This window comes from Nonomuraea sp. NPDC049158 (assembly GCF_040648335.1).
Lineage (GTDB): Bacteria > Actinomycetota > Actinomycetes > Streptosporangiales > Streptosporangiaceae > Nonomuraea.
Map to the genome: position 1 here is coordinate 168,102 of NZ_JBEZDM010000007.1, position 199,986 is coordinate 368,087.

Sequence of the window (199,986 nt, forward strand, 5' to 3'; positions counted from 1 at the left end):
CGGCCGCCCGGGCCAGCTCGGCCAGCCGATCGGGTCCGGCGCCGGGAACGGTTCCGAACACCCGGGTCTGGTCGTCGCCGGACGCCACCACACCGCCGTCCCGCAAGGGCGCGTTGGCGGCCAGGTCGATCAGGAGCTGGTCGCAGTAGGCACAGTCACGGCCCACCCCGACCGCCAGGATCGGCGTGTCGGCTGGCGGGAACAGGGCGGCCCGCTGGAGCAGCTCGCGCCGCACGGCCCGCCCGCGCTCCTCGTACTCCTCGATCGCGGGGTCGCCGACCAGGATCGCGGCCTGCTCGTCCAGCGTGATGAGGCCCGTGCTCGCCCACACCCGCAAGCAGGTCAGGGCCGCCTGCCCGGGCGGTTCGTCCAGCCCGGTCGCGGTGATCCGCCGCAGCCAGCGAGCCGCCGGGGCGTTGAGATACGCCCCGATCGCGGTATCGGTACGCGCCAGCACCGCCCCACCGGCCGCCAGCCCGGCCAGCACCGTCTGCCGCCCCCAGCCGATCTTCATCGTCAGCGGTGCTCGCACAGAGAGAGGTCGGGGGCGAGCGAGCGGCAGACCAGTCCTGGGCAGCATCGGCCAACCGGCCCGGCGATGCCGACGCACAAGCCGCCTTCGGGTATGCATCCTTGGCCGGCGGTGTAGACGTGGGTGAAGAGTTCTGGGGAGTCCATGCGATCCGCTCCTTCACGTACGGGCGGCCATCGCTTCGTGCGAGGCCACAACCAGCGTCAATCACTGTAAGCATTCAGTCAATTGCACAAAGTGCTGCACGTCGGGCGTATCGACCAACCCGCTACACACTTCTCCCCGAAAGGGTGAGGACACCGGGAACCTCCCGCCGCATCTCGCCTCATAGAGTGCGGGGATGGGGCTCAACCGTCGCCTCCGTAGCCTCGTCGTCGGTGATGCGACCTGGCTGTGGTCGGTACATCACAAACATGCCGAATGCCGCGAGATCCTCTCTCTTCACCGCGAGGGCACCGGCGTGACCCTGCGCATCGTCTTTCGCGCGGGTCCCGGCCGCTATGTCGCCGAGGGGCACTGGTACGCGGGCTCGATCACCAATGGTCGCGGAGATCTGCTCAACCTCCACGAGCCGGGGGTCGTCCGGCGACTGCTCGACGAGACAGCCGCGCGCGACGCCCTACCCGCGACCCCGGGTGAGACGGAGATGGACGGCTGGCCTCTCTTCGACGCACTCGCCGGCCGGGGCGAGCGCCCTTGATCGTGGACCGATGCGAGCACGTCCGATCCCACATGCCGCTAGTCTGCCTCCGACGGCGATCAGCTCCGCCGCACGCGAAGCCGGAGTCGCCGAAAACCCCGGCCGATGGGGAGAACAGGGGATCCCGGTGTCGCCCACGAATGAGCAAGTGGCCAGCCATACATTTCTCGGGGGCATGTACGACGACGGGTATTTTCCCGATCACGTGGTCGACAAGGGCAAAGCGATCCTGCTGAGGCTGTGCGAGCGGATCGAGGCCGAGCGGCCCTCGGATCTGGCGGCGTTGTACGCGCTCACGGAGGTCGCAACGGCGGAGTTCAACGCGCTGGAGGCGGACTTCGAGGCGGCCGGCAGTGAGATCGAGACGGTCGCGCGAGAAGTGATCGCCGAGGACTTCTGGTTCGTCGCGTCGGCGTACGGTTTCGCAGACGCGGATACGGAAGAGTTGATCGCCGCCCGCGAGTGGTGACGCGGTCTCCGACATCCCCCGCCCTATCACCGGCCACGGCCGTGATCAGCTGGCCCGTCGGCTCGGGCTAGGTGCGTACGGCCGCGCGGCGGGGGAACCGGCCCGCGCCTGCATCGCTGTCCTGTCCTTGACGGTGAACTGCCGCCACGGTGGGATCCAGGGGGTTCAGCGTGCCAGCTGGGCCGGCCACCAGAGAAGGGGCAGCGAGTCAGGCCGTGAGGGCGGCCGCCGCTTCCCGGTAGATGACAGTCGGGTCCTCGGACAGCCATGCCTTCACCTGGCGACTCCAGTCGTCGGCGAGCACCTCGGCCCGGTGCGCCTCGATACCGTCGAGGGCCGCCGCGACGATCACCTCGGGGGCGCTCTTGTCGCCGTCGTACCAGGCCATCATGTCGGTGTCCGCGGCGCCCAGGTGCAGGCCCGTCACCAGAGTGCGCTGGTGGGCCAGCTCCAAGCGGACGCTGTTGGTGAGCGCCCACTCGGCGGCCTTCGCCGCGTGGTATCCGCCGGCACCGTCGAAGGCGAGCCACGAGATCGCGGACAGAACGTTGAGGATCGCGCCGTCGGCCAGCTGGGGTGCGAAGGCACGGATCACGTTGAGGGTGCCGTAGAAGTGGGTGTCCATCTCGCGGCGAATCGTGTCCAGGTCCCCGGTGACCAGATTCGCCCCGGTCGAGATTCCCGCATTGTTGATGACGATCTTGACCTCAGGTGCCGCTGCCGCCGCGGCGGCGACCGATGCCGGATCCGTGATGTCGAGGCGCAGCGGGACGACCCCCGGTACGTCGATGAGCTCCGGGCGGCGGGCGGTGGCGTACACCTTGCCTGCGCCGCGGTCGAGGAGAGACTGGACGAATTGCCGTCCGAGGCCGCGGTTGGCCCCGGTCACCAGCACATGTGCTCCGTTGATCTGCATGCGGATAGGCTAAAACCTGACGTTGACGTCAGAGGCAAATCTTGTGATGGAGGTCACGGTGCGTATCGGCGAGTTGGCGACAAGGTCGGGCGTCAGCGTGCGGGCCCTGCGCTACTACGAAGAGCAGGGACTGCTGGCCGCGTACCGGAGCGACTCCGGGCAGCGCCACTACCCGGAGCCGGCGGCCGACCGCGTCCAGCTGATCCAGATGCTTTACGGGGCCGGTCTGTCCAGCCGGACCATCGCCGAACTGCTGCCCTGCGTCGAAGCCAAGGTCAGTACTCCGGAGTCGCGTGCCCGGCTCGCCGCCGAGCGCGATCGCATCGATGCCCAGATCACCGCGCTGACCCATACCCGTGACCGCCTGGACACGGTCATCGCGCACTGCGGAACCCCGGACAGCGGCTGCGCGTGGATCGCGGACCAGGACGTCGCCGCGGAGGCAAGTTACTCCGCGGCGCCCTGATCGCCACGGCCAGGTCGGGCTCGTCGAGACGAACCTTGCCAGGTCAGGTGCGGGTCCAGCGTTGGTTGGGGCCGCCGTTGCACGTCCAGATGGTCAGCTTGGTGCCGTTGGCGGTGGCGTTGTTCGGTACGTCCAGGCATTTGTTCGCGCCGATCGCCGTGATGGTGCCGTCGGAGTTGAAGCGCCATTGCTGGTTGTCCTGGCCGTTGCACTCCCAGATGATGACATTGGTGCCGTTGGCGGTTCCCCTGTTGTAAACGTCCAGACACTTGCCGCCGTAGACCCGTAGCTCACCGCTCGCGGTCGGCGTCCACTGCTGGCCGGCCTGGCCGCCGCAGTCCCAGATCTGCGTCTGCGCGCCGTTGGCCTGTGAGGCGTCGACGACGTCCAGGCACCGGCCCGAGCCGACCCCCTTGATCGCGCCCGCGGGCGGCGTGACGATACCTCCTCCGGTCACGACGTACATGGCCGCCCCGTGTCCGGGGACCGACGCGCTGATCGTCCCGGACGAGGAGGACGTCGTGTGCGCCCACAGGTCGCGCACCGAGTAGGAGGACGCGGACCCCAGCCCCAGGGCGGAGGCGGTGGTGGAGATCGTCGAGGTGGAGGTGCCCCGGTTGAGCAGCACGACCGCGACCGAGCCGTTCGACATCGGTTTGCGCCAGACCTCCAGGTCGCCGTTGTCGCTGATCTTGTGGCCCTGCCTGCCGCCCCAGTCCTGGTTGACCGCGATGACCTCGGCGTTGGTGAGGATCGTGCGCGTGTCGGCGCTCATCGTGCGGATGTCGTTTCCGGCGAGGAGCGGCGCGTTCAGCAGCGACCACAGGCTGAAGTGCGCGCGGGCCTCGGTCCCCGTCACCCCGCCGACGCCGACCTCCAGCATGTCGGGGTCGTTCCACCCACCTGGGCCCGAGTACGCCTCGAGACCGACCTGCTGATCCAGGATGCCCATGATCGAGTTCCAGTTGGCCGCGATGTCGCCGGTGTCGCGCCAGGAGTTGCCCACGGGCATCCCCCACGTCCAGACGCTCTCCTGCCCCCAGTTGCACAGGCTGTACACGATCTGACGTCCGGTCGCGACCAGCGCGTCACGCATGGCCGTGTACCGCTGCTGCCCGTTCAGGCCCTTGTGGTCCCCGCAGTTGTCGTACTTCAGGTAGTCGATCCCCCAGGACGCCCACAGGGCCGCGTCCCGCCGCTCGTTGCCCAGGCTGGCCGGGTACCCCGCGCACGTCGTGGTTCCGGCCGAGGAGTAGATGCCGAGCTTGAGCCCTTTGGCATGGATGTAGTCGGCCAGGGCCTTGATGCCGTTGGGGAACTTCTGCGGATCCGGCACCAGGTCACCGTTGGAGTTGCGGCTTTTGGTGGACCAGCAGTCGTCGATGTTGACGTAGGTGTAGCCCGCCGCCGCCATGCCGCTGGAGACCATGGCGTCGGCCGTCTGACGGATCAGGCCGTCGTTGACGTTGCAGCCGAAGCTGTTCCAGTCGTTCCACCCCATTTGGGGCGTGCGGGCCAGGCCGTTGTCCAGGGCGGCGACGGGCGACGTCCCACCGCCGATCGCGACGATGGAGCAGGCCGCGAGTAACGTCACCAGTGCTGAGCCGAGAATTCTGCGCATCTGATTCCTCTGCCTACCGGGGTGTCGGGGAGATTTCCCGGCGATCAGCCAAAGGGCCCGGGTGCGGACTGCCGACCGCTGGGGGATGTCATGGGTCAGGTGCGGGTCCAGCGTTGGTTGGGGCCGCCGTTGCACGTCCAGATGGCCAGCTTGGTGCCGTTGGCGGTGGCGCCGTTCGGCACGTCCAGGCACTTGTTCGCCCCGATGGCGGTGATGGTGCCGTCGGAGTTGAGGCGCCACTGCTGGTTGTTCTGACCGCTGCAGTCCCAGATGATCACGTTGGTGCCATCGGCGGTGCCCCGGTTGTACACATCCAGGCACTTACCGCCATAGACCCGCAACTCACCGCTCGCGGTCGCCGTCCACTGCTGGTTGGCCTGACCGTTGCAGTCCCAGATCTGCGCCTGCGCGCCGTTCGCCTGCGAGACACCAGAGACGTCAAGACACCTGCCCGACCCCACACCCCTGATCGCGCCCGTGGGCGTCGGGCCGGGAGTGCCGCTCCCCGGCTGGCCGATGCTGCCAGGCACCGACTGCAGGGCCTCGTACCAGGCGGCGGCCATCTTGTCGTAGCCGCCGGCGGTGGGGTGGATGCCGTCGATCAGGTCGGAGGTGGTCAGCTTGCCGTGCATGTCGATCAGGTGGACATGCTTGCCGCTGTTCGCCTTGCTCTGCACGATGCCGGGGATAGCCGCGTTGAAGGTGCGGCCGGCCGCCTCCTGGCCGGAGTTGGACAGGGGGATGATGGTCGCCACGAAGACGTCCGCATCGGGCACGGTCGCGGTGATGTGGTCGATCAGCGTGGACAGTCGCTGCGGGGCGCCGGCCAGGTTGTAGTTCTGCAGGACATCGTTGGTGCCGATGTGCAGCAGCACCGTGCGCGGTGTGTACGTACGCAGCCAGCCGGTGATGTTCGCGTCGATCTGGTCGATCCGCCACCCCGGATGGCCCTCGTGATCGTGGTCGCCCAGGCTGCCCGGCCCGTTGAACTGCGACCCGACGAAGTCGACCGTGTAGCGGCCGACGGCCAGGCGCTGCCACAACCCGATCCGGTACCCGCCCGGCACCTGTGTGCCCTCGGTGATCGAGTCGCCCAACGGCATGACCCGTACCCCGCCGTTGGACTCCGCACCCGCGTCCCCGGCCCCCAGCACCCCGCCTACCGCCAAGGCCACGGCCATCAGCGCGGCAGCCCACCACCTACGCATGCTCAACCCCTCGTCGTCGTCAGCGGGCAGGCCGGGCGGATCCGAAATGTTTGCGTTAACATGCTCATCCTCAGCTTCTCGTCAACGAGTTCCTGGACGCGGGCGCCTCCATCGCAGGCACGGCGGGGAGGCTGACCCGAGGGCGAGCCGGCAGCGACCTCAAGCGGCGACTGTGAGCGCTAACATTTTGGGTGAATCGGGTAGCTCCTTCCACGCATGCCAGCTGTGGCGGAGCAAATATGACGCGAGAAGATCCGTCAAGGGCCCGCGCTCGTCCATCCCGGTTCCGCCGTGCGGTGCGGTGCTTCCGATCTGGTCTCACGGCGTGTCGCGCCGGGATGAGGTGATGAAACATTCATCCAGGAACGGCGTGGCCTGACAGGGAGGGCGCGCCTGTGCCGTGGGCGGCTATCGAGGGCGGGTTCCCAGTTGCTGAGAGATGCGCAGGAGGTAGCCGTCCGGGTCCCGCACCGCGAACTGGCGCACGCCCACGGCATCGACGCTGCGCTCGTACCAGCGCTCTTCCAACGGCAGCCACATCTCGTGACCGGCGGCAAGCAGCGCGGTGTGAATCGGCTCCACGTCATCCACTTCAACCGTTTCGCCACTCTGGCAGTTTCCTAACACTCCAGCAAATTCCACCGTCGCCGGAGCCGGTAGCGGGTCAGCCTGGCTGCCTCATCTCTTGCGGCGGTTGGCGATCAGCACCACGAAGACGAACGTCGCGATGGCCAGGATCGCGGCTAACGCGATGATGAGCTCGACAACACCGATGCCGGCCATGGCCCTCCAAGCCGAGGGGGAGATTACTCGTGGGGGCAGCGTACATCGACGCGCTCGGATGGCCTCAAGCCCGCGCGACTACGACGCCATGGGGCATGCCGTAGCTCTACACGACCCGGCGATCAACGCCCGTACTCGTCACGCAGTTCACGGCGCAACAGCTTGCCCGCCGCCGAGCGCGGAAAGTCGGAGCGGAACTCGTAACGACGCGGACGCTTGTACGAGGCCAGCCCGTCCTTGCAGTACGCCGCCAGTTCGTCCGCGAGGTCGTCGCCGGCCGTGGCGGGGTCGGCGGGCTGGACCACGGCCAGCACGCTCTGCCCCCACTCGGCGTCCGGCACGCCGATCACGGCGACGTCGGACACCGACGGGTGCGTGATCAGGTGCTGCTCGATCTCCGCGGGGTAGATGTTCACGCCGCCGGACAGGATGAGGTCGGTGCGCCGGTCGAGCAGATAGAGGTAGCCGTCCTCGTCGAAGCGGCCGATGTCCCCGACCGTGGACAGGCCGTGGGCGCGGCTGGCGCGCGTCTTGTCGGGGTCGTTGTGGTACTCGAACGCGCCGGAGCCACCGAAGTAGATCGTGCCCGCCTCCCCCACCGGCACCTCCGCACCGGTGTCGTCGAGCAGCTTCACCACGAAGCCGGGGAAGGGCCACCCCACCGTGCCGGGCCTGGCCAGCCATTCCGGCGAGCCGACCGTGCTGACCATCCCCTCGGTGGCGCCGAGGTACTCCCACAGGATCGGGCCGACCCATGCGATCATCTGACGCTTGACCTCGACCGGGCAGGGCGCGCCCGCGTGTACCAGCGTGCGCAGGCTCGACAGGTCGTAGCGCTCCCGTACGGCCGCGGGCAGGCGGCGACGTGACCAGGTGCGTCCCTTCCCCGCTGACCAGGCCGGACATGCGGCTCAACCCGGTCGTCATCGCGGCCAGCCGCTCGGGGTCGAGGTCGGGCAGTGGCCGCTTGACGCCCCGGGGCCGTCCGGTGGTGCCCGAGGTGTAACCCATGATCACACCGGAGCTGCGGTCCGCTGGGTCCTCCGCCGAACCGCCGAAGCCCTCGTACGAGGACCATCCAGGCACCTCGCCGGCCACGGCGAAGCGGTGCTGGGCGAGCGGGCCGAGCTCGGCGGCCAGGTCGGCGTGCGCGAGGAGGACCTTGGCGTCGCTGTCGCCGACGATGAACGCCGCCTCCGCCGGCGCGAGGTGGGTGTTGATCGGCACCAGGTAGAGGCCGATCTGCCCGGTGGCCAGGACGAGCTCGAAGTACGCCGAGTCGTTCCTGACCATCGCGGCCACCACGTCACCACGGACGAGGCCCAGGTCACGGAGCCTGTTGGAGACGGGGAAGGTCAACCGGCGATCGGCCGGCCGCCCATGTCGACGTTGGGCGCGGCCTTGGCGACCAGGTCCGGGATCACGCCACCGAGGTCCGCGGCGTCCCATAGATCGTGCTTGGTCACCTCCGGGCCGAGCCGCCACGCCTCGGCGACACCGATCCGCCCGCCGCCGACGTCGAACACCCGCCCGGTGACGGCGTCGCTCTCCGTACTGGCCAGCCAGGCCACCAGCGGCGAGACCTGCTCCGGCCCGAGCTCGGCGGCGTGGCCGGCCGGCATGAGCGCCTCGGTGAGCCGGGTGAGCGCGGCGGGCGCGACGGCGTTCGCGGTCACGCCGTAGCGGCCGAGTTCCGTGGCCGCGATGAGGGTGAAGGAGGCGATACCCGCCTTGGCCGCACCATAGTTGGACTGGCCGAAGTTGCCGTAGATGCCCGAGGCCGACGTGGTGTTGATGAGCCGGGCGCGCAGTGGCTGCCCGCTCTGCTTGGCCCGCGCGCGCCAGTACTCGGCGGCGAAGTGGGTCGGCCCGGCGGTGCCACGCAGGTGGACCCGGATCACCGCGTCCCAGTTCTCCTCCGTCATGGACGCGATGGTCTGGTCGCGCAGGATGCCGGCGTTGTTCACCAGGACGTCCAGGCCGCCGAACTCGCCGATCGCCTGGTCGATGAGCCGCTTCGCGCCCTGCCAGTCGGCGACGTCGTCGGTGTTGGCGACGGCCTTGCCGCCCGCCGCCACGATCTCGTCCACCACCAGCTGCGCCGCGCCGGCGTCGGACCCGGTGCCGTCCGGGGCGCCGCCGAGGTCGTTGACCACCACGTGGGCCCCCTGCCGCGCCAGTTCCAGCGCGTGCGTACGGCCGAGACCGCGCCCCGCGCCGGTCACGATCGCCACCCGGCCATCACAGATACCGCTCATATGGGCTTCGTCCTCCTGTTGCCGCGTTGTTGAGTGGTTCAGGGCCTGCGGTTGGACAGCACCAGGCTCCCCGAGGCCGCGAAGTACATCCCCACGCCCTGCACGAACCCGATCTCGACGTCCGGCACCTGGGCGTCGGCCTCGCCTCTGAGCTGGCGGACGGACTCCTGGATGGCGAACATGCCGTACATCCCGGTATGGGTGTAACTGAGCCCGCCGCCGTTGGTGTTCATGGGCAGGGAGCCGCCCGGCCGGGTGTGGCCGTCGGCGATGAAGGCGCCCGACTCTCCGCGGCCGACGAAACCGAGGTCTTCGAGCATGTACAGCGGTACGTGGGCGAAGGCGTCGTAACACATCAGGTGGTCGATGTCCCCGTGGCTCACTCCGGCCGTGGCGAACGCCTCCGCGCTGGAACGCCGGAAGGCCAGGCTGGAGCCCGGATCCTCCATCTGGGAGACCAGCGCGCCTTCGGCCGACTCGCCCGAGCCCAGCAGGTACACCGGACGCCCGGGCAGATCGGCCGCCCGCTCGGCGCTGGTCAGCACCAGGGCGCCACCGCCGTCGGTGACCACGCAGCACATGTCCTTGGTGAACGGGTAGGCGATCACCGGCCCGGCCAGCACCTCGTCCACCGTCACGATGTCGCGGCGCATGGCGCGCGGGTTCTTCGCCGCCCATTCCCGCTGGGCCACCACCACCTGGGCCAGGTCCTCCCGGCCCATGTCGCGCTCGTGCAGGAAGCGCAGGGCGGGCAGGGTGAACGTGGCGTACGGCAGCACCGCCCCGTACGGCATCTCGAACTGGCCCCCCGCGGAGGCCGCGTTCATGCCGTACTGCGGCACGCCCACGCGGGATCTGCCCGACTCGCCGTGCGTGATGAGCACCACGTCGGCGGCCCCGGCGGCGATCGCGGCGGCGGCGTGGCGGACGTGCAGCATGAAGCTGCAGCCGCCGACCATGGTGCCGTCCAGCCAGCGCGGCGTGATGCCCAGGTGGTGGGAGACCTCCATGGCCAGCGGGCCGGCGGTGGCGATGCCGTCCACGTCCGCCGGCGTCAGGCCGGCGTCCTTGAGGGCGCGGCGCGCCGCCCGCGCGTGCAGCTCGATCATGGAGACGTCGGGCAGTACGCCCACCTGCTCGGTCTCCGCCGCTCCGACGATCGCGACATCGCCTCCGTGCATGCTCATGCCGTCACTCCCTCCGGCTGGAAGACCGGCACGTCATCCTGAAAGCAGACCTGTAGCCGCAGGTCCAGCGGCAGGTTCTCCGGTGTGGGCTCGACGCCCACGATGTTGGTCATGAGGCGCGGTCCCTCCTCCAGCTCGACCAGCGCGATCACCGGCGACAGTCCCTCCAGGCCCGGCATCGGCCGCTGGTTGATGACGTAGGACACCAGGCGCGCCCGGCCGGACACGGTCACCCAGCGCACCTCCTGCGAGAAGCAGTAGCGGCAGGCCGGGCGCGGGTAGAAGTAGTGACGGTCGCAGGCGCCGCAGCGCTGCACCCGCAGCTCGCCTTGGCGGGCGCCTTCCCAGTACGGCGCCGTCTCCGGCGTGGGCTGCGGCTTCACCGCGACACCCCGGTGAACACGCCGCGGTCGAGCACCACGGTGTCTCCCACCTTGGTGACGAACCGGCCGTCGTCCCAGATGTGCACGGCGAGCTCCTGCCCGGGCACCACCGGAGCGGCGAAGCGGGCCGACATCCCGCCGAACGCCGCCGGGTCCGAGCCGCACAGCGTGTGCAGCAGGGCCCGGCCGGTGAACCCGTAGGTGCACAGCCCGTGCAGGATGGGCCGTTCGAAGCCGGCGCGGGCGGCCAGCCACGGGTCGGAGTGCAAGGGGTTGCGGTCCCCGCTCAGCCGGTAGAGCAGCGCCTGGTCGGTACGGGTCGGGTAGACGACGACGTGGTCGGCCGGGCGGTCGGGCCGCTCCCACGGGGCCGACTCGCCCCGCTCCCCGCCGAATCCGCCCTCGCCGCGGACGAAGATCCCGGTGCTGACCTCCACGACCGGCGCGCCCGTGTCGGCGTCGACGATCGTGGACTCCATGACGGCCAGCGCGCCGCTGCCCTTGTCGTAGATGCCCGCCACGCGGGCCCTCGAGCGCACCCGGCCGTCCACGGGCAGCGGGCCGGCCAGCCGGATCGTCTGCTCGGCGTGCAGGATCTGCGCGAAGTCGAAGTCGCCCAGCTTGGGGCCGCCTCCGCCGCCGCCGAGCATCACGGCGAACGTGGGCAGCACCTGCTGGGCGACCCCGTGCGAGTTCTCGGTGGTGAAGGCCAGCTCGGCCAGCGGATCCTGTGCTCCGGCGCCGACTCCCAGGGCGTACAGGATGGCGTCCTTCGAGGTCCACGCGTGCTCGCCCGACTCCCAGGTCTGTCCGACGGCATCGAGGTTCATCGACATGTTCACTCCTTTCGCACCCGCAATGTATATAGACGAAAGCCGTCTGTAAAGACGTTCCAGATCTTTATTCGGGACGGGGCTGGGCTGAGTCAGTCGACCAGGCCGGCGCGGTAGGCGGCGATGGCCACCTGTACGCGGTTCGTGACGGCGAGCTTGTCGAACAGATGGGAGATGTGGCTCTTGACCGTGGCCTCGCTCATGTTCAGGCGGGCCGCGATCTCGGTGGACGAACGTGCTCTGGCAGACTTCTTCGACGCCGCGATGGCGGACGGACTGGCGGCCGACCACGTGCCGGGCGCGGTCGTCTCGGTGGTGGGCGGCGGGAAGATCCTCTTCAGCAAGGGGTACGGACTGGCCGACGTCGAGAACCGCAGGCCCTTCGACCCCGGCACGTCAATGGTCCGGATCGCCTCGATCACCAAGCTGTTCACCTGGACCGCGGTGATGCAGCAGGTCCAGCGGGGCAAACTGGACCTGAAGGCGGACGTGAACCGCTACCTCACCGCGTTCCGGATCCCCGCGACCTACCCCCGGCCGATCACGCTGCAGGACCTGATGGACCACACGGCCGGGTTCGAGGACCGCACGATCGGCGTGGGGGCGCGGAGCAAGGAGGTCGTGCCGCCCTTGGCGGACTATCTCGCCGACAACATGCCCGCGCGGGTGCGCCCGCCCGGGGAGGTGTCGGCGTACTCGAACTATGGGGCGGCGCTGGCCGGATACATCGTCTCGCGGGTGAGCGGGCAGCCGTACGACGAGTACATACGCGACCACATCCTCGACCCGCTCGCGATGCGGCACAGCACGGCCGCCGAGCCCGTCCCCGCCCCCTTGGCCGCGGATCTGGCGCGCAGCTACGACTACGAGGGCGGGGCGTACCTCCGCAAGCCGTTCGTCTTCGACAACCTCGCCCCCGACGGGTCGATCAGCGCCACCGCGAACGACATGGCCCACTTCATGATCGCCCACCTGCGGGACGGACGCTTCGGCGACCAGCGCATCCTCGACGAGCCCACGGGCCGGCTCATGCACCGGCGGACGTTCGCGGCCGATCCGCGCATCGACGGGTACGCCCACGGGTTCAAGGAGCAGACGCTCAACGGGCATCGCGTGATCATGCACGACGGCGGCTGGGAGCGCTTCGAGAGCGCGTTGCTGCTGGTGCCCGACGCCGACCTCGGCCTGTTCATCTCCACCAACAGTCCGGGCGGGACCGACGCCGCCACCAAGATCATTCCTGCCTTCTTCGACCGCTTCCTGCCCGGAAAGCGCGCCGTGCCCGACGGCGGTGCTCCCGTCATGCCTGTCGAAGGCTTCTACAAGCTCACCCGGTCCGCCGAGTCCAGCATCGAGAAGGTGGTCGCCCTGACCAGCTCCACCCGGCTGCGGGCGGAGGGCGGGAAGCTCGTCTTCGGGGGCTCGACGTGGAACCCGCTGGGGCCCGGGCTCTATCAGCAGGACGGCGGTACGCGGCGGCTGGCGCTGGTGACCGGCGGAAGCGGTGTCGCGTACGTGGCCACGGACGGCCCCGCCTACCAACGCGTCCCTTGGTGGGACACCCCGCCGGTCAACGTCGTCATCGTCCTGCTGTTCGCCGTCACCGCCCTGACCGCTGTGCTCGGCCTGCCGGTGGCCGCTGTGGTCCGCCTGATCAAGAAGCGTCCCGTTCCGCGTGCCTGGCGCACCGGGCGTGTCCTGGCCGGGCTCGCCGCCGCGGTCGGGCTGGTGTTCGTGGTGCTGTTCACGCTGGTCCTGACCGGCGACACGAGCATCCTGTACGGCGTGCCGGCCAACGTCCAGGTCCTCCTGGTGCTGCCGCTGCTGGTCCTCGCACTCACCGTCGCCGGGGTCGCCACCACCGTGAGGGCCTGGCGGCACGCGGGCGTCCCGGCCCGCGGCCACCAGGTGGTCGTGCTGGCGGGACTGCTCGCCCTCCTCTGGTTCTGCCAGCACTGGAACCTGCTCGGCTGGCACCTGTGATCACTCGACCGCCTGGCCGCCGGCGTCGTCGGGCGAGCCCCTACGCGTCAGGACCGGAGCTCACGCGCGAGCCGGGCCGCCTCCACCTTGGCCGCGTCGCGCTCGGGGTTCACCACCAGGGCGAACAGCAGGCCGCCCACGATGGCGATGCCGCCCATCAGCGCGAAGATGGTGGTGTAGCCCTCGGCGAGGGCGCCCGTCGCCCGCGCGCCGTCGAGCACGCGGCCCGTGAGCAACGGCCCGCCGGCCGCCAGGATGCCGGTCACGGCCAGCCCGATCGACAGGACGCTCCGCTGCTGGCCTACGGGCACGATCTGCACGAGAGACGGGTTGGTCATGGCGTTGACGGTCATGGCCAGCCCGTAGCCCAGCATCAGCAGGGCTATCGGGAACGCCACCCCGGAGGCGAGGGGCAGGGCCGAGAGGAAGACGCCGCCCAGCGCCAGAACCGCGCCGCCCATCAGCCCGCGGGCGCGACGGGCCGTCGTCCCCCGCTTGAGCAACCGGTCGCTCCAGGCGCCGCAGCTGTACAGGAACACCATGGCGGCGATGCTCGGCACGCCGAACAGCGAGCCCGCCGTCACCGCGGAGAATCCCAGGCCCACCTGGAAGTAGGACGGCAGCCAGGTGAGGACCACGATCGCGATCATCGCCGCGGCGCTGTTGGCGAGCACGAAGCCGGCGAAGGTGCCGGTCAGCAGGATGGCGCGGATGGGCGCACGCGGTCCGGGCGCCGCCGGGGCCTCGGGCTCCGCGGCCGCCTTGGTGGTGACCGCCTGGCCGTAGGGTCCCTCGCGCCCGACGAACAGCCAGCCCACGGCCCAGACCAGGCCGAGGATCGCGACGGCCAGGAATCCCGCCTCCCAGCTGAAGGCGGCGATGATGAGCGCCAGCGGCGGGGCGAAGAGCAGCTTGCCGAACGAGGCCCCGGTCGTCAGCAGCGCCGTGGGCAGGCCACGCCGTTCGTTCGGCCACCAGCTGTACGCGGTCGCGTACGCCGTCGGCGTCGCGGGCCCCTCGGCCAGGCCGAGCAGGAACCGCGTCGCCAGGAGCAGTCCTCCTGACGCGGCGAAGAAGACGGGCAGCTGGAGCAGGCACCAGATGAGGACGACGGTGAAGAGGGTCGTCTTGATGGGCAGCCGGTCGGCCACCAGCGCGTACAGGAACACCGAGAGCGGGCCGAGCAGGCCCGCGGCGCTGCTGATGGCCCCGAACTGGGCCGCCGTGAGCCCCAGGTCGGCCATGGCCGGCTGGGCGACGAGCCCGAGGATCGCCTTGTCGAGGTACGCGATCAGCATGACGCCGACCAGCATCACCGTCATGCCCCAGGCCACGACTGGACGGGGCTTGGTCGCCGTGGCCGGTGCGGTGATCGGTTCGGGCTGCAAGGGAACGCTCTCGCTCACCATGATGGGTTCCTTCCGGGGGCCGAAGGAGAAAAAGGGGGAAGTGAACCGGGCCATCCGCTCTCGAGAATGCGGAGGTCCGATTTGGCGACTTGGTACGTGAGAGGGGGTCGGGCTGCTTCGGCAGCCGAGCTGCGGCTTCGGGGGAGCTTCGCGATGGAGCTGCCCTGGGAAGCGGCGTGGGGGGAGATAGGTGGAGCCGCGGTTAATTTAGACGAAACGCGTCTGCAATAAGCAAGCTAGGACGTCTCCCCAGCGGTGTCAATGGCCGTTCGACGGCGGGCGCGCGGTCGATCTTTAGCCGGATCTTGACAGAAAGTGGCCGGTCAGACGTCAAGTACCCGCGCGGGGCGCGGGCGTGGGGCCTACGCGCCGGTGGGCCAGTACTCGTCCTTCAGCAACCGCTTGTAGAGCTTGCCCGTGGGGTGGCGCGGGAGCTCCACGCGGAAGTCCACCGACTTGGGACACTTGTAGTGGGCCAGCCGCGCCCGGCAGTACTCGATCAGCTCCGCCTCCAGCCCCGGCCCCGCCTCGTCCATCGACACCGGCTGCACCACGGCCTTGACCTGCTCGCCCATCTCCTCGTCGGGCACGCCGAAGACGGCCACGTCGGCGACCTTCGGGTGCAGGCACAGGATGTTCTCCGCCTCCTGCGGGTAGATGTTCACGCCGCCCGAGATGATCATGTACGAGCGGCGGTCCGTGAGGTAGAGGAAGCCGTCGGCGTCCAGGTAACCGATGTCGCCGAGCGTGGTCCAGCCCCTCCCCTGAGGGTCCTGGACGGAGCGGGTCTTGTCGGGGTCGCCGTGGTATTCGAAGCGGGTGGAGCTCTCGAAGTAGATCGTGCCGTGTTCGCCGGCCGGCAGTTCGTCGCCGTCCTCGTCGCAGACGCGCACGGTGCCGAGCAGCGAGCGGCCGACGGTGCCCCGGTGCTCCAGCCAGTCCTGCGAGCCGGTGTAGAGGAAGCCGTTGCCCTCGGTGCCCGCGTAGTACTCGTGGATGATCGGGCCCCACCAGGCGATCATCTGCTCCTTGACGGGGACGGGGCAGGGGGCGGCGGCGTGGATGGCGCACCGCAGGGACGACAGGTCGTACTTTTTCCTGATCTCGGCGGGCAGTTTGAGCATCTTGATGAAGTGGGTCGGGACGAGCTGCGAATGCGTCACCCCGTACTTCTCGACCAGCTCCAGGTAGCGTTCGGGATCGAAGCGCTCCATCACCACGATCGTCGCGCCGAGCCGCTGGAAGCTCAGGCAGTAGCGCAGCGGCGCGGCGTGGTAGAGCGGCGCGGGCGACAGATAGACACTCTCGGCCGTCGGCGCGAACAGGCCCTGGATGAGCTGGAGCAACATGTTCGGCTCCGTCAGCGGCGTACGCGGCAGAGGGGGCTTGACGCCCTTGGGCCTGCCGGTGGTGCCGGAGGAGTAGAGCATGTCGGAGCCCTGGCACTCGTCGGCGATCGGCGTGGGCAGGTGCCCCGCCACCGCCTCCTCGTAGGAGTCATAGCCCTCGGCGGCGCCGTCCAGCATCAGGCGCAGCTCGACGCCGGGTGTCACGGCGGTGATCGAGGTCGCGACCTCCGCCAGGCTCGCGTCCGAGATGAACACCCGGGCGCCGCAGTTGTTCACGATGTACGCGAGCTCGTCGGTGCCCAGCCGCGAGCTGATCGCCGTGTAGTACAGGCCCGACCGCTGCGCCGCCCAGGCGATGGCCAGGAAGAGCGGATGATTGGGGAGCATGAAGGCGACGTGGTCACCCGGCCGCAGCCCGGCGGCGCGGAACAGGTGGGCCAGCCGGTTGGACTCCTCGTCCAGCTGCCGGTAGGTGACGACCTGGCCGGAGCCGGCCATGATCACAGCGGGCTTGTCGGGGGTGACGGCTGCGATGGCTCCCGGGTACATAACCGAACACTATTCGGGAACGTGCGCGCAATGCCAGCGATCCCGGAAGGCCCGGTGAATACGGCGGAGCCGCGATCTCAGCGTCGAGATCGCGGCTCCGCGTTCTGCTCAGGCGGCGTGATACACGTCCTGCCACCCGGAGTGGAACCCTGTCGGTCCGTGCCGGTTGCCCCTGCTCACGTCCACATAGATGTGGGCCGCGTCCTTACCGGAGAAGGAGAACTCCGCCGGGTGCTTGCCGCAGGTGGAGAAGGACCTGAACGACGAGTGACCGTCGTTGTCGACGACCTTGAAGGTCTCCCACGCGCACTTGTTGTGACCCCACCACTTGTAGTTGGTGAGAGTGCTGTCGACGGTGAAGAAGTAGCTGAACCGCCACTCCCACACGCGCTTCTTGATCTTCTTGACGACGAACTCGCAGTGCTTCTTGTGGGTCTTCTTGTCGAAGGTGCACACCTTCGACTTGACGAAGAACGTCTTCCAGTGCCAGAACTTGAACCGCTTCTTGTCCACGCTCACATGGCCTTCCGCCTTGGCCTTGTGATCGCTGGAGAAGTAGGGTCCCCAGCTCGCGTCGTAGAAGCTCGACGCGGTCGTGGCTGGAGTGGCGGTGGTGACGGTGGTGGCATTGGCCGCTGCCGGTGCGCCGACAGCCACCACAGTGGTGGCTGCGACGCCGATCAGGATTCGCGAAACGAATCGCACTTTGGGGCCTCCTCGGGAGAGGTATTGCTGACCCCGTCTTCGTACGTCTGACCGATTGCCATGCACTTTCAACCGACTTAACACCACAGGTAGCGGGATAAGAGGATTTTCCCGATCTTCCGGATTTATCGGGTATTATCCGGCGGCGATCACGGAACCGGCGTACTTCTGCTTGATGAATTCCTTGACCTTCGGGTCCTGAAGGAGCTTGCTCAAGGTCACGATATTCGCGTCCTTTTCATGCCCAGCAGCCACGACCAGCCCATTGGCGTACGGGTTCCCCTCGGCCTTCTCCAGCACCAGAGCCTGCGAAGCGGGCTTGAGTCCGGCCTCGATGGCGTAGTTGCCGTTGATGACCGCGGCGTCGACGTCGTCGAGCGAGCGGGGCAGCTGCGCGGCCTCCAGCGGCTTGAACACCAGCTTCTTGGGGTTGTCGGTCACGTCACGCTCGGTCGCCGCGGTGCCCGCGCCGTCCTTGAGCTTGACCACGCCGTTGTCGGCGAGCAGCTTGAGCGCGCGGCCCAGGTTGGTGGCGTCGTTGGGCACGGCCACGGTGCCGCCCTGCGGCAGGGCGGTGAGCGCGGTCACCTTCTTGGAGTACAACCCCAGCGGCTCCAGGTGCACCGGCGTGACAAAGCTCAGCTTGGTGCCCTTGGAGGCGTTGAAGTCGTCCAGGTAGGGCTTGTGCTGGAAGAAGTTCGCGTCCAGCTGGCCCTCACTGAGCTGTACGTTCGGCTGCACGTAGTCCGTGAACTCCACGATGTCCAGCTTCAGCCCGGCAGCGGGGGCCAGGTTCTGCTTGACGAAGTTCAGGATCTCCGCGTGCGGGACCGGGCTGGCGCCCACCTTCAGCACGGTGTCGGCGGACTCGGCGGTCTTGCTGGTAGCTCCCTGCGACGTTCCGCATGCGGCGAGCAACAGAGCCAGGGCAATAGCGCCCACAATGTTCCGAAATTTCATTATTTTTCCTTACCTATGCGATAGCCGACGGGCGACCAGGTCGCCCAGGCTCTGGATCAGCTGCACCAACACGACGAGCAGCACGACAGTGACGATCATGAGCAGGGTCTCGAACCGCTGGTACCCGTACCTGACGGCCAGGTCCCCCAGCCCGCCCCCGCCGATGGTCCCGGCCATGGCCGAGTAGCCGATGAGCGCGACGACGGTGACGGTCACCGCGGCGACGAGGCCGGGCAGCGCCTCGGGCAGCAGCACCTTCCGCACGATCGTCGTACGACCGGCGCCCATGGCCTGGGCCGCCTGCACCACGTCGGCGCCCACCTCGCGCAACGCCGTCTCCACCAGCCGGGCGAAGAACGGCACCGCCCCCACGGTGAGCGGCACGACCACGGCCGCGGTGCCGATGGTGGTGCCGACGACGAGCCGGGTGAAGGGGATGATGGCGATCATCAGCACGATGAACGGCAGCGACCGGCCCACGTTCACCACGACGCCCAGCACCGACTTCAACGCCGGCGCCGGCCGCAGCCCGCCTCGATCGAACACCACGAGCGCCACTCCCAGCGGCAGCCCGAACAGCACGGTGAAGAGAGTCGACCAGCCGACCATCTGCGCGGTCTGCCCGGCCGCCTCCCAGAGCAACGGCCCCATCTCATCCCAGGTCATGCCGACTCCTCCGTGCTGTGCCGTACAAGAAACGTCGTCATGACACCAGCACCCCCCGCGAGCGCAGGAAGGCCAGCGCGCCGGCCTCCTCGCCCCCCGAGAGGGACACCCGCAGGCGGCCGACGGCGCCACCGGCGAGGTCCTCGATCGAGCCGCCCAGGATGTTCACGTCCACGTCGAACTTGCGCACCACCTCCGACACCACCGCCTGCCGCGGGTCGCCGGTGAAGGTGAGCGTGACCGAGCCCGCGGGCGCCGGTTCGGGCAGCGGGAAGATCTCGCGCGTCAGTCGCGATCCCGGCGTCCTGATGAGGTCGGCGATCGTGCCCGACTCCTCGACGCGGCCGTCCGCCATGATGGCGACCGAGTCGCAGACGCTCTTGACCACGTTCATCTCGTGGGTGATCAGCAGGATCGTCAGGCCGAGCTCGGTGTTGAGCCGCTTGAGCAGGGCCAGGATCGACTGCGTGGTGGCCGGGTCGAGCGCCGAGGTGGCCTCGTCCGACAGCAGGACCGACGGGTTGCCCGCGAGCGCTCTGGCGATGCCGACGCGCTGCTTCTGCCCGCCCGACAGCTGGTTCGGGCGGTCGCCGCCCCGGCCGCCGAGGCCGACCAGGTCGAGGAGCTCGGCGACGCGGCGCTCCCGCTCGGCCTTGGGCACGCCCATGACCTCCAGCGGGAAGGCGACGTTCCCGGCGACCGTGCGCGAGGAGAGGAGCGCGAAGTGCTGGTGGATCATGCCGATGCGCTGCCTGGCGCGGTTGAGCTCGCCGCTGCGCAGCGCGGTCAGGTCCTGTCCGGCGACGGTGACGGTGCCCGCGGTGGGGCGTTCGAGCAGGTTGACGCAGCGCAGGAGGGTGCTCTTGCCCGCGCCGCTCTGGCCGAGCACGCCGTAGATCTCGCCTTCGCGTACGTGCAGGCTGACCCCGTCGAGAGCGACGGTGTTCCCGTACACCTTGCGCAGGCCGGACGCCTGAATCACGAAAAATCCCCACCACTAAGAGCGGCAGCACGCCGCTGGAATCGACATCACCATCGTTGGAGGGCCCGCGGGCGGGCGGTCTAACGGGTGCCGGGGTGGAAGGGCAGGTGGCTCAGCCTGCGCAGCACGAAAGTGGGAGTAAGCAACATGGGTGACCTTCGAGGAGGGACGGCTGGTTAGCGGATCTGGCAGCCCATAGCGGACATTCGCCCCATACAGCAACATCCGGCGCCGCCGCGGGCGCTCTGGTCTGTCACGTATGCCTCGTTCACGCCACTGTTAACGGCCTGACCGCTTCCCGCTATTCCCTACTTCCTCGGTGACCTGCGTCACGACGCTCCAACTGTGCGCCGGGACGACGGCCGGATCGGTCACGCCGTGCCGGGGCTCGGCCGGGTCGGCACGGCCGATCGGGAAGTGGTGCGGCTGGTCGCCGAGGTTCAGCAGCGTGACGATCTCCGTCCCGTCGCCGCCGCCGTCGCGGGGGCGGGAGCGGAGGGCCACGGCCGTGTTGGTCAGGTGCTCGGCGGTGGTACGGGCTCTGACCAGCCACGGGTGGCGCCTGCGCAGGCCGATGAGCCGCTGGTGCAGCCGGTAGACCTCGATCCCGTCCGGGGCGAGGCCGCCGGGCTCCGCCGGGAACTCCGGCCTGATCGCGTCGTCACCACCCACCCGCTCCTCCTTCAGCCCCTGGAAGGCCTGCTCGTCGCCGTAATAGACGCTCGGCAGGCCGCCGACGGTGAAGAGCACGGCCAGGGCGTGGCCGAGGTGCAGGGGGTTCTCGAGCCGGGTGGCGAGCCTGGTGACGTCGTGATTCCCGACGAAGGTGAGGGGGACGAAGGTGTCCAGCAACCCGTCGTGGCGGTCGAGGGCCCAGGCCAGCTCGAAGAGGTTCCGGTCGTTCAGGGAGCTCCAGATGGCCTTCCACAGCTCGTACTGGGTGACGGAGTCGAGCCCCGACTCGGCGACATATCCGGCATAGTCGCCGTGGATCACCTCGCCGCCGAACCACGCCTCCGGATGCCGCGCCCGCACGCCGGGCAGCACCTCCCGCCAGAACGACGCCGGTACGGCATAGGCCGCGTCGAGCCGCCAGCCCGCGGCGCCGCGGTCGAGCCAGTGGTTCAGCACGGCGGCGACGTGGTCTCGCACGGCCGGTTCCGCGTGGTCGAGCGCGACGAGCCCCGGATGCCCCTCGAACACCTCGTAGCCGCCGGGTCCCTTCCTGAACCATCGCTCGTCCGCCTGGAACGACCGGCCGACGTGGTTGAACACGCCGTCGAGGATGATCCGGAGTCCGCGCCGCCGCGCCTGGGCGACGAGGGAGTCGAAGTCGGCGTCATCGCCGAGGCGGGGGTCGATCCTGAAGTGGTCGACGGTGTCGTACCCGTGGGTCTCGGCGGCGAAGATCGGCCCGAGCTGCAGCCCCGAACAGCCCAGCTCCACGACGTAGTCCAGCCACGCCTCGAGGTGGCGCAGCCGGTGCCGCACGCCCGCCTGGGCGGCGGCAGGGGCTCCGGTGAAGCCGAGCGGGTAGACCTGCCACCAGATCGCATGGTCAGTCCACGATGGCACGTACGCTCCTCTCTCGGCGTACTGTCCAGGGTAGATAGCCGATCCCCAGGGCCAGCACGCAGCCTATGGCCGTGTCCGCCAGCCGGTACCCGATCGTGGCGGGGGCCACTCTTCCGCCGCCCTCCATGAGCAGCAGGACGAGCGGCGTCATGACGGTCGCGTACAGGGTGTACTGGCGATCCTTGAGCACCGGCCTGACCGCGGCCAGCGCCGAAACGAGCAGCACGAACAGCCACGACGGCGGCACCCACAGCAGCGCGGCGGACCCGGCCAGCACTCCGGCGGCGGTGCCCGCGGCCCGCTCGATCGCGCGCCGCGGCGCGCCGTCCAGCCGCCGCCTGACCACGATCACGACGGTCACGGCGATCCAGGAGGCGTTCGGCTGCGGCCACACGAGGCCGATGATCTCGGCCGCGGCCAGGCAGGTGGTCAGGCGGATGGCGTACTGCCAGCCGCGCACGGTCCCGAGCGTCCGCCACCAGCGCTTCAGAAGCGCTCTGCTGGTGGGCTTGGGGCTCGTCCGCTCCCCCTGTGGTGGCCGGGCGACCAGCGTGGTGACCAGCAGGCCCCAGATCGCTCCTCCGGCGAGGAGCACGGCGGCGGCGACGGGCGCGGCGTCCTGGGCCAGGCCGGTCGTGACGACCATGAAGACGATGAAGCGCGTGGTGTGCTCGGCCATGGGACGGCTCATCCCGCCCACCACCGCCGCCACAGCCGCGACGAGCACGACGGTCACCGCCGTGATCCAGCCATGCCCCCCGGCGACAGCACCGATGAGCCCCGCCGCGGTGGTGGCCACCAGTGCGCAGCCTCCGCGCACCAGCCCCTCAGCCAAAGAGCCGCCCCCGGCGGGTACGGCGACGCCGTCGGCGCGCGTCGTGCCCGCCAAGACTCCGCCCACTCCGCTTACGGCGAGGGCGCCGATGGCGGCCAGCGCGCCCAGGGCGGGATATCCCGCGGCCACACCCCATGCGACCGGGCCGCCGAGCCCCAGCGCGGCGGCGAGCATGCGTCGCGTCTCGATCCCCACGTCGGCACCTCCCGACGCGGGAGCCTAGCATCATTCATACGCACTGCGTAGTAAATATTCGGTTAACGCTAAGTGCGTGCGGATATTTAGTAAGTGATAGCGTAATAGTCATGGACGACGAGGAACTACGAGCCACGGCCGTGTCACTCCGCCGCGCGGCCGTCGGCCTGGCGCGGCGCCTGCGCGAGGAGCGCCCCGTACACGGCCTCGGCGCCCTGGCCCTCTCCCTGCTCGGGCACCTGCACCGGCGTGGCGCCATGACCGCCGGAGAGCTGGCATCGGCCGAACACCTGCAACCCCAGTCCGTCACCCGCGTCCTCGCCGCACTGGACGAGCAGGGCCTGATCCGCCGCTCCCGCGACGAGGACGACCGCCGCCGGCACCACATCGTCCTCACCGAACGCGGCACCGCGCTGCTCACCGAGCAGGCCGGCACCACGGACGTGTGGCTGGCCCAGGCGATGGCACAGCGGCTCACCCCGGCGGAGTGCCGCATCCTGGCCGTCGCCGCCGACCTGCTCGACCAGCTGCACGCAGACCCGCTCAACGGACGTGGGGCTCAGGGGCCTGGCCTCTGAGTCGGGCGTAGGCCGCGGGTGGCATGCCGACGGCGGCGGTGAAGTCGCGGGTCAGGTGCGCCTGGTCGGTGTAGCCGAGTTCGGTGGCCAGCGTGGCGAGATCGAGGCCCTGGTAGACCCGTTCCGCGGCCTCGTGCAGCCGGAAACGGCGGATCACCCACTTGGGGCCGATACCGACATAGTCCCGGAACAACCGCTGCAGCGAACGCACTGACCGCCCCGACTTGGCGGCCAGCTCATCGACCCTGGTCATGGACACGTCGTCCTCCACCATCGCCACCAGCGCCGCGACCTCCTCGGCCAGCGGATCCGGCTCCGGCCCCACACTCAGCAGGAACGTCTCGATGAGCGCTATGGCGGCCTGGGGATCGGGCTCCGCCAGGACCCGCTCGACCAAGGTCGCGCCCGCCGCGTCGTACATCTCGCCGATCTCCACGAAGCGGTCGGTCAGCTCGGAAACCGGGCCGCCGAGAAACGGCCGGAAGCCGCCGGGGCGGAAGCGCGTGCCGAGCACCCGGCCACTGCCCCGCATCGTGTACGAGAACCCGCCCCTGATCACTCCCGCGATCCGGTGAAAGTCCTGGGTGATGGTCATGTTCACGGTGGGATGGGAGACGATGCGCTGTTCGTACGGCTCGGCGAGGTCGGTCCAGGTGACGACCCAGAAGTGCTCCACATACGCCGAAATTTCGGGCGATGGCGCCTGGCGGGCGAAATTGAAGGCGTTAAGTCCCGCGTACGGGTCGACCCAGCCGCGCTGTCGCGTTTCTACAAGCCGCGCCTGCGGTGGGCGGGGCACCATGGCTGCCATGGACGACATGATGCCGCTGATGACGCGTGCCACCGAACGTACCTCTGGGTTGGTGGGCGCGGTGCGAGAGGACCAGTTGGGGTCGCCGACGCCGTGCGCGAAGTTCGACGTCAAGGAGTTGATCAACCACCTGGAGTGGGTGGCGCAGATGTTCGAGTCGCTGGCGCATAAGGGGCCGCGCCTGGAGCAGGGGCCCTACGCGGGCGACTTCCCCGAGCGAGCGGAGCGCACACTCGCCGCCTGGTCGCGGCGTGAGGCATGGGAGGGGACCAGCCCTGACATGGGGCTGCCGATGACCGCGCTGGCCCACATGTACCTCATCGACCTGGTCGTGCACGGCTGGGACCTGGCCAGGGCCACCGGTCAGCAGTACTCGCCGGAGCCCGAGGCCGTCTCACGGGCCGTGGAGTTCACCGACCGGATGGTGGAGATGGGCAGGCAGCGCGGCGTCTTCGGGCCGCCGGTGGCGGTGCCGGACGACGCCCCGGCGTTCGACCGCCTGCTGGGCCTCATCGGCCGGGATCCGACCTGGACACCGTGATCTTCGGTTGACCGGGGGTCTGCGGTTGGTGGGTCGGCCACACTACGCGTTCGCGTCGGTCATCCGGCGGTAGGGGTCGCGCAGCGGGGTGACGCGTTCGGCGAAGTCGGCCTTGATCCTGGCCATGCGCGGCCCCGGGGCGTAGAAGCGGCCCTTGGTCTCGCCGTACGGCTGGAGCCAGCCCTTGGCGGCGAGGTCGCGCAGGTCGCGGGCGGCCTGGCCCTGACTGAGCCCTTCGTCGGCCTGGTAGCGGCTCCTGCGCAGGCGCCTATTGACGAACACCTCGTAGAGGGCGGAAACGCTCCGGCTGTTGAGACCGTCGGCGTCCACCTGCTCCTCCAGCAGCATCCAGATCTCCCCGGCCTCGGCCAGACGCTGCCGGACCCGCTGGGCCTGGAGATGGTGGGCCCGCAGGCAGAATCGCACCCAGGACAGCATCTCGTCGTGCGGCCGCCACGAGCCCTGCTGGATCTCCCGGAGCGCGCGGTAGTAGTCAACCGTGTTCTCGCCCAGGCCGAGCCACTCCTCAATTGAAGAGAACTCAGGGGTGAGAATCTGCTCGCGGCCGAGGACCAGTGTCTGCAAGGCGCGCGACATCCTCCCGTTGCCGTCGCGCCACGGGTGGATCGCGACCAGGTTGAAGTGCGCCATCGCACCACGCACGTAGCTTGGCGCATCGAGATCTCCGGTGTTCAGCCACGTGACGAGCTCGTCGAGCAACCCCGGCACCTCTTCGGCGTCCGGGCCCTCGTAGACCACCTCTCCTGTCGCGGCGTTGCGAACATAGATGCCGCCGGGGCGTACTACTCCAGGCGTCTTGTCACGGTGGTGGCCGATCATCATGAAATTGAGCGCGTTGAGCAGCCCCACGTCGAAGCGGAAGGTGGGAGCGCGTGAAAGCATCTGGATATAGGTCAGCGCCTGCTGGTAACCCGCGATCTCCCGCGTCACCGAGGCCGACGTCTCCAGCGGCTCCTCCCCCGCCATGATCGACTCGATGTCCTCGACGCTGGCCCGATAGCCCTCGATCGAGTTGGACCCCTGAATCGCCCGCGCCTGCAGTTGCCTGCGGAGCTGTCCGTCCCAACGGTGCGTCTCGGCCAGGCGATATTTCAAGTCGCGCCGCATGTCTTCGATCTCCGCGAGCACGCCCTTGTCGGCGGCCTCCAGCGCGGGCGTGTCGTACAACATGAACCCAGGAAAGCATGAGCGAATCATTCAGTCAAACGAACGGATAATTCGCCCAAATAGCCAAAAGCCCCGCCGTACCGAAGTACGACGGGGCAGATGGGTGATGGGTCAGGCCGCGACCGGGGAGGCGACCTGAGCCGGGGTCAGAGCGATGTCGAGGACCTCGCGCACGTCGCTGACCGGGTGGATCGTCAGCTCGTTGCGCACCTCCTCGGGCACGTCGTCCAGGTCCGGCTCGTTGCGGGCCGGGATGAGGACCGTGGTGATGCCCGCCCGGTGCGCCGCCAGCAGCTTCTGCTTGACGCCGCCGATCGGCAGCACCCGGCCGGTGAGGGAGATCTCACCGGTCATGGCCACGTCACTGCGTACCGTACGACCGGACAGGAGCGAGGCCAGCGCGGTCGTCAGCGTCACGCCCGCCGAGGGGCCGTCCTTGGGCACGGCGCCCGCGGGGAAGTGGACGTGGACCGAGCGGTCCTTGAACGCGGTGACCGGCAGCTCCAGCTCCGCGCCGTGCGAGCGCAGGTAGGAGAGCGCGATCCGGGCCGACTCCTTCATCACGTCGCCGAGCTGGCCCGTGAGCGTGAGCCCGGTCTCGCCGGTCTCCGGCTCGGCCAGCGACGCCTCGACGTAGAGGACGTCGCCGCCCGCGCCGGTGACCGCCAGACCGGTCGCCACGCCGGGCACCGAGGTGCGCTGGGTGGCCTCCGGCAGCGACGACTCCGGCACGAACCTGGGGCGGCCGATGTAGCCGACCAGGTCGTCCTCGCCGACCGTGACGGGCAGCTCGTTCTTGGCCGCGACCTTGCGCAGGATGCGGGCGACCGAGCGCTCCAGGGACCGTACGCCGGCCTCCCGGGTGTATTCGGCGGCCAGCCTGCGCAGCGCCGCGTCCTCGACGCCCACCTCGTCGGCGGTCAGGCCGGCGAGGTCGAGCTGCCGGGGCAGCAGGTGGTCACGGGCGATCGCCACCTTCTCGTCCTCGGTGTAGCCGTCGAGCGTGACGACCTCCATGCGGTCGAGCAGCGGCCCGGGGATCGCCTCCAGGACGTTGGCCGTCGCCAGGAACAGCACGTCGGACAGGTCCAGCTCGACCTCGAGGTAGTGGTCGCGGAACGTGTGGTTCTGCGCCGGGTCGAGCACTTCGAGCAGGGCCGCCGTCGGGTCGCCGCGGTAGTCGGCGCCGACCTTGTCGACCTCGTCGAGCAGGACGACCGGGTTCATCGACCCGGCCTCGCGGATGGCGCGGACGATGCGGCCGGGCAGCGCGCCGACGTAGGTGCGCCGGTGACCGCGGATCTCCGCCTCGTCACGGACGCCGCCGAGCGCGACGCGGACGAACTTGCGGCCCATCGCCCGCGCGACGGACTCGCCCAGCGAGGTCTTGCCCACTCCGGGAGGCCCGGCGAGCGCGAGTACGGCGCCGCTGCGACGCCCGCCCACCACGCCGAAGCCCTTGTCCTGGCGGCGCTTGCGCACGGCCAGGTGCTCGATGACGCGGTCCTTCACGTCGGCCAGGCCGGTGTGGTCGGCGTCCAGCACCGCACGGGCGCCGGTGATGTCGTAGTTGTCCTCGGTCCGCTCGTTCCAGGGCAGGTCGAGAACGGTGTCGAGCCAGGTACGGATCCAGCCGGTCTCGGGAGACTGGTCGGACGTACGCTCCAGCTTGTCGACCTCCTTGAGCGCGGCCTCGCGCACCTTCTCCGGCAGGTCGGCGGCCTCGACGCGGGCCCGGTAGTCCTCTTCCTCGGTCTCGGTGGAGTCGCCGTTGAGTTCCTTGAGCTCCTTACGGACCGCGGCGAGCTGCTGGCGCAGCAGGAACTCACGCTGCTGCTTGTCCATGCCCTCCTGGACGTCCTTGCGGATCGTCTCGGCGACGTCCAGCTCGGCCAGGTGCTCACGCGACCACTCGACCAGCCTGGCCAGCCGCTCGGCCGGGTCGGCGGCCTCCAGCAGCTCGACCTTCTGGGCCGTCGTCAGCCAAGGGGTGTAGCCGGAGCTGTCGGCCAGCACCGACGGGTCGTCGATCTGGTTGACCTGATCGACCACCTGCCAGGCGCCGCGCTTCTGCAGGATCGTGGTGGCCAGGGCCTTGTACTCCTTGGCCAGCTCCTGGGCGCGCTCACCGGCGGCGACGGTGTCGATCGTGATGGCCTCCACCCAAAGGGCGGCGCCGGGGCCGGTCGTGCCGGTGCCGACGCGCACGCGGTCGACGCCGCGCACCACGGCGGCGGGCTCGCCACCGGGCAGCCTCCCGACCTGCTCGACAACGGCCTGCACGCCGACAGCGCCGTAACGGCCGTCGATCCGGGGAACGAGAAGGACCCGCGGCTTGTTACCACCGGATGCCTGAGCCGCGTCTATGGCCGCCCGCACCTCGGAGTCGGACAGGTCCAGCGGAACCACCATGCCCGGCAGGACGACCTCGTCGTCCAGCGGCAGGACCGGGAGGATCAAGCTCTCACTCATACGAACTCCAAAGGGTTGAGTTATATGGACTCAAGTCATTAGAGCCCGTCATTGTTCCCAGGCTTGCCGATGTTCGCTCACGGCGATCGTAATTATGTAAGCCACCCCTACCTGAGGATGACGACCCAGGGTTGATGCCCGCCCGTCCACGCCCCCGTAGGGTGATCGCGTGTTCTCGGCAGTCGTGCGGCCCTTCGCGCTGGCGCTGTATCAGGGCGACGCGGATCCGCCGTCGCCCAGCTCGCAGCGACTGCGTCTCCGGCTGCCCCTCGTCGGCGTCGTCGATCTGATTCCGATCGCCGGCATCGTCCTGGCCCTGATCCTTTACGGCACCACGCTGTCGCAGCTGATGGACTGGAACACCACCGGCACCCGGCGGATGTCCGAGCCGCTGCTCTATTTCACCGCCGCGGCCATCTCCCTGCCCGTGGCGATGCGCGACCGATGGCCGCTGGCTGCCTGGCGGGCGACCATGGTCATGCTGCCGGTCGTTCTCTGGGTGACCCGGGCGGTCGGCACGAGCGATCCGCCCTACATGCTCGGGCTGGCGGTGATGTACCCGTTGGTGACCTATTCGGTCGCCGTGCGCTGCGAGCGCCGGATCACCATCGCCGTGTGGGTGATCAGCTTCCTGACCGGGTGGATCATCGACCCCAACTCGCTCTACCTCGTCACGATCATGGTGACGGTCGCCGCCCTGTTCGGCTACAACGTGCGCGTCCGCCGCAACGCCACGGCCAGACTCGCCGAGGAGGAGCGGCGCTCGCGGCTGGCCGAAGGCGCGCAGGCCGTGCTCGAAGAGCGCGCCAGGATCGCGCGCGAGCTCCATGACGTGGTCGCCCACCACATGTCGGTGATCGCCATCCAGGCCGAGGCGGTGCCGCTCAAGGCGGCCGGCGATCCCGCGCGGCTGGAGGCGGGCCTGGCCGAGATCCGCAGCCTGTCCCTGGAGGCCATCGCCGAGCTGCGCCAGGTGCTCGGCGTGCTGCGCGACCAGGACGGCCGCACCGACACCGCGCCGCAGCCCGGCCTCGACCGGCTGGACGAGCTCGTGTCCAACGCCCGCGCCGCCGGGCTCACCGTGGGGGTCGAGCTGCCGGATCAGCCGCTCGGGGAGCTGCCGCCCGCCGTCGGGCTCTCCGCCTACCGGATCGTGCAGGAGTCGCTGAGCAACGCGATGCGGCACGCGCCCGGCGCCACGGTCACGGTCGCCGTCGCGCGCGCCGACGACGCCTTACGACTCCACGTCACCAACGGCCCCGGCGCCGCGCCCGGCGGCCCGGAGGGGACCGCTCAGGGGCTGGTGGGCATGCGGGAGAGGGCGGCGCTGCTCGGCGGCACGTTGGAGGCGGGACCCATCGAAGGAGGCGGTTTCCAGGTGGCCGCGAGGTTACCGATCGCCGGGGCGGAGGAGACGGCGTGATCCGGGTGCTGATCGCGGACGACCAGGGAATGGTGCGCACCGGGTTCACGGTGTTCCTGAGCGCGCAGGCAGACATCGAGGTCGTGGGTGAGGCGGCCAACGGCGAGGAGGCGGTGCGGCGGGCGGCCGAGCTGCGACCCGACGTGGTGCTCATGGACGTACGCATGCCGGTCATGGACGGGCTGACGGCGACCAGGCGGCTCCTGTCGTCGGGCGACGGCCCGAAGGTCCTCATCCTGACCACCTTCGACCTCGACGACTACGTCTACGAGGCGCTGCGGGCGGGGGCGAGCGGGTTCCTGCTCAAGGACGCCTCGGCCGTTCAACTCGCCGAGGCCGTGCGGGTCGTCGCGGCGGGCGACGCCCTCATCGCCCCGGCGGTCACCAAGCGGCTGATCCACGAGTTCGCCCGGCTGGGCGCGCCCCGGGCGCCGACGGTTAGGCGACTGGCGGAGCTGACCGAGCGCGAGACGGAGGTGCTCGCGCTGGTGGCGCAGGCGATGTCCAACCAGGAGATCGCGGACAAGCTGGTGGTGGCGGAGCAGACGGTCAAGACCCATGTGGGGCGGGTGCTGATGAAACTGGGTCTGCGCGACAGGGCACAGGCGATCGTCTACGCGTACGAGACGGGGCTGGTACGCCCGGGCGACTGACGCGTACGGCTGGCTCCACCAGAAGCAGACAGGGCAGACGGGTGACCGCGTGCGCGGACGGGAGACAGGATCTACCGTCTGAGAAATGGACCCGCTTGCGCTATTCCATCAGGTGTCCGCGTCGGTGCCCGCCTATGGGGAGTTCCTCGCCGAGCACGGGGTCAGTCCGGACCAGGTGTCGAGCATGGCCGACTTCGCGCGGTTGCCACTGCTCACCAAGGACGGCTACCTCAACCGCCACCCGCTCCCCCGGCTCTGCCGCGACGGCGTGATCGGCGACATGATCGCGGTCTCGTCCGGTTCGACGGGCACGCCGTCGTTCTGGCCGCGTTCCGTGTCCGACGAGCGGGTGATCGCCGCGCGGTTCGAGGAGGTGTTCCGGGACTCCTTCGAGGCCCGGGAGCGCAGGACGCTGGCCGTCGTCTGCTTCGCGCTCGGCACCTGGGTGGGCGGGCTGTTCACCGTGGCCTGCTGCCGCCACCTGACCGAGCGCGGCTACCCGATCACTGTGGTCGCCCCCGGCAGCGACAAGCGGGAGATCCTTCGCGTACTCCCGCAACTGGCCCCGCACTTCGACCAGGTCGTCCTCCTCGGCTATCCGCCCTTCCTCAAGGACGTCATCGACGCGGGACTGCCCTGGTCCAGATGGAACGTCAAGCTCGTCACGGCCGGTGAGGTGTTCAGCGAGGAGTGGCGCACGCTGGTGGCGGACAGGGCGGGCATCGCCGACCCGGTGCGCGGCATCGCCTCCCTGTACGGCACGGCCGACGCGGGCGTGCTGGGCAACGAGACGCCTCTTTCGGTGGAGATCCGCCGATTCCTGGCCGGACGCCCTGGGGCGGCGAGGGAGCTGTTCGGCGAGTCGCGGCTGCCGACGCTCGTCCAGTACGACCCCGAGGTCCGCTTCTTCGAGGAGCACGAGGGCACGTTGGTGTTCTCGGGCGACAACGGCATCCCTTTGGTCCGCTATCACATCGCCGACGAGGGCGGTATCGTGCCGTTCGAGCGGATGTCGCGCTTCGTACGGCATCACGGCTTCGAACCTTCGGCGACCGGCCCGTCCCGGCCCTTCGTCTACGTGTTCGGGCGCAGCCACTTCACCGTGTCCTACTACGGAGCGAACGTGTACCCGGAGAACATCTCCGTAGGGCTCCAGCAGCCGGCGGTCAGCTCGCTGGTGACCGGAAAGTTCGTCATGGAGGCGGTCGAGGACGACCGACGCGACCGGCACCTGACGGTGACGGTGGAACTCATGCCCGGCGAGAAGCCATCAGAGGAGACGGCCAGACTGGTGGGCGAGTCGATCCTCGAACAGCTGCTCCGGCTCAACAGCGAGTTCGCGGCCTATGTGCCGATGGCCCAGCAAGCGCCGTTCATCCGGCTACGCGAGCTGGGCGACCCCGAGTACTTCCCACCCGGCACCAAACACCGCTACACCCGGGCGTGACGACCATCCCGGCAGGTTGATCCCAGATCGGCCGATCATGTCCACCCGACTGAATGAGGATGTTCATCGCGTGGATCTCGATGTCAGTGTTGATCGGCATGGGTGCTTCCGTAAGTGAGCATCGCGGGAGCCGTCCAGTGGTCCTCGGTGTACTCACCGCGAGGCGATCGGCGGACGATGCCGGTCTCGATGCCGTGTGTTCGCAGTTCCCGCTCTTGGGCTTGCAGGGCCAGGCAGATGCGGCGGGTGACCTCGAAGACCACGGCCGGTCCGGCGATGAGCGCGATGCGGAAGAACCAGGTGACGGTGAACAACGACAAGCTGAAGTGGTGGGCGAACTGGTCGTTGGCGGCCGCCGCCCACAGCAGGCCGTAGAAGGTCATGCCGGCGGCGCCCAGGGCGGTGCGGACAGCGGCCTCACGGGGCCGATCCAGGGGGCGGTGGACTCCTCGATCGCCGGTGAGCCGGCGTTCGATGAGGGGGTAGGCGGCTAGGACGGTGAAGAAGGCGCCCGGCACGACCAGGGCGGGAATGAGGACTGACAGGGTGAGCGGGTGGCCGGCGACGACGGGTTCCCAGCCGGGCATGATGCGGATGGCACCGTCCAGGAAGCCCATGTACCAGTCGGGCACCGCGCCCGCGCTCGTGGTGCCCGGCTTGGCCGGGCCGTACAGCCAGATGGGGTTGATCTGCGCGAGGGCGCCCAGCAGGGTGAGCACGCCGCAGGTGGCGAGGAACAGCGCCAGCGAACTCAGCGGCGGTATGTGGGCCGCGCCCGGGTAGTGGGTACGGCCGTGCCGCTGGAGCAGCCGGCGCCGGACGATGAGCGACCCGATCATGATCGCCGGAACGAGCAGCACGTGCAGCCAGTAGAACAGCGGGATGACCTGCTCACCGGGGACGGCTTCGCCGAAGAGCAGGCCGGTCAGGTAGGTTCCGGCAAGCGGGATGGCTTGGGTGACGCCCTGGATCAGCGCGAGGCTGCCTCCGGACAGCATGTCGTCGGGCAGGATTCCCCCGGTGACGCCCGCGACGATGCCCAGGATGAACAGGCCGACCCAGACCAGCCAGTTCAGACCGTGCGGACGACGGAAGGCGCCGGTGAAGAACAGGCGCAGCAGCTGCAGGCAGATGGCGGCGATGAGGATCAGCGTGGCCCAGTGGTGGACCTGCCGCATCAGCAGACCACCGCGTACCTCCAGGCTGATCTCCAGTGTGGAGGCGAACGCGCGGCTGACCGGCACTCCGCGCAGCGGGGTGTAGTGGCCCTGATAGATCACCTGGGTCATGTCGGGGTCGTAGAAGAAGGTCAGGAAGGCTCCGGTGACGACGAGCACCACCAGGCTGTAGACCGCAATCTGACCGAACAGGAACGACCAGTGGTCGCTACGGCTGCGCGGGCGCGCCACCACCACGTGCGCAAGCCGTAGATGCAGGCCCTTCATGAGTAGACCGAGCGGGGTAGCTCGGAGTCGGCGCTGTCCAGCGGCACCGCATCTCCGGCGCGGCCAAGGTGGGTGTACTGCATGTGTGGTCAAAACCTTCCAGGTAGGGCTGAACTGCTCGGTGAACAGATCCGCGTCCTCGCCCGCGGAGACCATCGCGGCCGGAAGCCTCTGGCCCGAAAGCTGTACGGCCGGCGCCAGCCGTACAGCTCACCTCGCGCGCGACCACGAAGCGGGGAAGTGCCCGTACAGGCATCCCTATCGAGCGCCGAGCTCCAGCCGGGGGCGCGCATCGAGCCGAGAGGAACGACGCGGCTCAGATCTGGAAAGGCTCAAATCGCGGCCTGGTGGTCGGCCTTGCCGTGCGCCTCCACCGAAAGGTCCTGCCAGTCGGCCCACATCGTGAGCCGGTCGGCGTAGGCCTGCTGGATCATCGGGTGGAAGCCCTGGCCGAAGAGAACCCGCAGCGGCGGGTTGTCGGAGTCCACCAGCTTGAGCAGTGCCTGGGCCGCCGCGGCCGGGTCGCCGGCGGGCAGCTTGCCGGCCATCGCGCCGAGGCGCTGGCGCAGGCCGTCGTAGGCCGGGTCGGGCTCGGCCACATGGCCGTTGTTGAGCGGGTCGGGGTTCTTGCCGGAGCGGGTGGCGAAGCCGCCGGGCTCGATGATGGTCACCTTGACGCCGAAGCCGGCGACCTCGCCGGCGAGGGCCTCGTTCAAGCCCTCCAGGGCCCACTTGGAGGCGTGGTAGGCGCCGCCGAGCGGCATGGCGATGAGGCCGGCGGCCGAGGACAGCTGGATGATGTGTCCCGAGCGCTGCTCGCGCAGGTAGGGCAGCGCGGCCTGGACCACCCACACCGCGCCGAACAGGTTGGTCTCCAGCTGGTCGCGCAGCTGGTGCTCGGTCAGCTCCTCGACCGCGCCGACCTGGGCGTAGCCGGCATTGTTCACGATGACGTCCAGGCGGCCGAAGTGCTCCTTGGCCCGTCGCACGCTCTCGAGGACGGCGGCCTTGTCGGTCACGTCCATCGCGAGCGGGAGCACCGCGTCGCCGTAGGCGGCGACCAGGTCGTCAAGGCTCTCGGCCTTCCGGGCGGTCGCGGCCACCTTGTCGCCACGAGACAGCGCTGCCTCGACAAAGCTGCGGCCCAGGCCGCGGGACGAACCGGTGACGAACCAGACCTTGGTCATGATGACCTTCCATTCTTTCGTTGCTGCCTGCCGAACACGAGACGCCGACGACCTGATCCCTGTGACAGGTGCGGCTCTGTGATCTGCGCCATAAAAGTTTGCAGGTGTGCAGTCGTTGCACTCTCGTGCAACGACTGCACCAAGATATACTCATGCCGCGAACGGCCGTCAAGCCGGCCGCAGACCGACCCGAGAAATGACAGGGGGCACGATGACGAGTGACGAACCAGTCCGCCGCGGCGGACGCGAAGCGCAGCGCCGCCGCACCCGCAAAGCGATCGTCGACGCGGCGGTACGCCTGAGCGCCGTCGGAGCGACGCCGTCCATCGACGAGATCGCGGCCGCCGCCGACGTCTCACGCCGCACGATCTACATGCACTTCCCGACCCTCGACCACCTGCTGATCGACGCGACGGCTGGCGCGCTCAACGAGCCCCCGGTCGAGGCGGCACTGGCCGACCCCGCACTCGCCGACGATCCTGTAGCCCGGGTAGACGCCCTCATCCGGACACTGCTGGAGTACTCACCGCAATCCCTTCCCCTGGGCCGCCGGCTGATCCGTCTGACCGTCGATCCGGCGCCGAACGACGCTCAGGAGCGAGCCGCCCCGCGCCGGACTCGCCGCCGGGTGGAATGGCTGGAACAGGCCTGCGAACCACTCCGGAGCACCCTCAGCGAGGAACGGTTCGAGCTCCTGATATCGGCCCTGACCATCGTGGTCGGCTGGGAGGCGCAGATCGCCCTACGCGACGTCCGCGGTCTTGACCCTCAGGCCGAACAGGAGGCCATCACCTGGGCCGCACGTACCCTGGTAGAGGCAGCGATCAAGGAAAAGTGACCTCCGCCAGACCCTGCCCCATCCCGGCACCCCGGCCCGCCCTCGTGGCTGCCGCCTGATGACCCATCGCGAGGACAAGGCATGACGCGCCGGCCGTCACCCCCAGGTACTACAAGAGAATTCAGCCCCAGCGGTGACGCGGTCGACGGCCTCTCGTTCGTATCTTTCCGAGCATGCTCAGAATGCTCACGCTCGCCGGAAGTCTCGCGTTCGGCGCGGTCCTGGCGCTGCCCGGCCAGCACAGTGGCCGGCTTGTGAAGGTCTACGGCGACCTGGCCACCGCCGATCGGGTCGCCATCGTGGTGCCGGGGGCCGACACCACGGTCGCCACCTTCGAAGCGAGCACGAAGCGGCCGGGGGGCGCGGCGCGGGCGCTGCTGGCCGAGGCCGCCAAGGTGGGCCACGGCGAGCGGCTGGCCGTGATCGCCTGGCTCGGCTATGACGCGCCGCCTACGTGGAGCCTGGGCGCCATCACCGACACGGCGGCCGTCGAGGGGGCGAAGGCGCTGCGCCGTACCGTCATGGAGTTGCACGCGCGGACGTCCGCGCCGATCGCGTTACTGTGCCACAGCTACGGCTCGGTGGTGTGCGCCAAGGCCGGGGCGGACCTGCCCGTCGCGGATGTGGCGCTGTTCGGAAGCCCCGGCATCGACGCATCGTCCAGCCACGCACCGTCTGGCCGTGTGCCATCGGTCCAGGCAACGTCTGATCAGGCAGTGCCAGACCACCCATCGTCCGGCCACGCGACGTCAAGCCGTGCACCGTCTGATCGTGCGCCGTCCGACTGGATGCTGTCTGACGGGCCGCAGTCCGACCACCCTTGGTCCGACGTGTCCGATCACCCACCGTCCGGCCACAGAGCGTCCGGCGGTGTGCCGTCTCCCACCAGGGTGTGGGCGGGGGTGGGCGGAAGCGATTGGATCAGGTTCGTGCCGAAGGTGAAGCTTGGGCCGCTTGGTTTCGGGGCCGACGCGCTGAGTCCCGGGTACGGGGCGCGGGTGTTTGAGGTGGGGCCCGGCGGGCACAGTGACTACTTCGCACCAGGCACGCCGTCGCTGCGGAATCTCACGCTGATCGCCCTTGGCCGCCCCGGTGATGTGATGGCTGCGGCGCCAGCATGACAGGGTCGGGTTTAATGACAGAGTGTCGTCATCAACTTGACGGGCCCGTCCAGGGTTTGTGACACTTTGTCATGAAAGACCTGGCAACACATTGGGGTGAAGCGTGACGTCGTTCTCCGAGACCTTGAAGAACGCCACTTGGAGCGACCACGAGTCGGCCGAGGACGAGAGCTACCTCAAAGAGCTGATGGGCGGCCGGTTGAGCGAACACGACTACGGCGAGCTCGTCGCTCAGCACTACTTCGCCTACCTCGCTCTCGACGGCGCCGCCAAGGCCCTGGCCGACCACCCGGTGGCCGGCCGGTTCGTCTTCCCGGAGCTCTACCGGGAGCAGGCGCTGGAGCGTGACCTGCAGACCGTCTACGGTGCCGGCTGGCGCGACCGGATCGTGCCCTCGAAGGCGACCCGGACCCTGGTGGCGCGGATCGAGCAGGTGGCCGACTGGCCGGGCGGCTATATCGCCCACCACTACACCCGCTACATGGGCGACCTGTCGGGCGGGCAGTTCATCCGGATGGAGCTGCAGAAGATCTACGGCTACCAGAAGGGCGGCGGGGTCGACTTCTACCTGTTCGACGAGGTCGGCAGCCTGCCCCGATTCAAGAACGAATATCGCGCCCGCCTCGACGCGCTGCCCTTCGGCGAGCGCGAGCAGCATCGCGTGATCCGTGAGGTCAAGCTGGCCTACCAGCTCAACACCGAGGTGCTCGGCGAGCTGCTCCATGTGGTCAAGGCTGTCGCATAGAGGAACGCCATCGCACCCCCGCACCACCGCATTGGGCACACTGCACAGCTGCCGGTGAAAATGCGAGGGAGCGCGGGACGAAGAATGCGGAAGGACGCGGGGCACCGAGCGCGTCAGCGTCCGCCGCTGGCGGTGTCCTGATCGCGCCGCCCCCAGAGGCTGGCCCACCGCTGGCGGTACCTGATCGCACCGTCTTCCGGAGATCGGTCCGCCACTAGCGGCAGCTGATCGCGCCGCCTTCCAGAAGTCGGTCCGCCGCTGGTGGCAGCTGATCGCGCCGCCTTCCAGACGCTGGTCCGGCCCTCGCATCTCGTGCGCGAAGTCGGCTAATAGAAGTCGGCCTATAGCGGGATGGGCACCGGCCTACCATGGACGCATGCCCCGCATCTCCGCAGCCACCATCGGTGAGCACCGAGCACAGACGCGCGATCGCATCCTCGAGGCCGTCGCCCGCCTGTCGAGGGTGCAGGGGATCGACGCCATCTCCATGACGGACGTGGCGAACGAGGCCGAGATCACTCGGACCGTTCTCTACAACTACTACCCGGACAAGGCCGCCCTCCTGCTGGCCTTCACCGAGCGGGTCACCAGTTACTTCATCGAAAGCTACGAGCAGGAGCTGCCGGTCGTCGCCTCCCCTGCCGATCGGCTGCGGGTGTTCGTTCGGCTGCAGTTGACCGGCCTGCTGGCGCATCCGCATCCGGGAGCGGCGGATCTCAGCGCTGCCCTTGGCCCTGACGCCTACCAGCAGCTCGCCGAGCATGTGGCGCCCATGCAGCGCATCCTGGTGGGGATCCTGGAGAGCGGGATCGAGTCGGCCGATTTCCAGGTGGTCGATGTCGAGGCGACGGCTCGAATGATCATCGCGGTGATCGGCGCGGAGCGGGTGCCGCTGATCAGCGGCGCGGTCACCGTCGAGGCGGCGGGGGCGTTGGTGACGGGCTTCGTCCTGAGGGCCCTCGGTAGCAGCAGCACCTCTCCATAGGCTCTGGGCAGCAATACCTCTCCACGGCGCCTCTTCATGGCGCCTCTTCATGGCACCTGTGGCTGACGGCTCTCGGCTCTTTCTGGGTGGCACCTCTCCGTGAAGAGACTGAGGGTTCTCCCTCGACAGGTGACACCTCTCCGTGGTGGTCAGGGCCCTGGGCAATGCCGTGGGTGCTGGGTAGCGCCTCTCCGGGAGGGGCCCTATGTACCGATCCGTGAGGGTCAGGGGCCCCCGAACAACGCTGCGGGTCCTGGGTCGCACCTCTCCGGGGAGGGGCCGACCGCTATGCACCTAAAGGGGTGACAAGATTGCTCTCATGCAGGACGACCACGTAGCGCTCAAGTCCGCCCGAGGGCGCTGGATCCTGGCGGCGACCGTGCTGGGTTCCGGGATGGCCATGCTCGACAGCACCGTGGTGAACGTCGCGCTGCCCTTCCTCGGCGACGACCTCGACGCGGACATGGCCGGTCTGCAGTGGACGATCAACGCCTACACGCTCACCCTGGCCGGGCTGATCCTGCTGGGCGGCTCGCTCGGTGACCGCTACGGCAGGCGCAAGGTGTTCCTGGTCGGCACGGTCTGGTTCGCGCTGGCCTCGGCGCTGTGCGGGCTCTCGCCGAACGTCGAGTTCCTGGTGGCCGCCCGTGCGCTGCAGGGCGTCGGCGGCGCGCTGCTCACCCCGGGGTCCCTGGCGATCATCCAGGCGTCGTTCGTCAGGGACGACCGGCCGCGCGCGGTCGGCGCCTGGTCGGGGCTGGGTGGGGTGGCCGCCGCGATCGGCCCGCTGCTAGGCGGGGTGCTGGTGCAGACGGCGGGCTGGCGGTGGGCGTTCCTGCTCAACCTGCCGGTCGCGGCGCTCGTGGTGCTGGTCACCCGGCGGCACGTGCCCGAGAGCAGGGACGAGCAGGCCGCGGGCCGGTTCGACGTGCTGGGCGCGGTGCTGGCGGCGCTGGCCCTGGCCTGCCTCACTTATGGCCTGATCGAGAAGGGGGCGGTGATCCCGCTGGTCGTGGGAGTGGCGCTGGGCGCGGCGTTCGTGGTGCTGGAGCGGCGCAGGTCCCCTGACGCGCTGGTGCCGGTGAGCATCTTCCGCGATCGGGTGTTCACGTCCGTGAACGTGGTGACGCTGATCATGTACGCGGCGATGGGCGTGGTGTTCTTCCTGCTCGTCGTGCAGTTGCAGGTGGTGTCCGGGTTCGCGGCGACCCCGGCCGGGCTGTCGCTGCTGCCGACGACGATCCTGATGCTGCTGCTGTCGGCGCGCGCCGGCGAGATGGCCAAGCGCTACGGCCCGCGCTGGCCGATGACGATCGGCATCCTGGTGGCCGGGCTCGGGTTCCTCTGGATGAGCACGATCGGCTTCGGCGCCTCGTACGTTCTTCAGGTCCTGCCCGCGGTCACGGTGTTCGGGCTCGGTCTGTCGGCGGCGGTGGCGCCGCTGACCGCGACCGTGCTGGCCACCGCCGAAGAGCGCCACGCGGGTACGGCCAGCGGCGTCAACAACGCGGTGGCCCGCACCGGCAGCCTGCTCGCGGTGGCCGCGGTGCCGCCCCTGGTCGGCCTGGTCGGCGACGCCTTCAAGAACCCGCCCGTCTTCAACGCGGGCTTCCACACCGCCATGCTGATCAGCGCCGCGATGATGGTCGTCGCGGCACTGATCACCTTCCTGACGATCAGAAGGAACGTCCTGGCCCCGGAAGAGCAGCTCAGAACGTGAACCCCTGACTGCGGACGCTGTTGTCGAAGTTGGACAGCAGCAGCTCAGGCTCGCCGACCGAGCGGATCTCCGGCAACCTGGTCAGCAGCACCCGGAACATCGTCCGCATCTCCTGCCTGGCCAGGTTGGCGCCCAGGCAGAAGTGCGGGCCCGGCCCGCCGAAGCCGACGTGCGGCTTGGTCTCGCGGGTGATGTCGAAGCTGTCGGGATCGGGGAAGACCGTCTCGTCGCGGTTGGCCGAGCCGTAGAAGAGGACCACCTTGTCGCCCTTCTTCAGCTCCAGGCCGCGCAGGGAGTAGTCCTGGGTCAGCGTGCGCCGGAACTGCATGATCGGCGACACGTAGCGGACCATCTCCTCGATCGCGTTGCCGATGCGGCCGTCGAAGTCCTCCATCAGCAGGTCGCGCTGCGCCGGGTTGTCGGTGAGCAGCTTGATGCCGTGGGCCATGGTGTTGCGCGCGGTCTCGTTGCCCGCCACCAGGAGCAGGGCGAAGAAGGAGCCGAGCTCGCGGTCGGTGAGCTTCTCGCCGTCGGGGTTGGCGGTGACGAGCAGGGACACCAGGTCGCCTCGCGGATCGGCGGCCCGTTCGTGCCCCAGCTTGATCACCATGCGCTGCAGGGCGAGGAGGGCGAGCATGTTCTGGCCGGCGAGCTGAACGCTGCGGACCAGGCTGGGGCGTACGCCGGTGTAGGCGGTGGAGACGTCGACGTGTTCGTGGACCTTCGCCCGCAGGTCGTCGGGAATGCCCATCATGTCGCAGATGACGTGGATGGGGAGCCGGGCCGCTACCTGGCCGACGAAGTCGCGCGGGCCCTGCCCGATGACGTCGTCGACGATCCGCTCGCACGCGGCCTCGATGTCGTCCTGCAGGCCGGAGAGCATGCGCGGGCTGAACGAGCGGGTGACGATGCGCCGCAACCGGGCATGGCGCGGGTCGTCCATGTTGACCATCGACTCGCCGAACACCTGCTTGACCCAGCCCGGCGGCTCCGGATTGGTGACGGCGGGCTCGCTGGAGAACACCTTGGCGTCTCGGCTGGCCTCGACCACGTCCGCGTGCCTGACCAGGGCGTAGAAGCCGCTGCCGGACCGGAGGAAGGGCACCTTCTTCTCCGGGAAGAACACGGGATGCTCTAATTGCCGGAGTCTGGCGAACGCCTCATGCCGGGCCTTGGGGGACTGGCGCCAGAAACCCAGATCCGCGAGGTCGATGTCCACCCGCCTATCCTGGCACGTTCCCGTGGCGTTAAGACCTGGTTCGGTCGGGGCGGAAATACCTACCTGTATGAACGCACTGCTAGCCGCCTGCCTGGTTCTTCCCCTCGTTTCGGGTACGAGCCACGCCGCGGCTCCGTCGTGTGGCGGATCCCCTTCCGACTTCGACGGCGACGGCCGTCCCGATCTGGCGGTGGCCGCCCCCTACGACAACCGGCGGGCCGGCTCCGTGACGGTCGTCTACGGCAGCGGGCGCAAGGAGAAGCTGACCCAGGAGGGCGCCGAGCCAGGTGACTCGTTCGGCTCGGCTCTCGCGGTCGGCGACTTCAACGCGGACGGATGCGCCGACCTCGCGGTGGGCGTGTCAGAGGAGTTCGTGGGCGAGCGCGTGCCGGGGGCCGACGGCAACGGCGTCGTCGAGCTGTTCCATGGCTCGCCCACGGGCCTGCGGCCGGGTAAGGAGCTGGCGCCGGCGAAGCCGTCGAGCGACCGGTTCGGGGCGTCGCTGGCCGCCGGTGACTTCGACGGCGACGGACGCGACGAGCTCGCGGTGGGCGCCCCTGGCCACCGTACGGGCGGGGGCGTCACGATCTACTGGATGAAGGGCCGCAAGCCGTACCAGATCACTCAGAAGACCCCCTGGATACGGCAGGCGGCGAACGTGACGGACCAGTGGGGCGCGGCCCTGGCGACCGGCGACTTCAACGGCGACGGGCGCGCCGAGCTGGCCGTGGGCGCGCCCGCCGACAGCGTCACCCAGGACGGACAGGGCTCCGTAACCCTCATCGACGTGCGGGGCCGGCGGGCCGGGCTCCTCACCCAGAGCAGCCCCGGGATCAAGGGCTCGGCGGAGAAGTGGGACGCGTTCGGCGCGGCGCTGACGACCGGCGACTTCGACGCCGACGGGCACGACGACCTGGCCGTCGGCGTACCCGGCGAAGGGCTGAGCGCCAACCAGCGGGCGATGGACTACGGCGACGGGGCCGTGCACGTCCTGTACGGGAGCGGGAGCGCGCTGCTGCGCGGCGCCCGGTCGGAGATGTGGACGCAGCGGCTGCTCAAGGGCACGCCGCGGTACTACGACCGGTTCGGCGCCGCGCTGGCGGCCGGGGACTTCAACGGGGACGGCGACGACGAGCTGGCCGTCGGCGTACCCGGCGAGAAGGGCGTCCAAGTGCTGGCCGGGGCCAGGAAGGGCGGGCTGACGAAGGACGGCAACCTGCTCATCAAGGGCAAGGGCCGCGATTTCGGCGCGTCCCTGGCCGCGCTGCCCGCGCTCGGCGGGCGCTACCGGCAGCTCACCAAGGAGCGTCCGCTGTACGGGCTGGTGGTGGCGGCGCCGGACCAGGGCAAGGTGCTGTACGTGCCCGGCTCGCGCCAGACGGGCCTGCGTCCCGGCCTGGTCCCGGGGAAGGTCCGCGAGCTGAGCAGCGGCCCCGGCCTGTACGGCTACGCGTTCGGCTGATCCCGACCTGAGAGCTGATCCCAACCTGAGAAACGAGGCTAAGGCCCAGCCTGCCCGCTCGTCTGCCGCTGAGACCGGGTGGCCGGGGATGACGGGGCGAGCGGGAGCGTGACGCGGAAGGTGGCGCCCTTGCCCGGCTCGCTCGACGCGGAGACGCTGCCCCCGTGCGCCTCCACGAGCGTGGCCGCGATCGACAGCCCCAGCCCGGCACCGCCGTAGCTGCGCGCCGGATCGGCCCGGTAGAACCGCTCGAACACCCGCTCGGCCACCTCCCGGGAGAACCCGGGCCCCTCGTCGGCCACCTCGACGACGGCCTGCCCGTCACGCGCGCCGACCCCGACGGTGAAGGCCGTGCCCGGCGGCGTGTGGCTGAGCGCGTTGCCCACCAGGTTGCCCAGCACCTGCCCGAGCCGCGGTTCGTCGCCGGTCACGAAGACCGACCCCTCGCTCCCGTACAGCATGACCAGCTCGATCTTCCGGTCCGGCGCGAGCGTCTGGGCGTCGATCACGGCGGTGGCGGCGAGGCTGAGCACGTCGACGGGCTGTTCGCCGAGCTCGCGGCGCTGGTCGAGCCTGGCCAGCAGCAGCATGTCCTCGACCAGCAGGCCCATCCGCGCGGCCTGGCCCTCGATCCGGCTCAGCAGCCGGGTCGCCTCCGCCAGGTCCTTGTCCGCCCCGAGCCGGAACAGTTCGGCGAACCCCCTGATCGAGGTGAGCGGGGTACGCAGCTCGTGCGAGGCGTCGGCCATGAACCGGCGGGTCAGCTCCTCCGAGCGGCGCGCCGACCGGGCCGACTCGCGCGCCGCCTCGGCCGCCGCCTCGCGCTCGCGTACGGCCATCTCGATGCGGGCGAGCATGCCGTTCAGGGCCCGGCCGAGCTTGCCGACCTCGGTGGTGGCCGACCAGAGCGGCACTCTGCGGGACAGGTCGCCGTCCGCGATGTGGCGGGCGGTCCGCTCGATCTCCCCCAGCGGGCGCAGGCTCCGCCGTACGAGCCAGTGACAGGCGAAGCCGAGCACCACGAGGGTCCCGCCACCGCCGACCGCCACGATGAGCAGCAGCTGGGAGACCGTGTCGTCCAGGTCGCCCAGGCTGATCGCGATGATCCTGCTGTCGCCGTCGCGGCCCGGCATGGCCACGGCCCGCCAGTAGGGTCCCTGCGGGTCCTGCGAGTCGACGGTGAAGGGCTGTCCGGCCATGAGGGCGACGTCGGCGCTGGTGAGCCGGGGCAGCCTGGGCGTGTGCGTCTCGGTCGACTCGGTCATGGTCCGGATCTTGGCGCCGGTGGAGTCCACCAGCACCGAGTGGAACAGGCCGAAGAAGCGCTGCGGGCGTGGGCCCGGCTGCGGCTCAGGAGGTGGCGGAGCGCCCCGCCATGGCACGCTGGCGGCACGCAGCTGCTGGTCGACGCGCTCGACGAGATAGCCGCGCAGCAGCCGTACGGCGAACAGCCCGGTCAGCGTGATGGCCAGCGTGACCATCAGCAAGGTGGCCGAGACGAGCCGCAGCCAGAGCGGCGTCCGCGCGAGATACCTCCTCAGTCCTGCCATTCGGGAAGCCGGGGTCAATCCTTGGGCGGGCGCAGGATGTAGCCGACGCCACGCAGCGTGTGCAGGTATCTCCGCTCGCCGGTGTCGATCTTGCGGCGCAGATAGGAGACGTACGACTCGACGAGCCCGACGTCGGTGCGCCAGTCGCCGTTCCAGACGTGGTCGAGGATCTGCGTCTTGGACAGCACCCGTCCCGCGTTGAGCATGAAGTAGAGCAGCAGCCGGTATTCGGTGGGCGACAGCCGCACCTGGACGCCGTCGCGCCACACCTCGTGCGTCTCCTCGTCCAGCTCCAGGTCGGCGATGCGCAGCCGGTTCGGCGGCGGCGCGCCCCGCCGGGTCCGGCGCAGCACGGCGCGGATGCGGGCGATGACCTCTTCCAGGCTGAACGGCTTGGTCACGTAGTCCTCGCCGAGCCCGAGCCCGGCGAGCCGGTCCTCCGGGGTGTCCTTGGCTGTCACGAACAGCACCGGGACCCGGCGGCCGCGGGACCGCAGCCTGCCCGCGACCGCCAGGCCGTCCAGGTCGGGCAGCATGACGTCCAGCATGACCAGGTCGGGCGTGCTCTGCTCGGCGACCCGCAGGGCCTCCTTGCCGTCGGCCGCCGTGAGCACCTCGAACCCGGCCATCCGCAGGCTGGCGGAGAACAGCTCCCTGATGTTGGGCTCGTCGTCCACCACCAGCAGCCTGGCCTCCGGCTCGGTCATCTGCCGACTCCCCCCTGGCTGATCGAGGTGGCGGCCACCGAGCCGTCCCCGCCCTTCTCGCCGCGGACCACGACGTTGGTGCCGGTCCGCAGGTCGGCCAGCTTGCCCGGCTTGGTCACCTGGACCGTGGTCGCGTCGGTGGTGGTGACCGTGACCGTGGAGCCGTCCATGGTCTTGACGTAGATCTTGCCGCCTTCGACCTTCTCGACCGTGCCCACGGTGCCGCCGCCCGCGCCGCCCATCCTCTGACCGTACCCGCCCGGCATCTGCTGCCGGCCTCCTGGCTGCTGACCGTACCCGCCCGGCTGCCTGCCCTGCTGGCCGTACCCGCCGGGCAGCTGCCGGCCGCCCGGCTGCATGGCGGCGGTCGTGGCGGGCGCGCCCAGCGCCTTCTGCGCCTGGATGCCGATCACCACTCCGGCCACCAGTACCACGCCCGCGATCAGGCCGAGCGTCACCTTGGACAGCGGCTTCCGTGGCTGGACGGCCAACTCGCTGTCCAGATCTTCCGGATACGGCGAGCCGTCGAGTTTGGCCATTTCTGTCTCCTTCGGGGGTCCGTCACTCATGGCGCAGGGCCTGGATCGGCCGCAACTTGGCCGCCCTGTTGGCGGGATAACTGCCGAAGAACAATCCGATGCCGACGGAGACGCCCAGCGCGAGCACGACCGACGACGGTACGAGCACCGGCTGGATGCCCGCGACGGTGAAGCGGGTGCCCAGGAACGCCACCAGCACCCCGGACAGCCCGCCGACCAGGCTGAGCAGCGTGGCCTCCATCAGGAACTGGCCCAGGATCGCGCTCCTAGGCGCGCCGATGGCCTTGCGGATGCCGATCTCCCTGGTCCGCTCCGTGACGGTCACCAGCATGATGTTGGTGATGCCGATGCCGCCGACCAGCAGCGAGATCGCCGCGACCGCGCCGAGCAGCACGGTGAACGTGCCGGTCGCCGCGCTGACGGTCTCCTGCAGCGTGGCCTGGTTGAGGATCCGGAAGTCGGCCGAGGCGGTGCCGGTGATGCCGTGCCGTTGGTTGAGGATGGCCGTGACCTCCGACTGCGCCGACTCCGTCGCCGTCGAGCCGGCGGCCTGCACGACGATGGAGTTGAGCGAGCCGAACCCGGTCAGGCTCTGCTGTACGGCCGGCAGCGGCGCGATGGCCACGTCGTCGGCGTCCTGACCGCCGGTCGACCCGGTCTCCTTCAGCACGCCGACGACCGTGAACGGCACCCCGGAGACCGTCACCTGCTTGCCGATCGGGTCGAGGGTGCCGAACAGCTCCTCGACCACGGTCTGCCCGAGCACCACGACCTTCCTGGCGGCCAGCACGTCGTCGTTGAAGAAGTACGTGCCCTTGGTCACCGGCTTGTTCGTGGCCTCGAAGTAGCTCGGGTAGGTGCCGACGAGCTGGGCGATCGAGTGGCTGGCCGCCCCGTAGGTGGTGGCGGCCGAGGAGGCGGTCACGACCGGCGAGACCGACTTGACCGACGGGGCCACGGTCTTGTCGGTCAGGGCCTTGGCGTCGGCGAGGCTGAGCTCCCTGGCCTGGGTACGCGGGCCGGTGTTCTGCTGCCCGCCGCCGGGTCCACCGCCGCCGCCGCGCCCGAAGCCGCCGCCCCCACCGCCACCGCCCGCGAAGGACTGGGAGATCGTCAGCGTGTTGGCGCCGAGCCGCTGGATGTTCTTCGTGATGCTCTGCGAGGAGCCCTCGCCGACGGCGACCAGCATGATGACCGCGGCGACGCCGATGAGGATGCCGAGCGTGGTCAGCGAGCTGCGCATCTTGTTGGCCAGCAGCCCGCGCAGGGCGAAGCGCAGGACCTCGAACTGGTTCATCGAGCGACCTCCGCCATCCGCGGCGGCGGTCCGTCGATGGGGCCCTGCCGGACGTCTTCCACGATCTCGCCGTCCACCAGCCTGATGACCCGCTTGGCGTGCGCCGCCACGTCGTTCTCGTGCGTGATGAGCACGATCGTGCGGCCCGACTCGCTGAGCCTGTCCATGATCTCCAGTACGTCCTGCGTGGAGGCGGTGTCGAGGTTGCCGGTCGGCTCGTCGGCCAGCAGCAGGGCGGGGGCGGTGATGAGCGCCCTGGCCACGGCCACGCGTTGCTGCTGACCGCCGGACAGCTGGTTGGGCTCATGGTGGACGCGGTCCGACAGGCCGACCTGCTCCAGCGCGGCCAGCGCGCGCTTGCGCCGCTCGGCCTGGCCGATGCCGCCGTAGACCAGCGGCAGCTCGACGTTGGCCAGCGCGCTCATGCGCGGGATCAGGTTGAAGGACTGGAAGACGAAGCCGACCCGGCGGTTGCGCAGCTTGGCGAGCTGGTGTTCGTCGAGCTGCCCGACGTCGGCGCCGTCGATCAGGTAGCGGCCGGTGGTGGGCACGTCCAGGCAGCCGAGGATGTTCATCAGCGTCGACTTGCCGGAGCCGGAGGCGCCCATGATGGCGAGGTAGTCTCCCTGCTCGACGTCGAGGTTCACCCCGCGCAGCGCCCGTACCCTGGCGTCGCCCTCGCCGTACTCCTTGACCAGGTTCTGCACGCGCAGGACGGGAGCGGTCATCGCCCGCCTCCCGGCACGCCGCCGCCACCGGGGAAGCCGCCGCCGAAGCCGCCCTGCCGCTGGTTGTTGCCGGTGCCCGTGGTCGTGGTGGCCGGCGGGACGATCTGGTCGCCTTCGGAGACGCCCGACTTGATCTCGGTCAGCGAGGCGCCCTGTACGCCCACCTCGACCGGGGTTCTGACCTGCTGGCCGTTCTTGAGCAGGGTGACCGTGTTCTGTCCGCCGCTGGTGGAGATCGCGGTGGAAGGAACGGAGATGACGTTCTCCGCCTCGCCGGTCACCACCTCCACGGTGGTGGTCTGCCCGAGTCGCACCTGTTTGGGGACCTTGGTGAAGGAGATCGTCACCGGATACTGCACGACGTTGTTGCTGGTGGCGGCGACCGGCTCGATCTGGGTGACCTTGCCGGTGGCGGTGACGCCCGGCAGCGCGTCGAACGTGACGGTGGCCGCCTGGCCGACCTTGAGCTTGCTGACGTCTGACTCGGTGAAGGTACCGACCAGCTGGAGTTTGCCGGTGTCGGCCAGATCGATGAACCCGGACCCCGATCCGCTGCTCGACTGGCTGCCGCCCTGCCCGCTCTGGCCGGTGCTCTGCGTGGCAGAGGTGCCGGAGGACGTGCCGGATCCGTTGGAGGAGCCGCCGACGGCGCCGTTGACGGCCGTGACCGTACCGCCGAACGGCGCGCGCAGCACCGTCGCCGCGGCCGTCCGCTGGGCCTCGCGGTAGGCGTTGCGCGCCTTGATGTAGGCGGCGTAGAGCTGGGCGGTCGAGGTCCCGTCGTCGACGGCGCTGTTGTACGTGGCGCGGGCGGCCGACAGGCTCTCCTCTGCGGCCGCGTCGTCGAGCCTGGCCAGGATGTCGTCCTTGCGGACCTTGTCACCGGCCTTGACGTAGATGTGCTCGACCGTGCCGCTCGTACCGAACGCCAGCGCTCTGCTCTTGGAGCTCTCCACCGCCCCCGAGGCGGACACCGAGGCGGTCACGGTGCCGCGTCCGGCGGTCACCGTGCGGGTGACCGTCTCGCTCGCCACCTCGCCCATGCCGAGCTGGGTGTACGCGAACGCGACCCCGCCCAGCAGGAGCACGCTCAGGGCTCCGTTGGTCATCAGCGCTCTGCGCCTTGTCGACACCTTCACAGGCGGTGACCCTTGCACACCAGTCTGCGCTGGAGATGCGAGCTAGCTGAAGGTTCGCTGACAAAGCCGGAGCATACGGAGACACACAGACAACTCTGAGCCCGCTCGCAGCCTCGTCCCCACCTGTTCACGCCATGATGGGCCTTCATGAGATCGACTATCCCGCCGAAGGCGCTCAAACTCGGCGGGCTCGCCCTGGCCGTCCTGGTGGCCGGCTCCGGCCTGGTGCTGGCGCTCCGTGACGATTCGGAGCCCGCCGCCCAGGTACGGCTGGCGGCGGCCAAGCGGGGCGTCGTCATCGCCTCGGTCACGGCCGCGGGCAACACCGTGGACGGCTCGCGGCGTGACCTGGGCTTCGGCGGCTCCGGAACGGTGACCAAGGTCTACGTCAAGGTCGGCGCCAAGGTCAAGAAGGGGCAGGTGCTGGCCCGGGTGGACAGCCGGGCGGCCCGCGAGGGCTACACGGCCGCCACCGCCGACCTGGCCGCCGCCGAGGAGGCCCTGGAGACCGCCTCGACCGCCGCCACCAGCACGGCCTCGTGCGCGCCGAGCAGCGGCGGCACGTCCGCCTCCGTCGCGGGCGCGGTCGCCGCCAAGGGCGCCTTCGGGCCGTCTGCGGTGCCCGTCGCGGCCACCGGCAAGGGCGCCTTCGGGCCTTCCTCGGTGCCCGTCGCGGACGCGAACCCCACCACCACGCTCACTCCGGGCACGACGCCGACCCCCCGGCCCACCTGGACGCCGACCCCGGAGCCCACCCCGAGCGGCCACGAGCCGCAGCCCACCGTCACGGTGACCGTCACGGCCACGGCGACCGTCACCGCGACCGTCACGGCCACGCCGGACGGCGGCCGGCCGTCAGCCTCGCCGACCGGCACCTCCACCGGCAAGCCGTCCACCAAGCCCACCGGGAAACCCACGGGCAAGGCCACGGGGAAACCCACAGGTAAGGCGACCGGGAGACCCACGGGAAAGCCGTCGACCGGCGCCTCGGGCCGGCCCACCGGGAAGGCCACGCCCGGAACCCGCCAGTCCCAGGGCGGCAGCCCCTGCGCCGGTGCGAACGGCAAGGGCGGCATCAGCGAGGACCAGGCCAGCGCGAACGTGGACCGCGCCCAGGCCGCCCTTGAGCAGGCCACCGACGCGGTGCGCGGCACCCGGATCGTGGCCCCGGCCGCCGGCACGGTGCTGTCGGTGGCCGGATCGGTCGGCGACACGGCGGGCACCAGTACGTTCATCAGCCTCGGCGACCTGAACGAGCTCCAGGTCGACGCGCTGGTCACCGAATCCGACGTGAACAAGCTCAAGCTCGGCCAGCAGGCGAGCATCTCCCTGGCCACGCGGGGTGCGCAGAAGTACCCGGGCACGGTCACCCGCATCGCGCCGACCGCCACCGTGAGCGACCAGCTCGTCCGCTACTCGGTGACGCTCGCCTTCGACCGGCCGCCGCGCGGGCTGATGCTCGGGCAGACCGCCTCGGTCTCGGTGACGACGGGCACGGCCGACAACGGGATCTATGTGCCGGCCGAAGCGGTGAAGAGCCGGGCCGACGGTACGAGCGTGGTCACCGTACGCTCGGGCGGGCGCGACGCGGCACGGGCGGTGCGTACCGGGGTGCGCGGCGACCAGTACGTGGAGATCACCTCGGGCCTGAGTGAGAACGACCAGGTGGTCATGGCGGACAGCAGCACGGGCGAGTTCCCGGACGACAGCTGGCCGGAGAGCTGACGACCCACCGGCCGGGCCACATGGGTGGCTCGGCCGCGTTTGCGTTGAGCGAACCCTCAGCCCTTTGACAGCGAACGTTCAGGCTCAGGTCCAGAGGGCTCGGGTCGGGCGGGCTCAGGCGCGGGGCCCGGCGGTGGCCGGGATGGTGAGGCTGTGGGCGGTCTTGGCCGGGGCGCCCTTGCGGGAGATGTAATCCAACGTCCGGTAATCCACCGAAATATCGTCACGAGTGACCTTGGCCATGAGGTAGCCCCGCCGCTGGTCGATGTAGGAGATGTGCGGGTTCTCCTGCAGCGACTCGGCGATCCACGTCCGGTCCCGGTACCCGTCCCCGTCGCTGGCGATCGACGAGGTCACCAGCTCCTTGGCCACCACGGGCGAGTCGGGGTCGTCGAAGTCGGTCTTGAGGTCGGCCAGGTGGTGCATGTGGGCGTCCCCGGTCAGCACGACCGGGTTCGAGGTGCCGGACAGCGAGCCCAGCAACCGGGTCCGCTCGGCGGCGTACCCGTCCCACGCGTCGAGGTTCACCTCGCGGCCCGGCCCCACCTTGTAGTCGCGCTGCGCCATGAGGATCTGCTGCCCGAGGAGGTTCCACCGGGTACCGGAGCCGCGCAGGCCGTCCTCCAGCCAGCGCCACTGGTCGGCGCCCAGCAGCGTACGCCCGGCCGCCAGCCGCTCGTCGCACCCCGCGCGTACCCCGTCCAGGCACGCCTGGTCGTCACGGAACTGCCGCGTGTCGAGCAGGTGGAAGCGGGCCAGCGACCCCCAGGAGACGCGCCGGTTCACCCGCAGCACGGCGCCCTGCAGGCTCGCCCGGCGCAGCGGCATGTTCTCGTAGTACGCCCTGAAGGCGTCCGCCCGGCGCCGGCTGAAGCCGGGGGCGCCGGTGCTGGAGACGGACCCGGCCCAGTTGTTCTCCACCTCGTGGTCGTCGAAGGCCACCAGCCACGGCGCCACCGCGTGCGCCCGCTGGAGGTCGTGGTCGCTCTTGTACTGGGCGTGCCGCAGCCGGTAGTCGGCCAGCGTCTCGCACTTGCCCGGCGTGTGCGTGCGTACCCGGCCGGCCAGCGCGGTGTAGCCGCTGGGGCCGTACTCGTACATGTAGTCGCCCAGGAACACCACCAGCTCGGGCTCCTGCTCGGCCAGCCTCTGGTAGGCGGTGTAGTAGCCGTGCTCGTAGTGCGCGCACGCGGCCACCGCGAACGTGAGCGGCTGCTCACCGGTGGGCGTGGTCCTGGTACGGCCGGCGGGCGAGAGCCTGCCCTCGCTCCTGAACCGGTAGAAGTAGTCGCGCCCCGGCTCCAGGCCCGCGACCTCGACGTGGACGCTGTGAGCGGCGCCCGGCCGCGCTTCGGCCGTACCGGATTTGACGATCTTCGAGAAGCGTTCGTCGGTGGAGACCTGCCAGTCGACGTCCACACCACGGGAGGGCATGCCGCCACGACCGTCTCCGGCGAGGGGGTTCGGGGCGAGGCGGGTCCAGAGGACGAAGCCGTCGGTGGACGGATCTCCGGAGGCCACGCCTAGGTTGAACGGGTCGGATTTGAGGGTTCTGGTCGACTGGAAAGAGGCTGCTGCTGCCTGCTGGGATGGCGCGAGGAACGTCACTGCCGCCGCGGCGAGGAAGGATCTGCGGTCCACGGTCCAGGTATGTCCACCTCGACTGACAGGGTTGTGACAGTGGAGTCAAGGCTGGATGAACAGCGTCAGTCCTCCTGCTCCGTCTCCTCTCGCAGTCCTTCCAGAAGCTCGCGGGCTCGCACGGCGGCTATCTGATCGTCGAGGGCCAGATAGGTGTCGAGGGCTTCCTGGCAGCGTTCGGCCGCGGCCTCGTAGCACTTGGCCCACTCGAGGGCGACGGCCTCGTCGTAGCCGAGCCCGGCCAGCTCCCAGGCCGCCTCCCGCCGCTGCTCCGTGTCCGGCTGCCCGATGCCCGGCTGCCCTGTTTCCGGCTCCCCCGCCTCCGGCTGTCCCATGTCCGACGCCGCGGTCAGGGCGGCTCTGGCTTGGGCGTACGCCTCGCTGATCTCTGCGGGGTCGTCGCCGGCGAAGTAGACGCACTTCGCGCGCTGCCTCATGGCGCGGCCTGCGGCGAGGAGCTCGCCGGCGTCCCGGTAGAGGTCGGCCGCCACCGCGTACGCCTGTGCCGCCGCCACGTCCAGATCGAGGTCGGCCAGCTCCTTGGCCGTCTCCATGGCCGCGGCCGGGTCGCCCGCCTCGCGCAGGGCGGTCAGCCCTGCTTCGTGGTCGCCCAGCTCGAACAGCGCGCGGACCGCCGTACGGCTGTCGGTGTCGATCCGTCCCTCCGGCCCGCCCCGGCGGGCGGGCGAGACGAGGGAGAGGTGGGCGACCAGTGGCTCGGCCGCCAGCGTGGCCGCCACGCGACGCGTGTGGACGTCGTCGCCGTTTCTGGCGTCGAAGCGGGCCGCGATCTCCCGTGCCCCGGCGGCCAGCTCCGCGTGCAGCTCCGGCACCGGCACGTCGCGGCCGGCCCGCCGTACGGTGAGCCCGTCGTGGCCCGTCTCCATCAGGCGGCGCAGCACCAGCGCGGCGCCCGTCATGAACGAGCGGGCCTGCGCCGGCGACGGCGGCCGCTCCAGTAGCGGCAGCTCCCGCTCCAGGATCTCCAGCCCGCGCGTCGCGTTCCCGGTCAGCGCGCAGAATTCCAGGTGGTCGCCGATGTCGTCCAGATATCCGATCTGTCCCTGCACGATCCGGTACGCCCGGCGGTGCGCCTCCGCGGCCTCGTCCAGGTGCCCGGTCTTGAGATACGGCATGAGCAGGGTGCACAGGACGCTCTGCGGCTGCACTCCGCAGGAGAACTCGCCCGCGACGACGGGCCCGCCGACGGCCACGGCCTCCTCGTACCGGCCCAGCGACGCCAGCACGTACGCCCTGCCGCCGAGGTCGCAGGCGCGGCAGTCGGACAGGTCGTCGCGCGGCGCGGTCTCCCAGCGGTGCAGCCACTCCTCGACGGCCGGTTCGTCGCCGAGGTGGAGCGCGACGCGGCAGCGCTGCGCGTACACGGCCTGAGGTGCCCCCGCCTCGCGGTAGCGCCGCTCCATGTCGTCCAGCGCGTCGAGCGTCCGCCGCAGCGGGATCTCCGGGAACCTGCGCATGTCGCTCATGATCCACTTGAACTGCCAGAGCACCCTGCGCGCCTGCCAATCGGTGAACCGGCCGGGCTCGGCGTCGTAGGCGGCCACGGTCCGGGAGAAGGTGGCGAACGACTTCGCGGGCTCACCGCCGTACTGGTAGGCCTGGGTGAGCGCGAGTCGCGCCGCGATCGCCGGCTCCGGCTCGCGCAGCGCCTCGGCCTCGCGCAGCGCCCGCTCGGCCAGCACGGTCCTGGCCTCCCCGTACGGCAGGCGCGCCGCCTCCGCCAGCAGCGTCTCGACCTGGTCAGTCACGCGTGCCCCCTTGCACGGCCCAGTCGAGCAGGCCGAGGAACGAGCGGTTGAGCGCCGCGGTGTCGGCGGGCCGCAGCGGGTGGTGCCCGTGGAGCAGCGCCATGCCGTACAGCGCCTCGACGGCGGTGGCGGCCAGCGTCAGGTCCGGCAGCCCGGTGACGCGGCGGACCAGCGGGTTGCGGTGATTGAGCACCAGCCTGGGCCGGTCCACCGCCAGCGTGCGCTCCATCGCGCCGAGCACGTCGGCCCAGAGCTCGTCGCCCACGTCGCGGGCCTCGCGCAGCTCCGCGTGGTGCTGGGCCGCGCGGCTGGTCAGGTAGAGGGCGGGCAGCGAGGCCGGGTCGAAGTCGCGCAGCACCACCTCGCAGCCGAGCGGGTCGAGCACCCGCCCGGCGGCGCCGAGGAAGGGGCGGGCGCGCAGTTCCGCCTCGGGGTCCGGCGGGCTCAGGTGGGTGGCCAGCTCGGCGGGGTCGAGGCGGGCCAGCCGGGCGTCCGGATCGATGCGGGTGAGGCGGGGCAGGATCTCGCCGTCGTAGACGTAGCCGCCGTTGACCAGGCCGACGCCCTGGGCGCCGGAAACGGCCGCGAGCTGGCGGAACTCGTCGACACTGGTGGTGTAGCGGCCGTTCGGGTGCCTCGTCCTGAACTGGGCGAGCGTCATCCGCCCGGCGCTGGTCTCATACTCCAGCCATTGATCGACCAGCCTGAGCATCTCGTCGTCGTGCAGGGCCAGGGCCTTGACACCCAGGTGGTGCAGACCCAGGAAGGCGCGCAGGCCGTCGGGGTCGGTCTCGGCCAGCCGGACCAGCCAGGCGCGCAGCTGGCGGCCGAGCTCCAGGCGGGTGTGTTCGAGGAGGTCGTCCTCGTAGAGCGCCTCGCGGCTGGCGGTGGGCCGCAGCTCGGCCGCGTCGACGACGCCGCGGGCGAAGAACGCCCAGTCGGGCAGCAGGCCGTCGGCGCTCTCGGTGAGGAGCATGCGCTTGAGGTAGACGCGGTGGCCGCCGCGGACGGCCGGGTTCGCCGGAGTGGGCAGGATGTAGGCCACGCCGGTGAGCCCGGCTTCGGGGACGTGGAGGTCGACGACGTCGAGCGGAGTGAACCCGAACAGCTCCGCGCCATGCTTTTGCAGGAAATGTCTTCTTATCGCGGGAGACGCGTGCTTTGCCTGCCAGGGCGGGGCGCCGATGGTGGTGCGGCGGCCGTTCACGGTGACATCGATCGGCAGGAGCGAGCCGTACAGCTCCGCCAGCTCGGTGATCGTCCGCTCCGTCACCCACTCGGCGGCGTCCGGCCGCGCCGCGAGAGTGACCGTGGTGCCCGGCTCGTCCCGCTCCTCCCCCGCCGGCGCCACCTCGTAGCGGCCGTCGGAGCGTCCGGTCCAGAGCACGGTCGGGCCGCCCCTCGCCGACCTGGTACGCACGCTGATCTCGTCGGCCACCAGGAAGCCGGACAGCAGGCCGATGCCGAACTGGCCGAGGAACTCGTGCCGGGCGAAGCCCAGCTCGTCGCGCTTGGAGGAGCGGCCGATGGTGGCCAGGAGCACGTGGACCTCGTCCTCGGTGAGGCCGATGCCGGTGTCGTGCACGCTGAGCCGCCCATCGGCCACCTCGATGGTCACCGTGGCGGGCGCCTCCGGGTCGGCCGCCCGGCGGGCGGTGATCGCGTCGGCCGCGTTCTGGAGGAGCTCGCGGACGTACACGCGGGGGCTCGAGTACAGGTGGCGGCTGAGCAGGTCGACCACACCGCGCAGATCGACGTTAAAGGCGCTTTCCATTTGAAACACCATAAATCACATAAGAGATAAGCCGCCGCTCGATTAACGCGCCTCACGCCCTGAGCGCCTCACATCTTGAGCGCCTCACGCCTTGAGCGCCTCCCGCAGCGCCTCGGCGGAGGTGAAGCGTATGCCGGTCATGCCCGCGTGCTCGGCCCCGGCCACGTTCTCCGCCCGGTCGTCGATGAACACGATCTCGGCCGGGTCGGCGTCGAGGTCGGCCGCCATCCGGTCGAAGATCTCCCGGTTCGGCTTCACCAGGCCCATCCTGCCGCTGTAGAAGCGGTGCTTGATGTTGGCGATCCAGGGCAGCCCGTCCAGGCCGTCGGCCAGGCAGACGGGCGCGTTGGACAGCAGGGCCACGTTGCCGCCGTCGTCCAGGAGATCGTTCAGGATGGCGACCGTCCCCTCGTCCGGGTAGGCCCAGCTGGCCACGTCCATCGCGACCAGCCGGGCGATCTCGGCGATGGTGGCCGGCCGGCCGAGCACCGCCGACCAGTAGGCGGCCGGAGACAGCGCCGCCCGGTCGAACTCCAGGCGGTGCTCCCAGTAGCCCCGCTTGAACGCCTCGGGATCGGCGCTCACCGCCAGGGCCATCTCGTCGGCGTCGGACTCGGACTGGGGCAGGGACAGCACGTTGCCGTAGTCGAAGACAATCCACGTCATGGCAGGAATGGTCGCAGATGCGGGTCGAGCGCCGGGCAACCCAGGTATTTCTCGGCGGTGTGGAAGTCGATCCAGTCGAGATTGACGAGTTCCTCCACGTCCACGCCGGTGAAGCTGCCGCACAGATCGGGTGGAATGGCCGCGATGTCGTCTTTGTCGGCGATGTTCACCCAGCGCTTGACGCCGGCGGGCCGGCTGCCGAGACCGTTGATCGGGGCGGGCAGGAGGCGCTCAAAGACCACGTTGCGCATGCCCAGCGGGCTGCCGAGGGTGACGAGCAGGTCGACCTCGAGGTCGGGGTTGGCCCAGAGCGTCTCATACGCCACGACGCTGCCCAGCGAATGGGCGATCACCACCCGGGGGCTGTGCTTCCTGATCGTGTCGCGGACGGCCTCCTGGCACCTCTCGCGCCGGGCCGGGTCGGTCAGGTAGGCCGCCACCTCCGGCGCGAACAGCGACGCGAACGCCACCGACCTGCTGTCGAGCCGGGCCAGCAGCCACCCGGTGAACAGCTTGAGTGCCCCGGTGAAGCGCTCCCCCAGACCCATGTTCCTGGCCCAGCCGACGAGCACCTGCTGGGCGGAGCCTTGCATGCCCGCGAACGCCTGCGGACCCTCCTTGGGCCGGCCGTCGTGCAGCAGGTGGGAGAAGTAGGCCACCTCGCTGAAGTAGGCCCGGCCCTCTCCCCCGAGCGCCGCCTGGAGGTAGCGGTCCCACTTGAGGCGCATCGCGTCCGCCGCCCCGGTCGCGGAGTTGCCCGCCGCCACGTAGTAGTTGTACTTGCCGATCCCGTGCACGCCGACGATGCCCGCCACAGCGCCCTCCCAGTTTCCCCGTGATTCCAGGCGATGGTGACACACCTCACTTGCAGATCGTTTGCCGGTTTAGTCTTGCCTAAAGGTTTAGGTAGAGCTAAAGTTGAGTCACCAGCAACCGACCGCTGAGAGCGAGACCGAGATGGCCTTTCGCCGGAGCATGCCTGACGAGGTGAGCCCGGGCGGTCTCGCCCAGGACGCCGTCGACGAGATCACGTGGTATATGCGTGAACACAAGGTCTCGCGGGCCGATCTGGCCGCCTCGATGGGCGTGTCGCCCGGCCGGGTGAGCCAGATCCTGTCAGGGGATGAGAACCTCACGCTCCGCACTCTCGGCTCCGTGGTCAAGGCGCTCGGCGCCCGCATCGAGTTCACGCTGAGCGAGGCCGAGGAGGAGTCCATCCTGCTCGTCGAGCAGCCTCGCGGCTCTCATGGGTGAAGCCTGAGGGCCTGAGCGGCGCGTCTCAGGGGCGAGATCTGTGCGGCGCGTCTCAGGGGTGAGGTCTGAGCGACGTGGCGATTCGCGACCGCGTCGGCGGTACGAACCTGGGCAGCGACCGATACCCGCTCCGATAGGCCGAGGCCAGCAGCCGCAGCACGTCGTTCTCGGCGTCATGCCGCAGGATGCCGTGTAAGCGGGTCAGATCATTGATATAGCGCTCATACCTTGCCAGCCGCGTGTGCCGGGAGCCGCGCAGCGCGGTGATCACCTTGGACCGCGACGCCCCGTCCTCGACCAGCGCGGCCACGTCCAGCCGCCGCTCGATCGCGTCGAGCCGGGCGTGCACCCGCTCCTTCCTGCGCTCCTCCACCGAGAGCCGCTCGCCGATGCGCTCGTGGTAGCGGTTGGCGGCCAGGCTCAGCTCGTACACGCTCCACGAGTCGTCGACCCGCTTCTCGCACCAGACCCGCTGGTCCTCGGCCATCGCCTGGTCGAGCTTGGCCAGCAGCGACACCAGCCAGAACGTCGCCGCCTCCTTGGCCAGCGAGCGCCGGTCGTCCTCGCGGGAGCGCACCTGGCTCAGCCACAGCCCGCCCGGCGCGACCGCGCCCAGCACCGTGGACAGGTAGTTGTTCAGCAGCTCGCCGCCCACCAGCGCCACGGCCGAGGAGACCAGCCCGGTCAGCAGGATGATGACGACCGCCAGCCACCAGCCGCCGGGCCCGAACGGCCGGCCCTTGCCCTGGCAGCGGAGTAGAAGGAATCCAGTGGCGGAGGCGATGGCCAGGGGCACCGTCAGGGCTATCTGCGTCGCCGTCACGTGCACCAGGGCCAGCTGCACCGCCGTCACGTGCACCAGGGCCAGCTGCACCGCCGTCACGTGCACCACGGAATCGGCCTCCCCCACAGATCGTTCATTCCATAGTCGCAGCGGCGTCTGTGATTGAAAATCCCATTGCCTTGGGCATATGTCGCTCAGATACGGTGGCATTCACCTTCAAAGAAACAGGAGCACCCCGCCATGCCCGGCCCGCTGGTCGTCAACGACTCGGTCGTCATCCCGGACGCCGAGCTCGTCTGGCGTTTCTCCCGCTCTTCAGGCCCAGGCGGCCAGGGCGTCAACACCACGGACAGCCGGGTCGAGCTCGTCTTCGACGTGTCCGCCACCACGGCGCTGCCGCCGGAGCTCAAGGCCCGCGCCCTGGATCGGCTCGGCTCCCCCACGATCACCATCGCCGCTTCTGAATACCGCTCCCAGCTGCGCAACCGCGAGGCCGCCGAGCAGCGCCTGGCCCAGCGCATCCGCGAGGCCATCGCGCCCCCGCCCAAGCGCCGCCGCGCCACCAAGCCCAGCCGGGGCTCGGTCGAGCGCCGCATCGCCACCAAGAAGCTCCGCTCCGACGTCAAACGCCTGCGCCGCAGCCCCTGACCCGCCATAGCTCGGGTCCGTACGGAAGGACCCGCCGCAGACCGGAGCCGGGACTACGCCGGACAGCCCGCGCAGGCCGGAGCCGGGACTACGCCGGACAGCCCGCGCAAGGGAGGCGGGACTACGCCGAAGGGCCCGCCAGGACCAGCCGGGGTGTGAACACGGGTCGCGTCCTGTGCGGTACGGGGCAGAGCTGGCCGACCACCTCCCGTACCTGATCGCGCAGGTAGAGCGCCGTCAGACGGCCCTGGTCGTCGAAGTGCGGGCAGGTGGGCGAGAGCACCAGCTCCGTGCCCATCACCACCGCGCCCGCGCCGGTGAGCTCCTTGAACAGCTCGGCCTGCGCCCACATGGCGCCGCAGGCGCGCACGCTGGCGCTCATCACGGCGACGTGCTTGCCCGCCAGGCGCCCGCCGCTCGACATCCAGCGCAGCGCGTGGCCCAGCTCAGCCGGGAGCAGGCTGTGCTCGGGCGCGGTGATCAGCACCGCGTCGGACTCGTCCAGCTTGCGCAGCAGGCCCCCGACCTGCTCCGGTACGGGGCCGAGGAAGTGGGGCGGGATCGTGCCGAGCCCCCGCCAGCACTCCAGGCGCGCCCCCCGGGGCAGCTCACCCTCCATTGCCTCCAGCAGCCTGGTGATGAACGATCCCGCGTGGAGGCTCGCGGCGATCCCGAAGATTCTCACCCTTCACTCCCAGGGATGTTGATGTGTGGCCCGTAGTCGGGAACCTTCCCGATGTCGCGGATGTCCAAGACCATCTCCGGGTCAAGAGGGGGCACGGGCTTAACGGATGATGGGCCCATGGACTACGTACGCGTGGGAATGTCGGGCCTGAAGGTGTCGCGGATCGGCCTGGGCATGATGAGCTACGGCGACCCGGCGAACTCACCCTGGTTCCTGCCCGAGGAGGCCGCCGAGCCGATCGTGCGCCGGGCGGTGGACGGCGGGGTGACCTTCTTCGACACCGCCGACATGTACTCCGGCGGCGTCAGCGAGGAGATCACCGGCAGCCTGCTGCGCCGGCTCTTCGACCGCCGCGAGGACTACGTACTGGCGACCAAGGTCGGTTACCCCATGGGCACGGGGGTCAACGATCGCGGTTTGTCGCGCAAGCACATCCTGGACTCGATCGACGCGTCACTGCGGCGGCTCGGCACCGACCACGTGGATCTCTACCAGATCCACCGCTGGGACGACGAGACGCCCATCGAGGAGACCATGCGGGCGCTGGACGACGTGGTCAGGGCGGGCAAGGCCCGCTATATCGGGGCTTCTCTCATGTACGGCTGGCAGCTGGCCAAGGCGCAGAACGTGGCGAAGGCGGCAGGGTTGACCAGGTTCGTGGCGATGCAAACCCGCTACAACCTCGCCTACCGGGAGGAGGAGCGTGAGGTGCTCCCCTACTGTGCCGACCAGGGGCTGGGGGTGCTGCCGTACAGTCCGCTCGCCCGCGGTCTGCTGGCCGGCGGGGAGGGGCGGGCCACCACCAGGGCGGCCCACGAGGACCGTGCGACCGAGAACGACGGCGTCGTGGCGGCGCTGCGGGCCGTCGCCGGGGAGCGCGGCGTGCCGCCCGCGCGGGTGGCCCTGGCCTGGCTGCTCGGCGAGAAGCCCGGCGACGGCACGACGGGCGGGCGCGCGGCGAGCGCCGTCGCCGCGCCGATCGTGGGGGCGACGCGCCCCGGCCACATCGACGACGCGCTCGCCGCCGTGGACCTCGTCCTCACCCCTGACGAGGTCGCCCGCCTGGAGGCCCCTTACCGGCCGCGCGAGCCGTTCGGCTACGGCTGGTGATCGGCGGACGAGCCTGGCCCGCGAGATCCGGCCGCGCGGCGACCGGATGGACTCGGCCGGGCCAGGAATCGAGCCGGGCGGCGTCAGGAGCGGCCCGGACACTCGATCAGCGCTGGGCGGCGCGGGCCTTGCGCTCGGCCCGGCGTTCGACGAACCTGGCCGCCGTCGTCTCGGTCTTGGCCAGGAACTCGGCCAGCTCCTCCCGGGCCTGCTCCCCGCTCGCGTCGAGGCCGGTCTTGTCGAACACCGACCACTGCTTCAGCACCGGCATGAGCACGTCGTCCAGGTGCAGGCGCAGGTCGTAGATGCCCTCGTGGGCGATGATCATCGCCTTGCGGGTGAAGCCCTCGATGCTGGAGCCGGGCATCTGGAAGGTCTTCACGACGTCGGTCACGGCGCGCATGGTCTGGTTGGGGTCCAGCTCGAAGGCGGCCTTGAGCAGGTTGCGGTAGAAGAGCATGTGCAGGTTCTCGTCGGCGGCGATCCTGGCCAGCAGCCGCTCGCAGCCCTCGTCGCCGGAGGCCCGGCCGGTGTTGCGGTGCGCGATGCGGGTGGCCAGCTCCTGGAAGGAGACGTAGGCGAGCTGCTCCAGCATGGTGCCGTACTCGGTGGCGAAGCCCGCCTCCATGTGCGTCATGCGGGCGCGCTCCAGCGCGACCGGGTCGACCGCGCGCGTCACCGTGAGGTAGTCGCGGATCGCGACGCCGTGCCGGCCCTCCTCGGCGGTCCAGCGCCCCACCCAGGTGCCCCACGCGCCGTCACGGCCGAACGTCGTGGCGATCTCGTGGTGGTAGCTGGGCAGGTTGTCCTCGGTGAGGAGGTTGACGATGAGCGAGACCCGGGCGGCCTCGGGCAGTTTCGAGTCGCTGTCCTGCCAGGCCTCGCCGCCGTAGACGCCGTCGAAGTCGCGGCCTTCGCTCCACGGAATGTACTCGTGCGGGAACCACTCTTTCGCCATCGCGTTGTGGCGGTCCAGCTCCCCGGCGACCACGGGCTCCAGCTCGTGCAGAAGTTGCGTCTGCGTCATCGCCATCAAGATCGTCTCCCTGTAGGTTACGGTACCGTAAGTTAGGCTACCCGAAGGTCATACCGGCCAAATAGGGTGGTCGTATGCGACCGAGTGTCCGTGGTGTCCTCCTTGACCATGACGAGCAATTAGTGATCTTCCGCCGGACGGTGCCGGGGCGCCAGGTCTACTGGTCCGTGCCCGGCGGCCACGTCGAGCCCGAGGACGCGACCCTGGAGCACACGCTGCACAGGGAGCTGCTGGAGGAGCTGGGCGCGACGGTCTCGGCCGTGACCCCGCTGACCACGGTCACCTATCCGTGGCAGGGCGAGGTCAAGACTCAGCACGTTTATGGCTGCCGCCTGATCGACATGGACCCGGCCCTGCGGCACGGGCCCGAGTTCGAGGACCCGTCGCGCGGGGTCTACGAGGTCGTACGGCTGCCGCTGCGGGAGGCGGAGATCACCTCCCGGCACGTCGTCCCCGAGGCCGTGGCCGCCTACCTGTCGCGCAACATCAGCGCGCTGCCGCGTCTCATCGGCGGTCCTCGATCTCCCACAGATGGTCGATGACGTGCCAGGCCGTGCGCCGCACGGCGTAGGCGGGCGGCCAGCCGGTGGTCTGCGGCGGCTGCCAGGGGCGTGACAGCACCTCGGCCAGTTCCTCGCGCATGGCGTCGCGGTCCGCCGGACTCTTGTACGGCTTGTGCCGTACGTCGACCTTCCGGGCGTAGGAGCGCTCCGCCTCCGTGACGTGCGCCACGACCTTCGACAGGTCGCGCCCGCCGCCCCGCGGGCCCTTGCGCAGGTCCTCCGGCGACTCGGCGACGACCTCGTCGAACAGCTCCCAGGCGGCGCGCAGCAGCGCCACATGGCGGCGCGCGGTCTCGGCGTCGATCGGCTCCTGGTCGAGCTCGGGGATCGCGTACGGCGCGCCGAAGTCGGTCATCTCGCTGCCCGGCTGGCGGGCGACCACCACGGGATCGCCCGGCTCGAACGGCAGCCCGGCCCGCTCGGCGATCACCCGGTAACGCGGCGCGTAGTCCACGAGCAGGTCGATGGCCGCCTCCTCGCCCTTGGCCACGCGGCACCAGCCGGGCCACTCCAGCGAGCAGGCGAAGACCTTCTTGGGGCCGACCTCCAGGTAGATGTGCGTCATACGGGGCACCTTGCCAGGCTTACCTGTCAGCTGATGTCAGGTTCAGATGAGGTCGATGAGGTCCGCTACCGAGTCGACGACCAGCGACGGCCGGTAGGGGAAGCGGTCGATCTGCTCCTGCTGGGTGACGCCGGTGAGCACCAGGATGGTGTAGAGCCCGGCCTCCATCCCGCACACGATGTCGGTGTCCATCCGGTCGCCGATCATCGCGGTGGTCTCGCTGTGCGCCTCGATCTCGTTGAGCGCGCTGCGCATCATCCGCGGGTTGGGCTTGCCGACGAAGTAGGGCTCGACGTCGGTGGCCTTGGTGATCATGGCGGCGACCGCGCCGCAGGCGGGCAGCGAGCCCTCGGTGGACGGGCCGACCGGGTCCGGGTTCGTGGCGATGAAGCGGGCGCCGCCCTCGATGAGGCGGATCGCCCGGGTGATCTGCGTGAAGCTGTAGGTACGCGTCTCGCCGAGCACCACGTAGTCGGGGTCGAGGTCGGTCAGCACGTAGCCGACCTCGTGCAGCGCGGTGGTCAGCCCGGCCTCGCCGATCACATAGGCGGAGCCGCCGGGCCGCTGGTCGTCGAGGAACTGGGCGGTGGCCAGCGCCGAGGTCCAGATCGACTCGGCGGGCACCTCCAGACCGGCGTTCGCCAGGCGTACCGACAGGTCCCGCTGGGTGTAGATGGAGTTGTTCGTCAGCACCCGGAATTTCTTGCCGGACTCGCTGAGCCGCTTGATGAACACATCCGCACCCGGGACGGGCCGGCCCTCGTGTACGAGAACGCCGTCCATGTCGGAAAGCCAGGAGTTGATCCGCTTACGCTGAGTCACGCGGCCCATCGTACCGAGTGTCCCTTATCGACTTCCTAACCAGCACATGAAGAATGTTGTTCATGTCGTTCACTGAATCCGCGCGCGACCTGCGGGACGAGCTCGTCCGGCTGCGTCAGTCACTGCACACCACCCCTGAGATCGGCCTCGCGCTGCCGCGTACCCAGGAGAAGGTCCTGGCGGCGCTCGACGGGCTGCCCCTGGAGATCACCACCGGGAAGGCGCTCAGCTCGATCACCGCCGTGCTCAGGGGCGGCCGGCCGGGTCCCGCGGTGCTGCTGCGCGGCGACATGGACGCGCTGCCGGTCACCGAGCGCAATGATCTGCCCTACCGGTCGCAGATCGACGGGCAGATGCACGCGTGCGGCCACGACCTGCACACCGCCATGCTCACCGGTGCCGCGCACCTGCTCAGCGCGCGGCGGGCGGAGCTGGCCGGGGACGTCATCTTCATGTTCCAGCCGGGCGAGGAGGGCCATGAGGGCGCCAAGCACATGATCGAGGAGGGCGTGCTCGACGCGGCGGGCGCGCGGCCGGTCGCCGCGTACGGGATGCACGTCGTCTCGTCGATGCTGCCCCCGGGCCTGTTCGCCTCCCGGCCGGGACCGCTCATGGCCGCGGCCGACGTGTTCGAGGTGACGGTGAAGGGGCGCGGCGGGCACGGCTCCAGCCCGCACCGCGCGCTCGACCCCATCCAGGCGGGCTGCGAGATGGTGACGTCGCTGCAGGCGATGGTGACCAGGACGTTCGACGTGTTCGACCCGGTCGTGGTCACGGTCGGGTCCTTCCACGGAGGCACGGCCGACAACGTGATCCCGGACGAGGCGCGCTTCGAGGCGACGGTGCGCACGTTCTCGCCGGGCAACCGGGAGCTGGTGAAGCGGCGGCTGGTGGAGGTGGTCGAGGGTGTCGCGGCCGCGCACGGGCTGTCGGTCGAGGCGTCGTTCGGCATGGGCTACCCGGTCACCGTGAACGATCCCACCGAGGCGGACTTCGTCTCCAGGACCGCCGAGGAGCTGTTCGGGCCCGGGCGCTACTTCGTCACGCCGCACCCGGTGATGGGTTCGGAGGACTTCTCGTACGTGCTGCAGGCCGTCCCCGGGGCATTCGTCTTCCTGGGGGCGTGCCCGCCCGACCGCGATCCGGCCACCGCGCCCTACAACCACTCCCCCGAGGCGCAGTTCGACGACTCCGTGCTGCCGGACGGCGCCGCCCTGTACGCCTCTCTGGCGCTGTCCCGGCTGGCGTCCTGAGCTGAAGGGGTCCCGATGAAGGCATGGATTCCGGATCCGGACCGGCTACTGGTCATGGCGGACAAGCCCATGCCGGAGCCGGGCGTCGGAGAGGTGCTGGTCCAGGTCGAGGCCTGCGGTGTGTGCCGGACCGACCTGCACCTGGTCGAAGGTGATCTGCCGCCCCGCCACCCCGCGATCTCGCCCGGCCACCAGGTGGTCGGGCGCGTGGTCGGCGGGGACGGCGACGTCGGGCAGCGGGTCGGGGTCGCGTGGCTCCGGTGGACCTGCGGGGCCTGCCGGTACTGCCTGGACGGTAAAGAAAATCTTTGCCTTTCGTCGGCCTACACCGGGTGGGATGCCGACGGCGGTTACGCGGAGTATCTGACGGTGCCCGCCGCCTACGTCTACACCCTGCCCGAAGGGGCGCCCGCCGAGAAGCTGGCGCCCCTGCTGTGCGCCGGAATCGTGGGCTATCGGGCGCTGCTCCGCGCCGACCTGCCGGAGGGCGGGCGGCTCGGGGTCTACGGGTTCGGCGCGTCCGCCCACCTGACCACGCAGGCGGCCATCGCCCATGGGGCCGTCGTCCACGTGGTCACCAGGTCGAGCGCCGCCAGGGAGCTGGCCCTGGAGCTGGGCGCGGCCTCCGCCGGGGACCGGCCGCCAGAGCCGCTGGACGCGGCCATCCTGTTCGCGCCCGTGGGCGATCTGGTGCCCGTGGCGCTGGCGGCGCTCGACCGGGGCGGCACGCTCGCCGTGGCCGGGATCCACCTCACCGACATCCCCACGCTGAACTACGAGCGCCACCTCTTCCAGGAACGGACGCTACGGAGCGTGACCGCGAACACCCGGGCCGACGGACGGGCCTATCTGGACCTGGCACTCGGGCGTCCGCCGCACGTGACGACGACGCCCTATCCCTTCGACAGGGCCGCCTCCGCGCTCCGTGATCTGGCAGATGGGCAGGTCAACGGGGCTGCGGTGCTTATGCTGGGCTAATGGCGCCGAGCGCCATCGACATGGGGCATGAAGGAAAGTTACATTAGCCTCACAACACCTGGAGATTATTGACGTGACCTGTGCGTGACCGTAGGGTCCGGCTAATCCCACGCGATCCTCAAGCAGGTCCGACACTCCCCGGAGCGGTACATGAAGCGACTAGCAGCGGTAGTAGCGTTGCTGGGCCTGGCCACTGCCACAGCGTGCAGCAGTGGCTCCACCAACAAGTCCAGCTCGGGCGGTGGTGGCGGGCTCTTCACCACGATCGACGTCAACCGGCCCGGCCTCGACGCCTCGGCGCCGGCCAACCCGTACAACCCCAAGGGCAACTCCTTCTCGGGCTTCAACGCGATGCGCATCGCGTGGGTCAAGAACCACCTGACGGACCCGAACCAGGCTCTGCCCGGCATCGCGGCGAGCTGGGAGATCGCACCGGACAACTCCGCGATCACGCTGAAGCTCCAGCCGAACGCCAAGTGGTCCGACGGCAAGCCGGTCACCGCCGAGGACGTCAAGATGTCCATCGGCATCGCCTACACCCAGGGCAGCACCGCCTTCTCGGTCACCCCGGGCGCGGCGGGCGCCGCCGCGGAGATCACGGTCGTCGACAACCAGACCTTGAAGATCACGCAGGACATGGCCAGCCCCAGTCCGAAGTTCGCCCGCGGCGTGCTCGACACGGCCGTCCTGCCCGCCCACGTGTGGAGCAGCGTTCTTCCGGCGGACTTCTGGGACAAGCTCAAGACCGCCCGGGGCGACGGCGCGGCGGCGGAGGCGGCTCGCACGGAGATCACCGCCATCGGCCAGAAGGTGATCGCCTTCGCCCCGCCCAAGGACGTCTCCGCCGGTCCGTTCGTGCTGGAGCGGGTCAACCCCGGAGAAGCCCTGCTGGTCAAGAACAAGAACTTCTACAACGCCGCCAACGTGGCTCCGGCGCAGGTGAAGTTCCTCAACTACACCGGCAACGAGCAGATCTGGAACTACCTCACCGCCGGCAAGCTCGACCAGTCCGGATTCGTCGCCGCTCCCACGGACGTGATGAACCGGATCAAGCAGGGCCCGGGCAACGAGGTCATCAAGGGCTACTCGCCGGTGGCCGTGAGCATGGCCTTCAACCAGTCCAAGAAGCCCTATGACAACGTGCACGTGCGCAGGGGCCTGGCCTACCTCATCGACCGCGACCAGGTCACCAAGGTCGCCTCGCCCGAGGGTGGCACGCCGGCCGTCACGACCAGCGGCATCCACCAGAAGGCCGCGCAGGCCTGGATCCCCGACACGCTTCCGAAGCTCGACCCGTACAAGCCCGACGCGGCCAAGGCCGAGGCGGAGTTCAAGTCGGCCGGGCTGACGAAGAAGGACGGCAAGTGGACGCTGGCCGACGGCAAGCCGTGGAAGGTCTCCATGCACGCGCCGGCCGGATTCTCCGACTGGCTGTCGGCGCAGGAGAACATCAAGAGCCAGCTGATCAAGGCCGGCATCGACGCGGAGATCCAGACCAGCCCCGACTACCCCGTCTACCTTGAGGAGCTGGCGGCCGGCAAGTACGACGTGGGCTTCTGGCTCATGGCGCTCGGCCCGGCGCCGTACGACATCTTCCAGCGCCTCTACGGTGCCTCCAACGGCTGGACCAACGTCGCGGGCAAGATCGAGCACTCCCCGGCGGGCAAGGGCGGCAACTGGATGGGCGGCCCCGAGCAGATCGACGTCAACGGCACCAAGATCGACCCGGGTGAGCTGACCGGCAAGCTGAACTCGGCCAACGAGGAGGCGGCCAAGCCGATCATGGCGCAGCTGGCGACGGCGGCCAACCAGGACCTGCCGGTCATCCAGCTCTGGGACTACGTCAACAACCAGTTCGTCAACAACAGCCGATTCACCGGCTGGCCCCACGACGACGAGATCCTTCGTCTCGGCACCGGCGTGCTCGCGTCCGGTGTGTGGATCCAGCTCGGCATGGTCAAGTCGAAGCAGTAACTTATGACGCTTATCGCACGGCGACTCGCGGGCCACCTGGCCCGCGGTTTCGTCATGATCATCGTGGTAGCCACGATCAGCTTCTTCATCATCAACAACATCCCGGGCGACCCCATGGCGGCCCAGTACGACAAGCTGCTCCAGAGCGGCATGTCTCCGGAGGCGGCCACGCAGGCCGTCAAGGTGCTGTACGGGTTCCAGCCGACGGGCTCGCTGTGGCAGCAGTACACCGACTACATCGGCGGGCTGCTCCACTTCGATCTCGGCACCTCGGTCAGCCGTCCGGGACAGCCCGTCCTCGGCGTGCTCGGCGAGGCGGCCAAGTGGACCATCCTGCCGGTGCTGGGGGGCACGCTGCTCAGCTTCCTCGTCGGCGTCATCCTGGGTGTCTACGCGGCCATCAAGCGCAAGAGCAAGCTGGGCGACGCCCTGGCCATCTCCGGCTCGCTGCTGCACGGCATCCCGCAGTATGTGCTGGCGATGCTGCTCGTGGTCATCTTCGCCACGCTCATCCCCATCCTGCCGGCCGACGGGCCGGTGGACATCATGTTCGAGCCGGGCTTCAACGCCGGCTACCTCGGCTCGCTGGCCGAGCACGCGGTGCTGCCGATCGCCACCTACGCGCTGTCGGCCTACGGCGGCTGGGTGCTGGCGATGAAGTCGAGCGTGGTCACCGTGCTCGGCGACGACTTCATCCTGGCCGCCGAGCTGCGCGGCATGAAGCGCTCGATCATCTTCCGCTACATCGCGCGTAACGCGATCCTGCCGCTGTTCACGATCCTCGCCCTGTCTCTCGGGCTGCTGCTCGGCGGCGCGGTCTTCATCGAGAAGATCTTCAACTATCCGGGACTCGGGTGGCTGCTCATCGAGAGCATCAACACCCGCGACTACGCGCTGATGGGCGGGGCCTTCCTGCTGATCACCGCCGCCGTCATCGTGGCGAACATCGTGGCCGACCTGTTCTACACGGTGATCGACCCGCGGGTGCGCGGCGGAGAGGACTCGACATGAGCACCGTGCTGATCCCTGAGACGGCCTCCGCCGCCGCGACCATGCGCCGTAACTTCTGGCTCGGCGTCTGGCGGGTGATGAAGCGCAAGCCCAGCCGGCTGGCCGGGGTGATCATCATCGCCGGCTTCGCGTTCATGGGCGCCTTCGGGCCGATGTTCTATCCGGACCAGCTGCCGGGCGACACCAACGCCATCACCCAGGCGCCCAGCTGGGCGCACTGGTTCGGCACCGATCCCCAGGGCAGGGACGTGCTCGCGCTGGTCATCACCGGCTCCCGCTACGTCCTGCTCAGCGCCGCGGTGACCGCGGTCATCACGGTGGTCTTCGGTACGACGCTCGGCCTGTTCTCCGGGTTCAAGCGGGGCCGCTGGGACAGCGTGCTCATGCGGATCACCGACATGAAGCTCACCATCCCCGGCCTGCCGCTGCTGCTGGTCCTGGCGATGGTCTGGAAGTTCGGCAGCCCGATCCAGATGGGCCTGGTGCTCGGCCTGCTCGGCTGGGGCGGGGTGGCGCGGGCCGTGCGCGCCCAGACGCTGTCCCTGCGCGAACGCGGCTTCATCGAGGCCGCGCGCGGGCTGGGCCTGTCCACCAGGCACATCATCAGCAAGGAACTGCTGCCCAGCATGGCTCCGTACATCGCGATGAACATGCTCATCGCGGTCACCGGCGCCGTCTACGCGCAGGTGGGCCTGTTCTTCCTGGGCGTCCTGCCGTACGAGGCGAACAACTGGGGCGTGATGCTCAACCTGGCCGTGTTCCAGGCGGGCGCCATGATCACGCCCAACGCGCTCGGTTACCTGCTGGGGCCGCTGCTGGCGATCCTGCTGCTCACCCTTGGCATCGTGCTCGTGGTCGACGCCATGGACGAGATCTTCAACCCCCGGCTGCGTGAGGAGTAGCAGTGGCGGACCAAGCGCCGGGAGTGCGCATCGACGGCCTCACGGTCGTCTACAAGACGCCGGCGGGCGAGTTGCCCGCCGTACGCGGTATCAGCCTGACCCTGGAGCCCGGCACGATCACCGGCATCGTCGGCGAGTCGGGATCCGGCAAGTCCACGCTGGCCCTGTCGCTGCTCAACGCGGTGCAGCCGCCGGGCAGGATCGCGGCGGGCAGCGTGGAGATCGACGGGCTCGGCGACGTGGTCGGGCTCGCGGGCGAGGAACTGCGCAAGGCCAGGGGCGCCCACATCGGGTACGTCTTCCAGGCCGCCCAGAACTCCCTCAACCCGCTCAAGACAGTCGGCAAGCAGCTGCTCGACCTGGGCCGCTCGCACGGCGTCGAGGACCTGCCCGGCCTGGTCCGCGAGGCCAGGGAACTGCTGGGCCGGATGGGTCTCGACGGGGCCAGGGTGCTGGACTCGCACCAGCACGAGCTGTCCGGCGGCATGCGGCAGCGGGTCGGCATCATGCTGGCGCTGGTGCTCAACGCGCACCTGGTGGTGCTGGACGAGCCGACGACCGCGCTGGACATGATCACCCAGGCGAACATCCTGAAGATCGTCCGCGAGGTGCACGCCGAGCGCGGCCTGACCACCCTGGTGATCACGCACGACATCGGCGTGGTGGCCGAGGTGGCCGACCGGCTCGCGGTCATGTACGGCGGACGCCTGGTGGAGCAGGGGCCCACCAGGGAGGTGCTGAGCGCGCCCCGCCATCCCTACACCAGGGGCCTGATCAAGGCGATCCCCCGGCTGGTCGGCGACATCGACGAGGCCCGCGCGCTGCCGGGACGGCCGCCGACGCTGGCGACGGTGCCCAAGGAGGGCTGCGTGTTCAGGGAGCGCTGCGCGCTGCGGATGGACGTGTGCGACACCGTCGATCCCTCGGTGGTGGCGGACGGGGCGAGGTTCGTGGCCTGCCACGCGGTGACGGTGAAGGAGCACGCTTCGTGATTACCGGGACGGGCATCACCAAGACGTTCAAGCAGCGCGGCAACATGCTCGGCAAGCGGGAGGTCCCGGCGCTGCGCGGCGTGGACTTCGCGATCGCCAAGGGCGGGTCCGCGTCGTTCATCGGCGAGTCGGGCTGCGGCAAGACCACGCTCGGGCGCATCATCGCCGGGCTGGAGACCTACGACGCGGGCGAGATCGCGATCGACGGGACGCCCATGTCGCCGCTGAAGGTCAAGCAGCGGCAGCCGCACTTCCGCAAGATCCAGATGATCCACCAGGACCCCTACTCGGCGCTGAACCCGACCCGGACGATCTACCAGACCCTCCAGGCGCCGCTGGCGCTGCGGGCCGGGCAGACCGGCCGGCCCAAGGGGTGGATCGACGAGCGGGCCGCCGAGGTGCTGTCGCTGGTCGGCCTCGACCCCGGAACGGTCCTGTCGCGCTACCCGCACCAGCTCTCGGGCGGCATGCGGCAGCGCGTCGTGATCGCCCGCGCGCTGACCGTCGACCCCGAGATGCTCGTCGCCGACGAGGCGGTCTCGATGATCGACGTGTCGTTGCGGCTCGGCATCCTGGCGCTGCTGAAGGACCTGCGCGAGCGGCTGGGCGTCAGCGTGCTGTTCATCACGCACGACGTGGCCACCGCGCGCTACATCGGCGGTGACGGCGAGCTGTACGTCATCTACCGCGGCCAGGTCGTGGAGCGCGGGCCGGTGGACACGATCATCGCCGACCCGGTGCATCCGTACACGCAGTCGCTGCTGTCGGCCATCCCCGTCCTGCACGGGCTGGAGCGGCCCGGTGAGGAGCCGGTGGTGCCGCTGGAGGCGCTCGCCGCGGACCACTCCGACAGCGGGTGCCTGTTCGCGCCCCGGTGCCCGTTCCGGGGCGACGGGTGCACGAGCGAGCGGCCGCTGCTCCAGGTGACGGACGGCGTACCTCAGGAGCACGCCTGCTACTACCCGCGGCGGCGCAGCGTCATCGCGCGCCCGATGAGCGAGGTGTGACCCTGGTGACCCGGCAGGCCGACGCCGCAGTCCGGCACGCCGACGCGGCCGACCTCGCGGTCGCCGCGGAGGTGGCGCGGGCGGCGCTCACGCTGGACGGCGGTGAAGGGGCGGCCCTGGTCGAGCGGCTGGCGCGGCCCCCCGCGGGTCGGCGCTGGACCGCCCTGGTGAGGGACGGCGGGGTCGTCATGGCCTCGGTGTCCGCCAAGGATCCGGCCGTCGGGCACCTCGATCTGCTGGCCGTACACCCTGACGCGCGGGGGCGGGGGCACGGCCGGGCGCTGGTCGGCGCGGCCGAGGAGTGGCTGCGGTCGGAGGGGGCGAGGCAGGCGCGCTTCGCCGGGAACCCGCCCTGCTACGCCTGGCCGGGCATCGACGTGCGCTACACCGCCGCCGCGTGCCTGGCGGAGCGCCTCGGCTACGAGCGCTATCACGTGGCCTGGAACATGACCGCCGACCTCGGCGCGGACCTGTCCGTCGAAGAGGATCTGGTACGGCTGGCCGAGGCCGGTGTGAGCGTGCACGCGTCCGCGACGGACCGGGATCTCGCGGCGGACCAAGAGCGTGCGGCGGACCGCGAGCGGGTCGCCGCGTTCGTGCGCGAGCGCTGGAACCAGAACTGGGCCTGGGAGGCCGCCAACGCCGCCGGGCTGCACTACGCCGAGCGTGACGGGCGGATCCTGGGGTTCGCCGCCTGGGGGGCGCGGCCCGCGTGGTTCGGGCCGATGGGGACGGCGCCCGAGGCGCGCGGGCTCGGCGTGGGCGGCGTGCTGCTGCGCCGCTGCCTGGCCGAGATGCGCGCCGCCGGACTGTCCAGCGCGCAGATCGGCTGGGTCGGGCCGCTGCGGTTCTACTCGCGCGCCGTGGGCGCGCGGGCCGAACGCGTCTTCTGGCTCTACCGACGCGATCTGGCGTGATGTCACACGTCGGTACGGATTCCGCAATCTTCGGTGCGCCGCTGAACGTGGCCTCCGTAGAGGAGCCGTCCCTCGGGGTGGACGGGGTCAGGGCAGAGCGCACGTGGGTCCTCCCCGGCGTCCAGGCACCTCGTGAGCGTGTCGGAGCCCCACAGGTGGTCCAGGAACAGCTCGGGCCCCCACCAGGCCAGCTCGCCCGGGTACAGCGTGCGGGCCACGTGCAGCATCGACAGGCCGGTCAGCACCGGCCGGTACACCTCCCGGTCGTGCACGTGCAGCTGGACCCCGTGCACGGTCGTGCCCGCGTGCTTGTGGAACGTCGGCGTGAACCAGGTCTCCCTGAAGCGCACCCCGGGCAGGCCGAGCGCGTTGAGCGCGGGCGCGAACCGGTCATCGACGTACGGGGCGCCGACCAGCTCGAACGGCCGGGTGGTGCCGCGTCCCTCGGAGAAGTTCGTGCCCTCGAACAGCCCGGTGGCCGGGTAGGCGTAGGCGGTCTCGACGGTCGGCATGTTGACCGACGGCATCACCCAGGGCAGCCCGGTCTCGGCGTAGGTCATGCCGCGCCGCCACCCGTCCATGGTGACCACGCGCAGGTCCAGGTCGAAGCCGAACAGCGTGGCCAGCTCGCCCGCGGTCCTGCCGTGGCGTACCGGCAGCGGGAACCTGCCGACGAAGCTGGCGAACTCCGGATCGAGCAGCGGTCCCTCCTCGAGGGTCCCGCCGAGCGGGTTGGGCCGGTCCAGCACCACGAACCGCAGGCCCAGCCGGCTCGCCGCGGCCATGAGGTCGTACATGGTCCAGATGTAGGTGTAGAAGCGGGTGCCGATGTCGGCGATGTCGAACACCAGCGTGTCGACCCCGGAGCCGGCCACCACCTCCTCCAGCGCCGCGCCGGAGACCTTGTGCGTGTTGAAGACGGGCAGGCCGGTTCCGGGGTCGATCGTGTCGGACTCGCCGCCGTTCGCCTGAGCGGTCCCCCGCATGCCGTGCTCCGGGCCGAACAGCGCCGTCAGCGGCACTCCGGCCGCGCTGAGGGCGTCCGTCGTGGGGGTCAGATCAGGCAGGACGCCTGTCGGGTTGGTGATCAGGCCCAGCCGGGCGCCACCCGCCAGGGTGGGATCCGTGGCCAGCCGTTCAGCGCCAGTGCGTACGTACGTCATGAACCCATTGTCTGAAAGATATTTACAAGAGAGAAGTAGAGGGTGGAAATTAGCGTCATGATTGATCCGCTCCCCGAGCTGCCCACCGAACAGAGCGATCCCCGCTACAGCCAGATCGACCGGCTGCCGACAGAGCAGGTCGCCCGGCTGATGAACCAGGCCGACGCCGCCGTGCCCGCCGCGGTCGCCGTCGCGATCCCGGTCATCTCCGCCGCCATCGACGCGATCGCCGCGCGCATGGCCGAGGGCGGGCGGCTGCTGTACGTCGGCGCCGGTACGTCGGGGCGGCTGGCCGTGCTCGACGCCTCCGAGTGCCCGCCGACGTTCGGCACCGATCCGTCGCTCGTGCAGGGCATCATCGCGGGCGGCCCGGACGCGCTCACCCGTTCCGTCGAGGGCGCGGAGGACGACGCCGCCGCGGGCGCCGCCTCGCTGGCTGAGCTGGAGGTGGGCCCGCTGGACTCGGTGGTGGGCGTGTCGGCCAGCGGGCGGGCGCCTTTCGTGCTCGGCGCGCTGGCGGAGGCGACCCGGCGGGACGCGCTGACCGTCAGCCTCTCGTGCAACGACGGCGCGCCCCTGTCGGCCGCCGCCGAGCACGCGATCGAGGTGGTGGTGGGTCCCGAGGTGGTGACCGGCTCCACCCGGCTCAAGGCGGGCACGGCTCAGAAGCTGGTGCTCAACATGATCTCCACCATCTCCATGGTCCGGCTCGGCCGTACGTACGGCAACAAGATGATCGAGATGTCGGCGATGAACAGCAAGCTGGCCGACCGGGCGCTCCGCATGGTGCGCGACATCACCGGCGCCGACCACGACACGGCGGGCAAGGCGCTGGACGCGGCGGGCGGACAGGCGAAGATAGCGGTGCTGATGATCCAGCACGGGCTGGATGCCGGCGGGGCTCGCGCCCTGCTGGAATCGCACGGCGAGCGACTCAGCGACGCGCTGAGCAGCTGACCGACTGAGCGGCTGAGCGGCTGAGCGGCTGAGCGGCTGAGCGGCTGAGCGGCTGAGCGGCTGACGGCCGCGCTGACGGGGCGGGGACTCGCTGACCGGAACCGCTCGTGGGCGCGGTGAACCCACGAGCCGGTGAACTTACGGGGAGGCTGAACGATGTCCGATCGGCTGGACGCGATCCTGGCGGACGGCGTGCCGCGCGTGTGCTCGGCGGCGGTGGCGATCATCTCCGTGGACGGCTCGGTGGCGGCCTCGGCCGTCGCCGGGGAGCTCGTCCGCTATGCCGACCTCGAGGGGACCCTGACCGCCGACCGGCCGGCGGCGGCCCGCGACTCGGTCTTCGACCTGGCCTCGATCAGCAAGTTGTTCACCACGGCCGTGGTGCTGTCGCTGGCCGAGGAGGGCCGCCTGGATCTCGACGAGCCGGTGGCGGCCTGGCTGCCGGGCACCGACCCCCGGGTCACCCTGCGGCGCCTGCTCACGCACACGGCCGGCCTGCGGCCCACCCGCCGCATCGACCTCGAACTGCCCGACGCCGATCCGGCCGCGCGCATGGCGGCGATGATCGGCACTCCGGTCACCGGCCCCGTCGGCGGGCCGTACCTCTATACGGACGTGGGCATGGTCATGGTGGGCCGCGTCGCCGAACTGGCGGGCGGCGCGCCGCTGGACGCGCTGGTCGGCGAGAGGGTCACCGGCGTGCTCGGCCTGACCGACACCGGCTACCGGCCGGGTCCGGCGACGCTCCTGCGGATCGCCGCCACCGAGTGGAAGCCCGAGCGCCAGGGACCGGGCTGTGTGCGCGGCGAGGTGCACGACGAGACCGCGTACGGCCTGGGCGGCGTGGCGGGGCACGCGGGCGTGTTCGCGACGGCCGACGACCTGCTGGCGTTCGGCGAGGCGCTGCGGCTGGGCGGCGGCCCGTTGCTGCGCCCGGAGACCGTGGCCGAGATGGTCCGCGACCAGGGAGCGGAGGGCGCCGCGTTCCGGCACGGCCTCGGCGTACGGATCGGCGACCCGGCCATCGTGGGACCGCTGAGCGCCGCCTTCGGCCATTCCGGCTTCACCGGCACCTCACTGGTCGTCGACCCGGTTCGCGGGCTGACCGTGGTGCTGCTGACGAACGCGGTACATCCGGTGCGGGGCCGCGACGGCATCCGCGGCCTGCGCCACGCGGTCGCCGCGGAGGCGCTGCGGCTCGCGGGCTGAAGCAGCTATTTCACATATCCGGCAATACATCGCAAAAGCGGCAGCTATCCGCAGCGGAAGCCGCCTTATAAGCCCTTTATAGGGATCAAACGCCCAATTGACAGAAACAGCTCCTGGTTTCACTGGCGACACGTTTCCCACACGCGCTTCGGGCGCGGAAAGATCGCGTGAAAGCACCCTTTCCTGGCATGGCGTTAAATGACATGATTCTCGAGCCATTGAGGGTTTATGATGGCGGCCTGTTCACCGGGATTTGGGGAATCCCCGCAGTGCAGTGGCAGGGGGGTACGGGGCGTGGAGTGGTTCCTGAGTCTCATCGGTGGATCTCTGATCAGCGGCTTCGTCAACTTGATTCCGGAATTCATCGGAGATGAGTTACGCACCCGCCGCGTCATCCGCACGATGAACCACCAAGACCGTCTGAGCCAGGTCGCCGACGAACGGCGCCATGCCGCGCGGATGGCGTACTTGGAGGAGGACCATCGGCGACGACTGCTGTTGGAACGTTACAAAGGCCAGGCCGCGCACTATCCGCTGGGCACGATCGGGCGGCTGCGGTCGATGACCACGGACTCGCGGCCGGCGGTGCTGGTCTCCCCGCTGAGCTTGGGCGGCGCCACGACCGGGCGGGTCGCCGGTCTGATCCATGACGCCCTACGTCAGATCCCGGACTTCTCCCGGTACGCCGCACTGCACACTGGGGCGTTCGTCAGCGACGGCGGGGCGAGCCGGCTGATCGAGGGCTCCACGGGCGCCGCGGAGATCAGCGCCCTCGAGTTCCCTTCGCACCCGGCGGTGCTCGTCTACTTCGAAGCCGACGGCGATCACCTCAACGCGTTCGCCTACCTGGGCTCTCTCTTCCCGACGGTCGATGGTCTGACGGGCTTCCCGATCCGGATCGCCTGCTTCGGCTGGGACAACTGGGCGACCGTGGGCCAGTCCGGCGAGGGCGCGCTGCCCATCTGGCAGTACGTCAACATGAGGGAGCTGGACTACCCGGACGAGCAGATCATCGCGGCGATCGTGGGCTGGTTCGTACTGACCTGCGTGGAGATGTACTGGCAGCTTCGCGGCACCGCGGTGAACCTGCGGCATATCGGCGGTCCCATGCCTGGATGGGCCGATGCGCCAGTTCAGGCCGCCGGCGCTTCGCCGGCTCGTCCCCCGCTCGAGAACCCGGCCTACGGCACGCAGGACGTGTTCGCGTGCCGGGTGGAGATGGAAGTGATGGAACTCGAGCAACGGGGCTTCACCGTGGAGACCCTGGAGCTCGATCGAGATCGCGTGGCGCTCATCGTCTCGGCGGACGATCTGGGGGTCTCCTTCGTCCTCGACGCCGGTTTCCCCGCCACCCCGCCCGACGTCTTCTACATCGAGGACACCGGGCCGGAGCATCTCGAGCTCGACTCGTCCATCTGGTCGCCGGACCGGACCCTGCTGGACATCGTGGAGGTGCTCGGATGAGCGAGCATTTCGTGGTCCGCATCTATGAGTCCGAGCTCGCGGTGATCACCGACGAGACGCTGGACCATCACGACCTGGAGACCGGCGGCAGCCTCTTCGGTCTCTTCGGACACGGCGGCGGGCCGACGGTCTTCCTCGCGACGCGTCCGGCGGGAGAGGTCCAGAAACGACTGACCTCATTGGAACTCGACCCTCGGGTGACCCACGCGCTCGAGCGGATCGCCTGGGAGGGGTTCGGAGTTCAGTACATCGGCATGTGGCACTCCCACCATTGGATCGGCCTGATGGAGCCGAGCAGCGGCGACCGTGAGCGCACCCGCGGGTACGCGCAGAAATACCACCGTCCGCAGTACACCGAGATACTCGCCAACTTCATCGGCAAGGAGAAGCCGGACTCCCGGCGGGGCCGGGGCAAACCCGGGACCGACCACTGCGTCCAGCTCACGCCCTTCTTCTATGTGGACGCCCGCAACCTCACCAGGGCTGAGGCGTTCTTCCACGTCCTTCCTGGGGAGAGTCCGCTGCGCGGCAGCCTCGCCGGGCTCTTGGACGGCCCTGGCCACCTTGGCCTCAGAACCGCCCTACGGTCCGCGCCGCGGCTCCCGCAGGACTCCTACCGGCTCGCCGGGTCCGCCGCGTCGGCGGTGTCCGGGTGGCGGCGCTTCGTTCCGGGCGCACGGTCGGACGGAGGGACTCCCGAGAACATCGACGAGGTCAACGACGTCCTTTGCGCCGACGATTCACCCAAGGCGCCGGACGGCAAGCCGGCGGCCAAGGCGCCGGCCGTCAGCGACTCGGCGGTCTCCGAGACTCCGGCCGCCCCGGAGCGGCCGAGCGAGGCAGCGGCTCCCCCAGCGGCTTCCGCGAAGCCGTCGCGGCCGTCGGAAGGCCAGATCACGCTGCTGCCGATCCCCGATCTCCCCGACTTCGTCGGCACGTACATCGAGCCCGTGGTGCGGCCGCTGGCCGGCCAGTACGAGGTCGAGGTCAAGGTGCTCCATGCGGACCGCATCGCCCTGATCGTGAGCATTCCCGGCCGCACGACCCGCCTGCTCCTGTTCGCCGCCTGGGACGGCGAACGCGCGGTCACCGCCGAGTGCCGGATCACGGTGGACCGCAGGACCTCGCATGAGGTCGTGGAATGGCGCGCGCGGAAGCGGGAGGAGATCTACGACCTGCGTGTCCCGCTGAAGTGGGGCGCCCTGCAGTTGCGGAAGCTGCCGTGAGAACGCGTCGCCCCGGCGGCCTCGATCGAGAACTCTAGGAGGGGGAAAACTGTGGCCTGGGATTACTATCAGCGGGTCCGGCTCGGCAATGACGCGAACGGGCTGCGGACGTACTTCCCGTCCTTCAGCTTCTACGAGCCGACCGGCGACACCTATGTCAGCGGCTACTGGACGAGCAACGCGGGCAACGGCTACGGGGTGATGATCACCATTCCGCCCGGCTACCCGGATGAATGCCCGAGCACCTACGTCAGTTATCCCAGCCCGCTGTGGGGCTATATGGGGTGGCGGACGATCGAGTCCTATGGCACCAGCCACGACATGCACACCTGGAAATCCGATCGGCCGGGGTGGGTGAAGATCTGCACCTATCGGCCCGAGGGCTGGTCGGTCGAGCACTCGATGCTGAAGATAATCCGGAAAGGCCTGCTGTGGATCTTCGCGTACGAGTGCCATCTGCAGGACGGCAAGCCGATCAAGAATTTTCTCATGGACGCGTGAAAGAACCGAAACCGCAGGAGGCCCCCATGGCCACGGATAAACACAATGACATCCGGGCTTTCATGGAACAGATGAAGGCATCGGGGGGAAACCCGCCGTCCGGCAAGCGGATGGTGCTCAACCCGCAGACCGGTAAATTCGAGGTGCGCTCGGTCAGCGACCGGCCCGGCGACCAGATCCCGCAGATGGACGCCGAGGACATGAAGGCGTTCGCCCATGACTGACCCGTCGGGTGTCCCCCGCCACGTGGTGTTCAGCGACAGCGCGCTCGCCGTCATGGCGAGAGTCGCGACACCCGGGCCGGTGCGGCTGGGCATGGACCTGCGCGATCAGGGCGACCTGGCAGCGGTGGCGGGAGTCGCGGGCGACGACGTCCTGGTGCTGCCGGGACAGCCGGCGGACGACTGGGTCCTCGACGAGCCAGGCCCGCTGATCGTGTGCTGGGCCGACGACGACGGCGTCCGCGCCCATCGCGCGTCCGGCCTGGGCGGGCCGCTCGGCGAACGGATCGGGACGTCCGTGGTCCCCGCCGCCGCGGACGCCTTCGAGCGGGTGCACGGCATCTTCGAGACCGATGTGCTCCGCAGGAAATCCGTCGCCGTGCTCGGCCTGGGCTCCGGCGGCAGCTTCATCGTCCGCGAACTCGCCAAGGCCGGGGTCGGCCGCTTCCTGCTCCTCGACCACGACCGGCTCGAGGTGGGCAACGTCTCGCGGCACGAGTGCGGCCTCGCGGACGTGGGCCGGCTGAAGGCCAACGCCATGCGCGACGTCGTCCATCAGCATCATCCCGCCGCGCGGGTCTTGACCAGCGCCCTGCGCCTGAGCGGACGGACCCGCCGGCGGGTACGGGACCTCATCAGGGACATCGAGGCGGATCTGGTGATCTGCGCGACCGACAGCCGGGAGAGCCGGCTGCTGGTCAACCGGATGTGCCTGGAGGAGGGACTTCCGCTGATCCTCGGGGGCGTCTACCGGCGCGCGTACGGCGGTGTCGTGCAGCGGGTCATCCCCGGTCTGACGGCCTGTTACCAATGCTTCGTGCAGGCGCTTCCCGAACAGGCCGCCGACAACGAGATCAGCAGCGCCGAGGACGCCGCCCGCGTCTCCTACACCGACCGCGCGGTGGCCCCCCAGCCGGGGCTGTCCACCGACATCGTCCCCATCGCGCTGCACATGGCCAAGCTGGCATTGCTGGAACTGCTCGACGGCGAGTCGCCCGCCTTCGCGACCCTCGGCGCCGACCTCGTCGCCCCGATCCACCAGTGGATCAACCGCCGGGAGCTGACCCACGCGGGACTCGAACCGATGGGGGTGTCCATCGACCGGCAGAGCGTGCTCCGCTGGTACGGAGTCCTCCTCCACCCGCTCGAAGACTGCGCGGTCTGCTCCGGCGTCGCCAAGTCGGAAGACGACGCGTACTTCGGCGGCCCCGAACCGGCCTGATCGTCGAACGCCCCAAGGAGCCCAAGATGGCGTGACATGATCCCGATCACGGCACCCATAGCCTGGAACGGTACACCGACGATGAAGGCAGGGGCGCCGAGATGCGTGATGAGCTGGCTGTGCGGCCGATGGGGCGGAGCGGGTTGCCGGTCACTCCGGTGGGGATCGGGCTGGCCGCGCTGGGCCGGCCGGCGTACATCACCCTCGGCCGGGAGGAGGATCTCGGCGATGATCGCAGCGTCGCCGCGATGCGGGCGCGGACCTGGGCGGTGCTGGATGCGGCGCTGGCGGCCGGCGTACGGTACTTCGACGTGGCCCGCTCCTACGGCAGAGCCGAGGAGTTCCTCGCCGGCTGGCTGGATGAGCGCGGCATCGCGCCCGGTGCCGTGACCGTGGGGTCGAAATGGGGCTACGCCTACGTCGGCGGCTGGCGGATGGAAGCCGATCAGCACGAGGCGAAGGAACTGTCCGCCGACCGGCTGCGCCACCAGCTGGACCAGACCCGAGCGCTGCTGGGCGAGCACCTGTCGCTCTACCAGATCCACTCGGCCACCGTCGAAAGCGGCGTGCTCGGCGACGAGGACATCCTGACCGAACTGCGCGAGTTGCGCGCCGGGGGCGTCGCAGTCGGCCTGTCCACGACCGGCCCGCACCAGGCGGACACCATCGACCGGGCGACCGAGATCGGCCTGTTCGACACGGTTCAGGCCACCTGGAACCTGCTGGAGCGATCCGCCGGCCCGGCCCTGGCCCGGGCGCACCGGTCCGGCGTGGGCGTGATCGTCAAGGAGGGGGTGGCGAACGGCCGCCTGACCTCCCACGCCGCCCCCACCGCGCTCGCCCGGGCCGCCCGGGAACGCGACGTCACACCGGACGCCCTGGCCTTGGCCGCCGTCCTGGCCCAACCGTGGGCCGACGTGGTGCTCAGCGGGGCCGCCTCGGTGGATCAGTTCGGCAGCAACCTGACCGCGACGCGGGCCGGCTGGGACACGGAACTGGACGAGCGCCTGGCCATACTGACCGAGAACCCCCAGACCTACTGGACGACACGAAGCTCGATGAAATGGCAGTGATCACGCCTACGGACGACAAGCACGCGGGTGATTGAATGCGGCTCGCCGCCGGCCCGGCACTCGGTGCGGGTTTCCTCAGGCAGTGGTCGGCAGGCTCTTGAAGCCGGTGATCTCGCGGTCGCCCACCTTGGTCGACACGTCGATGTCACGGGCGCCGTACCATTCGGCGCCCTGCACGGCGGCGACGGGCGCGAGACCGGCGATGGCGAGGATCACGGTGGTCAAGCGCGAGCCGAGGAATTCGGCGAACAGTCTGGCTTTTCGAGAGCCGGTCGACCCGCTCGGTGAGCACGTTTCCCGCGGCGAGGAACTCCATCTCGTCGTCGAGGAGCAGCGGCGGCAGCCGGGTGCCCGCGCCGAGCTGGTAGCCGCCGCCGACGCCCGCCGTCGCGTGCACGGGATAGCCGACCGCGCGCAGCCGCTCCACGTCACGGCGCACCGAGCGGTCGGTGACCCCCAGTTCGGCGGCGAGCTCCGCGGCGGTCCAGGACGGCCGGTGCTGCAGCAGCGCCAGCAGCCGCAGCACCCGCTCGGTCGTCGCCTCGACGCTCACGCGCTCATCGTTTCACAGATCACGGAACGATCCTGTCCGCTATATGCGGGAGGCTGAAATCATGACCGACCAGACCTGGAACGCCCTGCTCCGCGATCAGATCGACTGGCACTGGACCTATCAGCTGCGCGAGCGTCTCGACGGGCTCACCGACGACGAGTACTTCTGGGAGCCGGCGCCCGGCTGCTGGAGCGTGCGCCCGCGCGGCACCGGCACCGCGCCGGTGCGGGCCGGAGCCGGCGCGATGACCATCGACTTCGCGATGCCGATGCCCGAACCGCCACCGTTCACGACGATCGCCTGGCGACTCGGGCACGTGATCGTCGGGGTGCTCGCGGTGCGCAGCGCCGCGCACTTCGGTCGCGCCCCCACCGACTACCGGTCGTTCGAGTACGCCGCGAGCGCGGACGCGGCGCTGGCCCAGCTCGACGCGGAGTACGCCACGTGGCTGGCCGGGGTCGAGTCCCTCGGCGAAGCCGGCCTCGCCCGCCCGTGCGGGAAAGCGGAGGGACCGTACGCCGAGTATCCGCTGTCCGCGCTGGTGCTGCACATCAACCGCGAGCTGATCCACCATCTGGCCGAGGTATGCCTGCTGCGCGACCTCCACCTGCACACCCGGCGGGAGGCGAGCTGAGATGGCCCGCGACGTACAGATCGCCTGACGAACCCGGCACCAAGCTCGGAACTCCCGTTCAGGCCGGGGAGGAGTTCACGAGGACCAAGGGGCCGAGGTCGTCATGTAGCCGGCGGACCTCGCCGGGGAGGTCGGCGCCGAAAGGGTCGAGGACGACGGGGAGTGCGGAGCCCAAGGGGATTCTCCCGGCTGATCGGGGCGGATGGGGGTGAAGCGCACCGGCAGGTGCGCCAGGGACCGGTGGAACGGGCCCGGCCGCCACGGCAGTTCCTCACGCGGCACGGTCAGTTCGAGGTCGCACAGGTGCGAGGTCAGGCGCTCGATCGCGGTCATGGCGATGAGCAGGGCCGGGTCGCTGGCCGGGCAGCGGTGCGGCCCGGCGCCGAAGCCCAGGTAGGCGCCGCCGTCGGAGCGCAGCTCCTCAGGCACGTTAGTGGGCTCGGTGTTGGCCGCGGCATAGGAGACGAGGACCAGTTCGTCCTGCTGGATCCAGGTGCCGTGGAAGTGCACGGGCTGGCGCACGAAGTACGGGCCGAAGTTCGCCATGGCGGGCTCGGCGCGCAGGGCTTCCATCAGGGCGTCGTACGTGCTGAGCGCGCCATTGGAGAGGGAACTGTAGTAACGGTCGTCACTGACCATCCGGGAGATCGTATTGGAGATCAGGCTGGACGTGGGGTCGAAGCCCGCGGCCACCACGAGCACCATGTTCTGCACCAGCTCCTCGCCCTCCAGCCCGGCTGGATGGTCGATGAGCCAGGAGGTCAGGTCGTCGCCCCGCTGGGCGTACTTGGCCTGGATCAGCTCGCCCATGTAGCGGCTGAAGTCATCGCTGCCCCGCGCGCCCACCTCGCCGTCGGCCTCCATCATGTCCGACAGGGCCTTGCTCAGGGCGGCGCTGTCGGAGTCCGGCCGCCCGAAGAGCAGGTTGAAGACGCGCAGCGGGATGGGGCGGGCGAAGTCGGCGGCCAGGTCGGCCTCGCCCTTCGCGGCGAACCGGGCGATGAGCGAGTCGGACACCTCGATCACCATCTGGCGCAGCTTGTGCGGCTGGACCAGCATGAAGCAGTCGGAGATCACCTTCCGGTAGCGGGCGTGCTCGGCCCCGTCGGAGAACAGCGGGCTGGGCCGGTAGCCGAGCATGGCGATCATTCCCGCGGCGTCCGGGGTATCGGGGAGCCGGGTCTGCCAGGCGCTGGGGTTCTTGCTCCAGGCGCCGCCGGCATTGGTGAGTACGTCCAAGGCGGCCTGATAGCCGATCACCAGGTGGGCCTCGATGCCCGGGGCGATCTCCACGGGCGCGACCGCGCCGTGCCGTCGGCGCAGCTCCGCGTAGACCGCCTGCGGGTCCCTGGCATATTCGTCCCCGTACAGGCGCCCGGCGTCGGGCATGTAGCGCAGGGTCATGACAGCACCAGCTCTCTGATGTGCTCCACCAGCGCGATCAGCGAGGCGCGGGCGGAGGCGGGGTCACGGGCGTCGCACACCACCAGCGGCGTGCTCGGGTCCAGGTCGAGCGCCTTGCGCACGGTCTCCAGCGGGTAGTCCGGCGAGTCGGCGAAGTGGTTGACGGCCACCGCGTAACGGATGCCGGCGTTCTCCACCAGGTCGAGTACGGCGAAGCTGTCGTCTATGCGGCGGGTGTCGGCCAGCACCAGCACGCCCAGCGCGCCACGGACCAGCTCCTCCCACAGGACCTGGAACCGGGTCTGTCCCGGCGCCCCGAACAGGTAGAGCACCACACCCGGCAGGGTGAGACGGCCGAAGTCGATCGCGGTGGTCGTGGTCGTCTTCTCGTTCACGCCGGTGAGGTCGTCGACCAGCGTGCCCGCCTCGGTGAGCACCTCCTCGGTGTTGAGGGGCCTGATCTCCGAGAGCGCGCTCACGATGGTCGTCTTGCCCACGCCGAACGGCCCTGCGATGACCAGCTTGACCGGGATGTGATCGGTACTGATAAGGCTGTCAGAGAGCGCGGAGGCCACTGAGCACCAACTCCAAGATCTCGATGTCCGGCAGGTCGGCGATCGGCGGATCGCGGGTCAGCAGCGTTCCGCCGCCGACGAGCCCGGCGACCAGCAACCGCACCACGCAGTACGGCAGGCCCAGATGCGCGGCGCATTCGTACACCGACAAGGGCCCGTCCCGCAGCAGGGCCAGCAGATGCGACGCCGGAGGGTCGAGCCCGTCGGTGGCGGCGTCGGGCACGATGGAGACCAGGGTCGTGCGTTCGACGGTGATGTGCTCGGGCACCGTCAATCTCGCGGCGGCCATGTAGTCCGGGACGACCCGCCGCCGCTGCCGTCCGGAGGTCATGTCCGGACGCCCGGCACCCTGGCCGCGCTGGCCTCGTCGAAAGCCTTGATCAGCTTCTGCACCTGCAGCTGCACCTCGTAGGCCAGCGAGCCGATGTTGACCGCTCCGGTGGCGGCGACGACGATGGCGGCGCGGTCTCCGGCCGGGGCGACGTAGTAGTAGCCGCTGCCGGCGGAGATGACGATGTCGACCACCTCGCCCTCGGTGCCGTTGCTGAGGCCGTCGCACAGAGCGCGGGCGGCTCCCAGGACGGAGCTCGTCATGGCGGCGGCACGCTCACCGCTCTCGGCGCTGACGTCGGCCGAGCCGCCCAGGATGAGCCCGTCACGGCTCAGCACCACGCCGCGGGCGACTCCGGGCAGTGCCAGCAGGGGCGACAGGACCCAGGACACGTCGAGAGACAACGGGCGACCTCTGGTCTGAACACGACCGGAAGCACTGTGAGTGTCCATGGAGCGGTCAATTCCCTTCGGTGATGTCATGCTGCTGGGGCGGAAGCGCTTCGCGGCGGCCCGCTTCGGCTCCGACCTGGAAGTCTCCCCACCGCTTTTGGGCCTCTTCCGGAGTGGTGAGCAACCTGTCGCCCGAGTCGTCAGAGCCTCCGGAGCCACCCGGTCCGCCGGTGGGCCTGGAGCCGGACGCGGCACGCGTCGGCTGCCGCCGGCGCTGCGGCAGCGGCGCCAGATCCTCCGTCTGGTCATTGCGTTGCCGGGACTCCGTCGCGGGTTCCGGACGGCGCGCCTCCGCGGGCTCGGGCCGTACGGAGGCGCCGACGGGCTCCGGTCGAAAGGCGGCCGCGGGTTCCGATCGGATGACCGTGGCGGCGGTCGGAACGGGGGCGCGGACCGGCTCGGGTGCCAGCACGGACGGCCTGCTGCCCTCGGGCATCTCCACCAGCAGGGCCGTGGGGATGCTCAGCACGGCCTGGACGCCGCCGAAGGCGCTCTTCTTGATCGTGACCTGCATGCCGTAGTGCGCGGCCTGGCGACCGATCGCGGCCCAGCCGGTGCGGGGCGGGCTGCCCAGGTCGACCAGGCGGACCGGGTGGGTGCCGCTCAGCAGGCGGGTCGCGCGGGCGTACTGCTCCTCGTTGAGGCCGACGCCGGCGTCGTCGATGACGATGGCGGCGCCGTTGTTGGTCTCGTGCACGGCGATGGTCACCTTCAGCGTGCCGTGGGAGTGGTGGACCGCGTTGGCGAGCAGTTCGGCGGTGGTGAAAAGGATCGACTCCGCCGCGCGGGCGGCGACCCCGATCCGGCGGCGCAGGTGGTTGGCCGGACCCTCGATGCGCTGCTCGAAGTTCTCCACCCGCGAGATCGCACCCACCATGAGGTCCACCAGATAGGTGTCGTCACGCGACAGGCCAGGTGTGGCGCCGCAGGCGATGCCGGTGACCTGCACGCGACGGATGATGAGTTCGTTGAACATGTCGAGCCCCAGCACCTCGCGCAGCAGCGCGGTGTGCTCGTCGCCGCTGTAGCGCTGTTGCACGTCCGCGAGCAGGTCCTGGGCGCGTAGTGCCTGGGTCTGCACGCGGGATATCGCGCCTCTGACGACCGCCTGGGCCGCCTCGTCGATGCGCTCGCCTTCCTCGCGGATGCCGCGGGTGAGCGTGTCGAGGATGGCGCGGTGCAGCCTTTCGACGTTCGTGCCGGCCAGCGCCGGGTTCTGCACGCCGGGCACGATCACGTGCGGGGCGCGCAGGTGCGACAGCAGGGCGGGGATCCGCTTCGCGATCAGGTACTCGGTCTCGGCGTGCACGAGATCCTGCTGGGCGCGTGCCTCGCGCAGCAGTTCCGCGCTCTCCTTGGCCTGGCGCTCCGCCCGTACCAGCCGCTGGTCCCTGGCGCTGGACTCACCCGTCAGGTGTTCCTGAGCCTGACGGGCCCGCACGACCTGCCCTCGGGCCTGGGCGAGGTCGCGGCGTACACGCATGTGGAGAATCAGTACGCCTACGAGGGCGAGGGCGAGAACGGCGGCGCCGATGACTATCGGGACGCTGAAGGAGTCTGGCGGCATGACGATCCTGGGGTCGGGGGGAAAGCCGGCGGAGCGCTGTTGACCGCCGGAGAGCCTGGGCTAGCGGCGCGTGGGGGTCTCGCGCGGTGGCCTGCTGGGATCGCGTCGACGTGACGGTCGCCCTTCCTCGACGCGGGCGCGGTCGAGTGCCTGATGCGGTTCGGACTGAGGCATGGCGTGGCCAGGCGACATGGGCGTCCTCGGTCTCAGCGGAACGATGGGCAAACGGGAAACCGGAATTTCCAGAAAGTCACGATAGTCTACAGCGAGTGAGACCGTAACTGCGTTCGGCCATATATCGTCAGATTTGTCGGGGTCGATAGAACGTGGGGCGGTCCCGTCGCCCGACTCGACCGTCTTGGTGCGTGTGCCCGCGTCGTTGCGGGCCGGCGCGGCGGTGGCGGGTTCGCGCTCGATCACCATCTCAGTGATCTTCCGCCCAGGCCGTCGAAGACGGGCGGAGGACCGCTACCCCCCGGTCCGCCGCTACGGAAGCGATCATGTCAGCCAGGTTGGCGACGCGGACGGCCGTGCCGTACACCCGGGCCGCCCGCCCGTCGTCGAAGTCGACGAACAGCCGCGGAACCCGCTCGGCCACGCTGAGGACCGGGAACAGCGCCGCGGAGCCGGACAGCACCTCTTTCTTCCCCATGATGCGAAATCCTCGGCGACGCCGGACGGATTCGAAGAATGAGCAGGGGATGTTTTCCGGGCATGGCCTGCGGCCTATCCCGATACGCCGAAGAGCCCGCACAGGGCGGGCTCTTCGGGGTTGGATGGTTTCGAGTCAGGACATCGTTTCCAGTTGGGCACGCGTCAGCTTGAGAGTGTTCTCCGGCAACGACTCGGGATTGCTGGAGCTGTCCAGCGGATACTTCGCCTGGACGGGGTTGAGCAGTGCGGCGGGCGAGTCAGGGTAGGTTTCCAGGAACAGGACGTAGCCGCTGTCCTGGTTCATCGCGGTGGTGTGCTCCTCCGCGTAGGTCACGCCTTCGAATTCTCCCCCGAGCTCCTTGACCTCGATGGACTGCCCCACCTGGGCCTGACCTTTGAAGACCTTCATCACCTGGGCGGTGTAGACGGTGATGACCGTCGGCGGGGCCTCAGGCTGAGCGGCCACCCCGGCCGGGGCTCCCGCGTTGGGATTGAGGTTGGGATCCGTCTCCGCGGGATCGGGTGCTTCCGCCTGTTCCTGGAGGTAACGCGGCTCTCCGACGATGCGGGCTTCGACGACCAGGGTCGCCTTGTCGAAGAGCGCATCGGCATTTTGGTACTGGGGATAGTCGGCTCGATAGAGAACGGGTTCCGCATGTGCCGAGCACGCGGTCACGAACACCGCGGCGAAGACGAGCGCGCCAAGACGTCGTAGCACTGTCCGGCCTCCTTTAGTAGTAGGCGTTGACGTCGGCGACATCGTGCGACTGGGGCTTGGTCATCGAGTTGCGGTTCCTGCTCGAATTCATGATCGAGGTGCCCGAGTTGTGCGCGAGGTTCAGTGCGTGCCCGAGCTCATGAACCAGCGTGCTCGTGACGAAATTCGAGAAGTTCGACGCGTCCCTGTTGATCGTCCGGGAGTTCAGCCGGACGTACATGCACATCCCGCCGCACCTCTGATAGTGCCCGTAATAGGTGTTGCTGTAGGACTTCACCGTGATCGTCGAACCCGAATTCGAGTTCTTGTAGAAATTGGCGGGGCTCGCGGTCGCGTTCCAATTGGCCAGCGCCTTGTTCATCGGCGTCTGCCAGGTGCCGTTATAGCTGTAGGGGTAGATGTGGATACTGGCGATGTCCTGGCCGGTGCCGTTCCAGTGGGCGAATGCCGGCGAGACGCCCACCGTCCCCACCAGCATGACGGCGAGGACTATGAAAAAACCTCGCCGCGCGTTACGGACTAACATTCCCGGATGCATTTTCGAGACATCACTCCTTGCGTTCTGGGGGGTGCCGTTCGTGAACACAGAAGGGGACTGACGACAGAGCTGAAAAGTCAAGGCCCGACCATTGAAGGGGGCGGCATCGGAAAGCTGATCAAGCATTTTGAACGGATTATGGATGCCAGAATGATCACGTGTCAAGGATGGCCGAGCGGGATTGCCGACACATGGGCGCGCGGGCCCGAAGTGCGGTGCACCGGAGCGTCCTGGAGGGTTGAGCAAGCGTGATTTCCCCGCGCGGAGTCCGCGCCCGCGTCCGCGGCGCAGTCATGCCGGGCAGGCGGTGGCCGCTCCTAGGCGGAGGGTGCCAGGGCTTCCAGGGCCTCCTCCGCGCGGCGCATCGCCTCCTTGGCGTCGCAGGTGACGATCTCCGGGTCGAAGTTCAGGTCGTGGAAGACCTCCGTCACGCCTTGAGCCGCCAGTTCGCCGACGTCCGCCCTGATCTGCTCGTAGGTTCCCGTCAGTGGCTGCCGGTCCGCCGCCCCTTCCGGGCGTACGCGGGTCACGCCCCGGCAGACGAAGCGGAAGGCGTCGGCGTCGCGGCGGCCCGCCTCCGCGGCCGCCGACTTGATCAGCTCGATCCGCCCGGCGACCGCCGACAGGTCCTCGCGGCTCGAGCTGATCCAGCCGTCCGCGAGCCGCCCGGCCCGGCGGAGCGCGACGTCGGCGGTGCCGCCGAGCAGGATGGGCGGCACCGGCGCCGGCTTGGGGTCGATGTGGGAGCGCGGCACCTGGTAGAACTCCCCGTGGTGCTCGACCACCTCGTCCTGCCACGCCTTGCGCAGGACCTGGACGAACTCCTCGCCCCTGCGCCCCCGGTGCTCGAAGCCGACCCCCGCCGCCTCGAACTCCTCGCGCAGCCACCCCAGCCCGAGCCCGGCCGTCAGCCTGCCCATGGAGACGCTCTGCAGCGTGGCGAGCTGCTTGGCCAGCGGCACCGGCTGGACGAAGGCGTTGACGATCGCCACGCCCAGCCGGATCGTGCTGGTCACCCCCGCCAGGTAGGCGAGCGTGACGAGCGGGTCGTGCACGCTGCGATATGTCGGTCCCATCGGATGCCCCACCGGATAGAGCACCCGCTGGAAGGTCCAGAGCTCGTGATATCCCAGCTCCTCGGCGCGGGCGGCGATGCGCCGCATGTTGCCCGGCGTGGCCCACGGCCCGGATTGGGGCACGGCGAAACCTACTCTCATGACCCCTAGTCTGTACGAGTGGCTCTGGAGGAGGAGCTGGCGGGGATCGCCGGCGCTTATGGCGGCACGGGCGACATCGTGCGCCACCCGACACGTACGGACGTGGTGGTCCTGCGCCGGGGCGAGGTGGTGGTGAAGGCGCACTCGGCGCGCGACGAGGTGGAGTCGCTGCGGCCGAGGCTGCGCGCGGCCGCGTCGGCGGCGCTCAGCGGCCTGATGCTGGCGCCGCTGGATCCCGAGGTGCTGACCGTGTCGGGCCGCGCCGTCACGGTGTGGCCGGCGGGCCGGCCGGTCTCCCAGGACGCCCCCGACGCCGCGCCCTGGGAGGAGGGGGCCAGGCTGCTCGCCCGGTTACACGCCGTACCCCTGACGCTGTTACCGCCGCTGCCCGCGGCCGGCGGACCGGCTCGGGCCGCCCGCGCGGTGCGGCGGATGCCCGGCGACGGTCCCGTCGAGCAGCTCGTACGGCGGGCTTTCAGCGAGCTCCCCGAGCCCGAGCCGGGCCCCGGCCTGCTCACCCACGGCGACTGGCACCTGGGCCAGCTCGTCTGCCGCGACCGCTGGCTGCTCATCGACGTCGACGACCTGGGCGTCGGCGACCCCGCCTGGGACCTGGCCAGACCCGCCGCCTGGTACGCCGCGGGGCTGCTCGACCCGGTCGTCTGGGACCGGTTCCTGGGCGCCTACCTCGCCTCCGGCGGACCTGCCCTCGGCCGGGGCGACGACCCGTGGCAACGGCTGGACCTTCCGGCCCGGGCGCTGACCGTGCAACTGGCCGCCGTGGCGGTGCTCAACGCCTTCCGGGAGCGTCGGGAACTGGACGAGGTGGAGCATTCGTTGGTCGAGTCGTGCAACAGAATCGTCCGAGCGTGACGGTGTCTCGCGCGGTAGGTTCTTCCCTAAACTCCAAGCCAAGGAGAGCGTGAGATGCAGTGCCCGAAGTGCCGCGGCAATATGCGGACATATGAGCGTAATGGCGTCCACATCGAGCAGTGCGACAACTGCCGGGGGATCTTCCTCGACTATGGCGAGCTCGAGACGCTGACCCGGATGGAGTCGCAGTACCACGCCGCTCCGCCGCCCGCGCCGGGCCCGGCGTGGGGCGCTCCGCAGCACCACGGTGGCGGCCACCACTACGGCCACCACCGTGGCCAGCGCAGCTGGGTGGGCATGCTGTTCTCGACCTGATCCGGTTCTCGGCCTGATCTGGTTTTCGGCCTGATCTGGCCTGCTCCCCCGATCCAGCGGGCCGCGTACTCCCCGTGCGCGGCCCCGGCCCGTCAGTGCGGGAACTGCTCCGGATCCACATCCGAGGTGCGGGCGTTGCCGCCGGAGATGGCGTGCAGCGTGACCCGCCAGTCGTGCCAGCGGATCTGCGTGGCGGTGAACGTGGTCTTGAACTTCGCCGTCTTCTGGAACCGCTCGAAACTGCACTCACGGGTGAACGACTTGCTCTTGCCGTCCCAGTCCACGCCATGCGTGAAGAAGATCTTGTAGCTGCCGTCGCGCACGCCTCTGACCTTGAACTTCGCCTTCTTGCGCACGTACACGCTGAACGCCGTGGACTTGCCCTTCTGGACGGTGACGACCGCGTCGCGGGTGCCGCCGTTGTCGATCTGCAGCGAGCTGCGGCCCGTCAAGCTGGTCTTGCGTAGATAGTGGCCGTTGCCGAGCCGCCTCGACTGCTTGCCCTTGGCCTTCACGGTGACCACGTCGGCCGGGTAACCTCCGGCGCCCTGCAGCGCCTCGCCCGCCTGGTCGAGCGAGTCGAGCCGGTCGCCCAGGTCGGTCAGCACGGCCGACGAGGTGCACAGGTTGCGGCTGCCCACCTTGCCCGCCGTGGTGCCGAGCTGGGTGGCGAATTCGCGCAGGCTGGTCACGTACGCGTCGTGCTGGGCGCGCACCTCCTGGGGCGGCGCGATGGCGGCCAGCTCGTTGGCGGCGCCCAGCAGTTGCTCCTGAGCGCTCCGCACACGCTGGCCGAGCGTCTTGACGGTGCGGGCGCCGGCCATGGCGTTGATCGCGTCGAGCATGGCCTTGTGCTTGGTGCCCAGCTCGCTCTTGTACGCCTCGGCGGTCAGCGCGGCCGGCCCGGTCGGGCCGCTGCTCTGCGGGGTGGCGGGACCGGAGTTCGCGACGATCGAACCGGTGCCGCCGCCGACACCACTCACACTGGCCTCGCCGCCGCTCGGCCGCTGGGGCGAGGCGGAGCACGCGGCCAGTGTGAGGGTCGCGAGCGCGAGCGTGGAACAGATCAAGCGAGGGGCAGCCACGTGCCACACTATCGCCGGATTGATCCCCACCCGTCAATTACGATTCGGTCAGTCCCTCCTCGCGGTCCTGCCGCAACCACCTGGTCAAACCGAGCATGTCCAGGAACGGCAGATCGTGACTGGCCACGATCAGCGCCCCCCGGTAGGCGGCGAGCGCCTGCGCCAGCTGGCGGACGCTGGGCATGTCGAGATTGTTGGTCGGCTCGTCGAGCAGGAGCAGCTGCGGCGGCGGCTCCGCCGACAGCAACGCCGCCAGGGTCGCGCGGAACCGCTCGCCACCCGACAGCGTGCCCACCGGCCGGGCCACCCGCTCACCCCGGAACAGGAAGCGCGCCAGGCGGGCACGCACCTCGTTCACCGGCGCGGACGGTGCCAGCGCGCGGACGTTGTCGAGCACGCTCAGCGAGTCGTCGAGCAGGTCGAGCCGCTGCGCCAGGTGGCGCACCGGGACGTTCGCCCCATGGTCGACGATGCGCCGCAGCAGGGTGGTCTTGCCGGACCCGTTGGGGCCGAGCAACGCGATCCGCTCGGGCCCGCGCACGACCAGTTGCTTCAGCGCCTGATCGGACTCACGTGTCGTACGGGACAGCGGGAGTTCCAGGACGACGCGGCCGGCGGGCACCGTGGTCCCCCGCAGCTCGATGCGGATCTCCGCGTCGTCGCGGACGGCCTGCTCGGCCTCGGTCAGCCGGTCACGGGCCTCCTCCAGCTTCTCGGTGTGCATATTGCGGTACTTGCCCGCCGACACCTGGGCCTGGCGCTTGCGCGCCTGCATGATGATCTTCGGTTCCCGCTTGTTGGCGTACATCTTGCTGCCATAACGCCGGCGCTGGGCGAGCTTGGTGTGGGCCTCGATCAGCTCGCGCTGCTGCCGCTTCACATCGGCCTCGGCGACCCGGACACCGCGTTCGGCGGCTTCCTGCTCGGCGGCGAGTACCTCCTCGTAGGCGCTCAGGTTGCCGCCGTAGCGGCGGACGGCGCCCTCGCGCAGGTCGGCGATGTGGTCGACGAGCTCCAGCAGCGCGCGGTCGTGACTGACGACCACCATCACGCCCGGCCACGCGGCGACCGCGGCGTAGAGCCGCCGCCGCGCGTCGAGGTCGAGGTTGTTGGTGGGCTCGTCGAGCAGCAGGACGTCCGGCCGCTGGAGGAACTGGGCGGCCAGCGCGACCATGACGGTCTCACCGCCCGACAGCGTGGCGACGGTACGGTCGAGCCCCACGTGGTCGAGGCCGAGCCGGTCCAGCTCGGCCCGCGCGCGCTCCTCCACGTCCCAGTCGTCGCCGACGGCCGTGAAGTGCTCCTCGGCGACGTCACCGGCCTCGATGGCGTGCAACGCCGCCCGGACCGCGCCGATGCCGAGCAGGTCGGACACGGTACGGGCGGACGTCAGGGAGAGGTTCTGCGGCAGGTGGCCCACCTGTCCCACGACCGAGACGGATCCGGTACGCGGGACCAGCTCGCCGGCGATGATCCTGAGCAGGGTGGACTTGCCGGAGCCGTTGGCCCCGATCAGGCCGGTGCGCCCGGCCGGGAAGGCGGCGTCGAGGCCGTCGAGCACAGGGGTGCCGTCGGACCAGGCGAAGGACACGCCGTCGACGACGATGGAGATAGACATGAGGTGGCTCCCATCACAAAGATCGAAATTTTGTGACTTGGCGGGAAACACCGCAGAATACGACGGCCGAATACGACAAAAGATCGCATGCCGAGAGGATCGTACGCCGAAGGAATCGGCCAGGTGCGGTGCCCGCGACCTCAGACCCTCACGTCAACTGCCCCCAGGGCTCGGCGATACGTCGCAGAGGACTGTACACGGCCGGAAATCACCCGGCAAGGCAATTTATCCGGCAAGGCCCCTGGCCCGATGGGCCGCCACGTTCACCCGGTTGGCGCAGGCCAGCGAGCAGAACCGGCGGCGACCGTTGCGCGAGGTGTCGACGTAGACCGTCTCGCACCCCGGCCGGTCGCACCGGCCGAGCCGGCGCCCGTCGGAGAACGAGATGGCCATGGCCAGCCCGCCCGCGGTGGTGTCCTTGGCCCTGCTGACGATGTCGGCGTCCACGGAGAAGAAGTGCAGGTGCGGCTCACGGCCGTCGTGCGCGCTCACGTAGGGCTTGGACGCGGTGATGTCGAGCAGGTCGTTGATCAGCTTGATCTGGGTGTCCTGGTCCTGCTCGCCGAAGAGCGGGGCGAGGCGGTGCCGCCACTCCGCCAGCTCGGCCGCCTGCTCGGGCGTGACCTGGGGACGGAGCATGGCGTGCTCAGCGAGCATCGCCTCGACCGCCGCCGGCCGGAAGTCGGTGCCGTTGACCAGGGCAGCCGCCAGGGCGGCGCCGTTGCCTCCGTAAGCATTGAAATGCATAAGACCATTACATCAGGCTGGAGTCATGCACTCCAGAGACCTCCACGATCCGCTGGCTCTCGCCGTCGTCTCCTCTCACATGACTTCCGAGGGCGTCGTGTCCTACCTGCGCTGCGCCTGCGGCGCGTGGGAGGTACGGACCGCGCGCCTGGTCGGCACCGCCCGCCCGCGCGGCGGCGTACGGCAGCGCGTCTGACGATCAGGCATCGACTGGCATGGGGCGCGGCACCTAGAGTCGGCAGCAACGTCCCCACCAGGAGGCCAGGCATGTCCAGCATCCCCGCCCTGCTGCGCGACCGGATCGCGGCCACCCCCGACGCGGCCGCCTATCTGGTGCCGTCGGACGACGGCTGGACCTCTCTGTCCTGGCGGGACGTCGGCGAACGCGTACGCGGGCTCGCGCTCGGCCTGGCCGCCCTGGGCGCGGGTCCGGGCACCCGCGTGTCGATCCTCTGCTCCACCCGGCTCGAGTGGGTGCTCACCGACCTGGCCGTGCTGTCCACCGGGGCCGCGACCACCACGATCTACCCGTCCAACACCGCCGCCGAGTCGGCCTTCGTCATCACCGACTCCGGCAGCACGATCGTCGTCGCCGAGAACGACGACCAGGTGGCCAAGCTGAGGTCCGTACAGAAGGAACTGCCCGACGTCACGCAGGTGGTCGTCATCGACGGCGCGCCCGCCGACGACGGCTGGGTGGTCACACTGGACTCGCTGATCATGCCCGGTACATCAAGCGCCGAGTATGACGCGATGGTCGACGCCATCGGCGAGCACGACCTGGCCACGCTCATCTACACCTCCGGCACCACCGGCCGCCCCAAGGGCGTGGAGCTGACCCACGACAACTGGCTGTACGCCGCCGACGCGGTCCGCAAGATCGAGCTGATCTCCGAAGACGACCTGCACTTCCTCTGGCTGCCGCTGTCGCACTCGTTCGGCAAGCTGCTGGAGGTGGTGATGATCGACATCGGCGTGGCCACCGCGATCGACGGCCGCCTCGACCGCATCGCCGACAACCTCGGCGCGCTCAAGCCGACCATCATGGCCGCCGCGCCGCGCATCTTCGAGAAGATCCACAACACCGTGGCGTCCACGGTGCTGCGCGAGGGCGGCGCCAAGGCGCGCATCTTCGCCTGGGCCAGGAAGACGGGCATCCGGGTCAGCAAGGCGCGCCGGCGCGGCGCCGCGATCCCGCTCACCGTCCGCCTGGAGTACGGGCTGGCCGACCGGCTGGTGTTCGCCAAGCTGCGGGAGCGGTTCGGCGGCAGGATCCGCTACTTCATCTCCGGCTCGGCACCGCTCAACCAGGACATCGCCGAGTTCTTCGACGCGGCGGGCCTGACGATCCTCGAAGGCTACGGGCTGACCGAGTCGTCAGCGGGCAGCTTCCTCACCCGGCCGGACTCCGTGAAGTTCGGCACGGTCGGGCCGCCGTTCCCCGGCACCCAGGTGCGGATCGCCGACGACGGGGAGATCCTGATCAGCGGGCGCGGCATCATGCGCGGCTATCACGGCCTGCCGGAGGAGACGGCCGAGACGCTGGTCGACGGCTGGCTGCACACCGGCGACATCGGCGAGCTCGACCAGGCCGGGCGGCTGGTCATCACCGATCGCAAGAAGGAGCTGATCAAGACCTCGGGCGGCAAGTACGTGGCCCCCACCTACCTGGAGGGCCGCATCAAGGCCACCTGCCCGTACCTGTCGCACGTCTTCATCCACGGCGACCGGCGCAACTACGTCACGGCGCTGGTGACGCTCGACATGGAGGTCGTCAAGCCCTGGGCCGAGGCCGAGGGGCTGCCCCTCGACCCCGAGCAGTTGCGCGAGCATCCGCGCATGCGCGCCGAGGTCGAGAGCGCGGTCAAGCAGGTCAACGCCGATCAGGCCAGTTACGCGACGGTCAAGAAGTTCGCGATCCTGGCGGCGGACTTCACGGTGGAGACGGGCGAGCTCACGCCGAGCCTGAAGGTCAAGCGCAAGGCCGTCGAGGAGCGCCACGGCGACACGCTCGACTCGTTCTACGCGTAATCTTCAGGCATCACAGCACCCGCTTGGCGCCCGGCAGCGATCGTACGAGGTAGGCCAGCCCCCAGCAGAGCGGCAGCGCGATGACGGCCGCGACGGCGAACTTGACGATCGCGATCGCGTGCAGCCCGCTCAGCGCGTAGCCGATGGCTACCAGGACCAGCGGGTGGATGATGTAGACGGTGAACGCCTGGGCCGACAGCCACTTGCCGCGCGGCCCCTGGTGGTTGAAGCGCTCCCTGAAGACCACGGTGAGCCCGATGATCAGGCTGACCGCGAAGGCCGACTCCCAGGTGGCGGTCACGGCGGTCGACAGCGCGCCCGTGGCGAGCTGCGAGAGCGGCAGGAGCACGGCGCTCACCAGCGCCGCGATGGCGAACCCGAGCGGCCCGGCCTTGGCGGGCAGGGTCAGGAACCAGCCGCGCCTGAAGGCGATGAGGCCGACCACGAACATGGCCGCGTACTGCGGCAGGAAGTACGGCGTGGGCAGCCCCAGCACCGGCACGTAGGAGCCGACGGGCACCGGGATGCGCCACAGCGTGGTGGCCACCGACAGCCCGACGGTGAACAGCACGATCCAGCGCGCCCGCAACTCCGCGTGCCGCACCCCGAACGGCGTCTCGACCGGCGCGCTGAAGCGCCGCCACAGCGCGTAGAGCGCGGCGAACACGATCAGCACCTCGACGAACCACATCGGCCCCGGATCCCACGACCCGATGTAGTACTGCCAGTACGGCAACGAGGCGTAGTCGGAGCGGTAGGAGCCGATCGTCACCAGCGGCCGCAGCAGGAGCAGGAAGACCAGCAGCGGGATGCCCAGCCGGATGAGGCGGTCCCGCAGGAACGACCGGCCGCCCTTGCGGTCGTAGGAGCCGGGCGTGAAGAAACCGGAGATCAGGAAGAAGAAGCCCATGAAGAACGCCTGGTCGAACACCACGAGGATGTCCAGCGCGACCCCCGAGGGGTCCTTGGCGGGCTCGGTGTAGAACCAGAGCGGGATGTTCCCGTACGTGACCGCGACATGGTGGATGACGACCAGCGCGGTCAGCACGACGCGCAGGTTGTCGATGGCGAAGAGCCGCGTGGCAGTCCTCGGCTCGGTCTTCATTGAACAGCCCTCTCGAATAGGTCGGCCAGCTCTCTGGCGTGTGCGTCGAGGTCGTGGTCGGGATAGGTCACCCAGTAGCCGAACATGTTGTCGATGGCCGACGACATCGTGACGGCCATCACGCGTACGTCGAACGTCCTGAACTCCCCGCCGGCCTGGCCGGCGCGGTAGATCCGCTCCAGCCCCGCGTAGGTCTCCTCGTTGGCCTTGAAGCCGTAGCGCGGCTGGCCGTCCGCGGTGCGCAGGTTGTAGTAGATCTGGCCGAGCGCCCTGAGCTGCGTCCGGTGCGCCTTCATGTGCTCGGCGACCGCCAGGATGTACGTCCTGAGCAGGCCCATGGCCGATTGCTGCCCCTCCATCCGGGCCCGTACGTGCTCGTCGATCGCGCTGTAGACCTGGTTGACGACCTCCTCCATCAACTCGTCCTTGCCGGCGAAGTGATAGGAGATGACGCCCTTGCTGATCCCGGCGTGCTGGGCGATCCGCGCCAGCGACGCCCCCGCGAACCCGGACTCGGCGATCACCTCGATCGCGGACGCGACGATCTGGGCCCGCCGCGCCTCTTCGATGAACGAACGCGCTTTCTGGCCGCTCGGTTCATTTTCTGGCCGCATGGCCAAAATTTAACACATGCGGTCATTATCCGCGCATCACCCTGGTCAGAGCCTGAGCCAGCCCGCCCGGCCGTACCATTCGCCGCCCGCGGCGAGGTGGTCGGCGATGGCCCGCTCCAGCCGCGTACGGCGGGGCCACTCGGCGGCGGCCTCGGCCCCGAAGACGAACTCGAGCGCGGCCCCGGTGTCGCACCGGTGCAGCAGGTGGAAGCGGCGCTGGAAGGCGACGATGTTGGAGCTCGCGGGCAGGTGGCCGGCGAGCTGGTCGTCGAGCAGCCACGAGTGGCACGTCGCGATCAGGAACCGCTCCGCCGGGAAACAGCTCGGGAAGAACTCCCTGGCCCGCTCGAACGACGCGTCGCAGGCGGCGGGCGTCATGGGGCCCTTGAAGTCGGGGATGTGCACGCTCAGCGCCAGATCCCCCGGCCCGGCGGGCAGCCCCGCCGCTCTGACGCCCTCGCCGGTCCTGACGCCCATCCTGACCCGCTCGAACTGCAGCCTGCCCAGCTCGTACAGGATGCCGCGGGCGTGCCGCATGAACCACCTGGGGTGGTGCAGGCCACCGGTGCCGTGCCGCTTGCGGTGCGCGGCCATGTTGCGGCCCAGGTCGGCGAGCGTGGCCCGGGAAACCTCGTCGGGGACGCCGTGTTCGCGGTGATATCGCCGGGTGTACGGCAGGGCGGCGACGAACACGTGCACGAAGAAGTACGGACCCAGCTCGGGCAGGTCGGGAAAGGCAGGGGGCGGGTCGAGGCCGCCCATGGCCGACACCAGCGAGCCGACACACCGTTCGGCCAGCCACCACAGCGGGCCGCCCGGCTCCGGCAGCGTGGCGAGGACGGCGCCGATGTCCTCGTGCGGCACGGCGAGCCTGACCAGCTCGTCGGCGAGGTCGTCGGGGAAGGCGATCGTGGCGGGGCCACCGGATTCGAGGTGGGCGAGCCAGTCGGGGTGGCCGCGGAGCAGCGTCTCGATGTCCACCGGCTTCAGCGTAGACGCGACTGGTAGACCGCTCTGGCCTGTCGCAGCACGGCCAGGTGGTCGATGAGCTGGTCGCGGTCGGCCAGCCTGGCGTGCTGCTTGATGAGGCCCTCGAGCAGGTCGAGCCAGTCGAGGCACCAGCGCACGTCAGCGGGGGTGGCCACCGGCCGGCCGTCGACGTCCACGTACACGGGGCTGGTCAGGGCGTAGCCGGTGTGGTTGAGCGTACGCGGGTGCGGGTCGCACAGGGCTTCGGCGATCACGTACGTGGGGCGGTCGGTCTCCAGCTCGACCGTCACGCTCAGCACCTCCTCCTCGCCGCGCCAGTGGACCGTGGGCGGGCGCCCACCGGCCTCGAACCAGTCGCCGGGGCTGGTCGCGGGTTCCAGGCCGCGTACCTCACCGCCCCACCGCTCGCCGGCAGGCAGGCGCTCCGCCCCGGCGCGGACACCCTCCGCCGTACGGACGCGGACCGCCGTGACCTCCGGGCCGATGGCGGTGGCGGTGACCGTCAGCCGGTCGCCTCGGCACGTGTCGATCGTGTCGCCCGGCCCGCACCCGTCGACCGAGAGCTCCAGCCAGGGCCCGGTGGTGGCGAACGTACGGCCGGCCCGTACCGCCTCGGCGAACGACGCGGCGGTCAGCGCGCCCTCCACCTGGGCGTAGACGCGGGCCCAGCCCGGCGGGTTCGACTGGTTGCCGGCCCGGGTGAAGGAGATCGACGAAAAAGAGATCAACGAAGAAGAGATCGACGAAAAAGAGATCGACGAAAAAGAGATCATCGAGTCGGTGCCCGCCGTGACGGCCAGCCGGTTGCCCGCGCCGATCAGCCGCCGGTACACCGCCGCGCTCGCCGTGATCGACGAGTGGGTCAGCACGTCGAGGCTGTCGACCAGCCCGAGCGCGGCGTCGGCGACCAGCTCCCTGGCCGTGCAGTTGCGCGGCGCGGGCCAGACGATGGACTTGGGCGAGTCGCAGTCGCCGATCGGCTGGTGGAAGGGGTGGCTGTAGCCGACGAGCGCCCCCAGCCCGCGCAGCTCGCGCAGGCCCTCGGCGTTGGGCGGCCAATCGGCGTCGCCGTCGAACCCGGTGTGGAAGCGCTCCGGCGCCGCCCGCGGCGCGAAGGCGTAGATGTGGCCGAGCAGGTCGTTGCGATACTCGGCGCCCATCCTCAGCCGAGGGCCGCGGCGTCGTAGATCCTGCGCGGGGCCAGCCGTACCAGGTGCTCCTCGCCCGGGTCCGGAGTGATCTCCGCGGTGGCCACGCCGTACTCCATGCCCCTGGCCACCGTGACCGTCAGCGGCTCGGCCGGGACGCGCAGGACGAGGTCGTCGCCGTGGAAGTACGGGCGGCCGTGGAAGTCGTGGCGGTGCGGGGTCGCCTCGGGGAACCAGCCCTGGCCGTCGGCGCCGACGACGCTCCACCGGCAGGGGAAGCCGGCGCTCAGCCGTAACGTGGCCGCCGGGGCCGTCCTGGTCAGTCCGGCGATCGGCACGGGTGCTCCGTCGACGGTGACCGTGCTGTCGCCGTCGATCTCGACCAGCCAGGCGCCTCTCGGCGCGACGACCCGTTCGGCGCCGTCCACGACGACGGCGCTGGCGACGTCGCGCCGCGAGTCGACCAGCATCGCGAACCGCGGCGGTCCGGTGCGATCCGCGGGGTCCGGCGACGCGCCCGATGTGGGGACCGGCACGGCGTGGGGCACGCGGTCCAGCAGCGCGCGTGGCGTGCAGTCCAGTACGGCGCCGCCGGACGTCAGGCGCAGGGCGGCCAGGTGGGCGGGCAGCTCGCCGTCGAGCGCGTCGCGCAGGAGCTCGTCGAAGTCCGGCTCCGCCAGGCGGGTGGCGAGCAGGTCCAGGGTCTCACCGGGGTGACGCTCGGCGAGGCGGCCGTAGGCCAGCCGCCAGAACCGGTCCATCTGGGCGGGAGGCAGGACCCGGCGCCTGGCGAAGAGCTTGACGTAGTGGATCTCCGGCTCGCCCCAGGTGATGCCGTGCTCGCCGAGCAGCCTCCCGTACTCCGCCAATGCCCCGGTGACCGACTCCGGCAGCCCCGATTCCGCACCCATATGCCCCTCCGAGCGTTGATGGGGGCAATAGTGACATGAATCACGTCACCGAGTGATTACCGGGCGTACCAGCGGATGGGATATTCCACCCAGCGGAGGAGGAATCTCAACCCGAGACCCACTCACCTATGCCGATCACCGACGCGGGCGCTCGAAGGCGGACAGGAGACGGTCGGCGGCCAGGGCGGGGGTGAGGGTGCCCGCGAGGACGTCCCGCTCGACCTCCGCGGCGATCGCCGCCACCTCCGGCGCGTTCCGGAGCTCGGTGAGCAGCCGGTCGCGCACCAGCGTCCACGTCCACTGCACCTGCTGGCGGCGGCGCTTGGCGGCCAGGTCCAGCGACTTCTGGTGGGCCAGCACCTTGCGCCACAGCTCGTCGAGCCCCGCCCCCGTGAGGCCGCTGCAGGTGAGGACCGGCGGCGGCACGCTGTCGGAACGCAGCATGCGCAGCGCCCCCGCGAGCTCCCGCGCCGCCTTGCGCGCCGCGGGCTCGTGCTCGCCGTCGGCCTTGTTGACCGCGATGACATCGGCCAGCTCCAGCACACCCTTCTTGATCCCCTGCAGCTGGTCCCCGGTACGCGCCAGGCTGAGCAGCAGGAACGTGTCGACCATGTCGGCCACCGCCGTCTCCGACTGGCCGACGCCCACGGTCTCGACGAGCACGGCGTCGAACCCGCCCGCCTCCACCACGACCATGGCCTCCCTGGTCGCCTTGGCCACGCCGCCCAGGGTGCCCGAGGTGGGCGAGGGCCGGATGAAGGCGGCGGGGTCCATCGACAGGCGCGCCATGCGGGTCTTGTCGCCCAGGATGCTCCCGCCGGTCCTGGTGGAGGAGGGGTCCACGGCCAGTACGGCGACCTTGTGGCCCTGGCCGGTCAGCATGGTGCCGAGGGCGTCGATGAAGGTGGACTTTCCCACGCCGGGCACCCCCGAGACGCCCACCCGCGTGGCCCCGCCGGACAGCGGGGTGAGCTCGACCAGCAGCCGCTGGGCGAGCGCGATGTGGTCCGCCCTGGTCGACTCCACGAGCGTGATCGCGCGGGCGATCCAGGTACGCGAGCCTTCGCGCACCCCACGGGCATAGTCCTCCAGCGAGCGCACTCGCCCCCCTTTCTCAGGCTTGGTCAGCTTAACTTCCGACAGATCCTGACTTTTGGCGCTAAGGTGCTGGACGTCTATTCTCAGCTGTCACAGGAGTCACTCCGCTTATGCCCAATGTCGAACCCCTACGAGCGGGCGACCCGGCGGCGGTGGGGCGTTATCGGCTCGTCGGACGGCTGGGCGCGGGCGGTCAGGGCGTGGTCTACCTCGGCCAGGCACGCAACGGGGCGCCGGTCGCGATCAAGGTACTCCGCGAGGACATCGCGGGCGACGACCGCTTCGCCAAGGAGATCGCCGCCGCGCGGCGGGTGGAGCCGTTCTGCATCGCGCAGGTGCTCGACGCGTCGACCTCGGGCCGGCCGTACATCGTGACCGAGTACATCGACGGACCGTCCCTGCAGCACGCGGGCCGGCACAGCGGGGCGCGGCTGCAACGGCTCGCGGTCGCGACGGCGACCGCGCTGGCCGCCATCCACCAGGCGGGCGTCGTGCACCGCGACTTCACGCCGTCGAACGTCCTGCTCGGGCGGGACGGCCCGCGCGTCATCGACTTCGGCATCGCCCGGGCACTGGTCTCCGGGGTGACCTCGACGAGCAGCATCGTCGGCACGCCCGCCTACATGGCGCCGGAGCAGCTGGCGGGGCAGGTGGTGGGAGCTCAGGCGGACGTGTTCGCGTGGGCGTCGGTGATCGTGTACGCGGCGTCGGGGGTGCCGCCGTTCGGCGACGACTCGCTGCCGGCGGTGATCAACCGCATCGTGCACAGCGAACCGCAGGTGGGTGAGCTGCCGGAGCCGCTGCGTTCGGTGGTGCTGAGCTGCCTGGCCAAGGATCCGGCCCGCCGGCCGTCCATGCAGGACGTGCTGCTGCAACTGCTCGGCGGCCAGTCCCGGCCCACGCCGCCACCGGAGCAGCCTGGGTACGGCGCCGCGCCGGAGCAGGCCGGGTATGGAGCTGTGACGGACCAGGCCGGATACGCTCCCGGGCCGGACCAAGGCGGTTATGGCGCCGGGTCGGATCAGGCCGCCACTCAGGTGAGCCCGCAGGCGGCCGAGGGCGACGGCAAGGCGCGGCCCCGGCGGCGGCGCGCGAAGACCGTCGCCATCGCGGGCGCCTCCGGCATCTCGGTGCTGGCGCTGGGCGCGGCGATCGTGTGGCTGACCCCTTCGACGCCGCAGCCGAAGACCAGGAACCTGTCCGGCGTCTCCACGCCGACCCCGTCGGCCACGTCCCCCACGCGTACACCCCGTCCGAGGAAAACCCGCACGTCCCAGCCGACCACGGACCCCGCGAGCCAGAACGGCACCCCCAGCGCGGACCCGACGGCCACGCTCGCCGCGGGCGGCCAGCTCAAGGTCCGGTCCGTCCGCGTCGGCGGCACGCTCGGCAACGGCTGCTACACCGGTGGCCAGGTGACGCTCACGGGGCTGGTCCAGCGCCAGGGCAAGCCGCTGAACTTCGGCTTCTCCTGGGTCATCGACGGCAGGACGGTGTGGCGGTCCACGGCCGTCATCCCACAGGACGGGGAGCTGTCCCTGACCTCGCCCCGCAACCTCAAGGGCACCGGGGGCACCCACCTCGCGACCCTGCGGATCACCTCGCCCGTGGCCAGGCAGCGGAGCGTCTCCGTCACGCTGTGCCCGGGCGAGACACCCTGACGACGGCCGCGGGTCGTTCAAGACGCGAGGCAACCACCGGGTCGCCTTCAACGTGGTCAGCGGGCAGCGCGCCATCACCGTGGACCTGTGCGCCCCAGCCCGGATGGGCTGAGGCCGGGTCAGTGCCCCAGGCGGGACGCGAGCTCCTCCAGCAGGTCCAGGGCGGCGTCGGCGATCACCGTACCGGGAGGAAAGATCGCCGAGGCGCCGGCCGCGCGTAGCTCGTCGAAGTCGCCCGGCGGGACGACGCCGCCGACCACGATCATCACGTCGTCCGCGCCCAGCGCCGCCAGGGCCTGCCTGAGCGCGGGCACCAGGGTCAGGTGCCCGGCCGCCAGCGAGGACACGCCGACGATGTGCACGTCCGCCTCGACGGCCTGCCGCGCGACCTCCTCCGGTGTCTGGAACAGCGGGCCGACGTCCACGTCGAATCCCAGGTCGGCGAACGCGGTGGCGATCACCTTCTGGCCGCGGTCGTGGCCGTCCTGACCCATCTTGGCCACCAGGATGCGCGGGCGACGGCCCTCGGCGCGCTCGAAGTCGGCGCTCGCCCGGCGTACCCGCTCGATGTTGGCGGCCGGGCCCGCCTCGTCGCGATACACGCCGGAGATGGTACGGACCTGCTCCGCGTGGCGCCCGAAGACCCGCTCCAGCGCGTCGGAGATCTCGCCCACGGTCGCCTTGGCGCGGGCGGCGTCGACCGCAAGTTTGAGCAGGTTGTGCTCGAGGCCGGGGGCGGGCTCGCCGGCGGCCTTGGTCAGGGCGTCGAGCGCGCGGGTCACGGCGCCGCCGTCGCGTTCGGCCCGCAGCCTGCGCAGCTTGTCGAGCTGCTGCGCCCGCACGGCGCTGTTGTCGACCTTGAGCACCTCGATCGGCTCGTCGGCGTCGGTACGGTACTTGTTCACGCCGATCACGGGCTGGCGGCCCGAGTCGATGCGGGCCTGGGCGCGGGCCGCGGCCTCCTCGATGCGGAGCTTGGGCAGCCCGGCCTCGATGGCGCGGGCCATGCCGCCGGCGGCCTCGACCTCCTGGATGTGGGCCCAGGCGCGTTCGGCGAGATCGTGGGTGAGGCGTTCGACGTAGTAGGAGCCGCCCCACGGGTCGATCACCTTGGTGGTGCCCGACTCCTGCTGGAGGAGAAGCTGGGTGTTGCGGGCGATCCGGGCGGAGAAGTCGGTGGGCAGCGCGAGCGCCTCGTCGAGGGCGTTGGTGTGTAGAGACTGGGTGTGGCCCTGGGTGGCGGCCATGGCCTCGACACACGTACGGGCGACGTTGTTGAACGGGTCCTGCGCGGTGAGGGACCAGCCGGAGGTCTGGGAGTGGGTACGGAGGCTTAGCGATTTCGGATTTTTCGCGTTAAATCCGGAAACGAGGTTCGCCCACAGGAGGCGGGCGGCCCGGAGCTTGGCGACCTCCATGAAGAAGTTCATGCCGATGCACCAGAAGAACGACAGCCTGGGCGCGAACCTGTCGACGTCCATCCCGGCGGCGACGCCGGCTCGCAGGTATTCGACCCCGTCGGCCAGGGTGTAGGCCAGTTCGAGGTCGCAGGTGGCCCCGGCCTCCTGGATGTGGTAGCCGGAGATGCTGATGGAATTAAACTTCGGCATCTTTTCACTAGTGAACGCGAAAATATCCGAAATAATACGCATTGAGGGGCCTGGGGGATAAATGTAGGTATTGCGGACCATGAACTCTTTGAGGATGTCGTTCTGGATGGTCCCGGCCAGCTGCTCGGGCGCCACCCCCTGCTCCTCGGCCGCCACGATGTAGAGCGCCAGCACGGGCAGGACCGCGCCGTTCATGGTCATCGACACCGACATCCGGTCGAGCGGGATCCCGTCGAACAGCTGCCGCATGTCATAGATCGAGTCGATCGCCACCCCGGCCATGCCCACGTCACCGGCGACCCGCGGATGGTCGGAGTCGTAGCCCCGGTGCGTGGCCAGGTCGAACGCCACCGACAGGCCCTTCTGCCCGGCGGCCAGGTTGCGGCGGTAGAAGGCGTTGGAGTCCTCGGCCGTGGAGAAGCCCGCGTACTGGCGGATCGTCCAGGGCTGGTTGACGTACATGGTCGGATAGGGGCCGCGCAGGTAAGGCGCGGCGCCCGGATAGGTCCGCAGGAAGTCGAGCCCGTCGAGGTCGTCGGCCGTGTAGACCGGCTTGACCCCGATCCCCTCGGGCGTCTCCCAGACCTCGGCCGAACCTGTGGCGGGCTGAGTGGGCTCGGTGGGGGTCGGGTCGGTCAGTGGGATGGCCGAGAAGTCCGGGATCATCGCGTCACCTCCAGGTCGTCGAAGGTCGTGCGGAGCACGGCGAGGGCGTCGCACCCGGCGTAGAGGCAGTCGTCGACACCTTCGTAGCTCCCCTTCCCCGCCAGCCAGATCTTTCTCGCGCCGGCCCGTCTCAGCGCGGCGGCGACCGCCTCGGCGTGCAGGCCGTACATCTTGTCGCTGGAGCACAGGCAGGCCACGTCGCTGCCGCTGACGGCGAAGGCGGTGGCGATCTGGTCGGGGTCGGTCCCCGGACCGGCGGTCTGGGTGGCCAGGCCGCCCGCCTGGAACAGGTTCGCGGCGAACGCGGCGCGGGCCGTGTGGGCGGCGACGGGTCCGAAGGTGGCCAGGAACACCACAGGCCGCTCCGGCTGCGCGTCGGCGAGATCCCGCAACTCCTCGAACTCCCGCGCGTACCGGATCCGCGGCAACCCCTCCTCCGCGAGCGCGCCTTCGTCACCGGGGCTCCGGCGGACCGGCTTCTCGTCGAGGTGGGGGAATTCGCTCACGCCGGTGATCGGGAAGCGCCGGTGGGCGATGTCGTCGGCGCGGCGGTCCCTGGTCTCCGCGATCCGTTCGGCGACCAGGCCGGAGGCCGCCGTGATCCCGCCGGCGGCCTCGATCTCCTGGAACCAGGCCCAGGCGCGGTCGGCCAGGTCGGCGGTGCGGCGCTCGACGTACCAGGAGCCGGCCGCCGGGTCGGCCACCCGGCCGGCCCCGGCCTCCTCCAGCAGCAGCGCCTGCGTGTTGCGCGCCATCCGCCGGGCGAACGCGTCGGGCACCCCCAGGCACGCGTCGAACGGCTGCACGGTCACCGCGTCCGCGCCCCCGACCCCGGCGGCGAAGCAGGCGATGGTGGTGCGGAGCAGGTTCACCCAGGGGTCGCGGGCGGTCATCATGGCGGAACTCGTCACCGCGTGCTGCCGCTGCCCGCCGTCCGCCGCCCCGCACACCTCGGCCACCCGCGCCCAGAGCGTACGCGCGGCCCGCAGCTTGGCGATGGCGGCGAACTGGTCGTCGGTGACGGCGTAACGGAACTCCAGCTGCCCGAACGCCTGCTCGGCGGTGAGCCCCGCGTCGGTCAGCGCGCGCAGGTGCTCGACGCCCAGCGCGATCGAGCAGCCGAGCTCGTCGGCGTCGCTGCCGCCCGCGTCGTGGTACGGCGTGGCGTCCAGCAGGACGGCCCGCATCCCGGGGAAGTCCGCCGCGCACCGCGCCGCCAGCTCGGCCGTCGTGTCCCGGCCGGCCGTGCCGATCGAGGCGCCCAGATTGCCCGTCGGCGAGACGCCGCGCTCCGCCGCCAGCCCGAACAGGGTCTCGGCGGCCTCCCGCACCTCGGGCCCGGCCTCCAGGACGATCGGCGCGAGGTCCAGAAGGACCTCCCGCAGCAGGTCGGCGAGCCGCCCGACCGGTATCGCGCCGGCGCCCAGGACCAGCCAGAGCGAGGTGACACCGTGCTCCAGATCGGCCAGTACGGCCTCGGCGTCGGCCACGGCGTGCCGCTGCCGCACATCCCACCCGGCGTCCCGTGCGACGCCCTTCCGCAGGGTCTTGGGGAGGTCGGCGGCGTCGTAGAGCGGCGCGAGCGTCACCCCGTCGTACGTGATGCTGGACAGCGCCTCTTCGGGCGACCCGGCTTCGACGCCCGTCTTACGCAGGACCTCAAGCGCCAGCGCCCGCCAGTCATCCCGATTGGTGGGGGGAAAACCCGCTACCAGATGCATGTTCGGATAGTAGGCGTTGCCCTGTTAGACGAGGAACCCCGGGTTCGCCCCTGACCGACCCCACTGTCAGGGAAGCGGTGCCTCCCAGGTCAGCCGCCAGGTGGTCGGACCGACGATGCCGTCGTCGTCGATGCTCACGCTGCGCTGGAAACGACGGCACACGTCGCGTGAGGCGCTGCCGTAGGCACCGTCGACCTCGATCTCCCAGCCGCGTACCTTCATCTGCTGCTGCCACGTACGCACGTCTTCGCCCTGCGTCACGGGCGGGTACTTCAGCAGCCGCCCGGGGAACGGCGGCGCCGTCGGCAGATCGGGCCCACCGCCGCCGCCACCCGGCCGGGGCGCGCCGCGCTTGACCCACGCGTAGAGGGGCTCACCCGGGCAGTCGGTCGAGTAGCCGTCCCGGTGCCCCTTGATCTCCTTGCCTGCCTTGCCGCGTTCCCGGACGTACTCGACCGCGTCCAGGATGCCGTTGAGCAGGCCGTCGGGCGGTTCCACCAGCCCGGCGTTGCCGACCAGGCCGAGCACGGCGTAATGGCCCGAGTTGAGCCCGGCCCCATTGGCCGCCGGCAAGTGGTGCAGCCCTCGCCCCTCGAACACCTTCCGATGCGGACAGGCGACATAGGTGTTGCCCGTGAAATAGACACTGCCGTTACGACGAGCCAACCAGCTCTGGTTCTCCGTCCGGGGGCACCAGATCTCACCGTCATAGGCATCTCGGCTGATCTCGAAGTTCCGCTTGTGCGAGGCGGCCGAACGTGGCGACAGGTACTGCTGTTTTCTAATGGTCACCAACCACATATCGCTTTTGCAGGTCTTCGTTGGCGGCCTTACTCGCAGTGAGGCCGAATGCCCCGCCAGCAGCACGGCGAACATGAACGCCTCGGCGGCGGCCCGGCTCTTCTGCGCGAGCTTGTCCTTACCCGCGTTGTCGGCTGCCAAGGATGTTTCGATGAACAGGGACAGCTGTGCCCTGGTGAGAGTAAGCAGAAAGTCGAAGCTCGGCACCCTGTCGGGAGCAACTTCGAGCAGCCGGCGGCCCGCATCGGCGGACAGGTGAAACTCGGCGAGCCTCTTGCCCGTCGTCTTGTTCTCGTTGGTCGTCTCCCGCCATCGCGGAACACCGTCAGTCCGCCTGCCCAGGCGCGGGAAGGCAGCGACGGACGGGCCGAACACCTCTGTCAGCGCAGCGCGGATCCGTGCGATGTAGGCCGGACTGATCAGCGACTGATATAGCGCCACGCTGGTGGCACGGGTGCCGTCGCGCAGGGTCATGATGTGGCCCTCGGTCCAGAACCAGGCCACGAGCTCGACGAAGGCGTCAGACCATTTGGTCTCAGTGGGCAGGTCGGCGCACGGCGCAGCGATGGGGATCCGGTCCCAGTAGCCGAGGGTCTCAGTGGTCGCCCAGAGCCGATCGTAACCGCTGACTTTGCGTGCCGTCTTCTCGGTGGGCAGCCATCGACCGTCGGGGCCCTTCTGCCGCTCGGTGCCGGTACGCCTGCGAAGCCGTTCGACCGGCCAGCGGTGCTGTGGCGTGGTCAAGGATGAATGGCACGTGCCTTCCATGCGTACCATTTCGCGAGGGCGTGCGGGAAACACGCACACCTCCAGGACCGGCTGCCATTGAGACACGCCCAGTTCGTGGTTCAGCGTCAGTGCGATATCGCCCGCACGCAAGTCACGGTACGACTTCCAGCCCTGCTGGGTGAGAATCTCCGTTTTCTCGTCCACGCAGTAGCCGATGTCGATCCAGCCGTTGCCGTCCATGTGGTAGCCCTGAATGCTCTGTACCAGCGACACACAGCCCGCATGGTCGTTGACGATTCCTGGGTCGACCCGGCCGCCCGTGTAGTGGACCTTCACTCCCTTGGTGGAGTCGAGCTGTGTGTAGTCGCCGTGCGGAGCACGGGCATGCCAGTCGCGTCGTAACACCAGATCGATAGCCACCATTTGCTCCAGAAAGTGAAGGATGGGACGACCGAGCGTAACGCAGAGTACGCACACTGGTCCTATGTTTGGGGCTTTTGGTCTACGGTCTGATCACCCTTTTGTCGGTGACGATCGCGGTGATGAGGTCGTGCGGGGTCACGTCGAACGCCGGATTCAGCGCCCGCGTGCCCTCCGGTGCCACCCGCATGCCCCTGATGGAGACGATCTCGTCGGCGCCTCTGTCCTCGATCTCGATCTGCCGGCCCGAAGGGGTGGCCGGGTCGATGGTGGTCTCGGGGGCGACGACGATGAACGGCACCCCGGCCCGTTCCGCGCCGAGCGCCAGCGCGTACGAGCCGATCTTGTTGGCGGTGTCGCCGTTGGCGGCGATGCGGTCGGCGCCGATGAGCACCGCGTCGACATCCCCCTTGGCCAGCAGGTACGGCCCGGCGGAGTCGGCGACGAGCCGGTGCGGCGCGCCCATCCTGCCGAGCTCCCACGTGGTGAGCCGGGCCCCCTGCAGTAGGGGACGGGTCTCCAGGGCGAGCACCTCGGCCAGCCGCCCGCGCTCGTGCAGCGTCTGGACGACGCCGAGCGCGGTGCCCCGTTCGACGGCCGCCAGACCGCCGGTGTTGCACACGGTCATGATGCGCAGCCGGTCGCCCTCGAGCAGGTCGGCACCGCGCCGGCCCATCGCCTCGCAGGCGGCGATGTCGTCGTCGCGGATCCGCAGCGCGGCCTTGAGCACCGCCTGCGGCCCCTTGGGCAGTTGCGCGGCGGCCTGGTCGACACCCCAGGCGAGGTTCACGGCGGTGGGCCGGGCCGCGCGCAGCCTGGCTATGGCGTCCTGGTCGCCGTCCGCCAGCGCGACGCCGAGCGCCCCGGCCACGCCGAGCGCGGGCGCCCCGCGTACGGCCAGCCGCCGGATGGCGTCGATCAGGTCCGCGACGGTCTCGATCCGCACCATGACGCACTCGTCCGGCAGGCGCGTCTGATCCACCAGCTCGACCGCGCCGTCTACCCAGTCAATCGTCCTCACGCCCAAACCGTAGCCTTCCGGGCAAGTCCGCGCCGTCACCCGGGTTCAGCGTTCGGCCAGGACGATCACCGCGTCCTGGCGGTTCAGCACGATGGGCTGGGACTTCGGTGGGTTGAGGACGATGCCGTAGTGCGGCGGGATGTTGAGCGCCGAGCTGTCGCGGTAACCGATGGCCGTTTCGCCTCTGCGGCGCGCGGCCTCTATGACCGTCGAGAACGTGACCCGCGTACCCGACGCCACGTACGAGCCGGCGGGGCGCGGGTAGATCTCCGAGCCGCGCGAGTCGAACAGGTAGCCGAACACGTCCGCCAGGTGGCGGTTCTCCGCCAGCTGGGCCAGCAGGAGGCCGATCACCGTGTCGCTGATCACGATGTCGTCGGCCTCGGTCACCTCGGCGAGCGCGCGGTTGTTCTCGTCGTGCATCTCGCTGACGATCGAGTAGTGCTCGCCCATCGCGCTCTGCATGTCGCGCAGCTGCAGCAGCGTCATGAGCGTGCGGGTGTCGGCGTGGTGCGGCTTGTAGCGGTCGTCGGACAGGACGATGACGTGCTGGAAGAGGCCGACGCCCAGGGATTCGAGCGCGTACCGGTCCGTGGTGTCGCAGTCCTTGACGTTCACGGTGAGGTTGGCCAGGTCCGCGAGGCCGGTCCCGGCCTTGGGATGGTCGGCGGCGATCTCCAGGACCGAGCCGGGAGCCACGTAGGCGTCGAGGTAGTGGACGATCTCGTCGGCCCGGCCGTTCCAGTTGAGCAGGAGCGTGCGCGCGGGTTCGAGCGGGGAGCCGCCGGCGACGGCGATCGCGCTCTCGTCGAGGGCGGGCTCGCCGGTGGCGAGCCGGATGGCGGAGTCGTCGTGGGCGATGACGATGATCTGGTCGGCGGCCTCGATGACGGTGTCCATGGGCGGGTTCAGGATGACCCCGGTAGGTTGGCGCAGGCCGATGACCGTGGCCGTCTCGTAGGCGTGCAACGCGTCGCCGTACGTGCTGCCCGCCAGCTCCGTCCCGGCGCGCAGGTAGATCTCGCCGCCGTCGAAGTTCAGCAGGTCCATGCAGACGACGGACATGCCCGACTGACGCGAGGACTGGACGATGAGCCGGGCGGCGGTGTCGTCGGAGTCGACCAGGTGCACGTCCTTGCCGCCGGCCAGGCGGGCCGCGGCGATGTTGCGGCTGGCGGCGATGGCCGCGACCACCGGCGGGCGGGTGCCCTGGCGCTTGGCCAGGGCGAGCAGGATCTTGATGACGTGCGCGTCGGGGTCCTCGCCGTCGGGTGAGAGCACGACGACGGACCTGGCGGCGGCCAGGTTCATCAGGTTGAGGTCACGCGGCTCGGTGGGCCGTCCCGTGCGGCAGACCAGGCGGGTTCTGCCCAGGTCGCCGATGTTCTCGCGGATGTCCTCCTCCATGGCCAGCTTGTCGCGTTCGGCCAGTACGGCGATGACCGAGCCCGGCTGGCTGGCGTGTGCCTTGGCCAGCTCGGCGACGATCGTGAACACCTGGTCCGACCAGCCGAGCACCACCGTGTGCCCGGACTCGACGATGCGGGAGCGGCCCCTGCGCAACCGGTCGACCTTCTGCTTGAGGCCGTTGGACAGCAGGCCGACGAGCATGCTGACGACGAAGATGCCGCCGAGCGACCCGGCGAACATCACCGCCATATAGGCGACCGACCCCTTGTCGCTGGCGACCTTGCTCGGGGTGAGCGCGTGCATGAGCGCGATCCACATCACCTGGCCGGCGCCGCCGACGCCCTCGGGCTCCTCCGGAGCCAGCCAGAGCGTGAGCCCGGCGACCACCGCGATGAGCCCGACCGACACCACGGCCAGCCAGCCGATCAGGGAGGCCGTGCCCTTCGACATCGTGTTGTCGAACCAGTACCGCGCCCGCTCGCGGAACGTCACCCTCGCCACCCCGAAAACCCCCACATGAGCAGTGATTCGATCAAGGACACTTTCGATCGAGGACACAAGGTACCGGGCTATCTATGCGGATGCATGGCGAGCGGTAACGTATCCGCCATGGCGACCCCTCTGGCCCCGGACGACCCGGCGTCGCTGGGCGCCTACCGGCTGGCCGGGCGGCTCGGCAAGGGCGGGCAGGGCGTCGTCTACCTGGCGCACTCCCGCGACGGCGCGGCGGTCGCGATCAAGCTGCTCAGCACCGGTGACGAGGAGACCCGCGCGCGGCTGGCGCGGGAGCTCGACGCGCTGGAGAGCATCGCCTCCTTCTGTACGGCGCGCGTGCTGGACGCCTCGATCGACGGGCCGCGGCCCTACGTCGTGAGCGAATTCGTGGAGGGGCTGTCGCTGGCCGAGCGCGCCCGCGAACGCGGCCCGCTGCGCGGCGGCGAGCTGGAACGCCTGGTGGTCGGCACGGCCACGGCCCTGGCGGCCATCCACGCGGCGGGCATCGTGCACCGCGACTTCAAGCCGGCCAACGTCCTGCTCGGCCCGGACGGGCCCCGGGTGGTGGACTTCGGCATCGCCAGGGCGGAGGGCGCGGCGACGATGACCTCGGGACTGATCGGGACGCCCGCCTACCTGTCGCCGGAGCAGATCGCCGGCTCGCCCGCCTCTCCCGCGTCGGACGTGTTCGCGTGGGCGGCGACGATGGTGTTCGCGGCGACCGGTCGCAGCCCGTTCGGCGCGGACACGGTGCCCGCGGTGCTGCACCGGGTCCTGCACCACGACCCGGATCTGTCGGCGCTGCCGCCCCGGCTGCGCGGGCTGATGGCGTCGTGCCTGGCGAAGGACCACACGCACCGGCCCACAGCCCGCGACCTGATGGTCTCCCTGATCAACCCGATGTCGACCCCACCCGCACCGGGCGTCGCCGCCGCCACGGGACCTCAGGGCCAGGCCACCGGGAGGCCGGGCGTCCCCGCCGAGAGGCCAGGCGTTCCCGCTACGGGCGCGGGTGAACGTACGGGACCGCGAGCCGCGGCGCTCACCACGGACCTCTCCAAGCGGAACCGCCCGAACGGCCTGCTGATCGGCGCGGCGGTGGCCGCGCTCGCCCTGGTGGCGGCGGGAGAGACCATCCGGTGGTTCAGCCCCTCCCCGGGCGACACCACGGCCCAGACGTCCCCGAGCACCACCCAGGGACCCACGAGCACTCCTCAGGCCACCCCCAACGAGAAGAACGCCACCACGAAGAAGCCGCGAAGCGGCTCGCTGAAGATCCCCGCCGCGTTCGCCGGCAAGTGGTCCGGCCGCATCACCTCCACCAACCCGCTCGACTCCGAGGGCGCCGCCATCACGATCGACCTGAGGACCGGGCAGTCCACCGCCCGGTGGACGGAGAAGAACAGCTCTGCCAGCTGCACCGGCAGGATCACACTGACGCAGGTGGGCGAGACGAAGCTCACCTCCTCCCTCCAGCCCGACACCATCGACTGCATCGCCGGCACGGTCTGGCTCACGCTCGACGGCGGCGAGCTCACCTACATGTGGCGCGACGTACCGGGCCCCGGCATCGTCGAGGAGACCGGGGACCTGAGCAAGGGCTGACACCCGGAGCGCCAGCAATACCTCTGGAATTGCGCAAATGCCGTCGACAGACCGGGTCGTGAACCTGGATTATTACTGTTATGTCTGTGATTAAGGAGGTGCCGTTCCCCAGCCCGGACTCCCCTGAGCTCCCGATGAACATCTGGATCGACGACGCCGACTCCGCCATCGACGTCATCGACGCACTGGCCTTGTCGCCGTTCGCGACCGGCGTCCAGCCCTGGTCCCGCCTGGCCAACCTGGAGCGCGTACGCCCCGACGCCGCGCTCCGCCCCGAGCAGGGCCGGACCGTACGCACCGCGCAGGTGCAGGACGGTTCCGAGTCCCGCCTGATCTGCGGCGACGGCTGGACCCTGCGGGTCATCCGGCACCGCAACCGCACCGCGACCATCAGCGTCACGGCGGTCAGCGACGAGCTGGCCCGCTCGGTGCTCAAGGAGTGCACCGAGGGCGCCGAGGAGCCGGAGCCCGACACCGACCACGTCGAGATGGGCTTCTGGTGGCGCGGCGCGCACGGCGGCACCCGCTCCGAGAAGCCGATCACCGCTTCGCCGTGGGACGAGATCAGCGGCAACTACTCCGCCCGCGTACGCCGCTCGCTCGACGGCCTGATGGCCGTCACTCCGGCCGACATCGGCGGCCGCCTCGTCCTGCTGCACGGCCCGCCGGGCACGGGCAAGACCACGCTGCTGCGCTCGCTGGCCAAGCAGTGGCAGGACTGGTGCCAGGTGGACTGCGTACTCGATCCGGAGCGCCTGTTCAACGAGCCGGGCTACCTGATGGAGGTGGCGGTCGGCTACGACACCGACGAGGACACGCAGCGGTGGCGGCTGCTCGTGCTGGAGGACTGCGACGAGCTGATCAGCTCCTCCGCCAAGGCCCAGACGGGCCAGGGGCTCTCGCGGCTGCTGAACCTCACCGACGGCCTGCTGGGACAGGGCCGTGACGTGCTGGTGGCGATCACCACGAACGAGGACCTGACCCGGCTGCACCCCGCCGTCGTCCGTCCCGGCCGGTGCCTGGCCCAGATCGAGATCGGCCCGCTGACCAGGAACGAGGCGGTCGGCTGGCTCGGCTCGTCCGAGGGCGTCGGCCTGTCGGGCGCGACGCTGGCGGAGCTGTACGCGCTCCGCTCGGGCCGCGCGATCCCCCCACCCACCGAGGGCGAGTCGACCGGCCTGTACCTCTGACCTGCCCACCCGCGCCACCGGCCGAGGCGACATGCCCCGGCCGGGCAGGCGGATCAGGTGAGCCGGGTGTGGAGGCGGCGCGCTTCGCGGACGAAGCCGCTGCTCCCCTTGCGTCGCGCGATCTCCGCGACACATGCCAGCTCACCCCGCGCCCCCGCCCACGACGCGGCCCGTACGGCGAAGCCGAGCGCCTGCGTGTGGGCGGTGCGCGGCCGCTCCCCGGGCCCCGGCAGGTACACCTCCAGGAACCCGGCCACCACCTCCCACACCTCCAGATGCGCCCCGTGCCGAGCCGCGCTCTCCAGCGACTCGACCACCGCGCTCAGCTTGTACCAGGCCCTGCGCAACAGCAGCGCGAGCTGCCGCCCCACCTCGGCGGCGGGCAGGTCACCCCGCCCGGCCATCTCGACCAGCACCCGGACCCCTTCGTTGGGCTGCTTCCTGTCCGACCAGGAGTCCCGTTCGACCAGGAAGTACGCCAGGAGCAGCGCGACCCCCTCACCCGCCGGCCCACCGGCCCGGGCCAGCGCCCACAGCATGTCGGGCTCCACCCCGGGCGCGTTCCAGTGATAGAGCAGGAACGGCAGGCAGTGCAGCGCCACCGCCTCCCGATCCGACGGCAGGACAGCGGGCCACCACGGCAGGTAGACGCCATGGCCGTCCCGCCGCGACGCGCTCGGATCGTCGAGCAGATCACGGAGCGGCCCGGACCCGCCGTACGGGAGAGGAAGCGGACCCGGCTCACCACACGAGGGAGCGAGCGCGCCGGACCCGCCGTACGGGAGGGCGATCCTGGGCACGAGGTCGGGATGCCGCCCGTCCGAGGGCTCGCGGTCGCCGGTGTAGGAGGTGGAGCCGCGGGTCCACTCGACCGCGGTCACCGGCGCGGGCCGGCCGCCGCTCATCCAGCGTGCGGCCGTGACGCCCGCCGCGGACGTCAGCCCGCCCGCCCGCGCCGCCACCTCGGGCGCGACCGAGCGGGGCAGCCGCAGGAGCGCCTGCCACAGGTCGGCGTCCATGACCTTCGCGCCGCTACGTTCGTAGCCTTCGAGCCGGTCGACCAGCACGCCGGGATCCAGGTGCCCGGTGCCGCTCGTGGGGGTCGCCAGCAGGTACGGCGGCAGCGTGCCCGCCCGCAGCGCGGCGTGGACCTCGGCCCAGCGCCGCAGCAGGAACAGGTCCGGCGGCGACACCCGCACGGGCGACGGCAGCAGCGACGACGAGCGGCCGAGCCAGGTCTCGGGCGTGACGATCTGCCTGGCCATCGCCTCGGACCAGTGGTCCAGGTAGCGCCACTCCGGCTGCACGTCCAGGCGGGTCGGCCAGCTCGTCCAGCGTGCCAGGACCGAGCGGAGCAGGTCACGGTCGTCGGTGCAGAACCGGACGAACCCCGCCAGCCACCGCTCGGCGCCCTGCCAGCCCTCGCGCTCGGGGAAGGCGCCCAGGTCCCGGATGTCACCGATCAGCGGGAAGCCGGCGTCCTCCTGGGGAGCCCCAGGAAGCGGCACGGGCATGAAGTCGTCGTCGTCCTCGTCGGCCGCCACCTCGCCGCCGAACACCGCCACGAGTTGTTCGCCGAGGTCGGGCGGCAGCAGGCCGAGCGCGTCACGGATCACCTCGGCGCCCGCGGCGGTGAATCGCGCGCTGTGCTTGAGCGCGAGCCGTACGGCCCGCTCCTGGACGTCGGGGGCGTCGCACGCGAAGGCGTACGCCAGGGCCAGAGCGTAGTCGTCGGCATCGTCAGCGGCGTCGCGGACGGCCTGGTCGAGCCAGCTCAGCCCGATCGACACCAGCTTGCGCTCGGGCCTGAACAGCAGCGCCTGCAGGGCCTCGGCCACGTCGGCGGGGTCGAGCGTGCCGAGGCGGCGCAGGTGCCGCAGCGCCAGCTCGGCGACCGCCGCCGGTGCGGCGGGCAGCAGCCGCAGGTAGTCGCGGGCCCGCGCCTCGATCTCGGCGTGGGCGGGCTCGACGAGCTCGTGCAACCGGGCGAAGAAGCGGAGGTCACCGGCTTGGCCGCCGCGCAGGAAGCGGCGGACGCAGCCATCGAGCAGCAGCTCCCGGTCGATCATGCCCTCGCGCTGGAGCTCCGCCAGCAACGCCGACCAGCTGCCCCGCATGAGCGGGTCGGCCAGCTCCTTCCTGTCCTGGTCGTCGAGCCCGAGCACGATCTCCGCGACCTTGACCGGGTCACGGGTGGCGATGGCCTCCTCGACGACCTCCCAAGCGCTCACGCCCGATCCTCGGGCCTGAGCCGGGCCCGGGGGCTGGATAACGCCGTCCCACCAGGGGTCGAGAAACCGAGTTCGCCGTCGGTCAGCAGGGAGGGTCGGGCGTAGGAATACGCCTGCACTGCTTGATTCATGGCCGGAACATTAGAGATCACCACCGACAAGATCACCGCAGTACGTAAACCTTCCGATGCGCGACAACCGGTGCGAAACCACAATGGGTCCGGTGCTCACCGTGGACCCGGCCCGCGTCGCCTTCGCCCGCTTCGCCGTGCCCGCCACCCCCTTGACCTCATGGACCAGCCCGGAACGCCAGATCGGCTTCACCGCGACCCAGCTCGTCCCCTCGTGGACCGCGCGTACCCCGCCGGGCACATGGATCGAGGTGGAGCTGCAGGTCAGACTCGCGACGGGCGAGCTGTCGAAGTGGTACGTCATGGGCCACTGGGCCGAGCACGACGAAATCCGTACCTCGTTCCCCGGCCAGGGTGACGAGGACGGCGACGTGGCCGTCGACACGTTCGTGGCGCGACGACCGGTCACGGGCTACCGGGTGCGGGTCACACCGCACGGCGCGGGCGCGCGCGTGGACTGCCTGGGCGTGATGGCCTCCGCGCTCCCCCAGGGTCCCCCCGTCCCCAGCCTTCCGGGTACGGCCGAAGCCGTCGAGCTGGTGGTGCCCCAGCACTCGCAGTACACCCACGCCGGGCACCATCCGGAGCTGGACGGCGGCGGCGCCAACTGGTGCAGCCCCGCCTCGGTGGCGATGGTCCTCGGGTTCTGGGGCTGCGGGCCCGGCCCCGAGGAGCTGGCCTGGGTGGTGGCCGGCGATCCGAGTCCCGTGGTCGACCACGCCGCGCGCGGCACGTTCGACCACAGTTACCAGGGGACCGGCAACTGGCCGTTCAACGTGGCCTACGCGGGCCGTTTCGGGCTGGCCGGGTTCGTGACCAGGCTGCGGTCGGCCGCCGAGCTGGACCTGTTCGTACGGGCGGGGATCCCGGTGATCGTGTCGCTGGCGTTCAAGGCGCACGAGCTGCCGGGGTCCGGCTACTCCTCGGGCGGGCACATCATGGTCGTCACCGGTTTCACCGCCGAGGGCGACGTCGTCGTCAACGACCCGGCCGCGCCGAGCGACGCCGACGTGCGCCGGGTCTATCCGCGGGCCGCGTTCGAGAACGTCTGGCTCCGGAGCTCGGGCAGCGGCGGCATCGTGTACGTCCTCCACCCGCCCGAGCGGTCCTTGCCCCCTTCCGATGGCAATTGGTGAGATATGAGCATTCGACCGATCGACGTGGCCCGTACCGATGGCGGCCCCCAGTGGGTGGAGGCCGTCGCCACGCCCGCCGGGCTGGAGGCCTGGTGGGACGAGCCACGCCCGCACGAGGGCGGCCGGCGCTGCGTGGTACGCCGCCTGCCGGACGGCTCCCTGGTCGACGCTCTGCCTGAGGGGTGGAACGCGCGCAACCGCGTGGTCGAGTACGGCGGGCGGTCCTGGCGCCCGCTGCCCGGCGGCGGCCTGGTCTTCACCAACTGGTCCGACCAGCGCGTCTACCGCCTGGACGGCCCGCCCACGACCAGCGCTCCCGCGACCGGACAGCCCGCAGCCGGGCTGACCACCATCGGAGAGCCGGTGGCCGGGGAGCCGGTGGCGCTCACGCCTGAGGGGACGGCGCGCTACGCCGACCTCTACCTGCCGCCCGGGCGGGACGAGGTGTGGGCCGTGCGCGAGCAGGACGACGTGCGCGACCTGGTCGCGGTGCCACTCGGCGGCGGCCCGCTCAGAGTGATCACCAAAGCCCAACATTTCCTGATGAACCCCCGTATTTCCCCCGACGGCGGATATGTCGCCTGGATCGGCTGGGACCACCCGAACATGCCCTGGGACGGCACCGAACTCTGCGTGGCCCCCCTCGACGAGGACGGAACCGCCGGACCGTACCAGGTGATCACGGGCGGCCCGGCGGAGTCCGTGATCCAGGCGGAATGGCGCGACGAGCACACCCTGTACGCGGTCACCGACCCGACCGGCTGGTGGAACATCCACCTCGTCACCCGCGACGGCTCCTTCGCCCGCAACCTCACCCCGATGGCGTCGGAGGTCGGCACCGCGCCCTGGAAGCCCGGCAGCACCTACTTCGCGATCGCCGGCGACCGCCTGGTGCTCGTGCACGGCACTCCCGACCGCCGCCTCCTGAGCGTGCTGGACCTGGCGAGCGGCGACCTGCGCGAGATCGGCGGCGCGGCGACGTACTGGGCGCCGACGATCTCGGCGGCAGGGGGCAAGGCGGTGGCGGTGTCCGCCACGCCGTACACGCCCACGCGGGTGACCGTGGTCGACCTCGACGGCGGCGGGCACGAGGCGGTGTCGGCGCCGAAGCCGCTGCCCGACCGGGCGCTGCTGCCGACGCCCGAGACGGTGACGATCGAGGGCGTGCACGCGCACCTGTACCACCCGACCGGGGTTCAGGGTCCCGCGCCGTACGTGGTCTTCGCGCACGGCGGGCCCACCGGCAGCTTCACGATGACCCTCGATCTGGAGGTCTCCTACTTCACCAGCCGGGGCCTCGGCGTCGCCGAGGTGAACTACGGCGGCTCCACCGGCTACGGCCGGGCCTACCGGGAGCGGCTGCGGCACCAGTGGGGCGTGGTCGACGTGGCCGACTGCGCGAAGGTGGCGCGCGGGCTGGTCGAGCTGGGCCGGGCCGACGCCGCCAAGATCGCGATCCGCGGCGGCAGCGCCGGTGGCTGGACCACGGTCGCGGCGCTGGTGCACAGCGACGTGTTCGCGGGCGGCGTCGCGCACTACGCGATCACCGACCCGGAGAGCTGGGCGGCCGAGACGCACGACTTCGAGTCGCGCTACCTCGACGGCCTGATCGGGCCGCTGCCCGAGACCCGCCGGCGCTACACCGACCGCTCGCCGCTGCTGCACGCGGCACGGGCGTCCGGACCGTGCTTGATGCTGCACGGTTTGGAGGACGCGATCGTGGACGTGGGCCAGGCCGAGCGGTTCGTCGCCGAGCTGGACCGGCACGGCAAACAGTGGGCCCTGCTCACCTTCGCCGGCGAGCAGCACGGCTGGCGCCGGGAGGAGACCATCGTCGCGGCGCTGGAGGCCGAGCTGGCATTCTATGGACTGATCTTCGGGTTCGAGACGCCCGAGGTGGCACCGCTCAAGCTGAAGGGACGGTCGTGAAGAGCGTCGGCGAGATCTGCTCGGACCTGATCAGGTTCGACACCTCCAACCCGGGGTCCGGCGAACGCCCGGCGGCCGAGTACGTGGCCACGCTGCTGGCCGACGCCGGTCTGGAGCCGGTGGTGTTCGAGTCGGCGCCGAAGCGGACGACCGTGGTCGCCAGGATCGACGGCGACTCCCGCGACGCGCTGCTCGTCCACGGTCACCTCGACGTGGTGCCCGCCGACCCGGCCGAGTGGCGGATGCACCCGTTCTCGGGCGAGATCGTCGACGGCTGCGTCTACGGCAGGGGCGCGGTCGACATGAAGGGGTCGTGCGCGATGACGCTCTCGGCCGTGCTCGGCATGGCGGCGCGCGGCCTGCGTCCCAAGCGCGACCTGGTGCTGGCGTTCCTGGCGGACGAGGAGGCGACGGGCGACTACGGCTCGCGGCACGCCGTCACCGAGCACCGGGAGCTGTTCGACGGCGTGACGGAGGCGATCAGCGAGTCCGGCGGCTTCAGCGTCGCCGCCGGCGACCACCGCGTCTACCCGATCGCGGTGGGCGAGCGCGGCACCGCCTGGATGAAGCTCACCGCCCACGGCGTGGCCGGCCACGGCTCCCGGCCCGCGGTGGACAACCCGGTCGCGACGCTGGTGCACGCCCTGTCGCGGGTGGCCGCCCACCAGTGGCCGGTACGCCTGACGCCGTCGGTCTCGGCCCTGCTCCAGAGCCTGTCGGAGATCACCGGCCGGCCGATCGACCTCGACCGCCTCGACGCGGAGGCGACCCGGCTGGGCGCGCTCGGCCACCTGTTCAGGGCGCAGATCCGCAACTCGGCCAACCCGACGATGCTCGACGCGGGCTACAAGGTGAACGTCGTGCCGTCCACGGCCCACGCGCACGTGGACGGCCGCTACCTGCCGGGGCTCCAGGAGGAGTTCCTGGCGACCATGGACGACCTGCTCGGGCCGAAGATCACCAGGGAGTTCGTCAATCTGGAGGACGCGCCGGACGCGCCGTACCCCTCGTCGTTCTTCGACTCGCTCGCGGGCTCGCTGGTGGCCGAGGACCCGCTCGCCCGGCCGGTGCCGTACGTGATGAGCGGCGGCACCGACGCCAAGTCCTTCGCCACGATCGGCATCAAGGGGTACGGTTTCGCGCCGCTCATGCTGCGGCCCGATCTGGACTACTTCGGGATGTTCCACGGGAAGGACGAGCGGGTGCCGGTGGAGGGGCTGGAGTTCGGCACCCGCGTGCTGACCCGGCTGCTGACCTAACCGACCCCGAACCAGGCGTCGAGGGCCTCGGCGAGACCGGCTTCGGCAGGACCGGCCCAGGCGACGTAGCCGTCAGGCCGTACCAGCACGGCGGCCGCGTCGGCTTGATCCACGGCGCCTTCCACCACGCGGACGCGGTCGTCGCGGCCTTTCGCGGCCGCGCGGGTCTCCGGTGAGCCCGCGAGGTCGAGCAGCAGGCCGCGGCCGTCCCCCAGCGACTCCCTGACCCAGCCCGCGCCCTTGATCTCCCAATCCGGTACGAACCGTCCGACCAGCGACCCCGACGCCTCCGGCGCGTAGTCGATGTCCGTGCCGTTGGCCATGGCAATGAAGTGCGCCCTGGTCTCGGGGAGCTCCAGCGCCTCGGACATCACCTCGCGCAGCGCGTCGACCTGCGGTCCAGGCCGCATCAGGGCGACCTGGGCCCTGGTGTTGCGCAGGACCCGGGCCGCCACCGGGTGCCGCTCGGCGGTGTAGGTGTCCAGGAGCCGTTCGGGCGCCTGGCCGCGGACCACCAGGGCGAGCTTCCAGCCCAGGTTGGCCGCGTCCTGGAGGCCGAGGTTGAGACCCTGGCCGCCGATCGGCGAGTGGACGTGCGCCGCGTCCCCGGCGAGCAGGATGCGCCCCTGGCGGTACGTCTCGGCGTGGCGGGTGTTGTCGCTGTAGCGGATGCCGGCCTCCAGGCTGAGGACGACCGCGTCCGTGCCGCTCGCCCGCCGGATGCTCGCCTGCATCTCCTCGGCGGTGATCGGCGCGTCCCGCTCGGTGGGACCGCCGTCGAACTCGATGGTGGCGACCTCCCCGGGTACCAGCGACAGGTTCACCAGCCCGCCGGGGGCGCGCAGGGACGAGGTGAGCGCGCCGGGGTCGGCCAGCTCGGCCACGGCGGTGCGCCCGGTCATGGTCGCGGACGTGCCGCTGAACGGGATCCCGGACTGCTTGCGCACGAGGCTCCGGCCGCCGTCGCACCCCACCAGGTACCCGGCCCGTACGACCCGGCCGTCCGCGAGCGTGGCCACCACGCCGTCGCCCTCGTCGGTGATCTCGGCGACCCGGCACCCGGACCGGACCTCGACGCCGAGCCCGGCCGCGTGCTCGGCCAGGACCCGCTCCAGCTGGTGCTGCTTGAGCATGAGCATCTCGGGGACCCGGTTGCCGGCCTCGCCGATCAGCGGCAGGCCGCTGAAGTGGCCGCCGCTCATGCCCGCCCTGAGCATGTACACCAGCCCGTCGACGATGTCCCCCTCTGCGGGCTCGCGACCGGCCCGCAGCTCGTCGAACAGCGCCCACTGCGCCTCGGCCAGCGGCTCCACCAGCCCGCGCAGGCCCAGCGTGTGGAGGGTGCGCGCGTTGAGCGAGCGCATCCCGAGGCTGCGCGTGATCCGCTCCTGGCCGGTGGCCGCCTCCAGCACCAGCGGGTCCACCCCCGCCAGCTTCAGCTCACAGGCCAGCAGCAGGCCGACCGGCCCGCCCCCGACGATCAGTACGTCCGCGTTCACGGAATCTCCCTACTTACGGTGTATGCTTACGCCGTAAGTACATACATACACCGTAAGCTCTGTCAACCGGAGCTCTACGGCAGGAGGAGTGGGAGATGGCACGGCGCGAGCCGCTGAACAGGGAGAAGATCCTGGACGCGGCCCTGGAATTGGCCACGGAAGAGGGCCTCGAAGGGCTGTCGATGCGACGGCTGGCGAAGGCGCTCGGCGTCGAGGCGATGTCCCTCTACAACCACGTCTCCAACAAGGCCGACATTCTGGACGGCCTGGCGGAGCGGGCCTTCGACCAGGTCGAGCTGCCCGATCCGGCGCTGCCGTGGCCGCAGCGACTCCGGGCCGTGGCGCTGCACATGTACGAGGTGTTCGCCCGCTCCCCCGTGGTGCCGATGGCGTTGCTGACCGACCAGTCCAACCCGACCACCGTACGGGCGCTGGCTCCGATCGACAGCGTGGTCGGAGCCCTGTACGAGGCCGGCTTCGACGACGCGGCCGTGTGGCGCGCGCTCGGCGCGGTCAACAGCCTGATCTTCGGGTCGCTGCTGCTGTCCACCGGAGGGTTCCACGGCGACACCGGCGAGCACGCGGGACGGAAGCAGGTCGGCGTCTACATCCAGGAGATGGACCCGGCCCAGCTCCCGCATTTCAGCAGGCTGCTACGGAACATCCCCCCGACCGACCCCGCCACCGACTTCGAGCGCGCGCTGGACATGCTCATCCTCGGACTGGAACAAATCATTCCGTTCTGATAGAGTGGAGACACAGCGGAACGAACGGAAGGAACCCCCCCATGAGCGACAACATGCCGACCGGCTGGGACGTACTCGACGCCGCGCACCAGGCGCTCCGCCAGGCCGTGGCCGGCGTCCCCGCCGGCGGCTGGGACCTGCCGACCCCCTGCGCGAAGTGGAACGTCACCCAGGTGCTCCAGCACGCGGCGGGCGACCAGGTGGGCTTCGCCGCATTCCTCACCGGCGAGCCGGGTCCCGCCGAGAACCCGTTCGAGCCGACGGGCGAGCTGGCCGAGGACCCCCAGGCGTACGCGGAGGCCGCGATGGAGCGCTCGGCCAGGGCATGGGCCGGTGTCGACAAGAACGCCGAGCAGGTGCCCGTCCCGGTGCCGCCGAACTCGATGGCACCGGCGCTCGGCGCGGGCGCCTGCGCGCTCGACGCGGCGGTGCACGCCTGGGACATCGCCGTGGCCACCGGACAGTCCTCGCCGCTGACCCCGGAGCTGGCCGGGGAGCTGCTGCCGGTGGCCAAGGCCATCGTCGAGCCGCTGCGCCAGTGGGGCGCCTACGCCGCGGTCGTGCCCGCCGAGGCGGGCGACGACGAGGTCGCCGACCTCCTCCGCTACCTGGGCCGCAACCCGGCCTGGACCGCCTGAGCGACCGGGCCGAGGTCCTCCCCCGCGACCGGTCCGGCCGGGCGGTGGCGGGGCTATGGGAGGACCGCTCAGCCGAAGTCGCGGCGGCGGAGGGCGAACAGCCCGCCACCGAGCAGCAGCGCCGACAGCGCGACCATGGTGAGGGCGGGTGCCGGGTCGAAGGGGGCTCCGGCGACGGTGTTGGGGATGTAGTGGAAGGGCTCGAAGGGAGTCCCGCCCCAGAGTCCGTACAGTGGGCCGGCGGCCCGTCCCATCACCGCCACCGCGACCCAGGTGATCCAGCCGATCGCCACGGAGGCCCTGGGGACCAGGCCGTAGGCGAGCATGCAGACTGCCCCGACCAGCCAGGCGGCGGGGACGGTGCCCAGGGTTCCGGCGAGGATGCGGGCGATGTCCGAGGCGGGATCGCCGACGAGGAACGCGTAGAACGTCCCGAAGACGACTCCGGCGACGGCGAGCAGGGCCGCCGTGCCGAGACCGGCCACCACCAGCTGCCCGGCGGCCCAGCGCAACCGGGTCATCGGGGTGGCCTGTACGGCTTCCGCGCGACCGGCGCTCTCGTCGGCGCGCAGCCGCTGGACCATGAGGACCGGGTAGAGCGCGATGACGTGGGCGAAGATCAGGATGATGGCCCACAGCGCGAAGTCGACCGCCCCGCCTCCCGAGCTGCCGCCGAAAGCCTTCAGCAGGTTGTCGACCGTGACGCCGGGCGCCTCGGTGAACTGGTACGCCAGGGTGCTGACGCCGCCGGCCGCCGCCGCGAAGCAGGCGATCGCGGCGGCCCAGGTGATCAGCAGGCCGCGGTGCAGCCGCCACGACAGGCTGATCGGGCCGCGCAGGCCGGGGGCGGTCACGGGCCCGCGACGCTCATGGATCACTCCGGCGCCGAGGTCGCGGCGGCCGGCCAGGCGGTAGGCGAGGGCCGTCAGCGCCGCGGTCACCGCCGCCGGAATCGCCAGCAGCCACCAGCGATCACTCCAGTACGGCTCCACCAGATGGCTCCAGCCGATCGGGGAGATGTACTTCATCCAGTACTGTCCGGAGGCGTCGCCGGCGTAGCGCAGGATGTAGGCGAGGCCGAGCACGGACAGGGCGATGGCTCTGGCCGTACGGGCGGTCCGCGCGAGCTGGGCGGCCACGGCGGCGATGGCGCCGAACACCCACCCGGCCATGGTGATGGCCGCGCCGTAGTCGATCGACCCGGCCGGATCCAGCCCGACCCCGATCAGCACGATCGTGGTCGCCGCGCCACCGGCGAAGCTGACGCCGCCCGCCACCAGCAGGGCCGCGGTCAGGGGAGCCTGGCGGCCGAGCACACCCGCGCGCAGCAGCTCGATCCGGCCGGACTCCTCGTCGGCGCGGGTGTATCGGATGACGGCCATCAGGGCGGCCAGCCCGTTCAGCACGTAGAGGAAGCCGCCGCTGCGCCATGCCTGCATATAGCCCAGGTCAGGTACGACGAAGCCGCCGCCGAGCGCCCGGAAGAAGCTGTTGCGGTTGATCATCGTGGTGTAGGTCGTCATCACCTCGGGGGTGGGCATGTTCCGGTTGATGTAGGAGACCAGCGCCAGGGCCAAGCCGACGAGCAGGATGATCCACCACGGCGCGATGCTTCTTTCGCGGCGCAGCGCCAGCCGTGCCGACCGAGCCGTCCCGGTGAGCGCGTTCATCGGCCCGCCTCCGCGCGCGTCCTGTCGTAGTAGCGCAGGAACATCTGCTCGAGCGTGGGCGGTTGGCTGACCAGGCTACGGACGCCGAGCGAGGCGAGGCACCGCAGCACCGGGCCGAGCGCGTCGGCCTCGGCATCGAAGCGCACCAGACCGTCCTCCGTCCGCAGGTCGTGCACTCCCGGCAGCTCGGCGAGCTCGCCCGGAGCGCCGGAGAGCTCGGCCTGGATGGAGGTGCGCGTCAGATGCCGCAGGTCGGGCAGGCTGCCGGTGTCGATCGTCCGGCCGTCGCGGATGATGGTGACCCGGTCACACAGCTCCTCGACCTCGGTGAGGATGTGGCTGGACAGCAGCACGGTACGGTCACCGCGCCGGCGCGTCTCGCGAACGACGTCCCGGAACACCACCTCCATCAACGGGTCCAGCCCCGCGGTGGGCTCATCGAGGATCAGCAGCTCGGCGTCGGAGGCGAGCGCGGCGATCAGCGCCACCTTCTGCCGGTTGCCCTTGGAGTAGGCGCGGGCCTTGACCCCGGGATCCAGGTCGAAGCGTTCGATCAGCTCTTGACGCCGGGCACGATCGGCACGGCCACGCGACTGCATGAGCAGGTCGATGACCTCGCCGCCGGACAGGCCAGGCCAGAGCGTGACGTCTCCGGGCACGTAGGCCAGCCGGGAATGCAGTCTGGTCGCGTCGTCCCACGGGTCGCCGCCGAGCAGCCGGGCGGTGCCCGCGTCGGCGCGCAGTAAGCCGAGCAGGATCCGGATCGTGGTGCTCTTGCCGGCACCGTTCGGTCCGAGGAAACCGTGCACCTCGCCGGAGTTCACGGTCAGGTCTAGTCCGTCCAGCGCCCGGGTGCGGCCGAACGTCTTGACCAGACCGCTCACTGAGATGGGAGCAGTCATCATGAGCCTTTCTCGTGGGCGCCGACCCTTTGTTCGCGGCGCCGCGTCCCGGATCCGGGCGTCAGCGGCCCGATCAGGCCGCGTTCCGACGCCTATCCGTGCGTATATATGACTACGCGATGAGAAAGCCTACTACACGCGTGTGTAGTCGCCCAGCAGTCCTCCTGGCAGGCTCGGTAACAAATGCCGATCATCAGCCACTACCTGGTGATATCTCCCCAATGATCGGAGAACCGGGTGCGGAGAACGACAAGGTGGGCCGGCGTCGCCGTGCTCGCCGCGGCCATGATCGTCCAGCCGCAGGCGGACGCGGAGGCCGGCGACCTGGCCACGACCGGCGACCGGGCGGCGGCAGGCGTGCGGACGGTCACGCTGGTCACCGGTGACAAGGTGACGGTGACCGGCCCGACGAGCGCGATCGTCGAGCCGGGCGCGGGCAGGGAGAAGGTCACCTTCCTCACCGACGAAGCGCAGGGGCGGCTTCGCGTCTTACCCGTTGACGCCGCGCCGCTGGTCCGCGCCGGACGGCTGGACTCCCGGCTGTTCGACGTGACCGGGCTGCTGGAGCTCGGGTACGACGACAGCCGTAGGGAGCTCCCCTTGCTCGTGACCGGCGCCTCCGGTCCCGCGCCGGCCGTTCGCGCGATGACCGGGTTCAGGTCGCTGAGCGCGGTGCGGGGCTTCGCCGTACGGCAGCGCAGGAGCGACGCCGCGCGGACCTGGCAGGCGCTCGCGGGCGGCACGGGCAAGGTCTGGCTGGACGGGCGCCGACGGATCACGCTGGACGTGAGCGTCAAGCAGGTCGGCGCGCCGCAGGCGTGGGAGCGCGGGTACACCGGCACCGGCGTCAAGGTGGCGGTGCTCGACACCGGGATCGACGCGACCCATCCCGACCTCGCCGGACGGGTCGCGGCGCGGGCCGACTTCACCGAGAACCCGGACGAACGCGACCTGATCGGGCACGGCACCCACGTGGCCTCCACCATCGCGGGCAGCGGCGCCGCCTCGGGCGGCAAGTACCGTGGCGTCGCGCCCGATGTGACGCTGCTGGACGGCAAGGTGTGCGAGTCGCGGTGGTGCGCCGACTCCGCCATCCTGGCGGGCATGCAGTGGGCGGCCGAGCAGGGCGCGAGAGTCGTCAACATGAGCCTCGGGGGCCCCGACACCCCCGGCACCGACCCGCTGGAGGAGGCCGTACAGACGCTCACCGCGCGCTACGGCACCCTGTTCGTGGCGGCGGCCGGCAACTATGGGGCCGATCGCACGCTCATCTCGCCCGGAACCGCCGACGCCGCGCTGCAGGTCGGCGCCGTCGGCAAGTCCGGCGAGCAGGCCGAGTTCGCCAGCCGCGGGCCGCGCGTCGGTGACGACGGTCTCAAGCCGGACATCACCGCCCCCGGCGTGGACATCACCGCGGCCCGCGGCAAGGACAGCCCCGGCGACGGCTCCTACGTCGCCATGTCCGGCACCTCCATGGCCACCCCGCACGTCACGGGCGTCGCCGCGCTGCTGGCCGGGGCGCACCCCGGCTGGAAGGGCGACACGCTCAAGGCGGCGCTCATGGGCACCGCCCGGCCGCTGCCGGGGATCGGGGTCTTCGCGCAGGGCGCCGGGCTCGTCGACGCCGCCCGCGGCACGAGCCAGGCCGTCACCGCCGAACCGCCCGGCCTCGGCTTCGGACGGCAGGCGTGGCCGCACGACGACGACCAGCCGGTCGGAAAGAAGATCGTCTACCGCAACCAGCAGCAGCTGCCGGTGACCCTGCGCCTGGAGGTGCGCGGCGACAAGTCGTTCAGCGTCACGCCCGCCACGCTGACCGTCCCCGCGGGCGGCCAGGCCGAGGCCACCGTCACCTCCGACACCCGCGCCGGCGGGCCCGACGGCTTCCTCGGCGGGCACGTCGTCGCCACCGGCGCCGGCGACCTGACCCTCAGCACGCCGGTCGGGGTCGACAAGGAGATCGAGAGCTACGACCTCACCCTCAAGCACACCGACAGGAACGGCCGGCCGGCCACCCAGAGCTACACGACGCTGTACCGGCTGGACGCCCACCAGACGCCGATCGACCTGGCGGACCCCGAGGGGCCGGCCACCCTGCGGCTGCCCAAGGGCAGATGGCAGATCAGGACCACCATCCTCGACGATCAGGGCCGGACGCTCCTCGTCCACCCGGACCTCGACCTGAACCGGTCACAGACCGTGGAGGCCGACGCGCGGCTGGGCCGGCCGATCTCGCTGAAGCTCCCCCGTACCGACGCCACCTCGCTGCTGGCCGAGATCGTCTACCAGTGGCGGGAAGCCGACGGGACCTCGCGCAGCTGGGGCTGGCTCGCCGACTCCTACGACGGTGCCTTCACCGCCCAGCTCGGCCCCGCCCGCGCCTATCCGGGCGTGCGCACCAAGGTCGCGGGGCAGTGGGCCGCCGCCCGAGACGGCAGTCCGTACGCCTATCGCCTGACCTGGTTCCGCTCCGGAGGCATGGTCAACGGGTTCGAGCGGCGCGTGGCCCAGCGCGACCTGGCCGCCATCCAGACCGACTACGCCCGCCACCTGCCCGACGCGGCGGCGAACGCGGCCGGCCGCGCCTGGCCGCGCGACGGCATGGTCTTCTCCTACCTGTCGCAGACGACGTTCGGCACGCCGTTCAAGCAGGTCGAGTACGTCAACACCGACGACGGCATCCGCTGGCAGCGCTACCTGTTCGAGTACGCACCCGACGGCCGGGTCAACCGCTTCGAGTCCCCCTTCGCCGTCTACCGGTCCGGGCGGACGTACCCGGAGGACTGGAACCGCGGCGTCTTCGCGCCCGCCCTGCCCTGGGCCGGCGCGCCGGGATCCGAGGGCGTCAGCCGCACCGGCGACGCCATCTCGACCGACCTGCTCATGTACGGCGACGCCAGGGGGTCGCTCGGCTACTCCTCCCGGGCGACGCAGCGGACGGCCCTCTACCGTGACGGCGCCCTCGTGGGCGAGCAGCCGGAGATCGAGACGAGCTTCACCGTGCCCGCACGGGAGGCCGCCTACCGCCTCGTCGTCGAGAGCGAGCGCGGTGCGCCCGCGACGCTGTCCACGCGCGTGTCCGGTGTGTGGACGTTCCGGTCCGGCCACGTCGCGGGCGACACGCCCGCGCGGCTGCCCGTCTCGGTCGTCCGCTTCAGCCCCGCACTCGACGCCGAGAACTCCGCCCCGTCCGGGCGGCGCTTCACCGTGCCGGTGACCGTTCAGCCGCTGGAGGGCAGCACCGCCCGCCCCGTCAGGAAGCTGTCGGTGGAGGTCTCCTACGACGACGGCGCCACCTGGGCCAAGGCCGAGATCCACGGGTCGGCGGCCGCCCCGCGGGACCCGGCCGGGATCAACGGCTCGGCGATCGACCTGCGGTACCCCGCCGGGATCAACGGTTCGGCGATCGTCCTGCGGCACCCCGCTGGAGACGGTTTCGTGTCCCTGCGCGCCCGAGCGGTGGACAAGGCGGGCAACACGGTGGAGCAGACGGTCATCCGGGCCTATCGGATTCGGTAGCCGTATCGGTCGGCCCGTGGGAGCGGCCAGCCGCTCCCACGGGCCGACCGGGGGCGGGTCAGCCGAACTTGGTCTTCGGCCGTTCCTGGAGCTCGCCGTCGAGGTAGATGTCGAGCTTCTCGTTGTAGAACGCGATCAGCCCCGCGACCCGCTGGCTCTCCGGCAGCGGCGTCCGGTACGACCAGGCGAGGTCCTTGGCGCCGTTGACCGTCCAGTACTCCGCCGTCCCCTTGTACGGGCAGTTGGTGGCGGTGTCGGTGTGTTCGAGCAGGTCGAGCCGTACATCCGTCTTGGGCAGGTAGTAACGGGCGGGCAGGCCCGTCTCGAACAGGATACGGGGGCTGCGCGAGTCGGCCACCGTGACGCCGTCGACCTCGACGCGCACGTGCCGCGAGCTCGGCAGGATGTCGACCCTGGTGTACGGGTCGCGCGGGTGGAAGAAGACCTCCTCGTCCTCCTCGAACCAGGCTTCCATGGCGTCCCACTCGAAGCGGATGTGCCCGCGGATGTCCGCCAGCGGCGACTCCGGGTAGGCCAGCCCCGCCTCCGAAGCCTCCGCGCCTCCCGAGGTGACGGTGTAGACGACGCCGTCTCCCCTGCTGGGCGAGTGCTTCGTCGCGCCCGTCCGCTTCAGCGCCGACTCGTCGACGTCCGAGAGCGGGAAGTAGTACGTCGGGTAGTAGGGCACCTCCCACACCAGGAGGGCCTGGGTGGTGTCGGCCACCGCCCGGCCGCCGAGGTAGGTCCTGACACGCTTGGCGGAGCGCTCGACACGCACCCGGCCGCGGTTCGTGGCTTCCATGCACGCGGCAACCCCTATGAAGCCACCACTATTCCCCCCTTTTCGGCAGTCCCCTCTTATCGGATGCCGAACGCCGCCAGAGTCGCCCACGTCGACGCCACGCCCACCAGTGCCCCGGCCGCCACCTGCGCCCACGTGTGGTGCGCCAGCCGCACCCGGGCCCAGCACACCAGCGCCACCACGGCCGCCCCGGCCAGGCCGGTCGGCACGGCGGGCAGGACGTGGGCGAGCACCACCACGGTGCCCGCGCAGACGGCGGCGTGGAAGGAGATCTTCCAGCGCATCGTGACGGGCACGGTGACGGCCAGGGCGACGAGCATCGCGGTCACCGTGGCCACCAGCAGCGTCGGCGCGCCCAGCGCGACGAGCAGCACCAGGGCGACCAGTACGGCGGCGACGGCGGCCAGCAGGGGCCCGGTGCGGCGGGTCCGGTCGACGATGTGGTGGGAGTCCAGCCGCCCCGAGCGGACTCCCAGCGCGATCACCCCGGCGGGCACGCCGCCGCACAGCGCCGAGGCCGCCAGGCCCCACGCGGCGCCGCTCCAGCCGTGCGCGATCAGCCCCACGGCCGGGGGCATGGTGATCACCAGCACTTGCGGGGCGAGCAGGTCTGTCACCCGCTTGGCTACCAGATCGACCGTCATGCCAGCAAAGCCTACGCGATCTTGAAAGGACCAACCCGCCAGAAGGGTCAGCCCTTGCCCGCCGCGTTGACGATCCTGGTGGTCGAGCGATTGGGGATGGCCTCAAGCTCCCAGCATTCGGCGCCCAGCAGCGCGGCCGCGGCGCATCGGCCGCCCGCGTGCGGGTCGCCCGCGGTGTGCGCCAGCGCGCCAGGTCGCATGGGGGCGAGCAGGTCGATGTAGTCCTCCGGGCCGTGCGCCGCCGAGGGCCCGGTCACGATGAACACCCCGCTCACGAAGCGCAGCGCGGCCAGCACCTCGGCGCGCTCGGCGGCCGGGTTGAACGGGCGCGTCGGCCCCTTCCACGCGCGCACGCGCGGGTCGTCCTCCACGCCGACGACCAGCGGCAGCCCCCGCTCGGCGACGGCACCCAGGTAACGCACGTGCCCGACGTGCAGGATGTCGAAGACCCCGGTCACGAACGCTGCCCCCGGGTGAGCGTACGGCTGCACCCAGACGGCCTCCAGGCTGCTCACGCAGGCACCCCTCCTAGTCGACTCGTCGATCGCAGCGTACTCGGTCCGCCCGGACGATCGCGCGGGCGACCATCGGAAAGGGCATTCCTACCTTTTAGCGATAATCTCCCGCACCCCCCTGACGCGTCTCATGACGTCGCCGTAATCGGGGAGGTCGCCGTGGCACCGCCGGACTTTCACCAGTTAGAGCAAGGGGACGAAGAGCCCGGCAACGGTGCTCTCGTCGTACGGTTCCGGGGAATTCCGTCCCAGGTGGCGCGGGCCAGGGGGCTCGTGACGGCGGCGCTCGGGCGTGATCATCCGCTGTACGACGACTGCGTGCTGCTCACCAGCGAGCTGGCCACGAACGCGATCCTGCACTCCCGCTCGGGCGAGGGCGGTTCGTTCACGGTGTCGGTGCTCGCCGCGGAGTCCCTGGTGCGGGTGCTCGTCAGGGACGGGGGTTCGAGCGGGCCGCCGTGCGCGTGCCGTACCGGGACGCAGGCGACGAGCGGGCGCGGCCTGCCGCTGATCGAGACGCTCAGCCACCGGTGGGGGTTCGTCCGCGAGAACGGCGCGACGTCCGTGTGGTTCGAGTTGCGGCAGGTGATGATCCCCGCGCAGCGGTCGGCGGAGGCCGTCTGACCTGTGATCATGCGGCAACCGATATGGATCCGTTCTCCATATCGATATTGGACATCGCTCGACACGATCTGCTGTGCTCCTCTCCTCTGACGGACGAGAGCAAGGACATGGCATGCGACACCCCCGCCGCCTCACGGCCGCGCTGCAAGCGACCGCGCTGACGGCCTCCCTCCTGGCGGGCGGCGCCTACGGAGCAGGCACCGCCTCGGCCGCGACCGCGCCGTCGCAGGTGGTGAGCGACGGCCAGGCCACCGCCCGGAAGGAGTTGCGCGCGCTGGAGGCGTCCTTCAAGGGCCGCATCGGCGCGTACGCCCTGGACACGGCCACGGGGAAGACGATCGCCTATCGGTCCGGCGAGCGTTTCCCGCTGCTGTCCACCTTCAAGGCGATGGTCTCCGCCGCCGCGCTGCACAAGGCCCGCACCTCCGACCCGGGGCTGATGGAGCGGGTCGTCCACTGGACGGCCGGCGACCTGAAGCCGAATTCGCCGGTCACCGAGAAGCATGTGAAGGACGGGCTGACCGTCGCCGAGCTGTGCAAGGCGGCGATCACCTACAGCGACAACACCGCCGGCAACATGGTGCTGAAGCAGATCGGCGGTCCGGCGGGCCTGACCCGCTACTTCCGTACGCTGAAGGACCCGATCTCCCGTCTGGACCGCTGGGAGACCGAGCTCAACGACTGGACTCCCAAGGACAAGCGGGACACCACCACGCCCGCCTCCGTGGCCCGCGACCTCGGGAAGGTGACGACCGGCGCCGCGCTCACCGCCAAGGACCGGGAGACGCTCAACGGCTGGCTGATCGCCAACACGACCGGTGACGCCCGCATCCGCGCCGGCCTGCCCAAGACCTGGACGGTCGGCGACAAGACCGGCACCGGCCCGTCGTACGGGACGGCCAACGACATCGCCATCGCCTGGCCCAAGAAGGGTGCCGCCCCCATCATCCTGGCGATCTACACCAACCGCCCGGCCGCCGACGCCGCCAACGACGAGAAGGTCATCGCCGACACCGCCACCATCCTCGCCCGCGGCCTGGGCAAGATCTCCTAGCGGGCTAGACGTCGAGGCGGCACAACCCCTCGGCGAGCGCCTTGGTGGTGAGGCGGGTGCGGCTGTCGCAGCCCAGCTTGGCGAAGATGTGCTCCAGATGGGTGGTCACGGTGCGGACGCTGAGCACCAGGGCGGCGGCGATCTGCGGGTTGGAGTCGCCGGCGGCCACCCGGGTGAGCACGTCCACCTCCCTGCCGGTCAGCTCGTACGGCAGGGAGCACGGGCGTTCGGCCACCACCGCGCCCTGGAGCGAGCCCTGGAACCCGACGCCGGCCCGCAGCACCCGCACCTCGTGCCAGCGGCCGTCGCGGTCGAGCCAGAGACCGCGGCGGCTCAGCTCGCGCGAGTCGATGAAGGCGCGGGCGAGCCCCGCGATGGCCGGTTCGTCCCACAAGGCGGTGGATCTGGCGACGCCGGGGACCTCACGGCGGACGCCCAGCCGGTCGTAGGCGGCCGCGAGGAACCCGCTCGGCAGCCCCACCGGGTCGATCACGCACCGGGTCAGGTCCGTGACATGCGCCAGCATGGGCGCCACGGCCGCGACCAGCGAGCCGGTGAGCTCGGGGAAGGCCTCTCTGGCCGCCAGGTGCAGCAGGCCCGTGTAGCGGCCCTCGGCCAGGAACAGCGGCGTGGTCAGACCGGCGCGCCACCCGTAAGGGGCGAGATGGCGGCGGAAATAGCGCTCCGTGCCCGGCTCGGGCATCGGCACCGGCGCCCGCGTGGTCATCGCCGTGCGGTAGGCCTCCAACCCGGTGTATTCCTCGGCGGCGTCGCCGTCGATGCGCCGGTGGCCGTCGGAGACGACACTGTGGTGCCGCCCGCTGGCCGGGTCGAACGCGACGAACTCGTAGGCGTCGACCGGGACCACCCGGCGCAGCGCGGCCATCGCACCGCGCGCGCCACCACCGCCGCCGCCCGCCGCCTGGTAGCCGATTTCGGCGAACGCCTGCAGCTGGCGGACGTTCAGGGTGATCTCGGCCACGGTTCTTTATATCAGTGCGTGCGCGCACGCACTGGGGTCTCCGGCTATGGGCCGCCGCTCGTCGCCGTCCAGATTTCTGTACCGAACTGGGCCTTCCTCATTGCGTAAAGGGCTCGTAAAGTCCGTCCAAACGCCCTGTCAGGGAGGCCCACTTGACCGAGCTGAGCGACCGCGACGCGGAGCTGGTGTCGGCCCACGAGCAGGAGCGTCCGGCCCGGCGGCTGACCGGGACGCTGCGGCTCGGCGTGTGGATCGTCGGCGGGCTGCTGTCGGCGTACTCGCTGGTGGTGGTGTTCAGGCCCGTCGAGGCGCTGGAGCATCGGCTGACGTTCCTGGCGGTGGCGCTGCCGTTGGTGTTCCTCTGCTATCGCTCGGGGATCTCGTCGGCGCTCAGGCGGGTACGCGGCGCGGCGCCACCCGATGAACCGCGACGCGAAGCGGTGGATCGGCCCGGGGTGGGTGACTGGATACTGGCGGCGGCCTCGCTCGCGGTGCTCGTCTACCCGCTGCTCGACATCGACGCCTTCCGCGACCGGGGGTCGGGTGCGGCGCTGACCGGGCTCGACATCGCGGCCGGCCTGGTGCTGACCGTGCTGCTCCTGGAAGCGGTCCGCCGCACGGTCGGCTGGTCACTCGCCATCATCTGCCTAATTTTCCTGGCTTATGCCTATTTCGGGGCATATTTGCCGATTGGGTGGACGATTGGCCATCGCGGCTTCGACCTCGCGCAGATCGTGTCGCAGCTCTACACGGGCACCGAGGGCTTCTTCGGCGTCCCCATGCAGGTCGCGGCCAGCTACATCATCCTTTTCACGATTTATGGCGCGGTGCTGGATTATTCGGGCGCTAGCAAGTTCTTCATCGACCTGAGTTTCGCCGCCTTCCGCAAGTCCCGCGCCGCCCCCGGCCGTACGGTCACCACCGCCGGCTTCCTGCTCGGCACCGTCTCCGGCTCGGGCGTGGCCACCACGGTCAGCCTCGGCAGCGTCGCCTGGCCGGTGCTGCGGCGGGCCGGCTACCCCAAGGAGGCGGCGGGCGGCATCCTCGCCTCGGGCGGCATCGGGGCGATCCTCTCCCCGCCCACGCTCGGCGCGGCGGCGTTCATCATCGCCGAGTATCTCAAGGTCAGCTACCTCGAGGTGCTGGTCTACGCGACGATCCCCACGATCCTGTACTACCTGGGCATCTTCCTGTCCATCGAGATCGACTCGCGCCGCTTCGGCACCCACGCCGTCGCGGTGGACGCGCCGAAGGCGGGCCGGCTGCTGCTGCGCTTCGGCTACCACTTCAGCTCGCTGATCCTCATCATCGTGCTGATGGCGCTGGACCGGTCGGCGTTCCAGTCGGTCGTGATCGCCACCGCCGTCGCGTTCGCGCTGTCCTTCCTCGACCCCGGGCACCGGATGGGCCCGAGGCGGACCGCGCAGGCGCTGGCCAAGGGCACGCTGGAGGTGCTGCCCGTGACGGCGGTGTGCGCGGCGGCGGGCATCATCGTCGGCGTCATCACCCAGACCGGGCTCGGGCTCAACCTCAGCGCGATCATCGTGGACGTCGCCGCGGGCAACCTCATCCTGACGACGGTCATGTCCGGGGTCGCGGTCATGCTGCTGGGCCTGGCCGTACCGGTGACCGCGAGCTTCATCATCGCGGCAGTGATCATCGCACCGGCGCTCACCACGCTCGGCGTCACGTCCGCCGAGGCGTACATGTTCGTCTTCTACTACGCGGTGCTGTCCGAGGTGAGCCCGCCGACCGCGCTGTCGGCCGTCGCGGCGGCGGCGATCACCGGCGGCAACACCTACAAGACGATGATGATGACCTGGCGCTACACGCTGCCCGCGTTCCTGGTGCCGTTCGCGTTCGTGCTCACGCCGAACGGTCAGGCGCTGCTCGGGCAGGGACCGATCGGCACGGTGCTGCTGATGAGCGCCGTCTCGGCCGTCGCGGTGGCGGCCCTGGCCATGGCGACCGGCGGGGTGAGCGGGTGGCCCGAGCGGCTGCTGGCCGCCGTGGCGGCCGTGTTGCTGCTGTTCCTCGAACCCGTCCCCATCGTCGCGGGCCTGGCCGTCCTGGCCGTCGCGGCGGCCGTGCACCTCATCAGGAGAAGGAGCGTCCCAGCGTGAAGCGGATCCTTGCGGTACTCGCCGCCACGGCACTGGCCGCCGGAGCGGCGGCCTGCGGCGACGTGAGCGGCTCGGGCCACCGGTTGTCGATCGCCACGGGCGGCACGACCGGCGTCTATTACGTGTACGGCGGGGGCCTGGCCAAACAGCTGACCGACAACATCGCCAACACCCAGGCCACCGCGTCCGTCACCTCCGCCTCCGTCGAGAACATCAAGCTGCTGGCCACCGGCAAGGCCGACATCGCCTTCTCGCAGACCGACACGGCCACCGACGCCGTCAACGGGACCGGATCCTTCACCGCCAAGCAGCCGATCAAGGCCATCGCCCGCATCTACGACAACTACGCCCACGTCGTCATCGCCCCCGGCCTCGGCGCGAGCAAGGTCGCCGATCTGAAGGGCAAGCGGGTCTCGATCGGCCCGCCCAACTCCGGCACCCAGGTCCTGGCCAGGCGCCTGCTGGAGGCGGCCGGCCTGAACCCCGACTCCGACATCTCCAAGCAGCAGCTGTCCATCAACGAGTCGGTCCAGGCCGTCAAGGACGGCACGATCGACGCCTTCGTCTGGGTCGGCGGGCTGCCCACGGGCGGCATCGTGGACCTGGCCACCAGCAAGCCGGACATGAAGCTGCTCGACACCGCCGACCTGCTCGCGCCGATGCAGGCCAAGTACGGCAAGGAGTACGTGGGGCTCGACATCGACATGTCCCTCTACAAGCTGCCGGGCACCATCAAGACGGTCGGGGTGGCCAACGTGCTGCTCGTGCCGGACAAGATGGACGAACAGCTCGCGTACGACATCACCAAGACGCTGTTCGAGAAGAAGGCCCAGCTCGCGGCCGTTCACCCCGAGGCGGCCAAGCTCGACATCACGATCGGCCAGCAGGTGGAGCCGGTCGCGCTGCATCCGGGCGCGGCCCGCTACTACAAGGAGAAGGGCTGATCCGCCGCGCCCTCGCGCTGGTGACGCTGCTGGCGGCCGGCGCCTCCGGCGCGGGGCGCCCGGCCGTATACGGGCTGCTCCTGCCTCCGTCCGGCGTGTTCGCGATCGGCTACATCCATTCGATCTACCACGCCCCGTCGGCGGAGGTGTTCACCGTCCAAGAGCGCCGTTTCACCATGCGGGCCGTGGTCTCGACCAGCGGCGGCGTGCTCGACTACTACGCGCTGGACGGCGAGCGGGGCCACGCGGCGGGCCTCTGGACGCTCCGCCTGGCCGCCCCCGCGACCTACGACGACCTGCCGCTGATCGCCACCCCGATCGGGCGCCGGACGCTGATCGCGGGCGGGCGCTGCCTGCCCCTCTATCCGGCCTCGGGAGCCGCGCAGGTACGGCTGACGGTGCGGCTCGCGCTCGACGGCCGGGGCGGGCCCTGCCCCCGCGACTACAGCCAGTCCTTCTTCTTGAAGATCGCGTACAGCGCCACCGAGGCCACGGCCACCAGCGCCGACGCCACCCAGACGCCCCAGGGCTGACTCGAACCCGGGTAGGGCACGTTCATGCCGTAGAAGCCGGTGATCGCGGTCGGCACCGCGATGATCGCCGCCCAGCTGGTGACCCGCTTCATGATCTCGTTCAGCCGGAAACCCTGCTGGGCCAGGCGCGTCTCCCGCATGTTGGCCAGCAGATCGCGCAGCGACTCGGTCCACTCCGTCACGCGCACCACGTGGTCGTAGACGTCCTCGTAGTAGGGGGTCATGACCGGGTCGGCGACCAGCTCCTGGTCGCGGCGGAGCAGGGTGCCGACGACCTCGCGCATCGGCATGGTGATCTTGCGGAAGGCGGCCATGTTCTTCCGCAGGTCGTACATGGTCCGCTGCAGCTGCCTGCCGTCGATCGGCGCCTCCTCGAACAGCAGGTCCTCCAGGTTCTCCACCCTGGCGTCGAACTCCTGGACGAGATCGAACTGCCCGTCGACCACGTAGTCGAGCAGGCCGTGCAGCAGGAACGCCACCCCGTGGCCGGCCAGCCGCTTGGCGGCGTCCCAGCGTTTGACCACCTCGCCGATGTCGAAGTGGTCGCTCTCGCGGACGGTGACCAGCGCGTTCTTCGTCACGAAGGCGTTGACCTCGACCGGGTCGAGACGCCCGTCGTCGAAGTGCACCCCGTAGACGGTGATGAACAGGTGGTTCTGGTAGATGTCCAGCTTCGGGCGCTGGTGGTCGGACAGCACGTCCTCGACGGCGAGCTCGTGCAGGCCGAGCTCCTCGCCGACCACGGCGAGGTCCTCCGGCGTCGGCGAGCACAGGTCGAACCAGACGGTGTTCGCCTCGTCCTCCACGTAGTCGGAGACTTCCTCGACGGGGAAGCCCTCCTTCTCCAGGACACCGTTTCGATAAAGGCGGGTATGCACTAGACGAGTTTGGCAAAGCGGATCGCGTTCCGCACGGCCGCTCCCCCAGGATCGTTGTTGAAGTAGACGTAGGCGTCGCGCCAACCGGCCTCTTTGACCCGCTTGGCCCAGGTCTTCAGCGCCGTGTCGCCGTACGACGGCCACGGGGTGGCCCGCCCCTCGTGCAGCCGCACGTATCCCCAGCCGGCGGTGCGCCACAACGGGCTCACCGGCCTGCCGAGCCGGTCGGCCCAGCACAGGGCGGCGTCGCGGGCCGCCAGGATCTCGCGGACCTCGTCCGTCCACCACGACGGGTGCCGGGGCTCGACCGCGACACGCACGTGCTTCGGGAAGCAGTCCAGGCAGCGGGCGAGCCGCTCCGGATCGGCCTTCAGGGTCGGCGGCAGCTGCACGAGGATCGGGCCGAGCTTGTCCTTGAGCGTCGAGGCGGCGTTCATCAGCCGCTCCACCGGCTCCTCCGGATCGGCCAGCCGCTTGATGTGGGTGAGGAACCTGCTGGCCTTGACGGCCATCACGAACCCGTCGGGCGTGCGGTCCCGCCAGCCGGCGAAGGACTCGGGTGCGGGCAGGCGGTAGAAGGCGTTGTTGCTCTCGACGGTGGGGAACGTCTCGGTGTACGTCTCCAGCCAGAGGCGCTGCGGGACCCCCTGCGGATAGAGGATGCCGCGCCAGTCTTTGTACTGCCACCCGGACGTGCCCACCAGCGTCGCCATACCTCGGCGCCTACCCTGCCGAACGCGCCCTATCCATGGTCAGTCGACCTCGGCGCTGCCGTCCACCCGCAGCTTGCGCCGGGCCCGCTCGTAGAACGTCGTCCCCATCCGCACCACGTTGGCCGCGTCCGGCAGGGCGGCCACTGTCACACGGTCACCGGGACACAGATGCCCCAGCACCGCCCCGTCCACCTCCACCGCCAGCCGCCCGCTCGTGGGCAGCAGCTCCAGCGTCACCTCCTCGTCGGCGGGCAGGACCAGTGCCCGGTTGAACGACGAGTGGGCGGCGGCGGGCACCACCAGCAGCGCCGCCACCCGGGGCGACACGATCGGCCCGCCCGCGGCGAAGCTGTAGGCGGTGGACCCCGTGGTCGTGGCCACGATCACCGCGTCGGCCGCGTAGCGGACGAACGGATCGTCACCTGGCATGACCGAGACGGCGGCCATGCCATCGCCCGGGATGCGCACCAGGGCGATGTCGTTGAAGGCGATCAGCTCCTCGGCCCCGTCGAGCTTGGTCCGCACGGCCATGCGCGGCTCGATCGTGTAGCGGTGCCCGTCGATGGCGGACAGCGTGGCGGGCAACTCCGCGATGTCGATCTCGGCCAGGAACCCCAGCCGCCCCAGGTTCACCCCCAGCACCGGCGTCTTCCGCCCGGCGATGAGCCGCATGGTGCGCAGCATCGTCCCGTCGCCGCCGAGGCTCACCAGCAGATCGGCCCGCTCGATCAGCGTGTCGACGTCGACCGGCACGGCGCTGCAGTCGATCCGGCCGACCTCCTCCGGGAGCCCCATGACGGTGACGCCCCGGCCGGCGGCCCAGCGCAGAATGGTGTCGATCGCCTCTTTGGAGTCGCGCCGTGGATGCAGCACCAGCCCGACCGTCCCGACCATACCCATGTGGCCAGCTTAGGGGCCCGGTCTCCCTGCTCGACGTCCGCCGCCCGCCCGTACAGTGTGCCGCCGTTCAGACGATGTTGAGCTCCGGCCTGGCCCCGGCCAGGGCGAAGCGGCTCGCGTCGAAGCCGGTGACGTCGACGAACGGCGGCCGGTCCAGATAGAGATCGCGGACCACCTCGCCGACGGCCGGGCTCATCAGGAAGCCATGGCCGGAGAAACCGGTGGCGTAGATGAACCTGTCCACGTTGGGGGCGGTCCCGATGAGCGCGTTGTGGTCCGGCGTCACCTCGTACAGGCCGGCCCATCCGGTGGCGATGCCGGTCTCCAGCAGGGCCGGGGCGCGGCGGGTCATGGCCTCGCCCAGCCTCGGCAGCCAGGCGTCGGACCGGTCGAACTTGAACCCCGGCGTCTCGTCCGGATCGGACATGCCCAGCAGCAGGCCGGGACCTTCGCGGTGGAAGTAGAACGTGCTGCCGAAGTCGATGGTGAACGCCGTGGGCGGCAGGTCAGGGATCGGCTCGGTGATCAGGATCTGCCTGCGCAGCGGACTCACCGGCAGATCGACGCCCACCCAGTCGCCAATGGGGCGTGACCAGGCGCCGGCCGCGCAGATCACGGTGTCGGTCTCGATCCGGCCGCCCTCGGTCCGGACGGCGACGATGCGGCCGTCCACCGTCTCGATGCCGGTCGCGGCGCAGTTCGGCAGCAGCCGCGCGCCGAGCCGGCGGGCCGCGCCCGCGTAGCCGAGCACCACGGACTCGGGCGTGCAGTGGCCGTCGGTGGGCGAGTAGGCGGCGGCGAGCAGACCGTCGGTGTCGATCAGCGGCGACAGCTCCGCGGCCTCGCGCACCGAGATCATCCTGCTGGGCACGCCGAGGTCGTTCTGGATCGCCACGTTCTTCTCGAACTCCGCCACGGACTCGGGCGAGTCGAGCAGGAACAGGTAGCCCACCTTGTGCAGGTCGATCTCCTGCCCGAACCGGGCGGCGAAGGTGTCGAACGTCTCCAGGCTGCGTACGGCGAGCTCGACGTTGACCCGGTCGGAGAACTGCGCCCGCACTCCCCCGGCGGCCTTGGAGGTCGAGCCGGAGCCCAGCGGCCCCTTGTCGACCAGGACCACGTCGGTGACTCCGGCCGCGGCCAGCGCGTAGGCCGAGCTGACGCCCATGGCGCCACCCCCGATGACGACCGCTGAGGCCCGCGCGGGCAGCCGGCGTCCGGTTTCGCTCACGGCCACCTCCTTCCCCGCTCGCTCATGTATGTGCGGACATCATCGCTCATGCCTCCCGGCGGTCGCCGTCCACGGGTCCAGGATCGCCGAACGCCCGGATCCGGAGGAAGCGGTCGAGCCCGGTCATCTGTGGGCGTAGCCGAAGAGGTTCTTACGCTGCCACCTGCGGCCGACGGCCGCGCGAGTCGCCGCGCCCCGGTCAGGCCCGGTCGAGCCGCTGGAACAGGCCGTACACGAAACGGGCCCGGTAGTCCGTGCCCTCGTGGGCGAAGTCGACCACCCAATGCTGCGGCGCCGAGCCCTCGCCCTGGGCGGCCCCCGGGAAACTCCTCACGACGTCGCCGACGACGCACCCCCACGGAACCAGGTCCACGAAGGCCAGCGCCTTGTCGCCGTGGGGACGGACGAACCACTGGTTCCATATCGCGCCATCGGGCCCGAGCAGCACCTCGAACTCCAGGTCCGGCCAGGACGGCAGCGCCCACCGGGCCACGCGGCAGGTCAGGCTCCCGACCGGGGTCGTGCCCTCGTACGGCGGCGGGCCGAGCATCGTCCGCAACGCGGCCAGGCCCTTCCTGGTACGGACGGAGTGGGCCATTTTCGTCCATTGCGTGTGCGCGGCGCGAAGCTCGGCCCGGGACGCGCCCATGTCCATGAGCGCGTCCTCCACCCTCTCGGCGTTGAGATCACGCATCCGATGCATCAAGGTCAGCTCGAACTGACGAACCCCGAATCCCATGGCCGCCAGCCTGCCAGGCCCGGCGGTCGGGGATGGGGCTCATTTCCCGATGTCCTCATTCCACAGCGCGGGATGGGCGGCGATGAAGGCGGTCATGAGGTCGACGCATTCCTGGGAGTCGAGCACCACCACCTCCACGCCGTGCCGGGCGAGCCATTCGTGCTGCCCCATGAAGGTCCGGCACTCCCCCACGACGAGACGCGGGATGCCGAACTGGCGGATCAGGCCGCTGCAGTACCAGCAGGGCGACAGCGTGGTCACCATGGTCGTGCCCCGGTAGGTGGGCTGCCGCCCGGCGTCGCGGAACGCGGCGGTCTCGCCGTGCACCGACGGGTCGCCGTCCTGGACCCTGCGGTTGCGGCCCCGGCCCAGCAGCGTGCCGTCCGCCGCGAACAGCGCCGCCCCGACCGGTACGCCGCCCTCGGCGAATCCCTTCCTTGCCTCTTCGAGCGCTACTTCCAGCATGTTCCGACTATCCCCGCGGGCGGGCGACGGTCACCGTGATTTCCTGACGCAACTCTGACCCAGACCTCGACAGGCGCTGCCGAACGCCTTCCTAGGCTGTGGCGCATGCGACTGCCGAGGATGACGATCATGCTGGGAGCGGTCGCCGTCGCCGCCGCTTCCTGCGGTTCGCCCCCCGCTCCCAAGGTGGCCGGCCACGCCGCCGCGCCACCGCCGAAGCCGCTGCCGCTGAAGCCGCGCCCGCACCGGCACACGCCGGTAGCCGCGCACAGGACCGACGTCTACGCCCACGACCGGCCGGGGATGCTGAGCCCGCGGGTCGAGAAGCTCACCCCTCGCGTGTACGTCCCCAACAGCGAGTCGGACACGGTGGACGTCATCGACCCGCGGACCTACCGGGTGGTGCGCCGCTTCCGGGTCGGCGCCCTGCCGCAGCACGTCGTGCCCTCCTGGGACCTGAAGACGCTGTGGATCAACGAGAACCAGGGCAACCGGCTCGTCCCCATCAACCCGGTCACGGGCCGCCCCGGCAAGCCGGTGCCCGTGGACGATCCGTACAACCTGTACTTCACCCCCGACGGCTCGTACGCCCTGGTCATGGCCGAGCGCAACAACCGCCTCGACTTCCGCGACCCGCACACGATGCGCCTGATCCGTTCCCTCGAGATGCCCTGCAGGGGCATCAACCACGGCGACTTCACCGCCGACGGATCCGTCTTCCTGGCCAGCTGCGAGTTCTCCGGCCAGATCGTGGCCATCGACTGGGCGAGCCCCCGCGTGAAGAAGGTGATCGGTGTGGGGTCGGGGAACATGCCGCAGGACGTCAAGCTCTCCCCCGACGGCCGGCGCTTCTACGTCGCCGACATGATGGCGGGCGGCGTGTGGATCATCAACGCCGCCACGTTCCGGCGAGTGGGCTTCCTGCGCACCGGCGCGGGCGCGCACGGCCTGTACGTCAGCAGGGACTCGCGGCGGCTCTACGTCTCCAACAGGGGCGAGGGGACGGTCTCCGTCGTCTCGTTCGCCACCCGCGAGGTGGTCGAACGATGGCGGATCCCAGGCGGCGGCTCGCCCGACATGGGCGGAGTGTCGGCGGACGGCAAGCAGCTCTGGCTGTCCGGAAGGTACGACGGGGTGGTCTATGTCCTGTCCACCACGACCGGAAAGCTGCTCCACAAGATCAAGGTCGGCCGGGGGCCGCACGGCCTGTGCATCTACCCCCAGCCCGGACGCCACTCCCTCGGCCACACCGGCGTGTTCCGATGATCGGCCCCCGCGCAGGAAGATCTAGAGGCGTTGCCGCGCGGCCGCACAGCCGCTCGCGCGATGATGCCGTATGACGAACACCCAGGTCAGAACCCCTTTTCTCCTCGAAGTGGGGCGCAACGGGCGGCTCATCATGGCCGCCCGGGCGCTGCGGACCTTCGGCTACGGATGCACCAGCGTGCTCCTGGCCGAGCTGCTCGCCCAGGACGGCGCCGAACCCTGGCAGACCGGCCTGCTCCTGGCCGTGGCCGCCGCCGGCTCGGTGCTCGCCAGCCTGGTGCTCGGCCTGTTCGCCGACCGCTGGGGACGCCGGCGCACGCTGATCGCCTGCGGCTGCCTGATGGCCGTCGCCGGCCTCGCGTTCGCGGTCAGTGAGTCCTATCCCGTCCTGCTGGCCGCCGCCTTCATCGGCACGATCTCGCCGTCCACCAACGACAACACCCCGTTCTCCGGGGTGGAGCAGTCCATCCTCGCCCAGACCTGCGCCCCGGTCCGGCACACGCTCCTCTTCACCTGCTACAACGTCACCGCCATGGCGGCCGGCGCGCTGGGCGGGCTGGCCGCCGCCGCGCTGTCGTTCCAGCCGTGGGTGTCGGCCGCCGACGCCGCCTTCGCGGTGTACGCGCTGCTCGCGGCCGGCACCGTGTTGCTGTTCTGGTGCCTCTCACCGGACGCCGAGGCGGCGTCTCTTGAGAGGTGCCAGACCGGGCCCCGGGTACGAGTGCCCGGACCGGTCCGCCGTCTGGCCGCGCTGTTCGCCCTCGACGCCTTCTCCGGCGGGATGGCCGTCCAGGCCGTGCTGGCCTGGTGGTTCGCCCACCGCTACGGGGCCACCACCGCGCAGCTCGGCCTGGTGTTCTTCGCCGCCAACCTGCTCCCGGCCCTCGCCCAGCTCACCGCGCCCCTGCTGGCCGCCCGGCGCGGGCTGCTGGCGGCCATGCTGCTCCCCCACCTGGCCGCCAACCTGCTGCTGGCCGGCATCCCGTTCGCCCCGACGCTGGGCGGCGCGGTCGCGCTGCTGCTGCTCCGCCAGACCGTCTCCAAGATCGACGTACCGGCCCGGCAGGCCTTCACCGCCGCCGTCGTACCCCCGGCCTACCGAACGACCGCCGCCAGCATCACCAGCCTGGCGCGGAGCATCGCCGTGTCCATCAGCCCGCTCGCCGCCACGACCCTGCTCACGGGCACCCTGGTGACCCTGGGCGCGCCCCTCATCGTCGGCGCCCTCCTGGGCATCGGCTACGACATCACGCTCTGGCGCGCGTACCGGACCGATCCCGCGACCGAGGTCTGAGCGCGGCTGTTCATCCGTCCCTTCTTCCGCGCATCTCCGCCATCCCCCGGACGAGGAGCAGGCAGGGCGGTATCACCAGCACCAGCGCCGCCGCGCCCAGGAGGACGGCGTGGTCGCCCAGGAGGTTCGTCAGCGGCCCGGTCAGCGCCTGGCCGAAGGGCATGAGCCCGAACGTGCTGAGCCAGGCCAGCGAGGTGATCCGCCCGATCAGATGGTCGGGCACCTCCCGGTACATCGCGACGTCCCAGGTGAGGGCGTACGTCTCGACGCCGAAACCGGCCACGAGATAGCAGCAGAAGAGCACCCAGACAGAGGGGGCGAAGAGGAGCGCCAGCGGGACCAGCGCGTACAGGGACATCGACCACATGGCCACGATGCCCGGCCGCCGCGGCTGCCCGGCCATCATCGTGACGCTGCTGATCAGACCGCCGGCGCCGTAGAACGCGAGCGCCGTGCCGTACGCCGCGTACGACCCGAACGTCTCCCTGCTCATCAGCGGCAGGAGCACCTGGCTCGGGGCGATCACGAACATCAGGCTGACCGGGGAGAACAGGAGCAGGGCCGACAACCACGGCCGGCGCCCCGCCTCGGCGAACCCCAGCAGCGCCTCGCCCAGCATCGACCGGCGTCTCACCGGCGTCCACGGTGGCTCCGGCACCCGGCGGAACACGGCCGCGCCGCCCGCGAAGACGACCCCGGCCAGCACGAACGGGAGAATCTCGGCGCCGCTCGCCAGCAGGGTGCCGATCACGGGCCCGGCGATGACACCCAGGCGCGTACAGATGTTGATCAGGGCCCGGCCGGACACGCGCTGGTCTTCCGTCAGCGTGCACGCCAGCATGGCGTTGAAGGCGGGCCGGATGAACGACTCCGCCGCGCCGACGGGGAAGGCGATCGGACCAGACGCCCCCCACCAGGAGCAGGCTCAGCGACGCGATGCCCTTGGCGGCGAGCACGGAGCCGACCGCGGCCGCGTCACCGCCGGCTGGAGCACCCGTCAGGACGACGGTTCAACGCCTGGCAAGATCACTGTAGTCGCGTAGCGTGATGTTCTCGGCGGCCTTGCGGGCCATGTTGGCGGCCAGTTCTCCCGCGAGGACGTACGCGCCGACCAGGGCGAGTCCCGAGCCCATGCCCGACAGCGAGGAGGGGCAGTACGCCGCGTCGCCGATCAGGGCCACCCGGCCGCGGCTCCAGCCGTCCATGTGGACCTGGCCGACCGAGTCGAAGTAGAAGTCCGGCGCGTGCCTCATGTCGTTCAGCAGCCGGTCGCTCTGCCAGCCGGTGCCGGTGAACTGCTCGGTGAGGACGGCCTGCTGCCGCGCCACGTCGTGGCGGTCGAGGTCCAGGGCGGGCGAGCCGAAGTAGAAGACGGCCTTGGCCTCGGCGTTGTGGCGGGCGCTGTACATCGCGACGAGCTTGCCCGCGGTGCGGTAGGCGTGCCCGGTGTGATCGAGCCCGAGGTGGTTGGCCGTGGTGAAGATCGCGCAGTAGACGCCGAGGTGCTTCACGAACCCCTCCTCCGGCCCGAACGCCAGGCGGCGGGTGTTGGAGTGCAGCCCGTCCGCGCCGATCACCAGGTCGAACCTGCGCGTCGCGCCGCGCTCGAAGGTGACGGCCACGCCGTGGGCGTCCTCGGTGAGGGAGGTGATGGAGTCGCCGAAGATGTACTCGGTGTAGTCCTCGGTCGCGTCGTAGAGGATGCGGGCGAGGTCGCCGCGCAGGATCTCGACGTCTCCGGAGAACAGATCGGCGGGCAGCTGGGCCTGCGGCCTGCCCGCGCTGTTGACGTACGACATGGAGCCCATGCCGGTTCTGGCGCGTTCGATGTCGGCCAGGACCCCCATGCGGCGCAGAACCGACAGATGCGCCTCGCCCCGGAAGTCGACGGCGTAGCCGCCCTCGCGCGGCGCGGGGGCACGCTCCACGATCGTGGGGGTGAAACCGTGACGATGCAGCCAGTAGGCGAGCGCGGGGCCGGCGACGGAGGCGCCGGAGATCAGGACGTTGGTGTTCTTCATGGGTGAAGCTTCTGGGGGCAGGCTCACCGCGGCCTCACCGCCGGCTCACCGCCCTTGCCGGAGGGGCTACGGCTTGCGCGCCACCCCGCACAGCGCGTCCACCCGCTCCGTGGCGTCCTGGAACGGGTCGGGATCGGGGCGCCACTGCGGCAACGACACCACGCCGGGCTCGACGAGGTCCATGCCGTCGAAGAAGGCGGTGAACTGGCCCTCGTCGCGCAGGTTGTAGGGCACGCCGCCGCCCTCGTTGTAGTTCTCCTGGGCCTGGTCCAACGCCTGGCCGGTGACGAGGTTGACGCCGTCCCACAACGCCAGGTAGCTGCCGGGGGCGAGGCGCTCCATCAGTCTCGCCACGATCTCCTTCGGGCCCTCGTCGTCACGTACGTAGCCCATGATGCCCATCAGCATGAGCGCTACCGGGCGGTTGAAGTCCAGCGTCTTGGACGCGCCCGCCAAGATCGCGTCCGGATCGCGTAAGTCCGCTTCGATGTAGTCGGTGGCGCCTTCGCGGGTGCCCACGAGCAGGGCCTGGGCGTGCACCAGCACGAGAGGATCGTTGTCCACATAAACCACTCGGCTGGTCGGGTCCGCGTGCTGCGCGAGTTCGTGCGTGTTATCCACGGTAGGCAGCCCGGTGCCGATATCGAGAAACTGACGAATCCCCTGCTCTTGGACCAGATAGCGGACGATGCGGGCCAGCAGATGCCGAGACAGTTGAGCGATCCTCACGATTTCCGGGAAGTCTCTGCTGAACTCATCGCCGGCCTGGCGGTCGACCGGATAGTGGTCCTTGCCGCCGAGCCAATAGTTCCACATACGTGCAGCGTGCGGAACAGATGTGTTGATATGCCGGGGAATCGGCGCGCCCTCCACAGGCGATTCGTCCGTCACGAAACCCTCCTCTAATGTCGCCTCCGTGGTCACTGAAACCTAGTGGCCGCGCTTTACCCGCGCTATACCGCGAAGGACGATAAAGTTGGATATTTCCGGAGGAAGTGGCGGAGCAGTTCCCCAAGTCCGGGCGAGGACAGCCGGCACTCGGCGAAGATGAAACCGAACAAGTGCACGGTGAAGAAGGGGCAGCCGGATGGGACTGACAGGAAATATGGTGTCTCAGCTGTCTCATGTGACAAGATGGTGACGATCGCGGCGTGGCGATTTGCCGAATTGGGAGCATAAATGCCGACTCCTCGGGGCAGTGGCGACTCGACGGAAATCTCTGGCGACACGGGACAACGGTCCGGGCCAACGGCCTTGCGGATGCTGGTCGGCGTACGCCTGCGTCGGCTGCGCGAGGCCCACGGAATCACCCGCGGTGAGGCGGGATCCGCCATCGGCTGCTCCGCGTCCAAGATCATCAACTTGGAAGGCGGGCGCATCGGTCTCCCGCTTGGTGATGTGGCCGACCTGCTCAGCCTGTACGGCGTCGACGAGGACGAACGCCAGATCGTGCTGGCGCTGGCCGTACAGGCCAATGCTCCTGGCAGGTGGCAGGACTACCGAGACGTGATCCCCGACGAGTTCGAGGCGTTTCTCGGGCTTGAGCAGGACGCCACGGTCATCCGCACCTACGAGGACCAGCACGTCCCGGCCCTGCTGCAGACCAAGGACTATGCCCGAGCGGTCATCGAGCAGAGCCACGAAGGCGGCGACGCCGAGCTGATCGAGCGCCGGGTCGCCTTGCGGATGCACCGCCAGCGACTGCTGCTGCCACCCACGCCCCGTACGTTATGGGTGGTCATGGATGAGTCGGTGCTGCGCCGCCAGGTCGGCGACAGCGTGACGATGCGCGCCCAGATGGAGCATCTTCACGAGATGGTCAAGCTGCCGCACGTCACCCTCCAGGTGCTGCCCTTCGTTCACGGCAAGGGGGTGGACCCCTTCACCGTCCTGCGCTTCGCCGAGGCGGACCTGCCTGATGTGGTCCATCTGGAACAGACCGCCGACGCCCAGTACCTCACCAGGGACGCCGACGTCCGGCCGTACCGCCATCTGCTGAACCAGCTGAGCGTCTACGCGCAGCCGGCCGGGGCGACTCCGGAGATCCTCCAGCAGATCATCGGCACCCTCTGGTCGACGCCGTAGCCGGCGGGGCGAGTCGGAACGTCAAGGCCGTCGCCGTTCCTTCTCCGGCCGGAGTGCGCGGCGGGGTGACGCCATCGACCTTCGCGTGCGCGTTCGCCCGGCCGGAGTGCGCGGCGGGTGTGACACGATCGACCTGACACCGGGCAGGCCAGGGCGTCGTGCTGGAAGCTGGAGTGAAGGACATGAACCGGGCACCAGGCATGGTGGATGTGGCACGCGAAGCCGGCGTGTCACACGTCACCGTCTCCCGCGTCCTGAACGATCACCCATCGGTCCGGCCGGAGACCCGGGCCCGGGTCGAGGCCGCCATCGAGAAGCTCGGCTACCGCCGTAACAGCGTGGCCCGCGCGCTCAAGAGCCGCCGGTCCTCGACGATCGGCGTGGTCCTGGCCGGAGCCGAGCTGTACGAGCTGCCCCGCGTCCTGCGCGGCGTACAGGCCGCCGCGCAGCGGGCCGGATACTGGCTCAACCTGGCCGCCTGGCAGGGCGGCACCACCAGAGACCTGACCGAGACGCTGCAGCGGCTCACCGACCAGGCGGTGGAGGCCATCGCGATCATCGCCGACCGGCCCATGGTGATGGACGCCCTGGCCGACATCGTCACCGGCGTGCCCATGTCGGTGATCATGTCCGGCAACGTGCCCAACCCGGATGTCGGCTTCGTCGAACTCGACCAGGAGCTCGGCGCGCGGCTGGCCGTACGCCACCTGCTGGAGCTCGGGCATCGCCACATCGTTCATCTGACCGGCGCGCTACGCACCTTCGACGCACGGGAGCGCGTCGAGGGCTGGCGGGCCGCGCTGGCCGAGACGCCGGAGGCCCACGGCGAGCTGTTCGAGGGCGACTTCACCGGCAACAGCGGCTACCGGCTGGCCCACTACCTCTTCACCCGCCGGACGGGCGGGCTACCGACGGCGATCTTCGCCGGCAACGACCAGGTGGCCATGGGGGTGCTGGCCGCCTTCGCCGAACTCGGCGTCAAGGTGCCCGACGACATCTCACTCGTCGGGTTCGACGACATCGCCGGCGCGGCCTACCTGGTGCCCGCGCTCACCACGGTCCGCCAGGACTTCGTCGGTCTCGGCGAGCGGTCCATCCAGCAGTTGCTGCGCATGATGCGGGGCGAACCGGCCTCCTCCGAGCGGATCGCCCCCGAGCTCGTGGTCCGGCGCAGCACGGCACCACCCCGGCTGCCGCGCTAGCTGGCCCGCCGTCTGGGGCACGCTGGCGCCGCGCCTACTTGCCCCCGTCCGGGACACTGGCCAGCCCCCGTCCGGGGCGCGCTGGCTAACCTGCCGTCCGGGGCGCGCTGGCTAGCTCGCTGTCCGCGACCCGCTGGTCTGCTCGGCCTGGGGCTGGTAGTCGAACCAGCGGGCGTACGCCCGTGCGTCGCTGGAGCGGCCGTTGCTGGTCGCGTACAGGCCGAGGTAGACCCCCACGAACCCGCCCGCCCGCTCGGTGCTCAAGGAGGCCCGCTCGACGCCGCCCAGACTGACCCATTGGCCGCTGTCAGGCTCCTTGAGGCGAAAGGCGTAACGGGCCTCGTCCCCCTCGACCGCCAGCACCACCTCGCCCGTCGCCACCGGTACGGAGGCCAGGCGGGTGCTCGTACCGGCCTGCCGTAGGGTCAGCACCACCTGAGCCCTCCCACCGTCGTCCACGGTCAGGGCGAGTGTGGCGTGGTGGTCCTGGTTCTGGAACACGGCGAGTCCGGCCTCCTCCGCCGGATGAGCGGCGGAGAAGCTGATGTGCGTCCGCGCGTCGAAGCGGACATGCTGCTGGCGCCGCCCGAGGAAGGTGGGCACGCCGGTGGAGCCGAGCGACTCGGCGGCGAGGACGAGACCGAGGCCACCTCCGTCGGCCGAGGGGCGGACGCGGTCGTCAACGGGTCCCCGAAGGCTGTTCCACTCCAGGCCCGGCACCGGCGCGTCAAAACGCACCCGGCCCGCCACCACGGCGGCACCCTCCCCCAGCCAGGCCGAGGCGCCATCACCCGACCCCGCGAACGCGCCATCGCCCAGCCCTGCGGCGTCGCCATCTCCCGCTCCCGCGGTGGCGATCGACGGCAACCGTTCCGACAGTCGCACGCCACCCGCCTCCGGGGCGAAGACCGGCCCGTGGGCGCCCCAGGCGACGGGCACCAGGAACACCTCGCGGCCCAGCGTGTGCGTGCCCTCGATCGGCCGGACCCCGAGCGCCACGGCCCAGGTCTCGCCGTCGGGGGTGTCCACCAGGTCGACGTGGCCGACGTTCTGGACGGGCTCGGCCGAGCCGCGGTGCCGGTGGGTCAGCAACGGGCTGCGCGGATCGGTGACGTACGGGCCGGTGACGGCGCTCGAGCGCGCCGCGGTGACGCTGTGGTTGCTCTCGGTCCCGCCTTCGGCGGCGATCAGGTAGTACACGCCGTCCCGCTTGTACAGATGGGGCGCCTCCACCCACGCCCCGCGTACGGCGCCGTGCCACAGCACGTGGGTCGGCCCGACGAGCTTGAGCCGCTCGAGGTCGAGCTCACGCATCCACAGCTCACCGGGGCCGCCGCCGGTCGGCTGGCGGGCGTCCCGGCAGGCGGTGAACCAGCACCGGCCGTCGTCGTCGAAGAACAGCGACGGATCGATGCCCTCGGCCTCCAGCGGCACCGGATGCGACCACGGCCCGGCCGGGTCGTCGGCGGTGACGACGAAGGTGACGCTGCCCTGCCGCTTCCTGGCCAGGGTGGAGACCACGTAGAACGTGCCGTCGTGGTGGCGGATGGTCGGCGCCCAGATCCCGTCGGAGACGTCCAGGCCCTCCAGCGACAGCAGGCTCGGCCGGTCGAGCACGTGCGTGAGCTGCCGCCAGCTCACCAGGTCCCGGCTGTGGAACAGGGGGATGCCAGGGAAGTAGGCGAAGGACGAGGTGACCAGATAGAAGTCCTCGCCGGCCCGGCAGATCGACGGGTCCGGATAGCAGCCGGGCAGAACCGGGTTGCGGAAGGTGGGCACGGGGGTGGACTCCGAAGCTGTGTCGGCTCTGTTACGAGCAGGGGGCTTGACAGGATGACAACGTTAACATCAGGTTAGTTCCCAACGCACGACCCGGCATTCCGCCGTGGTGCACCACCCGTCCGAGGAGCCCGTGATGACCCCACCGACCCCCCGACCGCGCCGTCGCTGGACGATGGCCGCCGCGCTCGCGGTCGCCCTGACAGCGAGCGTGGCCGCCTGCTCGTCCGCCGACACGCCCTCCTCGGGCGCCTCGGGCACCGAGGCCGCCAAGGGCCCGGTCACGCTCCAGGTCTGGACCTGGAACCTCAAGGGCAACGATCCCCGGGCCAAGGCGATCATCGACAAGTACCACCAGGAGAACCCGAACGTCACCGTCAAGCTGTCGGAGGTCGGCGGAACCGCCGACACCGCCTCCAAGCTGCTGGCCGCCGACCAGGCCGGCGACACCCCCGACGTGGTTCAGGTGGAGTACCGCGGCCTGCCCGCCCTGGTGGTGGCCGGAGCCGTCAAGGACGTCACCGCCGACGTGGCCGCCGTCAAGTCCGGCATCGAGCCCAACATCTGGGCCCTGACCACCTTCAACAACCAGGTCTACGGCGTACCCCAGGACATCGGGCCGATGATGTTCACCTACCGCAAGGACCTGTTCGACAAGTACGGCGCCAAGGTCCCCACCACCTGGGCCGAGTACGCCAAGGCGGCCGAGCAGATCCACAAGAAGGACCCCGAGGCCTACATCGCCAGCTTCTCCGCCGCCCAGCTCGAGTTCTTCGCCGCGCAGGCCGCCCAGGCCGGAGCCCAGTGGTGGAGCAACGACGGCAAGGCCTGGAAGGTCGGCATCGACAGCGAGCCGTCGCTGAAGACCGCCGACTTCTGGGAGGACCTCGTGAAGCGGGACCTGGTCAAGGTCGAGCCGCTGCTCACGCCGGAATGGAACGCTCAGGTCAACGACGGCAAGCTCCTGAGCTGGGCCGCCGCCGCCTGGGCCCCCAACGTGATCCACTCGGTGGCGCCCGACACCGCCGGCAAGTGGGAGTCCGCGCCGCTGCCGCAGTGGACGGCCGGTGACCCCGCCGTCCCGTTCCTGGGCGGCTCCGCCTTCCTGGTGCCGGCCAAGTCCAAGCACGCCAAGGAGGCCGCGGCCTTCGCCGCCTGGCTCGGCGCCTCCGACGAGGGCTCCAAGCTGCAGCTCTCCCTCGACATCTATCCCGGCGGCAACGCCGGCCGCCAGGCGACCCTGAGCCACGAGCCGCCCAAGCTGATGCCGCAGCAGAAGGACTTCTACCAGGTCGCCGACCAGGTGATCAAGAACACCACCATCCCGGTGACCTGGGGACCCAACGTGAACGTGTCGCAGACCGCCTTCGGAGACGCCCTCAACAAGGCCGCCCTCAACAAGAGCTCCTTCCGCGAGGTATACAAGGCCACGCAGCAGGCAGTCGTCGCCGACCTGGAGAAGTCCGGCTACACCGTCACCAAGTAAGACACCGAGGGCCCGTCGGGGCCCTCGGTCCGACCCCATCCTGGATGTCTCATGCCCGCCAACCCCGCTGGCCGGCGCCCGCGCCTCCGCTTCCGCGGCGCCGCCACCCCGTGGCTGTTCGCCACGCCCGCGATCGTGTTGTTCACCCTGTTCCTGATCATCCCGATCGGTTACGCGATCTACCTGAGCTTCCGCGGCTTCCGCATCGACGGCGGCGGCGCGTTCGGGCGGCGGGTGCAGACTTTCGTCGGCTTCGACAACTATCTCGCCGCGCTCACCGATCCCGAGTACGTCGCCGGGCTCGGCCGGGTGCTGCTCTACGGCCTCATCTCCATTCCCAGCGTGCTGGGCCTGGCGCTGCTGTTCGCGCTGCTGCTCGACACCCCCAGGGTGCGGGCGCGCGGCTTCACGCGTACCGCGATCTTCCTGCCGTACGCGGTGCCCGGCGTCATCGCCAGCCTCCTGTGGGGCTTCCTCTACCTGCCCAGCACCAGCCCGCTCAACTACCTCGCCAAGCAGTTGCACGCCGGGCCGCTGGACTTCTTCAGCTTTCCCACGCTGTACTTCTCGCTGGCCAACATCGCGCTGTGGTCCGGCGTCGGCTTCAACATGATCATCATCTTCACGTCGCTGCGCGCCATCCCCACCTCCATCTACGAGGCGGCCCGCATCGACGGGGCCGGCGAGCTGCAGATCGCCTGGCGCATCAAGATCCCCCTGGTGGCGCCCGCGCTGGTGCTCACCGGCCTGTTCTCGGTGATCGGCACCCTGCAGTTGTACAGCGAGCCGGCCACGCTGCGGCCTATGTCGACCACCATCAGCTCCACCTGGGTACCGCTGATGAAGATCTATCAAGAGGCGTTCATGAACGACAACCTCGGCGGGGCCGCCGCCGCCTCCGTCGTCCTGGCCCTGGGCATCCTGGTCCTGTCCATGGTGCTGCTGCGCTTCTTCCAGCGCCGTACCTTCGGGGACAACGCATGACCGCCATATCCCGCACCGGCGATCGCCAGTTCCGCAGGCGCCGCCGCACGGGTGTGACGCGGCGGCCGCGGCTGGCGCTGATCGTGCTGCTGCTCGGCGCGCTCTACTGTCTGGCCCCCGTGATCTGGGTGGTCGCCGCCGCCTCGAAGACCTCGCGCGAGTTGTTCACCACCTTCTCCTTCGTGCCCGGCAGCGGGTTCTTCGACAACCTCGCCAACCTGAGCGCCTACGGCGACGGCCAGTTCTGGCAGTGGGGGCTCAACTCCCTGCTGTACGCCGGTCTCGGCGCGGTCCTGTCCACGCTGGTGTCGGCCATGGCCGGTTATGCCCTGGCCAAGTTCCGCTTCCGCGGCAGCCAGGTCCTGTTCTCGGTGATCCTCGCCGGTGTGCTGGTGCCCGGCATCGTGCTGGCCGTCCCGCAGTATCTGCTCATGGCGGCCGTCGGCCTGGCCGGGACCTACTGGTCCGTACTCCTGCCGGTGATCATCAACCCGTTCGGCATCTTCCTGTGCCGGGTCTTCGCCAACGCCGCGGTCCCCCAGAGCACCCTGGAAGCGGCCCGCCTGGACGGCGCCGGCGAGTTCCGCATCTTCGGCGGCATCGTGCTGCCCATGATGACGCAGGGGCTGGTGACGGTGTTCCTGCTGCAGTTCGTCGGCATCTGGAACAACTTCCTGCTGCCCTTCATCATGCTCTCCGACCAGGACAAATACCCCATCACCCTCGGCCTGTACACGTTCATGGGCAAGGGCGCGGGTGATGGCGACCTGTACTCGCTGGTCATCATGGGCTCGGCCGTGTCCGTCATCCCGCTGATCATTCTGGTCCTGGTCCTGCAGCGCTTCTGGCGCGCCGACCTGCTGGCCGGCGGATTGAAGGGATGATCCACTGATCAACTACCACCGACCGAAGCCGGTGGTTCGCTCTCGCGGTCCCGTCTGGGTGAAGGGAGGCCGGTAGCGTGTGGCTGGTTGATGGCAGCCCAGCCCGCTATGCCGCGTGTGGCGATGTTGCGGGCCGCGATGTGGTCGGCGTGCCCAGCGAGGCCACACCCTTTGCAGACGAACCGGCCCCGCGCCGGCCGATTCGCCCTGCTGATGTACCCGCACTCCGGACACGTCTGCGAGGTGTAGGCGGGATCGACCAGGACGAAGGCGATCCCGGCCCGGGCGGCCTTGTAGCGGGTGAACGTGATCTGCTGGGCGAAGGCCCAGCTGTGCAGGGTGCGCCGCTGGAACCGATGAGCCCTGACCCGCCCGCGGATACCCTGCAGATCCTCCAGGGCGACCCCACGGCCGGTGCGTTCGGCTTCACGCACCACGAACTGCGCGCCGGTTGGCATATGCGCCCGCGACCCGGGCGATCGCCCGCACAGCCGCTTGCGCGCCGAGCCCGGCCACCTGCGCCCGCACCTCGTAGTAGGCCAGCCGATGCAACTCCACCACAGCGAAGGCACGGCGCTGCCACGCCAGGCGGGACACGACCGTGGCCGCCTGATTGCACAACAGCACCGCCGCCGCCAGCGCGTCGGCTTGGGCAGGGGTGGGGGTGAGCCGCAGCTGCACGATCGAGGGCAGGCCGTGGCGTTTGGTGGCGGAGCGGCGGATCGCCATCGCGCACCTCCTGTCACAGTGGCCTCACCCACCGCACACGTTACCGAACGTTACCAAGGCTTTCCATACTGTTTTCGAAAGGAGGGGTGGCGCTTCCTCCCGGCCCTGAAGGACCGGGTCTCCGCGCCACCATTCAGATGAAGTTCACCGACGGTCTCTGGCAGCTGCGTCCCGGCGTCACCGCGTTGTACGCCGCCGAGGCCCATGACATCTGGGCGGAGGACGGGACGGTCACCGTGACCGCGCCCACCACCGTCATCCACCGCCGGGGCGACACGCTCAACCGGCCCGTGCTCTCGCTGACCCTGTCGTCACCGCTGCCGGACGTGATCCGCGTACGCGTCGACCACCACGTGGGAGGCGGCGAGGAACGCGGCTTCGAGCTGCCCGGCGCCGAGGACGGCCACGGCGTCGTCAAAGCGGACGACACGAACGGGGCGACGCTCACCAGCGGCGCGCTGAGCGCGACCATCGCACCCGGAGCCCCGTGGAACCTGTCCTTCCACGGTGACGGACGCCCGCTGACCTCCAGCGGCCACAAGTCCATCGGCTACTTCCGGCTCACCGATGACGCGCGCGTCGATTCGGCGCCGGTCGGCGCCGCCCGCTCCTCCGTCCACCTCGCCCAGCAGCTCTCGCTCGGCGTGGGCGAGGTGGTGTACGGGCTGGGGGAACGCTTCGGGCCGCTGGTCAAGAACGGCCAGACCGTGGAGATCTGGAACGCCGACGGCGGGACCTCCTCCGAGCAGGCGTACAAGAACGTGCCGTTCTACCTGACCAACCGCGGGTACGGCGTCTTCGTCAACCATCCCGGGCATGTCTCGTACGAGATCGGGTCGGAGGCGGTGCAGCGGGCGCAGTTCTCGGTCGCGGGAGAGAGCCTCGAGTACTTCGTGATCTACGGGCCGACGCCCAAGCGGATCCTCGAACGCTACACAGCGCTCACCGGCCGTCCGGCCCGCCTGCCCGCGTGGTCCTACGGCCTGTGGCTGTCGACCTCGTTCACCACCGACTACGACGAGCGGACCGTGAGCTCGTTCATCGACGGCATGGCCGAGCGCGACCTGCCGCTGTCGGTCTTCCACTTCGACTGCTTCTGGATGCGCGAGTTCAACTGGTGCGACTTCGCATGGGACCCGCGCGTCTTCCCCGACCCCGAGGGCATGCTGGCCCGCCTGCGCGCGAAGGACCTGCGCGTCTGCGTGTGGATCAACCCCTACATCGCCCAGCGCTCGCCGCTGTTCGCCGAGGCCGCCGGGCAGGGCTTCCTGCTGAAGCGTCCCGACGGGTCGGTCTGGCAGTGGGACCTGTGGCAGGCCGGGATGGGGCTGGTCGACTTCACCAATCCCGCGGCGACCCGGTGGTTCCAGTCCAAGCTGCGCGCGCTTCACAACCAGGGAGTCGACGCTTTCAAAACCGACTTCGGGGAGCGCGTCCCGCTCGACGTCGCCTATTTCGACGGGTCCACGCCCGAACGGATGCACAACCTCTACACGCACCTCTACAACACGGCCGTGTTCGAGGTGCTGGAGGAACAGCGCGGCCGGGGCGAGGCGGTGCTGTTCGCGCGGTCGGCGACCGCCGGCGGCCAGCGGCTGCCGGTTCACTGGGGCGGCGACACGGGATCGACCTACGAGTCCATGGCGGAGAGCCTGCGTGGCGGCCTGTCGCTCGCCTTCTCGGGCTTCTCCTTCTGGAGCCACGACATCGGCGGCTTCGAGGGCACCCCGGATCCCGGCGTCTTCAAGCGCTGGGTAGCCTTCGGACTCATGTCGTCCCACTCGCGGCTCCACGGCTCCTCGTCCTACCGCGTGCCCTGGGCCTTCGACGAGGAGGCGGTCGAGGTGACCCGCCTGTTCACCAAACTCAAGCTCCGCCTGATGCCGTACCTGTTCCAGGTGGGCGTCCAGGCCCACGAGAGCGGGACGCCCGTCATGCGGCCCATGGCGATGGAGTTCCCCGAGGATCGCAACGTCGCCCACCTCGACACCCAGTACATGCTCGGTCCCGACCTGCTCGTCGCACCGGTCTTCAGCCCCGACGGCAGGGTCGAGGTCTACCTGCCGGACGGCACGTGGACGAACCATCTGACGGGCGAGCGCGTCGAGGGCGGCGGCTGGCGCACCGAGACGCACGGCTTCACCTCGATGCCGATCTACGTACGCGAAGGCGTCGTCCTGCCCATCGGGGCCAGGGACGACCGGCCGGACTACGACTACCTCGACGGCCTGACCCTCCGCGTCTACCCGGGACCGGACGGCGAGAGCACCCTCACGGTCACCGACCAGGCGTTCACCATCACCCGCTCCGGTGGCCAGGTTTCCGTCTCTTCTTCCCTCGCCTCCGGCTGGACCTACGAACTCGCCTGACGGCGCCACGAAACGAGGACCTTTATGACGCCCAACCGCGACGACTACCGCGAATCCGGCCTGACCTTCCCCGCCGGCTTCCTCTTCGGCTCCGCCACCGCCGCGTACCAGATCGAAGGCGCGGCCACCGAGGACGGGCGCGGGCCGTCCATCTGGGACACCTTCTCGCGCACGCCCGGCAAGGTGTGGAACGGCGACACGGGAGACGTGGCCGACGACCACTACCACCGCCTCGAAGCGGATCTCGACCTCATGAGCGAGCTCGGGCTGGAGGCCTACCGCTTCTCGATCGCCTGGCCGCGCATCCAGCCCACCGGTCGCGGCCCGGCCAACCCGAAGGGGCTGGACTTCTACAGCCGCCTCGTCGACGGCCTCCTCGCTCGCGGGATCACCCCCGTCGCCACCCTCTACCACTGGGATCTGCCCCAGGCGCTCGAGGACGAGGGCGGCTGGACCGACCGCCGGACGGCGTACGCCTTCGCCGACTACGCCCGTATCGTCGGCGAGGCCCTGGGCGACCGCGTCGCCGTCTGGACGACCCTCAACGAGCCCTGGTGCTCGGCCTACCTCGGCTACGGCTCGGGCGCGCACGCGCCCGGCCGTACCGACGGCGCCGCGGCCCTCGCGGCCGTGCACCACCTCAACCTGGCGCACGGCCTGGCCGTCCAAGAGTTGCGGCAGGTGGTCACCAACGCGCCCCAATACGCGATCACCCTCAACTTCCACGTCCTGCGGGGCGCGGGCGACGGCGGCGAGGAGGCCGTACGCCGCATCGACGCCCTGGCCAACCGCGCCTTCACCGGGCCGCTGCTGCGCGGAGAGTACCCGGCCGACCTGCTCAAGGACACCGCCGGCGTCACCGACTGGTCGTTCGTCCACGAAGGCGACCTGGCGGTCATCCACCAGCCCCTCGATCTGCTCGGCGTCAACTACTACTCGACCACGACCGTACGTCTCTGGGACGGCGCGAGCCCGCGGCAGAGCAACGACGGCCACAAGGACATGGGCGGCTCGCCCTGGCCGGGGGCCGACCAGGTGGAGTTCGTCGAGCAGGCCGGGCCGTACACCGACATGGGCTGGAACATCGACCCGGGCGGCCTGGAGGAGCTCCTCCTCCACCTGCGCGCCGAATTCCCCGGCCAGGCCCTCATCATCACGGAGAACGGCGCGGCCTTCCCGGACGAGCTCACCGTCGAGGCCGACGGGACGCGCGCCGTTCACGACGCTCAGCGCGCCGACTATCTCCGGCGCCACTTCGTGGCCGCCCACCGCGCGCTCCAGAGCGGCGTCGATCTGCGCGGGTACTTCGTGTGGTCCCTCATGGACAACTTCGAGTGGGGGTACGGCTACTCCAAGCGGTTCGGCATCGTGCACGTCGACTACGACACGCTGCGGCGTACTCCCAAGGACAGCGCGCACTGGTACCGCGACCTCATCACCGGCCGCACCATCCCGGCGCTTTCGGTTGATTCACTCGGTTGAGCGCGCGCAGGCGGGCGATTCAATCGGTTGAGAGCGCGCGCGGGCGGGAATCCGTCTCCTGCGAGGCCGCCCACGACGCGAGCAGACGCAGCGCCTCCTCCGAGGGCGAACTGGGCTCGGCGGCGTAGATGGTGAGGGTGAGGCCGGGTTCCGCCGCCATCTCCAGGCCCTCGTAGGCGAGGGTGAGCCGCCCTACGACCGGGTGGTGGAAGGTCTTCATGCCGGTGCCGTGGTGGCGGACGTTGTGGGCGCTCCACCGCCCGCGGAACTCCTCGCTGCGTGTCGACAGCTCGCCGACCAGATCGTGCAGCTCTTTGTCGTGCGGGTTGCGACCTGCTTCGGTACGGAGGATGGCGACGCAGGTATCGGCGAAAAGCTCCCAATCCGGATAGAACCGATGGGCGTTGTCATCGAGGAAGGTGAACCGGGCGAGGTTCGGCGGCCGGTGCGGCCCCGCGTAGACATCGGCGTAGAAGGCGCGCGCGAGCCGGTTGGCGGCCAGGACGTCCATCCGGCCGTTGCGGACGAACGCGCACCCTTCGGTGACGGTGTCGAGGGTCCATCGCAGGCTCGGGCGGGCGGTCCACTGCTTGGCCGCCCGTCGCCGGGGCCGCACGATCGCACTCGTTCCGTCGGCGGCTCGCGCCAGGTCGAACAGATGCGCCCGCTCGGCCTCGTCGAGCTGGAGTGCCCGGCAGACGGCTTCCAGCACCCCGGCTGACACTCCGGCGAGGGCGCCTCGCTCGAGTTTCGAGTAGTACTCGATGCTCACGTCGGCCAGCGCGGCGACCTCGCCGCGCCGGAGCCCCGGGACCCGGCGGTTGGTTCCGGCGGGCAGTCCGGCCTGCTTCGGCGTGATCTTGGCGCGCCGCGAGACGAGGAACTCGCGGACTTCCTGACGATTGTCCACTCTTCGACCGTACGCCCCACGGGCCGTGGACTGGGATGCCCTCCCAGTACACCTCTCAGCAGGAACTCCCTGGCCAGGGCCTGCCCGCAACGACATCGCCATCTTCTATGCCGATGACGGTCAAACGGCCCCGCTGTCCGGCCTGATCCGCCCGGACCGCACAGACACTGATCTACACATCATCGGCAAGGAGATCCCTGATGCGTGGCGCCGTACTGCACGCCCCCCGTGACGTCCGGGTGGAAGAGCGCGAGGACCCGAAGATCCTCGCCCCCACCGACGCGATCATCCGCCTGCCCGCGACCTGCGTCTGCGGGTCGGACCTGTGGCCGTACCGCGGGATCGACGCCGTCCAGGAACCGTCCCCGATGGGTCACGAGTACGTGGGCATCGTCGAGGAGGTCGGCGGCCAGGTCACGGCGATCCGGCCAGGCCAGTTCGTGATCGGGTCCTTCTTCGCCTCCGACAACACCTGCGAGATCTGCCGGGCCGGCTACCAGAGCTCCTGCGTTCACCGGGAGCTGATGGGCCCGCTCGGCGCCCAGGCGGAGCGGCTGCGCGTACCGCTCGCCGACGGCACGCTCGTCGCCACCCCGGACATCCCCTCAGAGGACCTCGTTCCCAGCTTCCTGGCCGCGTCCGACGTGCTGGGCACCGGCTGGTTCGGCGCGATCGCCGCGCAGGCCGCCCCCGGCAAGACGGTCGTGGTCGTCGGCGACGGCGCGGTCGGCCTGCTCGCGGTGCTGGCCGCCAAGCAGCTCGGCGCGGAGCGGATCATCGCGATGAGCCGCCACGAGTCCCGGCAGCGGCTCGCCCGCGACTTCGGCGCCACCGACATCGTCACCGAACGCGGCGACGAGGGCGTAGCGATGATCAAGGAACTCACCGGCGGCCTCGGCGCCCACTCGGTCATCGAGGCCGTCGGCACCCAGGAGTCGATGATGCAGGCCATCCGCTCCACCCGCCCCGGCGGCCACGTCGGCTACGTGGGCGTCGCCCACGACGTCGCGCTGCCCGGTGAGGAGCTGTTCTTCTCGCACGTGCACCTGCACGGCGGGCCGGCCCCGGTCCGTCAGTACCTGCCCGAGTTCGTCGACCTGATCTTGGACCGCCAGATCGACCCCGGCAAGGTCTTCGACCTCGAACTACCGCTCGAACAGGCCGCCGAGGGCTACCAGGCCATGGACGAACGCCGCGCCATCAAGGTCCTCCTGCGCCCATAGACTCCCGCCGCTTGGTTCACTGCGCGACGTGGGCGAAGGTAGGCATGAGCTCTGTGGCGAAGACGGGGACGTCGGTGATGAATCCGATGTGCCCGCCGGGTAGCTCGACCACGTCTCTGGCCAGGTGCCGGCCCAGCTCCACGGTCGCCTCGTAGCACGGGCGCCCCTGTGATCGGCGACCGGCCGCCGGGATGACGCGGCCGGCGTGCGGGGCGAGCGCGGCGAGATCCACGGGGGCGGGCGGGTACTGGCGCAGCTCGTGCTCGAACCAGTAGGCGGCGTTGGCGTCGTTCCTGGGGGCGCGGGCCATGTGCTGGTGATCCGACGGCGCGAACGTCTGCTCTCTGAACGCCTTCATCGCGGGCTCGATCCCTTCTCGCATGTACAGGTCGTACACCTCGGAGAAGACGTCCGCCCACTTGTCGCCGTCAGGGAGCAGCCGCAGGGCGGGCGGCTCGTACGGGATGAGCGTGCGCACCACGGACGGGTGGCGGGCGAGGAGTTCCAGGGCGACGGTCGCCCCGGAGCTGGCACCGAAGACGATCACCGGGTCGGCGCTCAGATGCTCGATCAGGCGCCGTGCGTCGTCGGCGTCGGTTTCCAGGCGACGGTCGTAGTCCTGGGGACCGTCGAGATGACTCCGGGAGAAGCCGCGGCGGTCGTAGACGACGACGGTGTGCTGGGGGGCCAGGTGCGGGATGAGCGCCCGGTAGACGTCGGCCACTCCGGGCGCTCCCGTGATCAGGACCATCACGGGGCCGCTGCCATGGGTCTCGTAGTAGAGGCGGGCCCCTGGGGCTTCGAGAGTGCTCATGCGGTGTGGACTCCTCGTCAGCTCAGAATTTTACGATACATAGTGTATATATCAAATTCATCCTGTTCACTTGGAGAGACAAGTTTCGGCCTGGCCACGCACGTCCTGCGGCGCTGGGAGGCGACGGGTCTACTCGCGCCGGCCCGTATCGGCGGGGAGCGCCGCCGATACGGCACCGACGACCTCTATCGCGTGGCCGCGATCCTGAGCGCCAAGGAGGCCGGATTCAGCCTGGACGACGTCCGCGAAATGATGGCGTCCGCGCGCGACAATCCACGCGGCACATCACGTTTCCATGACGTCGCAACCGGCCGCTTCCATGGCGGCCCGCACCTCCAGCTCGTTCACGGGGCCGTCGGTCAGGATGCTCACCCGAGATTCCGCCGGATCGACGTCCACCCCCACGACTCCCGGCACCTGGATGAGCTCCGCCTTGACGGCGCCAAGACAGTGCTCGCACGTGGCCGGCGACAGGCCGGTGACGCGATAGGCGACAAGGCTGTACGCAACGGTGATCAATGGGATTCCTCCTCGTTCGCGGCGAAGACGTTTCGCCTCACTCACCGATCGTGCTGCAGACCAGGGTGCCTGTGGAGGGCGCGAAAGCTTCCGGAGTAGGACATGGCGGAAATCAGACCTCTTTGCCGACAAAGGAGCTGATATGCCAATGTTCAGGTTGGTCCAGCATGAAGGGAGCCAGGTGGACAGCGGTGCATTTTCCGGAGACGACGGTGTTGCGCGCTCTTTGTACGCCCGTATGCGCCAGGGAGGCGAGTCGCTTACCGAGGCCGCGGAGAAGCTGAGCCTGACGGCGGCGGACATCGACCGGGCCCGCGACGAGCTCACCCGGCTCCACCTGCTGAACCCGGAGACACAGGCCGCCGCCGACCTGACCGCGGCGCTCAATCGCAGCCTGCGAGGCAGCCATCGCATGCTCGACAACCTCCTCGAGCAGCACGTCAAGATCGCCACACTGGCCAAGCACTACCTCGGCCTGCCCGAGCGGACGGACAACCACGCCGACATCGAGTTCTTCCCATGGCCCGACCACCGCCGACAACTCCACGACCGGCTCAACGAGCTGTCCGAACTGGCCGAACACGAGGTGCTCGGCATGCACCCGATCGCTGCCTGGACGCGTGAATCTCTCGACGCGGGCTTGGCGCGCAGCGAGGCGAACATCCGCAACGGCGTACGAGTGCGCAGTCTGCACGCCCAGATCGCCATGGCGAACCCGCTGATCCGCGAGTACACGGCGCGGTGGCGGGAGCTGGGCGTAGAGATACGGGTCACCCCGGTGATCCCCACACGCATGCTCATCTACGACCGCACGACCGCCGTCGTCCAGGCCCACCCTGAAGACCTGGACGCCGGCACTGTCCTGATCCGAGGCGCCGGCGTGGTGAAATCCCTCGCGGCGATCTACGACTACTGCTGGACGACCGCCTCCGAGCCCGAGGACGTGCCCCGCTCCGCCGACGGCTCCTCACTCACCGAACAGCAGCGCGCGGTGCTGCGCATGCTGGCCGCCGGCATGAAGGACTCCGCCATCGCCCGCAGCATGGGTGTCTCCACACGTACCGTCACCCGCGTGGTGGGCGAGCTGACAGTACTGCTGGGAGCGGGCAGCCGCTTCCAAGCAGGCGTCCGAGCGGCCCGGCTCGGCTGGCTCGACATCCACTGACCGGCTCCATCCACCGGGCCCCTTGACATCCTCCGCCGATGAATCACGGGCCGATCGTCACTCCGTCAGTCACTCAGAATCTGGCCCGTGGCCTGGGGCTGCTGCCACATGTCACGACCGTTGCTCCACAGCTCGGAGGCGTGGAACGCGAACCGATCGAACAACCCGTCCTCCTGGCACCGCCTCAGGTGCAGCATGGGCGAGTCGTGCCCGACCAGCTTGGCCAGGTGCGGCGTGACAAGCATCTCCGAGTCGAACCGGAACACGCTCATGGCGATGTGCGCGTCCCCGTACCGCGCCTCAATCCCAGGAACGTCGCGCAGCCGCTTGATCTCCGACAGCGTGATCCGGATGCGCGTGGAGACGGTCAACGGGACGTTCTCCACTTCCTCACGGCTGCGTGTGACATCGCTCTCCGGGTCGCCGACGAGGAACCGGATCTTGCAGCCCTGCTGAGCCTTCCGTTTGAGCACCTTGGCCAGGTTCGGGTGTTCCAGCCACAGGAAATAGTTCGTGTAACCGGCGAACACGATCTCATTTCGCGCAGAGTTGATGAGGTTGCGCCAGATTGATGTCGGGCATGCCGAGCGATACGGATAAGTGGTCAAGACTTCCTTGTCCGGCCCCGTTTTCACCGCATTGCGAATTGCGTCTGGCCATAGCACGGATGTCTCAACTCCTAGTGCCTCTGCGGCGACCCACTGGTGTCGCAGGTGCGGGACACGAGTCTCGTCCTGCAGCCAGCGTTCCACCGTCTTGATGTCCACGCCACACCGGTCGGCCAAATTCTGGTTCGTGACCTGGGCATTCAGCATGGCGCTGCGTAGGGCGACGTTGGCCACGGGGCACCTTGGGGTGGAGGACGTCAGGGACGTTTTGAGCGTAGCGCCATAACGTCCTGGACGTCTAAATAACGCGGTTGGTTCGTCGCTCTTCAGTAAGCACGCTGACCACATGTCCATGCCGGTAATTCTCGAAGACCTCCGGGAGGCTTTTCCTGGTTGGTGCATTTGGCGCAGTTCCGCAGGACGCCTATGGGCCACTCGGAACAGCCGCTGCCTGTCGCCGCACGAGGTAGATCACGGCCTCTGCCAGACGGTCGACGCCGACGACATCACCCAACTCGCCGAGCAGTTGAGAGAGCAGGACGCCAGAGAACGAGCACTGTGAACGCGAGCCGTACGGTCAGGCCTCGCGATCACCCGGATACTTCAACCGTGACCCTGAGATCGCCGAGTGGGAGAGCCCTGTTGAGCTCCTCCAAGAGTGCCGTCCCAGAGAGACTGGGCGGCCCATAGTGGGCATACCACTGCTGACCATCGTTCGTGGTCACGGAAATTCGTTGATCATCGTCGATGAGATTCGCTTCGTGCACCCTGCCTCCCCGTATCTCTTGAAGAATGAATGAGAGATCACGTCTGTCGTAAGGGTCGTATGTCGCGAAAGCCACTAGCGCCCCCGCAAGGACGTGCGCAATGGCCAGGGCGGTCAGCGACTTGACCCTCAGTCTCGGAGGGCTGTCCGCCGATAAGGAATTGATCATGGAACCTCTTCCATTCGACATGATCAATCGTGCCATACGCCTTCATCACGGCACGACGAGAACGGCACCGATGTTCAAACGCCTCGGAGACAGCCTGGATCGGTCGCGCTCGGGTCAGCCGCGCGAGGGAGACGCTCAACGGCCCGGCCCAGCGGAGCCTGCGGCCGTACCCAGCTCACCGAGCGTTCCACCCGCAGGACGTCGTCGAGCCGGGACGATCGCATCGTGCGTACGAGGTCGTCGATCCGGCCTTCGGGAACACGGTCTCGATGGGCGAAGGACTTGAGCCGCACCACCCCGTCTGCCCCCAGGGAGAGGCCGCGGTCGAGGATCTCCGTGGCGCCCTGCCCAGGCGGGTCCAGGGCATAGACCGTATTTCGCGAGCCGGCGATGATCAGAAGCGAGGTCAGCCTCGGGGTTGCTCCACCTCAGCCGGCTGACCTGTCGCGGAGACGTGGCGGAGCCGGAGCACCGCGAGCACCGGTGCGCGGACCGGAGGCGATATCCGGCGGTCCGGGTCAGCTTCTCGATCGGCGCCAGGTCGCCAATGCGATGCTCAGGCCTCGGGCTCCCGCCGCACCTTCGCGTAGTGACGGGCGGCTCGCGCCCGGTTTCCGCAACCGGATGAGCACCACTCGCGCCGTCCGGTATCGCGGACGAAGTACAGCACGCAGCCCGGGCCATGGCAGGCGGACAACTGGCCACGCAGTGGCCCGGCGAACAGGTCGACGGCGTCTTCGGCCAGGGCGGCGAGGGCGGCGGCTACCGGGCGGCCCGCGGCGCGCACCGTCGCGTGCGGCTCAGGGGTGGTGCGCAACTCGCGCCAGCGCGGGGTCTGGCCCGCGTGACGGTTGAGGGTCGCGACCACGTCCGGCTCGGGTTCACGGTCGTTCACGGCCGCGTCGGCGAGGGCTCGGACCACGTCTCGGAGCTCTCTGGCAAGGCGCAGGTCGCCGTCGGTCACACCCTGAATGTCGGCATCGGTGAGCGTGATCGCGAGGCGTGGGCGCATGTCGCGCAGCCACGCCGCCAGGTGCTCGACGCTCCGCAAGCCATCCTTGCGACGGCCTCTGACCGCGTACGTGGTGTTGCCGAGTTCGATGGACGGCGGCTCACCGAGGAGCGGAGCGCCGCCATCCGCAAGGTGTGCCACTTCCACTCTTCTAACGCTATCTCCAGCTTGACACCGTTACAAACCAGGCGACATATTCTAATGGTCCGCCGAGCGGCGAACCGTGAGAAACGACTGGAGATCCCGTATGAGCGCACCAGCCCTGCAGACCGGGCACGTCGGCCTGAACGTGACTGATTTGCCGCGTTCCATTGCCTTCTACCGCCAGGTCTTCGACTTCGAAGTCATGAGCGAGCGGACCGACGGCGACCGCAGATTCGCCCTCCTCGGCCGCGACGGCATCCTGCTGGTCACGTTGTGGCAGCAGAGCAGCGGTACGTTCGCCACCGACCGGCCCGGCCTGCACCACCTGTCGTTCCAGGTCCCCGACATCGAGGCGGTCCGTCGCGCCGAGACCACCTTGCGGGAACTCGGCGTACAGCCGGTCTATGACGGGATCGTCCCGCATGGCGAGGGCGGATCCTCCGGCGGCGTCTTCTTCACCGACCCGGACGGCGTCCGCCTGGAGATCTATGCGCCGAGCGGCGCCGACACCGCACCCGCGCCCACGCAGGGCGCGCCGACGTGCGGCTTCTTCTAACGGATGCACCTGCGCCCGGGCCGCCCGGGCCAGCGCGGGAAAGGGATCCCTCATGCTTCACCGAGGCGAACACGCAGTACAGCGCCGCGCCGGTCTGACCACCGACGGCTTGGGATCAGCCGGCGTGCGGGCGACCATCCCACCAGTGGCGGCCGAATTCCTCAGCCGACAGCGCCTGATGGTGCTCGCAGCCGCCGATGACACCGGCGCGGCCTGGGCCGGCGTGCTCAGCGGCCCGCCCGGCTTCGCCACCGCCCCCGACGACCGTACCGTCGTCGCCGACCGGCTTCCCGGCCCCGGCGATCCGCTCGCGGACCTGTTCGACGCCGAGCGGCCGGTGGGCATGCTCATGATCGAGCCGGCCACCCGGAGACGGATGCGGATCAATGGCCGCGCCCACCGTCACGGAGATCAGCTCTTGGTACGCACCGAACAGGTGTACTCCAACTGCCCGAAATATCTTCAAACCCGCGCCTACATCGACGACCCGCCCTCCGCGCACAGGACAGCACTCGTCACCGGCGAACTCACCACCGGTCAACAGCAGTGGATCGCCGCGGCCGACACGTTCTTCATCGGCACTTATGCGGCGGGGCTCGGGGCCGACGCCTCACACCGCGGCGGCAACCCCGGCTTCGTCGCGGTGACCGGCAGCCGCCGGCTTACCTGGCCCGACTACGTCGGCAACTCGATGTACATGACGTTGGGCAACCTTGAGCTCGAGCCGCGCTGCGGGCTGCTGTTCCTGGGCTGGGAGAACGGTCACACCCTGCACCTGACCGGCCGCGCCCGCGTCGACTGGGACCAGGACCGGGCGGCCGCGGTGCCTGGCGCGCAACGACTGATCGACTTCGACGTCGAAAGAGTCATCCAGATCACCGGTGGCCTCCCCCAGCGGTGGTCGTTCGACACATACTCCAGGTTCAATCCCGCCTGAACGCCTTGGCAGCTGAAAGAGAATCATGCGGGTCCGTGTCGGCATGACCCTGTGCCGTGCGTGTTCGCCGCCCCGGAGGTCTTCGCTCTCGCGAGGCGGAGAGCCGATCCGGGTAGAGCACTGGAACACCCACCTACCGCCACCTGCTGACCAAGGAGCACAAATGACCCGTCCGCCTGTCCCGCCCTTCACCGCCGAGACCGCGCACGCCAAGGTGCAGGCCGCTGAGGACGCCTGGAACACCCGCGATCCGGAGCGCGTGGCACTCGCCTACACGCCGGACTCGATCTGGCGCAATCGCGACGAGTTCGTCACCGGCCGAGCGGAGATCATCGCGTTCCTGACCCGCAAGTGGACCAAGGAACTGGACTACGCGCTCCGCAAGGATCTCTGGGCGTTCACCGGCGACCGGATCGCCGTCCGCTTCCAGTACGAATGCCACGACGCCGACGGGCGATGGTGGCGCAGCTACGGCAACGAGCTCTGGGAGTTCGACGCCGATGGGCTGATGCGACGACGCGAGGCGAGCATCAACGACCTCCAGATCACCGCCGAGGAGCGCCGCATATTCGGCCCACGCCAGGCCAGTGATCAAGGCATGTCCATTCCGCTCGCATAGGCCCAGAACTCCTGAAGCCACGGCGAGCCGGCCGATGGTGTCACCCGGCCGTGTGCGCGAGGATGGCGGCCGCCAACTCCTCATGCACCTCGGGCGGCAGCGTGTGCCCCATGCCGGCCACGATCATCAGCCGCGCCCCCGGGATCTGCTCGGCGATGATCGCGCTGTGGCCCGGTTTGGCCGGCTCGTGGCTCCCCTCGATGACCAGGGTGGGTGCCTTCACCTGATGAAGCACGCCCACCGGCTCGAAGTCGGGCTTGGCCATGGCGGCCAGCCGGTGGTTGGCCACCGCCGACAGGTCGCGGGCCCGGTCGTAGATCCGTTCCTGCAGCCGCCGCGCCGCGTCCTCGTCGAACGGCAACCCGGTGCCGTGCAGCAGCCGCTGCTCGGCGATCATGCCGTCGATCCGCGCGCGCCGGTCCGCCGGTGGCGGGGCGGCCATCAGCGTGCGGTAGAAGGCCACGAACTCCGGCGCCGGCTCCGGCAGGCTCCCCTCGGGCTGCGGCTGTCCCATCAGGGCCCGCATGATCACCTGGCCCTCGCCGCCGCCGAGCGGGGAGGAGCCGATGACGGTCAGCGAGCGCACCCGCTCCGGCCGCTCCACGGCGGCGAACTGGCCGAGCAGGCCGCCCGCCGAGTGGCAGACCAGGTGCGCGCTCGCCAGGCCGTGGTCATCCATCACGCGGTAGACGTCGTTCTTGATGTCGTCCCATGTGTACGGCCGCGCCGCGAAGTCGACGGTGCCCGACATGCCGGTGTCGCGGTGGTCGTACCGGATCACCCGGCGGCCCCCGGCGGTCAACGCCGGTGGTCCGCAACACCCGCATCTCGCCACCGCGCGCGGCCGCCGCGTCAAGCAGGGCGGTCTTGCCCGCCCCCGCCTTGCCGCGCAACACCACCGCACCCCCGACGCCATCGCGGGCCCGCGCGATCACCTCGTCGAGTGCGCTGATCTCCACAGATCTTCCATAAAGCACAAAAACCCACTGTAGGAGGCCTCAGATGATCGCTCCCGCCGACCGCAGGCCCGGCCTCACCAGCTGGGCCCGTATCTGCGACCTACGCGGTCTCTTCTGCCGGTTCCAAGCCCACCAGGAGGTTGAAAGCGCCGGTCAGGAGATTGAGGGCGACGACGCCCACGATCTCCGCCACGATTCGGTCGCTCCAGCCATGCGCCCGAACCTCCGCGACGTCCTCATCCGTGATCGACGACGGCTCGGCCAGCACACGCACGGCCAGGGCGATGAGCGCCGCCTCCCGGGCGTCGGTGGACGTGCCCTGCCGGGCCAGCGCGATGTCGCTCTCGCTGAGCCCAGCCGCGCGCCCGGCCTCGGCATGCGCCTGAAGGCAGTGGCCGCAGCCGATCCATTCCTGCACGGCGAGCGAGATCTTCTCACTGAGCGCGCGCGGCAGCTTGACGCGCCTCATGGCGCGCGAGAGGTCCAGGTATCCCTGCAACAGCGCGGGTGAGTGGGCCATGGTGGCGACCATGTCGCCCACGCCACCCCTCCTGCCGATGATGTCGTTCAGCAGCTCTCTGGATTTTTCCGGCGCCTCAGCGGGATCGAGGGGGGCCAACCGTCGCATATGTCCTCCTAAAGGTTCTCAGGTACCCTACCCCCCTAATGTATAAGGGAGGAAGGCGATGGAGCGACGGCTCATGGAGCACCTGTCCTGCTGGCTTGGCGGCCGGCCCGCCACGAGTGGGCTGGACATCATCGGCACGCCCAGGCGCGTCAGCCCAGGATGGGACGGCAAGATCCACCCGGTCATGGGAGTGGCAAGCCCGGCGGGCGGCGTGCTGTCGGTCCCGGCCGAGCACGCCGCGACCGTGGCGGAGCAGTACGCCAAGGACACCGACCTCACCACATTGGGGCCACGGATCCCCGGCCTGGTCGGCTTTCCCGAGCGCGGCTGGTTCACCGCCGTCTATCGGTGGACCACCCATCCCCCGCCTCTCCCTGACGCCGGGGTCTGGGCACCCGCCGATGCCCCGGAGGTACCCGACTGGCTGCGGCCGTTCGGCGGGGACGTCCTGGTCGCCACGGATCCGGCAACCGGAGAGCACCTGGCGGGGGTCGGCATCAAACGACACGACGCCCACGGGCACGAACTCGCCGTCGTGACCGCACCCCAGGCACGCGGCCGTGGCCTGGCGCGCGGGCTCGTCGCCCAGGCGGCCCGGCGGGTGCTGGACGAAGGCGCAGTCCCCACCTACATGCACGACCCCGCGAACCACGCCTCCGCCGCGGTCGCCGAGGCTGCGGGCTTCAGCGACCTGGGATGGCTCGCCTTCGGCGCGACCGAGGCACGCTAGTGTCGGCGAGCGATATGACTACGATCGCCGGTAGGATCAGTGCATGATACGAGGCCTGGGTGAGCTCGAATCCACGATCATGGATTGGTTGTGGGCGCGGCGCCGACCGGCTTCCGTACGCGACGTGCTGGAAGGTCTGCGTCAGGAGCGGGTGATCGCGTACACCACGGTGATGACCGTGATGGACAACCTGCACACCAAGGGCCTGCTCAAGCGCCGGCCCGTCGGCCGGGCCTACGTCTACGAGACGGTGGCGTCGAAGGAGGCCTATACCGCCGGCCTGATGCGCCGCGCGCTGGCGGGCAGCGGCAACCAGGCCGCCACGCTCGTGCACTTCCTGGAGCAGCTCACACCGGAGGAGGCCGCGGCGCTCGAGGCGGCGTTGCAGGTGTTCCCGCCCCGCGGAAGGCCGGCATGATCGCCGCCGTCGTCCTGGTGCTCTACACGATCGTCGCCGCGATCTGGCTGCCCGAGCTGGGGCGGCGGGCGGCGCGCTGGGCCGAGCGGGCGCCGCGGCTGGCGATCGTGTTGTGGCAGGCGGCCGGCGTGTCGGTGGTCGCCTCGGCGGTGCTGGCCGCGCTGGCCTTCGCCGTGCCCGCGGACGTCGTCGGGCACGGCTTGGCCGAGCTGTTCGCGATCTGCGCCGACATGCTGAGCGATGGTTCCGGCCTGACGTGGACGAGTGCCGTGGCGCTGCCGGCGGCTGTCCTGATACTGGCCAGGACCGCCTACTGCGGCGCGGCGGTCCTGCTCAGAGCCCACGTCGAACGTCGCGAGCACGCGGCGATGCTCGACCTCCTGGGCCGGCATGACAACGACCTGGGCGCGGTGGTGATCGACTACGACGAGCGACTGGCGTACTGCGTGCCCGGCAGGCGCGCCAAGATGGTCATCACCACGGGTGCGCTGCACACTCTGGCGCCCGAGCAGGTCACCGCGGTCCTGGAGCACGAGCGTGCGCATCTCCGCGGCCGCCACCACCTCGTGCTGGCCGCCGCCGAAGCCCTGGCCAGGGCGTTTCCCGGCGTCCCGCTGTTCGAGCGGGCCAGGACGGAGATCACCCGGCTGATCGAACTGCTGGCCGACGACGTCGCCGCCCGCCGCCACCCCCGCGCGCAGATCGCCGCCGCGTTGGTCCGCCTGGCCACCGGCCGAGCGCCGGCGTTCACGCTGGGCGCGGGTGGAGAGACGGCGCTCACCCGGGTACGCCGCATGCTCAACCCCGAGGCGCCGCTCCGCCGCCGCGAACGCCTGACCGGACTGGCGGCGGTCGCCGTACTGCTGGGCGGCCCAGCGATGGTCGCGCTGGTGCCCGGCGTCAGCTCCTTCCTCGCCCATCACTGCCATTCGCTCTTCATGCTTTGATCTACGGTCTGCCCTAGTAGACCAACCTCACCACGGTGGTGCTGGCCGTGGCGTTGGCCTTCGTGTTCGGCTACGCGCTGACCATGCGCGGCGTGCCGCTTTCATGCCGCTGGATCCTTTCTGCCGGGGAAGAAGGTGATCGCGAGGGCGGCACACAGCGCCATCAGGACGGCGGACATGACGAAGGCGAGGCCGTACCCGTCGGTGAGCGCCGCGCTCAGCGGCGTCCCCGCCCGAAGCCGGTCATCGGTACGGGCGGCGGCCGCGGTCGCCAGGACCGCCAGCCCGAGCGCGCCACCGAGCTGAGCACTGACGTTGAGCACCGCGGCGGCCAGACCGCTCGCGGAGGAGGGCACGCCGGACAGCGCGGCATCGGTGAGCGGCACGACGACGATCCCGTGTCCGGCGCCCACGACCACCATGGGCACGATCAGGCTCGCGAGCAGCCCGGCGTCCGGCGAGATCCAGGCCAGCGGCAGCAGGCCGGCGGCGGCGACCAGCGCGCCGAACGCCAGGACCGGCCGCGCGCCCAGGCGGCCGACCAGCAGCGGGCCGAGCCACGAGGCGCCGACCATGACGACGGTCATCGGCACGTACGCCAGACCCGTCACCAGCGCCGAGAACCCGAGTACCTCCTGCATGAACAAGGTGGCCAGGTAGAACAGGCCGAACAGAGCGCTGGCCCGTACCACTTGGATCAGGTTGGCCCCGGCCACGGATCGGATGCGGAACAACCCGAAGTCGACGAGCGGCCGCCGCGCGACGGCGTTCTCGTGGACGGCGAAGTAGCCCAGCAGCACCACCCCGACGAGCAGGAGCCACCATTCCGCGCGCAGCACCGCGTAGATCAGCAGCCCGACTCCCGCGCTGACGGTCACCGCGCCCACGACATCGAACCCCCGCCCCGGCTGCGGCTCGCGACGCGCGGGCAGCACACGACCTGCCACCACCAGCAGCACGCCGATCGGCACGTTGATGAAGAAGATCCACCGCCAGCCCGGCCCGTCGGCGAGCAGCCCGCCCGCGACCAGCCCCAGTGCGCTGCTCACCGCCGTAGCCGTGCCCCACACCGCCAAGGCGCGGCTGCGCGGCCGCCCCTCGGGGAAGATCAAGGTGATCATGGCCAGGGTCATCGGCGCGACCAGCGCGGCCGCCAGCCCCTGCACACCCCGAGCCCCGACCAGCACGCCGGCGCTCGGCGCCAGCCCGGCCACCAGCGACGCCCCGGTGAACAGCGCGATGCCGCCCATCAGGATCCGCCGGTGGCCGAGCAGATCGCCCAGCCTCCCGCCGAGCAGCAGAAAGCCGCCGAAGGGCACCATGTACGCGGTCACCACCCAGGACAGATCAGCCGCCGAGAAGGCCAGCTCGTCCTTGATCGCGGGTAACGCCACATTCACCACCGTGCCATCGACGGCGTCCAGCACCTGTGCCAGGCACAACACGGCCAAGGCCACCGCATGCCTCCGCGTCTCCATGACCCTCCCTAGAATGAACACTCGCTCATACAGTATGAGCGAGTGTTCATTCTGGCAAGGCCGGTAAACTCCGGAGCCATGTCACCGCGCGGCGTCACCATCCCCGAAGTACGGCAGCAGCTCTTCGACGCCGCCGAGCAGATCCTGCTGCGCGAGGGACCCTCCGGGCTGACCAGCCGGGCGATCACCCGGGAGGCCGGGGTCGCCGCCGGGCTGCTCCACAACCACTTCGGCGACCTGGACAGCTTCCTGGCCGCACTGTTCGTCGACCGGGCGCGGGCGGCGACCGCGCGCCTCCGGGAGCTGGCCGCCCACGCCGGATCCGGGACCGTGGTGGACAACGTGATGGCGACCATCGAGCCGCTGCTCGCCGGCAACCTGCTCGCGCTGGGCGGGCTCGCCTTGGCCAGGCCGTCCATAGTGAGCGGGCTGGGCAAGGCGCACGGCGAGGGGGCGCTGGAGCTGGACGCGAACGAGCGCGTGATCGCCGATTACCTGGAGTCCGAGCAACGACTCGGCCGCGTCCCGGCCGGCGCCGACACCGCCTCGATCGCCCTCGCCCTGGTCGGCGCGGCGCATCAACTCCTCCTGACGCGCGGCCCGCACGCGCCGGACCTGCGCGAGCGCATCCGCCGCGTGGCGGACGCGCTCCTCCCCCACTGAAACCCACGCGTGGCGGACGCGCTCCTCCCCCACCGAAACCCACGCGTGGCGGACGCGCTCCTCCCCCACCGAAACCCACGTGTGCCGGACGCGGCGGACACGCTCCTCGCCCTGCTGTGACCCAGGGGCCCGTGGCGCTATTGGAGCCGAGCGAGGACCTTCTGCATCTGTTCCACTTCGGCCTGCTGGCCGGTCTCGATCGTGTCGGCGAGCTGCTTCGCCTCCGGATTCTTCCCGCGCTCCCGCTCGGTGCGGGCCATGGTGATCGCGCCCTTGTGGTGAACGATCATCATCTGGAGGAATGCCTTGTCGAAGGCGGCGCCCTTGGCGTCTTCCAGCTTCTTCATATCCGCCGCGGACATCATTCCGGGCATGTCATGCCCCATCCCCTGGTCCATGCCGCCGGACGGCAGCGGCTTCCCCCAGCCGGTGAGCCAGCCCTTCATGGTCTGGATCTCCGGGTCCTGAGCCGCCTTGATCTTCGCCGCCAGCTCCTTGACCTCCTTGTCAGAGGCCCGCGTCTCGGCCAGCTCGGCCATCTCCACCGCCTGCTGATGGTGCGGGATCATCATCTGCGCGAACATCACGTCCGCGTCGTTGAATTCGGCTCCCGGCTGTGCGCTCGTCGTCGGCGGCGCGGCTGCCGGCACGGGGTTGGGAAGGGCGGACGCGCTCCGGCCCGCCGTCATGCTGCCGCAGGCAGCGAGCAGCAGCGCTCCCGTCACCAAGGAAACGCCATGCGTGACCGCTGGTTTGGTGATCATCCCCGCTGAACCCCCCGATCGCAGGACATCAACCTGTGAGGAGGGCTCCTACCCTGTCCAGAAGGGCTCTCACCAGCGCGTTTCACCTCGGCGACGAGCCTGGTCGGCTGCCCGGCGGCCGGGCAGCCGACACTCACCGCTAGAGCCGGTCGAGGATCTTCTTCATCTGTTCCACTTCGGTCTGCTGGGCGCTCTCGATGGCCTTGGCCAGCTCCTTCGCCTCAGGGTTGGAACCCTGGGACTGCTCGGTACGTGCCATGTCGATCGCGCCGTTGTGGTGGGCGATCATCAGTTCGGCGAACTGCTTGTCGAACGCGGCGCCCTTGGCGTCTTCCAGCTTCTTCATGTCCGCCGCGGACATCATTCCGGGCATGTCATGCCCCATCCCCTGGTCCATGCCGCCGGACGGCAGCGGCTTCCCCCAGCCGGTGAGCCAGCCCTTCATGGTCTGGATCTCCGGGTCCTGAGCCGCCTTGATCTTCGCCGCCAGCTCCTTGACCTCCTTGTCAGAGGCCCGCGTCTCGGCCAGCTCGGCCATCTCCACCGCCTGCTGATGGTGCGGGATCATCATCTGCGCGAACATCACGTCCGCGTCGTTGAACGTCGCCGCCGCTTGATCGCTCGCCGACGGCTGAGCACTCGCTGACGTGGCGGCCGGAGCGCTGCTGGACATGGTGGACATGTCCTGCCCGCCCGTCGAGGCACTGTCCGTACCACCGCACGCGGTCAGCAGGATCAGCGCGGCACCTGAGGTGGCGACGACGGCGGAGAATTTCCCGATATTCATGAACATGGTGGTCTCTCTAATGATTTACGGACATGGCTGACACCTCCCGGACGACCTTGGAGATCGTCCGCAGATGGATCGGCCTATGTACGCATCACTGAGAGCCCGGTGAGGGTCGGCGCCAAGCGGCGTGGCGGCGACCTGGCCACTCCGCCCACCCATGGCCTCCTGGCAGCCATCTCCCCTGGCCACGGCCGCATTCTGGCCCAGGCCGCCGCGATCGACAGCGCGACGATCAAGGGCAGCACGGCCAGGCACACATCGGTCGGATCCAGCCAGACCGAGGTCCCAGCGCCCAGCACGGGTCCCTTGAACACGCCGACCGACGCGGCCTGCCCGGTGAGCTCGGCCCCGCCCTCCGGCATCGGGCCACCATGTGCCGCCTGCGCAGAAGTCTCCGCGTGCGCCGGAGCGTACGAGCTGAAGGGCGAGGCGTGATGCGAGGCCAGGTGCCCGAGCGCGTGCATGCCCCAGACACCCAGTACGAGCATCACCGGCAACAGCCATCGCGGGCAGAGAAGGGACGCCCAGCGGGCTGGTCCGCCCATGCACCCCTCCTCCTCCATGCCCTGCTTAGTACTCAGGACCACGAGCGTGCGGTTACACGCCGACTCCCCTTCGACTATCACTCATAGTACTGCGCTTCGGAACAGCGGGAGGGCAAAGCGCCGTCCCCCTGCTTGAGCCGCACCACCCTTCACGTCGCCCCCGTGGCGATGCGGTTATGGCACCACGCTTGACACATACCCCAGGGGGGTATAAATCTTCTCGGGACATACCCTACCCCGGTAGAGAATGACTGGAGAGTGCACCATGTCCGCACCATCCCCCCGGCGCTGGACCGCCCTGGCGCTGATCGCCATGGCCCAGTTCATCGTCATCATGGACACGTCGATCATCGGCGTGGCCCTCCCCCGCATCCAGGAGGACCTGGGCTTCTCCCAGGAGAACCTGTCGTGGGTCTTCAACGCCTACGTCGTCGCGTTCGGCGGCCTGTTGCTGCTCGGCGGCCGGCTGTCCGACCTGTTCGGCGCCCGCCGGCTCTTCGCCGCCGGCTGGCTGATCCTGCTCGCCGGTTCCCTGGTCGCCGGCATCGCTCCCGAGGTGTGGGTCGAGCTGACCGGCCGCGCCGTCCAGGGAATCGGCGCGGCATTGATCGCCCCCTCCGCGCTCACCCTGCTCATGATGCTCTTCGGCCGAGACCCCAAGGAGCTCACCAAGGCCCTGGCCCTGTACGGCGCCGCGGCCCCGGCGGGCGGCACCGCGGGAGTGTTCCTCGGCGGCCTCATCACCGAATACCTGAGCTGGCCCTGGGTCTTCTACATCAACATCCCCATCGCGCTCGTCGCACTGCTGGCCACCGGCCCGCTGATGCCCGCCGCCCAAGCCCAGCGCGGCTCCATCGACGTGACCGGCGCGCTCACCGTCACCGCCGGTCTCGGCGCCGCGGTCTACGCCATCGTCCGGGCGCCCGAGATCGGCTGGGATTCCGCGCAGACCTGGCTCGTGCTGGCCGGCGCCGTGGCTCTGCTGGCCGCATTCGTCGTCATTCAGGCCCGCCGCCGCGAACCGCTCGTGCGGCTGTCGATCTTCCACACCCCGAACCTCGCCGCCGCCAACCTCACCCAGCTGCTGCTCGGCGGCGCGTGGATCCCGATGTGGTTCTTCCTCAACCTCTACCTGCAGCAGGTCCTCGGCTACAGCGCCTTCCCCAGCGGCGCGGCGCTGGTGCCGATGACCGTCCTCATCATGATCGGCATGATCGTGCTCGCGCCGCAGATCATCAACCGGTTCGGCCCCAAGGCCACGACCATCACCGGCCTGGCCCTGCTCACCGCCGGCATGGGCTGGCTGTCCCTGATCAGCCCGAACGGCACCTTCGCCACCGACGTCCTGCCCGCCAGCCTCGTCGCCGCCCTCGGCATGTCCCTGGCCTTCATCCCCTCGCTCGGCACCGCCATCTCCTCCGCCCGCCCCGAGGAAGGCGGCCTCGCCTCCGGCATCGTCAACACCAGCTACCAGGTCGGCTCCGCCCTCGGCCTGGCCGCCATGACCGCCGTCGCCGCCGCCAACGGCGCCGGACAACTCGGCAACCTGCCCGCCCTGACCAACGGCTTCTCCTCCGCCTTCATCGGCGCCGCCGGCATCGCCGCCGTCGGCACCCTGCTCGCCGCACTGACGCTGCGCACCCGCACGGCCGTGCACGCCGAGCCCGCCACCACCCGTCGGTGACCCACCACAGGCGAAGGAGAATGGCACCCGACGCCGCGCCCGGCTCCCACGTTCTGGGAGCCGGGCGCACCTTTTCCCCCTGAACGGCACGCGTATCGCCCTATGAGGCAACATCCGCTAGGCCAGATAGTATGTTCCGCCGGCGAGAGCAATCGCTGCGAACTGGCCAACCGCTCCTCCACCTTCTGTACTATTGCGCCCCAGGTTTGGAGATTTACGAGGAGGAATCGTAGTGGCCGTGCCGGCAAGGCTTGGGCGTACAGCGATGGCGGCGGCACTGGCCTCGGCCGTATTGGTCTCCAACCCCGGCGGCGCCGCCGCCGCACCCCCGTCGCCCGCCAAGGCCAGGGCCAAGCTGGTGAAGCTGAACGAGAAAGCGGACGACCTGGTCGAGCGGCACAACCAGGCCACAGAGACCTACAAGTCGGCCAAGAAGAAGTACGACGCCCTCAACGCCAAAATCGGGCTTACGGATGATCGAGCCAAAACCCTGCGCAGTGACCTCGTCACGGCGGCGATCGGCGACTACCAGACCGGCCCGTTCCTATGGCAACGATTCGCCTTCGGGAGCGGCTCAGAGACGACGCTGAGCAGCATGGCCTCTCTGAACCAGATCGCGCAGGACAGGGCCGCGAAGGTACTCGCGTTCGAGGCGGCCACCAAGGAACTGCGCGACAGCCGCGCCGCGGCCAAACGCGTACTGGCAGATGCCGATGCAGCGCGCGACAAAGTACGCGACGAGAAGGAGGAAGTGGAAAAGCTCGTCAAGGAGCAGACCAAGCTGCTGCGCCGGCTGGGCGCCTTCAAGACCGGCGACCCCAACAGCACGGGCATCCCGTACACCGGCCCGGCCTCCGGCAACGCCCGCCTGGCGCTCCAGTTCGCCTTCGCCCAGATCGGCAAGCCCTACCAGTACGGCGCCGTAGGGCCGGGCTCCTACGACTGCTCCAGCCTCACCCAGGCCGCCTGGCGTAGCGCGGGAGTCGAGATCCCGCGCACCACGTACACCCAATGGAGCTGGGGCGCCAGCCGCCACGTCCCCCTCGACGCGTTGCAGCCCGGCGACTTGCTCTTCAGCAAGGGTCTGGGGCATATGGGCATGTACGCAGGCGACGGAAAGATGGTCCACGCACCTCAGACGGGCGACGTCGTCAAGGTGGTCGATCTCGATGACTACTGGCGCAATCGCCTGCTCGGCGCCGTCCGCCCCTGACGGAGCTCACCTCACGGGCATCCACCCCCGCTGGGCCGGCGCACCCGGCCCCGCGTTACGGGAAAGTCGGGAGATCACCAGGTAGGCGTGGCACGCCTACAGGTCGCGTCTGATCGTGGCCTCAGCGCGTCGCGTAGTCGGTCAGGGAGGTTTCCAGCAGTCCGAAGACCTGGTGGGCCGACCGGGTCACGGTGGAGGCGATCTGGCGGTTGCTCTGCCCCTCCCTCGTGAGGTCCATGATGTGCTCGAACAGGGTGCGGTGGGCGGCACCGAGCAGGGCGGCCGCCGCGCGGGCCGTGAGGTCGCCGGGGGCGGACGCGGTGTCGGCGGCGAGCACGTGGGCGAGGGCGTCTTCGCGCTGGTCGTGCAGGTCGCGCAGCCGGGCGGTAAGGGTGGGGCTGTCGCTGATCATGCGGGCGAAGCCCTGACTGGAGAAGCCGATGACGGCGTCGTGCCGCTCCACCCCGGCCAGGAACTCGCGACGCAGGGCGGCCAGCGCGGACTCACCCGCCGGCCGGTCGGCGACGGTACGGGCCAGGCCGGCGGCGAACGTCTCGTGATGGTCGAGGGCGAGGTCTTCCTTGCGGGGGAAGTAGTTGGTGACGGTCATCTTGGCCACCTGGGCGGCGGCCGCGATCTCGGTGATGGTCACCGCCTCGAAGCCCCGCTCGATGAACAGCCTGGTCGCGGCGCTGGAGATCGCCTGCCGAGTCTGCTGCTTCTTGAGTTCGCGAAGCCCCGTGGTCATGACACCACATCCTCTCATAGGCCGATCATAAATCCATGCTTGACACATTTTTAGGTCGAGCCTAAATTTAGGTCTCACCCAAGCGACACGGGAGAGACTCCTTGAACATCCCCGCCGGTTCCGACGAGACGGCAGCGGTCATGGCGCAGTTGCGTGCGCTGGCAGCAGGGCCACCGGAGCCGCCCGCGGACGCCGATTTCACTCCGGCGCTCCCCCGCATGGAGGAGGCCGCCGGGCAGTGGGTGAACACCTCTGGGCGTTCGGCGGCGGAGGCCGGCATCACGCTGTACATCCACGGCGGCGGCTTCGCGCACACCGAACCTCGGATGGAACGACTCATGGCCTGCCACCTGTCCAAGGCGACAGGCCGGCCGGTCTTCGCGGTGGACTATCGGCTCGCCCCTGCCCACCCCTACCCGGCAGCACTCGACGACGTGACGGCCGTCTTCAGAAGGCTGCTCGCTCGGGGCGTACCGGAGTCCCGGATCGTCCTGTTCGGCGAGTCGGCAGGCGGCACCCTCGCCCTGTCGGCGCTGCTGGCACTCAAGGAGAGCGCGGGCCCGATGCCGGGCGCGGTGATCGCGGTGTCCCCCTTGACCGATCTGACCCTCTCCAGCCCGTCGCTGGACACCAACGACGAACGAGACATGATCAATCGGGCGGTACTGAAGGGCGTCACCACCCAATACCTGGCAGGAGCGCGACCGGATCTGGCGCCTCAATCCCCCCTGTACGGCGATCTTCGTGGCCTGCCGGCCCTTCTGCTGATAGCCGGTTCCGCGGAGGTGCTGCTCGACGATGCCCGGCGCTTCGCGGCAGCCGCCTCGGCAGCGGGAACAGCGGTCACCCTCGATGTCTACGAGGGCATGCCCCATGTCTTCCACCTGGCGATGTTGCCGGGCGTACCCCTTCCCACCACGACCACGTTCCTCCGCCGCCTGGCGGAGTGGACCGAAGAAAGGCAGCGATGAGTCCGCGGATCGCCCCAGGAGAGCCCCTTCGCCTGATGAGCGTGCACGCCCACCCTGACGACGAGTCGAGCAAGGGCGCGGCGACACTCGCCAAGTACGCCGCGGAGGGGGTGGACGTCCTGGTGGTCACCTGCACGGGCGGCGAGCGCGGCGACGTGCTGAACCCCGCGATGGACCGGCCCGGCGTACGGGAGAGGCTCACCGAGATCCGGCGGGCCGAGATGGCGGCGGCCAGGGAGATCCTGGGCGTCCGGCAGCACTTCCTGGGCTTCATCGATTCGGGCCTGCCCGCGGACGGCGAGCCGCTCCCGGACGGCTGCTTCGCGGTCCAGCCGCTGGAGGAGGCGGCCGGACGGCTGGTGGCGTTGATCCGCGAATTCCGCCCGCACGTGATCGTGACCTACGACGAGACCGGCGGATACCCACACCCCGACCACATCAAGACGCACCAGGTGACCATGGCGGCCTTCGACGCTGGTCGCCACTCGGGAACGGGCGGACACTGGCAGCCGCTCAAGCTCTACTATCTGGGCACCCTGTCGCGAGCCTGGTTCCAAGCCATGCACGATGCCCTGACAGCGCGCGGGATCGACTCGGGAATGGAGGCCGTGCTGGCAGAGCTCCCGGACAGCGCCCCCACCCTGGAGATCACTACCCGCATCGCCTGCGCGGAGTACTTCGAGGCCCGGGACCGGGCGTTGCTCGCCCACGCCACGCAGATCGACCCCGCTAGCGGGTTCATGCTCCACGATCGTGATGTCGAGCGGGAGGTATGGCCTGTCGAGGACTATCACCTCGCTCGGTCCCACGTCGACGGCACCCTTCCCGAAGACGACCTGTTCGCCGGCCTGCGCCCGGCCGCGAGTGACACCCTGCTCGACCACATTCGATCCGGCCCGCGGTGACGACCACGTCCCGAACGCGGGCCGCTCCGGGCCGCGGCATCTTCAGGCCCGAGACGAACTCCTCCAGCCGGGCCGGTGAGCCTGTCAGGCCCTCTTCAACAGGACGGTTCAGGCTTGGCCCACCACCGCCACCGGGCAAGGTGCGTGCTGGAGGAGGATGCCCTCTCCATCGCCGCGAAGGGGGCGGGCAAGACGGTGCTGGCCTGCCTCGTCGGCCATGACGCTCTGATCGACGGCCACCTGCCCAGCTACGCCTTCCCCGAGCAGGCCGTGCAAGCGCTCGCGCACGCCGTACGCTACGCCGAGTGGCGCGACCGTCCCGCCGAGGCGGCACCCGCTTCCTTCCGCGTGCACGAGCGGACGGCGCGGCAGCTCGTACAACAGGAGCTGTCAGCCCACCCGGACGGCAGGTGGCTGTCCCCCGCGACCACCGCCCGGCTGCTCGACTGCTCCGGCATCACGATGGTGGAATCGATCGAGGTGGACGGCCCCGAGGCCGCAGCGGCCGCGAGCGAGCGCATCGGGCCGCTGCGCCCCGCTGCTGCACGGCTACCGTGGCTCGCCTCCGGTGGACGTGGAGGCCCTTGCCGGCCAGCTCGTACGAGTGAGCAGGCTGCTGGAAGACCCGCAGGCTCGCGCTGATCGATCCCGCACTGCCTGCGGAACTGCTGCCTTCGGGGTGGAGCGGCGCTCGCGCCGCCAAGCTCTTCCATCGGCAACACGCGAGGTGGGAGCCGGACGCGATGTGCGAGTGGGAACGCATCAGCAGACCGCCTGGATAGATCTCAATTCGCCGACAGTGGGTCAATGCCACGACCAACGGCCCCGCCTGCGAACCGAGGACGCGAAGCGGATCGCTACGTTGGAACGCGCGAAGACGCAGCCGGTGATGCCGTCAGGGATCGCCTGGCCGATAGCCTTCTGCTCGAGGTTCCAGGCGTCCAGGACCGAGCCGGGCTCGTGCCCTGATGCGGCTTGAACTGGTCCCTACGTCGGTGGGGTGAACCGCCATTGGCTCGAGGTCGTGTCGCTCGATCTCGCAACAGCCGGCAGCAGGTTTCTGTCAGTCGGCGGAGCAACCGCAGGTTTCGCCACGCCACACCACACACGCGAGAGTCTCATGACGGCTCGCGTCTTCGTTGCCCTCGAGGGCTTCTAGGAGGATCCGCACTGCGACCCGCCCGACGTCCTCCATTGGCTGTCGCACCGTCGTCAAGTGCGGTGTGATCAGCCGTCCCGCCAGTATTCCGTCGAAGCCGGTCACCGCCACCTGAGCCGGCACGTCCATGCCCTGTCCCCGAAGCGCGTCGATGGCGACGATGGCCTCCTGATCGGTCGCGCACACAAGAGCCTGCGGGAAGGAAGGCCGATCGAGAAGGCCGCGGACGGCGTCGATCGTCGACTGATCGTCGCCGGGATGGCTTCTCACCGGGGGCGGAGGGGCGATGCGCGCCTGCCGCAGGACCTCGGAGAAGCCCTCATAGCGCGCCACGAACTCCGGGGTGCCCAACTCGCCGAGGTAGGCGAAGTCGCGATAACCGTGATCGATCAGCAAGTGCTCGGTAAGACGGGCCATGGCGGCGCGGTTGTCGACGAAGACGGTGTGCATCCCCTCGCGCCGGATCTCCCCGCCGAGTTCGACGACGGGTATGCGGGCTGAGAGCTGTTCCAAAAGAGCGCCCGATGCGGCACCGGCGAACGCTATGAGGCCGTCCACGCGCCCCGCGACATCGATCACGCTCGGCAAATGTCCAGGATTATGGCCGGAGCCGAGCATAAGCGCGTAACCGTGCCTCCGGCACTCCAACTGGACGCCCCGCTGGACCTCGTCCGAATACAACGGGAAAAGCCGTCCGTCAGGAACGCGAGTCGAATCAAGCGGAGCGGAATCCGGGAAATCCGCGGCCGGCTCGAGTAGATAGTCGAACGCATACAGGCCCAGCGCTCCGGTCTTTCCTTTGGCAAGCCCCCGGGCATTCGCACTGGGCACATAGCCGACGGAGTCGGCAGCGCGCAGAACCGCTTGCAAAGTGTCCGCCTTCACCCGCTCCGGCTTGGTGAACGCAAAGGAAACCGTTGCGATCGACACTCCGGCAAGTTGCGCGACATCGTATACCGTCGGTCGCCTCGTCACGTCCGCCCCAATTCACGTCAGGAACCCATCAAGAGCACTCGTACAGTACCGGTTCGACGGCGCCCCAAGGCGCTCCCTTCGATTGTCGCCCGGTGACCGGAAGGTTCGGCCTTGGCGCGCGACCGCGCGGTGGACACGGCCAGCCGGGACCCTCATCACGATCATGTCCCACACGAGGAGAGCCGCCCCCGGGGAAACGCGGCCGCCATACGGAAGCCGCGCACCCAGGATGACGAGCAGACCGCGTCGATCTTGAGATCCATCCCTTCTACCAGGGCTTATCGCCGTATGGATCAAGAACGGCGATCCGCGTCGGGCGTGCGGCGCGCGCATCACCGTGCGAAGAGTTCAGCAGTGAGCATGGTTGCGCCACCCCATGTTATGCGCTTAGATGCCGGAACGGAGTCGATCCGGCACGACCTGTGCTCGCAGTGGAGCACCGTTCGCGCACCCCGCAACCCCCCATGCACGAAGGGGAACGATGATGATCCGACGGAATATGGCGACGGCCACGGCCGTCACCGCGACGCTTGCACTCATGCTCAGCGGTTGTGGGCGTTCGAACGACCGCCCGCAGAACGATGTGCCGGCAAGTCGCCTGACGAATGGTCCGGCCACTGGCACCGTCACTATCTGGGCGCAGGGCACAGAGGGTGAAGCGCTCGCCGATTTCCTCAAGCCCTTCAAAGAGAAGAACCCCGGCATCGAGGTCAAGGTGACCCCGATCCCGTGGGACTCGGCGCAGAACAAATATCAGACGGCGATCGCCGGCGGAACGACTCCAGACATCGGCATGCTGGGGACCGACTGGATGCCGACGTTCGCCTCGGCGCTCCGTCCGACGCCCGCCGAGATCGACACGAGCGACATTTTCCCGGTTTCGCGGCAGACGACGAACATCGGCGGCGCGCAACTGGGTGTGCCGTGGTACGTCGAAACTCGAGTGATCTACTACCGTACCGACCTGATGAAGAAGGCGGGGTTCGACAGCTTCCCCAAAGACTGGGCGGGATTCAAGGCGCTCGCCACGGCGTACCAGGACAAGGCCGGCGCGAAATACGGCGTCGTGCTTCCGTCCGGCGGGTGGAACGGTTTCTTGAACAGTCTGCCGTTCGCCTGGTCGAACGGAGCCGACGTCATGAACTCCGACCAGACGAAGTGGACGTTCGACACCCCGAAGATGGTCGAGTCCCTCGAATACGTCAACAGCTTCTTCAAAGAAGGCATCGCCAACAAGAATCCCGATTCCGAGTCGGCGTCCACGGCCTCGGCCTTCGTTGACGGTACCGTCCCGATGTTCATCAGCGGCCCGTGGGACATCCCGGGGCTGAAGACCGCGGGCGGCGCCGGTTTCGAGGACAAGTTCGCGGTGGCGCCGATCCCGGCCCCGCCGGGCGGGACGTCCACCTCGTTCGCGGCCGGCGCCAACCTCGCCGTGTTCAAGAACTCCAAGAACCCGGACGCGGCATGGAAGCTGATCCAGTGGCTCACGCAGCCCGAGGTCCAGGTCGCGTGGTTCAAGGCGGTCAACGACCTTCCCTCGCGGCAGACAGCGTGGAAGGACACCGCGCTGACGAGCGACCCGAAGGTGTCGGTGTTCGGTGAGCAGCTCAAGAGCGTCAAGACGGCGCCCGCCCTCACCACGTGGACGCAGGTGTCGGCGGCCGCCGACACGGAGATCGAGCGGATCGCCCGTGGCGGCAAGAGCCCGCAGGACGCGGTCAAGCAGCTGCAGTCGACCGCCGATTCGCTGGGAACCGGCGAATAGGCATGGCCGTGACCCGAGTCGCCGGCGCCGGAGCGTTGTCGCGCTCCGGCGGCGACGGCACCACCAGGGCGCGTCGTCGCCGGATGACGGTGGTGGCCTACCTCTTCGCTCTGCCGTTCATCCTGAGCTTCGCCGTCTTCATGGTGTTCCCGCTCGTCTCGTCGTTCCTGATGTCCTTCACCGACTTCAGGAACAGCGACATCGAGAGCCCGCTGGCCGTCAAGTTCGTGGCGCTGGACCAGTACCTCCGGCTGTTCGAGAACCAGCAGTTCGTACGGTCGCTGCTGAACACCGTGTACTTCGTCGCAGTGGGCATCCCGCTCACGATGGTCGCGGCCCTCGCCCTCGCCGTGGCGCTCAACAACGGGATCACGCGATTCCGCACGGCATTTCGCGTCGGTTTCTATGCCCCCGTGATCACGAGCATCGTGGCGGTCGCGGTGGTGTGGCGGTTCATCCTCCAACCGGACGGCCTGCTGAACACCGCGCTCGACGCCGTCGGCATCCAGGGCCCGGACTGGCTCAATGACCCGCTCTGGTCGATGCCTGCCATGATCCTCATGGCCATCTGGCGCAACATGGGCACCCTCATGATCATCTTCCTTGCCGGGCTGCAGAACATCCCCGCGAGCGTGCTGGAAGCGGCCGCCGTCGACGGCGCCACCGCCTGGCAGCGATTCGTCCGGGTGACCCTTCCGATGCTCCGCCCGACGCTGCTCCTCGGCGCCGTGCTCCTCTCGGTCGGGTATCTGCAGTTCTTCGAGGAACCGTTCGTCATGACGAAGGGCGGCCCGCTGGACTCCACGCTCTCGATCAGCTATTTCACCTACAACCAGTTCGGATTCGGCAACTACGGCACCGCGTCGGCGGCGAGCTACGTGCTCTTCATCGCCATCGCGCTGCTCAGCATCGTGCAGTTCCGAGCCTTCCGCCCCAAGGAAGCGCCATGAGGAAGCCCACCATCCCGGGCCGGGCCCTGGTGTACATCGTGCTCGTCATCGCCGTTGTGGCCACGCTCATCCCGTTCGTCTGGATGTACCTCGGTTCGGCGAAGACCCAGTCGGAACTGCTGAGGCGACCGCCCACATGGTGGCCCAAGACGTTCACGTCCGAGAACTTCGCCACGTGGTTCGGCCGGCTGAATTTCCAGACGTTCTTTCTCAACAGCGTCATCGTGGCCGTCTTCACGGTCCTAGGAACGCTGTTGTTCTGCTCCATGGTCGGCTACGCGCTCGCGAAACTCGACTTCGCCGGCAAGCGGATCCTCTTCCTGCTCGTGCTGGTCACGCTCATGGTTCCCGGCGTCGTCACGTTCATCCCGCTGTTCGTCGTGGTGAGCAAACTCGGGATGGTCAGCACCTACCCTGCGCTGATCATTCCGTTCCTCGCAGGGCCGATGGGCGTCTTCCTCATGCGCCAGTTCATCAGTGAGATCCCCGACGCGCTCATCGAAGCCGCCCGCATCGACGGCGCGGGCGAGGTGCGCATCTTCACGCGCATCATCCTGCCGCTCTGCGGGCCGGCATTGGCGACGCTCGCCATCCTCACCTTCCTCGGATCGTGGAACAACTTCCTGTGGCCGCTCGTGGTCGCGCAGACCGAGGACATGTACACCCTCCCCGTCGCGCTCTCCCTGTACTCGGTGGGGCAGAACGCGACCAACTACGGAGTCCTGCTGGCCGGCTCCGTGCTGGTCATCACCCCCGTGCTGCTGCTCTTCGTGGCCCTGCAGCGCTACTTCATTCAAGGAATCACGGCGACCGGAATCAAATGACCTTCGAAACGCGAAAAGGCAGGCGCCGCGAGGCCGCCGGCGTGCATCCCATCATCGGCGGCTTCTACCCCGACCCGAGCATCTGCCGCGCCGGCGCCGACTACTACCTGGTCAACTCCTCCTTCGAATACTCCCCAGGCGTCCCGGTCTGGCACAGCACCGACCTCACCCATTGGACCCAGATCGGCAACGCCCTGACCGGCACCGATGGGTTCCAGGCGGGAGAAGCCGGCGCCAGCAAGGGAATCTACGCTCCGACACTCCGCCATCACGCGGGCCGCTTCTGGCTGATCACGACGAACGTCTCCACCAGCGGCGGCCAACTGCTGACGTCGACGACGGACCCGGCCGGCCCGTGGGCTCCGGCCGTGGTGATCGACGGCCTGGCGGGCATCGATCCCGACCTGGCCTGGGATGACGATGGCACCTGCTACGTCACGTACTGCTCGACACGCCCCGGCCTGGAGGGCATCGCCCAAGCCCGAGTCGATCTCGAAAAGGGGGTGGCGCTGGAGGAGCCAAGGCCCGTGTGGCAGGGGACCGGACTGGCCTTCCCCGAGGCTCCACATCTCTACCGCCGCGACGGGTGGTGGTACCTGATGATCGCCGAAGGCGGCACGGAACGCGGCCACGCCATCACCATCGCCCGATCCCGAAACCCCGACGGCCCCTTTGAGCCCGCCCCCGGCAATCCCGTCTTCTCGCATCGCAGCACCACGCATCCGGTGCAGAACACGGGGCACGCGGACCTCGTCGAAGCCCCCGACGGACGGTGGGCGGCCGTGTATCTCGGCGTCCGCCCGCGCGGGATGACCCCGATGTTCCACGTCAACGGCCGCGAGACATTCCTCGCCGGCATCGACTGGATCGACGGGTGGCCGCGGTTCGACGAGGGTCGCTTCGTGTACGAGATCCCCGACCGCGCCTTCCTGGATCGATTCGCCGACCCCTCACTCCATCCTCGCTGGGTCTCCCCCGGCGCTCCCCTCGGCGAATTCGTCTCACCCGCCGAACCCGGCATTGCGTTGATCCCGGCCGCCTCCGCCAGCGGGAACGTCAGCGCCCTCATGACCCGGGTGACCGACGAGCGCTGGCGCTTCGACGTCGCGCTACGGACGGCCGACGGCGCGGCGGGCGTCCTGCTCCGACTCGATGACCGCCACTGGTGCGAGTTGCGGGTGAACGACGGCTCCGCGCACGCGGTTCTGCACATCGGTCCGCTCGAATCCCCCATCGGCGAGGCCGCGACCGGCCTGGGGCCGACGCCAACGGTGCGGATCGAGTCACTACCCGCCACCCACGACGGCCCAGACGACATCGCATTGTCAGTGATCCGCGACGGCCACAGCGTGATGCTCGCGCGCTTCGACGGCCGGTACCTCTCCACCGAGGTGGCCGGCGGATTCACCGGCCGGGTCGCCGGTGTCCGCGCCATCAGCGGCACGGTGGAAGTCGCCTCTGTGCGGTACGAGGCGGATGACGCCTACCTCGATCCCCGGCCATGACGCCATGACTCAAACCTTTCGCGAGGAGCTCCAGTGAGGTTTCCCCACGAGTTCGTCTTCGGGTCCGCGACGGCCGCGTACCAGATCGAAGGCGCCGCCGCCGAGGACGGGCGCGGCCCGTCGATCTGGGACACATTCAGCCACACGCCCGGCCGGACGGTCAACGGCGACACCGGAGACGTCGCCGACGATCACTACCACCGTCTCGAGTCCGACCTCGACCTGATGGCCGAGCTCGGGCTCGAGGCCTACCGGTTCTCCATCGCCTGGCCGCGGGTCATTCCCACCGGCGTGGGCCCGACCAACCACAAGGGCGTCGATTTCTATTCGCGCCTGGTCGACGGGCTTCTCGAACGCGGCATCCGCCCGGTGGCGACGTTGTATCACTGGGACCTCCCCCAGCCCCTGGAGGATGAGGGAGGGTGGACCAGCAGAGCCACCGCCGACGCGTTCGCCGAGTATGCGCGGGTCATCAGCGCCGCGCTCGGGGACCGTGTCGACACCTGGACCACGCTCAACGAACCCTGGTGCTCGGCCTACCTCGGCTACGGCAGCGGCGTGCACGCGCCCGGACACACGAGCAGGCTGGAGCCGCTGCTGGCCGTGCACCAGCTCAACCGCGCGCATGGCCTGGCCATCCAGGCGATGCGTTCGGAGGTCAAATCCGACGCGAAGTTCTCCGTCACGCTCAACCTGCACGTGTTCCGCCCGGACGGCCCGAGTGGCGAGACCGCGCGCTCAAAAGTGGAGGCGCTGTCGAACGACGCGTTCCTGGGGCCGATGCTGGAGGGTCGTTACACCGACCGTCTCCTGGAAACGACGGCCGACATCACCGACTGGTCCTTCGTCCAGGATGGGGACCTGGAAACCATTCACCAGCCCATCGACGTCCTGGGCGTCAACTACTACAACACCAACCGGGTGCGGATGTCGGACGGGTCAGACGACCGGGAGCGGTCTGACGGACATGGCCGCTCGACCGCTTCTCCTTGGCCCGGCGCCGAAGACGTCGAGTTCCTCAACCAGCGGGGTCCGCTGACCGAGATGGGCTGGAACATCGATCCGGACGGCCTCCGCGACCTCCTCACCGACCTTCATGAGCGATATCCGAACCAACCCCTCATGATCACCGAGAACGGCGCCGCCTTCCCGGACACCGTCGACAACGGGATGATTCACGACGAGGACCGGATCGACTACGTCCGGCGGCACCTTCAGGCAGTGTTCGACGTCATCGAGAAAGGCGTCGATGTGCGCGGCTACTTCTTGTGGTCGCTCATGGACAACTTCGAGTGGGCGTACGGATACTCGAAACGCTTCGGGATCATCCGCGTGGACTACGACACCCAGGCCCGCACGCTGAAGGACAGCGCCCGCTGGTACGCCAACGTCATCCGCTCACGCGAGCTCTCATGACCATGATGCTCAGGCGCTCCGCATGGGAAGCGACACCAAGACCGCAGGATCACGGGCTTGTCTTCGCCTCGCTCGTTGGCACACCGCTCGATGCCCACAACGTCAGACGAGCGTTCCGGAAGATCGTCAAGGACGCCGGGATGCCCGCCTACTAGTGGACACCCCGTGAGATGCGCCACAGCTTCGTCTCGCTGCTCTCCGACTCCGGTGTCCCCTTGGAGGACATCGCCCGCCTGGTCGGCCACAGCGGGAGGCGGTCACCGAAGCCGTCTACCGCAAGCGGATCCGCCCCGTACTCGCCTGATGCTCGCCGGGCCGTGTGCCCTGAGACGGGAGTTGGAGGCTCTGCGTGGACGAGTTCTGGCGGCCGGTCCGTGATTCGGCCTCTAACGCTTGACCTCCTCTCCCCTTATGCGAGACTGCCGCCAGGAGCGATGCGGCGGGGCAAGATCATCCACCGTATCCCTCGTCGGCGCCTCCCCTGGGCAATCTCAAAGCCCTACGCCGCGCATCGGATTGTCCCGCCACTTGTCGGCCGCCCGGATGTAGCCGTGGACCACAGGAGACTTCTCCGACCACCGACCATGCCGGGCGATGGCCGACACCGAGGCGCCCGCCTTGGCTGCGGCCGTAGCCCCGCCTGCCCGCAGCGAGTGTGCGGTGTAGGTATGCGCGTCCTTGAGCCCAGCCCTCTCCGCCGCACGCCGCACAATCTGGTTAAGCCCGTCTCCAGACATCCGGCCGGTGCCGCGCATGGTCGCCCCCGGCGTGCCTGACAGTCGCCCGTGCCGGTCAATGGCGCGCAGCAGGGGCCCGTCAGTCACCCCGTGGGTCTCCAGATCTGCCAGCCAAGTCCGGACCACACGCACAGGACAGGTCTCCGGGTGCGAGCCGTACGGGACGGGAACGACCTCACCGATCGCGTCCTGGTCGGTCTTGGACCGGCGGATCGTCACTTCCAGGCCGTCCTCGGTAATTGCCAGGTCACCGATGTCGAGCGCCGCCAGCTCGGAGCGGCGACCCATGAGGGCGAAGCCGAGCACCAGGACCACTCGGTCGCGCAGGCCGACGAGGGTGGCAGGGTCGGTGGTGTCCACCAGAGCACGTAGCACGGTCAGCTCGGCGGGCGGCGCCTTCCGCGTACGCTGCCCGGCGGAGCTGCGCTCCTTGCGGTAGCCACGCAGGGCGAGCCGGGCGAACTCGGCATTGAGTTGGAGCCCGGCCTTTTTGTGCCGGGACTGGATGCAGGCCAGCGCGCGCTCGATGGTCGAGGGCGCAGGGAGTGTGCCCTTCCGGGTGGGCGTGGCGGCCAGGTGGGTGACGTACTCGGTGACCGTCTCCGGAGTAGCTGGCAGCGGCCTGCGGCCGTACGCCGCGCACCATGCGGCGAAGGTCTCCCAGTCCCGTTGGTACGCACGGCTGGTGTTGGCGGCGAACCCTCCGGCGACCCGAGCCCGCGCCGCATCGGTCAGTTCGCTGTCGGCCGCGTTCGCCGGGATCGGTAACGGGGTGGTCGGGTCGCCCTCCAGTCGTACCAACTCGGTCATCGGGCGGTCTCCCCACTTCAAATGATTAAGGTTCTGGGTCGCGATAAGGTATTTTATCGCGACCCAGATTCACGCCACAACGATCTCGACGGACTTGGTCGAGCGAGGGCGAACCTCCGAGACCTGTGGATGGCGCAGCTTCTCTGTAGGCACTTTATCGACTATCGTCGATTGACGATGAATAAGGAAAAGGGGCCGCTGCCGCGCGCGGAGGCCGAAGAGTACGCGAGCTGGTTCAAAGCACTGGCGGACGCGACGCGGATCCAGATCGTGTCGCTATTGGCTCGGCGGCGCGCGCCGATGAGCGTAGGCGAGATCGTGACCGCCTCCGGGGTGGGCCAGTCCACCGTCTCGCATCACCTGAAGATCCTGGCCGAGGTGAGGTTCGTACTGGTCGAGAAGCAGGGCACCTCCAGCCTGTACTGGATCAACGAGAACTGCGTGAGCTGTTTCCCGACCGCCGCCGACGTGGTCATGGGCAACCCCGTGCCGGCCACGCCCACCTGCGAGTGAAGGAGCTTCTCCATGGCACACGAGGAGATCATCGATCACTACTCGGCCTTGGCCCGTGCTGCGGACGCCGGTCGGATCGTCGCCGACTGCGGGCAGGACGCGTTCGATCAGGGCTGCTTCGGCGCGGCCGGCTATGACGAGCTCGACGTGCTGCCCGAGGGGGCGGTGAGGGCCAGCCTGGGGTGCGGCAACCCGGTGGCCGTCGCCGCGTTGCAGCGTGGTGAGACCGTGCTCGACCTCGGCTCGGGCGGCGGCATCGACGTGCTGCTGTCAGCCCGCCGAGTCGGCGAGCAGGGCAAGGTCTACGGGCTGGACGCCAGCTCCGACATGCTGGCGCTAGCCCGGCGCAACGCCGAGCAGGCCGGCGCGACCAACGTGGAGTTCCTGCACGGCACGATCGAGCGCGTGCCGCTGCCGGACCGGTCGGTGGACGTGGTCATCTCCAACTGCGTGATCAACCTGTCCGGTGACAAGGCCGCCGTACTGGCCGAGTCGTTCCGGGTGCTGCGGCCGGGCGGCCGGTTCGGCGTCAGTGACGTCGTCGTCGACGGCTCGATCGATCCGGCCGCTCGCGTGGCGGCCGAGCAGCGCATCGGATGCGTGGCCGGGGCGCTGCCGGTGGCGGAGTACCGGCGGTTGCTGGCGGCCGCCGGGTTCGCCGGTGTACGGATCACACTGAGCGCCGATCACGGCGACGGTGTGCACTCGGCGATCGTCCAGGCCGTCAAGCCCGCCTCTGTGCCGGGGGTAGAGATCCGGCCGATGCGCGGGAGTGACGCCGAGCAGGTGCTGGCCATCTATCAGGCCGGGCTGGACACCGGCCAGGCCAGCTTCGAGACCGTCGCGCCGAGCTGGGAAGGGTTCACCGCGGCCAAGCTGCCGCACCTGCGTTTTGTGGCCGCCGACACCGAGACGGGCCAGATCGTTGGCTGGGTGGCGGCCTCGGTGGTCTCGGCCAGGCCCGTGTACGCGGGCGTCGTGGAGCACAGCGTGTACGTTCACCCGGGCTGCCAGGCGCACGGTATCGGCCGGGCGCTGCTGTCGGCGTTCATCGCGGCCAGCGAGGACGCCGGGGTATGGACCATCCAGTCGGGGATCTTCCCGGAGAACGCCGCCAGCCTGTCGCTGCACCAGGGACTGGGCTTCCGCGTGGTCGGCACCCGCGAGCGCATCGGCCGCCACCACGGCGTCTGGCGCGACGTCATCTTCATCGAACGCCGCAGCTCTGCCGCTGGAGACTAGCGGCGACGCCAACGGGTGAGAGTCGCGGAGAGTCCCCGGGGGGGTCATGGCCAGGGCGCGGATCAGGCTCGCGGTCGAGGCTGCCGCGATCGGCCAACTGAGGGCGGGTCCCATCGCCATGAGAACGACCAGTGCTACCCCCGTCCAGGATGGTGAGGCCGACTGCCCGCCGAGGACGACTAGACGGATTCTCCGGTCGGCGCGCTGAGTTGCACTGTCTTCTGTGGGGCCGAGTGTGATCACATCGGATTTGGTTGTGCCATACAACAAGATAGTTGTAAGGTCGAACCATGGCGGATGAGCGTGAACTCCAGGAAGCGGTGGGAAGCTTTGTCCGGGCCTTCGGTCTCCATCGGCCTGACCAGACCCCCTGCGGGCGACCCATCCCGGTATCGGAGGCCCACGCGCTGGGCGAACTGGCCAGGGACGGCGCCCTACGGCAAAGTGATCTGGCTCAGCGACTCCGCCTGGAAAAGAGCACCACCAGCCGCCTGGTCACCCAGCTCATCAACCGCGGCTGGGCCGAGCGCACACCGGCCCCAGATGACGGGCGCGGCGTGCTGGTCCAGCTCACCCCCGCCGGGACCAACGCCGCGGCGCAACTGGCCAAGGCCAGAGCGGCACGCTTCGCGGCGATCCTGAACCGTGTCCCTGCCAGCGAACACGCCAGTGTGCTGCGCGCCCTCGAAATCCTCACGGAGGCAATGGATGAAACGTAAGAATCGACGGGTCCTGCTGCTCATCACCGCGCTCGCGGCCATCGCCGTCGCCTCGGCCGTCTATGTGCTCATCGGCCAGAACGGACAACCCGCCTTGGCCGATCGCCAGGCGGAGATCGCGGCCAAAGGCCAGCGGGTGATGCCGTTCGACCTTGAGCGCACCACCCACCGCTTCACCAAGTCCGCCACCGGCGGCCTGCAGACCGTCACCGCGGATGACCCGGCCGACGCACAGCAGGTCAAGCTCATCCATGAGCACCTCACCAAGGAAGCCGCGAACTTCAGGCAAGGCGACTTCGGCGACCCCGCCTCCATCCACGGCGGCGACATGCCGGGCCTGCGCGACCTCGAACAAGGCCACAGCCGCATCGACATCCGCTACGCCCCCACCTCCACCGGAGCCCAGATCACCTACACCACCTCCGATGCGTCCCTGATCAAGGCGCTGCACGCCTGGTTCGACGCCCAGGTCTCCGACCACGGGCAGCACGCCGAACGCGGATAGATCCTTCCGGTTCAGGCGCCCCGTTCAGACTCGCTGTTTTCATCGGACACATACGCGGCCCTTATACCCCTCCGGGGTAAGGTCCTGTCTCGGATGTACCTAACCGGGGTACGGTTCAAGGCCTAGTGCGCCGGAGGCATCTGGCGCACGAGGCCATCCCTACGGAGAATCCCTCGGCGGCACGGGTCGCCAAGCACCTAAAACTCGATCTTGAAGGGATGTTCCGTTGTCATCTGCGGATATCGGCTCCACTCAGCGCGCCGGATTAAGGCAGTGGCTCGGGCTGGTCGTGATGGTCCTGCCCGCCATGTTGCTGTTCATGATGCTCACCATCTTGTTCCTGGCCATCCCGCAGCTGGCGGCGGAGCTGAAGCCGAGCAGCACCCAAACGTTATGGATCATCGACATCTACGGCTTCTTGATGGCCGGGCTGCTGGTCACCATGGGCACCCTGGGCGACCGGATCGGTCACCGGCGGCTGCTGATCGGCGGCGCGGTCGTCTTCGCCGTCGTCTCGCTGCTCGCGGCCAACACCTCCGATCCCGCTCTGATGATCCTCTGGCGGGCTGTGCTGGGCGTCGCGGCGGCCACTCAGATGCCCGCCACGCTGGGGCTGATCTTCGCCACGTTCGCCGACGCCCGCCAGCGCGGCATCGCCGTCGGGGTGTGGTCGGCCGGTATCTCCGTCGGGACCGGCCTGGGCCCGGTGCTCGGCGGGGCGCTGCTGGAGGCCTTCTCCTGGCGGGCTGCCTTCCTGGTCGCGGTGCCGGTCATGGTGGTGGTGGCGATCGGCGCGGCGCTGCTGCTGCCGGACAACCGCAACCCCGCCGCGAGCCGCCTCGACCTGGTCAGCGTGGCGCTGACGCTGGCGACCCTGCTGCCGATCGTCTACGGCGTCAAGGAACTGGCCAAGGACGACGGCCTCGTGCCGGCGCTGGTGAGCATTGCGGCCGGGCTGGCGTTCGGCACCTGGTTCGTGCTCCGCCAGCTCCGGCTGGCCGAGCCGCTGCTGGACGTGCGGCTGTTCGCCAACCGCACGGTCAGCGGCGCGCTGGGCGTGTTCCTGCTCGCCGCGACCGCGCTCGGCGGCATCTACCTGCTGTTCACCCAGTACCTGCAGCTCGTCGAGGGACTCTCACCGCTGCAGGCGGGGCTGTGGGTGCTGCCCGGCGCGGCGCTGCTGGTGGTCGTCTCCACCCTCTCGCCCGTCCTGGTCCGCCGTATCCGCCCCGGCCACCTGATCGCGGCCGGGCTCGCCGTGCAGGTGATCGGCTATCTGATGCTCACCCAGGTCGGAGCCACCGGCGGGCTTCCGCTCCTGGTCGCGGGATTCATCGTTCTCTACCCGGCCGTCGCCCCCTCGATGGCGCTGACCACCAACCTGGTCGTCGGCTCGGTACCGCCGCAGAAGGCCGGCGCGGCTTCCGGACTGGCCACCACCTGCAGCGACCTGGGCATCTCACTCGGCATTGCGATCCTCGGCAGCATCGCCGCCGCCATCTACCGCGGTCAGGTCAGCGCCGAACTGCCCGGCGGCCTGCCGCAGGAGGCCGCCGCGGCCAGCCGCGACAGCCTCGACGGCGCGGTCACCGCGGCGCAGACGCTGCCGGGC

The 199,986-nt window shown here is 69.9% G+C and carries 190 protein-coding genes and 3 pseudogenes (1 of these 193 cut by a window edge); 90 read left to right on the forward strand and 103 right to left on the reverse strand.

Annotated features, from left to right (window positions below; translation table 11 throughout):
- Positions 1–532, reverse strand: partial view of a hypothetical protein gene (locus tag AB0B61_RS18030; protein ID WP_358432712.1) — the 5' portion only. Its footprint begins 914 nt before the window's first position; the window shows 532 of its 1,446 coding nt (coding positions 1–532); the start codon lies at positions 530–532; the stop codon falls past the left edge of the window.
- A complete protein-coding gene (locus AB0B61_RS18035; RefSeq protein ID WP_358432714.1) occupies positions 517–678 on the reverse strand; it encodes a hypothetical protein in 162 nt (53 codons plus the stop codon). Before AB0B61_RS18035 ends, AB0B61_RS18030 begins: the two co-directional genes overlap by 16 nt.
- Before the next feature lie 194 nt (positions 679–872).
- On the opposite strand from AB0B61_RS18035, the gene AB0B61_RS18040 reads away from it, so the two are divergent.
- Together AB0B61_RS18040 and AB0B61_RS18045 are read left to right on the forward strand one after the other, a co-directional pair.
- Positions 873–1,232 (forward strand): hypothetical protein, encoded by a 360-nt coding sequence (locus AB0B61_RS18040; RefSeq protein ID WP_358432716.1) that lies wholly within the window; start codon positions 873–875, stop codon positions 1,230–1,232.
- 148 nt (positions 1,233–1,380) lie between these two features.
- A complete protein-coding gene (locus tag AB0B61_RS18045; RefSeq protein ID WP_358433083.1) occupies positions 1,381–1,701 on the forward strand; it encodes a DUF5713 family protein in 321 nt (106 codons plus the stop codon).
- 208 nt (positions 1,702–1,909) lie between these two features.
- On the opposite strand, the gene AB0B61_RS18050 is transcribed toward AB0B61_RS18045, so the two are convergent.
- A complete protein-coding gene (locus tag AB0B61_RS18050; protein WP_358432718.1) occupies positions 1,910–2,617 on the reverse strand; it encodes an SDR family oxidoreductase in 708 nt (235 codons plus the stop codon).
- Between the two features lie 58 nt (positions 2,618–2,675).
- Here AB0B61_RS18050 and AB0B61_RS18055 point away from each other — a divergent pair, with 58 nt between their 5' ends.
- The gene (locus AB0B61_RS18055) at positions 2,676–3,083 is read left to right on the forward strand and encodes a MerR family transcriptional regulator (protein ID WP_358432720.1); all 408 of its coding nucleotides are present in this window, start codon (positions 2,676–2,678) and stop codon (positions 3,081–3,083) included.
- 43 nt (positions 3,084–3,126) lie between these two features.
- Here the strand turns inward: AB0B61_RS18055 and AB0B61_RS18060 are convergent, their stop codons facing one another.
- The 10 genes and pseudogenes from AB0B61_RS18060 to AB0B61_RS18105 all read right to left on the reverse strand — a co-directional run bounded on the left by AB0B61_RS18060 (position 3,127) and on the right by AB0B61_RS18105 (position 11,559).
- Positions 3,127–4,704 carry a ricin-type beta-trefoil lectin domain protein gene (locus tag AB0B61_RS18060; protein WP_358432722.1) on the reverse strand — a complete coding sequence of 526 codons (1,578 nt, stop codon included), beginning with the start codon at positions 4,702–4,704 and terminating at the stop codon, positions 3,127–3,129.
- Between the two features lie 95 nt (positions 4,705–4,799).
- Positions 4,800–5,912, reverse strand: a complete 1,113-nt coding sequence (locus tag AB0B61_RS18065; protein ID WP_358432724.1) for a lectin — start codon at positions 5,910–5,912, stop codon at positions 4,800–4,802.
- A gap of 408 nt (positions 5,913–6,320) precedes the next feature.
- Complete coding sequence (locus AB0B61_RS18070; protein ID WP_358432726.1) at positions 6,321–6,503, reverse strand: hypothetical protein; 183 nt, start codon at positions 6,501–6,503, stop codon at positions 6,321–6,323.
- 314 nt (positions 6,504–6,817) lie between these two features.
- On the reverse strand, positions 6,818–7,552 hold the full coding sequence (locus AB0B61_RS18075) for an AMP-binding protein (protein ID WP_358433084.1): 735 nt from the start codon (positions 7,550–7,552) through the stop codon (positions 6,818–6,820).
- Between the two features lie 172 nt (positions 7,553–7,724).
- Positions 7,725–8,144 (reverse strand): annotated as a pseudogene (locus AB0B61_RS18080) (AMP-binding protein); the annotation flags it as partial.
- Positions 8,051–8,953: an SDR family oxidoreductase gene (locus tag AB0B61_RS18085; RefSeq protein WP_358432728.1), complete on the reverse strand. Its 903-nt coding sequence runs from the start codon at positions 8,951–8,953 to the stop codon at positions 8,051–8,053. The gene AB0B61_RS18085 and the pseudogene AB0B61_RS18080, both read right to left, overlap by 94 nt.
- A 38-nt stretch (positions 8,954–8,991) precedes the next feature.
- Positions 8,992–10,140, reverse strand: coding sequence for a thiolase (locus AB0B61_RS18090; protein ID WP_358432730.1), 1,149 nt, complete (start codon positions 10,138–10,140; stop codon positions 8,992–8,994).
- Positions 10,137–10,523, reverse strand: coding sequence for an OB-fold domain-containing protein (locus tag AB0B61_RS18095; RefSeq protein WP_358432731.1), 387 nt, complete (start codon positions 10,521–10,523; stop codon positions 10,137–10,139). Before AB0B61_RS18095 ends, AB0B61_RS18090 begins: the two co-directional genes overlap by 4 nt.
- Positions 10,520–11,359 carry a MaoC/PaaZ C-terminal domain-containing protein gene (locus AB0B61_RS18100; protein ID WP_358432732.1) on the reverse strand — a complete coding sequence of 280 codons (840 nt, stop codon included), beginning with the start codon at positions 11,357–11,359 and terminating at the stop codon, positions 10,520–10,522. Before AB0B61_RS18100 ends, AB0B61_RS18095 begins: the two co-directional genes overlap by 4 nt.
- 89 nt (positions 11,360–11,448) lie before the next feature.
- Positions 11,449–11,559 (reverse strand): LuxR C-terminal-related transcriptional regulator, encoded by a 111-nt coding sequence (locus AB0B61_RS18105; protein WP_358432734.1) that lies wholly within the window; start codon positions 11,557–11,559, stop codon positions 11,449–11,451.
- Between AB0B61_RS18105 and AB0B61_RS18110 the strand changes: the two genes are divergently transcribed.
- On the forward strand, positions 11,558–13,339 hold the full coding sequence (locus AB0B61_RS18110) for a serine hydrolase domain-containing protein (protein ID WP_358432736.1): 1,782 nt from the start codon (positions 11,558–11,560) through the stop codon (positions 13,337–13,339). The two genes, AB0B61_RS18105 and AB0B61_RS18110, sit on opposite strands and share 2 nt — an antisense overlap.
- A 47-nt stretch (positions 13,340–13,386) precedes the next feature.
- Here AB0B61_RS18110 and AB0B61_RS18115 read toward each other — a convergent pair whose 3' ends face one another.
- From AB0B61_RS18115 to AB0B61_RS18150, 8 genes are all read right to left on the reverse strand, one after another.
- Entirely contained in the window at positions 13,387–14,748 is a 1,362-nt protein-coding gene (locus tag AB0B61_RS18115; RefSeq protein ID WP_358432738.1) for an MFS transporter, read from the reverse strand.
- 362 nt (positions 14,749–15,110) lie between these two features.
- Entirely contained in the window at positions 15,111–16,646 is a 1,536-nt protein-coding gene (locus tag AB0B61_RS18120) for an AMP-binding protein (RefSeq protein ID WP_358432740.1), read from the reverse strand.
- 108 nt (positions 16,647–16,754) lie between these two features.
- Entirely contained in the window at positions 16,755–17,351 is a 597-nt protein-coding gene (locus AB0B61_RS18125; RefSeq protein WP_358432742.1) for a hypothetical protein, read from the reverse strand.
- 135 nt (positions 17,352–17,486) lie between these two features.
- Positions 17,487–18,311, reverse strand: coding sequence for a MetQ/NlpA family ABC transporter substrate-binding protein (locus AB0B61_RS18130; RefSeq protein ID WP_358432744.1), 825 nt, complete (start codon positions 18,309–18,311; stop codon positions 17,487–17,489).
- A 9-nt stretch (positions 18,312–18,320) separates the two neighbouring features.
- The gene (locus AB0B61_RS18135; protein WP_358432746.1) at positions 18,321–18,977 is read right to left on the reverse strand and encodes a methionine ABC transporter permease; all 657 of its coding nucleotides are present in this window, start codon (positions 18,975–18,977) and stop codon (positions 18,321–18,323) included.
- A gap of 37 nt (positions 18,978–19,014) precedes the next feature.
- On the reverse strand, positions 19,015–19,959 hold the full coding sequence (locus AB0B61_RS18140; protein WP_358432748.1) for an ATP-binding cassette domain-containing protein: 945 nt from the start codon (positions 19,957–19,959) through the stop codon (positions 19,015–19,017).
- 279 nt (positions 19,960–20,238) lie between these two features.
- The gene (locus AB0B61_RS18145) at positions 20,239–21,534 is read right to left on the reverse strand and encodes an alpha-amylase family glycosyl hydrolase (protein WP_358432750.1); all 1,296 of its coding nucleotides are present in this window, start codon (positions 21,532–21,534) and stop codon (positions 20,239–20,241) included.
- Positions 21,518–22,564, reverse strand: a complete 1,047-nt coding sequence (locus AB0B61_RS18150) for an FUSC family protein (RefSeq protein ID WP_358432752.1) — start codon at positions 22,562–22,564, stop codon at positions 21,518–21,520. The genes AB0B61_RS18145 and AB0B61_RS18150 overlap by 17 nt, the downstream gene beginning before the upstream one ends.
- A gap of 110 nt (positions 22,565–22,674) precedes the next feature.
- On the opposite strand from AB0B61_RS18150, the gene AB0B61_RS18155 reads away from it, so the two are divergent.
- On the forward strand, positions 22,675–23,142 hold the full coding sequence (locus AB0B61_RS18155; protein WP_358432754.1) for a MarR family transcriptional regulator: 468 nt from the start codon (positions 22,675–22,677) through the stop codon (positions 23,140–23,142).
- Here AB0B61_RS18155 and AB0B61_RS18160 read toward each other — a convergent pair.
- Entirely contained in the window at positions 23,108–23,953 is an 846-nt protein-coding gene (locus AB0B61_RS18160; RefSeq protein WP_358432756.1) for a helix-turn-helix domain-containing protein, read from the reverse strand. The genes AB0B61_RS18155 and AB0B61_RS18160 overlap by 35 nt on opposite strands.
- On the opposite strand from AB0B61_RS18160, the gene AB0B61_RS18165 reads away from it, so the two are divergent.
- Positions 23,952–24,494, forward strand: a complete 543-nt coding sequence (locus AB0B61_RS18165) for a TIGR03086 family metal-binding protein (protein WP_358432758.1) — start codon at positions 23,952–23,954, stop codon at positions 24,492–24,494. The genes AB0B61_RS18160 and AB0B61_RS18165 overlap by 2 nt on opposite strands.
- A gap of 42 nt (positions 24,495–24,536) precedes the next feature.
- Here AB0B61_RS18165 and AB0B61_RS18170 read toward each other — a convergent pair whose 3' ends face one another.
- The gene (locus tag AB0B61_RS18170) at positions 24,537–25,685 is read right to left on the reverse strand and encodes a Fic family protein (protein ID WP_358432760.1); all 1,149 of its coding nucleotides are present in this window, start codon (positions 25,683–25,685) and stop codon (positions 24,537–24,539) included.
- Positions 25,686–25,793: 108 nt separating this feature from the next.
- Positions 25,794–28,154 carry an endopeptidase La gene (lon, locus tag AB0B61_RS18175; protein WP_358432762.1) on the reverse strand — a complete coding sequence of 787 codons (2,361 nt, stop codon included), beginning with the start codon at positions 28,152–28,154 and terminating at the stop codon, positions 25,794–25,796.
- A 169-nt stretch (positions 28,155–28,323) separates the two neighbouring features.
- On the opposite strand from lon, the gene AB0B61_RS18180 reads away from it, so the two are divergent.
- The 3 genes from AB0B61_RS18180 (at position 28,324) to AB0B61_RS18190 (ending at position 31,677) form a co-directional block, all read left to right on the forward strand.
- Positions 28,324–29,577 (forward strand): sensor histidine kinase, encoded by a 1,254-nt coding sequence (locus tag AB0B61_RS18180; RefSeq protein ID WP_358432764.1) that lies wholly within the window; start codon positions 28,324–28,326, stop codon positions 29,575–29,577.
- Positions 29,574–30,230, forward strand: coding sequence for a response regulator transcription factor (locus AB0B61_RS18185; RefSeq protein ID WP_358432766.1), 657 nt, complete (start codon positions 29,574–29,576; stop codon positions 30,228–30,230). Before AB0B61_RS18180 ends, AB0B61_RS18185 begins: the two co-directional genes overlap by 4 nt.
- An 85-nt stretch (positions 30,231–30,315) precedes the next feature.
- Positions 30,316–31,677, forward strand: coding sequence for a phenylacetate--CoA ligase family protein (locus tag AB0B61_RS18190; protein WP_358432768.1), 1,362 nt, complete (start codon positions 30,316–30,318; stop codon positions 31,675–31,677).
- A gap of 83 nt (positions 31,678–31,760) precedes the next feature.
- Here the strand turns inward: AB0B61_RS18190 and AB0B61_RS18195 are convergent, their stop codons facing one another.
- Both AB0B61_RS18195 and AB0B61_RS18200 read right to left on the reverse strand, forming a co-directional pair.
- Positions 31,761–33,122: a cytochrome b N-terminal domain-containing protein gene (locus AB0B61_RS18195; protein WP_358432770.1), complete on the reverse strand. Its 1,362-nt coding sequence runs from the start codon at positions 33,120–33,122 to the stop codon at positions 31,761–31,763.
- A 332-nt stretch (positions 33,123–33,454) separates the two neighbouring features.
- A complete protein-coding gene (locus AB0B61_RS18200; RefSeq protein ID WP_358432772.1) occupies positions 33,455–34,309 on the reverse strand; it encodes an SDR family NAD(P)-dependent oxidoreductase in 855 nt (284 codons plus the stop codon).
- A 211-nt stretch (positions 34,310–34,520) separates the two neighbouring features.
- Between AB0B61_RS18200 and AB0B61_RS18205 the strand changes: the two genes are divergently transcribed.
- From AB0B61_RS18205 to AB0B61_RS18225, 5 genes are all read left to right on the forward strand, one after another.
- On the forward strand, positions 34,521–35,147 hold the full coding sequence (locus AB0B61_RS18205; protein ID WP_358432774.1) for a TetR/AcrR family transcriptional regulator: 627 nt from the start codon (positions 34,521–34,523) through the stop codon (positions 35,145–35,147).
- A gap of 173 nt (positions 35,148–35,320) precedes the next feature.
- Positions 35,321–36,268: an alpha/beta hydrolase gene (locus AB0B61_RS18210; RefSeq protein ID WP_358432776.1), complete on the forward strand. Its 948-nt coding sequence runs from the start codon at positions 35,321–35,323 to the stop codon at positions 36,266–36,268.
- A 103-nt stretch (positions 36,269–36,371) separates the two neighbouring features.
- Positions 36,372–37,013 carry a biliverdin-producing heme oxygenase gene (locus tag AB0B61_RS18215; RefSeq protein ID WP_358432778.1) on the forward strand — a complete coding sequence of 214 codons (642 nt, stop codon included), beginning with the start codon at positions 36,372–36,374 and terminating at the stop codon, positions 37,011–37,013.
- 376 nt (positions 37,014–37,389) lie between these two features.
- Positions 37,390–37,998 carry a TetR/AcrR family transcriptional regulator gene (locus AB0B61_RS18220; protein WP_358432780.1) on the forward strand — a complete coding sequence of 203 codons (609 nt, stop codon included), beginning with the start codon at positions 37,390–37,392 and terminating at the stop codon, positions 37,996–37,998.
- A gap of 319 nt (positions 37,999–38,317) precedes the next feature.
- On the forward strand, positions 38,318–39,718 hold the full coding sequence (locus tag AB0B61_RS18225) for an MFS transporter (RefSeq protein WP_358432782.1): 1,401 nt from the start codon (positions 38,318–38,320) through the stop codon (positions 39,716–39,718).
- On the opposite strand, the gene AB0B61_RS18230 is transcribed toward AB0B61_RS18225, so the two are convergent.
- The gene (locus tag AB0B61_RS18230; RefSeq protein WP_358432784.1) at positions 39,708–40,937 is read right to left on the reverse strand and encodes a cytochrome P450; all 1,230 of its coding nucleotides are present in this window, start codon (positions 40,935–40,937) and stop codon (positions 39,708–39,710) included. The genes AB0B61_RS18225 and AB0B61_RS18230 overlap by 11 nt on opposite strands.
- A gap of 67 nt (positions 40,938–41,004) precedes the next feature.
- Here AB0B61_RS18230 and AB0B61_RS18235 point away from each other — a divergent pair, with 67 nt between their 5' ends.
- A complete protein-coding gene (locus AB0B61_RS18235; protein ID WP_358432786.1) occupies positions 41,005–42,399 on the forward strand; it encodes an FG-GAP and VCBS repeat-containing protein in 1,395 nt (464 codons plus the stop codon).
- Positions 42,400–42,437: 38 nt separating this feature from the next.
- Here the strand turns inward: AB0B61_RS18235 and AB0B61_RS18240 are convergent, their stop codons facing one another.
- The 6 genes from AB0B61_RS18240 to AB0B61_RS18265 are packed head-to-tail and all read right to left on the reverse strand — an operon-like array spanning position 42,438 to position 48,329.
- Positions 42,438–43,949 (reverse strand): HAMP domain-containing sensor histidine kinase, encoded by a 1,512-nt coding sequence (locus AB0B61_RS18240; protein ID WP_358432788.1) that lies wholly within the window; start codon positions 43,947–43,949, stop codon positions 42,438–42,440.
- Positions 43,950–43,963: 14 nt separating this feature from the next.
- On the reverse strand, positions 43,964–44,656 hold the full coding sequence (locus tag AB0B61_RS18245; protein ID WP_225291483.1) for a response regulator transcription factor: 693 nt from the start codon (positions 44,654–44,656) through the stop codon (positions 43,964–43,966).
- Positions 44,653–45,195 (reverse strand): hypothetical protein, encoded by a 543-nt coding sequence (locus AB0B61_RS18250; protein WP_358432790.1) that lies wholly within the window; start codon positions 45,193–45,195, stop codon positions 44,653–44,655. Before AB0B61_RS18250 ends, AB0B61_RS18245 begins: the two co-directional genes overlap by 4 nt.
- Positions 45,196–45,217: 22 nt before the next feature.
- Entirely contained in the window at positions 45,218–46,492 is a 1,275-nt protein-coding gene (locus AB0B61_RS18255; RefSeq protein ID WP_358432792.1) for an ABC transporter permease, read from the reverse strand.
- Positions 46,489–47,220 carry an ABC transporter ATP-binding protein gene (locus AB0B61_RS18260; protein ID WP_358432794.1) on the reverse strand — a complete coding sequence of 244 codons (732 nt, stop codon included), beginning with the start codon at positions 47,218–47,220 and terminating at the stop codon, positions 46,489–46,491. The genes AB0B61_RS18255 and AB0B61_RS18260 overlap by 4 nt, the downstream gene beginning before the upstream one ends.
- Positions 47,217–48,329: a biotin/lipoyl-binding protein gene (locus tag AB0B61_RS18265; RefSeq protein WP_358432796.1), complete on the reverse strand. Its 1,113-nt coding sequence runs from the start codon at positions 48,327–48,329 to the stop codon at positions 47,217–47,219. The genes AB0B61_RS18260 and AB0B61_RS18265 overlap by 4 nt, the downstream gene beginning before the upstream one ends.
- Positions 48,330–48,506: 177 nt before the next feature.
- Between AB0B61_RS18265 and AB0B61_RS18270 the strand changes: the two genes are divergently transcribed.
- A complete protein-coding gene (locus AB0B61_RS18270) occupies positions 48,507–50,084 on the forward strand; it encodes an efflux RND transporter periplasmic adaptor subunit (protein ID WP_358432798.1) in 1,578 nt (525 codons plus the stop codon).
- Positions 50,085–50,198: 114 nt separating this feature from the next.
- Here the strand turns inward: AB0B61_RS18270 and AB0B61_RS18275 are convergent, their stop codons facing one another.
- The 5 genes from AB0B61_RS18275 to AB0B61_RS18295 all read right to left on the reverse strand — a co-directional run bounded on the left by AB0B61_RS18275 (position 50,199) and on the right by AB0B61_RS18295 (position 56,749).
- On the reverse strand, positions 50,199–51,725 hold the full coding sequence (locus AB0B61_RS18275; RefSeq protein WP_358432800.1) for an alkaline phosphatase D family protein: 1,527 nt from the start codon (positions 51,723–51,725) through the stop codon (positions 50,199–50,201).
- A gap of 65 nt (positions 51,726–51,790) precedes the next feature.
- A complete protein-coding gene (locus AB0B61_RS18280; protein WP_358432802.1) occupies positions 51,791–53,494 on the reverse strand; it encodes a hypothetical protein in 1,704 nt (567 codons plus the stop codon).
- Positions 53,487–55,268 (reverse strand): HSP90 family protein, encoded by a 1,782-nt coding sequence (locus AB0B61_RS18285; RefSeq protein WP_358432804.1) that lies wholly within the window; start codon positions 55,266–55,268, stop codon positions 53,487–53,489. The genes AB0B61_RS18280 and AB0B61_RS18285 overlap by 8 nt, the downstream gene beginning before the upstream one ends.
- 84 nt (positions 55,269–55,352) lie before the next feature.
- Positions 55,353–55,934, reverse strand: coding sequence for an HAD family phosphatase (locus AB0B61_RS18290; RefSeq protein WP_358432806.1), 582 nt, complete (start codon positions 55,932–55,934; stop codon positions 55,353–55,355).
- Positions 55,931–56,749 carry a hypothetical protein gene (locus AB0B61_RS18295; RefSeq protein WP_358432808.1) on the reverse strand — a complete coding sequence of 273 codons (819 nt, stop codon included), beginning with the start codon at positions 56,747–56,749 and terminating at the stop codon, positions 55,931–55,933. The genes AB0B61_RS18290 and AB0B61_RS18295 overlap by 4 nt, the downstream gene beginning before the upstream one ends.
- A gap of 160 nt (positions 56,750–56,909) precedes the next feature.
- On the opposite strand from AB0B61_RS18295, the gene AB0B61_RS18300 reads away from it, so the two are divergent.
- Positions 56,910–57,188 carry a helix-turn-helix transcriptional regulator gene (locus tag AB0B61_RS18300; protein WP_358432810.1) on the forward strand — a complete coding sequence of 93 codons (279 nt, stop codon included), beginning with the start codon at positions 56,910–56,912 and terminating at the stop codon, positions 57,186–57,188.
- 52 nt (positions 57,189–57,240) lie between these two features.
- On the opposite strand, the gene AB0B61_RS18305 is transcribed toward AB0B61_RS18300, so the two are convergent.
- A complete protein-coding gene (locus AB0B61_RS18305; protein ID WP_358432811.1) occupies positions 57,241–58,098 on the reverse strand; it encodes a hypothetical protein in 858 nt (285 codons plus the stop codon).
- Between the two features lie 114 nt (positions 58,099–58,212).
- Between AB0B61_RS18305 and arfB the strand changes: the two genes are divergently transcribed.
- Positions 58,213–58,620 carry an alternative ribosome rescue aminoacyl-tRNA hydrolase ArfB gene (gene arfB, locus AB0B61_RS18310; RefSeq protein WP_225291497.1) on the forward strand — a complete coding sequence of 136 codons (408 nt, stop codon included), beginning with the start codon at positions 58,213–58,215 and terminating at the stop codon, positions 58,618–58,620.
- Positions 58,621–58,741: 121 nt separating this feature from the next.
- On the opposite strand, the gene AB0B61_RS18315 is transcribed toward arfB, so the two are convergent.
- A complete protein-coding gene (locus AB0B61_RS18315) occupies positions 58,742–59,305 on the reverse strand; it encodes an NAD(P)H-dependent oxidoreductase (RefSeq protein ID WP_358432813.1) in 564 nt (187 codons plus the stop codon).
- Positions 59,306–59,422: 117 nt separating this feature from the next.
- Here AB0B61_RS18315 and AB0B61_RS18320 point away from each other — a divergent pair, with 117 nt between their 5' ends.
- The gene (locus AB0B61_RS18320) at positions 59,423–60,415 is read left to right on the forward strand and encodes an aldo/keto reductase (RefSeq protein ID WP_358432815.1); all 993 of its coding nucleotides are present in this window, start codon (positions 59,423–59,425) and stop codon (positions 60,413–60,415) included.
- Positions 60,416–60,521: 106 nt separating this feature from the next.
- Here AB0B61_RS18320 and AB0B61_RS18325 read toward each other — a convergent pair whose 3' ends face one another.
- Complete coding sequence (locus tag AB0B61_RS18325; RefSeq protein WP_358432817.1) at positions 60,522–61,448, reverse strand: acyl-ACP desaturase; 927 nt, start codon at positions 61,446–61,448, stop codon at positions 60,522–60,524.
- A 77-nt stretch (positions 61,449–61,525) separates the two neighbouring features.
- On the opposite strand from AB0B61_RS18325, the gene AB0B61_RS18330 reads away from it, so the two are divergent.
- On the forward strand, positions 61,526–61,993 hold the full coding sequence (locus tag AB0B61_RS18330) for an NUDIX hydrolase (RefSeq protein ID WP_358432819.1): 468 nt from the start codon (positions 61,526–61,528) through the stop codon (positions 61,991–61,993).
- Here the strand turns inward: AB0B61_RS18330 and AB0B61_RS18335 are convergent.
- Positions 61,956–62,579, reverse strand: coding sequence for a hypothetical protein (locus AB0B61_RS18335; RefSeq protein WP_358432821.1), 624 nt, complete (start codon positions 62,577–62,579; stop codon positions 61,956–61,958). The two genes, AB0B61_RS18330 and AB0B61_RS18335, sit on opposite strands and share 38 nt — an antisense overlap.
- Positions 62,580–62,621: 42 nt before the next feature.
- Positions 62,622–63,410 carry an HAD-IIA family hydrolase gene (locus AB0B61_RS18340; protein ID WP_358432823.1) on the reverse strand — a complete coding sequence of 263 codons (789 nt, stop codon included), beginning with the start codon at positions 63,408–63,410 and terminating at the stop codon, positions 62,622–62,624.
- 53 nt (positions 63,411–63,463) lie between these two features.
- Between AB0B61_RS18340 and AB0B61_RS18345 the strand changes: the two genes are divergently transcribed.
- From AB0B61_RS18345 to AB0B61_RS18380, 8 genes are all read left to right on the forward strand, one after another.
- Positions 63,464–64,654 (forward strand): M20 family metallopeptidase, encoded by a 1,191-nt coding sequence (locus tag AB0B61_RS18345; RefSeq protein ID WP_358432825.1) that lies wholly within the window; start codon positions 63,464–63,466, stop codon positions 64,652–64,654.
- A 15-nt stretch (positions 64,655–64,669) separates the two neighbouring features.
- On the forward strand, positions 64,670–65,632 hold the full coding sequence (locus tag AB0B61_RS18350) for a zinc-binding alcohol dehydrogenase family protein (RefSeq protein WP_358432827.1): 963 nt from the start codon (positions 64,670–64,672) through the stop codon (positions 65,630–65,632).
- Between the two features lie 150 nt (positions 65,633–65,782).
- Positions 65,783–67,606, forward strand: a complete 1,824-nt coding sequence (locus tag AB0B61_RS18355) for an ABC transporter substrate-binding protein (RefSeq protein WP_358432829.1) — start codon at positions 65,783–65,785, stop codon at positions 67,604–67,606.
- Positions 67,607–67,609: 3 nt separating this feature from the next.
- Positions 67,610–68,617 (forward strand): ABC transporter permease, encoded by a 1,008-nt coding sequence (locus AB0B61_RS18360; RefSeq protein ID WP_358432831.1) that lies wholly within the window; start codon positions 67,610–67,612, stop codon positions 68,615–68,617.
- Positions 68,614–69,519, forward strand: coding sequence for an ABC transporter permease (locus AB0B61_RS18365; RefSeq protein WP_357946135.1), 906 nt, complete (start codon positions 68,614–68,616; stop codon positions 69,517–69,519). The genes AB0B61_RS18360 and AB0B61_RS18365 overlap by 4 nt, the downstream gene beginning before the upstream one ends.
- Before the next feature lie 2 nt (positions 69,520–69,521).
- A complete protein-coding gene (locus tag AB0B61_RS18370) occupies positions 69,522–70,511 on the forward strand; it encodes an ABC transporter ATP-binding protein (RefSeq protein WP_358432833.1) in 990 nt (329 codons plus the stop codon).
- Positions 70,508–71,518, forward strand: a complete 1,011-nt coding sequence (locus AB0B61_RS18375) for an ABC transporter ATP-binding protein (protein ID WP_358432835.1) — start codon at positions 70,508–70,510, stop codon at positions 71,516–71,518. The genes AB0B61_RS18370 and AB0B61_RS18375 overlap by 4 nt, the downstream gene beginning before the upstream one ends.
- Entirely contained in the window at positions 71,515–72,435 is a 921-nt protein-coding gene (locus AB0B61_RS18380; RefSeq protein WP_358432837.1) for a GNAT family N-acetyltransferase, read from the forward strand. Before AB0B61_RS18375 ends, AB0B61_RS18380 begins: the two co-directional genes overlap by 4 nt.
- Before the next feature lie 2 nt (positions 72,436–72,437).
- On the opposite strand, the gene AB0B61_RS18385 is transcribed toward AB0B61_RS18380, so the two are convergent.
- A complete protein-coding gene (locus tag AB0B61_RS18385) occupies positions 72,438–73,598 on the reverse strand; it encodes a DUF1343 domain-containing protein (RefSeq protein WP_358432839.1) in 1,161 nt (386 codons plus the stop codon).
- 57 nt (positions 73,599–73,655) lie between these two features.
- Between AB0B61_RS18385 and murQ the strand changes: the two genes are divergently transcribed.
- From murQ to AB0B61_RS18425, 8 genes are all read left to right on the forward strand, one after another.
- Complete coding sequence (gene murQ, locus AB0B61_RS18390) at positions 73,656–74,555, forward strand: N-acetylmuramic acid 6-phosphate etherase (RefSeq protein ID WP_358432841.1); 900 nt, start codon at positions 73,656–73,658, stop codon at positions 74,553–74,555.
- Between the two features lie 156 nt (positions 74,556–74,711).
- Entirely contained in the window at positions 74,712–75,764 is a 1,053-nt protein-coding gene (locus AB0B61_RS18395) for a serine hydrolase domain-containing protein (protein ID WP_358432843.1), read from the forward strand.
- Between the two features lie 402 nt (positions 75,765–76,166).
- Entirely contained in the window at positions 76,167–77,228 is a 1,062-nt protein-coding gene (locus AB0B61_RS18400) for a hypothetical protein (RefSeq protein WP_358432845.1), read from the forward strand.
- Positions 77,225–78,454: a hypothetical protein gene (locus tag AB0B61_RS18405; protein ID WP_358432847.1), complete on the forward strand. Its 1,230-nt coding sequence runs from the start codon at positions 77,225–77,227 to the stop codon at positions 78,452–78,454. The genes AB0B61_RS18400 and AB0B61_RS18405 overlap by 4 nt, the downstream gene beginning before the upstream one ends.
- A gap of 51 nt (positions 78,455–78,505) precedes the next feature.
- Positions 78,506–78,955 carry a hypothetical protein gene (locus tag AB0B61_RS18410; RefSeq protein ID WP_358432849.1) on the forward strand — a complete coding sequence of 150 codons (450 nt, stop codon included), beginning with the start codon at positions 78,506–78,508 and terminating at the stop codon, positions 78,953–78,955.
- A complete protein-coding gene (locus AB0B61_RS18415; RefSeq protein WP_358432851.1) occupies positions 78,952–79,179 on the forward strand; it encodes a hypothetical protein in 228 nt (75 codons plus the stop codon). The genes AB0B61_RS18410 and AB0B61_RS18415 overlap by 4 nt, the downstream gene beginning before the upstream one ends.
- The gene (locus AB0B61_RS18420) at positions 79,172–80,398 is read left to right on the forward strand and encodes a ThiF family adenylyltransferase (RefSeq protein ID WP_358432853.1); all 1,227 of its coding nucleotides are present in this window, start codon (positions 79,172–79,174) and stop codon (positions 80,396–80,398) included. Before AB0B61_RS18415 ends, AB0B61_RS18420 begins: the two co-directional genes overlap by 8 nt.
- 101 nt (positions 80,399–80,499) lie before the next feature.
- Positions 80,500–81,471 carry an aldo/keto reductase gene (locus AB0B61_RS18425; RefSeq protein WP_358432855.1) on the forward strand — a complete coding sequence of 324 codons (972 nt, stop codon included), beginning with the start codon at positions 80,500–80,502 and terminating at the stop codon, positions 81,469–81,471.
- A gap of 316 nt (positions 81,472–81,787) precedes the next feature.
- Here AB0B61_RS18425 and AB0B61_RS18430 read toward each other — a convergent pair.
- Positions 81,788–82,024 (reverse strand): annotated as a pseudogene (locus AB0B61_RS18430) (HTH domain-containing protein); the annotation flags it as partial.
- A gap of 61 nt (positions 82,025–82,085) precedes the next feature.
- On the opposite strand from AB0B61_RS18430, the gene AB0B61_RS18435 reads away from it, so the two are divergent.
- Positions 82,086–82,658, forward strand: coding sequence for a DinB family protein (locus tag AB0B61_RS18435; protein ID WP_358432857.1), 573 nt, complete (start codon positions 82,086–82,088; stop codon positions 82,656–82,658).
- 75 nt (positions 82,659–82,733) lie between these two features.
- Here AB0B61_RS18435 and AB0B61_RS18440 read toward each other — a convergent pair whose 3' ends face one another.
- The 9 genes from AB0B61_RS18440 to AB0B61_RS18480 form a co-directional block, all read right to left on the reverse strand.
- Positions 82,734–84,062, reverse strand: a complete 1,329-nt coding sequence (locus AB0B61_RS18440; protein ID WP_358432859.1) for a cytochrome P450 — start codon at positions 84,060–84,062, stop codon at positions 82,734–82,736.
- On the reverse strand, positions 84,059–84,637 hold the full coding sequence (locus AB0B61_RS18445) for an ATP/GTP-binding protein (RefSeq protein WP_358432861.1): 579 nt from the start codon (positions 84,635–84,637) through the stop codon (positions 84,059–84,061). The genes AB0B61_RS18440 and AB0B61_RS18445 overlap by 4 nt, the downstream gene beginning before the upstream one ends.
- Positions 84,618–84,968 (reverse strand): DUF742 domain-containing protein, encoded by a 351-nt coding sequence (locus AB0B61_RS18450; RefSeq protein ID WP_358432863.1) that lies wholly within the window; start codon positions 84,966–84,968, stop codon positions 84,618–84,620. The genes AB0B61_RS18445 and AB0B61_RS18450 overlap by 20 nt, the downstream gene beginning before the upstream one ends.
- On the reverse strand, positions 84,965–85,372 hold the full coding sequence (locus tag AB0B61_RS18455; RefSeq protein WP_358432865.1) for a roadblock/LC7 domain-containing protein: 408 nt from the start codon (positions 85,370–85,372) through the stop codon (positions 84,965–84,967). The genes AB0B61_RS18450 and AB0B61_RS18455 overlap by 4 nt, the downstream gene beginning before the upstream one ends.
- Before the next feature lie 55 nt (positions 85,373–85,427).
- Positions 85,428–86,987, reverse strand: a complete 1,560-nt coding sequence (locus AB0B61_RS18460; RefSeq protein WP_358432867.1) for a hypothetical protein — start codon at positions 86,985–86,987, stop codon at positions 85,428–85,430.
- 424 nt (positions 86,988–87,411) lie between these two features.
- Entirely contained in the window at positions 87,412–87,639 is a 228-nt protein-coding gene (locus AB0B61_RS18465) for a hypothetical protein (RefSeq protein ID WP_358432869.1), read from the reverse strand.
- 135 nt (positions 87,640–87,774) lie between these two features.
- Entirely contained in the window at positions 87,775–88,359 is a 585-nt protein-coding gene (locus tag AB0B61_RS18470) for a hypothetical protein (RefSeq protein ID WP_358432871.1), read from the reverse strand.
- A gap of 13 nt (positions 88,360–88,372) precedes the next feature.
- A complete protein-coding gene (locus AB0B61_RS18475; RefSeq protein WP_358432873.1) occupies positions 88,373–88,837 on the reverse strand; it encodes a hypothetical protein in 465 nt (154 codons plus the stop codon).
- Between the two features lie 377 nt (positions 88,838–89,214).
- Complete coding sequence (locus tag AB0B61_RS18480) at positions 89,215–90,114, reverse strand: TIGR03619 family F420-dependent LLM class oxidoreductase (RefSeq protein WP_358432875.1); 900 nt, start codon at positions 90,112–90,114, stop codon at positions 89,215–89,217.
- Positions 90,115–90,132: 18 nt separating this feature from the next.
- On the opposite strand from AB0B61_RS18480, the gene AB0B61_RS18485 reads away from it, so the two are divergent.
- On the forward strand, positions 90,133–90,987 hold the full coding sequence (locus tag AB0B61_RS18485) for a phosphotransferase (protein WP_358432877.1): 855 nt from the start codon (positions 90,133–90,135) through the stop codon (positions 90,985–90,987).
- Positions 90,988–91,041: 54 nt separating this feature from the next.
- The gene (locus tag AB0B61_RS18490) at positions 91,042–91,302 is read left to right on the forward strand and encodes a zf-TFIIB domain-containing protein (RefSeq protein WP_358432879.1); all 261 of its coding nucleotides are present in this window, start codon (positions 91,042–91,044) and stop codon (positions 91,300–91,302) included.
- Between the two features lie 92 nt (positions 91,303–91,394).
- Here the strand turns inward: AB0B61_RS18490 and AB0B61_RS18495 are convergent, their stop codons facing one another.
- From AB0B61_RS18495 to AB0B61_RS18505, 3 genes are all read right to left on the reverse strand, one after another.
- Complete coding sequence (locus AB0B61_RS18495; RefSeq protein WP_358432881.1) at positions 91,395–92,387, reverse strand: hypothetical protein; 993 nt, start codon at positions 92,385–92,387, stop codon at positions 91,395–91,397.
- 37 nt (positions 92,388–92,424) lie between these two features.
- Positions 92,425–94,005 (reverse strand): ABC-F family ATP-binding cassette domain-containing protein, encoded by a 1,581-nt coding sequence (locus AB0B61_RS18500; RefSeq protein ID WP_358432883.1) that lies wholly within the window; start codon positions 94,003–94,005, stop codon positions 92,425–92,427.
- Between the two features lie 225 nt (positions 94,006–94,230).
- Entirely contained in the window at positions 94,231–94,752 is a 522-nt protein-coding gene (locus AB0B61_RS18505) for a CGNR zinc finger domain-containing protein (protein WP_358432885.1), read from the reverse strand.
- A 25-nt stretch (positions 94,753–94,777) separates the two neighbouring features.
- Between AB0B61_RS18505 and AB0B61_RS18510 the strand changes: the two genes are divergently transcribed.
- Positions 94,778–94,948 carry a hypothetical protein gene (locus AB0B61_RS18510; RefSeq protein ID WP_358432887.1) on the forward strand — a complete coding sequence of 57 codons (171 nt, stop codon included), beginning with the start codon at positions 94,778–94,780 and terminating at the stop codon, positions 94,946–94,948.
- Positions 94,949–95,019: 71 nt separating this feature from the next.
- Entirely contained in the window at positions 95,020–96,783 is a 1,764-nt protein-coding gene (locus AB0B61_RS18515; RefSeq protein ID WP_358432889.1) for a long-chain fatty acid--CoA ligase, read from the forward strand.
- Between the two features lie 10 nt (positions 96,784–96,793).
- Here AB0B61_RS18515 and AB0B61_RS18520 read toward each other — a convergent pair whose 3' ends face one another.
- From AB0B61_RS18520 to meaB, 6 genes are all read right to left on the reverse strand, one after another.
- Entirely contained in the window at positions 96,794–97,888 is a 1,095-nt protein-coding gene (locus AB0B61_RS18520; protein WP_358432891.1) for an acyltransferase family protein, read from the reverse strand.
- Positions 97,885–98,502 carry a TetR family transcriptional regulator gene (locus tag AB0B61_RS18525; RefSeq protein ID WP_358432893.1) on the reverse strand — a complete coding sequence of 206 codons (618 nt, stop codon included), beginning with the start codon at positions 98,500–98,502 and terminating at the stop codon, positions 97,885–97,887. Before AB0B61_RS18525 ends, AB0B61_RS18520 begins: the two co-directional genes overlap by 4 nt.
- 45 nt (positions 98,503–98,547) lie before the next feature.
- Complete coding sequence (locus AB0B61_RS18530; RefSeq protein WP_358432895.1) at positions 98,548–99,483, reverse strand: acyltransferase domain-containing protein; 936 nt, start codon at positions 99,481–99,483, stop codon at positions 98,548–98,550.
- A 5-nt stretch (positions 99,484–99,488) separates the two neighbouring features.
- Positions 99,489–100,652, reverse strand: a complete 1,164-nt coding sequence (locus AB0B61_RS18535) for a CehA/McbA family metallohydrolase (protein ID WP_358432897.1) — start codon at positions 100,650–100,652, stop codon at positions 99,489–99,491.
- A gap of 2 nt (positions 100,653–100,654) precedes the next feature.
- A complete protein-coding gene (locus AB0B61_RS18540; RefSeq protein ID WP_358432899.1) occupies positions 100,655–101,551 on the reverse strand; it encodes a hypothetical protein in 897 nt (298 codons plus the stop codon).
- A 135-nt stretch (positions 101,552–101,686) separates the two neighbouring features.
- Positions 101,687–102,652, reverse strand: coding sequence for a methylmalonyl Co-A mutase-associated GTPase MeaB (gene meaB, locus AB0B61_RS18545; protein WP_358432901.1), 966 nt, complete (start codon positions 102,650–102,652; stop codon positions 101,687–101,689).
- A 107-nt stretch (positions 102,653–102,759) separates the two neighbouring features.
- Here meaB and AB0B61_RS18550 point away from each other — a divergent pair, with 107 nt between their 5' ends.
- The gene (locus tag AB0B61_RS18550) at positions 102,760–104,310 is read left to right on the forward strand and encodes a protein kinase (RefSeq protein WP_358432903.1); all 1,551 of its coding nucleotides are present in this window, start codon (positions 102,760–102,762) and stop codon (positions 104,308–104,310) included.
- Between the two features lie 119 nt (positions 104,311–104,429).
- On the opposite strand, the gene scpA is transcribed toward AB0B61_RS18550, so the two are convergent.
- The 5 genes from scpA to AB0B61_RS18575 form a co-directional block, all read right to left on the reverse strand.
- Positions 104,430–106,586, reverse strand: coding sequence for a methylmalonyl-CoA mutase (scpA, locus tag AB0B61_RS18555; protein ID WP_358432905.1), 2,157 nt, complete (start codon positions 106,584–106,586; stop codon positions 104,430–104,432).
- Positions 106,583–108,307: a methylmalonyl-CoA mutase subunit beta gene (locus AB0B61_RS18560; RefSeq protein ID WP_358432907.1), complete on the reverse strand. Its 1,725-nt coding sequence runs from the start codon at positions 108,305–108,307 to the stop codon at positions 106,583–106,585. Before AB0B61_RS18560 ends, scpA begins: the two co-directional genes overlap by 4 nt.
- A 66-nt stretch (positions 108,308–108,373) precedes the next feature.
- On the reverse strand, positions 108,374–110,257 hold the full coding sequence (locus tag AB0B61_RS18565; protein WP_358432909.1) for a peptidoglycan-binding protein: 1,884 nt from the start codon (positions 110,255–110,257) through the stop codon (positions 108,374–108,376).
- Positions 110,258–110,339: 82 nt separating this feature from the next.
- Complete coding sequence (gene mtnA, locus AB0B61_RS18570) at positions 110,340–111,278, reverse strand: S-methyl-5-thioribose-1-phosphate isomerase (protein ID WP_358432911.1); 939 nt, start codon at positions 111,276–111,278, stop codon at positions 110,340–110,342.
- A gap of 45 nt (positions 111,279–111,323) precedes the next feature.
- Positions 111,324–113,189, reverse strand: a complete 1,866-nt coding sequence (locus AB0B61_RS18575) for a potassium transporter TrkA (RefSeq protein ID WP_358432913.1) — start codon at positions 113,187–113,189, stop codon at positions 111,324–111,326.
- A 108-nt stretch (positions 113,190–113,297) separates the two neighbouring features.
- On the opposite strand from AB0B61_RS18575, the gene AB0B61_RS18580 reads away from it, so the two are divergent.
- Positions 113,298–114,788, forward strand: coding sequence for a serine/threonine-protein kinase (locus AB0B61_RS18580; protein ID WP_358432915.1), 1,491 nt, complete (start codon positions 113,298–113,300; stop codon positions 114,786–114,788).
- Positions 114,789–114,868: 80 nt separating this feature from the next.
- Entirely contained in the window at positions 114,869–115,978 is a 1,110-nt protein-coding gene (locus AB0B61_RS18585) for a DUF5925 domain-containing protein (RefSeq protein WP_358432917.1), read from the forward strand.
- A gap of 53 nt (positions 115,979–116,031) precedes the next feature.
- Here AB0B61_RS18585 and AB0B61_RS18590 read toward each other — a convergent pair whose 3' ends face one another.
- Positions 116,032–118,209, reverse strand: coding sequence for a DUF6493 family protein (locus AB0B61_RS18590; protein WP_358432919.1), 2,178 nt, complete (start codon positions 118,207–118,209; stop codon positions 116,032–116,034).
- Positions 118,210–118,423: 214 nt separating this feature from the next.
- Here AB0B61_RS18590 and AB0B61_RS18595 point away from each other — a divergent pair, with 214 nt between their 5' ends.
- Genes AB0B61_RS18595 through AB0B61_RS18605 form a run of 3 tightly spaced genes read left to right on the forward strand, consistent with a single transcriptional unit; the run spans position 118,424 to position 122,664 of the window.
- Positions 118,424–119,476, forward strand: a complete 1,053-nt coding sequence (locus AB0B61_RS18595) for a C39 family peptidase (protein WP_358433085.1) — start codon at positions 118,424–118,426, stop codon at positions 119,474–119,476.
- 3 nt (positions 119,477–119,479) lie between these two features.
- Entirely contained in the window at positions 119,480–121,405 is a 1,926-nt protein-coding gene (locus AB0B61_RS18600) for a prolyl oligopeptidase family serine peptidase (protein ID WP_358432921.1), read from the forward strand.
- On the forward strand, positions 121,402–122,664 hold the full coding sequence (locus tag AB0B61_RS18605) for a M20/M25/M40 family metallo-hydrolase (RefSeq protein ID WP_358432923.1): 1,263 nt from the start codon (positions 121,402–121,404) through the stop codon (positions 122,662–122,664). The genes AB0B61_RS18600 and AB0B61_RS18605 overlap by 4 nt, the downstream gene beginning before the upstream one ends.
- Here the strand turns inward: AB0B61_RS18605 and AB0B61_RS18610 are convergent.
- Entirely contained in the window at positions 122,661–124,163 is a 1,503-nt protein-coding gene (locus AB0B61_RS18610; protein ID WP_358432925.1) for an FAD-dependent monooxygenase, read from the reverse strand. The genes AB0B61_RS18605 and AB0B61_RS18610 overlap by 4 nt on opposite strands.
- A 95-nt stretch (positions 124,164–124,258) precedes the next feature.
- Between AB0B61_RS18610 and AB0B61_RS18615 the strand changes: the two genes are divergently transcribed.
- Both AB0B61_RS18615 and AB0B61_RS18620 read left to right on the forward strand, forming a co-directional pair.
- Complete coding sequence (locus tag AB0B61_RS18615) at positions 124,259–124,909, forward strand: TetR family transcriptional regulator (RefSeq protein WP_358432927.1); 651 nt, start codon at positions 124,259–124,261, stop codon at positions 124,907–124,909.
- A 41-nt stretch (positions 124,910–124,950) separates the two neighbouring features.
- Entirely contained in the window at positions 124,951–125,547 is a 597-nt protein-coding gene (locus AB0B61_RS18620) for a TIGR03086 family metal-binding protein (RefSeq protein WP_358432929.1), read from the forward strand.
- Between the two features lie 68 nt (positions 125,548–125,615).
- Here AB0B61_RS18620 and AB0B61_RS18625 read toward each other — a convergent pair whose 3' ends face one another.
- Together AB0B61_RS18625 and AB0B61_RS18630 are read right to left on the reverse strand one after the other, a co-directional pair.
- Complete coding sequence (locus tag AB0B61_RS18625; protein WP_358432931.1) at positions 125,616–127,217, reverse strand: polyketide antibiotic transporter; 1,602 nt, start codon at positions 127,215–127,217, stop codon at positions 125,616–125,618.
- Positions 127,214–128,119, reverse strand: coding sequence for an ABC transporter ATP-binding protein (locus tag AB0B61_RS18630; protein ID WP_358433087.1), 906 nt, complete (start codon positions 128,117–128,119; stop codon positions 127,214–127,216). The genes AB0B61_RS18625 and AB0B61_RS18630 overlap by 4 nt, the downstream gene beginning before the upstream one ends.
- Before the next feature lie 237 nt (positions 128,120–128,356).
- Here AB0B61_RS18630 and AB0B61_RS18635 point away from each other — a divergent pair, with 237 nt between their 5' ends.
- A complete protein-coding gene (locus AB0B61_RS18635; protein WP_358432933.1) occupies positions 128,357–131,638 on the forward strand; it encodes a S8 family serine peptidase in 3,282 nt (1,093 codons plus the stop codon).
- Between the two features lie 58 nt (positions 131,639–131,696).
- Here AB0B61_RS18635 and AB0B61_RS18640 read toward each other — a convergent pair whose 3' ends face one another.
- From AB0B61_RS18640 to AB0B61_RS18650, 3 genes are read right to left on the reverse strand one after another with little or no spacing between them, the layout of a single operon-like run.
- Positions 131,697–132,440: a DUF427 domain-containing protein gene (locus AB0B61_RS18640; protein WP_358432935.1), complete on the reverse strand. Its 744-nt coding sequence runs from the start codon at positions 132,438–132,440 to the stop codon at positions 131,697–131,699.
- A 56-nt stretch (positions 132,441–132,496) separates the two neighbouring features.
- The gene (locus AB0B61_RS18645; protein ID WP_358432937.1) at positions 132,497–133,084 is read right to left on the reverse strand and encodes a hypothetical protein; all 588 of its coding nucleotides are present in this window, start codon (positions 133,082–133,084) and stop codon (positions 132,497–132,499) included.
- Between the two features lie 47 nt (positions 133,085–133,131).
- Positions 133,132–133,599 carry an adenylyltransferase/cytidyltransferase family protein gene (locus AB0B61_RS18650; protein WP_358432939.1) on the reverse strand — a complete coding sequence of 156 codons (468 nt, stop codon included), beginning with the start codon at positions 133,597–133,599 and terminating at the stop codon, positions 133,132–133,134.
- A 159-nt stretch (positions 133,600–133,758) separates the two neighbouring features.
- On the opposite strand from AB0B61_RS18650, the gene AB0B61_RS18655 reads away from it, so the two are divergent.
- A complete protein-coding gene (locus AB0B61_RS18655) occupies positions 133,759–134,223 on the forward strand; it encodes an ATP-binding protein (protein WP_358432941.1) in 465 nt (154 codons plus the stop codon).
- Positions 134,224–134,335: 112 nt separating this feature from the next.
- Positions 134,336–135,277 (forward strand): class A beta-lactamase, encoded by a 942-nt coding sequence (gene bla / locus AB0B61_RS18660; protein WP_358432943.1) that lies wholly within the window; start codon positions 134,336–134,338, stop codon positions 135,275–135,277.
- 4 nt (positions 135,278–135,281) lie between these two features.
- Here bla and AB0B61_RS18665 read toward each other — a convergent pair whose 3' ends face one another.
- On the reverse strand, positions 135,282–136,259 hold the full coding sequence (locus tag AB0B61_RS18665) for a LuxR C-terminal-related transcriptional regulator (protein WP_358432945.1): 978 nt from the start codon (positions 136,257–136,259) through the stop codon (positions 135,282–135,284).
- A 152-nt stretch (positions 136,260–136,411) separates the two neighbouring features.
- Between AB0B61_RS18665 and AB0B61_RS18670 the strand changes: the two genes are divergently transcribed.
- Genes AB0B61_RS18670 through AB0B61_RS18680 form a run of 3 tightly spaced genes read left to right on the forward strand, consistent with a single transcriptional unit; the run spans position 136,412 to position 139,859 of the window.
- Positions 136,412–138,382, forward strand: coding sequence for a TRAP transporter fused permease subunit (locus AB0B61_RS18670; protein WP_358432947.1), 1,971 nt, complete (start codon positions 136,412–136,414; stop codon positions 138,380–138,382).
- Positions 138,379–139,326 (forward strand): TAXI family TRAP transporter solute-binding subunit, encoded by a 948-nt coding sequence (locus AB0B61_RS18675; protein ID WP_358432949.1) that lies wholly within the window; start codon positions 138,379–138,381, stop codon positions 139,324–139,326. The genes AB0B61_RS18670 and AB0B61_RS18675 overlap by 4 nt, the downstream gene beginning before the upstream one ends.
- 20 nt (positions 139,327–139,346) lie before the next feature.
- Positions 139,347–139,859 (forward strand): DUF1850 domain-containing protein, encoded by a 513-nt coding sequence (locus AB0B61_RS18680; protein WP_358432951.1) that lies wholly within the window; start codon positions 139,347–139,349, stop codon positions 139,857–139,859.
- On the opposite strand, the gene AB0B61_RS18685 is transcribed toward AB0B61_RS18680, so the two are convergent.
- From AB0B61_RS18685 to AB0B61_RS18710, 6 genes are all read right to left on the reverse strand, one after another.
- Complete coding sequence (locus tag AB0B61_RS18685) at positions 139,769–140,737, reverse strand: magnesium transporter CorA family protein (protein ID WP_358432953.1); 969 nt, start codon at positions 140,735–140,737, stop codon at positions 139,769–139,771. The two genes, AB0B61_RS18680 and AB0B61_RS18685, sit on opposite strands and share 91 nt — an antisense overlap.
- Positions 140,737–141,450 (reverse strand): DUF72 domain-containing protein, encoded by a 714-nt coding sequence (locus AB0B61_RS18690; RefSeq protein WP_358432955.1) that lies wholly within the window; start codon positions 141,448–141,450, stop codon positions 140,737–140,739. The genes AB0B61_RS18685 and AB0B61_RS18690 overlap by 1 nt, the downstream gene beginning before the upstream one ends.
- A 39-nt stretch (positions 141,451–141,489) precedes the next feature.
- Positions 141,490–142,350, reverse strand: a complete 861-nt coding sequence (locus AB0B61_RS18695) for an NAD(+)/NADH kinase (RefSeq protein ID WP_358432957.1) — start codon at positions 142,348–142,350, stop codon at positions 141,490–141,492.
- Positions 142,351–142,417: 67 nt separating this feature from the next.
- Positions 142,418–143,581 carry an FAD-binding oxidoreductase gene (locus tag AB0B61_RS18700; protein ID WP_358432959.1) on the reverse strand — a complete coding sequence of 388 codons (1,164 nt, stop codon included), beginning with the start codon at positions 143,579–143,581 and terminating at the stop codon, positions 142,418–142,420.
- A 199-nt stretch (positions 143,582–143,780) separates the two neighbouring features.
- A complete protein-coding gene (locus AB0B61_RS18705; protein WP_358432961.1) occupies positions 143,781–144,320 on the reverse strand; it encodes a hypothetical protein in 540 nt (179 codons plus the stop codon).
- 39 nt (positions 144,321–144,359) lie between these two features.
- Entirely contained in the window at positions 144,360–144,785 is a 426-nt protein-coding gene (locus AB0B61_RS18710; protein WP_358432963.1) for a nucleoside deaminase, read from the reverse strand.
- A 105-nt stretch (positions 144,786–144,890) separates the two neighbouring features.
- Between AB0B61_RS18710 and AB0B61_RS18715 the strand changes: the two genes are divergently transcribed.
- Together AB0B61_RS18715 and AB0B61_RS18720 are read left to right on the forward strand one after the other, a co-directional pair.
- The gene (locus AB0B61_RS18715) at positions 144,891–146,051 is read left to right on the forward strand and encodes a YncE family protein (RefSeq protein WP_358432965.1); all 1,161 of its coding nucleotides are present in this window, start codon (positions 144,891–144,893) and stop codon (positions 146,049–146,051) included.
- Positions 146,052–146,121: 70 nt separating this feature from the next.
- On the forward strand, positions 146,122–147,345 hold the full coding sequence (locus AB0B61_RS18720) for an MFS transporter (RefSeq protein WP_358432967.1): 1,224 nt from the start codon (positions 146,122–146,124) through the stop codon (positions 147,343–147,345).
- A 10-nt stretch (positions 147,346–147,355) separates the two neighbouring features.
- Here AB0B61_RS18720 and AB0B61_RS18725 read toward each other — a convergent pair whose 3' ends face one another.
- The 3 genes from AB0B61_RS18725 to AB0B61_RS18735 all read right to left on the reverse strand — a co-directional run bounded on the left by AB0B61_RS18725 (position 147,356) and on the right by AB0B61_RS18735 (position 150,257).
- Positions 147,356–148,240, reverse strand: a complete 885-nt coding sequence (locus AB0B61_RS18725; protein ID WP_358433089.1) for an MFS transporter — start codon at positions 148,238–148,240, stop codon at positions 147,356–147,358.
- A 115-nt stretch (positions 148,241–148,355) separates the two neighbouring features.
- A complete protein-coding gene (locus tag AB0B61_RS18730) occupies positions 148,356–149,366 on the reverse strand; it encodes an FAD-dependent monooxygenase (protein WP_358432969.1) in 1,011 nt (336 codons plus the stop codon).
- A gap of 66 nt (positions 149,367–149,432) precedes the next feature.
- The gene (locus AB0B61_RS18735; RefSeq protein ID WP_358432971.1) at positions 149,433–150,257 is read right to left on the reverse strand and encodes an SAM-dependent methyltransferase; all 825 of its coding nucleotides are present in this window, start codon (positions 150,255–150,257) and stop codon (positions 149,433–149,435) included.
- A 288-nt stretch (positions 150,258–150,545) separates the two neighbouring features.
- Here AB0B61_RS18735 and AB0B61_RS18740 point away from each other — a divergent pair, with 288 nt between their 5' ends.
- A complete protein-coding gene (locus AB0B61_RS18740; RefSeq protein ID WP_358432973.1) occupies positions 150,546–151,451 on the forward strand; it encodes a helix-turn-helix transcriptional regulator in 906 nt (301 codons plus the stop codon).
- A 182-nt stretch (positions 151,452–151,633) separates the two neighbouring features.
- The gene (locus AB0B61_RS18745; protein ID WP_358432975.1) at positions 151,634–152,653 is read left to right on the forward strand and encodes a LacI family DNA-binding transcriptional regulator; all 1,020 of its coding nucleotides are present in this window, start codon (positions 151,634–151,636) and stop codon (positions 152,651–152,653) included.
- 111 nt (positions 152,654–152,764) lie between these two features.
- Here the strand turns inward: AB0B61_RS18745 and AB0B61_RS18750 are convergent, their stop codons facing one another.
- The gene (locus AB0B61_RS18750; protein ID WP_358432977.1) at positions 152,765–154,432 is read right to left on the reverse strand and encodes a glycoside hydrolase family 43 protein; all 1,668 of its coding nucleotides are present in this window, start codon (positions 154,430–154,432) and stop codon (positions 152,765–152,767) included.
- Between the two features lie 136 nt (positions 154,433–154,568).
- On the opposite strand from AB0B61_RS18750, the gene AB0B61_RS18755 reads away from it, so the two are divergent.
- The 3 genes from AB0B61_RS18755 to AB0B61_RS18765 are packed head-to-tail and all read left to right on the forward strand — an operon-like array spanning position 154,569 to position 157,786.
- The gene (locus AB0B61_RS18755) at positions 154,569–155,918 is read left to right on the forward strand and encodes an extracellular solute-binding protein (RefSeq protein ID WP_358432979.1); all 1,350 of its coding nucleotides are present in this window, start codon (positions 154,569–154,571) and stop codon (positions 155,916–155,918) included.
- Between the two features lie 51 nt (positions 155,919–155,969).
- Complete coding sequence (locus tag AB0B61_RS18760) at positions 155,970–156,902, forward strand: sugar ABC transporter permease (protein WP_358432981.1); 933 nt, start codon at positions 155,970–155,972, stop codon at positions 156,900–156,902.
- Positions 156,899–157,786 carry a carbohydrate ABC transporter permease gene (locus AB0B61_RS18765; RefSeq protein ID WP_358432983.1) on the forward strand — a complete coding sequence of 296 codons (888 nt, stop codon included), beginning with the start codon at positions 156,899–156,901 and terminating at the stop codon, positions 157,784–157,786. Before AB0B61_RS18760 ends, AB0B61_RS18765 begins: the two co-directional genes overlap by 4 nt.
- An 8-nt stretch (positions 157,787–157,794) precedes the next feature.
- Here AB0B61_RS18765 and AB0B61_RS18770 read toward each other — a convergent pair whose 3' ends face one another.
- Both AB0B61_RS18770 and AB0B61_RS18775 read right to left on the reverse strand, forming a co-directional pair.
- Complete coding sequence (locus tag AB0B61_RS18770; protein WP_358432985.1) at positions 157,795–158,220, reverse strand: transposase; 426 nt, start codon at positions 158,218–158,220, stop codon at positions 157,795–157,797.
- The gene (locus AB0B61_RS18775; protein ID WP_358432987.1) at positions 158,213–158,515 is read right to left on the reverse strand and encodes a hypothetical protein; all 303 of its coding nucleotides are present in this window, start codon (positions 158,513–158,515) and stop codon (positions 158,213–158,215) included. The genes AB0B61_RS18770 and AB0B61_RS18775 overlap by 8 nt, the downstream gene beginning before the upstream one ends.
- A gap of 137 nt (positions 158,516–158,652) precedes the next feature.
- Here AB0B61_RS18775 and yicI point away from each other — a divergent pair, with 137 nt between their 5' ends.
- On the forward strand, positions 158,653–160,884 hold the full coding sequence (gene yicI, locus AB0B61_RS18780; RefSeq protein WP_358432989.1) for an alpha-xylosidase: 2,232 nt from the start codon (positions 158,653–158,655) through the stop codon (positions 160,882–160,884).
- 24 nt (positions 160,885–160,908) lie between these two features.
- A complete protein-coding gene (locus AB0B61_RS18785; protein ID WP_358432991.1) occupies positions 160,909–162,366 on the forward strand; it encodes a GH1 family beta-glucosidase in 1,458 nt (485 codons plus the stop codon).
- Positions 162,367–162,385: 19 nt separating this feature from the next.
- Here the strand turns inward: AB0B61_RS18785 and AB0B61_RS18790 are convergent, their stop codons facing one another.
- Positions 162,386–163,276 carry a helix-turn-helix transcriptional regulator gene (locus AB0B61_RS18790; protein WP_358432993.1) on the reverse strand — a complete coding sequence of 297 codons (891 nt, stop codon included), beginning with the start codon at positions 163,274–163,276 and terminating at the stop codon, positions 162,386–162,388.
- A gap of 200 nt (positions 163,277–163,476) precedes the next feature.
- Here AB0B61_RS18790 and AB0B61_RS18795 point away from each other — a divergent pair, with 200 nt between their 5' ends.
- Positions 163,477–164,499 (forward strand): zinc-dependent alcohol dehydrogenase family protein, encoded by a 1,023-nt coding sequence (locus AB0B61_RS18795; protein ID WP_358432995.1) that lies wholly within the window; start codon positions 163,477–163,479, stop codon positions 164,497–164,499.
- A 16-nt stretch (positions 164,500–164,515) separates the two neighbouring features.
- On the opposite strand, the gene AB0B61_RS18800 is transcribed toward AB0B61_RS18795, so the two are convergent.
- Positions 164,516–165,313 (reverse strand): alpha/beta fold hydrolase, encoded by a 798-nt coding sequence (locus AB0B61_RS18800; protein ID WP_358432997.1) that lies wholly within the window; start codon positions 165,311–165,313, stop codon positions 164,516–164,518.
- Between AB0B61_RS18800 and AB0B61_RS18805 the strand changes: the two are divergent.
- Positions 165,266–165,562, forward strand: a pseudogene (locus AB0B61_RS18805) (helix-turn-helix domain-containing protein); the annotation flags it as partial. The gene AB0B61_RS18800 and the pseudogene AB0B61_RS18805 sit on opposite strands and share 48 nt — an antisense overlap.
- Positions 165,563–165,598: 36 nt before the next feature.
- On the opposite strand, the gene AB0B61_RS18810 reads toward AB0B61_RS18805, so the two are convergent.
- Complete coding sequence (locus tag AB0B61_RS18810) at positions 165,599–165,832, reverse strand: cation transporter (RefSeq protein WP_358432999.1); 234 nt, start codon at positions 165,830–165,832, stop codon at positions 165,599–165,601.
- Between the two features lie 238 nt (positions 165,833–166,070).
- On the opposite strand from AB0B61_RS18810, the gene AB0B61_RS18815 reads away from it, so the two are divergent.
- A complete protein-coding gene (locus AB0B61_RS18815) occupies positions 166,071–166,997 on the forward strand; it encodes a helix-turn-helix transcriptional regulator (protein ID WP_358433001.1) in 927 nt (308 codons plus the stop codon).
- A 65-nt stretch (positions 166,998–167,062) separates the two neighbouring features.
- Here the strand turns inward: AB0B61_RS18815 and AB0B61_RS18820 are convergent, their stop codons facing one another.
- Complete coding sequence (locus AB0B61_RS18820) at positions 167,063–167,839, reverse strand: hypothetical protein (RefSeq protein WP_358433003.1); 777 nt, start codon at positions 167,837–167,839, stop codon at positions 167,063–167,065.
- A 1,257-nt stretch (positions 167,840–169,096) separates the two neighbouring features.
- Positions 169,097–169,699, reverse strand: a complete 603-nt coding sequence (locus tag AB0B61_RS18825; RefSeq protein WP_358433005.1) for a CGNR zinc finger domain-containing protein — start codon at positions 169,697–169,699, stop codon at positions 169,097–169,099.
- A gap of 100 nt (positions 169,700–169,799) precedes the next feature.
- Here AB0B61_RS18825 and AB0B61_RS18830 point away from each other — a divergent pair, with 100 nt between their 5' ends.
- The 3 genes from AB0B61_RS18830 to AB0B61_RS18840 all read left to right on the forward strand — a co-directional run bounded on the left by AB0B61_RS18830 (position 169,800) and on the right by AB0B61_RS18840 (position 171,808).
- Positions 169,800–170,252: a VOC family protein gene (locus AB0B61_RS18830; RefSeq protein ID WP_358433007.1), complete on the forward strand. Its 453-nt coding sequence runs from the start codon at positions 169,800–169,802 to the stop codon at positions 170,250–170,252.
- 145 nt (positions 170,253–170,397) lie between these two features.
- Positions 170,398–171,189 (forward strand): pyridoxamine 5'-phosphate oxidase family protein, encoded by a 792-nt coding sequence (locus AB0B61_RS18835; protein WP_358433009.1) that lies wholly within the window; start codon positions 170,398–170,400, stop codon positions 171,187–171,189.
- A gap of 163 nt (positions 171,190–171,352) precedes the next feature.
- Positions 171,353–171,808, forward strand: a complete 456-nt coding sequence (locus AB0B61_RS18840; protein ID WP_358433011.1) for a nuclear transport factor 2 family protein — start codon at positions 171,353–171,355, stop codon at positions 171,806–171,808.
- A gap of 40 nt (positions 171,809–171,848) precedes the next feature.
- On the opposite strand, the gene AB0B61_RS18845 is transcribed toward AB0B61_RS18840, so the two are convergent.
- The 3 genes from AB0B61_RS18845 to AB0B61_RS18855 all read right to left on the reverse strand — a co-directional run bounded on the left by AB0B61_RS18845 (position 171,849) and on the right by AB0B61_RS18855 (position 173,395).
- On the reverse strand, positions 171,849–172,589 hold the full coding sequence (locus tag AB0B61_RS18845) for an alpha/beta hydrolase (protein WP_358433013.1): 741 nt from the start codon (positions 172,587–172,589) through the stop codon (positions 171,849–171,851).
- Positions 172,480–172,785 carry an AAA family ATPase gene (locus AB0B61_RS18850; protein ID WP_358433015.1) on the reverse strand — a complete coding sequence of 102 codons (306 nt, stop codon included), beginning with the start codon at positions 172,783–172,785 and terminating at the stop codon, positions 172,480–172,482. Before AB0B61_RS18850 ends, AB0B61_RS18845 begins: the two co-directional genes overlap by 110 nt.
- A gap of 82 nt (positions 172,786–172,867) precedes the next feature.
- Positions 172,868–173,395, reverse strand: a complete 528-nt coding sequence (locus tag AB0B61_RS18855) for a carboxymuconolactone decarboxylase family protein (protein ID WP_358433017.1) — start codon at positions 173,393–173,395, stop codon at positions 172,868–172,870.
- Positions 173,396–173,453: 58 nt separating this feature from the next.
- Here AB0B61_RS18855 and AB0B61_RS18860 point away from each other — a divergent pair, with 58 nt between their 5' ends.
- The 3 genes from AB0B61_RS18860 to AB0B61_RS18870 are packed head-to-tail and all read left to right on the forward strand — an operon-like array spanning position 173,454 to position 175,490.
- Positions 173,454–174,125, forward strand: coding sequence for a GNAT family N-acetyltransferase (locus AB0B61_RS18860; RefSeq protein WP_358433019.1), 672 nt, complete (start codon positions 173,454–173,456; stop codon positions 174,123–174,125).
- A gap of 43 nt (positions 174,126–174,168) precedes the next feature.
- The gene (locus AB0B61_RS18865; RefSeq protein ID WP_225291595.1) at positions 174,169–174,543 is read left to right on the forward strand and encodes a BlaI/MecI/CopY family transcriptional regulator; all 375 of its coding nucleotides are present in this window, start codon (positions 174,169–174,171) and stop codon (positions 174,541–174,543) included.
- Complete coding sequence (locus AB0B61_RS18870) at positions 174,540–175,490, forward strand: M56 family metallopeptidase (RefSeq protein ID WP_358433021.1); 951 nt, start codon at positions 174,540–174,542, stop codon at positions 175,488–175,490. The genes AB0B61_RS18865 and AB0B61_RS18870 overlap by 4 nt, the downstream gene beginning before the upstream one ends.
- Positions 175,491–175,591: 101 nt before the next feature.
- On the opposite strand, the gene AB0B61_RS18875 is transcribed toward AB0B61_RS18870, so the two are convergent.
- Complete coding sequence (locus AB0B61_RS18875; RefSeq protein WP_358433023.1) at positions 175,592–176,968, reverse strand: MFS transporter; 1,377 nt, start codon at positions 176,966–176,968, stop codon at positions 175,592–175,594.
- A 78-nt stretch (positions 176,969–177,046) separates the two neighbouring features.
- On the opposite strand from AB0B61_RS18875, the gene AB0B61_RS18880 reads away from it, so the two are divergent.
- Positions 177,047–177,631, forward strand: a complete 585-nt coding sequence (locus AB0B61_RS18880) for a TetR/AcrR family transcriptional regulator (protein ID WP_358433025.1) — start codon at positions 177,047–177,049, stop codon at positions 177,629–177,631.
- Positions 177,632–177,768: 137 nt separating this feature from the next.
- Here the strand turns inward: AB0B61_RS18880 and AB0B61_RS18885 are convergent, their stop codons facing one another.
- The 3 genes from AB0B61_RS18885 to AB0B61_RS18895 form a co-directional block, all read right to left on the reverse strand.
- On the reverse strand, positions 177,769–178,356 hold the full coding sequence (locus AB0B61_RS18885; protein ID WP_358433027.1) for a DUF305 domain-containing protein: 588 nt from the start codon (positions 178,354–178,356) through the stop codon (positions 177,769–177,771).
- A gap of 178 nt (positions 178,357–178,534) precedes the next feature.
- A complete protein-coding gene (locus tag AB0B61_RS18890) occupies positions 178,535–179,182 on the reverse strand; it encodes a DUF305 domain-containing protein (RefSeq protein WP_358433029.1) in 648 nt (215 codons plus the stop codon).
- 83 nt (positions 179,183–179,265) lie between these two features.
- Positions 179,266–179,730: a hypothetical protein gene (locus AB0B61_RS18895; RefSeq protein WP_358433031.1), complete on the reverse strand. Its 465-nt coding sequence runs from the start codon at positions 179,728–179,730 to the stop codon at positions 179,266–179,268.
- A gap of 265 nt (positions 179,731–179,995) precedes the next feature.
- On the opposite strand from AB0B61_RS18895, the gene AB0B61_RS18900 reads away from it, so the two are divergent.
- Both AB0B61_RS18900 and AB0B61_RS18905 read left to right on the forward strand, forming a co-directional pair.
- The gene (locus AB0B61_RS18900) at positions 179,996–181,414 is read left to right on the forward strand and encodes an MFS transporter (protein ID WP_358433033.1); all 1,419 of its coding nucleotides are present in this window, start codon (positions 179,996–179,998) and stop codon (positions 181,412–181,414) included.
- A 238-nt stretch (positions 181,415–181,652) separates the two neighbouring features.
- The gene (locus AB0B61_RS18905; RefSeq protein ID WP_358433035.1) at positions 181,653–182,627 is read left to right on the forward strand and encodes an NlpC/P60 family protein; all 975 of its coding nucleotides are present in this window, start codon (positions 181,653–181,655) and stop codon (positions 182,625–182,627) included.
- A gap of 121 nt (positions 182,628–182,748) precedes the next feature.
- Here the strand turns inward: AB0B61_RS18905 and AB0B61_RS18910 are convergent, their stop codons facing one another.
- On the reverse strand, positions 182,749–183,375 hold the full coding sequence (locus tag AB0B61_RS18910) for a TetR family transcriptional regulator (protein ID WP_358433037.1): 627 nt from the start codon (positions 183,373–183,375) through the stop codon (positions 182,749–182,751).
- A 101-nt stretch (positions 183,376–183,476) separates the two neighbouring features.
- Between AB0B61_RS18910 and AB0B61_RS18915 the strand changes: the two genes are divergently transcribed.
- The 4 genes from AB0B61_RS18915 to AB0B61_RS18930 all read left to right on the forward strand — a co-directional run bounded on the left by AB0B61_RS18915 (position 183,477) and on the right by AB0B61_RS18930 (position 186,033).
- Complete coding sequence (locus tag AB0B61_RS18915) at positions 183,477–184,346, forward strand: alpha/beta fold hydrolase (protein WP_358433039.1); 870 nt, start codon at positions 183,477–183,479, stop codon at positions 184,344–184,346.
- A 35-nt stretch (positions 184,347–184,381) separates the two neighbouring features.
- Positions 184,382–185,251 (forward strand): mycothiol conjugate amidase Mca, encoded by an 870-nt coding sequence (gene mca / locus AB0B61_RS18920; RefSeq protein ID WP_358433041.1) that lies wholly within the window; start codon positions 184,382–184,384, stop codon positions 185,249–185,251.
- 144 nt (positions 185,252–185,395) lie between these two features.
- Positions 185,396–185,893, forward strand: coding sequence for a hypothetical protein (locus tag AB0B61_RS18925; protein WP_358433045.1), 498 nt, complete (start codon positions 185,396–185,398; stop codon positions 185,891–185,893).
- A 26-nt stretch (positions 185,894–185,919) separates the two neighbouring features.
- Entirely contained in the window at positions 185,920–186,033 is a 114-nt protein-coding gene (locus AB0B61_RS18930; RefSeq protein ID WP_358433091.1) for a hypothetical protein, read from the forward strand.
- Positions 186,034–186,314: 281 nt separating this feature from the next.
- Here AB0B61_RS18930 and AB0B61_RS18935 read toward each other — a convergent pair whose 3' ends face one another.
- A complete protein-coding gene (locus AB0B61_RS18935) occupies positions 186,315–187,385 on the reverse strand; it encodes a LacI family DNA-binding transcriptional regulator (RefSeq protein WP_358433047.1) in 1,071 nt (356 codons plus the stop codon).
- A gap of 481 nt (positions 187,386–187,866) precedes the next feature.
- Between AB0B61_RS18935 and AB0B61_RS18940 the strand changes: the two genes are divergently transcribed.
- The 5 genes from AB0B61_RS18940 to AB0B61_RS18960 are packed head-to-tail and all read left to right on the forward strand — an operon-like array spanning position 187,867 to position 193,848.
- On the forward strand, positions 187,867–189,153 hold the full coding sequence (locus tag AB0B61_RS18940) for a sugar ABC transporter substrate-binding protein (protein WP_358433049.1): 1,287 nt from the start codon (positions 187,867–187,869) through the stop codon (positions 189,151–189,153).
- A gap of 2 nt (positions 189,154–189,155) precedes the next feature.
- A complete protein-coding gene (locus AB0B61_RS18945) occupies positions 189,156–190,103 on the forward strand; it encodes a sugar ABC transporter permease (protein ID WP_358433051.1) in 948 nt (315 codons plus the stop codon).
- Positions 190,100–190,927 (forward strand): carbohydrate ABC transporter permease, encoded by an 828-nt coding sequence (locus AB0B61_RS18950; RefSeq protein ID WP_358433053.1) that lies wholly within the window; start codon positions 190,100–190,102, stop codon positions 190,925–190,927. The genes AB0B61_RS18945 and AB0B61_RS18950 overlap by 4 nt, the downstream gene beginning before the upstream one ends.
- Entirely contained in the window at positions 190,924–192,432 is a 1,509-nt protein-coding gene (locus AB0B61_RS18955; protein ID WP_358433055.1) for a family 43 glycosylhydrolase, read from the forward strand. The genes AB0B61_RS18950 and AB0B61_RS18955 overlap by 4 nt, the downstream gene beginning before the upstream one ends.
- Before the next feature lie 33 nt (positions 192,433–192,465).
- Complete coding sequence (locus tag AB0B61_RS18960; RefSeq protein ID WP_358433057.1) at positions 192,466–193,848, forward strand: GH1 family beta-glucosidase; 1,383 nt, start codon at positions 192,466–192,468, stop codon at positions 193,846–193,848.
- A gap of 491 nt (positions 193,849–194,339) precedes the next feature.
- On the opposite strand, the gene AB0B61_RS18965 is transcribed toward AB0B61_RS18960, so the two are convergent.
- Complete coding sequence (locus tag AB0B61_RS18965; protein ID WP_358433059.1) at positions 194,340–195,395, reverse strand: tyrosine-type recombinase/integrase; 1,056 nt, start codon at positions 195,393–195,395, stop codon at positions 194,340–194,342.
- A 177-nt stretch (positions 195,396–195,572) separates the two neighbouring features.
- On the opposite strand from AB0B61_RS18965, the gene AB0B61_RS18970 reads away from it, so the two are divergent.
- The 5 genes from AB0B61_RS18970 to AB0B61_RS18990 form a co-directional block, all read left to right on the forward strand.
- Positions 195,573–195,908 carry a metalloregulator ArsR/SmtB family transcription factor gene (locus tag AB0B61_RS18970; RefSeq protein WP_358433061.1) on the forward strand — a complete coding sequence of 112 codons (336 nt, stop codon included), beginning with the start codon at positions 195,573–195,575 and terminating at the stop codon, positions 195,906–195,908.
- 12 nt (positions 195,909–195,920) lie between these two features.
- Complete coding sequence (gene arsM, locus AB0B61_RS18975; RefSeq protein WP_358433063.1) at positions 195,921–197,150, forward strand: arsenite methyltransferase; 1,230 nt, start codon at positions 195,921–195,923, stop codon at positions 197,148–197,150.
- A gap of 290 nt (positions 197,151–197,440) precedes the next feature.
- Positions 197,441–197,869, forward strand: a complete 429-nt coding sequence (locus AB0B61_RS18980) for a MarR family transcriptional regulator (RefSeq protein WP_358433065.1) — start codon at positions 197,441–197,443, stop codon at positions 197,867–197,869.
- On the forward strand, positions 197,859–198,374 hold the full coding sequence (locus AB0B61_RS18985) for a hypothetical protein (RefSeq protein WP_358433067.1): 516 nt from the start codon (positions 197,859–197,861) through the stop codon (positions 198,372–198,374). Before AB0B61_RS18980 ends, AB0B61_RS18985 begins: the two co-directional genes overlap by 11 nt.
- Before the next feature lie 226 nt (positions 198,375–198,600).
- Positions 198,601–199,986, forward strand: a 1,386-nt coding sequence (locus AB0B61_RS18990) for an MFS transporter (RefSeq protein ID WP_358433069.1), incomplete at its 3' end; no start/stop codon positions are given.

Excerpts from the sequence above, each read along its gene's own strand:
- AB0B61_RS18035 (WP_358432714.1), bottom strand. The coding sequence starts at position 678 with ATGGACTCCCCAGAACTCTTCACCCACGTCTACACCGCCGGCCAAGGA.
- AB0B61_RS18040 (WP_358432716.1), top strand. The coding sequence starts at position 873 with ATGGGGCTCAACCGTCGCCTCCGTAGCCTCGTCGTCGGTGATGCGACC.
- AB0B61_RS18050 (WP_358432718.1), bottom strand. The coding sequence starts at position 2,617 with ATGCAGATCAACGGAGCACATGTGCTGGTGACCGGGGCCAACCGCGGC.
- AB0B61_RS18060 (WP_358432722.1), bottom strand. The coding sequence starts at position 4,704 with ATGCGCAGAATTCTCGGCTCAGCACTGGTGACGTTACTCGCGGCCTGC.
- AB0B61_RS18065 (WP_358432724.1), bottom strand. The coding sequence starts at position 5,912 with ATGCGTAGGTGGTGGGCTGCCGCGCTGATGGCCGTGGCCTTGGCGGTA.
- AB0B61_RS18085 (WP_358432728.1), bottom strand. The coding sequence starts at position 8,953 with ATGAGCGGTATCTGTGATGGCCGGGTGGCGATCGTGACCGGCGCGGGG.
- AB0B61_RS18090 (WP_358432730.1), bottom strand. The coding sequence starts at position 10,140 with ATGAGCATGCACGGAGGCGATGTCGCGATCGTCGGAGCGGCGGAGACC.
- AB0B61_RS18100 (WP_358432732.1), bottom strand. The coding sequence starts at position 11,359 with ATGTCGATGAACCTCGATGCCGTCGGACAGACCTGGGAGTCGGGCGAG.
- AB0B61_RS18110 (WP_358432736.1), top strand. The coding sequence starts at position 11,558 with ATGTTCAGGCGGGCCGCGATCTCGGTGGACGAACGTGCTCTGGCAGAC.
- AB0B61_RS18105 (WP_358432734.1), bottom strand. The coding sequence starts at position 11,559 with ATGAGCGAGGCCACGGTCAAGAGCCACATCTCCCATCTGTTCGACAAG.
- AB0B61_RS18115 (WP_358432738.1), bottom strand. The coding sequence starts at position 14,748 with ATGGTGAGCGAGAGCGTTCCCTTGCAGCCCGAACCGATCACCGCACCG.
- AB0B61_RS18120 (WP_358432740.1), bottom strand. The coding sequence starts at position 16,646 with ATGTACCCGGGAGCCATCGCAGCCGTCACCCCCGACAAGCCCGCTGTG.
- AB0B61_RS18130 (WP_358432744.1), bottom strand. The coding sequence starts at position 18,311 with ATGAAATTTCGGAACATTGTGGGCGCTATTGCCCTGGCTCTGTTGCTC.
- AB0B61_RS18135 (WP_358432746.1), bottom strand. The coding sequence starts at position 18,977 with ATGACCTGGGATGAGATGGGGCCGTTGCTCTGGGAGGCGGCCGGGCAG.
- AB0B61_RS18155 (WP_358432754.1), top strand. The coding sequence starts at position 22,675 with ATGGACGACGAGGAACTACGAGCCACGGCCGTGTCACTCCGCCGCGCG.
- AB0B61_RS18165 (WP_358432758.1), top strand. The coding sequence starts at position 23,952 with ATGGACGACATGATGCCGCTGATGACGCGTGCCACCGAACGTACCTCT.
- AB0B61_RS18160 (WP_358432756.1), bottom strand. The coding sequence starts at position 23,953 with ATGGCAGCCATGGTGCCCCGCCCACCGCAGGCGCGGCTTGTAGAAACG.
- AB0B61_RS18170 (WP_358432760.1), bottom strand. The coding sequence starts at position 25,685 with ATGTTGTACGACACGCCCGCGCTGGAGGCCGCCGACAAGGGCGTGCTC.
- lon (WP_358432762.1), bottom strand. The coding sequence starts at position 28,154 with ATGAGTGAGAGCTTGATCCTCCCGGTCCTGCCGCTGGACGACGAGGTC.
- AB0B61_RS18190 (WP_358432768.1), top strand. The coding sequence starts at position 30,316 with ATGGACCCGCTTGCGCTATTCCATCAGGTGTCCGCGTCGGTGCCCGCC.
- AB0B61_RS18195 (WP_358432770.1), bottom strand. The coding sequence starts at position 33,122 with ATGAAGGGCCTGCATCTACGGCTTGCGCACGTGGTGGTGGCGCGCCCG.
- AB0B61_RS18200 (WP_358432772.1), bottom strand. The coding sequence starts at position 34,309 with ATGACCAAGGTCTGGTTCGTCACCGGTTCGTCCCGCGGCCTGGGCCGC.
- AB0B61_RS18205 (WP_358432774.1), top strand. The coding sequence starts at position 34,521 with ATGACGAGTGACGAACCAGTCCGCCGCGGCGGACGCGAAGCGCAGCGC.
- AB0B61_RS18210 (WP_358432776.1), top strand. The coding sequence starts at position 35,321 with ATGCTCAGAATGCTCACGCTCGCCGGAAGTCTCGCGTTCGGCGCGGTC.
- AB0B61_RS18220 (WP_358432780.1), top strand. The coding sequence starts at position 37,390 with ATGCCCCGCATCTCCGCAGCCACCATCGGTGAGCACCGAGCACAGACG.
- AB0B61_RS18225 (WP_358432782.1), top strand. The coding sequence starts at position 38,318 with ATGCAGGACGACCACGTAGCGCTCAAGTCCGCCCGAGGGCGCTGGATC.
- AB0B61_RS18235 (WP_358432786.1), top strand. The coding sequence starts at position 41,005 with ATGAACGCACTGCTAGCCGCCTGCCTGGTTCTTCCCCTCGTTTCGGGT.
- AB0B61_RS18240 (WP_358432788.1), bottom strand. The coding sequence starts at position 43,949 with ATGGCAGGACTGAGGAGGTATCTCGCGCGGACGCCGCTCTGGCTGCGG.
- AB0B61_RS18245 (WP_225291483.1), bottom strand. The coding sequence starts at position 44,656 with ATGACCGAGCCGGAGGCCAGGCTGCTGGTGGTGGACGACGAGCCCAAC.
- AB0B61_RS18250 (WP_358432790.1), bottom strand. The coding sequence starts at position 45,195 with ATGGCCAAACTCGACGGCTCGCCGTATCCGGAAGATCTGGACAGCGAG.
- AB0B61_RS18255 (WP_358432792.1), bottom strand. The coding sequence starts at position 46,492 with ATGAACCAGTTCGAGGTCCTGCGCTTCGCCCTGCGCGGGCTGCTGGCC.
- AB0B61_RS18260 (WP_358432794.1), bottom strand. The coding sequence starts at position 47,220 with ATGACCGCTCCCGTCCTGCGCGTGCAGAACCTGGTCAAGGAGTACGGC.
- AB0B61_RS18265 (WP_358432796.1), bottom strand. The coding sequence starts at position 48,329 with ATGACCAACGGAGCCCTGAGCGTGCTCCTGCTGGGCGGGGTCGCGTTC.
- AB0B61_RS18270 (WP_358432798.1), top strand. The coding sequence starts at position 48,507 with ATGAGATCGACTATCCCGCCGAAGGCGCTCAAACTCGGCGGGCTCGCC.
- AB0B61_RS18285 (WP_358432804.1), bottom strand. The coding sequence starts at position 55,268 with ATGGAAAGCGCCTTTAACGTCGATCTGCGCGGTGTGGTCGACCTGCTC.
- AB0B61_RS18290 (WP_358432806.1), bottom strand. The coding sequence starts at position 55,934 with ATGACGTGGATTGTCTTCGACTACGGCAACGTGCTGTCCCTGCCCCAG.
- AB0B61_RS18300 (WP_358432810.1), top strand. The coding sequence starts at position 56,910 with ATGCCTGACGAGGTGAGCCCGGGCGGTCTCGCCCAGGACGCCGTCGAC.
- arfB (WP_225291497.1), top strand. The coding sequence starts at position 58,213 with ATGCCCGGCCCGCTGGTCGTCAACGACTCGGTCGTCATCCCGGACGCC.
- AB0B61_RS18320 (WP_358432815.1), top strand. The coding sequence starts at position 59,423 with ATGGACTACGTACGCGTGGGAATGTCGGGCCTGAAGGTGTCGCGGATC.
- AB0B61_RS18325 (WP_358432817.1), bottom strand. The coding sequence starts at position 61,448 with ATGGCGATGACGCAGACGCAACTTCTGCACGAGCTGGAGCCCGTGGTC.
- AB0B61_RS18330 (WP_358432819.1), top strand. The coding sequence starts at position 61,526 with ATGCGACCGAGTGTCCGTGGTGTCCTCCTTGACCATGACGAGCAATTA.
- AB0B61_RS18335 (WP_358432821.1), bottom strand. The coding sequence starts at position 62,579 with ATGACGCACATCTACCTGGAGGTCGGCCCCAAGAAGGTCTTCGCCTGC.
- AB0B61_RS18340 (WP_358432823.1), bottom strand. The coding sequence starts at position 63,410 with ATGGGCCGCGTGACTCAGCGTAAGCGGATCAACTCCTGGCTTTCCGAC.
- AB0B61_RS18345 (WP_358432825.1), top strand. The coding sequence starts at position 63,464 with ATGTCGTTCACTGAATCCGCGCGCGACCTGCGGGACGAGCTCGTCCGG.
- AB0B61_RS18350 (WP_358432827.1), top strand. The coding sequence starts at position 64,670 with ATGAAGGCATGGATTCCGGATCCGGACCGGCTACTGGTCATGGCGGAC.
- AB0B61_RS18355 (WP_358432829.1), top strand. The coding sequence starts at position 65,783 with ATGAAGCGACTAGCAGCGGTAGTAGCGTTGCTGGGCCTGGCCACTGCC.
- AB0B61_RS18360 (WP_358432831.1), top strand. The coding sequence starts at position 67,610 with ATGACGCTTATCGCACGGCGACTCGCGGGCCACCTGGCCCGCGGTTTC.
- AB0B61_RS18365 (WP_357946135.1), top strand. The coding sequence starts at position 68,614 with ATGAGCACCGTGCTGATCCCTGAGACGGCCTCCGCCGCCGCGACCATG.
- AB0B61_RS18385 (WP_358432839.1), bottom strand. The coding sequence starts at position 73,598 with ATGACGTACGTACGCACTGGCGCTGAACGGCTGGCCACGGATCCCACC.
- murQ (WP_358432841.1), top strand. The coding sequence starts at position 73,656 with ATGATTGATCCGCTCCCCGAGCTGCCCACCGAACAGAGCGATCCCCGC.
- AB0B61_RS18395 (WP_358432843.1), top strand. The coding sequence starts at position 74,712 with ATGTCCGATCGGCTGGACGCGATCCTGGCGGACGGCGTGCCGCGCGTG.
- AB0B61_RS18400 (WP_358432845.1), top strand. The coding sequence starts at position 76,167 with ATGAACCACCAAGACCGTCTGAGCCAGGTCGCCGACGAACGGCGCCAT.
- AB0B61_RS18405 (WP_358432847.1), top strand. The coding sequence starts at position 77,225 with ATGAGCGAGCATTTCGTGGTCCGCATCTATGAGTCCGAGCTCGCGGTG.
- AB0B61_RS18420 (WP_358432853.1), top strand. The coding sequence starts at position 79,172 with ATGACTGACCCGTCGGGTGTCCCCCGCCACGTGGTGTTCAGCGACAGC.
- AB0B61_RS18425 (WP_358432855.1), top strand. The coding sequence starts at position 80,500 with ATGCGTGATGAGCTGGCTGTGCGGCCGATGGGGCGGAGCGGGTTGCCG.
- AB0B61_RS18435 (WP_358432857.1), top strand. The coding sequence starts at position 82,086 with ATGACCGACCAGACCTGGAACGCCCTGCTCCGCGATCAGATCGACTGG.
- AB0B61_RS18440 (WP_358432859.1), bottom strand. The coding sequence starts at position 84,062 with ATGACCCTGCGCTACATGCCCGACGCCGGGCGCCTGTACGGGGACGAA.
- AB0B61_RS18450 (WP_358432863.1), bottom strand. The coding sequence starts at position 84,968 with ATGACCTCCGGACGGCAGCGGCGGCGGGTCGTCCCGGACTACATGGCC.
- AB0B61_RS18460 (WP_358432867.1), bottom strand. The coding sequence starts at position 86,987 with ATGCCGCCAGACTCCTTCAGCGTCCCGATAGTCATCGGCGCCGCCGTT.
- AB0B61_RS18465 (WP_358432869.1), bottom strand. The coding sequence starts at position 87,639 with ATGGGGAAGAAAGAGGTGCTGTCCGGCTCCGCGGCGCTGTTCCCGGTC.
- AB0B61_RS18475 (WP_358432873.1), bottom strand. The coding sequence starts at position 88,837 with ATGCTGGTGGGGACGGTGGGCGTCTCGCCGGCATTCGCCCACTGGAAC.
- AB0B61_RS18480 (WP_358432875.1), bottom strand. The coding sequence starts at position 90,114 with ATGAGAGTAGGTTTCGCCGTGCCCCAATCCGGGCCGTGGGCCACGCCG.
- AB0B61_RS18490 (WP_358432879.1), top strand. The coding sequence starts at position 91,042 with ATGCAGTGCCCGAAGTGCCGCGGCAATATGCGGACATATGAGCGTAAT.
- AB0B61_RS18500 (WP_358432883.1), bottom strand. The coding sequence starts at position 94,005 with ATGTCTATCTCCATCGTCGTCGACGGCGTGTCCTTCGCCTGGTCCGAC.
- AB0B61_RS18505 (WP_358432885.1), bottom strand. The coding sequence starts at position 94,752 with ATGCATTTCAATGCTTACGGAGGCAACGGCGCCGCCCTGGCGGCTGCC.
- AB0B61_RS18510 (WP_358432887.1), top strand. The coding sequence starts at position 94,778 with ATGCACTCCAGAGACCTCCACGATCCGCTGGCTCTCGCCGTCGTCTCC.
- AB0B61_RS18515 (WP_358432889.1), top strand. The coding sequence starts at position 95,020 with ATGTCCAGCATCCCCGCCCTGCTGCGCGACCGGATCGCGGCCACCCCC.
- AB0B61_RS18520 (WP_358432891.1), bottom strand. The coding sequence starts at position 97,888 with ATGAAGACCGAGCCGAGGACTGCCACGCGGCTCTTCGCCATCGACAAC.
- AB0B61_RS18525 (WP_358432893.1), bottom strand. The coding sequence starts at position 98,502 with ATGCGGCCAGAAAATGAACCGAGCGGCCAGAAAGCGCGTTCGTTCATC.
- AB0B61_RS18535 (WP_358432897.1), bottom strand. The coding sequence starts at position 100,652 with ATGGGCGCCGAGTATCGCAACGACCTGCTCGGCCACATCTACGCCTTC.
- AB0B61_RS18540 (WP_358432899.1), bottom strand. The coding sequence starts at position 101,551 with ATGGGTGCGGAATCGGGGCTGCCGGAGTCGGTCACCGGGGCATTGGCG.
- AB0B61_RS18550 (WP_358432903.1), top strand. The coding sequence starts at position 102,760 with ATGCCCAATGTCGAACCCCTACGAGCGGGCGACCCGGCGGCGGTGGGG.
- scpA (WP_358432905.1), bottom strand. The coding sequence starts at position 106,586 with ATGATCCCGGACTTCTCGGCCATCCCACTGACCGACCCGACCCCCACC.
- AB0B61_RS18560 (WP_358432907.1), bottom strand. The coding sequence starts at position 108,307 with ATGCATCTGGTAGCGGGTTTTCCCCCCACCAATCGGGATGACTGGCGG.
- AB0B61_RS18580 (WP_358432915.1), top strand. The coding sequence starts at position 113,298 with ATGGCGACCCCTCTGGCCCCGGACGACCCGGCGTCGCTGGGCGCCTAC.
- AB0B61_RS18585 (WP_358432917.1), top strand. The coding sequence starts at position 114,869 with ATGTCTGTGATTAAGGAGGTGCCGTTCCCCAGCCCGGACTCCCCTGAG.
- AB0B61_RS18595 (WP_358433085.1), top strand. The coding sequence starts at position 118,424 with ATGGGTCCGGTGCTCACCGTGGACCCGGCCCGCGTCGCCTTCGCCCGC.
- AB0B61_RS18600 (WP_358432921.1), top strand. The coding sequence starts at position 119,480 with ATGAGCATTCGACCGATCGACGTGGCCCGTACCGATGGCGGCCCCCAG.
- AB0B61_RS18615 (WP_358432927.1), top strand. The coding sequence starts at position 124,259 with ATGGCACGGCGCGAGCCGCTGAACAGGGAGAAGATCCTGGACGCGGCC.
- AB0B61_RS18620 (WP_358432929.1), top strand. The coding sequence starts at position 124,951 with ATGAGCGACAACATGCCGACCGGCTGGGACGTACTCGACGCCGCGCAC.
- AB0B61_RS18625 (WP_358432931.1), bottom strand. The coding sequence starts at position 127,217 with ATGAACGCGCTCACCGGGACGGCTCGGTCGGCACGGCTGGCGCTGCGC.
- AB0B61_RS18630 (WP_358433087.1), bottom strand. The coding sequence starts at position 128,119 with ATGACTGCTCCCATCTCAGTGAGCGGTCTGGTCAAGACGTTCGGCCGC.
- AB0B61_RS18640 (WP_358432935.1), bottom strand. The coding sequence starts at position 132,440 with ATGGAAGCCACGAACCGCGGCCGGGTGCGTGTCGAGCGCTCCGCCAAG.
- AB0B61_RS18645 (WP_358432937.1), bottom strand. The coding sequence starts at position 133,084 with ATGACGGTCGATCTGGTAGCCAAGCGGGTGACAGACCTGCTCGCCCCG.
- bla (WP_358432943.1), top strand. The coding sequence starts at position 134,336 with ATGCGACACCCCCGCCGCCTCACGGCCGCGCTGCAAGCGACCGCGCTG.
- AB0B61_RS18690 (WP_358432955.1), bottom strand. The coding sequence starts at position 141,450 with ATGGCGACGCTGGTGGGCACGTCCGGGTGGCAGTACAAAGACTGGCGC.
- AB0B61_RS18695 (WP_358432957.1), bottom strand. The coding sequence starts at position 142,350 with ATGGGTATGGTCGGGACGGTCGGGCTGGTGCTGCATCCACGGCGCGAC.
- AB0B61_RS18705 (WP_358432961.1), bottom strand. The coding sequence starts at position 144,320 with ATGGGATTCGGGGTTCGTCAGTTCGAGCTGACCTTGATGCATCGGATG.
- AB0B61_RS18710 (WP_358432963.1), bottom strand. The coding sequence starts at position 144,785 with ATGCTGGAAGTAGCGCTCGAAGAGGCAAGGAAGGGATTCGCCGAGGGC.
- AB0B61_RS18715 (WP_358432965.1), top strand. The coding sequence starts at position 144,891 with ATGCGACTGCCGAGGATGACGATCATGCTGGGAGCGGTCGCCGTCGCC.
- AB0B61_RS18720 (WP_358432967.1), top strand. The coding sequence starts at position 146,122 with ATGACGAACACCCAGGTCAGAACCCCTTTTCTCCTCGAAGTGGGGCGC.
- AB0B61_RS18730 (WP_358432969.1), bottom strand. The coding sequence starts at position 149,366 with ATGAAGAACACCAACGTCCTGATCTCCGGCGCCTCCGTCGCCGGCCCC.
- AB0B61_RS18740 (WP_358432973.1), top strand. The coding sequence starts at position 150,546 with ATGCCGACTCCTCGGGGCAGTGGCGACTCGACGGAAATCTCTGGCGAC.
- AB0B61_RS18745 (WP_358432975.1), top strand. The coding sequence starts at position 151,634 with ATGAACCGGGCACCAGGCATGGTGGATGTGGCACGCGAAGCCGGCGTG.
- AB0B61_RS18755 (WP_358432979.1), top strand. The coding sequence starts at position 154,569 with ATGACCCCACCGACCCCCCGACCGCGCCGTCGCTGGACGATGGCCGCC.
- AB0B61_RS18760 (WP_358432981.1), top strand. The coding sequence starts at position 155,970 with ATGCCCGCCAACCCCGCTGGCCGGCGCCCGCGCCTCCGCTTCCGCGGC.
- AB0B61_RS18765 (WP_358432983.1), top strand. The coding sequence starts at position 156,899 with ATGACCGCCATATCCCGCACCGGCGATCGCCAGTTCCGCAGGCGCCGC.
- AB0B61_RS18775 (WP_358432987.1), bottom strand. The coding sequence starts at position 158,515 with ATGGCGATCCGCCGCTCCGCCACCAAACGCCACGGCCTGCCCTCGATC.
- yicI (WP_358432989.1), top strand. The coding sequence starts at position 158,653 with ATGAAGTTCACCGACGGTCTCTGGCAGCTGCGTCCCGGCGTCACCGCG.
- AB0B61_RS18785 (WP_358432991.1), top strand. The coding sequence starts at position 160,909 with ATGACGCCCAACCGCGACGACTACCGCGAATCCGGCCTGACCTTCCCC.
- AB0B61_RS18795 (WP_358432995.1), top strand. The coding sequence starts at position 163,477 with ATGCGTGGCGCCGTACTGCACGCCCCCCGTGACGTCCGGGTGGAAGAG.
- AB0B61_RS18800 (WP_358432997.1), bottom strand. The coding sequence starts at position 165,313 with ATGAGCACTCTCGAAGCCCCAGGGGCCCGCCTCTACTACGAGACCCAT.
- AB0B61_RS18815 (WP_358433001.1), top strand. The coding sequence starts at position 166,071 with ATGCGCCAGGGAGGCGAGTCGCTTACCGAGGCCGCGGAGAAGCTGAGC.
- AB0B61_RS18830 (WP_358433007.1), top strand. The coding sequence starts at position 169,800 with ATGAGCGCACCAGCCCTGCAGACCGGGCACGTCGGCCTGAACGTGACT.
- AB0B61_RS18840 (WP_358433011.1), top strand. The coding sequence starts at position 171,353 with ATGACCCGTCCGCCTGTCCCGCCCTTCACCGCCGAGACCGCGCACGCC.
- AB0B61_RS18855 (WP_358433017.1), bottom strand. The coding sequence starts at position 173,395 with ATGCGACGGTTGGCCCCCCTCGATCCCGCTGAGGCGCCGGAAAAATCC.
- AB0B61_RS18860 (WP_358433019.1), top strand. The coding sequence starts at position 173,454 with ATGGAGCGACGGCTCATGGAGCACCTGTCCTGCTGGCTTGGCGGCCGG.
- AB0B61_RS18865 (WP_225291595.1), top strand. The coding sequence starts at position 174,169 with ATGATACGAGGCCTGGGTGAGCTCGAATCCACGATCATGGATTGGTTG.
- AB0B61_RS18870 (WP_358433021.1), top strand. The coding sequence starts at position 174,540 with ATGATCGCCGCCGTCGTCCTGGTGCTCTACACGATCGTCGCCGCGATC.
- AB0B61_RS18875 (WP_358433023.1), bottom strand. The coding sequence starts at position 176,968 with ATGGAGACGCGGAGGCATGCGGTGGCCTTGGCCGTGTTGTGCCTGGCA.
- AB0B61_RS18880 (WP_358433025.1), top strand. The coding sequence starts at position 177,047 with ATGTCACCGCGCGGCGTCACCATCCCCGAAGTACGGCAGCAGCTCTTC.
- AB0B61_RS18890 (WP_358433029.1), bottom strand. The coding sequence starts at position 179,182 with ATGAATATCGGGAAATTCTCCGCCGTCGTCGCCACCTCAGGTGCCGCG.
- AB0B61_RS18895 (WP_358433031.1), bottom strand. The coding sequence starts at position 179,730 with ATGGGCGGACCAGCCCGCTGGGCGTCCCTTCTCTGCCCGCGATGGCTG.
- AB0B61_RS18900 (WP_358433033.1), top strand. The coding sequence starts at position 179,996 with ATGTCCGCACCATCCCCCCGGCGCTGGACCGCCCTGGCGCTGATCGCC.
- AB0B61_RS18910 (WP_358433037.1), bottom strand. The coding sequence starts at position 183,375 with ATGACCACGGGGCTTCGCGAACTCAAGAAGCAGCAGACTCGGCAGGCG.
- mca (WP_358433041.1), top strand. The coding sequence starts at position 184,382 with ATGAGCGTGCACGCCCACCCTGACGACGAGTCGAGCAAGGGCGCGGCG.
- AB0B61_RS18940 (WP_358433049.1), top strand. The coding sequence starts at position 187,867 with ATGATGATCCGACGGAATATGGCGACGGCCACGGCCGTCACCGCGACG.
- AB0B61_RS18945 (WP_358433051.1), top strand. The coding sequence starts at position 189,156 with ATGGCCGTGACCCGAGTCGCCGGCGCCGGAGCGTTGTCGCGCTCCGGC.
- AB0B61_RS18950 (WP_358433053.1), top strand. The coding sequence starts at position 190,100 with ATGAGGAAGCCCACCATCCCGGGCCGGGCCCTGGTGTACATCGTGCTC.
- AB0B61_RS18955 (WP_358433055.1), top strand. The coding sequence starts at position 190,924 with ATGACCTTCGAAACGCGAAAAGGCAGGCGCCGCGAGGCCGCCGGCGTG.
- AB0B61_RS18965 (WP_358433059.1), bottom strand. The coding sequence starts at position 195,395 with ATGACCGAGTTGGTACGACTGGAGGGCGACCCGACCACCCCGTTACCG.
- AB0B61_RS18970 (WP_358433061.1), top strand. The coding sequence starts at position 195,573 with ATGAATAAGGAAAAGGGGCCGCTGCCGCGCGCGGAGGCCGAAGAGTAC.
- arsM (WP_358433063.1), top strand. The coding sequence starts at position 195,921 with ATGGCACACGAGGAGATCATCGATCACTACTCGGCCTTGGCCCGTGCT.
- AB0B61_RS18980 (WP_358433065.1), top strand. The coding sequence starts at position 197,441 with ATGGCGGATGAGCGTGAACTCCAGGAAGCGGTGGGAAGCTTTGTCCGG.
- AB0B61_RS18985 (WP_358433067.1), top strand. The coding sequence starts at position 197,859 with ATGAAACGTAAGAATCGACGGGTCCTGCTGCTCATCACCGCGCTCGCG.